Below are 230686 nucleotides of genomic sequence, written 5' to 3'. Positions count from 1 at the left end.
AGATGTTTTTTGTTGTATCCAAAGCCGTTATCAAGGAAACACCAGCATTCAAAAGTGTTGCCAGCGTCCTTGTAAAACGGCTGGTTACCTGACCCAATACAAGCTTGCCTATCACTGGTATTCTGATTTTTATTTTTCCGACAATGATACCACCTGTTGGTGTTGATTTGAATACTTTATACCCAAATACCAAAGCTACAATAGCAAAAAGAAGATAAATCCCATTTTGCTGCATAAATTTGCTTGAATTTATAACAAACCTTGTTGTTGCAGGAAGTTCAACATTGAGCTCTTCAAAAAGTCCAACAAAGGTTGGAATAACATATGTCAAAAGAATTATTAGCACAATTACAGCCACACTTATAACAATTGCAGGATACATGAGAGCATTTACAATCTTCTGCCTGAGTTTTAGTTCCTTTTCAAAATGTGTTGCCATTTTGTCCATTGACTTGTCAATAGAACCTGCAACCTCTCCTGCTTCAACCATGTTCACTAAAATTGGCGGGAAAAATCTTGGATGTTCTCTCATAGCACTCGATAAAAGAGTGCCCCTTTCCACCTTTTCGTAAAGGTCATCTATTACCCTGCCAAAAGGTCTTCCCCTGTACTGCTGCCTCAAAACATCCAAACAGCTTAAAATTGAAATACCTGCAGAGAGCATTGTTGCAAACTGCCTGCAAAAGACTGAAAGGTCTTTTACTGTTGCTCTTTGTCCAAAGGGCAGTTTTATCTCTTTCTGGAGTGCTCCTTTTTCTTTTATTTCTATCACAAACACATTTCTGGCTTTCAACATCTCAATTGCCGCTTTTTCATCCTCGGCTATAACAGTCCCATTTATTCTTCTGCCAGATACATCCATTGCACTGTACACATACTCTGCCATTTTAACCTTCCTACCCCTTTAGAATATCAAAAGCTTGTTTATAAGCTCATGATCAGATGCATACATTATTGCATCTTCTCTTGTTATAAGCCCTCTTTTGTACAAGTCAACAAGAGATTGTTCCATTGTTATCATTCCATTTTTCGTATGTGTTTGAATAATTGATTGTATCTGATACGTCTTTGCTTCTCTTATGAGATTCCTTATTGCCGCGTTTGCTATCATAACCTCAACCGCAACAACCCTGCCCCTGCCGTCTCTCCTTGTCAAAAGCTGTTGCGATACAACTGCTTGAAGAACTGTAGAAAGCTGAACACGTATTTGCTGCTGCTGATATGGTGGGAAAACATCGATGATTCTGTCAATGGTCTTTGCTGCACCAACAGTGTGAAGTGTTGAAAAAACCAAGTGTCCGGTCTCTGCAGCGGTAAGTGCTATGGAAATTGTCTCTAAATCTCTCATCTCGCCAACCAGAATTACATCAGGGTCTTCACGAAGAGCAGCTCTCAGGGCTGCTGCAAAGCTTTGTGTGTCGTTTCCTATCTCTCTTTGATTGACAATACTCTTTTTGTGCCTGTGAAGATATTCAATAGGGTCTTCCAATGTGATAATATGTAAGTTCCTCTCAGCATTTATTATATCTATAAGCGATGCTAACGTGGTCGATTTCCCTGAACCGGTTGGACCAGTAACAAGAACAAGCCCTTTGTTGAGCTTTGTAAAATCTTTCAGAACCGGAGGAAGTCCCAATGTCTCAAACTTTGGTATATCCTGAGATATGACTCTGAATGCAATAGCATAAGAACCTCTTTGCCTAAATGCATTTACCCTAAACCTGCTCAAACCTCTAATGCTGTAAGAAAAGTCAACCTCACCAGCTTCTTGCAAACGTTTGTACTGGTATTCGTTTGTAATTTCTTTTACAAACCTTTCAGTTATCTCTGGTGTGAGGCTCAAATCGCTCATGCGTGTAAGTACACCGTGCACCCTCATGATAGGGGGTGAACCTGCCGTGATATGTATATCAGATGCGCCTTTCAAAAATGCCTCTTTCAAAATCTCATTGATATCCATTTTGGCTTTTCCTCCTTCCTCTATCCTCTACTCTCTGTCATCTTTAACCCCTCGAACACTTAAAAACTTATTCAAGTGAAAATGTAACTCTCAAAAACTCTTCCACTGTTGTTGTCCCGTTCAAGACTCTTTCTTTGCATGCATCTTTTAGTGTCTTCATTCCTTCTTTTATCGCAAGCTGTTTTATTTCATCACTGCTTACATCTTTTTTCACAATCAATCTTTTTAGCTGGTTTGTAACAATCATTATTTCGTATATTCCAGACCTGCCGTAATATCCTTTATTATTGCAAAGTGCACAACCTCTTCCTCTGTATAATTTTACATTGTAATTTTCTTCTATGTCAAGAGCTTTTAGTTCTGGTTCTGTAGGAAGATACTCTTCTTTGCAGTACGGACAAATCTTGCGAATAAGTCTTTGAGATATAACACCAACAAGCGATGAGCTTATCAAAAAGCTTTCAATACCCATATCAACAAGTCTTGTAACAGCAGATGGTGCGTCGTTTGTGTGGATTGTAGAGAGCACCAAGTGCCCTGTTATAGCAGCTCGAACTGCCATGTCAGCTGTCTCTTTATCTCGAATCTCTCCTATCATAATGATGTCAGGGTCCTGTCTCAAGATAGAACGCAGTGCTGCTGCAAATGTAAGCCCTGCTTTTGGATTTACTTCAACCTGATTTATGCCATAAATCGTGCTCTCAACAGGGTCTTCTACTGTTATGATGTTCTTAAGCCCTGTGTTAAGCTCATTTAATATGGTATACAAGGTAGTAGTTTTCCCGCTTCCAGTTGGTCCGCACACAAGAATTATACCGTGGGGTGCTGAAATAATCCTGTTATATTTTTCTAAGTCATCTTCTGTAAATCCAAGTTCTGTCTTGGATTTGATAAATGCTCCCTTGTCAGCAATTCTTATAACTATCTTCTCACCATAAACAGTTGGAAGAGAAGAAATTCTCATGTCATATACCTTGTCAGCAAACAAGAATGTGGTTCTGCCATCCTGCGGCACTCTTTTTTCAGCAATATCCATGTTACCTATAACCTTTATCCTTGCAACAAGAGATGGCAGGGTCTCAATTTCAAGCTGAAGAATGTCATATAGTATGCCATCTATCCTAAATCTTACTCTTATTTCATTTTCAAAGGGTTCAATGTGAATGTCGCTTGCTCTAGATGTTATTGCCTGCTCAAATATGGAGTTTACAAGCTTGACAACAGGACCTTCTGCGTCATCTTCAGAACTTATCTGCATTCTCGTTGTCTGAACCCTTCTTTGAGCAGCACCCTCTTTTTTGAGCTCTTCAATAGCCTTTAAGGCTTCTTGCTTTCCGTAAAACTTTTCTATCTGTCTTTTTATCTCAGAAGCTTTTGCAATGACTGGCTGAACATTTTTGCCAGAAAAAATTGCAACATCTTCTATTGCAAAAATGTTCAGCGGGTCAGCCATTGCAACAACAAGTTTGTCATCCTTTAGCTGGATTGGAATAAGAGTATGTCTTCGTGCTATGCTTTCAGAAACTAAATTCACAACCTCTGGGTCAATTACATACTGGTCAAGCTTAACATGAGGTATTCCCAGCTGGAACTCCAGAACCTCTAAAATTTCATCTTCTGTGACATATCCCTTTTCAACAAGGATTTCGCCTATTTTTTTTCCTGTCTTTTTCTGAATTTGAAGTGCTTCTTCTAACTGCTTCGTTGTGATAATTCCTGCCTCTAATAAAAGCTCACCTATTTTTCTCTTTTCGTTTACCGGCAACTGAATTCACCTTCTTTTAGTCTTTACCATTTTTTAACCTTTTTTAAAACTTAGCCTGCAACCTCGCTCAAGACACCTTTTTCTTCAAAAAATTCTACCTTCATCTCCTCTTGTTTTCTCTCAAGTTGGAATTTAATACCGGTCATTGTAATCAAATATATTCTCCATCCAGATTCTATCTTTTCTATGCTGATGAATTTCACAGCCTTTTCGCTCTTTATAGCAGGAATGGTATTAGCAAAATCCCCTGCATAAGAAGGAACATCTAATACTATTACACCATTTTCCTCAAAGATCCTATAGGAAACATCCTCTGCATCTATATACCTTATAACAACACCACTATCATCCACTTCAATTTTTGAAGTTGCCTTTTCAAATTTCAAAAGAAGTTGTGATAGGCCAGATTCAATTTCCCAATGTGCACGGTTAAAGCTTATTCTTATGCTCAGATTTTCCTCAGCAGGTATAAACTCTATGAGCTTTACTATTCCATTCTCGTAATACTGAGAAGTCAACTCAATCTGATCATATACAATTTTTGATAGCTTTACTTCTATTACACCTTTTCCAATTTGCTCGACCTCAGGCTCTTTAAACAGCTCGCCATCAATGCCAAGTTTTAAATATGCTTCAGTTTCGCTGTTTACAACAACTTCACACGTTGTCAGTTCAGGCAGTTTTTTCATTACAATTTCAACGGCTTTTTCTTTATCAGAGTTTACAACAGCAACTGCTTTTTTATTAGTCTTTATAATAATTCCATAACTTCCCTTAGATTTGTAAACCTGATAGCTTTTGATAAGGCTATCTTCAACTTTGAACAGCCCGGTGGAAATAAAAATACCTTTTTTCCTAATCTCTACTTCAAATTGATTGTTCTCTTTGTCTTCTTTGAAACTAATATCATTTTTGTCAAGTCCCTCAAGCTGGATAGAATTATTAGATACCAGAATTTCTATTGTATCCAGAGCAAATTCTAAATCAAAGCCGTTTGCATAGTCGCTTACAATAAAATCATCTTTGAAAGGATAGACCTCTATTACTACTTTATCATTTTCTGCTTCTTTAAAAATGATTTTTTCTATGCAACAACTCTCAAGCTCAACAGGTAAGGTGGATATGTTTTCTAACTGAGCATCAAAAATTTCTATTCTGACTACTCCATCTTCTTGCCTAATCTCTTTATCTAACTTTCCTTCTCCTCTTATATGTAAGATAGCTTTATTATCTTTCTCTTCGTACTCATAAAAGTTGATTTTATTCTGAGCTTTTAAAGGTGTCAGGTAAACATCTGTTGATACCTTATCTTTGGCCAAGAGGGAATAAAAACTGCATCTCTTTTTAAGGTAGATTAGACCTTCATAGCCATTTTTAACTTTTTCGATCTCTACCTTTTCAATAAACTGATTGTCTTCCACCATAGAATCTTTTATTAGATTTACAAATCTATTGAGTATACTGAATCTTAATTTTTTGTCTTCAATAAGTTCAAGTTCTATCTCAGACGGTTTGATATTCTGGAAAATCAGTCTTGTCTGTAAATTATCATAAAGCAAAAACGCTCTTATTGCCCTGCATAAAATAAGAACTCTGCCATCTTCTTTGGATACACTTACCTTATTTACTGGAGTAGATATCATCATAAAGCACTTTTTCTCTGCATAATCTTTTTTAAACTCTATCCATTCAATAAAGCCCTCTTCATATTCATATCGCTGGTTCAGAAGTTCATCTGGAACCTCTAAATCACTAAAATATACATATACCTTATCATTTTCTTTGTCGTGATCCATTTGAAGCTGTGCATCCCCAGATGACGAAATTATTTCGACTATTGTCATATCTTCCTTGGTATATACATTCCATCTTTTGATTACATTTGCTTCTTTTAATCTTATGCCAAACGAACTTCTTCCTTCAATTTTTTCATATTCCAAGAATTTAGAACTTTTAACCAGCACTACATATCCCTTAAAGGTCTTCAGTACCTCAATGGTTTCAACCAATCCATCGTTTATTTCTATTCTTTCCTCTTTTAGCATTGTATCCTTGTTCAGGATATTTATTTTTAAGTTATTTTCTGCTCTTTCTACTTCTATTGCTTTTGAAGATATCCCTTCTATCAGCAAAAGTTTTGTCAAAGGATTGTAGGATAGATGAGCAATTTCTTTTTGCAATAATATCTCAATTATTCTGTCATTTTCTTGTATGTTGAACTTTCTTATATCGGTTTTAATTGCAATATAAACATTGCCTGAAATCTCTTCTACTTTTATTTCTCTTAAGCCCTCATCAGAAACCTTTATGGTTTCTTTGACATTTGGCTCAATTTTACAATCCTCCACATTGATTATAAAACCATTGCCAATCTTCATCTTACCAAAATTGTATGTCACAGGTTCACTGAAATAAAGGGACAAAACATATCCTTCGTCCTTTTCGAATACCCTTACGTCCTCAAGCCTTGCTTTTCCATTTTCTTCTCGCAAATTTAACTTAAAATCAATATGTATCTCTTCATTTTCAACTTTCTTGTTTTCTTCCACATTTATGTTCTCATAAAATGGCTCATTTTTAGGCTGTTCTTCCACTAATTCTTTTGCTGCCAATTTTTCTGCTGCTAACTCCTCTTCCAAATTATTTATTTCAAGGTCAGGCGTTATAGTTTCTTCTAATTCTAGTCCTTCTGAAGGTTCTTTTGAGTTAACCATTTGAAGTTCTATAACTTCTTTTTCTTCCCTTTCATCCTTGGTTTCTTCATCTATCTTAGGTTCTATGTTTTCACACACACTTTTCAATACACTCTCTATTTTTTCTTTTGAGAACGGCTTTGTAATATAATTTACCGCACCTTCTCTAAGAGCCTGCATCACAGCTTCCTGCCCAGAAAGTGCAGAGACCATTACCACTTGAACAGATGGAAGCACTCTTTTTATCTCTTTTAAAACATCAATGCCACTCATGTCTGGAAGGGTTATATCAAGCGTGATTATATCCGGCTTTACCTTTGCAGCTTGTTCTACTGCATCCTTGCCTGTCGATGCCTCTGCTACAACATTGTATCCAAGCTCGGCTAAAATACCTTTTAACACCTTTCTTATAAACACAGCATCATCAACTATCATAATTTTCATTTTTGATACACCCCTCGATTTATGTCCTTATATAAATTATACCACAAAATTACATGATGTAAAAAAATTTTTGGGAAAATTACAAAAATACCTATTCAATTCGGGCTACTTTCCTCTCACATTCATTCAGTATTTCAACAATCAAATTTGAGACAATATCAATGCCGCCAAACCAAATTTTTTCTGCTTCAACTGCCTGGTACACAAGCATCTTAAGTCCGTTTTCAGTCTTTATTCCTCTCTTTTCAGCCTCTTTCAAAAAGGCGGTCTTAAGAGGATTGTATATCATATCATATACAAAAACTGGCAGGCTTTGATCATAAATTTCAAAGTCAAAAGGACTGTTTTCAATATTCGGAAACATTCCCACAGATGTTGTGTTAATAATTATATCGTACTTAAACTCATATCTTCTTAGCCATTCTACTGGAAGGATTTTTAAAATGTCTTGAAAAACCTCTTTTAATCTTTCAGCCTTCTCATATGTCCTGTTTGCAACAAAAACTTCCTTTGCTCCCATTTTATAAAGCCCGTAGATGCAAGCTTTTGCTGCACCACCGCTACCGAGCACCAATATTTTTTTGTCTTTTACATCAACCCCCACATGCTCCAAGCTTTTTTTAAACCCTATCCAATCGGTATTGTAAGCCAAAAGTTTCCCATCTTCTTTTTTCACAGTATTTGCCGCGTTTATTATTCTGACATCTTCTGAGACTTCATCGCAAAACTCCAAAATATCTTCCTTGTAAGGAATTGTTATGTTAAATCCAACAACATCCTCATCTTTTCTTACCATCTCAACAAATTCTTTTAGCTCTTCAGTATCAGAGAGTTCTACATTTGAATAAACTGCATCAATATTCAGCTCAGATAGAATCCTGTTATGAATAAAAGGTGAAATCGAGTGTTTTAAGCTCTTGCCAATCAAAAAAAGTTTTTTCATTCCCTCTCATCCTTTTCGTAGTATTTTAATATTTTCCTTTCAAAAATCCTGTTTATTCTAGTTACAAAAAACTCCTTTTCTTCCAAAGGTCGGACCAAAACTACGTAAAGTTTTAACCTTTTTGCGCCTATGACATCTGTAAAGAACTGGTCACCTATCACAGCTGTTTGATGATTTTTCTTGCCCTGATGAAGCAGGTATGAAGCTTTTAAAAATCCAGATTTCAAAGGTTTTTTGGCATTATAGATAGCAGGAATGCCAAGTATACTTTCTATTTTTTTGACTCTATCCTTCTGGTTGTTCGAAACAAGGCAAATTTTAAATCCCATCTTTCGAGCCTTTTCAAGCCAATCAATAATCTCGTCTCTTACCTCAAATTCACCCCACGCAACTATGGTGTTGTCTATGTCGATAATGAGATAGTTTATTCCTCTTTTTATAAGAGTTTCAAGGTCAATATCCAATATACTTTTGCATATCATATCAGGTTTGAACTTTTTTAGCATCTCTATACCCTTTCTCTCCCTTTTGCCATCTAAAAATTGTCAAAGAAAAAATGAATCTACACAACTTTTTTGTTTTTTGATTTGTGAAAATACAACCTGATAAGGTATAATTTAATTATATTCTAAGCCTTTATATTTTTCAAAATAAATTGAGAAGGGGGAAAGAGGTTAAAAATGGTTGAGGTAAAGAAAGTCGAGTATATGGGCTGGGAAAACTGCTACAAAATTTCTAATGGAAAAATTGAAGCAATTGTTACAACAGACGTGGGACCAAGAATAATTCATTTTGCATTTGAAGGTGGTAAGAACGTTTTTTGTGTGGTGGAAGACCAAGCAGGAAAAGTTGGCGGTGACGAGTGGAGAATATACGGCGGTACAAGACTGTGGCATAGCCCGGAAGCCATGCCGCGCACATATTTCCCCGACAATCACAAAATAGACTTTGAAATTGTGGAAAATGGAATTGTGCTAAAACAACCCATGGAAACCACAACTTTCTTGCAAAAAACAATTGAACTAAAGTTTCACCCAACCGAAGCAGAAGCTTATGTAACATATAAAATCAAGAACAATGGTCTTTTTGAGGTCAAGTTTGCAATCTGGGCGCTTTCTGTAATGGCACCAGGTGGAGTTGAGGTTATGCCAATTCCAAAGATTGATACAGGGCTTTTACCAAGCTATCCTTTGGTCATGTGGCCATATACAAAACTTAACGACCATAGAGTCTTGTGGGGTGAAGATTTCATTATTCTAAAACAGGATAAAAACTGCAAGCCAGCATTTAAGATTGGATACCCAAATTTGGACGGCTGGGTTTGCTATTTAAACGATGGAAGTCTTTTTATAAAACAATACAAACACATAGATGGTGCAGAGTACCCTGACTTTGGATGTTCTTACGAAACATATACAACCGATTTCATGCTTGAGATGGAAACTCTAAGCCCACTTTATACTGTGGCACCGGGCGAAGAGATTTCTCATCTTGAGGTTTGGCAGCTCAAGAAAGTTGATGCTACCATTGAAAGTGAAGAGGATGTCAAAAACCTGATTTTGCCTTTGATAAAAAAGTAAAAAGTACTTTTAAACTTGAAAGGGGCTTTTTCCTTTCTGATTTTCAGGAAAAAGCCCCTTTTTACTTTCATCTTATGACTCTTTTTGCCATCATAAAAAATCTTCCATAATATGAATTGAGGTCAGTTTCTATTACGCGTCCCCTTGCACTCGATGCATGAATGAACTTGCCACCGCCTAAATATATACCAACATGATTTATATAATTTTTCCCACCGTCTGTATCAAAGAAAAGCAAGTCCCCCGGTTTAATTTCACTATACGAAATTCTCACACCATTTGTCCTTGCCATGTCAGCTGCCGTTCTTTCAAGATGTATCCCAAAGTTTTTGAACACAAACTGAACAAATCCTGAACAGTCAAAACCCGTTGATGGTGATGTCCCACCATACGAGTATCTTATACCACGAAATCTTTGAGCAAACTCTAAAATTCTCTGTACCAGGCTAAGATTTCCAAAAGCTTCTTCTTGACTTCTTTCAAAGCCACCACGTGACACTGTCTTTGATGCAAGCTGCGATGGCATCCTCAAAAGGTAATAAGCCATATATCCTACTGTCCCATCAAGCGTCTTTACCTTCACCCAGCCATTTGCTTCTTTCGACAAAACATAGACCTTGCTGCCACTTTTTAATGTCTTTAGCACCTTTGATGAAGTCGACATATCACTTCTCAAACGCGCATTGTCTTTTAAAACTGTAGCTTGTACAGCTTTAGCAACCGTCTTTGCAACACTTGACCTTGAAGTATTTGAAGCTGAGCTTGTTTTATCATTTGTAAGTTTTATGTAATCAGACTTTACATACCCAACAATTCCATCATACGAAATCTTTACCCATCCACCAGCACTTGACAAAACCTGTGCTTTAAACCCTTTTGGGAAAACTCCTAAAATCTTGCTACTTGTTGAAGGTGCACTTCTTATATTTATTGTAGATTTTGCCTGGGCTGACTGGGCAAAGGCCTTTGCAGAAAAAAACATCAGAAAAATTCCAACCAAAAGAGCTATTAAAGCTTTAGTGTTCATGCAAAAACTCCCTTCTTGAGGCTTACGGGATTAGCTGACGGGTTCGGGACAAGAAGGCTATCCCTACGGCAAGTTTTTTCTTGCCGATTCACCCCAAAGGCTACTGTGGGTCTCCCGCTGCCTGAGCAATTTTTACAATTTGCTCAGACATTCAGCCTTTGTGATTTATTATTTTGATGTTATTATTCTATTACAAGTCACTTTATTCTGTCAACCCTTTTTTACAGAATTGTTACGCAAATATTTCTAAAATATTACAACCACATCCTCAAAAGCCCAGGTCTTCTTTGACCAGCACAACTTTGATTCTTCCCTTTGCTGGAGACCTTCTTGTCACAACAATATGGCTGCAGATGCTATCGCTACTCAAACAGTCATGGCATTTTCCATCCTGAGTACATGGCGTGTTTCGAGAAAGTCTTTTTGAGTTCATAGGAGATGCTATGTTCCTTACCCTCAACAAACCTTGCTCTTCGTTTAAAACAAGCTTGTTCTTGCCGGCAATCACTATTACGTTTTTGGGACCAAAAAGAAGTGCTGCAAGCCTGTTGCCGTTTCCATCTATGTTTATGAGCTTTCCGTCAAGTGTTATTGCGTTTGTTGACATAAGATAGTAGTCAGCCCAGAAAGATTTTCTGTAAATCTCACCAAGTTCCTCAGGTGTTATTCCTTCTTTGTATCTATCCAAAAAGTTGTAACTGCCATTTCTCAGAAAATCTATCACACCACACTCAAAAAGTGTCATTGACCCACCGCACGATACCACACTACCTTTTGAAATGAGCTTTTCTAAAAGAGGCACAACATCTTCTTTTTTCTCAACAACAAAACATTCAAAGTTTCTTGCTTCCAAGTTTTTCTTTACAGTTTCAAAGTTAGTATCTATCCACCATGCCTTGTTTGGATTCATTTTAAATCACCCCTTCACATTTTACCATTTGTCTCTTTTAGGATGTAATCTTTCAAGCTCTCAATGCTTGAAACAACCAATGCTTTTTCCCTCAAGCAATTGTAAAGATTTGTTGCCAAACCGCCTGTAAAATCGCGCTTTGAAATATCCTCCTCTTCAATTATGCAAAGCTTATTAGCATATCTCAGTGCCTCTAAGTTTTTCAGGTTTTGAACACCAAACGGAATACTGCACAGCACGCACAGGTCTGCCTTGCTGATTAGCTGAACATTTTCAATATACTCTTTTTCTCCAATTGGCATAAAAGGTTTTGTAAATACTGTGTAGATGGAAAAAAGCTGAGCTGTTTCAAAGTCTGTGTCGTTTGTGGAAAGTACACCTGTTGTGACTTTACATCCCATTTCAATGAGCATCCTGTAAAGAAGCTGTGCGCTCCCACCTCCTGCAATAACATGAACGTGAAAAGCTTTTGGAGCTTCTGTTTGGATAAGTTCTATATCAAATATCCCGAAAGGATTTTTGTAAACAACTGCCTCAACTCCGTACACCTTTTTGATGTTCTGCTGGTTTAGAACTTCATCTGGCCTTCCAATATCCACAATTTTACCATCTTTCATCATAATAATGCTGTCACACACTTTTGCTGCAATTTTTAGATTGTGAATTGCCATTATGACAATCTTGCCAGAAAGCGCTTCTTGTTTTGCAATCCTTAAAATCTTTTCCTGGTGAGAGATGTCCAAGTTTGAGTTTGGCTCATCTAAAAGCAAAACTTTGCTACTTTGAGCAAGCACACGCGCAAATGATGTTCTTTGCCTCTCACCACCTGAAATCTTTAGTATGCTTGAAAGCTTTTTGCTTGAAAGCTCAACCTGTTCTATCTTCTCCTCTGCAATTTTTTTGCTCTCGCAGGTAGCAAAAAACCTGCTCTTTTCATAGGGAAATCTTCCCATCATCACAACATCAAGAACTGTAAATGGAAAGCTTGAAAAGATGTGCTGTGGCATGTACGAAATAAGCTTTGCTCTTTCTATGTCAGAAAGCTTGGTTATCTGCACATTATCAAAATAAACCCTTCCTTCAAGAATTTTGACAAGTCCTGCTAAAGCCTTTATCAGCGTACTTTTACCACTTCCGTTTGGCCCAACAAATCCATAGACTTTTCCTTCTTCAAACTTAAGCCTTCCGTTTATCTCGACAATTGGATAAGAGTAGCCGCATTTGAGGTTCTCAACAAAAAGAGGCATTATTCTATACACTCACCTCATTTTCACGCTTTTTCAGAAGGTACAAAAAATATGGTACCCCCACCAAAGAGGTTATAATCCCAACTTTTACTTCAACTGGTGAAAACAATACTCTTGCAATTGTATCACACACAATCAAAAATATTCCACCACTCAGAACCGAAGCAGGTATCAGCCTTCTATAATCGCTTCCAACAATGAGTCTGAGCATGTGTGGTACAATTAGCCCAACAAAGCTGATCGGTCCTGAGACTGAAACTGCTATCCCCGTTATGAGCGAAACAAGAAAAAGCAAGGCTTTTTTTAGCTTTTCTGGATTTACACCAATTGTAAAGCTCTCTTCCTCACCAAGTATCAAAATATTTATCCTCTTTGCAAATAGCAAAGAACACAGTATCAAGACACAAAGAGGAACAAAGCTAATCTTCACATGTACCCAGCTTCTGCCGTCTAAGCTTCCAAGCATCCAAAATATGTATTCGCTTACCTGATACTGATTTATGTTTGAAAGAATCAAAGAGTTTATAGAAGACACAAAAGTTGAAACTGCAATACCAATTAAAATGAGGTTTGTAATGGGAGTTTTGTTGTTCTTAGTCGAAAGTCTGTACACTAAAAAAGAAATCAAAAGCGCACCTGCAAAAGCAAACAATGGTAAATAAAATATGTTTATGGTGTTGAGCGAAAAGGCTATGCAAATAATAGCACCTAAACTTGCACCGCTTGACGTTCCGATAATCCCTGGGTCTGCCATGGGGTTTCTATAAAGTCCTTGAACAAGCGCACCAGCTATGCTCAAGCTCATCCCAACAATCATTGCAATTATTATTCTTGGAAGTCTTATCTGCCCGACAATTGTCAAATCCATATCATTCGCTGGACCTAAATTGATGCCTATGAGCGATAAAAGTGCCTTTAAAACACGAAGGGGAGGGATAAAAACACTTCCCACCCCTATGGATATTATAAATACTGTCAAAAGCAGAAAGAATAAAATAATCAAAACCTTTTTCAACTGCACCACCACTTATAAAAGCCTTATTTGAAAAGATACGGATACGCAGCTTTTGCTAAGTCATAAATACCTTCAACAATATAGTGCGAAACTGTTTGAACGTGCCTATCATCAAGAATAATTACGCTGTTGTTCTTTACAGCTTTTAAGTTTTTGAAAGCAGGGTCTTTTTTGAACTCCTCTACATACTGCTGAGAAGTCTTTTTTGGATTGTACGACGCAGACGGAATAACAATGATGTCAGGGTCCCACTCTAAAATCTGTTCTTTTGATATAGTTGGCCAGCCTTTCAATCCAGCAACAGCTGCTATATTTATAACCCCTGCATACTTTGCAATCTCATGCTGGGTTGTATTCTTGCCATATGTTGAGTTGAAATAGTATGTGTAAAAGAGCACATACTTCTTCTTTCTCAAGTATTTTACCTTTTTCTGCACAAAGTTAATTTTATCGTCCATGTACTTTATAAGAGCCTGGCCTTTCTGGATTTCACCAGTTAGCTTTGAAAGATTTATAATCTCCTGTTTGATATTTGCAATCGAATTTGGATTTAAGCTGACATATATAGGACACTTAAGACCCTTCTTCAAAAGGTCGTACTTTGACTTGTCAATGTAATAAGGCACTATCACAAGGTCAGGATTTGCCGCAATTATCTTTTCAATGTCGTTGCTCGAATATCTGCCTTTTACATTCTTAGCAAGATTTACGACATTGGAATTGTTCTTGTCATCAGCAAATATTGAAAGCCCAACAATTCTGCTGCTTGATACCATATTGAGCAAAATCTCATCTGTTTGAAGTGCAAGAGACAAAATCCTCTGAGGCTTTTGCTTTACAGTTATGCTATAGCCTTTCCCGTCTTTAACTGTGACAGGAAAGTCTGCAGCATGAGAATAAAATGGAATTAAAGCTACCGCAAATGCAATCAAAACAAGTATTGCAACTAACTTTTTAGAAAACTTCATCGGCATATTCAACCCCTTTGTATGTAATAATTTGCTTGCATTATTATATCACACAAGTTGCTGGATGTCTATACTAATTATTTCTGTTTCTTCTGGCAATAAATTTAACAAGGTAGGGTCAAAAGGAAGTTCACGGTTTACCCACCTTATATAACCACTAACTGGGGATTTCAAGGTGTACGTCTTGTAAATTGACTCAATTCTTGCAAACTCTTCTCCTTCTTGAATATACCCTGATGTTTTGAAAAACTCAAAAATTACAATATCTCCAAGTTCCATCTCCAAATTTTTAGTTATACCTGCTGAAGCAATCGAGCCATTAACTTCAACCCACATATCCCCAAAAAGAAGTCTCTCACCGTACAGCATCCTTTTTTCATTCCTTTTTTAAAAGTATTTTTACTTTCCAGCAAATCTTTTAAGCTGCTCATAAGTCATCATACCAACGTTTCTTGCAACTATTTTGCCATTTTCGTCAATCAAAAATGTTGTAGGTATTCCTTCAATCCCAAACTGTGCAGAAACCTTCCCATCCCTGTCAAGAAGTACTGGGTACGTAACTCCCATTGAACTTAAGAATTCCTCAACTGTGGCTTTATCCTCTTGAATGTTAATGCCAAGTAAAACAACATCCTTGTTTTCTCGATGGAATCTTTCAAAATCGGGTATCTCAGCCCTGCAGGGTGGACACCATGTTGCAAAAAAGTTGAGCAAAACCTTTTTGCCTCTAAAATCTGATAATGAATATTCTTTGCCATCCACTGATACAAGCTTAAAATTAACTGCGCTCTCTAGAGCTCTATTTTCTTTTGAGCGCGACATAATCTGGTATACCAAAAGCCCAATCAAAATGGCGCTTATCAATATAAAGATAACACTTTTGATTCTATTATTCAACATGAAATATTCACCTCTTTTTGAATTTTTCTATTTTCTACCTGAAGAAATTTATCTTGTCAAAAAACGCAAGTATGCCAAATGCAATCAAAAGCGCTCCTGTAAAATACTCTATTGCCCTGCTGTACCTATTCAACATTCCAAAAAAAGTTTTGAGCCTGTCTATTAAAAAGCTTGAGATCAAAAACGGCACAGCAAAACCCATCGAATAGATAAGAAGCAGCATCGCTCCTTTTAAAAACGTCTCAGAAATAGCCGCCATACTCAAAATTGACGTCAAAACTGGTCCTACACAGGGTGTCCAGCTTATGCTCAAAACCATCCCCAAAATCAGCGGTGAAGCATTAATATCCAAATTACCTTTACCCTGTATAGGTATAAAAAGTCTTTTTAAAAAATCTGGTGACAATTCAAGCATCACCAGACCCATCAAAACAATAACTATTGCTGCTATCTTCTTCAATAGAAAACTGTACCCAGAAAAGACACTTCCTACCGCCGCTGCAGTCATCCCAAGTACAACAAAGACAATTGAAAATCCCAGAACAAACAAAAGGCTATTTTTTAACCTGCCACCCTTTTGAGAAAAAAGATATAGGACGTACACAGGTATAAGCGGCAAAATACAGGGTGAGAAAAAAGACAAAAAACCGGCTGTCGCCGCCGCTAAAATATCTATTTTCATAATTTTCTTCCCCTCTACTACTTAATTTTGTACCCACCATTTACAATTACCCACACGTCATCCAGTGCTTTGAATCCTCTGCCATCACTTCTTGCAACTAAATAAAAATGGTTAAACAAAAGTTGCTGGTTTGCTCCTACATCTTTTGCGCTTGTCAAATCAATAATTGTTGCTCCTTTTGGCACAATAGTTGCAGCCTTCCCAACCCGCACAACAAACTCTGTTGACGCATCAAACAAGATGGTCTTGCCTTTCGGTACCTTTATAACCTCATAACCTTTGGTGTATATAAAGTCACCTTTTTTTACTCCTGAAGAACTTGAGATATTTTTTAATTTGGCATCAAGCTGTGTGGTTTGCAATTTTAACTTTTCAATCTCAGAAGACAAATTTGCAAGCTGGCTTTGCAGCTTTGAAATATCCTGTGCTTGTTCTGAAGAAACATTTGTGTCCTTTATTTTCTTATCCAGCTCATTTATTTTATTGTCTATGTACGCCTTTAACTGGTCAACCTGCTTTTTTAAAAAACCGTATGTGACAAGGGCGCTACTGTCAATCGACTGTGAAGAGGCAAATATAACCCCCATGCTCAGCACTCCAGCGACCAAAACAAGGACCAAAAAATTTATGCCTTTTTTAAACCTGCGCCTTCTTTCTTTTTCCAATCATATCCCTCCGCTGTCCATTCTATTAGCCCAAGGCTTATCAGAATTGCCTGGTTTACTTTTTCCATAACCTCATCAGAAAGCTTGCCAACCTTATTTTTAAGCCGCACTTTGTCAATTGTTCTGATCTGCTCAAGTAAAATGACAGAGTCACGGCTCAGGCCAAACTCACCCGCACGAATCTCAACATGGGTTGGAAATTTAGCTTTGCCAATCTGTGAAGTTATCGCAGCCACAATCACAGTTGGGCTGTATTTGTTTCCTATATCATTTTGAATTACCAGAACTGGCCTTATGCCGCCCTGCTCAGAACCAACATGCGGAGCAAGGTCAGCATAAAATATGTCTCCCCTTTTGATTTCAAGTGGTGGTTGATTTTGATTTTGCTGTATCACTTTCTCCACTCTCCGCTACCCTACTTTCTTCTATTCTATAAAAATCATACCCAAAATCATCGTAAATTATATTCTCATATTTTAAAAGTCCTTCAAAGTCAAGTGCAAGCCATTCGTTTGCAATGTTTCTATTTAGCTCTGCATATTTTTTATAACAGCTTTCAAGCTCTCTTTCAATCTTTTTCAGCCTTCTTTTTTCAATAGCTGCCCGCATAAAACTGTCGTCAAATGAACTGCTTTTATACTGCAAAAGGAATTTCACAAATCGTATTTGCGGCATCTCATTTCCCCCTTGCAAAACAAAATATAAAAAAACAAATTTAAAGTGTAGGAATAAGCGGATGAGCTTATTATCATTATACGGTTTTTGAAAAGAATAAATCAATGTAAATTTTTCATAAGATATAGTTTAATATTTTGACAACTCGCCCATCCTTGATATAAACCCGTGGAATTCGCTTGCTAAAAGAACATACAACCTCATAGTTGATAGTTCCAATCTGCTCAGCCAAATGGTCAGCCAAAATCTCATTTTTCCCTTGTCTTCCTATAATGACAACTTCATCACCAATCTTCACATCCTCAATATCAGTCACATCTACCATGCACTGGTCCATGCATATACTCCCAACAACCTTGGCAAACTCACCTTTTATGAGAACATGCCTTTGACTACTTCCAACACGCGTAAAACCATCTGCATAACCGATAGGTATGGTGGCAATTTTGCTTTTGCGTGTGGTTATATACCTTCTGTTGTAGCTTATCGGAAAGCCTTCCGGCACCTCCTTTACATTGATAACCCTTGCCTTGACAGACATCACAGGCTTAATACTTAGGTGTTCTTTCAAACTGCTGCTTGGATAAAGCCCGTATAGAATAAGACCAAGCCTTACAACATCAAGTTGATACTGGGGGAAACGGATTGCCGCACTGCTATTTGCAATGTGCTTATATTTAAAGTATACCCCATTTTTATTGAGTTCTTTCACAAAGTTTTCAAATTTCATAAATTGCTCATGCGTAAAATGGTCTGAGTCCGGGTCGTCTGCAGATGAAAAATGAGAGAATATTCCTTCAAGTTCGATGTTCGGAAGCTTTGCAATATTTAGTACTGTCTGTATACTCTCATTGCAACATAAAAATCCAATTCTCCCCATTCCAGTATCAACTTTGATATGTATCTTGGCTTTTTTCCCTATCTTTTGTGCTGCCTGGCTAAGATAATATGCCTGTTCATACGTGTAAACAGTCTGGCTTATCTCGTTTTCAACAACCTGCTCAGAAAGCTCAAAAGGGGTAAAACCCAAAATTAAAATGGGAACATCAAAATTGAAATGTCTCAGCTGCAATGCCTCGTCAATTATTGCCACAGCAAGCATGCTAACGCCATTTTTGACAAGCACTCTTGAAATTTCAACCGCTCCGTGTCCATATGCATCAGCCTTCACAACGGCCATTATATGAGTTTGGGGTAAAATCTTTTTCTTGATATTTTCAAGATTGTATACCAAATTGTCAAGGTCAATCTCTGCCCACACCCTGTTGTAGAGCGACAATTTGTTCATCCCTTTCTATACTTTTTGTATTCTGTAAGGTAAATGGTTTTCATAAATCTTTTATCCTGGTATATTACCCCTATCTTTTTTAGCTCTCGGTTTACAAAGTAGAAGTGAAGGTACCTTATATCACCTTTCAGCTCCAATGTGACAATTGTTTGATTCTGCTCGGTTACAATTGAGTACTTTTCAGCATTTATCAGCTTATCTATATAGTAGTCCAAAAATATGTCCTGGGCAATACTTTTTATGTTTTTACCATCCAGCAAAACATTTCCATCCTCTTTTGTCAATTTTATTTTCCTTGTGCCTTTTATAAACTCTGCCTCAACCTTCCCATCAATTCTCTTTTCTGAAAATGAGTACCTTGAAACACCATCTTTTGAAGAGATTTCTACATAGCCTTTTGCAATATAGTCAGGAAAAATCTTCAAAGGAGGACTTTGAGCTGTCTTTTTACACGCAGTGAGTTCAAAAAGCAGCACAACTGCTACTAACAGCCAAAGTTTTTTGAGTAAAAACCTCATTCTTTATATTTAACCTTTAATTAATCTCCTAATAGCATTGTCCAGCCCGTCTATAATCTCTGAGGGCAAAATTGTCTGCATTGTCTTTTTTTCAAGCAAGATATCTGCCGAAAGAGAATGAAGATATACCGCCAGTTTTGCCGCCTCAAAAGCAGAGCAGCCTTGAGCAATCATAGACAAAATAATACCTGTCAGAACATCTCCACTTCCGCCTTTTGCCATGCCAGGATTGCCAAGGACGTTTATAAAAACTTCATCCCCATCTGTAATTATCGTCCTTGAACCTTTTAAGACGCATATAGCTTTAAATTCACTTGCAATCTTTGTAGCAGCATCAATAGGATTTTTAGCAATATCTTTTACATCAACGTTAAGTATCCTTGCAGCTTCCATATAATGCGGAGTTAAAACTTTTTGAGATTTATAGCTTGCCAAAAGCTTTTTTGCTTTTTGGCTTGATGACAAAGTATTTAGTCCATCTGCATCTATTACAATAGGTATTTGGAAATTTTCTAAAATATGAATCAATATCTTTTCAACTTCTTCATTCTTCGTAAGTCCACAGCCAAACCCCAAAACATCAAACTTGGCAAAGAATTCGTCAAATTTTACAAAACCATCAAAAGATATAACACCTTCTTTGCCCTCAAGAGGCAGCACTATTATCTCCGGTCTTCTGAAATTCTGAAAATAAAGCGCTTCTTTTGGTGTTATTAAATAGCAAAGTCCACAGCCACTTTGCAGCGCAGCGTTGCTGCACAAAACCGCCGCGCCAGGATAATACTTTGACCCTGCAACTATTCCCACCTTGCCATAATCGCCTTTGTGAGAGTCGGGATATCTGTAAAATTTGGATACATCTAAATCTTCAACTGTTAAAATCTTTACTTTGATATCTTTGATAATCTTTTCAGGAATACCTATGTCTTTTACAATTACTTTACCACAATAATAGCTACCAGGATACAAGATATGACCTATTTTGGGGTAAACAAAAGTTACTGTCTTATTAGCACGTACAGCACAGCCTTTAACTTGAGCCGAATCAGAGCAAATTCCACTTGGAATGTCAACCGAATATACATAAGCACCGCTACTATTTATATACTCAATTGCCTTTTTATAAAGCCCCTCAATGTCTTTTGAAAGACCAATCCCAAAGATTGCGTCAACTATTATGTCAAATCTCTGTGTTTTGAGGGATGATAATAGTTCTTCTGACAAAATGCTAATATCAACTTCCAACTTTTTTAAAACATCAAGGAAAACTTTGGATGTCAAAGTCACATTCTCATCGAACAAAAACACCTTTACATTTGGACAAACCTGGGCAAGATACCTTGCAACAACAAATCCATCTCCTCCATTGTTGCCTTTCCCGCAAAAAACTGCAATGTTTTTATCTTTGAGCTCTCCAAAATCCTTCTTTATCTCTTCAAAAACACAAAAACCTGCATTTTCCATCAACACAACCTCAGGTATCCCAATCACATGTAGAGCTTTCCTGTCAATTTCCCTCATCTGTGATGAGGTCAAAACAAACATTTATCATCCCTTCTTTGTTTTTTTATTTTTCAGCAATGGCAACTGCAACTGCAACCGATTTTTGGTGAGATATACTCACCACAATATTTTTAATTCCAAGCTCTAAACAAAGAGCCTGTGCCCTGTTATAAAGCTTTACCATTGGACAGCCAGTTTTCCCTTTTTGTATTTCTATGTCTTTGAAGCAAAAAACAACTCCTGTTGAAAGAGCTTTTGCAACTGCCTCTTTTGCGGCAAAATACCCTGCTATTGTCTCAGGGTTATATCGCCTTTCTTTTATATATTCAAGCTCACCGGAAGTAAATACCCTTTTTAAAAATTGGTCAAATCTTTTCATATTTTTGAGCCTATCAACTTCAACAATATCAATTCCAATATTAAATATCATTAGTTATTTCTCCTTTTAAAGCCAAACATTTTATAATTTTTGTGTGAAAAACAGCAAAAAATATTATATTGAGAGGAGGGACTAAACATGAGTTTTATTACATGTTCATATCCTTGCAAATACCAGAAAGATGGATATTGTTTAAAAACCCACGTTTGCCCACCCTCAAAATACTGTACTGAATTTTGCCTATTCTTTGAACCGGGAGAAAATGTTAAGAGAAAAAAAGAGAAAGAAAAAGAAAACCTTTAGAATTTATTTTACCACATTCTCCACAAAGAAAGAATGCCAATAATTTTGAGATGTTAGCTCTGGATGAAATGTCGTAGCTAAGATATTTTTTTGGAGAACAGCAATTGGAGTTTCAAGCTCTGCCAAAACCTCAACACCTTCTGCTACCTCAACAATCTTTGGCGCTCTTATAAAAACGCACTCTGTGGCTATGTTGAACCTTGGGACAAAAACCTCTTTTTTGAAACTGTCAAGCTGGCTTCCATAGGCATTTCTTTCTATCACTATGCTAAGTGCGGGAAGAACACCACTTCCCTGGTTTTTGATATTTTTAGAAAGCAAAATTGCACCTGCACATGTTCCCCAAACTGGCATACCTTCATGTATCAAGCTTAAAATCTCATCTTTTAAGCCAGTTTCAATCAAAAATTTTCCAATTGTAGTACTTTCTCCACCAGGTAAAATCAAGCCATCAAGGTTTTTCAAGTCCTCTTTTTTCTTAACAAGCTGAGGCTTTGCCCCAAGCTCTTCTATCTTTTTCACATGTTCTATAACGCCGCCTTGAAACGCCAAAACTCCTATTGTCTTCAATTTTTAATTCCCCCTAAATTGCAAAAGTTCATGCTCGGAAAGAGTTCTCAAATCTATACCTTCCATCTCTTCTCCAAGGTCGTATGATATTTCTGCCAAGATTTTTGGGTCATTGTAATATGTTGTTGCCATCACAATTGCCCTTGCTCTTTTCTCAGGATTTTTGCTCTTGAAAATGCCAGAGCCGACAAACACGCCATCTGCACCAAGCTGCATCATTAAAGCTGCGTCAGCCGGTGTTGCAATTCCACCCGCTGCAAAGTTGACAACAGGAAGACGTTTGAGCTGAGCTGTCTTTTTCAAAAGTTCATATGACACGCCGAGTTCTTTTGCATATGCATAAAGCTCATCTTCATTCAGCGATGCAGCATAGCTAATTTGCTTGTTTATTCTGCGAAGGTGTCTTACCGCCTCAACAACATTTCCTGTCCCAGCCTCACCTTTTGTTCTTATCATGGAAGCACCCTCTTGAATTCTTCTCAAAGCCTCACCCAAATCTCTTGCACCGCACACAAACGCAGCTTTGAACTTCCACTTGTCAATGTGATGCTCTTCATCAGCAGGGGTTAAGACCTCGCTCTCATCAATATAGTCTATGCCAAGTGCTTCCAAAATCTGGGCTTCAACAAAATGTCCAATTCTTACCTTTGCCATAACAGGTATTGAAACAGCGCTTTTAATTTCCAAAATGATTTTCGGGTCAGCCATTCTCGCAACCTTGCCTTCTTTTCGCAGGTCTGCAGGAACTTTTTGAAGAGCCATAACAGCAACAGCACCTGCTTTTTCAGCAATCTCAGCCTCTTTTGGAGATGTCACATCCATGATGACACCTCCTTTTAACATCTGCGCAAGGTTTTTGTTGAGCTCATATCTCTCATTTACAACCTCGCTCATAATTTAGCACCTCCGTATCGATATAATTTGTTGAAGTCTTCTGTCCACTTTATTATAATTAAAATAAACTGCGTGTAAAGACGGGATGGGTAATGAGTGTATCGATACAGATTGACAAGAATTCAAAAAAGCCTCTTTACCTTCAGCTTTATGAAGATATAAAGCAAAAGATTTTGTCAGGTGAGCTTCAATACATGCAGAGGCTTCCGTCTGTGAGAAGTCTTTGCAAAATGTTAAATGTTAATCTTTCTACTGTGACAAAGGCTCTGAGCAAGCTTGAAAATGAAGGCTATATCAAAGCAACCCCTGGAAGCGGCTATTACGTTGTGTACAGTGAGTATCAAGATAAAATCATTTTTGAGGAAGAAAACCTTGTAGATGCTCAAGGTTACATCAATTTGGCTTCATCAAAGCTTCCATATAGCCTATATCCTATCGAATGGTTCAAAAATTCTTTAAACTGTGCAATTGAAGAGTATTCACCGCAGATTTTTGATTATATCGAACATTTTAAAAATCCTCTAAAAGAGTACCTGGTAGCTCAATATCTTAAAAAGTTTGGAATTGTTACAACCCCTCAAGAGCTCACGGTTGTATCAGGTGCTCAGCAGGGAATTGAAATTACAACAAAAAGTTTTTTAAAGCCCGGCGATACAATATTTTTAGAAAATCCTTCGTACTTAGGTGCATATCATATCTTTAGCAATATGCACCTGAACATTGTCGGAATTGATATTGACCAGATGCAAAACATAGAAGATTACATTAAAAAGTTTTCGCCAAAGGCCATATACATTATTCCTTTTTCCCAAAATCCAACCGGGGTTTCATACAACAAAGAGTACAAGGAGTATCTGTGTGAGCTTTCACAAAAATATGATTTTTACATCATCGAAGATGATTTTTTAAGTGATATAGGGGTGGATGAAGGAATTTTACCAATCAAAGCATATGACAAATATGACAGGGTATTTTACATAAAGAGTTTTTCAACAGTTACAATGCCTGCACTGAGAATCGGATTTGTTGTCGCACCAAGGCATCTTGCAGAAGAGGTTGCATACTACAAGTCAATGGCAGATATCTCAACATCGCTTTTGATACAGGTATCTTTTTATTATTTTTTGAAAAACTTCTTTGATAAACACATAGAAAACTTGAAAGCATACATAAACCAAAGACAAAAACTATTTTTAAGATTAGCAAAAGACCTGCAAATAGATGACAGGCTGTTTACTCAAGATGTTCAGGGAATATTTGTTTCTTTCTACCTTCCTCCAAAGATGTCATCTGCCTCTATTTATAACAAGCTCAAAATGCAAAAGGTTTTAGTTCAGCCACACACTTGTTTTTACCACAAACCTGCTTCCACAAACTTTTTCAGAATAAGTTTTTTAGATTGCAGAGATGATGAGCTTCAAATAGCCATGCAGAAAATTCAAAATGTTTTGAATTCAGCTTACCAAAAAGAGGAGGTATGAAAAATTGATTTTAAATATCGAACATCTAAAAGATACTATCAGAAAAAATATGGAGCTTTTTATTAGCATTAGAAGAGATTTAAATAGACTCGCCGAACTTTCGTACGAAGAGTTTAAGACACAAAAATATATAACAGAAAGACTTTCAGAGTGGGGCATTGAAAACTTTCCAATAGCAAAAACAGGCGTGATTGGAATTATAAATAGGTCTGATGAATGTATTGGAATAAGAAGTGACATGGACGCTATTTTGGTGGAAGGTCAGCCAAGACACTGCTGTGGTCACGACTTTCATATGGCAGTGGTACTGGGGACAGCAAAGGTTCTTGTTGACATGGGCTTTGAAGGATGTGTGAAGTTTTTATTTCAGCCTGCTGAGGAAGGGCCAGGAGGGGCAAAAAGAGTAATCGAAGAAGGCGGACTTGAAAATCCAAAAGTGACAAAGCTTTTGGGATTTCACGTCTGGCCAGGTGTTGATGTTGGAACAATTGAGGTTTCAAGTGGTGCTATCATGGCAAGTGTGGATGATTTTGAGATTGAATTTATTGGAAAAGGTGGACATGCTGCAATGCCAGAAGTTACTAAAAATCCAATTTATCCTGCCACTGATTTTATCCAAAGTAGTAACAACTTTTTCAGTGCATTTTCCAATAAGTTATCTTCTTTTCACATCTCTTTTTCTTCGATAAATAGTGGAGAAACATTTAACGTCATCTCTGAAACGTGCAAAATAAAAGGAACTGCAAGAACGTTTGATAGCAGTATGCAACAATTTATCTATAAGAACATAAAAAAACTTGCAAAACTTTCTGCTCAAAAATACGATTGCCATGTAAATATAAATTATTATTTTCAATATCCACCTTTGATAAATAGCCATCAAGCTACCGAAGAATTTCTTGATGTAGCAAAAAAACTTCTTGGCCCTGAGAATGTAAAAAAGGCTATCCCAAGCTTTACAGCAGAAGACTTTGCATTTTACTGTCAAAAAGTTCCCTCAGTTTATTTCAGGCTTGGCATAAAAGAAAAAGGCAAAGGAGAAAATCCTTTGCACTCACCATATTTTAATGCATCAGAAGACAGCATCTTTTACGGTATATTTCTTCTGGCAGGGTATTTACTTGCTATTCAAAAGAGCTAACAGGACTTTCTGTGCACGTGAGAACTTGTTGCTTCTGACATAGATGGCTATATATTTGTTCTTTGTTTCAAACCCGTATTTTTTGAGCAAGAAGACTTGGTCTGCTTTTATACCATACAAATCTTTTGTTGATTTGTCTTTCTCTTTAACATAACATGTATCATCTACAAATTTATCCAGTTTATTTTTGCTCACAAAAGACTTTAGAGAATAAAACGCTCCATTTTGGGCATAGTTTGTAAATAGTTTTTTGTCAAGGATATAAATATCTCCCTCGCCCGCAGCAAGCATCACCATAAGTTTTTGCATGAACGCAAACTCCTGCTCGGATTTAGGAGTATCACCTGTGTAAAGTATCTGGTCAATGTAAACTTGATCACCAGATTTTTTCTCAAGCTCTGAAATCAGCTTTTGAGCGTTTTCATCACCAATGAAATTGCCAACAAGCACAATCCTAACCTTTTTGTTTATATCGTCTTGACTGCTTGAACATCCTGTCACAATAAGCATCAAAAAACTTGCAAGAGTAAGTATTAGCAAAACTTTTTTAATTTTTAAAACAAATTCCATTGCCCATCTCACCTGCCCAAAAGTAAGATTTTTTCGATTCTAAAGCAAAAAAGGGAAGAGCAAAAAATTCTTTCTTTGCCCTTCCCTTATTATTTTACTTCGCTTTAGTTTACTTTTCAATCTTAGCATACATGAAGTAGTTAAATCCAAGCGGCGAAATGTAATAGTTCTTTACATAGTCTCTGAGTACATGACCTTTTACATAGAAGTAAATCGGAATAATTGCATAATCTTGCATCAAAATCTTCTCTGCCTGCATCATATACTGCATTCTCTGCTTTCTATCTGATGTCTTCTTTGCCTTAATTACAAGCTCATCATATTTTGGATTGCTCCAGTTAGTGTTGTTGTTATCACTGTATGATGTGAACAAGTCCAAGAATGTCATCGGGTCAACATAGTCGCCAAGCCAGCCGTCTCTTGCAACCATGTAATCCTTTTTATGTCTTCTTTCAAGCAGAACCTTCCAGTCCATGTTAGAAAGTTTTACCTTTATTCCAAGTTGCTGCCACATGTTTTGAATAGCTTCTGCAATCTTCTTATGTCCTTCACTTGTGTTATATATAATCTCTATTTCTGGGAAGCCTTTTCCGTTCGGATATCCAGCTTCTGCCAAAAGCTTCTTTGCTTTTGCTAAATCAGCTTTTACTGGTAAAAAGTGTCCTGATTCGTCTCTGAAATCTTTAGAAATACCTTTTATACCGTATGGCACAAAGCCTGTTGCTGGCTTTTGACCAAGCTTACCAATATTTTCTACGATATATGTTCTGTCAATTGCAAGCGAAAGAGCTTGTCTTACTCTCTTGTCATTAAATGGTTTTACCTTGCAGTTTACATCATAGTAGTATGTGCCAAGAAGTGGCCATATCTTCAATTTCTTTTCTTTGATTAATCTTGGAATCTCGTCAGTTGGCACAGACTCTGCACCGTCAACCTGACCTGCTTCGTATGCAAGAAGGTTTGCTTTGTCATCCTCTGAAAGTTTGTAAACAATCTTTTCAAGTGTTATAGATTTTGCATCCCAATATTTTGGATTCTTCTTAAACTCAATATATGAGTTGTGTACCCATTTTGTCATGATAAATGGACCATTACCAATATATGTTTTTGGATCTGTTGCCCATTTGTCACCATACTTTTCTATTATATCCTTTCTAACTGGGAAGTATGTTGGGAAGTTTGTAAGTTCTAAGAAGTATGGTGTAGGTGCTTCCAATGTAACCTGTAAAGTTGTAGCATTTAACGCCTTCACACCAACGTCAGATGCTTTTGCTTTGCCTTCATTGAATTTCTGACCATTTTTGATGTAGTAAAGCTGGTATGCATACTCAGACGCTGTTTTTGGGTCCAAAGCTCTCTTCCATGCATACTCAAAATCGTATGCTGTAACAGGTTTTCCGTCCGACCACTTTGCATTCTTTCTTATATAGAATGTGTAAGTAAGCCCGTCCTTAGAAACTGTCCATTTTTCAGCCATCCCAGGAACAGTTTCGCCTTTTACATTTACTCTTGTCAAACCTTCGAAAACATTGATTATAATGTTTGCAGCATCAGCAGCAGTGTTGAGTGCTGGGTCAAGGTATCTTGGTTCAGCACCATTGATGTACGTGAAAACCTGTTTTGATGAAGCAGCTTCTGCTCCCCTGTAATTTGAGCTTAGAAATAACCCTGTCACAAGGAACACGACCAAAATAAAGGTAGCAATAATACGTTTCTTCATACACACTCTCCTCCTCACATAAAATTTTTTATATATCTTTACGCAGCCTGCCTTATTTTCTGTCCATCAAATGGCAGGCTACGTAATGACCAGAACCTACATCCTTAAGTACTGGCTCTTCCTCTTTGCACCTGTCAAACGCATACCTGCATCTTGTTCTAAACCTGCAACCACTTGGAGGATTTAGAGGGCTTGGAACATCTCCCTCCAATATAATCCTTGTTCTCTCCTTAGAAATTTTCGGGTCAGGTATTGGTATTGCAGAAAGCAGTGCCTGTGTATATGGATGCAAAGGATTGCTGTAAAGCTCGTTACTTTCTGCAAGTTCCACAAGCTTTCCTAAATACATTACACCTACCCTGCTGCTTATATGTTTTACCATCGAAAGGTCATGAGCAATGAAAAGGTAGGTAAGTCCCAGCTGCTGCTGCAAATCTTCAAGCATATTAACAATCTGAGCCTGGATTGAAACATCAAGTGCTGAAATTGGCTCGTCGCAGATGATAAATTCAGGTTCAACCGCTAAAGCCCTTGCAATTCCAATTCGCTGTCTCTGTCCTCCAGAAAACTCGTGTGGATACCTGTTTGCATGTTCGCTGCTGAGTCCTACAAGTCTTAAAAGTTCTTGAACTCTTTCTTTTTTTTCGTTGCCCTTTGCAATGTTGTGTATCTCGAGCGGCTCGCCTATTATATCACCAACTGTCATTCTTGGATTGAGTGAAGCATACGGGTCCTGGAAAATCATCTGCATTGATTTTCTATAAGGAAGCATGTCCTTTTTTGTTATATCTTCTCCTTTGAAAATAATCTGCCCGCTTGTTGGTTCATAAAGCCTTATGATGGTTCTTCCCGTTGTAGACTTGCCACAGCCGCTTTCACCAACAAGTCCCAGCGTCTCACCCTTTTTTATGAAAAAGCTCACGCTATCTACCGCTTTTATATATGCTTTTTTCCCCAGTCCCATCTTTACTGGAAAATACTTTTTTAGATTTTTTACTTCAATCAAAACCTCATTCAACTTTTCCACCTGCCTCTTGAATTGCAACTTACTTATTCGTTTGCTGCTTTTGCCTTTTCCAGCAAGCTCTGTGGAGCATACTGGTGATTCAGCCAGCACCTTGACCTATGGCCATCCCCAACTTCGAAAAGTGGTGGTCTTACTTCCAAGCACACTCTCATTGCATATTCACACCTTGGCGCAAACGGACATCCTTTCGGCGGTTTTAGAAGGTCTGGTGGCTGGCCTTCAATCGGCACAAGCCTTTTCTTAAGACCTAAATGCATCTTTGGCACAGACCTCAAAAGCCCCCATGTGTACGGATGCTTGGGGTTGTAAAATATATCATCAACAGTTCCTTCCTCAACAATAATTCCACCGTACATTACAATTACCTTTTGGCATATGTCTGCCACAACACCAAGGTCATGAGTAATAAGTATAATTGACATCTTAAGCTGCTGTTGAAGTTTTTTCAAAAGGTCCAATATCTGAGCCTGGATGGTAACGTCAAGTGCAGTTGTTGGCTCATCTGCAATTAAAAGCTTGGGGTTGCACGAAAGAGCCATCGCTATCATAACTCTCTGGCGCATACCACCCGAAAACTCGTGCGGGTACTGTGAAAGTCTTCGCTCAGGACTTGGAATACCAACAAGCTTTAACATTTCAACCGCTCTTTTTTTAGCCTGAGCTGTTGAAACTTTGTTGTGTATCTTTATCGCCTCTATTAACTGATTTCCGATTGTAAAAACAGGGTTTAAAGAGGTCATCGGGTCCTGAAATATCATACTGATTTTGTTTCCTCTTATGTCTCTCATCTCTTTCTCAGAAAGTTTAAGTAAGTCCTTACCTTCAAATATTATCTGACCGTCAACTATTTTTCCAGGCGGTGCAATAAGTCTCATGATGGACATTGAAGTCACACTTTTACCACTTCCAGATTCGCCTACAATACCCACAGTCTGTCCTTCATATACATCAAACGAAACATCGTTTACTGCCTTTACCTCTCCAATATGAGTAAAAAATGACGTTTTCAAATTCTTTACTTCTAACAATTTTTCAGCCAACTCTTTTCACCTCAAATTCTGGAAAATTATGTTTTAAAAAAGTTACTTTCTCATTCGTGGATCAAGTGCATCTCTGAGCCCATCCCCAAACAAGTTGAATGCAAGTATTATCAAACACAACAAAAGTGATGGGAAAAATAGTCTATAAGGGTACGATATAAACCCGTTAACACCGTCTGATGCTAAAGAACCAAGCGATGGAACAGGTGCGTCAACACCAAGACCAATAAAGCTCAAGAAAGACTCAGTAAAAATAGCGCTTGGAATTTGCAATGTAGCAGTGACTATAATTGACCCCATGCTGTTTGGAATCAGGTGCCTGAGCAAAATCCTCCAACCACTTGCACCAATTGTCTTTGCCGCTGTAACATACTCTTGCTGTTTCAAGCTCAATATCTCGCCACGCACAATCCTCGCCATCGAAATCCAGTAAGTAAGTCCCAATGCAATGTATATACAAACAAGTGGTGCACCCACTGTCTGAAGTCCGCTTAAAAATGAATATCTATCGAAAAGCTCTTCCAAAGCAGGCTTTAGCGATACTGAAAGAAGAATAACGTAAATCATCAAAGGTATACTGTACAGGATATCAACTATTCTCATCATTATGTTGTCAACTCTGCCACCTATATACCCCGAGATGCCCCCATATAAAACACCAATCACAATATTTATAATTGTTGCAACAATTCCTATGGAAAGAGAGATTCTCATACCATACAAGCATCTTACAAACAAATCTCTACCAAGCTCATCAGTTCCAAATAAATGAGTAAGTGACGGTGGCAGTGCTTCATGCCCTCTAATCTGCTGATCATATTTGTATGGCATAACTATTGGACCAATTATGGCAAGCAATATAAAAAACACTATTGTCCACATTGATGCCATTGCTACTTTATTAGCTTTAAGTCTTCTCCATGCATCCTGCCAGTAGCTCATGCTTGGCCTGACAATTGTCTCTTGCTGCCTCTCCTCTTTCGGAACTGGTACAAATAGTTCTTTTGATATATTCTCCATTATCTTCTTTTCCCCCTTAAAATCAGTCCTCAAGTTTTATACGCGGGTCTATAAATACATAGATAATGTCAACAATTAGGTTCATAAATATCAAAAATGCTGCATAAAATATTGTGGTTCCCATCACAAGTGAATAGTCCCTGTTTGATATACTATCAACATAGAACCTTCCCATTCCTGGGATTGAGAAAATCTTTTCAACCACAAAACTACCAGTGAGTATTCCAGCAATTAAAGGTCCTAAGTACGTTACAACAGGAATCAAAGAGTTTTTCAGCGCATGTTTGTATATGACTATGAAATCTGAAAGTCCTTTCGCTCGTGCAGTTCTTATATAGTCCTGTGATAAACTTTCAAGCATACTGCTTCGAATAAGCCTTGCAATAAAGGATATTGGATAAGCTGCCAGCGTCACAACCGGGAGAATATAACTTCTTGGTTCATCTAACCCCATAATAGGTACAAGTTGCAGCTTTACACCAAAGATATACATCAAAATTACCGCAAGCACAAATCCAGGTATTGTAATGAAAATTGTGGCTATCACCATAGACAAGTTATCTTGCCACTTTCCCTGATGCACAGCTGACCAAATACCAAGAGGTATCCCTATCAAAAGGCTTAAGATTATAGCTAAAATCCCCACCTTTGCAGAGACTGGAAATGTCTCTGCGATAATTTCATTGACAGTTCTGCCCTGATTTCTCATTGAAATTCCCAAATCACCGTGCAAAAGGCTATTTAAATACTTAACGTACTGGACTGCAAGCGGTTTGTTAAGTCCATATTTTTCGTTTAGGTTTTGCAAAATCTGCTCAGGCAAAGTCTTTTCTCCGGTGAACGGACCACCAGGTATCATTCTCATTAGAAAAAATGTAACAGTAATTATAACGAATAATGATACAATGGACCACACTATCCTTTTGAGTATGTATCTTGCCACGCGTAATCTCTCCTTTGGTAATTAATTTGTTAAACAACCAATGCACATTTATGCAATTGTTTGAATATTTATAAAATTATTTATTTCAAAATTCTCGTTGATAATTATAGCACTATGTGCTTGCATAATCAATACATTTGTGTGCGTTTAATTTTCTGAAAATATCAATTTTTTGTCAATCGTTTGAATTGTATGCATGTATCTGTTTATACTTATTAAAGTTTTTCTTAAATTTCCGGCTGCTGTATTGCTCAAAATGAAGGATAATATCTTAAAGTTTTCATTTTAGTACATTTTGGTTCATTAATATTTATACTCTTAAGCGGCATAAAAATTTTTGTGTGTTTTGAACTATCCTTTTGAGGGTAAAATTATGATAGAAAACAAATGGGCTTGGGAGGAAAAATTTTATGAGAAAACCGGGTAAAATTGTGATAATTGGAACAGGCTTTGTGGGTGCATCAACTGCTTTTGCTCTTGTAGATGCTGGGCTTGCAACAGAACTTGTTCTGATTGACGTAAACCGTGCAAAAGCTGAAGGTGAAGCGATGGATTTAAATCACGGAATATCCTTTGTAAAACCCGTCAAGATATGGGCAGGTGACTATGAGGATTGTAAAGATGCTGATATAATAATAATCACTGCTGGTGCTAACCAAAAGCCTGGCGAAACAAGGCTTGACCTTACTCATAAAAATGCACAGATTACAAAGTCGATAGTTGAAAATATTATCAAATATACGCAAGATGCAATACTTTTAATGGTCACTAACCCTGTTGATGTTCTCACGTATGTAATGTATAAAGTTTCAGGCCTGCCAAAAAATCAGGTTATAGGTTCTGGAACAGTCTTAGACTCATCGCAATTCAGATACCTCTTGGCACAGCATTGCCAGGTTGACGTGAGAAATGTTCATGCATATATCTTGGGCGAACATGGAGACAGTGAAATTGCTGCATGGTCGCTTACAAACATAGGTGGCGTGAATTTTATGCAAGAATGTCTTTTGTGCGGGAAAAACTGCTCACCTGAAGTAAAAGAGGAAATTTTCAACAAAGTAAAGAATGCTGCATATGAAATAATTGAAAGAAAAGGAGCAACATATTACGCCATTGCATTGGCTGTTAGAAGAATTGTTGAAGCTATAATCAGAGATGAAAATTCTATACTGCCTGTCTCATCAATAGTTGATGATGTATATGGTGTAAAAGATGTTGCAATTTCACTTCCTGCGATTGTCAATAAAAGCGGAGTTGTAAAAGTATTTGATATTCCTCTGACAGATGAGGAAAAAGAAAAGCTCAAAAACTCTGCTCAGATAATAAAAAGTGTAATAGAGTCTTTAAAATTATAATGAGGCAAGGCAAAAACCTTGCCTTTTGCTTTATTTTATTTGCCACTTTGAGTTGTTGCAATTTTGCTTTTGTCGTGATAAAATAGCAATTAGTCTTAAATTTTGAGTGGAGGTGAAAAGTTTTGGCAAACACAAAGTCTGCTAAAAAGAAGATAAAGGTTATAAGACGTAGAACTATTGAAAATAAGATTCAAAAGTTTAAAATGAAAAAAGCTATAAAAGAGGTCAAAAAAGCACTGCTTAGCGGTGACATCGAAAAGGCAAAGGAACTTTACTCAAAAGCTGCAAAGCTCATTGACCAAACAGCTGCAAAAGGCGTAATTCATAAGAACAATGCTTCAAGAAAGAAATCAAGACTTATGAAGCTCATCAACAAGTATGCTGCTCTGTCTTCGCCACAGCCAGAATCAAAAGCTCAATAATAAAAAAGGGCTGTCCAGTCACTTTCAAATGGATAGCCTTTTTGTATTTTATTTTACAATTTGATACAAAAGCATTTCAAGCGCTGTCTCATCATCAATTTGCCCTCTTTTTATCATGTACTCGTATTCTATGGTCTTTTGAATTATAGTTTTTATTTTATCAAGGGTAAAGGTTTCTGCCTGTTTTTTGTACTTGTCAACAAAGAACTCAAGAATGCCAAGCTGTTTTGCAATCTGTTTTTTGTTTGTCTCCTGCATCTCTTTTAGCATCCCAAGTATTTTAAAATGTCGCAAAATCAAAGCCAAAATCTTGCTGACACTTGTTTTGAGCTGATACAGCTCTCTCAGATATTTATACCCACTTTCCAAATCCTTTGTCGCAAAAGCATCAAGCATCTGGAATATATGGTCTTGTGGGTTGTCGGTCAAGGTCTTTAATATATCATCATGCGTAACCTTGCTTCTTTTGCCAAGATATGAAATGAGAACTTGTAAATAGTTGTAAATAAGCATCATGTCCTTGTTGTAATGAAGAATAATCTCCTGTGCCATATTTTCAGAGATTGCTTTCCCTTCTTTTGACATTACATTTTGAACCCACTTTACTAAATCGGGCATGGACGGCTGCACAAGTTCTGCAGAAAATGCTATTTGTTTGAGGGCGGAAAACAACTTGTTTTCTTTTGCTTCGTATTCTTTGAAGATTATATAAGTACTGTCACTTTTAAAATTCTTGAGATTATCTATGATGGCAGAAAGATTAAGGCTGGAGTTTGTAGATGCATATTTGAAAAAGTTTTTGAAGATTAGCACTCTTGGCTCTAAATCAAAAGATATTGAAAACATTTCGTTTATTATATCGTTATAATTTGCAGTCTCACCGTCAAACCTTACTATGTTGTTCAAATTCCCACCCACGATGGCATGGCTAAAGCGCCTCGTATATTCGTCAATCAAAAATATTTCCTGACCATAAAAAAGGTATATCCTCTTGAAATCTTTTTTCAAAAGCTGAGAATTTAACTCTTTTATAATCTCTTTTGATTTTTCAGCCATGTTAACTACTTCACCTCACAATATACGGGTTTATCATCACCTTATTTTTGTCAACCACTATGTCTATGGTTCCATTTAAATCTGTTCTATACACCTTAATATTCCTGTCTTTGAGTCTTTGCAAGACCTCATTCGAAGGATGCCCAAAGATGTTGTCTTTCCCTACTGAAATTACTGCAACTTTCGGCTTTACATTTTCCAAAAACTCTTCAGATGTTGCTGTGCTGCTTCCATGGTGCCCTACTTTTAAGATTATTGCATGCAAGTTATATTTCTTTACATATTCCTTTTCAGACTCATACGAAGCATCACCTGTAAAAAGCATAGAAAAATTGCCAAATGTAAGCTTTACAACCACAGAATTATTTTCATCTTCTTCTACAGGTGGGATAAAATAGGCTTTTAAATCCTTGTAGCGATAAACTTTCAAGTTGTCTACTAACACAACCTTTTGTTCTTTGAGCTTTTGAGCATTTTCAAGATAGACTTCTTTTGATGTTACAATCCTGTCAACTTTCATCTCATCGAGCAGATAATCAAAGTCTCCAATATGGTCACTGTGCTTGTGTGTCAAGACCAGAATATCAAGTTTTGCTACTCCTCTTTTGAGTATATACGGAAGAACAACTCTTTTCAAGCTGCTAAAATCTTCATATTCAGGTCCTGTATCAATCAGCATTGAAAACCCTTTGTATGTAATAAGGGTACTGTCTCCCTGTCCTACATCTATTACGTTTATGATGAGCCTATTGTAATTTAGGAGCATCTGGAAAATGAATGCTACAAGTAACCCACCAATGCTCAAATAAATCACATATTTTAGTTGCCTGCTCATAAAGCTTTTAAAAATTAAATAAGCTACAACAAGATAGTAACAAAATATTAGCTTCTCATCCCATAAAATGAATTTCACATGCGAAAACCCTACATGAGATAATTTTGAAAGGTACATTAGCATTTTCACACAGATTTCTAAAAACCATTTAAGTGGTAGTACATTCGCATTGAAAACCAAAAATAGACAATACATCAGTCCAGCCGGCACAACAGCACCTGCAACTGGCACAGCAACTATATTTGTCAAGAAAGAAATAACTGAGACCTCAGAAAAATAATAAGCCATCAATGGCAATATTAAAATTTGAGCAGAGATTGAAACTGCAATAAGTGAAGATACACCTCTTGGTATCTTTAACTTCGCAAAATACTCATATATCCGTTTATAAAACAGAATTATTGAAAGAACACTCAAAAAAGACAGCTGAAACCCAATGTCAAAAAGAAAAAGCGGATTTACAAGCAGCATCAAAGCGCTTGATACTGCCAAGCTGTTGAGGGTATCAGGATTTCTGTAAATAATCCTTCCAGTATAGAAGATTGCCGCCATAATCGAAGCTCTAACAACAGATGCCGACATACCTGTGACGATAGCAAAAACAATTATGACACCTATTATTAAAAAGTTCACTCCCTTACCATAAACCTTTAATATTCTTCTGAACAAAATTTCAACAAAAGCGCAAAGCACTCCTACATTTCCACCAGAGACCGCAAGAAGGTGAGCAAGTCCGCTTCGCTGAAAATCTTTGTACACATCATCTGGAATTGTGGATTTGTTGCCAAGAATTAGACCTTTCAAAAGTGAAGATATATCATTTTTAAAAGACCTATCTATGAGATTATTTAGCATTGCAGAAAATCTATTGAGAAGACTGAGAACATTTTTGCCTTGAGAAATAACCTCTACATCTTTTGAGTAAAGTGTATAAATAGCACCTTTGCCTTTCAAATATTCTCTGTAGTCAAATCCAAATCTGTTTGTCTTTCCTTTTGGAATTTTAAGTTTTCCAGAAACTTTTACAGTATCTCCATAAAAAATACTTTTTTTAGACTCTGTTGTGACTCTAATAGCAACAGCCTTTGAATTTAGCTTTGTTTTAAGGTAAAAGGAAGTCTTTTTATCGCTTATCTCGGGAAATGAGCAGATATTGCCAACAATATAAACATGTTTCCCATCCAGATTTTTTTGAGGCTCAAGGATATTGAAAATGTAATAAGTCCTGAAAAGCTGCAGCGTGAGAAAAAGAAAACCTAAAATAAACAAAAGTTTTTCTTTTTTAAAGTACTGAGGAAGAAAATAGTAGGCTGCGCAAAACACTCCTAAAATTAGCAAAAGGCAAAATACAAGTGCCTCAATTTCTTTTATATTTCTGCCCAGAACAATTCCTATCATCATAAAACCGGCAACAAATAACGCCTTTCTTGTCATGGTTTGAGTACCCTGCTTTCTAACATGTAGAAAATTTCATCATCTATCTTTAAATTTCCCTTTCCAACTCCTATACAAATCTCTGGTTTGTTTTCCCCGTGAAAGTCGCTTCCACCACTGATAGCAAGGTCAAGTTTTTTAGCAATCTCCAAAAGCATATTTGTTTCTTTTTGGCTGTGGTCCGAGTGGAAAACCTCAAGCCCGTCAAGCCCATACTCTTTTAGTTCCAAAAATACGTTTTCACTTCCCTCATCCAGATACAAATACTTGTGAGGATGTGCCAAAATAGCAAGCCCGCCTGCCTTTTTTATTGCCCCAATAGCCTCCTGAGGCTTTAACTTATCCTTTTTCACATAAGCAGGTTTGCCAAAACCTAAAAGCTTTTCAAACACCTCTTTTGTGGTGGAAAAGTATCCTTTCTTGACAAGCACCTGGGCAATATGAGGTCTTCCTATCATCTCACCCGAAGATAACTTTTCTACTTCATCTATCGAAATGTCATATCCCATTTTCCTGAGCTTTTCAATTATCTTAGGGTTTCTTTCTTTCCTGAACCTTTCAAGCATCTTTAGCTTTTGCTGCAAGAATTCATTGTTAATATCTACAAAAAGCCCTAAAATGTGCATTTCTATCTCAAAATCAGCGCTTATCTCAACACCGCTGACTACCTTAATCCCAAGCCTGTTTCCCTCATCGATGGCATGTATTACACCATCTGTTGTATCATGGTCGGTTATTGCAATAGCAAAAAGCCCTTTTTCTTTGGCAAGCTTTATAACCTCTTGAGGAGTAAGCGTTCCATCCGAAAATGTTGTGTGAACATGAAGGTCAACCATTCTGAGCAGCACTTCCTTTCTCTATTTATTATATCTTAAACTTAATAAATTAACAAAACAAAAAGGTGGCCTTTTTGCTCTTTTAAGACCACCTAAAAAACTTAAATGAACTTATAATTTGCTTGCAATCTCGCGGGCAATCAAAACTCCGTTCACGCTCGCCTGCATAAGTCCTCTTGTAATTCCTGCACCATCGCCACCAAAATAAAGGTTTTGAATTGTCAAACACTCAAAATTATTTTTGACTTTTACCTCGTTTGAATAAAACTTAACCTCAACACCGTAAAGCAGCGTGTCAAACGATGCAACTCCCTGCACGACATAGTCCAAAGCTTCAATCATCTCTTTTATATCAAGCATTATCCTGTAAGGCAAAACCAAGCTCAAGTCACCGGCAACAGCATCTGTAAGCGTTGGTACAACAGAGTTTCTTTTTATCCTCTCCTCGTTTGATCTTCTACCTCTTATAAAATCACCATACCTTTGAACAAGTACTTTGCCTCCAGAGAGCATGTTTGCAAGTTCTGCAATGTACTTGCCATACTTTATACTGTCCTTGAATGGGTCTGTAAAGTGTTTTGATACAAGCAGAGCAAAGTTTGTGTTGTCACTCTTTATATTTTTGTAGCTGTGACCGTTAACTACTGCCAGGTTGTCATAGTGCTCAACAGCAACATACCCGCCCGGGTTCATGCAAAATGTTCTTACCTTGTCATCAAACGTTTTTGTATAGTATATGAACTTGCTCTCATAAAGATGTTCTGTTATCCCCTTCCATATATGATTTGGCGTCTCTACTCTCACTCCTATGTCAACCCTGTTATTTTCGCACGGGATATTGTACTTTTCTATTATCTTCGAAAGCCAGCTCGCACCCTCACGTCCCACACATATAACAACATTTTTTGCACGGTATATACTGCCATCCTCAGCAACAACCCCTGCCGCTTTTCCGTCTTCCACAATCAAGTCTTTTACAGGTGTTTTGAATTTTATCTCAATGTTATTGCTAAGGAGAAAATCCTGGAGTCTTTTGTATATCTTTTTTGCCTCTTCGGTGCCAAGATGTCTTATTGGACTTTCAACAAGCATGAGGTTTGCAACAGTTGCCTTCCTTTTTATTTCCTCAATCACCTGACTATTTGTACCATATACCTTAGTGTCTGCTCCATTTTCAAGGTATATGCTATCTACGTACTTTATAAGCTCTACTGCCTTGCTTTGCCCAACAAATTCTTGAATTCTGCCACCAACGTTTGGTGATAGCGACAACTTCCCATCAGAAAACGCACCTGCACCCGAAAATCCAGTTGTTATATTGCAGGGTTTGCAGCCGCTACAAACATTTGTAACTCTCTTTGGGCACTCTCTCGACTCAATGTCCCTTCCTTTCTCAAATATCACAACTTTTGCCGCAGAAGAAGTTTTCACAAGCTCATATGCCGTAAATATCCCACATGGTCCTGCCCCTACAATAATGACATCATAAACTGTGCTCATATCCTTCACCCTTTTGCTTTTTGCAAAATTAAAAATCCCCTTTGAAATATTACACCAAATAAGAGAATTTGTCTATTAAAAATTTACACACTTTTTTAATAATTGAGAAACGAAAAATCTAAATAAACGAGGTATTATAAAAGTAGAAGAAAAAATTTACAAGGAGGCAAGTAAAAAAATGAAAAGAAAACTGATAAGCTTAATTTTAGTTTTTATCTTCACTTTAGCTTTATTGTTGCCAGCATATGCTGACCAAAATGCATCAACTACTTCATCTTCTCAAACTGTCACAAGCTCAGCTTATGACACAACCCAAGCACAAACTTATCAAACTACACAAGATACTACCTACTCCCAGACTTACAATACTCAAAATTCGACAACCACAACCACAACATATTCTTCGACATATAGTACAAATTCAACCACCGAAGTGATTCCACCCATTTCAAATGATAATGTAAATATCCGAGAGCCACAGAAACTTACAAAAGAGCAGAAAAAGACTATTAACAATCTCATTTTGCAAATAAATCAGCTAAAGGCAAAGTTTAACAAGATTAATGCCGATGTAAATCATCTGAGGGCAAAGATAAATGCTTACATCCAAGCTGCAAAAAGATATGATAAGAATTTCTTCACTCAGGAAATGAACAAGATAATTAACGAGGTAAACAAAACTATATCCCAACTTCAAAAGGAACTTAATAAAAAGAACTACTCATCTTCAAAGGTAGCAGAGCTCAACAATCAACTTAACCAAAAACTCAACGAACTAAAAGTGTATGAAGAAGTCTATAAAAACCAGCAGCAACAAGCAGTTGACCAGGCTGTATATCAAATAAAACAGTTTGTCGACCAGATACAACCAACAGTAAGTCAAAAGGTATACCAGATAAATACCATCGATAAGCAGATAAAAGTCAAACTCTATGAATATCATCAGATAGCTAAAACCAGCGATTATAACAAAATGGTAAGTATATTGAATGAAGTTGTAAGTTTGTATCAAACTAAAGTCAATACTATCTCCGAAATAAAAAATCTTTACACAGATATTCTTTCTAAGATAGAAAACATCGTCAAAAACTCCCTCAACATGCCTAAAAAGTATATTCAGCCAATGCAAGAAAAGAAAATCACAATTCCCGGCAAAGGTAATTCTAAAATAGAAATAGAAATAAAAAAGAATCCTCAGCAGCCTCAAAAAGGAAAGAAAAAATAAGATTTTAAATTTAAGCTCAAAACAAAAGGGTGTGCATCCGAAAAAGAAGGATGTACACCTAATTTTTTTCTACAAGATACTTCCAGTATCTTTTGGGCATGTTCTGCTGCTGAAGTTTTAGATTCTTCCTCTCTTCAATTGCCATTGCTTTGAAATAGGTCTTCCACAACATTTGAAACATCTCATCTTGTTGAGTTGCTTCTAATTTGAGATTGCTACAAGTTAAAAATTGGACTCTTTTTTTATCGTAAATAGCAATCTTGTTTCTCTTTACATCGTGCACAACCCAGCAAAATTCATTCAGCCTATTTTTAAAAAAATACGCAATTGGTTTTATGATGTCGTTTTTGGGTTCAAACTTTGCATAAAGAAATCCTTCATCTGTATCACAAAACCTCATAAGCCCCATGTACTTTCCTATTTCCCTGCTAACGTTTTTTGCCATCTTTTCAACTGCGTTTACTATATCATTGCTGTAAAGATACTTTATCTTTTTGCCATGGGTAAGTAACAAAAATAGATATCTCAAAATATAACCCTCTTTGTCCTTAGTATCTGATAAAAATGCATAGTAAATCTTTTTGAAAACATTGCTGTCAGCTTTTTCAATTATGCCTTTCCTCATTTCCAAAAACGTTTTGAAATCATTTTGAATCTCTCTTACACTATCTATGAACATCGGTTGGTACTCATCTTTTGAAACAATTATAGCCCTATCTTTATCTATACCTTCAGAAATAATGTGAAACGCCGCACACATAAAACCTTCGAATGTCCCGTCATACAAAAATATTTTGTACACCTTTTAAATCTCCCCTGTTATCACAGATGTAAATACTTCCCTATCAAAAAACGAAAGCTGTTGAGGCCTTTGCAAAGAATTTTTATCTATGAGTTTTTGCTTTATTTTCTCAGGTGGCAAATCAATTAAATACCTTTCAAATGTCTTGCCGTTGCAAGTTATAAAATATTTTGCTCTTTTTAGAACAACACCCATCTTTTTTAAATCCTCAAAATCCAGAGAATGAAATATCCTGTTTTTTATTATCCTCCTTGCACTTTTTATGCCAATTCCCGGCACTCTTATGAGTTCTTCATAACTTGCTCTGTTCACCTCAATAGGAAACCTATCAAGATTTCTGAGTGCCCACATCACTTTTGGGTCAACCTCAAGGTCAAGGTTCTCATCTTTACTTTTAAAAAGCTCATCAGCAGAAAAGTTGTATACACGAATCAGCCAGTCTGCCTGATAAAGTCTGTGTTCACGCAAAAGCGGTGGACTGTCCACTTTTAATATTCTTGGGTCGTGATTTACAGGCGTGTATGCAGAATAGTATACCCTTTTGAGCTTAAACTTCTTGTAAAGGTGCCGGCTTAAGTTGATTATTTTATAATCACTATCGTCTGTTGCACCAATTATCATCTGAGTGCTCTGGCCAGCCGATACAAAATTTTTCTCTTCTTCAGCTACTTTTGTTATAAACTCCATAGGCTTTAATATACTCTCTTTTGTTTTATTGGGACAGAGAAGCCTTAAGCTCTTTTCAGATGGAAGTTCAATATTGACGCTCATTCTGTCAGCCAAAAATCCAGTTTTTCTTATTAAATCAAGTGATGCATAGGGAATAGCCTTAACATGAATATATCCATTGAACTGGTATTTATATCTCAAAAGCCAAACTGTTCGAAAAAGCATCTCCATTGTCCAGTCAGGAGAATTTTTGATGGCAGAGCTCAAAAAAAGACCCTCTATATAGTTTCTCTTATAAAAGTTTATGGTCAGCTCAGCAACTTCCTGGGGTGTAAATGTTGCTCTTTTTATATCATTGCTCCTTCTGTTAATACAGTAAGCACAGTCAAAAATACATTCATTTGTAAATAGAACTTTCAAAAGGGAGATACAACGCCCATCATCTGTCCAGCTGTGGCAAATACCTGCAGAAAATGTTGAGCCAATTCCAAAATGTTTTTCCCTTTTGCTTCCGCTTGATGCACACGAAACATCATACTTTGCAGCAGCACCAAGCACCTCAAGTTTTTCAAATATATCCATCTAAATCACTTCTTTTTTTAAAGACTATGTATAGTTGATTTATACCTATATAATAACCGAATATATATTCTATTTCAAGAAAAAAATTAAGAGACCCTCCTCCCTCAGCTATAAAGAGAAAAGGGCCTCTTACTATCTCTTATGGCTTCAACACCGGAATAATTTGGCGACACCTATACTGCCACCTCTATTGTAGTTATCAATGGCAGCATCCGCGTTTTTTTAACCTTTTAATCCTCTTAGTACCATAACCTCTTTGGATGCAAGAGTAGCTTTTCCGCTTAAAACCTTCTGTGTTATAAGCTCATAATACTCATCTTCAAGCTCAATATTTACATCATAACCATTGAAATTCAAAAGAAACACATATTCATTACCATTCTTTTCTCTTTTTGTTACTTCAACACCTTCTGGCACAGGTAATATTGGTTGTACACCAGCCTTTTCAGCGTAGTACTTAACAAGGCCTTCTATAAACCTTTGCTCTGGTCTTGTTCCAATATAAATTGCCTTTCCATTTCCATAATCATTTTCAACAACTGCTGGCATCCCGCTGTAATAATCCTGTTCATAGTAAGCAAGCGCCCTTGCACCTTCAAGGTGAATAACGTCACAGATAAATTCACATTCGTATTTGCCATCAAGCATGCCAATAGGTTTTTCAAGTATAATTGCATTTTTCATATCAGGAAAAAGCGCATCAATCTCCTCAACCCAAATACCACAAAGTTTTCTAAACCATCCAGGATAGCCACCAAGAATTACTCTGTCATTTTCATCTACAAGACCTGATAAATATGTTGTAATAAATATTCCACCGTTTTTTACATAATTTTCTATGTTATTTGCACCTTCTTCGTCAAGAAGATACAAAAGTGGTGCAACAACAATCTTGTACCTTGTTAAATCCTCTTTCGGGTCAACAACATCCACATTTGTTTTTAGCTTATACAGTGCTCTATAGTACGCATCGATATGCTCAAGGTAAGATATATCATTTCTAAATCCCATACTCTCTTCAAGCGCCCACCAGTTTTCCCAGTCAAATAAAAGTGCAACCTCGCTCTTAGTTGTTGACTCCAAAATCTCATCTAAGCGCAAAAGTTCGTCGCCAATCTTTTTAAGCTCCTTGCTCACTCTCGTCTCAAGGTGTCCAACATGCGGAACCATCGCAGAGTGAAACTTTTCGCACGAAGCAATCGACTGTCTCCATTGGAAATACAGCACAGAATCAGCTCCGTGTGCAATTGCATGATAGCTCAAAAGCCTTATCATACCAGGTCTTTTTGCAGAGTTGTACCACTGCCAGTTTGTCTGGCTTGGTGTCTGTTCCATTAATATGAAAGACTGGTCTCTTTTGAGCCCTCTCATAAGGTCATGTTTGAAGGCAATTGTTGATGGAGCATCTTTTATCGAAGGATAATTGTCCCATGATACAATGTCCATATGTTTTGCCCATTTGTGATAGTCAAGAGGCTTAAACGGTCCCATCAGGTTTGTTGTAACAGGGATATCTGGCATGTATTTTTTGATAATCTCAACTTCCATTTTATAAAGATTTAGAAGGCTATCTGACATAAACCTCTTGTAATCAAGCGAAAGTCCCTGGAATGAACTTTTCTGCCTTCCAGGCATATATTCAAACTCTTCGTTCAGATACGATGGAACTTCTATCTCATCCCAATCATAAAATGTATGTCCCCAGAAAGCTGTGTTCCATCTTCTGTTGAGCTCATCCAATGTTTTATATCTTTCTTTTAGCCACTCTCTAAAGGCTTTTGCACAGTTTTCACAGTAGCAGTAAGGACCATATTCGTTACTGATATGCCACATTATAACTGCAGGATGGTCTTTATACCTTTTTGCCATCTCCTCAACAATTCTTCTTGCTGCATTTTTGAAGTTTGGACTGTTAGGACAGTAGTTCTGCCTTGCTCCATGTTTTCTCTTTCTTCCATGAATATCAACAGGAAGCACATCAGGATACTTTTTAGAAAGCCATGCTGGCTGAGAAGCTGTAGGTGTTGCCAAGATGACATGAATTCCATTTGAATAGAGCTTATTGATTATTTTATCAAGCCATTCAAATGTAAATTCATCTTCATTTGGCTGAAGCTGTGCCCATGAAAATATTGGCATAGAAACTGCATTCACATTATAGTATTTCATAAATTCAATGTCTTTTTCCCACACATCCTCTGTCCACTGGTCAGGATTGTAGTCTCCACCGTGCAAAAATTTTTTTAGCTTGATTTTGCCCATTATCAAAGCCTCCCTTTTAAAATACAAGATTGGTTGTTTGAGCTTTACTCAATTGGAAATCCAATAACACTCAAAAGCGCCATGTTGCCAAGTCTTGTGTCAAGACGTGACATTTGAACAACAATCTCTTTGTCACTCTCAACAACAAGAGAATATGGAACTTCTTTTGGAATAACAAGTCCACCAATAAGCTCTGGCTTATTTAACCATGCATGAATTGTTCTTCGGGCTTTCACAACAAAATAGTCACTTTCAATTGGCTCTCTGTCTTCAAAAAACACAGTAAGCTTTACTTTTGCGTCGCTATCCCCTGTGTTTACTATACACAAACACTCATGACCAGGAATTGACATTGAACCTTCTGATGGAATGTAACCATCTGGTATCACCCAAACTTTTTTCCCTAAATGTTTCAAATTAATTACCTCCTCTCATTTTGAGATTCTACAAATTTTTTACTATGTACTCCAAAGCATCCCTTTGCATATTTAAATTAAATTCATGCCCATTTGGATAAAATTTGTATTCAAACTGCTCACCACAGTCAAAATTTACAAAGTAACTTTTTATCCTCTCTACAGAAGAATGCATTGCATCTTTTGGAAAGAGACTATCATACTCACACTGCATAACAAAGAGTTTTCTTGGAGCAATCAAAGCTGCAACATCAGGCAGGTCAAGAACCCTTGTAAAACCTGGAATATGAACCATAAAAGTATGTCTTGCAGTTTTGCCAAGCATTTTTTTAAATTCTGACATAAAGGCAATGATGATGCTACATTTTATTTCATTTCTGAGGCTGCTCAAAAACAGTGTCCTAAAACCCCCTAAGGAAAATCCCATGCAACCAATTCTGTTTTTGTCTACATCCTCTCTTTGCAAGAGGTAGTTAATCCATGCCAAGTCTTCGTTTAACAAAATACTTGGCCAGTTTGTACCATATAGATTGATATTCTTAAACATCATAGGTTCAAGCTGTGAGGATATTTTATTGAAAATCCTTATATATTCATATGAACCTTCCTCATAATTCAAAAGCTCGTCTAATGAATTGTCATCTGTTAAAAGCTCAATTAACTCAGCAGAAAGCCTTCTTTGCCCAAAATAAAATGCATCGGGTGAAAACACAGCAAATCCTTTTTTTACAAACTCTAACGCCCAAGGTGATGACGAGTAAAACTTTTTCTGGTATTCATTGACAAAAGTCTGGGTATTGTCTTGCCTGTATATTCTTTCTTTACCATAGTAGTAAAATCCACCATGGTCATGCAAAACAACCACCACAGGATAAGGTGGATTCAAATCCCTTGGTTTTAAAAACACAGCTTCTGAGTGAATACCATTTAAATTTCCAGCTATAATCTCTTCTTTAAATTCACCATGGTCAATCTCAAATTTTTTATCTTCCCTGAATATTAGGCTTAAATTCAGGTAAAGAAGCGACGCCAATTTATCTACAATTTTCCTTTGCTCTTTAAAAGTTTTCTGATTTGAAACCTCTTCTCCCCACTTGGTGTTTTCAGAGGAGCTGTTGTGTTTGCCAAAGTATTTTTCAAAAATTTCTGACATCATTATCCCCTCAGATATCATTTTTTTATGCCTTATTAATGTATCACTGTTTGTATTAATATTGAGCTTGTTCTTATTATACTATAACTTTTCTTTGGATTGAATGATTTTGGTGTTTTGCAAATTAAGATTAATATCAATATTTTAAGATATTTAAAAAGGTTGCAAATTCATTGATTTGATTTTATAATTTAAATTGGTGTTATAAAGGACGTGCGCCCGTAGCTCAGAGGATAGAGCGTAGGACTTCGAATCCTGTGGTCGGGGGTTCGACTCCCCCCGGGCGTGCCAGATGAGATATATCAAGGACTAAGTGCAGTAGAAAAACTTGGAAATGGGTTTAAAAACACCCCAAGTCCTGTGGTAAATGTGTCCCATAGGACTTGTATATCCCCACTGGATTACAAAACGCCAAGTCATGACCACCAATCGCAAGAAAAATGCGAGAGGTGGTTTTATTATGCCCAGAAGAAGCGTTATCAAAATGGATTGGCGAAAAGCTTTACAGCAATTCCTGTTTTACAAACGGGCTGAAGGGAGAAGTGAATTAACACTTAGAGACTATGAATACCATGTAACACACTTTTTTGACCTTTACCGTTGCGCTGTCTTTTTACCCTGCCGAAAAGCTCTTTTCAGGTTCGCCTACTATGGCAAAATGTAAATAACACAAGGGTTTTAAAGTTTGTCCTGTGTCTGCTTTGGATTCAACTTTTTCGTAGATGCACAGGCGAGAAGCCTTTACATCAGGGTGGGACAATTTTGGTAGCCAACACTAGTATGAGATGCTTGTACTTTTCTTTTGTCCTTTCTTTATCGTTACCTGTTCCGAGCATTGGAAAACCAGATTCCTGCGCTCAGAAACTATCAGCTGAAAATCAAAAAGCCCTGAGAAATTCGACTCCCAGGGCTGTTTTGGAACATGTTCGAATTTTATTTTTACATTTTGTAGATGCATTTTAATGCTATTGGTGCTAACAATTGTAAGTTTATTATACAACATTTAAAGGTCAATGGCACGAGGAGTTTAACAAATTTGAATAAAGTAAAGCTTAACTGTCTGCTTGTCATTAGGTCAAAGGAGACTATCATTTATCTTTCTCCCGATAGTTTTTCCCATATTCTTTTATAGTCGGCACCAGAGATACTTTTATTTGAAGGTACGCTTTCATCCCAAATACTAATTGATATATTTTTTAACCACTCATAAGCAGATCTTGGAGATATATCTTCGTTTTTCATTTTGTATATTTCTCCAAGTTTATTTGCAATAGATCTTGGAACATTATTTATTCTCATTACAATACCTTCTTCAGTATTCACACCATAATATACCATAGCAGGAATATTTTTCAGATTCCTTATTTCGTCTTCTGTAAGTTGCGAAAAATTAATTCCAGATGTAGGCATACTCAAAAAAGCTGCCAATCCCCATGTAGCACCATTTACAACCTTTTGGTAAATGGCTTTTACGCAATCAGAAATTTTTCTTGGATCGTCGCTACCCCATATATTTTTGGCTATTTCAGTAAACTCTTTTCCAGACACCCAATCTATAATCAAGTGAGATAATTTAGAGTAAGTTTTTGTTTCTCCTGGTATATCAATTTCTAAACTTTTTTTAACTTCAGGAACAGAGAGCATAACTCCAATTAGTTTTTTTAATATTCCTGTTTCATTATTAAACATTTTACTGCTATACCAATCAGATTGTTTTAACTTTAGCTCTCTTATTTTGTATATTGCTCTTTCTATGGAATCAGGAGAGAAACCTGTTTGATCAGCTAAATTTACCAAGTATTCTTTACCGCTTAATTTATCAACATACTGTTTTACAGCATTCTTCAAGACTTCTTTTTTCCTCTGATTTAAAATTATATAGCCATAAGTTCTATTGAGCTCCATTTCAAGTCTAGTAATTAATTCAGAAACATTATTATATTGTTTATACAAGTGAGATATATATTGAAGAAAAGCTGACCATTCTGGATAACGAATAATTAACTCCATTCCAAGTTCTTGTCCTAGATTTTCTAATTCATCAACCATTTTTACAAGTATAGAAATAAGATCTCCCGTTTGCTTACGTACATAATCCATAATCTTACGTTTATCATTCTCATTTTTAACAGCAATTCCTACAATACCAAGAGATTTTTGATCTATTCTTCCTGCTCTACCTACAATGTTCCAGAAGTCCCTAACAGGCATTTCTCCAAATGGATAGCTATATGAAGCCATTAAGACTGCAGAAACTGGGAAATTTATACCCTGGGCTATAGTAGTAGTTGCAACTAAAACACGCAGTTTATTTTCTTCCATTAACCATTCCATTAGATATCTTACTTCATCAGGTAAACCTGCGTGGTGAATACCTATTCCTTTTGATAAATATTTGACTAATGGAAAATTCTCCCCCAGTTCTGCGGCAACAAATCTCTGGACCAATAGAATATCTTCATCCTCTACATTATCAAAATAACTATAAAGATGATCTGCAATCTCCCATGTCTCATTTATTGTTCTAGCAACTATTAATAAAGATCCAACATCTTCTAACTGTTTAGCAACAATAGATGTCAAAAGAGATTTATTATTAAGTTTCGAACGCGAAACATTGAAAAGATCATTGTAACTGCCAATTTGTACTTTATCAGAGAAAAAGATTGTAGAATGTGTTGTAATTAATGGCTCAAAATAAGTTTTCCATTTCCGCTTTTCTCCCTCTGCGTAATAAACTCCTACGATCTGATCATTAGGTTTCCACCATTGTAATTGAACTTCAATGGACTTCGGATTATCTGGACTTATCCATTTAGAAACCTCCCGAGAATTAGGAATAAAAGGAGTTAAGAGCAAGAAATTTGCATACTTGCAGTCACTCTTCACTATAGATATGAGCATTTCTATGTTTAATCCTCTGTCTGGGCTTTCTATATTATGTGCTTCGTCAACAATTAATAATACCAACTTACGACCTAATCTTTCTTCAATTCCTTGTCTTATCAGTAAATTTAATTTTTCATAAGTGGTAATTAGAATATCAAAAGCTTTCTCTTCAATTAGTTTTTCCTCAAAAAAATCAACTTCTAATGCCCCTGACATCTTTTCTACTTTTAGGTTTAATGGTTCATGCCCCAAATCCTTTATTAATCTATTGGTTATTTGATTTACCAGTGCTCTAGTAGGAACAGCATAAGCAACCCAACCATTTTCAAACTGATTTAGAGCTTGTAAAATCTTAAACTCTGCGATTAAAGTTTTTCCACTTGATGTCGGTAGATTAACTACAATTCCACGAGAGGCCGGATCCAACAATCCCATTTCCAATATAGCAGCCCTTTGAGGATATAACAGTTCATATACTGGCTTTGATGCTTTAGTTATAGTTTTCACAAAACTAGTTATTTTAGAATTAATTTTTTCTGAAACACGCCATATAGAATTGAATACCATCTTTTTAAACATTGCTAACATAAGTCGAAGAATAAGAGAAAATTCAAAATTTCCCGAAAAGTCGCAAAAATAAACTCCTTTGTTTAAATGATACTCTAATTCGCTTATAACTTTATCACTTGAAGGTTCACCCTCCAACATAAATTCTCCCAATATTTCTATAGATTTAGCAAAGTGATAGAATGAAGCTAGTTCTAGAGCAGCACCTTTTTTAAATTCTATATCTATAGACTCCAAATATCTTTCTTCATAGTCTTTTTGCTCATCTCGCAAACTGTTAATTAGATCTATTGCATTTCTGAGGTCTTCCCAAGAGTTTTTCTTAACAAGATATAATATCGCTAAATACGTTTTCTTAAATAGCCTTTCATCCCACGTGGTTTTATCATCAATACTAACTGACCATGCATTCTTTTCTTCTATTAAAAATCTTTTGCCATCTTCCCATTTCTCACCTAAATATGAATAACCTATCAACTTCAAAACATGTTTAATTTTGGGAATATCATCTTGAGGTAAAGGAAATACTTGAATTATGTCAAAGCATTTTTTATTTAAAAATGAAAACTCATTTTTCTTTTCTTCTTTGTCCCATAAATCTATTATCGCCAATTCGTATATTTCCAACACTTTTTCAAGTAACTCTTTTTCTTCATGGACCAAAGTAGATTTAGTAAATAACTTATTTTCAATTTTTCTCTTGTTAATTATTTCATCTGCTTTTCTTCGAATGTCCTCTGGAAGTTCACTTATTATCCAGTGAGCAATCTCATTCATTTTATCCACCTTCATCAACAATATAATTTTTCATATTTTTGATTGATATTGGAATATATAAGGCAATCAATTTTAATCGTGCTCCCTTAGATAGGTTGTTTTTCAAGGATTCGTACCTCGATTTCAAGTCTGTACTTTTTGGTTCAGTATCTCGAATTAATACACCAAAAAGAAAATACTTGTACTCTGCTTCTTCCTTTAAGTATGTTTTTAAAGCTTTGAGATAATCTTTTTTAAATGGATCCTCTTCCAACAAAGGTTGTACCTTAAATCCAAGCCATGAAATTAGTGATTTCTGTAAGTTTAGATCGCCTTGTATACTCCGAAGTTGATCTATCATACCTGATCTCCCATACATCACTTGAGGCGGAGAATTTTTATCTTCAGATGTTTTTACTTCTCCAAATAAGAATATAGTATTTTCTTCGTCAATATCTACAAAACCAACTAAATCTGCTCCTTGAAGATTTGCTTTAGGATTCCTTGCATCTCTAAAAGGCGGGTAATAAAATCTTGTACCCTCAAAATCTTCCAAATAACATTCAGCTAAAGCTTCTCCAATTCTCCAGTCTTCTGCAGGTGGTGAAATTGAAAATATATTAACGAGTAAAGATTTTTCAAAACCTGTTGAGGCTATATTCTCAAACTCATTAATGAGTAACATAGTACCATCTATATCATAAAATCTTTTCTTTACTCGTTTAGATAAGTACTCGTTGAAACCATTTTGCAAAACAATTCCTTCATATGCCGTTTTTCTATTAGTATTCCCATATACTATTTTTAAAGATAATGATGACATAATCACCATCTCCAATTTGTACTTACGCCTAACTCATTTGTAACCCCAATGCAGATAATATCCCAATTTTATGTGTTTTCGTTCTTCCACTCAAGTTTTTCGACTTTATTATACCATATCTTCTGGTAAGCCTAAATATTTTGATATCTCCAAAGTTTATAAGGAATTTTTTATTATAACACAATTGCATTTAAGAAATTTCTACTCCTCATCTTTTGCAGTTGTGTTTAACATCCTACAAACTCCTTTCCTTACCTGCAACCTAAAATTTCAAATTGTTTTTTTGACTTAAATGGCAGCATTCTTGGGTATAGAAAATTGCAGATTGCCTCCCAAGCCTTTTTGCCATTTGTTTTAAAAGTTTCAAATCTTCCTCCTGCAGATTTTGAGCCAGAAGCAATAACTCTTTTATATCGTCAGTGGCAGTTTCTTTGTTTGCATCTGTTGGAGTTTGCAGTTGACTGTTTTTTGTATCTTGCTTTTCTGAGACACGCACAATCAGTCCTGTACAGCAGATAATCTATGCTTACTCCAAAGAAATCATCGAGTTCATTTAAGGGTGCTGGAGTCGGTTCCATGGGAACCATTTTCACTATTCTTAATCTGTACTCAAAATTTCTACATCAAGTCGTGAAAAATGTTTCTTATCAAAAGTGAAGATCTTGTTGTTCCCCAACTTTGCCATGTGATGAGAAAGATATGCATCAATGAAATCAACATTGCTTTCCTTGTAGCTTTTGAGTGCAAAAAGAACAACATCAGCTTCCTCTGCTTCAATACCATCAGAGCATATGAAAGCACTTAGAACATCAGCTATCTCCTTCCTTGGTATCTTATAAAACAACTCAAGAGTCCATACAACCTCTGCAATCGTGATTGGGACAACAAGCAGTTTTAACTTCCCCTGCTCCGCTTCGAGCATAATCTTCTGAGCTTTCTGGAAAAACTCCTGGTGGTCTTGCAAAAGATATCTCAAAATAACATTTGCATCAATCCAAACCTTTTCCATTACTGTGTCCCCTTCACTCTCTTGTTTACCCAGATTTCTTTTGTGCTATTTGCTTCATGTTCCAAATCCGTGAACGCAACTGATGACTTCAGAGAACCGCCAAGCTCTGATAGTTTTCGCTTCTTTATCACTTCAATTACAACTTTGCCGTCGTCCTGCATCGTGAAAAGTACAGTGTCCCCTATCTCCCCACCAATAACTTTCCTTATCTCAGCTGGCAGTTGTACTTGACCCCTTCCAGTAATCTTTGACGTTGCCTGTATCATCTAAACCACCTCTCTACCAATTGTTCTGAGTTTATTATAATCCATGAAGTTTAAAATTTCAATGAGCAGGTACATTATTCATTGAACGCTGAAGGATTAATAACTATGCTGGGTTGAAGCCAATAAACTCTAAAACCTGATGAGTCTACTGTAGAGCAGATACTCAGTAGTGGGTGTGTAAACCACCCTGTGAGAATAAGGGCAGTTTAACTTTGTAGGTAGATGGTAGTCCACAATTAACTATCATTATAACAAGAAAACAAAGCACTGCAAGAACAATCTCAGCCATGAAAATAGCCAATTTCTTGTAAAACTTTGGCACAACCATGCTTCTTACCACTACAAAATCTTGCTGAATGGGTTATTTTTGTTCTTCTCAAACACATCCTTAAGTGCATCTTCGAACAGCTTTAAAAGTCTGCTGCTTAAATCTTTGTTCTCAATCTCTTTAATGTATTCCCTCACCTTGTCCAAGCTGAAATCTTCGTCAGTTAGATACATATCTTCCATCATAGAGCAAATCCTCTCAAAAGGCCACTTCTGACGCAGCCCACGAACGTACAACCAATCCACAAAAGCTTTCTCGGGTTCTGCATAATTCACTCCATCTGTACCCTTTCCATACCCCCAGAACATAAATCGAGGAATCTTGTTGTATTCTACGAACTGGTTTAATATTTCCATTCTAACGTCCTCAAAAAAAGTCATCTGATGTGTTTTGTCAAATTTGCATCATAGTTAGAATTAAGGAATTGGAAAAAAGCCTGAAACTCCAATGTAAGTTTGTAAACATGCAGTAGTACAGAGATGTAGTAGTAAGAATATCACCCAATATTTTCATTAAAGCTGCAACTCCTGATGAAATACTTGCTGATAAATATTCTCAGGTATTTTTTTCAGTATTACAAAAATCAGACCAAATCTTGTTAACCTCTCTGTTAGAGTAACCAATACACTGGCTGAAGAACGCTTAAGCTTCGAAAGTACCTATCTTCCAATGTCCAAATTCTTCGCTGTTATTTACTTTCTACGGTCTTTCTTCTATACTCTTGCCTTTTGGCTTATTCTTTGCTACTTTTCTGCTTACTTTCCTTGGCTTTAATCTAACTCTAATTGGCAAATCTATGTTCTTTACTTTCAAAAACCCTTTTCCTATCCAGTTGTATAATGTCTTTGTACATACCATCCTTTCTTTGCTAAATCCAAGTTCCTGTCTGCAGTATCCAACCACCGCATCGACTGACCACTTATCTTTCAGCTTTTCTGCAAGCTTCAAAAATTCTTTCACTTCTAAAAGTTTACTTTTTCTACCGTACCTTGCTCTGTTTTTGTTATACACAGCTTGTCCTGTTGGTGCTAAATACTTTTCAAATGTACTCAAATCACTCTTCGTTTGAGTTGTTGTTCCTTGCTTTATCCTGCTGTGAAATAGTACTTGCATTTCTGCCTAATCTTCTTGCTATTTCTCTTATGGTCAGACCAAGCTCTATCAGTTTTTCTATCGCTCCTCTTTCGGCTCTACTTGTGTGTTTAAATTTCCTTCTCTTTTTGGTATTATTATCATAGGCCATAGCTTCAAACCTTCTTTGTATGTGTTTGTATTCTCAACTAATACCATACACAGTTTGAAGCTATGGCTTCAATATTTCTTACCCTATTGCACTTAATTTTACAACAAAAATAAAAATTTTAAACCAAATCGGAATATTAAAAGTAGCATCTTTTTGCAAATTTTGTTGTTACTAAACTTCACTTAATATCCTATCATCTTCGCTCCATTTTGAATGAATTTCCCTCTAAACTTTGGTTCTTTTAACATTAGATTACTGTCAAGATCATGGAAGTCAAATGCTCCAGTTCCAAGGGCAAAGTGAACACTCTGATTAATCCCGACGCTTGATTCAGACATACATCCTATCATTAACCTCAGGTTAGCACTCTTTGCAAGCTCTACAATAGAAAGAGCATCGCTTATTCCGGATTTCATCAGCTTTATATTCACATAATCTACAGCTTCTTCACGTATCAATCTCATGACATCAAATTTTGTCTTAGCAGACTCATCGGCAGCAACAGGAAAAGGAACATGAAATCTGACAAATCTGAGCCCATCGATATCACTTGAAATAACTGGTTGTTCATACACAGCTATGTCTATTCCTGCTTTGTAAATCTGCTGGGCAAACTCCACTGCTTGCTTTGGTGTGTATCCCATATTCGCATCCACAATGTATTTTGCACCTTTGGTCACCTTGTAAATCTCAAGCATTGCTTCTATATCTTCTTTCAAATTTTCTCCAACCTTTATCTTTATGACCCTAAAGCCCGAGTCAAAAATTTTTTTTGCTTCGCTAACTCTATTTTCAATTGTGTCTATCCCTACTGTTTTATCCGTTTCAATCTCTTTCAAAGCTCCGCCAAGAAGTTGGTAGACATGAATATTCGTCTCTTCACTCAATGCATCCAAAACAGCATATTGAATAGCAGCCTTTAAACTGGGAACAGCAAATAGCTTATCAGTTATTTCAAAGATCTTTCGATACTGTCGCACATCAAGTCCAACAAGCGAATCTCTCACAAAAGGCTCGAGTGCAGAGATCATTTCAACCTTTTCCCCATTGACTCTAAATGAAGGTGCAGCTTCACCGTAACCTTTGGCACCACTTTCAAGTGTGACTTCTACTTCCACATTTTTTGTCTCAGAAGATATACTTCCAGTGATGTGAAAAGGCTTATCATACTCGTAGTATTTGACATTGAATTTGACATTTACTATCTTACTCATTGAAATATATCACCCTCTCCTCAGATTTCTTCAAAAGAGATTATCTCAATCCTGCTTTTAGTTTTAACTTTCCCAAATGAGGATTCGGCTTCACCAAGTTGATTATCTGTGGGATCAAATCGCAGGAAATTTGGTTTGGGTACGAATTCTTTCATAAAGTCTGAGTTTGCGACCATCCTAAAACCATCTAAGTTACCAAAATAGAAACTGCGAAGTTTTTCATTCTCCCGTCTTGCCCCACCAAATGAAAGATCTGCCGGCAGCCAACCATAAGGTTTGACGTAGAACAAAGCCCAGTCGTGTGGAGAAGCCATCAAAGGATTCGCATACCACCCAGACTGCCATCGAGCAGGTATTCCAGCAATCCGGCACATAGTTATAAAAAGGAGAGCCTGAAAGCCACAATCTCCTTTCAAGTTCTCTGCAACATATTGTGGTATGTTCTCGTAAGTGGCATATGGTCGAACATAAGAGTACCTAACATGTGTTGTAACCCAATCGTAAATTTTCTTCGCTTTTAAATAAGGATTCTCCTCGCCAGCAACTACTTCGTTAGTTAAAAGCTTCAGGTATGGTGTGAACAACACATGAGGTGGTTCCTCACAAAGAAATTCAGTTAAATCATTTTCTTCAACCTTTTCCGGGTCAACTTTGTTTATCCACTCATTTATAGTGTATTCGAACTCAACGAAGTACTCTTTCTCTTTGCCTTCAAAGTAAATAGTTCTCTGAGCAGCTCGGTTGTCTGCAAGAAAATAGTCTCTGTGGCTTGCTGAAACAAGTTTTACATCGCAAACCTGAAACTCTTCTTTCGGAAAAGGAAGCCAAACACGAAAATTATCTGCATCGTCTTTAATGGTAACAGTTATCTTTGCTCGTACTCGGTATCTTTTGGCAGGATTACCCTCTGTCAGTTGTTCTAATCTCTTGTTGAGCAATTCTCTTGCCTTCTCTGAAACAGGATCTTTCTTGATCCTTTCTCTGTATGCTGGAACAGTAAAACCTATATTTTGAACAAAATGCTCTTCAAATTTCTTCTTTCCTTCAACTACTATGTAATCAATATAGCCTTCCCCCAAAAGTTGGTAGAATTCACTATAAGTAAAAGAATCAATTAACTCCATTGCCTGCTTTAAAGCACTTTCTTCATCAAAAGGATAGCTTTCGAGCAGTTTGTTTATTCTATCTTTTTCATACATTAAACGCTTTCTTTGTATCTCAGTTATTCTTTCATCAGCTAACCATTTTTCTATCAATTTTAGAGCCAGACCGAAATTACCACGCTTTTCTTCTCTTTCAATCTCTTCTGGTATCTTGCATATAAGAAAATCCATAATTTCACCATCCTGTTGTTTTTAGAATAAAATTGGTATAGCTTATTTTTCTAAAGTTTGTCACTTTCACAAATCATCTTTTACTTTTTCTGAACTTTTACCCATTAATCTAATAAATATAGTTATTCTTTAGGTTATCTAAATTATAGCACTCAATTGATATTGTTAACAATATAATCGCATAAACTGAACATTTGAAAATTATTAAAAAAAGATAAGCCAATGAAACATTTTTTATATGAACGATTTCTCCAAAATCAGGATTAACACCTACTCAAGTAGCTTCAAATATTGCCGCTTTCTTTGTATCATCAAGCATTTCTTCGCATGAGATTGTACTCCAATGAATAAATGTGCGGTCCTTTTTTAATATGAGCTATTGCAGCACCGGATGTTAAAATAAAATTGTGTCTGTTGCATAATGATATCATAAAATGGGTTCTTCCCGAAGCCAGTTGAATAAATTTTATTTTTCGAGTATAAGAAAAAGACTATTAAATCATATGTAGTACAGCCGCTGTAGTTTTGGAATGTTAAGAAATGAGGGTTTATTATTTAATTTCAACTAGGGTAGGAAAGAACCGAAAAAGTATTGATAATAACAAAAAAGCGGCTCTTTGTCAAGAGTTGGGGTGGGTATTCTGAATGCCCACCCCTTTAGCTTTAGCTTTGAGTGTGTAAATAATTTTGTGTATTTAAAATTTTACCATCCTTCTTGGTAAGAAATCATTCGAATTAGATTGGACAACTTATATTACGTCTTAAAAATCTTTGTTATTTTACATTGCTCTATAACCCATTGCAAAATGCGAACTGATGTGTTTAATTCGTATACTTGCTCAAACGCGCTGGATATATTATTAAAAACCGACTCAAATAACTTTCCGTTTAAAACTACTTACATCATTGCTGGTACTACCGACCACGGTATATGCATGAAAATGTAATGCCAAAATACAAAACATCAATACACTCAAAAGTATTTTTGGAAACAATAGTTTTGCTATTTACTTGAGTAGAGGCTGCACGACGCATCCCTCGTACATCGTTTCTATATTTCTCTGATAAATATTTATACCTCACACCGTGCAAAAAGTGACCTATTCCCCACAAAAAAATAAAGCCACAGGCCTTTGATAACCTGTGGCTTTGCTTTTTACTATTTTAAACGAAAATACCGAATAAAAATGAACTTTTTGTATTAACAACCTTTTAGGCATAATACGACTTATTAATATATCTACCACACCTTAATCCCCCTGTCAAGCCCTCTTTCTGAAATTTTTAAAACGCACCCATCGTAGTATGCAACTGCCCGGACAACCTCACGCTAACCTGCTTTGGCAAACACCTTCTCCTGCCAGTAGTTTTTGATTTTTCCGTCCCACCCTGGTCCGCATTTGCTGGCTCTTTAGAACAAAAAATCAGCAAAGAGGCGTGATGGGCTCTTGACATTAACTTGTGCTTCAGTTAATTTCGTTAACAGTTTTTTCTCTGAACCTTTTCGTCTCTTCTCTTACTTTGTTGGCTTTTCGTCTAATGTATTCTATGAATTCATCCCGAGATATGTTTTCCGTCTCTTCATATATTCGCTCTCTTATCCTGTGCAGCTCCTTCTTTGCACTTGTCTCCATCATCCTCTATCTCTTCTCCTCTTGCGCTGTGTCAGAACTTCCTACAACAGTTTCAAAAACTCTTCCAGACTTATTCCTGCCTGCTCCAAAATACTTTTTAGCGTCCCCTTGCAACTTCTTCATGCATAGGAATAATAACAATCCTTGTTGGATTTTATCTCTTTAGCTTGAGATGACTGCCTCTTTGTGATACTTCCTTGAACCCAGCTTTTTTGAGCGCTCTTATTATCTCCTGGGGCTTCAGTACAGGATATTTTGGTGACATTTATACTGCCACCTCTATTGTAGTTATTAGCGGTGGCATCTGTGGTTTTTGTATCTCTTCTCCTTCATAGTAAAGTTCAAGAGCTTCTTTTAAATTGGCTATTGCTTCTTCGATAGTTTTTCCTTGTGAAGCTACATTGTTTTCTATGCATTTAGCTATATACCAATTGTCCTCTTTGCTTACTACTACTGTAAACAACATAACAAAATCACCTTTCACACTTGAAAATTTCTCACTTACACTTTTATTATACCACACAAAAAACAAAAACCACAGCTTTTGCTGTGGTAGTTTCTATTTTTACATTTCTATAGACACGTTTTGAATACAGTTTCTCTAACTGTTTTTATTATAACTTTTGTTCAGCAGTATCTTATAGTCCCATCCTGTTTTTCTTCCTTTGACACTCCTTTTATCTCCCTCACTACCTTCTCAGCTCTTTTGTGAATATATTCTAAAAACTCTTTTAGAGTCATATCTTTTGTTTCTTCATAAAATTTTTCCTGAATATTGTAAATCTCTCTCATTATACTATTTTCCATAATTATCACTCCGATTTAAGTATACATCCAATTTCAGACTTTTGCAATAGTTTAAAAGCCAGTGCTCTCGAGGTTTTCAACTACCGGCGCAAGTCTTGAGTTGGCTCTTTTTGGTTGGCTTTTTGCTCGCCCAGCAACTTTCAAGCTTTACAATTCTAATGTAATCGTTTACAGCACCTATCCCTACTCTTTTGGTATTTCCCACACCCTACCCCGGCTCAAAAGCCATTTGCAGGTTTGTCTGTTACCCCACAAATCCAGGTATATCAACGGCTTTGCGATATACTCCATGCTTGATTTGAGCTTTTGATTTAGCTTTCTCACACACATTTGCAAGTTTCTTCACCATTGAATTTAACCATTTCTAATAATGAACGCTAGTTGGCTATGGCTAATTTCGAGTATACATGTATGTTTCTTACGGCAGATTAACATTCTTCTGACAGTACGCCCTTGCCCCGGTCTACTCATATAGCCCAAAGTGGATTCATTTTTCAATCCCATCCTGCAATGTGGTTTCCCACAGCTGCCTTTCTTCAATTTTTTCTGCCACAACTTACTATTTTTTTAAAAAGGCCAAAAGCTTTTCACAGTCACTGAAAGTATAACCCTTCCTCACGTACTCCGCAATAGCTTCCTGAATTATTTTCTTCATTGGTTGTTTGAACTGTTTCGAAAGGACATCAGATAAATCAAAAACCAAAATTCAAACAAGAACATCTTAAAACAAAAGACAGGGTTTTAAACCCTGCCCCTTAACCATTAATGTCGAATTAGCAAAAACTTTCCATCCCCCTGTTTTCCCCTTAAAACCAAAAGCGTCACGTATCTCAAAAATCTCTCTATCGTACCTTCTGCACTGACAGAGTCCTTTTCAATGAGTCGGATACAAATCTTTTAAGCCATCCAACAAAAACTAAAATTCAACCACCAAATCAACTGAAATACTGCTCCAATTGAAAATTAAAAAACCAGCCTCAGCAGGCAGTAACGAAAAACCTCTCCCTTCCCGAGAGCAATAACGAAAAGCCTCCTGCTGAAGCTTTCACTCTTATTTTAGCACAATCCTGAACACATGAAAAGCCTGCTGTTCTTATCAGCTAATCCTGTTTTTTGTAAATCACAATTTTGATTAACAACCAGCTAAAACACCTAATTATCCCCTAAAACAAATCAACTTGTATCATAATACCACTTCCTATGTGGCACAAGAATACCATACACAATAACTACGTCGTAGAATACTCCAGGATTATCAATATTACCAGTATCCCTAATATTATTAAATTTCAATTCAAGTTTCTCACCTTTTTGAGTTTCAACAACAGATGCAATCTCCTTTTCAGATGAATTATAATTATTCTCAATAATGCTTAATATTTCCATTTTGTATGCGCAGTCGTTCCCCTGAATAAAAGCCCATTCTTCTTGGGCAATAGTGTATCGCATAGCTTCAAATAAACAATAGGATACATTTTTAAAATGTACAAATCCATATTTCCAATACCTTGTTATAAAATTTTTATCTTGTTTATTTTATTTGTTGTCAAAATTAGATGAAAATGGAGTCTCGAATTTCTTCTAATCCCATTTTCAATCTTTGATTTTGAAAAAGAAAAACATACTGCATAATTTACTTTCTCTTTTTTACAAAAATTTCTAAGTGAATTTAAAAAATTTTTTGCTAACTTTTTGTATGATTTTACTTCATCTAAAGATTTGTTCTTCAAAGTTAATGTAATCAAATAATTCTTTACCATTCCCTTAACCCTCCTCAAAAAAAAATTTGGTTCAAAATAAAAAAAGGCAGAGGAAATCAGTCCTCTGCCTTAATAAGCTATAGACAAACTCTTTTATTTTTGGTTGATGAAAGAGAGGTTGACAGGAACATTCTTTCTGATATCATTTTTTGTAAGAAATTTTAAATTGTAAAACATTTTTCACTGGGAGAGATGTAAGAGTGGGAAGGCGCGGTAAAGGTGAAGGCAGCATTTTCAAAAGAAAAGATGGCAGATGGTGTGGCTTTATTACTGTTGGCTATGATGAAAAAGGAAATCAAAAAAGAAATTCTTTTATGGCAGAACAAGGCAAGAAGTGGCTGATAAAATAAGAAAAGCCTTAAACGAGATTGAACAGGGTTTTGATGTTGACAGCAGTAAAATTACTTTGAGCGAATGGCTAAAAATTTGGCTATGGACATATAAAAGAAACCAAATAAAAATCTCCACTTTTGAAAGCTATGAAACAATTAATTAGAGTCCACATCGTGCCACACATAGGTAATTTAAAACTTAAAGATATCAGACCTGAACATCTTAAACAATTATACAATCAAAAGAAGGAAGAAGGTTTATCAACCAGCAAGATTAAACATATTCATACAATCCTGCACTCAGCTTTAAAACAAGCCGTCAAGAGCGGTTTGCTACCAAGAAATGTTAGCGAAGCAGTGACACTGCCGAAGTCAAAAAAGAAAGAAACAATAAAAGTTTTACTTTAGAAGAAGAAAGAAGATTTTTAGAAGCCCTGGAAGTGGAACGGTTAAAACCAGCGTTCGTTCTGGCACTTACTACAGGATTAAGGCTGGGTGAAATATTAGCGCTCAAGTGGAGTGACATTGACTTCGAGAAAAAAATCCTGACAGTCAAACGAACCATATTACGAGCCAGAACATATGGTAGCACAGAAACAACAACATCTCTTATAGTGAACGAAGTGAAAACACCTAATAGTATCAGAATTGTACCCTTGGCAGAAATAACTTTGGAAGAACTAAAAAAGCACAAGGAAGCACAAGAGAAAGAGAAAGAACAAGCAGGTGCTGGATACATAGATAACGATTATGTATTTTGTACTGCAGTAGGAACTCCAATTGACCCGAGAAATTTTCAAAGGACTTTTTATCGAATCATTAAAAAAGCAGAACTGGACATCAACTTTCATGCTTTAAGGCACACATTTGCCACAAGACTTCTTGAGAGCAATGAACAACCAAAAGTCATCCAGGAAATACTTGGACACAAAGATATATCAACCACTCTCAATATTTATTCCCACGTGTTAACCGAGATGAAAGAATCGGTTGCCAAAAAGATTGATAGCTTGTTTAAATCTTTCTTGTATTCAAAAGAAGATACAGGCAGTCCAGGTTAATGTTCGCCATCAAATTCATATGCATGAATATTCATTACCAGTTCGAAAAGAACACCATGCACTTGACACCTATTTGACACCTACACGGATAAAATTTTATACTTTTCAAGGCAATTAGATACAATTTTGAAGTCTGTGAGTGCAGTAAAATCAAACAATATACGGCTGGCTGTTATTTGGTAATTTATCATTCACAGAACTTCTGTGGTCGGGGGTTCGATTCCCCCCGGGCGTGCCAAGTTTTTTCAAAGAGTTTGAGTGTTGGTAGTTTATTATAGTTGTAAACCTTGGGCTTTTTTGCTTCCATTTGAATCGCCCTCTTTGTTGTATTCTTTTAAAATTATCAAGTAAATCTGCTTGCAATTGGAATTATGAGAAAAATTATGCTTTCAGATAAAACCCTGTATGTTCAAAAAACTCATCTGATATTTTTTTCAAAATTTCTTCCTGTACCTCTTCACTTAGTTTTATCTTTACCTCTCTTGCTGAAGGATAAATGCTGGGATTTTTTTGAATTTCTATATTATATTTTGACAATATCTCTTTTAATATATTTATCATCTCAACCTGATTTATTGACTGAGACACTTTTATATCCCATCCGGTTTTTGCTGAGAGCTCTTCAATCTTGTCTTTATACTTTTCGCCCACAAAAGGTGTCACAAACGAAAGTTCTATATATTTTCCTCCTTCTTTAATGCTTTTCTTATAAATCTTATCCTTTTCATTTTCAAAATAGAGGTCAATCAAAAGAAGGGCTTTGTTCTGCTCCATCTTAGGTTTTTGCAAATCTACCTTTTCCTCTTGTTTTTTGTCCTCTACATCAAATATTAGACTAACTCCAGTTTCCTTTAAAAATTTTTCAGATACACTTTTCATTTCCTCAAAATCTTCTTTTATTCTTATCACAATAGCATTTATTACAGGATTGTATGAAAATTTCATAACCTTAACGTTATAATCTTTGAGAAGATTTTTAACATATTCTGAAGCATACGTCAGATTAATATTGGGATTTATGTCAACCTTCCAGAGTGTCAACTTTTCAAATTCCCTTATTTTTTCTTCAAGCTTTTTTGTTGCCTCTGGAAAATGAAAATAAAATGTAACCACCTTGTTTTCAATGTCCATACCAACTTTGTACAGTCCATATTCTGCAAACATTTCAAATGCAAGCTCTCTCATTTTGTTCTGCTCCATAGGCTTTGGCTTTAACCTTTCTTCTACCTCTTGGGCAGATAAAATCCTAAACAAGTAGGGTTTTCTGGGGTTTTGTTCAAAATAAACCGACTTCTTTAAAAGTTCAAATACCCTGTTTACTTCATCTCTTTCCAAGAACTCTTTCCCATTCCAAATCAAAATGGCATGTTCAGCAGTTATATGATTTGACTCTTGTTTATTCTCTACAAGGTACTGCCACAAAAGTTTCAAGTTCTCTTCATTTAAAAGTTCTTGATTGTTTAGCTTCCTAACATTGAAAAATGACAGCTGCTTTCTTGGTTTATCAATTGAAATTGAATTTATCTCACCATTTTGCGGAACAATTATATTTGCTCCAAGCTCCTTTACTGCCATATCCGAAATTTGTGAAATTGCATCTTCACTGCCATGTGCAAAAATGACCGTCCTTGGTTTTAACGTTGCCAAAAATCCAAGTATTCTATCTCTGTCGCTATGTGCCGAAAGCCCATACTTTTCAACCCTGCACTTTACTTCATATTCTTTGCCATTTAGCTCAATCTTTCTTTCGTTTTCCGGAAGTTCGGCAAGTTCGAGAAGTTTTCTTCCGGGCGCTTCTTCGTCCTGATACCCTGTTATTGCAATTAGGGCATTTTGACTTTGTACAATCTTTTCAGCATAAAAAACAGAAGGTCCGCCTGTGAGCATACCAGAGCTTGAGATTATGACACATGGGTCTGAAGAAGAAACTATTTCCTCTCTTTGTTTTTTATCAGATACAACATTTATATTATCTGCTAAAAATATTTCTTCTCCTTTTAACACTCTCTTGTAATACCTTGAAGACAAATAAGTAGGGTTATTTCTATAAACTCTTATAACCTCTCTTACCATTCCATCAATGAACACATTGAAGCTAACCTTTCTTTTTTTCATATAGTTTCTGAGGATAAGAATAATCTCCTGTGCTCTTCCAATTGCAAAGGCAGGAATTAAAACTTTACCACCTTGTGATACAACCTCTGCTACTGTGTTAAAAAGCCTCTCTTCTTCAAAGCTTCTGTTTGTGTGAAGCCTGTCACCGTAGGTTGACTCACATATGACAACATCAGGTCTAATTTTTGGAACTGAAGCTTTGTCGACAGTCAGCTGTCTGTCTGCTGAAAAGTCGCCTGTGTAAAGTATGCTGCCTTCTTGAGTCTGAATAAATATCATGGAAGCGCCAAGGATATGGCCTGCCGGGAAAAATGTCACCTTAATCCCTTCAATGGGTTCAAATGTGTAGTTAAATCCATAGGTAAGAGTTCTATCAAGCAAATCTTCTACATTCTTCTCAGCATAGATAGGTATTTCATCCTCTGCAATCTCCATTATCCTCAAGCTATCATACAAAAGCACTTTTATCAAATCTTTTGTTGGCTGATTTGCATAAAAGAAAATATGAGGATATTCTCTTGCAATAAGAGGAAGGCTTCCTATATGGTCAAGGTGAGCATGCGAAATAAGACAAACATCAACACCACCAAGCTCACGAAGAAGCTGTAAGTTTGGGAGCTTGTCTTCTTTCATTCTTATACCAGAGTCAATGAGTATATTTTTGTTGCAAGCCTTTATTAAAACGCACGATGCGCCAACTTCTTTGGCTCCACCAAGAAATACAATCTCCATCTTTAAAGCTTCACTCCATACTATAATTTTTATCGAGGTTCAGCTCAGCTACAATCATCCCAATTAAAATTAAACCACATCCCACATAAGAAATCAAAGGTAAAATCTCAGTTGTGTTGTTTGGCCCAGACGGTATTATGGCAGAAAAAATTGCACCAAAAACAGGCTCAGCAGAAAAAATGAGTGCTGTATGAGTGGGTGTTGTGTATTTCTGGACAAAAACTTGAGCAGTAAATGCCAATGCTGTCCCTAAAATACCTGTTATCAAAATAGTAATAATGGCTGTAAGATTTATTTTAACATTTATGAGGTTAATACCAAATATCATTGAAACCATCACATATAAAAACGCTGCACTCATCAGCTGAAAAATTGCAATGTTTATTGTGTTTATATTATCCTTTGCCGTGAATATGTCAATAAAGATAATTTGAAACACAAACCCAAGGTCAGCAAGAAGGGTAAGAAAATCACCAAAATTAAAATTTGAAAACTTTGCACCACTTAAAAGCCAAAGCCCAGCAAAAGCCAATATTACACCAACTGTTACGTTAATTTTGGGTACCTTTCTTTCAATCAGAGCTACAAACACAGGAACCAAGATGACAGTCAGCCCAGTTATAAAAGCTGATTTTGATGCATATGTAAACTTTAAGCCTATAATCTGCAACAGCATCCCAACAAATAGAAAAAATCCAATGATACTACCATAAAGAACTTCTCTTAATTTCAACCCTCTTAGATTTTTCCAGAATATTACTAAAACTATCAGCCAGGCAAGTGTAAATCTGACAGCCAAAAATGCCACTGGGTTCATATTTAAAACCGTGTTTTTCATGAGTACAAACGAACTTCCCCATACCATTGTAACAAAAAGCAAAACGGCATCTGCTAAAATCTTTCGTTTCTCACTCAAGTTTTTTCTTCCTTTCTGTATAAAAATCTTTTCTGGCAGCTAAAAAGGGCTGCCATTAAAAACCTAAAAGACAGCCCTCTTATGCTTGCTCTCAAATATACATTTTTTAATCTTTCCACAATCACAGTATCTTTTGCAAAAACTGTCTTGTCCTCTCTTGCTTTGGATTTGTGAAAATCTCTTCAGGCAGCCCTTCCTCCACAATCTTCCCCTTGTCCATAAACACAACCCTGTTTGCAACCTCTCTCGCAAAGCCCATTTCATGGGTCACAACAAGCATTGTCATGCCTTCCCTTGCCAGCTCTTTCATGACGTTCAAAACCTCACCCACAAGTTCAGGGTCAAGTGCAGATGTCGGTTCATCAAACAGCATCACTTTAGGTTTCATAGCCAAAGCTCTGGCAATTGCAACTCTTTGCTGCTGTCCACCAGAAAGCTGTGCAGGGTATGAATTTGCCTTGTCCTTGAGCCCTACCTTCTCAAGAAGTTTCATCCCAAGCTCCACTGCCTCTTCTTTTTTCATTTTATTCACAACAACAGGTCCAACTATCACATTCTCAAGCGCTGTCATGTGAGGAAACAGGTTAAACCTTTGAAATACCATACCTATTTGTGAACAAAATCTTGCTATCTCTTTTGAGCTGTGTTTTTTATGCTTTTCGTGCAGCCCCTTGTCTTCAATAACAAATCCGTCAATTTCAATATACCCTGAATTGATTCTCTCTAAATGGTTAAGGCAGCGCAAGAAAGTGCTCTTGCCAGACCCCGATGGTCCTATTATAACCACAACTTCTCCTCTGTTTACCTCTAAGGACACCTTGTCCAGCACAAGATTGTGCCCGAAATATTTAACAATGTTCTTTGCAATTATTATTTTTCTATTGTTTATTGCATTATTGTTGCTCATACTTTCCCAGCCTCTTTTCAAGCCAATTGAATATTGTAGAAAAAACTGTGGTAAGAGCCAAATATATCACAAGCGCAGCTATATAAATCTCTGCATCCCTTCCTGTTGCAGACGCTTTTAGTTGTGCAGCGCGCATAAGCTCAACCATCCCTATTGTTGATACCAGCGATGAGTCTTTCAAAAGCGCAATAAACTCATTGCCAATTGGTGGTATCAATCTCTTGTACGTTTGAGGAACAATTACATATCTCATGGTCTGAAGGTATGTCATTCCAAGAGCCTTTGCTGCTTCGTACTGCCCTTTGTCAATTGACAAAATTGCTGCCCTTATTATCTCTGCAGTGTAAGCACCTGAGTTGATAATAAGAGCAATTGCACCAGCCAAAAACGCTGGCAGTGTCAGAGCAGGAACAATTTTGGGAAGACCATAGTAAATAAAGAATATCTGCAAAAGCAGTGGCGTTCCTCTAAAAAGCCAAACATAAAAGCTGCCAATATAATTCAAAACTTTTATTTTCGAAATTCTAAAAAGAGCTGCAATAAGTCCAAACACAAGCCCGATTGTAACTGCAATTGCAGTAAGTTCAATTGTAACAACGCTTGCTTTTAAAAGAACAGGAAAGTACTTTATTATGACACTGTCTGTCAACTCATGCCACCTCTATTTTATTTTGTAATGTCTTCACCAAACCATTTTTCAGATATTTTAGCAATTGTCCCGTCCTTCTTTAATTGGTCTAAAATCTTTTGAATTTCATTGTACAGGTCCTTGTCCTCTTTTCTGAGGGCTATTCCCACAGGCTCTCTTTCAAGCTGAGCAGGTGCTATATCAAACTTTTCAGGATTTTGTTTTTTATAGTAGTAAGCAACAACACTGTCTATCACAACTGCTTTTATTCTTCCAATGTTAAGGTCGTTGAAAGCATCGGTTATCCTTTCATATCGTGTGACATCCTTTTCATAGTTTATAAACTTCATCTTTTGAACAGCACTGTCACCTGTTGTGTTTGCTTGAACGCCTATCTTAATCCCTTTTAAATCTTCAAAGCTTTTGATTGAGCTATCACCCTTTTTCACAGCAATAACCTGACGAATGTAAAGATATGGGCCTGCTAAATTGAAAGCTTTCTTTCTCTCATCTGTGATACTAAAGCATGAAATAATAGCATCAAACTTTTTGGACTTTAAAGCGCTCTGGATTCCGCTCCAGTCAACAGCAACAATCTTTAGCTTCGCACCAAGCTTTTTAGCTATCTCATTTGCTAAGTCCACATCAAACCCCACTGTGTTGTTGTTATCATCAGTAAACTCCATTGGTGGGAATGTGTTGTCCATGCCAACCACAAACTCTTTGGTCTTCTTTATCTTCTCTAAGGTTGTCATGTTTTGGTTATTTGACGAACAACCGCTTAAAAACGGAATAAAAAGAGCTATTAGTAAAACCAATGCTATGGCTTTCTTATACATTTATAAATATCCCCTTTCGTTGATTTAATTTATAAACATACCTTAATAATTATACACCCATTTTGAATTTTATCAATATCAAAATTAAGCAAAATTATTGTTTCTATTTAAATACAGCCTTGCTCAAAATATATGCAATCCACTCTCTTGTTGCAAAACTATTTAACTTTAAATTTTTTACCTCATCTGGACTTATCAGTCGGTTGTCCACAAAAGCATTTATATACTGGTTTGCCCACGACTTATAATCATTTTTTGAGGTGGACTTAAGCTTAATATACCTTGCCAAAATTGCAAATGCCTGCTCATAAGTGACCCCATCATTCGGCCTGAAAACAAGCCTATTTTGTTTATCTTTTATCCCTGTGATAATTCCCATCTTATAAAGGGTTTCTATCTCAGATTTTGCCCAGCAGTTTTGAATGTCTGAAAAAGAATACTTTTTGATGTTCTTTTCTATTTTTATATCAAACACATTTACAAAAAGCTTTACAAACTCCTGACGGGTTATATTGTTTTTCGGTTTGAAAGTGCCATCTTTATACCCATCAATCTTTCCAATGCTTGCAAGAAAAAGAATGTGGTCTTTGTACGGTGAATTTTTAATGTCATTAAACAGCAAAGAACCATCAGAAGGCATAAGAATTACTCTAACTGGCAGGATAAACATGCTCTGTGGAATCAAAACCGAATTTGACTCAGCCAAAAAAGTTTTCTTGTCAGAAAAATAAACTGTGAGCTGTCTGTCTGAATCTCTTGTAAATCCCTTTACATAGTAGCTCTTGTTGGTCTTTGAATATAGCACAACTTGCATATTGTTCGTTCCATTAAAGTAGTATTCAACCTTACAAAACACATCTGCTGCAAACACCTTTGGTTGCCATAAAATTACTGCTGCTAAAATCAAGCAAATAAAAGTTTTCACAAAACCTTTCATCTTGTTTTATCACCTTCTTGACCATAACATTTTTATTACATACTTGAAACAACGTGATAGAAAAAGGCCAAAACATATTCTCTTGTTGCTGTCTCTTTTGGATTGAACGTAACATGGTCAAAAAGCCAGCCCATCTTGTACGCTTTTTTCAATGATAAAATGTATTTGCTATCTGCAGAAAGTTTTGTCCATGTAACATCGTCTGCTAAGATTTCATTGCCAGTGTAAATCTCATAAAACCTTACCACCATATCTACAGCAGCTTCTTTTGTGAGAATAGAATTGTCCTGGGTATTTTCAATTATACCTGCCTTGTACGCTTTTTTAACATAATCGTCAATTATCTCAAACCTGTAGAGTCTTTTCTTCTCTGCAAAATATACTAAAAAAGAGGCAAGTTCCTGTTTTGATACAGCGCTTTTTATCCCTATTGTATCGCTTGTATCATCGCTGGCAATAGTTTTAAAAAGATTGTAAAGCTTTGTTGCGTAGCTACTCGAAATTATGTCTCTATAAAAGCTTTTTCTTACAATCACAGTTGCCTGAGGCGTTTGCAAATTAAAAGTCACACTTTTATTGTCACTTGCAAACTCGGCGTTTTCTGGCTCTTTCCATGAAAGAGAGGTCAAATCAAAAACATATGGTATTGCAACTGACCATGGTTCTCTGTTTACAAGCGAAATTTTAATTGGCATTGGAAAATATGATATTCCTACCTGCTTTGTCAAGCTTGAAGCTGTGTATCTGATATCATACACTTCAGAGATAGCATCTTTAACGTTATATTTGTCAGACGCTCTTATAAATGTCAGTTCAGTATAGATACTTGAGGGTGAAACGCCAGACACTGTCAGTTTATCTATGTCGCTACTGTCGATGGCAGCAAAGTTGAACTGTGAAGATGCTCCATCTAATGTGACAATGCAATCTTTATTGAGCTTAACCAGCGCTTTTAAAACATCGTATCTTATTTTTATCACAAACTGAAAAATAGATGAACTTGTTCTCTTTGTAAAATCAATTAAAACAGGCTTTGAGTCCAAAGACTCATTGACATATCTATAGGTAATCTCTATTATCATCCTGCCACTTACAGGGTCCTCTACTGTTATAAATGGCGGAGTTGTGTCCTGGACAGTATCAAACACGCCTGTGTACTCGCTCACATCCTTTTTGGTAACAAAAGAGATAATTTCAGTGGACTGAGATAGCTGACCATCAGAAGCTATAGCAAAAAGTCTTGCCCAGTACCTTGTGTTGGGTTTCAAGCCCGTTACTTTATACTCTGTTGCATCTGTGTCGGTTGTGTACTTTTTGGAATTAGAAAATGAAATATTGTCAGCTATCTCTATGACATATCTTCTTCCTGTCTCGGCAATCTCCCAAACAAAAATGGCGTAGTCTTTCCCATAGTCTTTTATACCAAAAGCGACTGGAGTTTTCGGTGGGGGAACCTTTTGCGTCCTGGCAAAAACAGGACTGCTAAACTCTGAATACACTTTCTGATTGTCTTTGATTATATATGCTCTAACCCTAAAATAGTAAAGCGTATCAGGTTTTAAGTTTTGAACTGTGAAATAACAAAGCCCGGTGGTATAATCAACCTCTTTTATAGATGGTTTAAAACTGTCAGATGCAACCTGCCAAGCATTTGCGTTTTTAATGTCTTCTGATACTTGAATTTCAAAATACACATTCTCTACGTAGCTCCATGAAAGCAGTGCAGAGTTATACGTTGTTGTCACAACGCTCAAGTTTTCAACAACTGGAACAGTAGAAGGCAGCGGCACTTCATACTTTATTAGCGTTGTTGCCATTACAACATTGGATGGTAGTGAATAATAAACGCTACTGTCAATCTTTCTCACCGCTCTTACAAAAAATACATACCTTGTGTTTGGCAAGAGACTGCTTACCCTGAAAACTATCTTGCCCGATTGATCTACCTGATAGTCAGAAAGTATTATCTTTTGAAAACTTGCTGTGTCAAGATTTTCGGGATTAGTTATATCCATTCCATCCTGGTACACTGCAAAGTTGACCTCATAGAAGATGCTTCTGTCCACTGTCGGTGGCTGGACACCTGCAATAGTTACAGGCTGCCACGATAAACTTACAGAGTCGTAAGTTGTATAAACAACAGACAAAAGGGTTGGAGTGGTTGGCGGAGTTATGTCGCCTGACAGTGTATATGAAATTGTCAAAGCAGGGGTCGATTCTTTGTAAATGTATGTCCCCTGTTCATAATCGTAAAATCTCTTCTTCACCACAACCTTCAGAACATAAACAGTGTTTTTTTCAAGACCTGTGATGTCAAATCTATAATATCCTGTGGGAAGATTGTTCTCGTCCTTTTCCTCATCAGAACTTTTCATCTGATAATTGGATACATAGAGAGAAAAATCAGCATTGCTATCCGAATATTTTTTGTAATAAAAATCATACACAACCTCTTTGTCGGTTGGGATTTTGAACCGCAAAGAGATTGTATCTTGAGACTTTGGGAAAGCTGTTAAATCTTCTGCCGCAGGTGGTGCAAAAGGCAATGTATATGGATGAACATACAGGTCTTTTGACCTGATAGACACCTTTCTACCGAAACTATCAAAAACATCAACCTGTATCCTGAAAAATACATCCTCTGTTATGCTCACAACAGCAAAAAACTCGTTTGCCGAAACCGTACCAATCAAAGTAGGTATTTGGTCTTTGCTACCTTTGTAAATCTCATACTCATTCTCAGCTATTGAGACTTTTGCCCATCTGAGCCACACAACATTTTCAGCAATCCTCTGAGCCTCTGCCTGAATGTATGTTGCCGCCTCACCAATTACCCTAATATTTGGTGGTGTGTATGTCTGCGGATCACGCCAGATTACCTCTTGAGGCAAATTTCTCGGCAAAATTTTTACATAGTAAAGACTGCTTGGCGAAAGTCCTGCTGCTGTGTATTTGAGTTTCCTGCCCGGCAAAATTTCAACTCTTCCACCCGGTTTTTGGCTCTGAAGTAGGGTTATCCTGTCACCATCAATCTGATACTTTGTTGGCGTTGTAAAACTTACGTCCTTTGATACATATATGTCATAATCTATTCTCTTGCCAGAATAGTAAACATCGTCCCACACTATGTCAATGGCATCTTCAGCATTTGTATAACATTCAACAAAGATAGGTGTCAAAAACACAATTGTGTTTGAATAAGAAGAGTAATAAACAACACTTCCCGTCTGATCCTGCAAAACCCTCACACTTCTTATCTTGGCATAAAAAATTGTCCCGCTTGGAATCTTTTGCCCGTTTGGAAGACTTTGAACCTTATAGGTATAGCTCCCGTTTGAGCCTGTGAGGTTTGGGTCGTTTTTGTATATGGTATATCCATAAGGAAATCTTGTAGGGTCATCACCAAGATACAGCTCAAAGTAGTCAAAGTCAGGATAGTTGTACTGCCATGAAAAATAAAGGGTTATAGTCCCATCCTGAGCTACTTCCATCCGCGGAAGATTATTTTCAAGCGCTATATTCAAACTCTGTGGTGCGGGAAGAACAACCGTAGGCTGTGCTATTAGATTTTGAGGAACCAAAGCAATTAAAAAAGATATCAAAATAACAACTGAAAATATTTTTTTTGCGAAAGCTTTCATCTTTCTTCTCACCCATTTTTTAATATTTTAAAATCTTCTCAAGATTGACAATATAGTGAACAAACTCATCAAGCTTCATTTCCTCATAAGGGTCTAAATCTGTATCTACAATCCCAATTGACATCATGCTAAGGATAAACTTTTTGTATCTTCCATCAGGAACAAAGCTTGTTGATTTTGTAATAAGAACATTGTCTATAGAAGATGTTGTCTTCTGTTCATACACCCTTGCCAAGATATATATTGCTTCTTGCCTTGTCAGATTTCCGCTTCTGACCTTTTCAGTATCAATACCAAACACTCTTGTTATAAGTTTAGATGCATAATCCTGAGAAAGAGTTTTATTAAAGTCACTGTAAAGCTCATTTAAGTTGTATTTTTGAGCAATGTACACTATATCGTCTTTGTACTTGCTAAGAGTGTAACTTGACACAGTCTGAGTTTTCAGCACTCCAAATGTGCCAGGTTTTTCAACATTAAAGGTTGCACTGTTTGAAAGACTGTCAATTGAAAAATTGGTTACAAAGCCGCTATTCGAAAAATCATATACAGCTCTTGTTTTACCTGCCTGACCAGCTAAGCTTGCCAACTTCAAAGTTATGTTTACAGGTTTTGCAAAGGTTGAAATAGCCAATTCATCATTTAGATAATACTTAGCCGTTACTTTAAGTGCTATCACATCAGAGTCAATATCATAATTATATGAAGGTGGCAAAACAGAAGCTGAGGAAAGTTCTATTAATATCATTACTAAGCCTTTGTCAATTCCATATCTTTTTGAAATATTCTCAACCTCAAAAACATTCAAAGCACCCGGTGGAAGCTTTAATATACTACTTTTGTATTTCAAAACAAAACTCTTTTGGGCCCTATCAAGTGCATCTGCTACCCTGTAAGAGAACAAAACCTGCCCTTTAGCAGAAGAGTAAATAGCTTTTGTAAAGTCTATTACAAACTCGTTCGAATTTGTACGTTGTATTTCATCTAAAGCGTTCTGGTCATTGATGTAAAGATAATATTTATCAGAGCTATTTTCAAGCACAATAGCAACCTGTTTCTGATTTTGGACATCCCTTATTCTGTTTTGTTCTTCTTCTTTGAGCTTTTGCTGCTCATTTTCAAAATCGCTCTGGTTAAAAACTGTCCGCGCTAAAACCTCTGTAAAAATTGAAACCTTCCCAGTTGGTATATGAATGCTTCTTACTCTGATGTAATACAGGGTATTTGAACTTAAATTCCCAATGTAATATTTATATACAGCAACTTTTGACGACACTACAGAAACAGGCGAAATTGAACCAGAATATACCAAGGTATACACAGTGCTATTTTCTTGCTTTACAAAAATCTGATAACCGTAATTTGGATTGCCGTTCCACTGGATTGTAAGTCCGTGTCCGCTCGAATCTCTTGATATTACTGTCAAATTCTCAGGCTTTTCAATTGAAGAAGTTGTCACTGCAATGCTTCCCCAAAGCGACTCTCTGCCATTCTCTATGGCTTTTATAGAAAAATAATATAGTGTGTTCGGAGCAAGGTTTTTAAATGTCACAGGAGATGTGACATCAATATATATCCTTGCACCAACAGGAGAGTTTTGTGTATTCACATCATATATAGTTTGTTCAAGTATAAAAGTGGATGCAGATACTTGTCTGTAAATTTCTACTTTTTGTCTGAGGGTTTTGACAAAATAATCTTTAACTTCACTTATACTTAGTTTATTGTCCTCAAGCGCTCTTGATGTTTGTAGAATAACATATGACTGACCCGGTTTTGCATCCCATCTGAGCTTCACAGAGGTCTGGGTCACTGCATCATCCTCAGGTGCAACCATGAAATTTTTGGGTATCTCGGGTTGTGAAATTGTAGGCGGCACCGGCTGAGGTTTTGTCAAAGCAACATATGCCCTGCTAAATTCTGAAAGATAGTCTTTGTCAAGATAAACTCTTACTTTAAATCTGATATAATAAGGAGTGTTGCTTTTAAGGTTTGATATATCAATGTAATTTGAAATACTCTCTGATGGCAGTTCAAAGTAAACCTTTACATTCTTTTCATCCCAAGAAGATTCACAAACGTACACCCGATAGTATACCTTTTCAGAAACTGTCAAGTTGTCAGAAAAATAAGCTGACTGATACACATAATCTGTTATTGCCTGATGAATCTTTGAAAGCAAATCGTCCTGATACACATAAATCCTTATACCTGTCTCAGAAGTCACAATCTGTCTTACAAAATTGTCATCCACAGGCGGCACGTTTAAAACGGCAACAGGTTTTGTTGTCCCAACAAATACAAGTGAAAAGTCAGATTTTTTCTGATTGGCAGCATTTATTATTCTAATCTTGAAATAATAAACAGTGTTCGGGAGAAGATTTGATATTCTATATTTGTACCTTGTACCATCTAAAATTAAATCACTTGGCAAAAGACCATCTGTGTTTGGATTATACGAAGAAGTACTGTAAACAAGCTTGTACACAGTAGGATTTCCTTCTGAATCAAGGCTATCTTGGTATGTGGTTGAAAACCAAATTTGATATACATAACTTGAGTCATCTGATACAGGCTTGTCAAACGAAACCTCTATTTCTGTCTGCGAAATGGTTTCAGCTTTGCAGTTTTTAGGTGTTGGTGGGATATCACCAAGTTCTGTCACAGAAACCTTTATAAGCGCAGAAGGAATCTTAGTACCATCTGCAAAAACGGCTTCTACTCTTATGTAATAGTACTTTGTCGTCATTGAAAGACCGGGAATGTATGCTTCGTTCTGGTTATATGAGGTTGTTGCAAAGATGTTTTGTGGTGGCAGATTATCTCTTGGAAGTTCATTCGCGCTTGTTGCGTAATAAGCCCTATACTTTATCTCATCCTGTTTGTAGTTTCCAGGGTCAACACCACGCCACTGCACTCTCACTAAAGCTAAAGTCTTTCCGTCTTTTTCAATCTCACCTATCTTTGCAGCACTGACCTGCATAAGCGTTGGACATGCAATGTTTGTAAGAGGCTTGTAAATTACCTTAGTGCTGTCCATTTTAGGGTTCATTAAAATATAATACATCGTGCCAGGCACAAGCTCAAATGAGTCGATTCCATCGTACTTGTCATAAACGGTCATGCTTACTGTTTGGTTGATTTCCTGCGCAAGCTGTTCTTGACCGTCTTTATAAAGCTTTATAGGAATTGTGACATTATTTTCTTTTTGGAACTTATAAATCTCATTTGTGACGCTATCAACATAATACTGGTTAGCATCTGATGCTGTTTGGCTTTTTCCTACAAAAACGTTGTAGCCCCTAAAACCAATATCAGGTTGAAAATCATCCGATACATTGATTTTGTTAAAGGTTATTAATAACTTGGGATGCTCTCCACCAGAGCCAAGTGGAACATCTTCTTCTTTTGCAGGGTCAGGCTCTGGCTGGGCATAAAGCTTAAACTCTGTTATAACATAAATTGACTGAGAGGTTATAACCTGATTATCTTCACTTTTAGCAACGACAGTTATTTTATACACTGTCGCGCTTTTGAGCCCTGTCATATCGCAGTATGTATTTTGGGTTACCGTTTGAAAATCTATCTGGGAATTTGAAGACGCTGCGTAGACTTCATATGATACTGCATCTTCAATAGCATTCCATCTAATGGAAATTGAATTTTCTGTTATTTTATAAACTCCACTATTATCTCTTTGCACAGTCACATTCAAAGAAGTTGAAAGGGTTTGTGAAAATATTTGAAGGTTAGAATTAGAAAATAAAAATAAAATTAAAAGTATAATGGAAGCTATTCTTTTCATGTTTTTATACATTTTTTAATCCCCACCTCAAAATGCACTTAAAATTTGGATTTTTCAAAGTAATAATCGGCAACAGAATGGCATTTTTAAAGCACCTTTTCATACGTACTTATCGCTCCCGCGAAACTCATCCGGTTTTTTACTGCTTTCTCCAAAATGATATAAAAGCGCATCTTTTATTCTTCTTGAAGCCTCTCCATCACCGTAAGGGTTCACAGCCCTTGCCATCTGAAGATACTCTTGTTCATCTTCCAAAAGTTTTGTAACAATCTGAATTATTTTTTCTTTGCTTGTACCTGCAACCACAACCGTCTTTGCCAAGACTGCCTCAGGTCTTTCTGTTGTGTCGCGCAGAACAACAACAGGTTTTCCCAACGACGGTGCTTCTTCCTGAAGCCCACCAGAGTCTGTCAAAACCAAATAGCTTCTTGCAATGAGGTTGTGCATATCATCAACGTCAATCGGGTTTATAAGCTTTATCCTTGGATGGTCTTTTAAAATCCTGTGCGCAACATCCTTGACATTTGGATTTAGATGTACAGGGTATACAAAAACTACATCGTCAAACTCATTTGCAATCTTCAGGACAGCCTCAAAAATATTTTCAAGCGGTTTTCCAAAATTTTCTCTCCTGTGAGCAGTAAGAAGAATTATCCTCTTTGAAAAATCTATATTGTTTAGACTATCTTCCTTGAACAGGTAATCTTCTTTCACAGTAAATTTAAGTGTATCAATCACAGTGTTGCCTGTCACAAATATGGTTTCTTCTTTTACTCCTTCTGCCATCAAATTTAACTTCGCCCTTTTTGTGGGCGCAAAATGAAGGTCACACAGCGCTGCCGTGAGCTTTCTGTTCATCTCCTCTGGAAAAGGTGAATATTTGTTGTATGTTCTTAAACCTGCCTCAACATGTCCAATCTTTGTTTTAAAATAAAAACTTGCGAGTGCTGCAGCAAATGTGGTTGTTGTGTCGCCATGGACAAGCACAATGTCTGGTCTTTCTTTCTCCAAAACCTTTTCAAATCTCAAAAGGACATCAGAAGTTATAGAAAATAAGCTTTGGTTGTATTTCATTATGTCAAGGTCATAATCAGGCTTTATATCAAAAATCTCAAGTACCTGGTCAAGCATCTGTCTATGCTGTGCTGTGACACATACCTTGACATCAAAGTGAAAATCCTTCTTTAGCTCCTTCACAAGCGGTGCCATCTTTATTGCCTCAGGCCTTGTCCCAAAAACTATGAGTGTCTTTATCATTGAGTATGCCCATCCTCTCTTGTAATTTTCATATGTCTTCTAAGTCAAAATCAGGTGTATATTTGTATGTTGCTGCTTCTTAATCCTGAATGTATCCATAGTATGACACCTTTTTTCATTATACCATTTTCTATTACAACATCTCCAACAAGCTCAAACATTTTTAATATTTACTTTGATGTAAATTCAAAATACTGCGATTTACCCTCTACTTTTGCGGACATATTCTGCAGCTTGTTAAAAGCTCCTGGGAAAGCAAAAAGTCCCTCTCCCCCTTTTCAAACATCAACACTGAGCATTCTTGAAATGTAGAGCTTTATGTCAGCAGGATTAAAAACCCTTTCAATCCTGTCGCCTTCATACACAAACTTTGACACAGCTTTTGCACCACATGCATAGATATTGTGCTTCTCTTGCATTATCATCACATTGTAAAGCCCTTCAAACCCTCTTTTGCAGTATCCAACATTTTCAAAGTTCCCTATCATATTTTTTTGCCTGTACATGTAGTATGGAATGTAGCCGTGCTCCTCTAAGATATATTGTGTCCAATCAAGAAGGTTATTTACAGTCTCCTCATCCATAAATTCATATTCATTCCATCTGAACCTCAAAAGGCTTGCCCTTTTTATGGAAAGTGTGTGAACGGTAATTGAAGCTGGAGAAAGTTTTAAAACATCATCAATTGTCCTTTTATAATCATTCTCATCTTCACCAGGAAGCCCTAATATCACGTCACTGTTTATATTCTTAAAACTATATTTGTAAGCTTGCGCAAATGCTCTTTTTATATCTTCAAAAGAGTGATTTCTGCCTATTATTTTCAAAGTGTTGTCATTTGAGGTTTGAGGGTTTATACAAAGCCTGACATTCAAATCTTGGTTAATCTCTGATAGATACTGCAAAAGTTTTTCGTCAATTGTGTCCGGCCTTCCTGCCTCAAATGTGATTTCTTGAATATGTTTCCTTTCAAGATTCTCAAATAGATTTGTGAAAATCTTTTTTATGTTCTCTATGCCCAACACTGCAGGACTTCCACCACCAAAATAAATTGCAACAATTCTGTTTTTGTTTTCTTCTATCTTTTGATATGTCTTTTCAAGTTCACAAATGAGGCTATCTGTATACATTCCTATTAAACTTTTTACCTGCCTTGTAATTTCGTGGCAGGAAAAGGAACAGTAAAGACACTTAGTCGGGCAAATTGGAATGCCTATGTACAAACAAGCCGAAGAAGACTCAAGCTTGTTTAAAATGTCCATTTCATTCTTTGCAACCTTTAGAAGAAGTTTTGATTTCTTATCAGAGATATAATATTCCTTTTGCAGGAAGTTGTAAATTTGCTCATCGTTTAACCCTTGCTCCAACAAAGGGTACACAATCTTTGTGGGTCTTATTCCTGTTAAAATCCCCCAGGGAAGCTCTCTTTTTGTCTCATCCTTTAAAAGGTCATAAAGGTTCCTACCGAATATCCTCTTTGATTCATGTTCGTCACTAACTAGCACAAATTCTTTCTGAACGGTTTTGTGCTGTGTTTGAATTTTTAAAACTACTTTCATTTCTTCAAAATACGCCTCAAAATGAATGTCTCCACCATGACCAAACTTTACCTGCGCACCAGGATAAAATGCTCTTATTATGTGTTGAAAATCATACAAAAACTTTTGGCTGTTCGAAAAATATGTTATTCTCAAACTGTGCTCTACCCCTTTTGTAAAGATAATTTCTTAGCCAAATAAAATAAAAAACTTATAGCATTATTTTGTGCTATAAGTCAGCATATGTATTAAAAATTTTTAAGCTCATCACCAATGGTAGTTGGCACACCATGCCCTGGATAAACTTTTGTATCCCTTGGAAGGACCAATAGCTTTTCTTTTATCGACTCGAATACCTTATCTTGATTCCCAAGCGGAAGGTCTCCTCTGCCATAAGAGTCTTTAAACAGCGTGTCGCCCGAAAATAAGATATTATCGTACAAAAAACAGCTCGAGCCAGGTGTGTGCCCTGGTGTGTGCAATACTTTCAATGAAAAATCAGCAAATTCGAATACATCTCCATCTTCAAAATATCCATCACAGGTTATTTTTATCTCTGAACCAATCAGATACGACAGGTTATATGCTGGATTTGATAAGACTTCTTTTTCGTCTCTGTGCGCGTAAACTGGTAGTTTGAACCTCTGTTTTAGATAGCAGCAGCCTAAAAAGTGGTCAAAATGTCCGTGTGTCAAAAGTATGGCTTTTGGAATAAGGTCATTTTCCACAATAATGCTCTCTATTCTTGTTGCATCATCTCCCGGGTCAATAATGACAACCTCTTTTTTCCCAAAAACATAGCAGTTTGTCACAACATCTCCAACTTCAATGCATTTAAAAAACATCAAATTTTACCCCCTCTACTTTTTCAAAAAAGCCTGCTCAGAAAACCTTTTTGCTGTCAAGCAAAACTGTCACAGGCCCGTCATTTAAAATACCTACCTCCATGTGCGCCTGAAAAACTCCACATTCAACCTTTTTAACCTTCTCTTTAAGCCTTTCAACAAAGTAGTTGTACAGCCTTTCTGCCTTTTCTTTTTCTGCTGCAAACATGAAGTTCGGTCTTCTCCCTTTCCTTGCATCGCCCATAACTGTAAAATTTGAGACAACCAAAACTTCGCCACCTACATCCAAAAGAGAAAGATTGAACTTTGAATTTTCATCTTCAAATATTCTAAGGTTTACAACCTTTTCACAAAGATAATCAGCATCCTCTTCTGTATCATCCTGTGCAACACCAACAAGTAAACAAAGACCTTTTTGGATTCTTCCAACCTCTTTGCCGTCAACCACAACAAAAGCTTCTTTCACTCTTTGAACAACAGCTCTCAAAGTCTTTTAGCCTCCTTTTACACGCTGGACCTCAAAAACACTGTCAATTTTTCTAAGCTTTCTTATAATCTTCTCAAGCTGTTCTGTCGAACTTATTTCAACAGTAAGATTTATATTGGCAATCCTGTCTCGTGTGGTCCTTCCCTGTATAGCCTTTACTGAAATTTTGTTCTCACCAAGCAAGTTTGTTATGTCCATCAGTATTCCTGTCCTGTCGTTTGCAAGAACATTGATTGTAGCGTCAAACTTTGCATCTTTTGTCACGTTCCATTCAGCCTCAACAATCCTCTCTGGCTCTTTTAAATACTGCTCAACATTTGGACAGTCACGCCTGTGGATTGAAACGCCTCTTCCCCGCGTGATGTATCCTATCACTTCATCGCCAGGTACCGGGTTGCAACATTTTGCAAACCTCACAAGAACATTTTCAACACCTTTTACAAGTATTCCGTTATTTGAAGAAGCCTTCGCAGGCTTTGGTTTTTCAATCTGAAGTTCTTTTTCACCATCTTCTTTGATGTATTTCTTTATCTCCTCTTTTATCCTCAGAGCCACTTTAGTAGCTGTAATACCACCATACCCAAGTGCAGCAAACATGTCTTCAGGTGTTCTGTAGCCATATCTTTGCGAAACTGCCTGCAGCACATCCTCTTTTAGAGCAAATTGCAAAGGAAGATTCAACTTTTTGAGCTCCTTTTCCAATATGTCTTTGCCTTTTTGAATATTCTCTTCTTTTCTCTCTTTTTTAAACCATGCGTTTATCTTGCTCTTTGCTTGAGGACTCTTGACAATCTTGAGCCAGTCCTGGCTTGGACCATGGACGTTGGGTGATGTAATAATCTCAACAATATCACCGTTTTTGAGCTCATAATCAATGGGGACAAGCTTTCCGTTTACCTTAGCACCTGCCATCTTGTTGCCTATTTCGCTGTGGATTGCATATGCAAAGTCAATGGGGGTTGATCCCTGTGGCAGGCTTATAACATCTCCTTTTGGAGTAAATACAAAAACCTCGTCAGAAAACAGGTTTATCTTTAAAGACTCCATAAACTCTTTTGCGTCTTTGAGCTCTTTCTGCCACTCCAAAAGCTCTCTCAGCCATGCAAACTTTTCATCCTCATCAGTTGATTTAATCCTTCCCTCTTTGTATTTCCAGTGCGCAGCAATACCATACTCGGCTGTCCTGTGCATGTCAAATGTCCTTATCTGCACCTCAAATGGCTCGCCTTCGGGTCCTATCACAGTTGTGTGGAGTGACTGGTACATGTTCGGTTTTGGCATTGCAATGTAGTCTTTAAACCTGCCCGGCATAGGCTTGAACAGTGTATGAATTATTCCCAGAACGCCATAGCAGTCTTTCACCGAATTTACAATGATTCTGATAGCAAAAAGGTCATAAATCTCCTCTAAAGTTTTACCCTGCTCTTTCATCTTGCGATAGATACTATAAAAATGTTTTGGCCTTCCGTCTATCTGACCCACCTCAATGTTTGCCTCTTTGAGTTTTTCTGAGATAAGCGAAATAATTTTCTTTATATACTCTTCTCTTTCTACCCTCTTTTTTGCAATCTTTTCAACAAGGTCATAATATCCTTCAGGGTCAAGATAGCGCAGGGACAAATCTTCAAGCTCCCACTTTATCTTTGAAATTCCAAGTCTATGGGCAAGCGGAGCATATATGTCAATTGTTTCCTGGGCTTTTTGTCTCTGTTTTTCAGGTGGAAGGTATTTTAAAGTTCGCATATTGTGGAGCCTGTCTGCAAGTTTTATCAAAATCACCCTTATATCCTTTGCCATTGCAATGAGCATTTTGCGGTAGTTTTCTGCCTGTCTTTCAAGCTTACTGGTAAATTCAAGCTTGCCAAGTTTTGTGACACCATCTACAAGCTCGGCTATCTCTTTCCCAAACTCCCTCTCTACATCTTCTAAAGACGCAGAAGTATCCTCCACAACATCATGTAAAAGCCCAGCAACAATTGACGCAATGTCAAGCTCCAAATCTGCTAAAATCAGTGCAACCTCGAGAGGATGCACTATATATGGCTCGCCAGAGCTTCTCACCTGCCCATCGTGATACTTTTGCGCAAATTCAAATGCTTTTTTGATAAGATTTATATCTTCTTCTGAGGCATACTTTTTTACCTTTTCTATCAGCTCATTTAATTTGTCACTCAAGCTTCTTTTCACCTCGATGGACCTCTCTTTAGGTCCACTTGTTTTATATCAAAGAAGATTCAAACTGTACAACAGACCTGACATCGTAACCTTTTAAATTCTCTCTTCCGTTGAGGTATGTGAGTTCAACAAGGTATGCAATACCCACAACCTCACCACCAAGTTTCTCAACAAGCTTTATGTTTGAAAGTGTTGTACCCCCTGTTGCCAAAAGGTCGTCGATTATCACAACCTTCTGACCAGGTTTTATAGCATCAATGTGCATCTCAAGCACATCTTTCCCATATTCAAGCTCGTATTCAACAGAGACTGTCTTGTAAGGAAGCTTGCCTTTCTTTCTGACAAGAACAAGACCTTTGTTCAGCACATACGCAACAGGTGCGCCAAATATAAACCCTCTCGATTCTGGCCCGACAATAAGTTCAAAGTCAAGGTCTTTGACCAAATCTACAAGAGAGTCTATAGCGTATTTGAATGCGTCCTTGTCCTGCAAAACTGTTGTTATATCAATAAAATCTATACCCTCTTTGGGAAAATTCAAAACGTGTCTGAATTTCTCTTTCAGGTTCATTAAATCTTCCTCCTATTACTTTAAGATTTTTGATTATTACGTTATTAAGTATATCAAAAAAGACTATAACTTTTAAATACTCTAAATGTCAAAAAAATAAAAAGCTCTTTCAGCAAGCTTACAAAAAGCTTTGCTAAAAGAGCATTTTAAAGTTTTCTCAAAATGTAATTGCGGCCCTATATACTCCTGAAAATACGTTTAAACCACGCCTCTTTATAAAATTTTGTTTTCAAAATCTCATATATCTTGAGTCTCAACTTTACAGGCATCTTGTCTATGCTGCCATAACTTGTTGCAATCAAATACTCTTTTTTGGAAAGTGAACTTTTGAGCTCTTTTTTTGCCTCAGCTGGAAGTTCAAGCTTTGCCTCATCTACTATGCAAAGTGGCGGAAATATAACACACCACCAGTTTCTCCCTTTACCATCGCCTATGAAAACCTTAACACAGTCATATATACCTGATGGGAAAAGGAAATTGCTATAAACCCTGTTTGGAAACAAATCCCTTTGAATAGCCACCTTCACCTCATAGGATTTTCTTTTTTCTTTTAAAGCTTGATTGAGATAACATTCTATTTGGGATTTTTTATCAGCAATCTCTTTTAAAACGTGCAACTTTCCTCTTGAATAATCTATGTTTTGCGATAGAAACTCCATAAGCTTGTTTCTAACATAAAGTTTTAGCTCTTGGTCCTCTTTTGAATTACTATTTGCTATGACATGAAGTCTCACAACCGAGGCAGACAAGTCTTTTTGCAGAGCATCTATCTGCTTGAAATTTAAAAACTCGTAAATCATAATAAAACTCAAAAGTGATAAAACTGCTGCTAAAATGTATGCTCTGGAAAGTCGAATTTTTTGCACCATTCTCCCTTTTCCTCTCAAAAGTATTTCTATTTTTAGCATTCACTCAAAAAACAAGATTTATACATAAAAAATACTGAAAAACCTTTTCAGTAAATTGTCCCGCTTCGTCTTAGCCTTACATCTGTTACAACCTCTATATCTATTTTCTTGAACTCATCATCCCAGTTTTTCTTGAGCTTTTCCCAATCTTTTGGTCTGTGCTTTGAAATAAAATCCCCAATTCCCAAAACATCGGCGTTGTATCGGTACTTCAAAAGATAAATAAGATCATCTGCTCTTTTCTTTATAATTTTATTTAGCTCACTTTGAATATACTTTCTCATAGGGTCATTCAAGACTTTGTACCCACTTTTGAACACAAACTCAATAACCTCCCCTTCTATCCTCAGATTGTAAACAATCTTTAATCTTCCTTTTTCGCTTTTTATTTTCTTTTTGGTCTGAATCTCTGTGGTAATAAATGGAACATACGTGGACTTGTATTTCAAATCGTTAATAAAGGTGTGTTTTGCCTTGCCCATGAGAAGCTTATAGATTTGAAGTTGCTTTTCATCCAGCCAGCCAACAAACCTGAAATTCTTAAACACAGCAGCACCAGCTACTTTCAAGGTTTCAACCCCAGGTTCCACCCTCGATATAACTGCGCAGTTTGAATTTATAAAACTATTTACAACCTGGCTTAAAGGTGTATCAATTATTCTTCCATAAATTGATGCATTTTTTGATATCTCAAAAAGATGAATGCCAGTCACAGGCTGAACAAGAGGCATGGTGTTTAGAATATCTCTTGCTGTTGTCTCTGACACAAGCAAAAATGTGTTTTGAGGAATATCACTTTCTCTGTTGAGAGCATCCAAAACCTCTCTCACATAACCTGGCTCTTCTACTAAATCTCTTCCCAACACAACAACCTTTAAATACCCATAATACAGCCTTTTGTTTATCTCTCTTTCAAGGTAGTTTCGGATGCCTATTACATTATTTGTGGGTCTTACAAACAAAAATCTCATCTGCTCGTCCGGCTTTGAATCCTTCCCTATGGTTCTGAGGTTTGGGAAAAGCACTGTCACTGCAAACTTGTATTCATTTTTGCTGCTTGGAAGAGGTGGTTTTACCTTTCTTTTTGTCTGTGGGTCAATCCCTTTCTGGTCTGTCTTGATATCAGGTTTTTGTTGTTCAGGAGAAAATTTCTGAGTTTTTCTGTCAAGGTCAATATACTCTCTGGTTTCATACTTGTTCAAATCACTCGGGTCATACTTGTCAACACCAAGGGCAAGAATATAGCCTCTGTCTTCTATCTCAACCCTGTCCCAGCAACCTGATAACAGAAATGCAAGGAAAACTATTAAAATTGCTAAAAATGCTCTTTTTTTTGGCTTCATGTCTTTTTCACCTTCTTTTTAATAGAAAGGACAGTGTAGGTGACAAGCGGCAAAAATAAAACAACAAAGGTTGCAAAAAAGTAGCTAAAATAGTCCATAAGCTTCTGTGTCTCAGATATATTTTGAGGGATCAAAGAAAGAATGTAAATGAAAGGAAGCTGTGAAAATACAAAGAAGTTGTGCTCCTTGGTGTTGAAAATCCTCGCCAAAATCAAGCCTGTTGTCATCAAGAAAATAATCTCCGTTGTATAGGTTGTTATCATCCACAGGGCAACAATTATGCTCTCTGGTCTTTCAATTACAACCTCCAAAACTGTCACATCCCTAAAAAGGTTCAAGGTTGGCCAGATCATTGTCTGCATCTCTTTTGCCCCAAAATCAGCTGTTGCAAATATTATTATCACTTCATAGAGCAAAACTGTGACCAAAAACCCGAACAACGCACTTTTTATAAGCTTGTCTTTTCTTCTTATATAAGGCATGAAAAACAGGAATGCCTCAAATCCCAGAAAACTAAATATTGTTGTCCCAATCCCCTGAATCAGTTTTAAAAAAGGAATGTTCAAAATGGGAAGAAGGTTTGAAAAATCAAGCCGCTGATACACAAAAAAACTTAAAACTACAATAATTACAACAATTCCTGGCATCAATATCTCACATATCCTTGCTATAACCTCAATCCCATATCTGGAGATATACGCACATGTGAGAAGAAATGTAATTATCAAAACTTCATTTGGTGTGAGGTTGAACAAAAACTCTTTTGCAGTCTCTGCTATCAGTCTTGTTTCAAATGCCGAAAAGATGATAAAGTATAGGACATATATAAGCGAAAAGAAAATACCTAAAATCTTGCCAAACGCATCATTCAAAAGTTCAATGAAAGTGACATCTGGATTTGACATTGTAATTTTAGATATTAAAAGAAATACTGCAAAAGATAGCATCCCACCAAGCAGCACCGCAAGCCACCCGTTTTGCTCAGTAGTTTTTGCAACAGATGCAGGCATGAACATTATTCCTATTCCTATCATTACAGAAACAAACAACACAAAACACTGAAAACTTGAAATCTTATCATTGTCGTTTATAGTCATTTGCTATCACCTGCCGAACTTGGAAGAGTATTTCTTTCATACATCATTCTTATTTTCTGGTAAGTTGATGCAAATATTGGTCTTGCCCACAAATACCTTGTCGGAAGCCTTACCACAGTGTCTTTGTAGTCCATTATCTCAAATGAAACAAAAGGTGATAAAATTGGCACGCCAAAACTTTTGAGTTTTACAAGATTGCTAAGAATAATAAGACTTAGCAAAATAAACCCATAAAGCCCCAAAGCTGCACATACAACAATATAGATAAATTTTAAGAGTCTGAGCGATATAGAAAAGTTGTAAGCAGGGATGGCAAATGAAGCAATTGCAGTTGTTGCAACAAGTATGACCATTATAGGTGAGATTATTCCCGCCTGAACAGCAGCTTGTCCTATTATAAGACCACCAACAATCCCAATTGTCTGACCGATTGGACCTGGAAGTCTCAAACCAGCCTCTCTTAAAAGCTCAAGCATAAACTCCAAAAACAGCGCTTCAACAAACACTGGAATTGGCACACCCTCTCTTGTTGCTGCGATAAAAAGCCCTAAGTCAGGTGGTATCATACTGGGTGTAAATGATGATATAGAGATATAAAATCCCTGAAGCGTCATAGCAATTAATGCTGCAATTACCCTCAGGATTCTTATCACCGTTGCAATGTGCCATCTTTCATAATAGTCCTCTGCGTGCTGGATGAGTGTCATAAGAGTTGCCGGAACAATCAAAGCTGTGTTTGTATTGTCACAGAGAATCACAACTCTTCCTTCATAGATTGCGGCAACTGCTGTGTCAACCCTCTCTGTGTGCTGAATGGTTGGAAATAGACAAAAGATATCATCTTCAATTAGCTGTTCTATCATCCCGGCTTCTATGACAGCATCAATGTCTATTTTTGAAAGCCTCTGTTTTACCTCATTTAAAACATCTCTGTCGACGATGTCGTCGATATACACAAGATATATATCTGTCTGGGAACGCCTGCCTACTTTCATGTTCTTTATCCTAAGCCTTGTGTCCCTTACCCTTCTTCGAATAAGTGCTGTTGAAAACCTCACAACTTCATTGAAACTGTCGCGCGGACCTCTTACAGCATTCTCTGAGATTGGCTGTTGAATACCTCTGTTGGGAAAGCTTCTTGTAGAAACTCTTATTATCCTGTCAGTCCCATCAACAAAAAGAAGTGTCTCTCCGCATAGAAGATCTAAAATAGCATCTTTAAAGCTTGTAACCTCTTTTATATCAGATGTTGCAAGAAGAGTATTTAGAATTTTGCTATACGCATCTTTTTGAGAAATCTCCTCTTTAAAAAGCTGTATCTCTACCATAAGATGTTTTATTACATCCCTGTCAATTATTTCTCTGTTTACAAGCCCGTCAACAAAGATGGTTGCACATTTTACATTGCCTGCAAAAAACCTTCTTATTACAATGTCATCGTTGTCAACAAGCAGTTCTTTCACGTACTTGATGTTTTCATCAATAGATGGAAAGATTTTATCCTGGGCTTCAACAAATGTTTTTGTCTCTTTCTGCTGATAACTTCTTTTCCTTTCTCTTCTGTGTTTTATTATTTCAATAAAACCCATGGTTCTTCACCACTTTCATATAAAAAGTTTTATAATATACATGAAAACCCCAATACACACAAGTAAAATTCCAGTTATTCTTGCAAGTCTCATTTCTCTTTGCAAGTTTTTAGATTTTAGTTCCTTTACGTCAAGCAAAAATATCAAAATGCCACTCAGAAGAAACATCAGTATACTGTATTTTGTTATGATATCCGAAAGCCTTATCATCTTGCCCAAATTCTCCTTTCTACCACTTAATATGCAATACAAATTTTCTTTTTATACTTGAATTTTTTAAAAACATATGCTAAAATCCATTCCATAAAGACATTTGTCTTTTATAGGTGAACAGTAGCTATGCTAAAGAAAGATGCCACGTACTATATAGTTGAAGAAAGTGTTCTGCCAGAAGTCTTTTTGAAAGTTGTCAAGGCAAAAGAACTATTAGAAAAGGGTGAAGTGAAAGCTGTAAATGAAGCTGTAAAGATGGTGGGTATTTCAAGAAGTGCTTTTTACAAATACAAAGACTGTATATTTCCCTTTTTTGAGAGTTCCCATGGCAAGATTATAACTCTTGCTCTTGTTTTAAAAGACATCCCTGGGATTTTGTCAAAGATATTAAACATTATTTCTGAAACAAATGCAAACATTCTTACAATCAATCAAAACATCCCTCTTGGTGGAATTGCAACTGTCTCAATTTCTATCAGAACATCGGGGATGACAAAGTCTGTTAAAGATTTGATCCTTGAGATTGAAAAGGTTGATGGTGTTAAAAAGATTGAGATTCTGGGAAGAGAAGAGTACTAAAAAGGTTTTGAAAAGGGAGGGAAACAGAAGTGGCAAAGGTTGCAATAATGGGATTTGGCGTTGTTGGTTCAGGTGTATGGGAAGTTTTAACAAAAAATGCATCATCAATTGCAAAAAGAGCAGGAGAAGAAATATCGGTAAAATACATTCTTGACATTCGCGATTTCCCTGATCATCCTGCAAAAGATTTGATGATAAAAGACTTTGATATTATATTGAATGACCCCGAAGTTTCAATTGTTATTGAGACAATAGGCGGGCTTGAACCTGCATACACTTATACAAAAAAGCTTCTTTTAAACGGGAAACACGTTGTAACATCCAACAAGGAACTTGTTGCAAAGCACGGCCCAGAACTTTTGAAGATTGCAAAGGAAAACAATATAAACTACTTTTTTGAAGCAAGTGTTGGTGGAGGAATTCCCATTATAAGACCTCTTCAAAACTGCTTGGCAGGAAATCAAATTACAGAGATCGCAGGAATTTTAAATGGTACAACAAACTATATTCTCACTCAGATGAAAAAGTATTCACTTTCGTTTGAAGATGCTCTAAAAGAAGCTCAGGAAAAAGGATACGCAGAAAGAAACCCAAGCAATGATATAGAGGGTCATGACGCGTGCAGAAAGATTGCAATCCTCTCATCTATTGCATACTCTCATTATGTAAACTATGAAAGCATTTACACAGAAGGGATATCAAAGATAACAAAAGAAGATATGGAGTATGCTGAAGAGCTTGGCTGCACAATAAAGCTCATTGCAATGAGCAAAAAGATTGATGACAAAAGAGTGTTTGCAAGAGTTTCGCCCCTTATGATATCTTACAAAAGCCCGTTTGCAAACGTGGATGACGTGTTCAATGCAATTCTGGTAAAAGGCGATGCAATTGGTGATGTGATGTTCTATGGCCAAGGTGCTGGAAAGCTTCCAACAGCAAGCGCTGTTGTTGGCGACATCATAGACATTGTTAAACACATTGACAAGTCTTATGTCTACACATGGGCAATCTCAGGGGACATTGAAGTTGTGGACATTGAAAATACATCCTGCAGATTCTTTGTAAGAGTCAAATACAAAGACTACACCAAGGCAAAAGATGCTGTTTCTCTCATATTCAATGACTGCATGATAGTAAACACACATAGACCAATAGGCACAAACGAATTTGCGTTTGTGACACATGAGTTGAAAGAAAGTGAGTTCAGAGAAAAGATTTCTCAGCTTGAAAAGATTTCTGTTGTAGAAAAGGTCTTATCTATTGTTAGATACGATGAAAATATATAAGCTAAAATGTCTGGAGGTAAGTTGAAAAAATGATTTCTGTAAAGGTTCCGGCATCGTCGGCAAACCTTGGTGCCGGATTTGACTGTATGGGTGTTGCTCTAAAGCTTTACAACATCATTGAAGTTGAAGAAATTGAAAAAGGACTTATAATTACTTCATCCCCGGATGACCCATCAATTGCAAAGGATGAAAATAACCTTGTGTTCAAAGCTATGAAGACGGTGTTTGATGAGGTTGGCTGGTATCCAAGAGGGCTTAGGATAAACCTTATAAACGAAATTCCTCTGACGCGCGGGCTTGGTTCTTCTGCCGCATGTATCTCAGGCGGAATCTATGCTGCAAATTTACTCAGTGGCGGAAAACTTTCTGAAGAAGAGATGATTTATTTGGCTGCAAAGATGGAGGGGCATCCGGACAACTCAACACCAGCAATGATTGGTGGACTTGTGTTTGCAGTGCTGGAAGATAAAAAGGTAAATTATATCAAGTTTGTTGTACCAGCAAGACTCAAGTTTGCAGTGTTCATCCCTGATTTTCAGCTGTCAACAGAATATGCAAGAAATATTCTGCCAAAATACATTGAGTTCAAAGATGCCGTGTTTAACATTGGCAGAGCAACGCTTTTTGCAAGTGCAATCACAACTGGAAACTATGAGCTTTTGCCGGCTGCAACACAGGATAGGCTTCACCAGCCGTACAGAAAAAAGCTCATTCCTGACTTTGATAAAATTGTTAACCTATCTTTAGAGTTTGGCGCAAAAGGAGCGTTTTTGTCTGGTGCAGGACCTTCTATAATAGCTCTTGTTGATGAGAATTATGAGATCTTTGAACAGAACGTCAAAAACGCACTTGCCAACATGGAGCTTGCGGCTAACTGGGACTTTATGATTTTGGAAGCTGACAATAGCGGTGCAACAGTTTTTTCTGTTCAGAGCACAAGTTTAAAAAGATAAAGCAAACTACTCAAAAGTGTAATATAATAGTATCAAAATGGTCTTGTGAAATTTTATTTTAGACCATTGACATTACTTACATGGGAGGGAAATATCTTGGGAATAGTTGTCCAAAAGTATGGTGGAACATCTGTTGCAGACAAAGAAAGAATATTTCGGGCAGCAAGGCGGGCAATTAGCGAGTATGAGAAAGGAAACAAGGTTGTGGTTGTTGTCTCAGCTCAAGGCGACACAACAGACGAGCTTATTGAAAAGGCAAAAGAGATAAACGAAAACCCTTCAAAAAGAGAGATGGATATGCTTCTTTCCACAGGTGAGCAGATTTCAATTGCACTCATGGCAATGGCAATTGAAAAGCTTGGGTATCCTGTCATTTCGCTGACCGGGTGGCAGGCAGGAATAAAGACAGACAGCCACTATTCAAATGCAAGAATCATTGAAATTGACACAGAAAGGCTCCAAAGAGAGCTTGATAAGAGGAACATAGTTGTTGTTGCAGGTTTTCAGGGAATAAATAAGTATGACGATATAACCACGCTGGGGCGTGGAGGTTCTGATACAACAGCCGTAGCTCTGGCTGCAGCTTTGAAAGCTGACAAATGTGAAATATATACAGATGTTGACGGTGTTTATACAGCAGACCCAAGAATTGTTCCAAACGCATCAAAGCTCAAAGAAATTTCTTATGATGAGATGTTAGAGCTTGCCACACTTGGTGCAAAGGTACTTCATAATAGGTCTGTTGAACTTGCAAAAAAATACAATATCCCTCTTGTTGTTAGGTCATCTTTCAACGACAATGAAGGAACAATTGTGAAGGAGGTAAATTCGGTGGAAAAGCTTTTAGTATCCGGTGTTGCGTGTGATAAGGACATTGCAAGGGTTGCGGTGATTGGAGTTGAAAATGTTCCAGGCAAGGCATTTCAGATATTTTCACTTTTGGCAAAAGAGAATATAAATGTTGATATAATTTTGCAATCAATTGGAAGAGAAAAGACAAAGGATATATCCTTTACAGTGTCAAAGAGCAACTTAAAGCAGACACTTGATGTTTTGACAAAGAATCTGCACGTAATTGGTGCAAAGGATATAACATATGCTGACAATGTTGCAAAGGTATCCATTGTAGGTGCTGGAATGGTCAACAATCCAGGCGTTGCTGCAATGATGTTTGAAGCACTCTATGATGCAGGTATCAACATCGAAATGATTTCGACATCTGAGATAAAGATATCAGTCTTGATTGACGAAAAGGATGCTGAAAAGGCAGTAAGAGCTATACATGATAAGTTCAAACTTCACCTTTTGAACAGCAATGGGAAATAAAATAAGCAAGAGGGGCTGGTCAAAGTTGTAATTTACCAGTCCCCTCTTCTTTTTTATTTAATCATCTTTTTGATTCTATTGATAAACTCCAAAAACACAATTCCCGGCTCTTCAAGGTCAGAAAACCATCTTTTTACCCATTCAAAAGAAATATAACCGCTGTAACCTTGCCGCAAAAGAAGATTTATCGCCTTTTCAATAGGCACATCACCCTCGCCTATCATTTTAAACACAAGCTTGCCATTTTCAATTTTTGAGTCTTTTACATGAACATGTTTTATATACTCTTTCAAATTGCTAAAGGTTTTCTCAACATCCTCCTCAAAAAACCTGAAAGGATGGTGAATGTCCCACACAACACCAACATTTTTATACGGCACCTTTTCAAGCAAATCAGCAAGCCTTTTTGATTCTGCCCACACGCCATTTGTCTCAATTAAAACGTCAACACCATACTCCTTTGCCATGTCGCACAAATTGCAAAGCATGTCTTTTACAAATTCTCTATCGACATCCTCCCCAGGTGTTATCCATCTGTCTCCCAAAACTCTTATGTATTTGCAAGAAAGATCTTTTGCAAGTTCAATGTGCGCTTTTGCAGACTCTAATGTATTTTCCTGGTAAGATTTATCAAATATATAACATGAGGTTGCCAAACACGAAATCTCTAAATTCAGTTCTTTTAATCTCTTTTTTGTCGATGGCAAGTTCTCAGGAGAAAAAGGTTCTGCTTTATATACTTCAAGTTCATCTCCAAGTCCTCTCAGTTCAATACCGTCATATCCAAAATCTTTGGCAGCAGCTAAGATCTCATCCCAGGTAAAGTTGGGACATCCTACTGTTGAAAAGCTAATCTTCATTAAATGGTATTTCCTCCTTCGCAAAAATGCTGTTTTTAATATTTTACTACTTTGTTTTTGTTATGAAAAGCCATCTTTAAAATTCTATTGACATTTGATTTTGAAGAAATTTATAATTAAACTAAAGTTGTTTTTTAGGAGTGAAAGATGTTGAAGGATATCTTTATAGACGATTTCCAATATGTCGTTGATGAACTTTTGATACGAAACAAAAGTATACTTGACAGCCTCACAAAGTTTTCCGAATCAGCAGCACGTGTCAATAGAAGCATAATAAAATCGGTCACAAACTGTGGATGCATAAGAATAAATGCTAAAAAACAGGAAATTCCTATAGATGTGAGCTTGAAAGAAGCAAAAAAGTACCTCAAAACACATGTTGAAGGACATCTTTGTGAAAATTGCAGAGATTTGATTGAAAAAGAGATTGGAAGCACATTATTTTATTTAGCCTCAATCTGCAACACTTTGGATTTGAACCTGTATGATATCATAATCAAAGAAATTGAGAGAATGAAAACACTGGGAGAATTTAACTTAAGGTAAAATGCCAGTTTTTAAAAAGGACAAAATATACAAGCCGCCATATTTTCAAACACGATATGGCGGCTTTAAAAGTAAAAAAGGAGTGGAAAAATATGTCTGATGAATTCAACGAAATACATACCCTTGCCCAAAACAAGCTTATACTTTTACTTTTTTTGAGCAAGATAAACATCCCCATTCCTATCCAGCAGCTTGACGAGTTTGTCCTCTCAACAAAGTACATGAACTTTTTTGAATACCAGCAGTATCTCAAAGAACTCGAGGCTCAAAAGCTAATCCACAAATATGATGATGAGATTAGAACATACATTGAGATATCACAAACCGGCAGAGATGTTTTAAACATTCTTTTGGATTTGCTTCCAAAAGCTACAGTCGAGGAAGTAGAAGAATACATAAAGAAGAATTATAGAAAGATTAAACTTAATACAGAAATCTATTCTGATTACAAAATACTCAGTCCTACCGAATACATAGTTATATGCTCTCTTCGTGAAGGAAATAGTATCTTGTTTGAAATAAAAGTAAACGTACCTCACGTTGAGATTGCAAAAAGAATTTGTAAAAATTGGAACAAAAATGCTGAGACGGTATACAGACTGCTTTTTGAAAACTTAGCGCGAAATCATGAAGAGCCTGAAAAAGACCAAGAATAAAACAAAAAAGCAAGTCTTTTTGAAGACTTGCTTTTATTTTTGAAATTGGTGGGCCCTTAGGGATTCGAACCCCAGACCAACCGGTTATGAGCCGGCCGCTCTACCAGCTGAGCTAAAGGCCCTTAATAAAATTGGCTCCCCGGGTAGGATTCGAACCTACGACCCTCCGGTTAACAGCCGGATGCTCCACCGCTGAGCTACCGAGGAACCTCTCATTCTTTTTTGTCTTCGGCGTCTTCTGTTTCCCGCCGTCGACATTATTTATTATACTTATAAAAGATTTTTTGTCAATATCCTTTTTAAAAAATTTTTGCTGTAATATTTTGGTAAGTATCCCCTACAAAACTCTTATTTTTCTTTCTTTCTTCTTCAAAAACGGGTATAATTTAAATAACAACGTAGCAAAGCATATAAAAAAGATTTGTTATTTCAGCAAGGTGAGTCGTATGATAAGATGTGCAAAGTTTTCTGACCTTCCCCAGATAGCACAAATTTTCAGAGAAGCTTTTTCTGACAGCATTGAGTTCTACTTTGAGAACAGAATCAAAAACTCTGCTATAGAAGACATATTCAAAGTTGTGCTCATTTCAGAACCTCATGGTTTCTTGGTCTATGAAGATGAAGAAAATAAAAAGATTGCAGGGTATATATGTGTTGTCAGAGACATCAAAAAGGTATGGATTGCTGCAATCTTGACCCTTTCGTTTTTAAAGTGGACTATCAAATGGCTTTTGGGCCTGTACGGTTTTGGCATAAGACCAATATGGAAAATTCTTTCCAACAAGATTGACTTTTTTAGGTTTCAGACAAAATATGCAAGTCAAATTTCCGCACAAATTCTCTCTATTGGTACATTAAAAAGCTACAGAGGAAAAAACATTGGAACAAAACTTGTTGAGGCAGGACTTGAATTTTTAAAATCAAAAGGAGTAAAAGAAGTAAAATTAGAAGTAAGACCAGATAATCTGCCTGCTATAAAACTATACAAAAAATTTGGATTCTATCAAATTGGAATGTCACGAGATCCTCAAGGCAAATGGATTGTCATGAAAAAAAGTTTTTAAAAATCAAAAAGGGCAGACTTTAAAAAACTTGCAGGTCTGCCCTTTAAATGAAGGTTTTTACATCGAAACCATTTGGATATTGTTCTGAATTGTTTGAACATCCCTCTGAGCCTTTGTAATATCCTCTTGCTTTGCCATTTCAACAGGGTACCAGCCCTTTTGCGAGAGGAAATCAAAAATCTGTTTCTGATGGTCAAATACCCTGGTCAAAACTGACATAGCTTCTCTTCTGAGAGCATTGTTTGTGCTCTCTAAAACTAAGTTTGTCAAAGCTGTTGCCTGAAGCTTTAAAGAGTTCAAAAGCGAAAAAGCAATATCTCTGTCTGAAAGTGTCTTCATGGCTATCACCCCTTTTTCTGTTATTGAATGTTTGGATTTTCAATAAATCTTGACAGGATGTTTATGTCACTTTTGTGGTGGTTTACACACTGCTGGCACAGATTTTTAAGTGATACGTCTGTAATCTGGTCAGATACGCCTGCAATAAAGTTGATAGAATTTTGCATCATCTTGATATTGTCTTCTAAAAACATGAGCTCTTTTGAGGTAATGTTAGCCACTTTCTTAAAACCTCCCTTTTTTGAAGTTTTACATCTTGGTGCTTTAAAAGCTACACAGATTATTTTTTTATTTTTAAGCCTCTTTTATTCAAATAAATAAAAACCCATTTTTCTTAACAAATAAGGTGTAATTTTGTTGGTCACAGAAAGCTTGTTTTTCTTCTGAAATAAATTAATTGCATATTCAAGTGCTGCTCCATACTTGCCATCGATGCTCCCTGAATAAAATCCGAGTTCTTTGAGCCTTCTTTGAACTACCATAACATCCTCGCCAGTATCACCCGGGTAAATTGTTCTAAAACCGTTTCTAAACTCTCCATATATGCCTTCTGAAATTATTACTGTAGTTCCAATAGGAATATATGAAAAGAGCTCCTTCACATCCTTGTTCAGCATTCTGACACAGCCTTTGCTCACATGAGCTCCTATATAACTTTCATATATTGTCCCATGAATACCATATTTACCATATCGGACATTTAGACCCATCCACCTTCCTCCAAATCCTTCACCCCAGTAGTCTTTCGATATTATTTTGAATGTGCCAACTGGAGTAGGAGTTGAAGGTTTCCCAGGTGATATGGGATATGACTTGTACAAAATTCCTTCTTTAAAGACATATAACCTACTGTCATCAATTGAGACATATATAAGATATGGATTTTTATTGTAGTTTGATATGCCTAAAATGGCTATTAAAGGTATTAGAATAACTAAAATCGAAAGTATAGCTTTGAGCTGATTTTTTCTCTTCATTTTTAAAATTTCAATTTCAGCACTTCAATAGATATAGTTTATGCAAAAGCCAGAAATTTTATTAAAAAATTAAAGGCGGGGATTGAAAATTTGTTTCTCCCCACCTTTGCAACTCAAAATTAATTAACAAATACATTCAGATTGCTCTTCTTTATCCGAAAGCCTTACAATTTTGTTTTTATCATCCACAAACACAATCTTTGGCTTGTGATTATAATACTCTTCCATGGTAAGAAGACAGTATGCCATTATGATTATCTTATCGCCCACCTGCACAAGGCGAGCTGCTGCACCGTTTAGGCAAATTGTTCCACTGCCTTTTTCACCTTTTATCACATAAGTTTCGAACCTTTCGCCGTTGTTTATATTCACAACCTGCACCTTTTCATTTTCAAATATTCCGGCTGCTTTCATCAAGTCCTCATCAATTGTAATACTACCAACATAGTTTAGATTTGCCTCTGTAACGGTTGCTCTGTGAATCTTAGACTTTAAAACCTCAATGAACATCTTTGCTATTTCGCCTCCACCACAATGTTGTCTATAAGTCTTGCCTTTCCAACAAAAACGGCAAGAGCTATCAAAACCTTTCCCTCAACCTTTGAGATTATCTCAAACGTCTCATTGTTCACAAACTCAATGTAATCAATCTTTGTGTACTTCTCTTTTAAAATCATCTCTTCCATAGCCCTTTTTATGCTTGATACATCCTTTTCGCCTTTTTCAATCATCTCTTTTGCCAAATTCAAAGCCCTGTACAAAACAGCTGCAGATTTTCTTTCCTCTTCAGAAAGATATACATTTCTTGAGCTCATTGCAAGACCATCTTGTTCACGCACAATCGGACATGGAATTATCTCAACGTCAAGATTTAGGTCTTTTACCATCTGCTTTATGACAGCAAGCTGCTGGGCATCCTTTTGCCCAAAGTATGCTCTGTCTGGGTTTACAATGTTAAACAGCTTTAATACGACTGTTGCAACACCGTCAAAATGACCTGGTCTTGACTTGCCGCACATTATCTCTGTTATTTTCTTCACTGACACAACTGTTTTAAAATCTTCGGGATACATCTCTTTTACCGATGGATAAAATATATAGTCAACACCTTCTTTTTCGGCAAGGCTCTTATCTCTTTCAAAGTCGCGCGGGTATCTGTCATAATCCTCATTTGGTCCAAATTGAATAGGATTTACAAATATGCTCATAATGGTAATATCGTTTTGCTGTTTAGAAAGCCTTACCAAGCTCAAATGTCCTTCGTGCAGATATCCCATTGTTGGAACAAAACCTATTGATTTACCTTCTTTTTTAAGTCTTTTTACAATCTCTTTCATCTCCTGAATTTTTTGCACAACAACCATCAGTAACTGTGCTCCTTTCCTGGAAATTCTCCTTTTTTGACCTCTTCAATGTACCTTGTCACAGCATCTTTGATTATATTCCCCACTTCAGCATATCTTTTTACAAACTTCGGCTTGAAATCTTCATACATACCAAGCATATCATAGCACACAAGCACCTGACCATCACAGTATGGTCCTGCCCCTATCCCAATTACAGGCACTTTTACACTCTCTTGAACCTGTTTTGCAACATGAGCTGGCACCTTTTCAAGAACAATTGCAAATACCCCAGCTTTCTCAAGCTTTTTAGCATCTTCCACAAGTTTTTTGGCTTCAGCTTCTTCCTTTGCTCGAAGGTCATAGCCTCCAAAGATGTTGACAGACTGGGGTGTCAGCCCCAAATGTCCCATAACAGGTATCTGGGCTTTTATGACAGCTTCTATTTTATCATATACATCGTCGCAGCCTTCCATCTTGACTGCATACGCCCCCGCACGAATTAACCTTCCTGCGTTTTTCACAGCTTCCTCAACTGTTGTGTGGTATGACAAGAACGGCATGTCAGCAACAACCATAGAATATTTTGCCCCTCTGCTAACCGCCCTAACATGGTGCTCCATATCATCCATTGTGACAGGAATTGTAGAGTCATAGCCAAGGATCACCATGCCGAGAGAGTCACCAACAAGCAGGATATCCACAGAGCAGCTATCAAATATCTTTGCGAATGTATAGTCGTAAGCAGTAAGCATGGTGATCTTTTCGCCCTTTTGCTTTTTTTCAAAAAGCGTCTTGGTTGTCACCTTGTTCATTTTTTTCACCACCTTTTACATTTATAAATTGTTGAAGTTTTTCGCAGACACTTTTATCTCCCTTTTCAAATATCAGGTCTGCCGCAAGCTTTAAAAGTTCTAAAAAAGTAGTTTTCTTCTCATCCGGCAAAGCATTGTAGTGTTTTTGAAGTGTCAAAACATCGCCTCTTGCGGCAGGTCCTGTTAAACAGTTGAGCCTATCCTTTAAAAAATTTTCAAGTGATGCAGAAGAAAGAGGCTTTATTATAGAAAAAATAGCCTCATCATTGAGTCCAATTTTCTTATAAAGCGAATACGAAAAGTTTAAAAGAGCCACAAGGTAATTTGAAGCAACTGTTGCTGCAAGATGATAAACTACTTTGTCTTCTTTTTTGAGCTCTATATATTTATTCCCTATTTTCTGCAAGATTATCTTGGCAACCTTTTTTCCTTCATCATCACCTTCTAAAGAAAATATCGCCTCCTTCAAAAACTGGACATCTTCAGGCTGCCCTCTGAGCGTCTGAATAGGGTGAAGAGAAAATTTTCCTCTGCATTCGGTTTTTATAGCATCAGAGGTCAGCGCACCTGATAAGTGCCCAATTACTTTTTGTGACAAATGCGACGAATAAAGGTTTTTAGAAACTTCTTCTATGAATGTATCAGAAATAGCTATAAAAATCACATCAGAAGCATCCACCAGTTCCTCAGGGTTTGTAAATACTTGTGTGGCTGTCATGTAGGAAGCTTTTATGGCTTTTTCGTATGTTCTGTTATAAAACCCTGTAATCTCAAGCCCATGCTCTTTGAAATAAAGCGCAAGAGAAATTCCAGCTTTTGAAGCCCCATAAAAGCCTATTTTCACTTTAAACTACCTCCATATAAAACTAAAAAAGGCAGAACAGAGTCTGCCTTTCCTTCGCTTGAAGAAATTTTGTTTTCAGGTTCATATGCAGTCCCTGTTCTTTAAAAATCAGGGCAGCTTTTTAATTTTTCAGTTTTATTAGTTTAAATCATTATTAAGAAGTCTATTAAAGTATGGCTCGACAATCTTGTCGATGCCATCTTTTCATAATTAATTATACCACAACTTAGCAAAAAATATAGTGTTATTTTTTATATTTGAAAGGGTATTAATATGATTGAAAATCAAAATTTAAAATAAATGAGAGGTGCAGTCCAAATGAGAAGTGAAAAAATCCTTGAGATGTTAAATGAACAGTTAAACAGAGAACTATTCTCAGCATACTTTTATACAGCAATGGAAGCGTATTTTGCTTCACAAAATTTAGATGGTTTTGCTCACTTTTTTATGGTCCAGACAAAAGAAGAGCTCGACCATGCAAGATTGATATTTGACTATATAAACAAAATAGGTGGAAGAGTAATTTTAAAAGAGTTAAAACAGCCAAAAATAGATTATTCTTCGCCTACAGAAGTTTTTGAACTTGCACTTTCACATGAACGGTTTATAACCTCTTCTATCCATGAGATTGCAAAGGCAGCTTTGGAAGAGAAAGACCTTACCACCCACAACTTTTTGCAATGGTTTATAAACGAACAAGCTGAGGAAGAAGAAACAATGGACAAGATTTTAAGAAAGCTGAAATTCATAAAAGAAGACCCAAGTGGACTTCTGTTCTTGGATAAAGAACTTTCAACAAGAGTGTACACACCACCTTCTATCTTGCAGGAAAATTAAAATACATCCAGTTTTTAGCCCTATTGATTTTAGAGCCCTTTTGCACTATACTATATTAGATGATAAAAATTTTTGGATGAAGGTGACCAAAGAGATGTTTTACACATTCGTTTGCAACAGCTGCCAAGAAGTTTTTGAAATAAAAGCGTCCATTTCAGAAATCTCGAACGGTCTTAAAGTCAGCTGTCCAAAATGTGCGTCAAATGACGTCACAAGAGATTATTCAAAAATAAATATTGGGCTATCTGCAGGAAGCGGTGCAAAAAGCAGCAGCTGCAGCACCTGTTCAGGTTCTAAAGGCTGCTGTGGAAGCTAAAATAAATCCCAGCCCCTGCAAAGGAGCTGGGATTTTTATTTTCTTAGCCTATTACATAGACATTCTGATTTTTTTCATCTTCCCATCTTTTTAAAAGCATATTGTAAGGAAGGTATTGCAGAAGTGTTAGATATGGCAAAATGGCAAAATAAACCACCATTAGGACTATATAAAATAATCCTACTGAGAGCATTTGGGCTTCTGTCAAATCTTTTGCTACATAATCTGCCACAATTAATGGAATTTGTAATGTAACATTGATGCCTGTTCCATATAAAATTGTAAGTAAAAAAAGATTCAAATCTGAAAAATGTTATTGACAAACTCAAAAGAGCTCTTTATAATATATATTGCAAAGTCAATGAGGTGCCGAGATGGTGGAATTGGCAGACACGCTACTTTGAGGGGGTAGTGGGCGTTATGCCCGTGCGAGTTCGAGTCTCGCTCTCGGCACCAGTTAAAAAGCAAATAAGGCCCTGTAAAAAAGGGCTTTATTTTTTATTTAACAATTGAAAAATGGATGCGCGCCCATAGCTCAATTGGATAGAGCATCAGACTACGGATCTGAGGGTTGGGGGTTCGAGTCCTCCTGGGCGCGCCAGATAAAATCAAGGTTCGCGGAGTTGTATAAAATTCCCAAGTAGTAGTTTGACACCTATTTGACACCTATACGAAATAAGTTTTGGATTAACTAAAATCAGCATGAACGTAGCTGAATGTGTATGTAATTAATTATGCATAAACAAAAATGGGAAGGTTAGAAAAAGCCTTCCCTTAAATTTTTATCTCAGGATTGGTTTTAAGCCAGTCCCAGAACAAATCTTTCGGGACAAGTATTCTGCGTCCTATTTGTATCTTTGGAAATCCCTTTGAATGAACCAATTTAGAAGCTAATTTATAACTCACGCCCAGCAGTTTTGCAATTTCTTCGATGTTATAAGTTGCTTTTTTAATTTCTTCTCTTTGCTTCTGAAGATTTATTATTTCCATTAAATACCCCTCCTTTGAAGATTTTATTTGAAAGGTCAGACAAACCTGCCAAACGTACAACATACTTCATTCATTTGGACACCAAAAAGTAAATAATCTACGAACCCACTTGTTAAGCGTGAACCAAATAAAAATGCCTGTTTGGCAAATATGACAACTGTGAAAATCTTTCTAAATTTGTTGCTTCTTAAAACCTCTTTCCCGTAACACCACTTACAAATCTATTTGAAAATTTATTTAGAATTTTTTTGGAATTTCTTAAGAAGTGTGACGAGAAAAAGTTTATTGGGTGGATGTATCTGTTAGAATATAGGCATTTGCTTTTGAGATGATTTATTACAAAAACTTTAAGACACTAAAAAGGAATAAATTTATTTGCCAATATGTACCAGCAGATTATTTTCAACTGATTTGTGCCTTTTCCTAAAAAATAATGGGAGAGTTTTCCTCTCCCATTCCCTTGATTCAAAAAGCTTCCGGAATAATTACACTTTATATCTTTATTTCTGGATTGTTTTTTAGCCAGTCCAAAAATAATTGTTTCGGAATAACTATGCGACGACCAATTTGGATTTTTGGAAAACCTTTCATATGGACTAATCTTGCAGCCAATTTGTAGCTTATACCTAATATTTTAGCAATTTCGTTTATGGTATAAGTAACTCTTTCAATTTCTTCTTCCTGATGTTGAATATCTCTCATTTCCATTATTTCTCTACCTCCAGTAGGAAATACAGTTTCTAAAAATAAAAAAGAAGAGAAGCCTCTTTAAAGAGAGCTTCTCTTCTTGATTTGTACAGTTTTCTTTTCCCAACTGGAGTTCTTGTTACTTATACGTTTTTTATTCATTTACTAAATCTTTTCAATCGTAGTTTTAGGGAAATCAATCAAGCAAAAATCAGGTAAAGCATTATTAAACTACCCTGTTATCCTTAGTTATCCTTAAAAAAATTTTACTTCGTTTAAATTGTTCTGCAACCCTTTCATCCGTTTATACCTGGAACTTAATATCTTCCGGTATATTTGAATAGAGTACATAACTTGCTTGCACCTAAGATAAATCTGTCAAAAAATAAAGAGGGGCTGTCCAAAAAGATGAATGGGCAGTCCCTTTAATTTTGCTCTTTTGACATAGTGATATATTTTTGATATAATATATCAAAAATGATAACATAAGGTGATAAACCATGGCTCGTAAACATGATAAAGTTGTCTTCAAAAATTACAGCCCATACCAATATTTAATGCCTATCGACCCAGAAGCTTTTATACCTCAAAATCATTTGGTCAGAGTAATTGATAAAATCATTGATAAGATAGATATATCAACCGTAATGGAAAAGTACAAAGGTGGTGGTACAAGTAGTTACCATCCACTGATGTTATTAAAAGTTTTAATCTATGCTTACATACAAGGTATTTATTCATCAAGAAAAATAGCTCGGGCTTTACGTGAAAACATTACTTTTATGTGGCTCTCAAAATATCAAGCTCCTGATTTTAGGACTATCAACAGATTTAGAAAAGAAATTTTGGGGGATGCAATTGAAAATATCTTTGCCGAGGTGGTTAAACTCCTTATAGAGTTAGGATATGTAAACTTCGACTATTACTATCTCGATGGGACAAAAGTTGAAGCCAATGCGAACAAGTATTCTTTTGTTTGGGCTAAAAGTACAAGAACTTTCGAAAAGAAGTTAAGAGAAAAAGTGAAAAACATAATCGAAGAGATTGAAAAAATAAATGAAGAGGAAGATAAAGCATTGGGAGATTTAGATGTAAAGTTAGAAGCTGACTATGATAGCAAGCAGTTAGAAGAAAAGATTGAGCAAATAAATCAAAAACTTGAGGAGGCTGAGTTTAAAAGCAAAAGAAAAGAAAAAAGAGTAAAGAAGCTGGTAAAGGTACTGAAAAATGATTGTGTCCTCAGACTCAAGAAGTATGAGAATTATGAAGCAATTTTAAATGGCAGGAACAGTTTCTCTAAGACAGACAATGACGCCACATTCATGAGGATGAAGGAAGACCATATGAAAAATGGGATGCTAAAACCTGGGTATAATGTGCAAATCGGCACACAGAACCGATTTGTGATAGGTTTTAGCATCCACCAAAGTCCCACAGACACTGTCTGTCTAAAGGAACACCTTGAGCTTGTGGAGAAGATAACAGGCCACAAGCCCAAGAACCTTGTAGCAGACAGTGGCTATGGGTCTGAAGAAAACTACCTTCATCTGAAAGAATGTGGCATAAATAGCTACATTAAGTATAACACATTTGACATAGAGCAGACAAGAAGATTTAAGAAGGATATTTTTAATGTAAAGAACTGGGAGTACATAGCTGAAGAAGATGCCTATGTTTGTCCTGCTGGTAAGAAGGCTAAATATTTATATCCGAAGATAAGTGCAAATGAGAGAGGATTTGTAAGTTATGAGAAGGTATATCAATGTGAAGAGATTTGTAATGGCTGTGAATACAGAGAAAAATGTTATAAAGGTAAAAGATGGAAGAAGAGATTTAGTATAAGACCTAGGTTAGAGAAATTGAAGGAAGAGGTAAGGCAAAGGCTATTGAGTGAAGAAGGCAAAGAGATTTACGAAAAAAGGAAGATAGAAGTTGAGACAGTATTTGGGATAATAAAGAACAATAAAGGGTTTAGGAGATTCCTGCTCAGGGGTATGAAGGGTGTAAAGCTTGAGTGGGGTTTGGTTTGTATTGCCTATAACATAGAAAAATTAGCGAAGATAATAATAGAGGGCTGGAGTAAAACTGCCACCCAACCCTCTTTTTGTTTGCTATATAGTTCAATATTGGTATTTAGTAGCATCAAATGCCCGATTCTGGTTATTAAAAATTATTGTTTTGGGACAGCCCCTTTTATGCTGCTTTGTCCAAATTTATTTCACAAAATACCGAACAAAAATGAACTTTTTGTATTAACAACCAGATGGGCATAATAAGGCTTACTAATAATATAGCACATTTTAATTTCTCCTGTCAAGTATCGTTAGTCGTTGATAGTGTCTCCCTCTTGCATTTAATTTTGCAAGAAACAAACTTTATCAGGTTACCTTAAATAAAAAAGCAACTTGTCATTCCAAAGTGAAAAGTAGAAGTACTTTGCCTCTTTCAGCATAATACGGGTTGTGCTAAAAATAATACTCTCCTTCACGTCGAGCAGATAAACGAACGACAAGAAAAGGATAACACAATAAATTGAAAAACATAAAGATGTGTTCATTTAGAATACTTTAATGAAGCATTAATTTGCTCAACTCTTTAATGGATGAAAAAACAAGGTCATTATTAGGTGCGGGCTTTCTTAAGATAATTATCCAAAACCTTCACTATAACTATGCCAATTATACCTCCAATGAGAGCTGTTGCCAATTGAGGTAATGTAAACATCTGAATAATTTTTGTAGGTACTTTGACACCAAACCAGCGAAGAATATACTTCACAGATACTGCAAGCCACAAAAACTTAATAATACTTCCTATAATAATTCCTATTACCTTCTGCTTCAAAAAAGAATAAAATATAACGTACAAAATATTACCAATCATTATGAAAGGAATAAGAGCCGGAAAACCCATAATCCCCACTATTACTGCTATTATAGGTGTCAATAATCCTATAGAAATACCTGACAATATACCTACAATCCCAGTAGATATTATTAGCATAGCATTCACTATAGACCCTGTTATCAGTTGGGGCATCCTTAAAAACTGCACAATTATTGTCAGAGCAAGCAATAAAGCAGTCCTCGTCAATAATTTTACATTTACTTTGAAGTTTTGAGTCATAACTCTTACACTCCTTTCTTTTTTTATCATTTAGTGACAAACAGTAAATTCCTTTATTTACTTATTTGCAGAACAAAATCTCAGCTTTTAGAGTCACTTCATTCAATAAAATGAAAGGCTGTATTCACTGCAGCTGAAAACAGAAGCATTAGTGGATGTCTGGATACCTTGAATAATCTTTTTAGGATAGGAGAAGATGAGTAAAATTTTCTGCGAAGCCAATCATGACCTGCTTGGAGCTCTTCAGGTGTCATACGTGCTGGTTGATATGTCACATGTTCTCCATCATACAGTTCCCAATTATATGTAAGTATTCGTCCAGCCTGTTCCATCTCTTTGAAAAATTCCGTCCCAGGATATGGTGTGAGAATCTTAAAGCTCACAAGATCCACTCCTATATCCATCAACATCTCAAATGTTTGAGGGAAAATAGAGGTATCTTCGTTATCAAATCCTGTCACCATTCCTGCTTCTACCAGAATCCCGTATTTATGAAAAGTAGAGATAACCTCTCGGTAACGAGTAACCTGGTTTTGATATTTATTAGCTTCTTGAAGACTTGCCTGAGATACAGACTCTATTCCAACAAACACTCCTTTGCACCCACTTCGTCGGGCCAGGTCAAGAAGCTCAGAATCATAAGCCATATTAATACTTGCCTGTGCAATCCACCACTTTTTCAAGGGAATCATTGTTCGGAAAAGCTCCTTGGCATATTCAGGATCGCCCACTACATTGTCATCAGTGAAAAATATAAGTTTAGTTGGAGCTCGCTGAATATCGGCAATTACCTCTTCTATAGGTCTGTGTCTCACACCTCGCCCGTACATGTAACGTACCATACAGAAACTGCAAGCAAATGGACAGCCTCGTGATGTTTCCACAGCAGTTATTGGAAGGTACCTTTTGCCTTTAAGTAAATCTAAGCGAGGTGGGGGAAGATGCTCAAGAGAAGGTTTTGCTGGTGCTTGGTACATTCTCTTGAGTTGACCACGTCTGGCATCTTCAATTATCTGTCCAAAGATTTCTTCACATTCGCCTATGGCTACAGCATCCACATGCTGAAGAGCTTCTTCGGGCATTAAGGTAGCATGAGGTCCCCCCATGATAACAGGTATGCCTCGTCGTCGGAATTCAGCAGCAATTTCATAAGCTCTTGATGCATGAGGTGTTTCTCCAGTAAGTCCTACAAGATCTACTGGCTCATCATAGGGGATATCCTCTATTTGGTCATCTACAATCTTGACTTCTACATCAGGTGGACACAACACAGCCAGTCGTGGTAAGGTAAGAGCAAAGTTGAGAGTGGAAAAGTTAAGGATCCCTTTTTTCATCTGGCGCAGTGCACGTCCTGCAGGAGCAATAAGAAATAATCGTATCTTCCTTCACTTCTTTAAAATTTGGATATAACTTTAAGAATCTTCTTTTTAGTTTTAAAAAGTTTAATCCTATTTTATCACAAATTTAAAAACGGGGTATTTAAAACTTGTCGAATTTAAATGTTAATTGAAAAGTCAAAATCATAAAGAATATTAAGAAATTGCACAACATTACTTAAAAATACTAATACACGCCTAAACAAGCAGAAAGCTTACAATTTTTGTTTCATTGCCTAATAGACTACTTCTGTAAAACACTGAAAAAACTAAATAGCTTTTTCGTGAGTAATTCACAACAACTAACAATAAAAAGAAGAAATGCTGCTTTGAGATAAGTTTTCATAATAGCAAAAAAACGATAAACCTCGCCACCAAACTAAAGTTATGAAAATAAATAAATGGTGGGGATAATAGGACTCGAACCTATGACCTCTTGCATGTGAGGCAAGCGCTCTAACCAACTGAGCTATATCCCCACCACTTCAGGTAACTATACTCTCTGTCTATTTATTATAGCATATGTCTTATAAGATGCAACACCAAGTGAAGATGAGACAGTGTCAAGAATTTGGAGGGAGATTTTTTTATTAAAATACGACTGCATTTAAGAAATCTCCAGTACTTAAGGTTTTTAATACTCTAAACGAGCTTGTTGAATAAATATTTTTGCCATAAAAGTATGTATAAGGTTAGCAAAATTGATTCCATACATAAGCAAGAGTAAATTTACGTTTTTCTAATTTCCTAATAAATTCTTCAAATAAGTAAGTTATCAATATCCATTCCACGTGCCTTTTATAAGTTCTAAAGCCTCTTAATCTCATATTTTCTAATTTATATTCCCCTTTAAGTTTACTGAAAAGCCTCTCTATCATCGTTCTTTTTCTGTATACCTTTTTGCCTTCCTCTGTTTCTAAATACTTCATATTCTCTGCCCTTAATTCACTTCTTACATTATCCTTGTTTTTCATATTCCTTTTGTTTACTCCTGCAACAAATTTTATCTCAAGCTCTTGAGCTGCCTTGAACCATTTTTCGCTGTCATATCCTGCATCCGCTATTAAAATCTTCGCTCCATAAATCCATGCCCTGTACAAAAGCTCTATCTTTTGACTATCATGCTCATTCGCACAGGAAAATTCCCACGCCAAAGGTATTATCTCGTCTTTCCCTGTAACAAGTAAATGTAGTTTGTATCCATTGTAAAAACCCAAAACTGCACATACACCTGTCGCTGCATGTCTGTCATTTTTGCTACTTCTCAATGGTGTTGAATCCACCACACAAATACTTGTGTCTGGATTTATTGCACTTACCAGTATTTCTTTTATATCAGCTAAATATTTTCCTTCTATCATTGCTGCATACTTCGCAAAATAAGAATGATCCGGGCTTTTTTCTATCCCTATCGCTCTTCTAAATTCCCTATCTTCATTTATCTTATACTCAAGTTCTCTAAAACTTGTAATACTATTTTTTACTTTGTAAACCAAACACGCTATTATTTGAAATAGTCCAAATTTTCTCGGCCTTCCTCTTTTATTTGATTTTCTTGAGACTCTTAAGATTTGAGCTATTTTTTCAATAGCAAAAAGGATCTATAAAAATTTTCTCTTTTGTGGTTTAATATCATTAGTCATGTTTTGTATCCCCCTTGTGGTTGTTGTGTTATTGCACTTTAAAATTTTATCACAAGGGGGATATTTTTTTATTTCTCCTGTGGATATCTTTACTTACAATGGTTATATCTTTTATTCAACAACCTCTCTAAACAGCAAATCAACTTTTCCTCTCTCTAGAATTGGTATATTATTCCTTGTCTCCTCAACCTGTTTCTTTATCCTCTTAATGTTTTTGGGAGTTAAAATAAAATTGTGTCTACTGTATAATTAGTATTGAGTAATAACCAAAGGGGGTTTACAAACATGGAGAAAAATGAAATTTTTGAAACTGCAAAAAACATGGCTATTGAACAAGTTCTAAACATGTATTGTTCCAAAGATGACCCTACTCGCCCAGCTTTAAAGCAACTTTTAGAAAACTTGCTCGAGTGGTTTATGTTGTCTGAAAGAAATATTTATCTTGCTAAAAACCAAAATGACAAAGGTAATGGTTTTTACGATAGAACACTCGCAACCTCTGTTGGAACACTCGAGATTTCTGTGCCAAGAGCTCGCTCCGGAAATTTTAGACCTTCTATTCTACCTGAACCATATAAAAGAGTTGATGATTCTTACACCGCCCTACTTATGTCTTTAGTCGCAAGCGGTTATTCTGAAAGCTCTCTCCTTCAAACATTGAAAAACTTAAATCTTCCTTATTCCGAAAACGAAATCCTAAAAATCAAAGAAGACCTCAAAAATGAACTTCAATTATTTAAACAAAGAGAATTACCTTCAAGTGCCTTCGCACTTATTATTGATGGTTACCACTGTGAAATCAAAGATAATTCTAAGGTTAAACAGGCTACTTGTTATGTTGTGCTTGGTATCGACTTAGAAGGTAAAAAAGACATTTTTGGTGTTTACACTTTCTTCGGCAAAGAAAATAAGGCTGATTGGACAAAAGTATTTGAAGACTTAATTACAAGAGGTCTTAAGGAAGTTCTAATTGTCATAAGCGATGACTTTCCTGGCATCATAGACGCTGTCAAACTTGCTTATCCTCTTGCAGACCATCAACTATGTTTTGTCCACCTTCAACGCAACGTTAGAAAACATATGTCAAAAGAAGACGCTTCAGCTTTTAACAAAAGTTTAGACAAACTTAGAATTTCTTCATCTGATTTTGATGAAGCTGTATTGAAATTTAAAGAACTTTGTAAAGAATACCTTGTAAAATATCCTCGCTTTGTCAAGGGAATATCCGAAAAAGCAGAGTTCTATCTTGCCCATATGAAATATCCTGAAGAATTAAGAAAGCATATTTATACCACAAACGCTGTTGAAAGTATCAACAGTATAATTGAGAAAATTAGAGTAAATTCAGGTGGGTATTTTCAGTCTATTGATGTTTTAGAAATTAATGTTTACTTACAACGTGAGAATTTACGCCGCACAAAATGGAAAAATGGAGTTCCCAGTATTAGAAAATGTCTTAATAATATAACCCAACTTTACAACTTACGTTATAAATTGGAAACACAAAATTCTTGACAAGTCTCATGTTTTTTCTCATGATCTCTTTCATCACTTTTTCACTTTCGTTTCTCTCTTCTGCTTTCCAGCAAATCTCATTTAGGTATGCCTCTCTTAAGTTTACACCATTATACTTCAAGCTCAATAGCTTTACCATTACCTCTGCTCCTTCTTCGCTCCATCCTCCTGGTCTTGAACTCATCTTATCAGCTAATACATGGCTTACATGCCCTTCTTCACCAGATCCTCTTGTAATTCAATTATATCTCTCGGGAGTAAAAAAAATTAGTGTCCACTATATAATCAGTATTAAAATCACCAAAGTGAGCTCACGATTTTAAAGAAAAACGAAATTTTTGAAACCATTAAAAATAAGGCTATCAAACAAGTACTAAAGGAGTTGGTTCCATGGAAAACATTTCTCACTATTCTTAATCTGTATTCAAAATTTCTACATCAAGTCGTGAAAAATGTTTCTTATCAAAAGTGAATATCTTGTTGTTCCCCAACTTTGCCATGTGATGAGAAAGATATGCATCAATGAAATCAACATTGCTTTCCTTGTAGCTTTTGAGTGCAAAAAGAACAACATCAGCTTCCTCTGCTTCAATACCATCAGAGCATATGAAAGCACTTAGAACATCAGCTATCTCCTTCCTTGGTATCTTATAAAACGATTCTAAAGTCCATACAACCTCTGCAATCGTGATTGGAGCAACAAGCAGTTTTAACTTCCCCTGCTCCGCTTCGAGCATAATCTTCTGAGCTTTCTGGAAAAACTCCTGGTGGTCTTGCAGAAGGTATCTCAAAATAACATTTGCATCAATCCAAACCTTTTCCATTACTGTGTCCCCTTCACTCTCTTGTTTACCCAGATTTCTTTTGTGCTATTTGCTTCATGTTCCAAATCCGTGAACGCAACTGATGACTTCAGAGAACCGCCCAACTCTGATAGTTTTCGCTTCTTTATCACTTCAATTACAACTTTGCCGTCGTCCTGCATCGTGAAAAGTACAGTGTCCCCTATCTCCCCACCAATAACTTTCCTTATCTCAGCTGGCAGTTGTACTTGACCCCTTCCAGTAATCTTTGACGTTGCCTGTATCATCTAAACCACCTCTCTACCAATTGTTCTGAGTTTATTATAATACATGAAGTTTAAAATTTCAATGAATAAGTACATTATTCATTGAACGCTAAAGGATTAATAACTATGTTGTGTTGAAGCCAATAAACTCTAAAACCTGATGAGTCTGCTGCAGAGCAGATACTCAGTAGTGGGTGTGTAAACCACCCTGTGAGAATAAGGGCAGTTTAACTTTGTAGGTAGATGGTAGTCCACAATTAACTATCATTATAACAAGAAAACAAAGCACTGCAAGAACAATCTCAACCATGAAAATAGTCAATTTTTTGTAAAACTTTAGCACAGCCCTGCCTCTTCCCACTACAAAATCTTGCTGAATGGGTTATTTTTGTTCTTCTCAAACACATCCTTAAGTGCATCTTCGAACAGCTTTAAAAGTCTGCTGCTCAAATCTTTGTTCTCAATCTCTTTAATGTATTCCCTCACCTTGTCCAAGCTGAAATCTTCGTCAGTTAGATACATATCTTCCATCATAGAGCAAATCCTCTCAAAAGGCTACTTTTGACGCAGTCCACGAACATACAACCAATCCACAAAAGCTTTCTCGGGTTCTGCATAATTCACTCCATCTATACCCTTTTCATACCCCCAGAACATAAATCTGGGAATCTTGTTGTATTCTACGAACTGGTTTAATATTTCCATTCTAACGTCCTCAAAAAAAGTCATCTGATGTGTTTTGTCAAATTTGCATCATAGTTAGAATCAAGGAATTGGGAAAAAGCTTGAAACTCCAATGTAAGTTTGCAAACATGCAGTCGTACAGAAACGTAGTAGTAAGAATATCACCTTTCATTTTCATTAAAGCTGCAACTCCTGATGAAATACTTGCTGATAAAATAGTTGCAATCTCCTTAAGAAAAAATCTCCAAGGCAGAGATATGTGGGACATATATTATCTTCTTGATCAACTCAGTAATAAACACAATGTACATACTGACTATGAACTTATTATGAAGAAATTTTTAGATTACAACTGCCAACCTTCCGGGATAGCTGAAAAAATAACTTCAGCTGTTGATCAAATTGAAAAGAGAGGACTTTCAGAGTTTCGGCAGGAGATGCTTAAAGTTTTTCCCCGGCCAGCTTATAATCTTTTTGAATCTAAATTCACCACAGTAGTAGAAATTGTCCGCAAAGTTTTGACAGATGCATTATGTAAATTTTCGGAAGGTAGATAAAACAACCTTTGTCTCTGTAAAACTTCTAAAGTGTTAAAATATACGTACCTGTCAATATTATTACTTCCACATGCGTCTTATGCTCAGGTATTTTTTCCTTTCAGGTGATTTTTGAATTCGATAAGTTTATTACTTATTTCCCCCGAAGCTCTGAATTTTTCCATCAACAAAATGTATCAGAACAAACTTTATGTCTTTTATACTAACTGTGTTTTTATAATCCACTAATGTCCATGTAAAGGCACTGCTACTAAAAGGTACAATGTTTTGCCTCTGGACCAATCCTCTAACCATGTTGTCACCAAATCCAAGATATTTTACAGGTCTATTAAATGCATCATAACACTTGAAATTGAGTTCAAAAGCATCTACCGGTTTCAGGCTCAAATTTACTACTTCTATTGTAACCTGTGGAATGTTATTGTAAGTTACCCCAACATTTGTAGAAAAAACTTTCAGAGGCACATTTCTATTGTTTTGAAGGCAAATAGAAGAAATAAATTTTAACTTGGCTACAAAATCTTTGAAATTGACAACCTTTTCAACTGTGAGCTGGTTGGCAAAAGTCATTCCACTTTGCTGGGTACTAATCGTCCCACTATATTCAGTAACCTTAAACAATACAGGAATAGATGCTATAATACCGTTCTGAATATCTGTACCGCTTAGAAAAGTAAAATCTTTTGGAAAACTGCTGAAAGCATGGGCAAAGACATAACCACTGTAATCAAGCGTTTTAGATACATTTTCTACTTTTAACTGCAGGGTTTTCCAGTCAATCTTGACCACCGCTTGGTTGAGTGTATATTCGTTCACCGAAGACTTCAAAATATGAAGATTCCTTATCAAGTAGTAGTTGCTTAGCAAATCCCTGTTTATCTTCAGGTAATAGTCATTTCCTTTCTTGTTTACACTACAGAACCAGAAAATTGAATTCAAGAATATGAGATATTCTCCTTGAACATAAAAAGCAGGTGTTGCTACACTCTCTAAATCAATGAATATTGGAGTATCCAAAGCAGCAAATTTCCGTGAAAATTCCTGGGCTGGTATGGTCGATAGTGAAACCACCTGAGGATTGAACCTAAATTTTTTATTGTCTTTTATTTCAAAACCAAAATATTTAAGATGATTGGCGTTTATAAATAAGTTTCCTGCAATACTATAACAAGGAATCTGTTTGCCATCTACGAAGACTTTTACAGATTTATTTGGCACTGCAGTTGTGACATTTCCACTCTGTACACTTTCACCTCTAAAACTAAAGCTCAGTAAAAGGAAAATTACAAAAATCCAGCTTACTATCTTTGCATGATGTCTTCGCAGCAAGGTGTATGCCTCCTTTTCACAAAGGTTTTAATCTCTATTAAGGGAAGAATCTTCCCAACTTCGAATATTTTAAGTTGAGTGACTTCCTCAAAATACTTCGATTTTAGTTTTCCCCAACGTTGTTCAAGAAGGTCAATTTTAGAACAAATCAGTGGATAATACTGCTTTAACTCATTGCCATTCTTTCTGCAGACAACTGCAACATCAATCACATCACGGATTTTTAAACTTTCAGCCCTGTAAAAAATTTTTGGTAATTATTTCTTCTGGTGTTTCAATACATATTTGCCTGCCATTAATTTCCTTGATACAGTAATAATTTTTAGTTAAATGCGGTGCAATAATGAAATTCACTTCGCCTTTAGGAAATCTTAATTTTACAAAATTAGAAGCTTCGGTATAATCGTTGACTATCTTTTTTGCCGCTTTATTAAGCCTTGGCGAGAGAAAGGGAAGATACTGTGCATCTGTCAGAAAAATATCAATATCTTTGCTTTCTCTATGCTGAAAATACAAAGCAAGAGCTGTATCCCCACCAAACGTCCACTCACTATCAGTTATCTTTGCACTATCCAATATAGCAGTGGCCTTAGTGAACAGTTCAGACCACATCTTCCAGCATCGCCTCTAACTCTTTGTTGGGATAATATTCTTTGACATAGGTTATATAGTACTTCAGCAGAACACTCTCATCAATGTTGTAATTTATGATAAACCTCACAATATCCTGCAGCGGAACATCTGTGAAAAAGTTATAGACTTGCACAGCGTATTCTTTCTTGAACTCTTGCTTTTTTATCATTTCGGCAAGTTCCTTCTCTGTGAGATAATTTACAGTCTGCGCATTAATTGTGGTTTCTATCATGCCGAACATACACTCCTGCCAGTATACTACACCTTTGCATATTATCCAAACCTTCTAGTACTGTTAGGGTATCTCTGGAAACACTTTTCTCCGTAGGCACCTAATCTCTTCTAGTGGAATATCCAGAACATTTGCCATCATATAAGCTGTTGGTGGCGATATGTTCAAACTGTTCTTTACCACCTCAGCTATTTCTTCTTCAGAATATGTCCTAAACAACCAGCGGTATGCTTCTATATTGCCATATTCCAGTATGCGCGATATAATATGTTCCTTATGCTCTCTTGCGTCCAATTTTGTAAAATCTGTATCCCAAAAAAGATAACGCAGAAATTCAGGAATGTTTACACCGTTGGTAGTCATGTCAAGATTACAAACCTCTCCTGTCAAGATTCTAACCTTAGTATAACTGCTTTGAATGGGTTAGACAAGTGAACTAACCCTGACTGAAGTCAGGGGTTTCAGTAAGGTTTTCCCCAGGTAGAGTGGTTAACTCTTCTTGGCATTACCAACCAGCTAAAAGTTAACTATTGAATTTTTTGTATTAACAACCTTTTAGACATAATATGGCTTATTAACATAAACGCCACAGCTTCACTTTCATATCAAGTCCTCTTTCTGATACTTTTAAAACACACCCCTGCTGGTGTGCACCTATCATGATAGCCATACCAACACACTTTGGTAAGTACTTTTTCCTGCCAGTAGTTTTTAGATTTTTCCCGTTCCATACTGTTCTGTATTTGTTGACTCTTTAGAGTCAAAAACAAGCAAAAACGAATCGCGTACTCTTTATATTTATTGTACCATTAAAACTAATGCGACAAAATGCTTTGTTTAGATATTATATGCAAATATAGTAACCCATTATTAAAATTTCTCAAGTCTAAAAGTCTTTTGCTTTCAAACCTAAAATTATCTCTCAAATCATATTAGCTGTAAATTTAAAAAATATGTGAAGTTTAGAAGCTATAATTTTTCAGTTTAGGATATTAAAGATTTTTAATAATATGAATATCAAAGCCATATACAAAGGCAATATCAACTTCCACATTAAACCTGACATATTATTCATTTTTTCCCTTGTTTCATCTTTAAAGCTATCAAGTTGTGATAAAGTTTCAGATCTAAAAGCGTAAAATTCATCTTTAAATTTATCCATTTCTGTTTTAAAATTATCTCTCAGAAATGATATATCTTGGTTTGTTTTTTGAGCGAAATTATAAAATTCTTCAGTTTTTCCCTCTATTTTCTTTTTTAAAGTTGTGATTTCATTATAATTAGTCTGTATTTTTGTCATTATATTGCTAATATCTGAAGAGATTTGTTTTTTCAGTATTTCTTGTTCTTTATTTAAACTATTTATTTCTTCTTTAAGACTTTTAACATATTCTCTTAAACCAGAAAGGTTTCCTTCAATATTGTTTTTAAAATCCTCTATGCGCTTATAAGCTGTTTCAACATTTTCTTTGGTCTGATTCAATTCTGCTAATTTTTTGTCAATCTCAGCCTTTAACTCGTTCATATCAGCCTCAAATTCTCCGCTTATTTTAATTAAAGTTGCAGCAAGCTTTGCAATATCCAGCTTTGTTGCTTTTTTCTTAACAAGCTCTTTCTCAACCTCTGCTAAATTTCTATCCATTTTTTCTTTCACCTTCTCCCAGTATTCTTTTAGCTTATTACGATCATTGTTTTTTTTATATGAATAACATTTTTTCTTATATATGTATTCTGCAAAAAGCAATTTGTTATTTGTTAAGAATTTATCAAATGAGTCATTTTCATCAGCTCTACCTTCATAATCTTCATACCTCAGTGGTTTCTCACTTTTTCCAAAATAAAAGTCCAAATCCTCTGTAAAGTCATCTTCAGATTGCCATAAAAGCTTTACAAGCGGTTTTATCAAATCATGCATTTAAAAACCCCCAAAATCACAATTGCTCATGATAATAATTACTGTCAATAATAATTTTAATAAATCTGCTTAGAAAAACAGGTGAACTATTATTTACTAAATCATCAAACCTTATGCTATCTGCTGTATTTTTTTCATACGCACTTAATACGTAATCTCTGTTTCTTTTATCAAAGTGCAATAGCTCATTCAACCCTTTTTCTGCCAAAGTTTCGAGTGTAATCAGCGTAAATCCTCTCTCAAAATCATTCAATATTGACTCACCAAAGTCTGAAAATTCAGAATTGATTTTATTTATAAATACCATATCTGTTTTTCTACTTTTTTCAGAAAAAAGATTATAAATTGCACTTACGCATCTTTCAAATATATCAAAACAATCTGAATCTGTACTGTTTTGTCTCATACTTTTTTTCAACCTCATAGCAATCCCAAAACCATTTAAAGCAATCTGCAAAGCATCATTAGCAGTAAACCCAAATACAATGCCCAATATCAGACAAATCTTGTAAAGCTCAGGTTCTTCCTCAAAAAGATCAAATATTGTATAGTTACCATCAATATCTTTGGCATTTTCAAAAATCCAATCTATAGCCGATTCAATACTCATCTCCGATACACTTTTTATTAAGTCTGAAAACATAATAGTGGTATTATCTACTGTTTTCAAATTTTGGACCAAATAACTAATAAAATCTCTTATTTTATCTACATTTTTGAATTGAGCAAATTCCAAAACATTATCTTTGTTAATTTTATTGCTACTGTCAATCAGTTGAAAATATTCTGAAAATTCAAAGCTGCTTAAAATCTCATCTTTAATATCTTTCAGCAAATTTTATCACTCCACTGATATTTAAAAAATTATAAAATTTTTAAATATTAAAAATCATGACTATTCTTCTAAAATCCTGTTCTGCCTCCATTTGTTTAAGTAGTACATTTTATACCCTATCTTTGCAATGTCAGCATTCAGAGCAATAACTTTCCTCAAAAGCTCATTTCTCGTTTTTATCTGCTCATTTCTTTTTTGCTCAATTTCTGTTGCATATCTATTTAAAAGTTCATCAAGACTGTTCACTATATTTTGCACATATGATCCTGCTTTATTATAGTCAATCTCTTTAACAAGCTCATCTGAGATAGCCTTCTCAAGTTTTATCAATGCATCTTCAAATTGTTTACTAGCCTCTCTCTTTAAATCTTCAATCGATGGCTTAAACAACCAATTCCCTAGAAGCCCACCTAAAACAGTACCAATTGGTCCCAATATAAAAGTCCCTAATATAGCTCCACCTACAGCACCCCAAAAACCTTTTTCAAATCCATCATTGAAATATGTAAGCTTATTATTAATGTTCTCATCAATAGCAAACTCGATATAAGAAACTTTCTGCAAAGTGCTTTTAAGCCTTTCTCTCAAATCAATATCTGCATTCTCAAAGAATTTCATAACAATAATTTCAGAACCCTTAACTAAAGTCTTATTTAATTTATTAAGTTCAGCCACCCTTGCTTTAGCTATGTTATCAACTATAAAGTTTGCAATAGCCTTTGCTTTTTGTTCGTAACCATTTTTGAGATAGCTTTCCGAATAAATTTCTTCCATCCATTCACTAAACTGCAGTCTCCCTAAATTGAAAAATTTTTGCATTGCTAAGTTCATATTGTTTATATAGATCCTTATATTCCCTTCTATACTTGCTCCCAAACTCTTATATAGATGGTCAAGTATCCATTGAGGACTAATGGGTATTTTCTTCTTTAGCTCCTCTATCATTCTTTCGTATTCGCCAAGCTTGTTTTTATAAATTGTTATGATATTGCCTGATATGCTCGCAAATTCTCTTATTAAATAATCAAATATGTATTCATATTTTTGAGCCATGGCCTCTTCAAATAGCTCTTTTTTTAGTTTTTCTACATTTTCCGAATATACAAAAGCAGGACTGTTTCTACTTACATTAACAGAAACAACTGGATAAAGAAAAACCCTGTCAAGCTCCAAAACTTCCTGCAAATTTTCTCTTACTCTTTGTATCAGTTGTTCAGCACTATCAGGCCCATCACAATCCAAGTCGTCATCACCAATAACCAAATCCATTTTATTCAAAACAAAAAACACCTTGCTCGCATACTCTTTTACCATAGAAATCTTTTTCATTTCTTCAGCTTTTAAGGCATTTCGTGCATCAATTAAAAATAAACAAATATGGCTGTTCTTTACAACATCTGACGCTATGTCGCTTCTTTTCTCATTTGCATTAAATCCAGGGGTATCAATAATAACAACATCATCTGGTAGTTCGTCAATTGGTAAGTATACTTTGACTTTTTTAATAAATTTTGGTGAATCAAAATTTTGTACTGCTGTGTACTCCCTTAAAAATTCTTTTACATCCACATTCTGCACAACATCTTTTTCTACAAAACTTGAAAACGGCAACCCACTGTAAAGTGCACTTTTTAGTTTTTCTTTGTCAAAATATAAAATTCCCTTTATAGATTTCTCTTCTTTTAAACCATCAAAATAATCATAGGCAAAAAGTATTTTTTCAATCGAATCATCGCTGTTCAAAACCTCTATTCTAATGCTCTTTTCAAAAGATTTCCTTATTTCAATGGGAACAGCAGTTGCTTCTTCCTGAGTCACAAAAAACAAATCAGTATTAAAAAGTCTGTTTAAAAATGTTGTTTTACCAACACTTGTCTCACCAACAATGGAAATCCTAAGTTCATTTTGTTTTATCTTTTTTCTTGCTACTCTCACAAGCTTTTTTATTCTTTCAAGCTCACGTTCATCAATCATTTTATTGTCAGCCAACAATCTAATATCATCCAATATCTCAGCTACAATTTTGCGAGCAGTTTCAAAATCATACTTGCCATAACCAAAAACAGCATCTTGATCTAAAATTGAACTCAACCACCCGAGCTCTTCATATTCCTTTTTCAGCATATTCAGCACATCATCAGCTTCGTTGTAATTGCCCAAAAGAATATGGCTATAAAAATCAATTATTTTATCTGCATGGTAAATAACAGGGTTTATGCCTTTATTAAATCTGGAACGGAATCTATCTTTTGCTACTTCTATATTTTCAAATGTTTTCGAAAAATCTTTTTTATATAAAGAAAGCTGAATACTGCATAGATAATATAAAAACCATGTCTCAAGCAGATGTTCATAGCTATATAAGTATTTCAGCTTCTTCAATTCTTTATAAACTGTGCTTAATCCTTCATCTATATTTAACTGCTTATTTTTTATGTTAGATAGTATCCTGATTAACGTCTTATTTATATCATTTATAACATTTCTTGTGTAGGAACTAAACCTTGTTGTTCTTCCAATTTGAAACCTTTTCTTGATATTCTCAAAATAATTGTTCAATCCAGTAAATACAAATATGCTTTGAGCCTCATCCTTCATGGGACTACTTACAAATACCAAACTGTTGTAGTATTGCTCTGTAATCCTTTTTATACTACTTATTTTCTTTTCTCTCACTAAATCCCCAAGCTCTTTCAGCAAGTTTTCATTTAATTCTCTTTTAATCTCACTGCTTACACCTATTGCATTAGCTATACTCTTCATCATTAAATTCAAAATCTCATTTAAGAAGTCATAAAATATCTGAGCACTTTCCTCATCTAAAAGGCTCAAGGCATTGAGTACAGCATCTTTGAAAATATCAATATTATTCAATATATCATTTTTTCTAACTTTTTCTGTAAGAATCTCATTATACAGCTGCATCAAATTTCTAGCAAAACTTTTCTTGTTATTTTTCAAACTTCCCTCCGCAACATCAATAACAAGCCTTACAAAATGGTGGTTTTGATTATGGCTTTTTAAAATATTTAGTGAGATACCATCCCACTCAACAAAGGGAAGGTATCTCACCAATATATGCATATCATGATTGCATATTTCCTCAATATTACTTGCCAAAAAGGCAGCTGCTTCCTTCTTCTCACCAGTATTTATCAACAAATTCATCAAAAGTTCATTTGCAGTATTAAAGTCCAAAAGTTGATCCTTTGTTATGCTTTTCACAAACAATGCTGCTGCTTTGTCATTATCATCTAAAGCATAGTTTTGTAAAACATTCAGAACATCATTATCAGTCATTATCCTATTCATAACAAATCACATTCCTTCAGAAGCCTATATAAGATTAGGGAACTTTATCATATCAAGCTTGTAACCAGCATCAGATCCACTCACATTATCCAAAAAGTTGTTCAGCCATGTATCAGTATCAACATGTCCATAATCTGTTGATTCATGATGAACATCTTCTCCACCAAAAGCATTAGGTTCTATATGTCCAATAGTACTGCCATCTGCATCATGAATATCAAAACCACCAAAGGCATTTTCAGTTGTATAACCGATCCTTTCACCATTCTGGCCATAGATATTTTCTCCACCCATTGAATTTGGCTCTGTGTGAGCTAATTTTTCACCATCCGCATCATAGAGATTTTTCCCACCAAAGACATTTTGCTCGGTGTGTCCTACTACATTTCCAGTTGCATCGTGTATGTCCTCACCACCAAATATGTTTGGTTCTGTATGGCCTATATAGTTGCCATGAGTATCATACATATTCTCTCCACCAAACACATTAGGCTCAGTATGACCTAAGTCCGCACTATAATCATTATCCATCACACCATCACCATTAAAATCAAAAATATGTGGAAAATGTGTCATTTTAATCAATCCCCCTTTATTTTTATTTTAAGCATAAACCTTTTGCAGGTCAGCTTCTAAACTCAGTAGTTTATCTTTGATATTCTTTATGTTAGCTTTTCTTTTCTCAAGCTCCTCTTTAGAACTGTCACTGTAATTCAACATCTTTTTGAGATTATTCACAATCTGTGTAGTATTATTTTCATGGTAGGTTCTTACTGTATTTTTCAAGTCCATAAACAAAGACTCAATAGTATTTATAGCATTTCTGCGATACTCGCTCAGCGCATCCTGTAATAAATAATCAAGATTATTTATTATAAAATCTCTGATAGCATCTTCTCGTTGTCTGCTGAATATATCTGTAGCAAGCTTAGCACCCACACCACCAATGATCGTGCCAATTCCTGGCATAAAAAAGCTGCCAACAACTGCTCCTAATAAATATGGTAAATAGGTTTTAAAAACCTCATCCAAATTATTTGAGCTTTTAGGCATATCAGCCTCGTAGCTTTGCAGTTCAAACGCAAACATTTTTCTGTCTATAAGCATATCTATACCAAAATGTTTCTTGTATTCGTTAGCCACATGCTCAGAAAATTTCAAAAGATACTTGTGCAGTACTTCACCTTCCTGCTCACTGAATACTTTCAGCTCTCTTTCTATCCTGACAGGTAATATCTGCTTTACATACCTTTCAACATTAGACTGTTGTTTTATTTCAATTTTTACCTGATCTTTAAATTTTTTATAAAATCTTTCAAAATGCTGATCAAACATAGCTATTGCTGCTCTTTTGCCAATTGAATCAATATTTTGCATAAGTGTTTCAAACTTTAGCTTACTCTCCTCAATCTTGTTACTAAGCTCAAACTCGTAAGCCTTCAGCTTGTTTGCATCATAGCTCATAAGCCTTTCGAAATATTCAACCTTCTCTTTCAGTAAATTTATGCATACTTTCAACCTTGCTACAATTCTTTCCATTTTCTCAGTCTGAGCTTTTTGTTTCAACTGTTCCAGTTGCACCATCAAATTCTCTTTATCTTGATAAGTATCTCCTCTTTTTCCAAATTCAATCGCTTTTCTTGCAGAATATGGTATAACATTGACTTCTTTATTCAACAGCCCTTGCAACCTTTTTTTAGCACCAAATATTGCATCTTCCCTCTCGTCCTCATCAAGCCTGTCAATTTTTGATATAACAAAAAGGATATTATCAATCTTGTGCGATAAAACCTGAGTCAAAAGAAAATCAGCCTCTGATTTTGTCACAGGCGCAGCTGCATCTAACAAGAATATTGCAGCATCACAGTATGGCAAAATCTCCTTTGTTATCTCAAGCCTCATTTGTGATATATCGTTGACACCCGGTGTATCTATGATGACAACACCGTCTTTTAATATGTCACAGTTGCAGTAAAGGTTTATGCTCTTTATATTCTCTAAATCTTGACCAGCGTCTGCTTTAAACCTCTCTAAAAATTCCTTATTAAGCTCAAATTCCTCTTTTCTGCCATCAATGAATTCAACAACACCATATTCCCTTTCTGAATACCTTATAATATGTAAAATTGCAGTGGTAGGAAGCACATCAGTCGGCAGTAAATCACGCATTAGGAGAGAATTTATCAAAGATGATTTTCCTCTTTTGAATTCGCCTAACACAACCAAATTGAAACTGTCTTGAGATTTGTAGCTCTCGATTGTTCTTATAATGCTCTGAACATTGCCATCTTCTAAAGTCTGTGCTATTTCCATCAATTGTCGTGAGATGCTATCAAAATCCATCAGATTGCCACCTCTTTTCCAATCTCTCTCAACCTGAAAAGAATTTTCTTTATCTGCTGCTGCTTTGCCTGCGTTTGATTTACAAGCTTATCTATATCCTCTTGCTTTAAAATGAGCTGGTTATTTTTCTCTTCTATCATTGATTTTATTATACCTATCTTTTCGTCGATATAGTTTTGCGCATATAGCCTGAGCTTCATTAGCTCTTTATCAACAATCTCTTTAGCGATTTTTTCAGCATTTTTGATTATCTCATCTATTTTCGTTGATAAATTTCTTTCAAATTCACGTTGTCGTTTTTCTTCTAACTTTTTGATTACAATAAATTCAGTTAACTTTTCACCAACTTTACCACCGCCAATAAGTCCAGCAAAAAATCCAATTGGGCCAAACAAAGCTCCACCAATAAAGCCAAGTGCACCTCTGCTTAAAATTTCAATGCCAATTCTTTCATCATCACTTACAACTGAGCCATCAAGGCTAAAATTGTAGGATGGATTATCCAAATCATCAATCTTAACATCCACAACCAAATCATCTGTTTGTTTGCTCAAAACTGCAGGCACATTTGTATTAAGCTCATAATCTTTTTTATACCCATTTTTCTTAATTTTTAATAGTTCATCCTCAAAAAGCCTGTCCATTTCTCTTGTTATCTCTCTGTTTATATAATTTAAAATATCAACCCTAAATTGATATAAAATAGCATCTATACGTTGTAGAATTTCTCTCATTGCTTTGTTAACTTCCTGTTTTAGTAGATTCTCAAGAGTATCTTTTTCATTCATCTTCGACTTTGCCTTTTCAAAAATATCCATTTTGAATTGAGTTAAATCCTCTTTTATCCTTGAACTCACCCGTCTTTCCAGCTCTGTCCTTTGATTCTCCATGTATGTCATCAAATTCTTTCTCTTCAGCTCTATAAGGTTTTGTTTATTAAAAAGAATTTTGATTTCACTTTCCAATTGCTCCTTTGAAGATCTTAAACCAATCCTCTTGTTCTCATAATAGCTCATTGCCTCATGGCATAACCTTCCCAACCTGTTTAAATGTTCGGGAAGTCTCTTTTCAAAAGCTCTGTCATTTGCAAACTCTATGAGCTTTTTTTCAAATTCGCAAAAGCTATCATTCCAATTTTTTGCACTATCATCTTTTTTATATCTTGCTCTAAGCGCTTGTTTTGACGAAATGGCAAAAACACGCGGTTCCTTTATATCAGGAACATTCTTCTTTATAGACTCCTTGACATACTCAACTATACGCTTAATATTCGGTCCATTTGGATCATCATCTATTTCATCAACTCTATTTATCACAAACAGGATTCGAATTATATCCTCTTTTAATATCTTTTGATTTATAAAATTGATCTCACTTTGTGACAGAGGCTGCTGACTGTCGAGTATGACAATACAAGCATCAGCCTCAGAAAGATAACCATAAGTGATTTGTTCGCGGGTTTCATCAAGGTCATTAACACCGGGAGTATCTACAATTATTCCATCAATTTTTTCAAGCATCGATGGCCACTCAATCTCAACCTTTTCTATATTATAAACCCCTTCGCTTTCTGCTGTTATGATGTTGTTTAAAAACTTGTTTGGTGGTTCATCTTCTATTTTCAGTTCTTTTATTGTCCCATCACTGTAATATACTGTTATTTTTTTGTTTGGACCGCCTTTGACAATTGTAATTGCTGCGGTGGTTGGATTTACCTTTGAAGGCAGAACAGGCTCTTCCAACAAAGCATTGATAAATGTAGATTTTCCTCTGCTGAATTCGCCAACTACTAATATATTGAGCTTTTCCCTCTCCAACCTATCCTTTGCTGATTTCAACCTATTAAGCAAGGTTTCCTCATCAATTATCTTTTCAGCCTGTTCAATTAGTTCAAGAAGTTCTTGTTTGACTGTGCTAAAGTCAAGCTGTTGTAACATACGCTATTTCTGCCCCTTTATAAGATATTATAATTTTTTACAATATAAATTTTACAGGTTTATCTACTCAATTGCAATATTCAACAGAATTTTATGTATATTTTGATGACATGTTTCAAATTTTTGATTTTATTCAAACTTTTAAGTAAAATATTGATTAGATACAAAACCCACAAATTTAGCAGGAGATGATTGTAAAAATGCTTATAAAAATGGATAAGTTCTTTGAGTACGCAGAGAAATATGTAGATGGAATAAAAGAAGCAATAGAAAACTATATAGAAGATCCCTCAATAAGTCCAGATAAAAAAGCAGTAATAATTATAAACATCTTTTCAATGATATGCGCAATTACAGCTGCTCAGCCTTTGCCATTTGCTGATATATTTATATTGACTCCTCTCCAAACAGTAATGGTGTATTTTATTGCTAAAGCTTTAAACTATCCGATAAACCAAACAAAAGCTCAAGAACTGGTTTCTTACATACTTGGAATAATTGGTTATGGATTTCTTGCCCAGCATGGTGTTCTTGCATTATATAAAATACTTGTCCCTATCTTAGGTTCCGTACCAACCATTCCTGTTGTCTATGGCTTCTCAGCTGGGATAGGCTTTGCTTCAAAAGCCATCATAGATGCACGCATGAGAGATAAAACACTTTCAAAAGAGGAAATAAAAAGAATACAACGGATTGAAAAGCAAAGAGCTGAAAAAGAGTTAAAATCAAAAGGTATTTTATCTCCAAACCTTCTCATAAAAGAACTTGAAAACACATTGCAACAAGGCCAAGAATTTGGCAAATACAGAAAAACTTTGAAGCAGCTTTCTTCTGTTTTAATGCAAGAACGGGTTGAGCTGGAACAAAAAACAAAAATACTGTCTGAATATAAGGAATATTTTAAGAACATCAGTCAGTCTGAAAAGAAAGAACTGGAACAATATCACGAAAGATATGAATACTCTTTAAGTCAGTTGTATGTTAAAAAGAATCAATTAGATAAAGAATTGCAAAAATTATCTTCCGACTTGCGCAAAGCAGCACAAGAAAATGGTGATTTAAATGAATTGCTTGACAAGTTTTATGAAACCGAAAACAAATGGAAGAAAATCATCTCTCAAATTGAAGAAATACAAAAGGTTTACTTTGATGTGCTTACACAAAAATCTATCTATTACAAAAATAATATTGAGAAACTTGAACGTGCAAAAATTGAAAGTCAGCAAACTTTCTTTACTGATGAAGATATCCACATATTAAAAGGACTTCTTCAATTTATAGAACACGAAAAGACTTCATTGCAGGAATTTAAGTCAAAGATTGCAGAAAATGCTGAACTTAAAAGGCAAATAGAAATGTTGGAAAGTGATGCAGAAAAAATTATACAAGAAAATTATGAACTCATAAATCAACTGAAACAAAAGGAAATTGAATTCACCCAAAAAGAAATGGAAATTGAAGCTTTAAAAAAACAAATTGATGAACTAAATCGTCAATACCAACATCTGCTAAATTCATTTAACAAAAATAGGCAACATAAAAGAAATGCTATTGTAAACAGATTCTTAAAGTGCTGGCCAGAGGTTATCTTAACTGATAAAGTCATTGATGATATGGTTGATAGAATAAACAACGAAAATATTCAAAACACTTTAGAAAAAGAAATAAGAAATATTATAGATAACAAAACAAATCTTTCTAACATCAAAAAAATTCACATTGAGGGGGTATTTGAAGTTAAATTTCATGATAGATACAGAATGTACTTTGCTCGCAACGGCAACAAAATACATCTTTTGAGAGTTGGCACCAAGGCTACTCAAGAGCAAGATATTGACTGGATAAGGAATAACTATAAAAAAGTTTTGGAATTGTCAAATGGTAATGAAAACAGGGGCTACCCACCTCACTTAAGTGAGAGGTTGTAGCCCCTTTAATATGGATAAAACTCTCATCTTTCCTCTACTCAATCCCGAACTCTATTTCTATATTCCCCTCTTCATCTATATCAAGTTTGCTAAATTTCATACCTTTTACGCTCTCAGATATATATTCCTCTAAGTCAACCACAATCCTATCCTTCAAAAGATATACACCTTTTGTTTTTTCCAGACCTGAACCCATCTTCAAAAAACCATACACAATTGTGGATTGGCTTTCATTAAAAATAACCTGAATCTTCTTATCCTCAGCCTTTACAGTGAAGTTCAGTTTTACCTCAGGCAAAATAGCGGCTGGTTTTACAACAACTGTTATATTCCTCTTGTTCACATATATCCCCTTTACAACTTCGGGAACTTGGCTGGTTCTGACAATAATCTTAAGCGTCTCTTTTAGGTTGAAGTTTATATACCCCATTTTATTTACCACTCCTGCTGGGATTTTTCTTGACTTTGTCAGCTTGTAGCTCAAAAAGCTTGGGAAGACTAGATTTAACAAAAAATAGTGTGCAATTTGTCACTACATCATTTTATTACACCTGCTCGCTCTTACACTTGTTATTGTCAGCGTATTTGCCGCACCATTTGGTGGCAAAAGCGTATCCGTAATTACAACAGGTCCTTTAACATCTACTACACTTGTGTTCTTGACAGTTATCTTGAACGTCGCTGTCTGTCCTATAAAAATCTCTGGTTTGTCTACTGCCTTCGTGATTGACAGCATACCACGTTCAGGAGATACAACCTGCAGTGTAGCAGAAGCTTGCTGATTTGTACCCATTATCTTTGCTGTGTTTGTTGCATAACCAGTTATTCGACCTTTAACTTCCATTGTCAAGGTAACAGTCCCATTGCCTTCAATAGTGCCTATATCCCACACTCCGCTTACTGAATCAGTAGGTGTATACCCCGGACTTCGATTAGTCACAGTCACAACCATCATTGATGTTGGTTGTCCTTTGGATGTCTTGAACGTCAAAGCATCATATACCCTGACATTCGGTATTGGTTTGTCTATCAGGTTCTTTACGGTAATAGTAAATGTTGCCGTATCGCCGATGAAAATTGCCTTTGGGTCTACTGTTTTGGTTATCTGCAATGGCTCTACAACCGATATCTTTGCGGATGTATATGTGCTTGCCCAATCAGACCATCTACCATCGTCTGTCTGGTACCTTGCATCCACATAGTACGCCGGTGTATATGTGCTGCCTACCGATATCTTGGATACGTCTTCATTGAATACTGCTTTGTCAGAAGCAGGGTCAAAAGTACATGTGCCCCCGTCAGCAGACAACGTTACATTCGGTGTTACATTCGGATTTGTAGCATCTATTGTGAAATTCTTAACCTCTACTGGCACATATTGCTTTTGTGTAGGGTCGTATCGCTTCTTGTATACTTTGAACTCCCATAGCTTTATCTTAACCCCTGGGAAGAGCTGGCTGGTATCAACGCTTGCAGTTGCTCCTACCTTTTCCTGTAAAATGGTAGAACTCATAACCTCTCCGCTCAGGTAGTACTGCCCGTTATACTTTGCAATTGTGGTCTCCTGAGGTTTTACTGTTGCCTGAACTGTTGGTTTTGGCAAACCAGTTACCAAAAACTGTACACTCACACTTTTAGAGTTAACAGCGTCTGTGTGATAACCAGCATTGAAAAACACCCTTACCTTGCCTGAAAACGATAATGTGTTGGTACCAAGCTTTAATTCAGTTGTGGGAAGGTATATGTCTCCATTGTCATGGTCTAACCAATCATCTTCCCAGTAAGCTGTGTTCAAATCTGTAAGATTAACTTTCTGTGTTGACTTATACTTGTCTTCACCTGTGTAGATTCCACCAAAATAGAGATATTCGTTCGTCAAATCTTTTGTTACAGTTTGACCATTTTGAGAATATGACAACTTCAAATAGTTCGCAACAGTCATCCATTTTGTTACATCATCACGTGTATACCACCAACCCAATGAATTGCTACTTTTTAGAATTTGATGTGCGTCATAAAACTTACCATTTACAGTAAATGTTACTTTGATATATTCCACTTTACCAGCATCTACCCAGTACTTACCATTGACTACTGGAAGGTCTATGACGTCTCCATCTTTGGTTATTCCTTTTACTTCTTTCACTACTGCTGCTGTTGTCTGAACGTCGCTTGCTTCTGGATTATCAGGAAATTGTATAGGTAAAAATTTACCTATAGGACCAGTAAATCTTACTGCCTTAACTTGTTTTGTCCTTGGATTGAGAAAGAAAAAGTATGCTTGGGTATATAATTCCTGTGGTGTTCCTACAAGAACTACATAGTTAGTATAATTGCCTGAATTCAAAAAACCAAGTTTCTTTACAAGTTCAAAAGAATATCTCCCGTTGATCGTTGGACTTGTACTGTAATTCCTGAGTGTATACAAACCGTTGATAATTTGGTTGAATATCGTTTGCAATGTCCTTGAATCCTTAATCTGTTTGAGAACATTTTGTTGTAGCAAATCACCATATTTTGACTTTACCTGTGAGTCACTTATTGCTCGGATATTCTCTTTTGTCAGGTCACTCCACTGCAAATCTTCATCATCCGGCCAATAAGGATCTTTAACAGGAATACCATTAGCATCAAAGCCCATGTACTTGAAAATAACACGCTTAACATTCGCAGGTGGATTGCTAGGATTGCTTACCGTTACTATTTTGCCGTCAGAATCAATAAACCAGTAACCCTGATTCGATTCTACCCAACTCTGCTTATCGTTATTTGGTCCAGCAACAACATCTGTCGGCAGCCCATACACCGCCATCCTGTAGTCTATCGCTAACTCAACATTGAGATCATAGGTGGTAAGTGTTTCTCTGTTAAAGAAAGAATATGGGAATCCCATATCTCTCTTAATATCATAACGTGTTACACCTTTATATTCATCAAATCCGCCTTCATAGTAGTTGTTACTGATTGCGCTATAGTCTATTGCAAAAGCTTTTTGAACTGGTACTACCTGCAACACAAATTCCAGTAGAAAAACAAGAGATAAAAAGAGAGCAAGAGATCTCTTCAATCCCTTGCTCCCTGATATTCTATTTTTAATCACCTTGTATCACCTCTTGGTATTGTTTTGACTATAATATCCGGAAATATCTTTTTTCTTTACTAACAAGTCTTCAGCCTGCTTTGATAGAGCTACACCATTAATCAAGGGTATTGGAACACTTCCAGGTTGGTATTGTGCAGTAGTTCCTAAGTAAGGTAAATCGTCTAAATATCCAAATCCAACATGCAATTTGTACCATCTCTTTTCAGGTGATTTTAAATAATTCGGGTTAGTGTAATATGCATTTGTAAAGAGCATCGGTGCATCAGGATACTTCTCCATTAAATACTGTGCATAGAACAGTTGCCACAATTCATCAACCCTGAGTGTTATTGATGTACCACTATGCTGGAACATCAAAAGTTCTGTTGTCATATCAGGATTTCCAAAGCTATCGTATAATGTGTTACCATACTTGTCTACTGTTTCAGGATTCTTTTCCTTGCTGTAATCAAATGTCATCTCATCAACTACTTTTCTTCTTGATTCATCAAATACTCTTGCTATCATCTCGGAAGCTTCTTTCTGTGTTAGTACCCTACCTGCATTGAATCTGATGTCTGGTGTTGTAACCTTTGGTTTGGCGTTTTTTAAATTGTAAGACGCTATATCCACAAACTTTGTCTTGAACACATTCTTATCAATATTCACATCTGGAGTGACTATACCAAGGTCTGCAAGTCTCAGCAGTGCTTCCTGGTAAAGTTTCGGTACAGAGTTGAAATCCACACAAATGTATTTGAACCGTGTATAGTCAAGTGGATATTGCCTTGGCAAGCTCATCAACCAGCGGTTGAGCGATTCATTGAATATCGGGTTAAGTTCTGCCGTTAAGTTCCAATCTTCCGGATTTTTGCTCTTATACTTGCCAAATTGTAGGAAGTCCAGAATGACCGCTCCATACTTAACGTCACCGCTTGATGTCTTGTACATTGTCCAAAAGTAATACTGCCCATCTTGTTCTTTGGTGTAGTATCGATCACCCGGCTTCAACCTATACAATGTATAAAGTTGTTTTTTTTCAGGTAGTTCATTCCAACCAGTATACGACGATGGTGTATTTTTCCATACTAAAGCTTTCATCCTATCCTGTGGAAAATCAAACTTAACCTTGCTTGGCTGCTCTTTCATAAACTTCTGCAACAGTTTTGCCCAGTCCTTTGCCGGGTCATAATCTCTGAGTCTGTCCCACACGTGTACCGTTTTGACTGTACCATCCTTATAGTATTTGTCAATTACTACAATGTTGTATGTCCTTATTACCCTGTAAGCGCTTGTGTAAATTGGTTTATCACTTGTCCAACCAGTTGCTCTGTACCATGGCACATACGCACCTCTGAAGTTTGCACCAAGTTCACCTCTTGACCAAAGCGTGTAATCTACTGGTGAGAGAACCTCAACTTTGACCGGTATATTCTTGTCCTTGAGCTCTGGCACTGCATTTATGAACTTCCACACAATGTACGCTGCCTGTGCCCTTGTCAATGTCCTATCCTTCTTAACCTCAGCCGGAATTATACCCATCTTCACAGCTTTCCCCCAGTAGTCGCCATTGTCTACCGAAATTTTGGCACCTTGCAAAAGTTGTGTTACAAAATCCCCTGCCTTGACATAACCACCTGTTTGAGCAGTTGCTGTTGTGCCTGCTGTTGTCGCAGTCGCCTGCTGTGTTAAAACCCCACTCCCAGTCAGCACAATACTCATCATAAACGCAATCACTAAAGCAAATACTATCGATTTGCGTATGTTCATTATCTATCACACCCCTTCAAGCTTATTTTTTCTCTCAATTTAATTAATACCCTCTACCCCCAAAATTTTCAACACTTTTTTTAAAAAATTTTTTCCCCCAAAAAAATAAAACCGCAGGTGATTAAAACCTGCGGCTTGTCCTTTCTACTGTTCTATGGAAATATTTTGAAAATGAACTTTTTGTATTAACAACCTTTTGGACATAGTACGGCTTACTTATATATATAGCACACCTTTACATTCCCTGTCAAGGTCTTTTTTTCTGGAATTTTTGAACCCCATCCATTGTAGCATGCAACCGCCTAGCAAAATATCTTCTCCTGCCAGCAGTTTTAGACTCTCATCATCTTAATAGTCCGGTGGTAGTTGCCCCCAAAATCTCTTTCCATTCCTCAATAATTTTCTCTTTCTTCCACTCCAACCATTCAGTATTCCTTGTACTTCTGGGTATTAAATAGCGTTCGTACCAATACTGAGCTAACTGCTCGAAAGGATAGTCAAAATATTTTGGTTTATCATCAACTCCATGCAAGTACTCTCTTATATTTTCAGCCAGAGGAAAAACATACACCTGCCTTGGTATTCCATGCCTTATCACATCTTTTAGCGTGTCAACCTCTAGTATCTCTTTCAGGTTTAAAACTTTACTAGCTTCTTTTAAAAATGCATTGATTAGCCGAAACTTGTAGTTCGGTCCATTGCCATACCCACTTTTTACTTCTATTCCCTTGTCTAATAAGTACTCTTTGATTTCATGAAACACAGCATCTGGAATATGGCTTACTCCAAGTCCTGTAGTGTACCCCACAGAAAAACAAACATATCTATCTTTGTACTTCACTCTATTGTATAATGAACTCCTTCCAAATGCTGAGGTGGTGGTCAGCAGTACCAGCTCGCCGTTTATATATTCCCCATTAATTATCGTGGTTTTTCCTTTGTATTTTCTCTTGTAAGCTTCACGAACCTCATTGGTTACCGCTGTCATTGCCATTAGTTTTCCACCAAGCAAAAAACTGTATGGTGGAACAGCCCCAAGGGTGTAAATATCCATGGTTTGATTCAAGGCAGTTGTTTTGTCTTTTCCCCTGAGTCCCAGCCATTCATTCCTAGGTTTTAAACCAAGAACAGGCGAATGCAGACCAAGTATTCCTATTATCTTCTTATGGTAGTCGTCCATTACCACAAATCTCAAACGTCTGCCGTAGCCACTGGTGTATGGCAAGCTCCACACAAAACGTGTAGTCTTAAATATTTCATACATCTCCCCATCCTCTGCAGTATACAGTACAGGTTTTATTTTTCTGACATCCAGTTCATGTCCATCAGCAAAGTAGTTTTCAACAATCTTTCTACCCTTTTTCATGATAAAATCAGAATGTTTTATTATTTCTTGGTTCCTGGCTTTTATATGTATCCTTCTATATATTTCTTTGCTATACATCTCTCGTATAATATGATTATCAAATCACTTAAAACTTCATATCTCAATTGGTACATTAAATTATTAGTACCAATTGATTACTGGAAACTGACCTTGATAACAAAGCTTTTCTTAAAACACTCACTTCTCAAAAAATTGAATATTAAAATTGACTGCTACAGTTTAAATTTGCCCTTTATCTCTGGTAAACTAATATCAGAAAAAGTTTAAGCCTGATTTAGTTTATTTGGATATTTTTTGACCACCTCCTGCTGGACGTGCTTTGATATCTGCACGCCACAGCTTGAGAAAGACTGAACCCCAAAGGATTACATGAGTAATGTTTACTCGTTTGCTGTGCACTGGCAGTTTACCACATCTGATTTGAGCATGTCAGATGTGTGCACCCTGTAAACTGCTCAAGTAGCTCTAATATCGGCGAGGCTGCATTACGTGTAATCCCCAGGGATAAAGGGCTTAATACTTTTTCTTACCACTACTTGCAAAAAGGAGGTCTTCAAATTGCCAAATACTTTAATCGTGGGCATTGATATCAGTAGTCAGTCAAATTCTATCTTCTTCATCGATGATGCCGGAAATCACTTGATTAAAAAACCTTTTTCCTTGCCTAACGATCAAGAAGGCGCTAACGAATTAATCAAAAGAGTTATTGATTGCCTCAGCCAGTATAATCTATCCTGTATTAAGTTTGGCATGGAAGCAACTTCACATTACGCTTGGCATCTGCACTTGTATCTTGCTTCTTCATCTGAACTGCTGCCATATAAACCAACTTTTTATGTTCTCAACCCAAGCATAGTCAAAGGCTTTAAAAAAATCTACACTTTCTTGCCTAAAACAGATAGCATCGATGCAATTATCATCGCTGAATGCGTTAGGTTCAGTAAGCTGAATCCAACACCTTTGCCTGATTTTAAATATGCTGCGCTACAACGCCTTACCAGAATGCGCTACCACCTTGTTCATAATCTAACTCGCGAAAAAAACAGAGCTCTCAATCTCATATACCTTAAATTCTCCACTTACTCTCAAGACTGTCCATTTTCTGATATCTTCGGTAAGGCATCTTGCGCTATCATCGAAAACTTCACCCCAGATGACATTGCTTCCATGTCTTTAGAAGATTTAATTAAATTTGTATCTGACAACGGCAACAACAGATTATCAGATGTCAATAAAATCGCTGAAATACTTAAAACCGCTGCTAATCGTTCATACAGATTACATCCTCTGTTGGCTGAGGCAAATGCCTTAGCTTTGTCTATGACTCTTGAAAATATTAGATTTATGCAAGAACAACTTAAAAAACTCGACAAAGAAATCTCAAAACTTCTTAAAGCTTTCTCCCAAACCTTGACCACCATCCCCTGGCATAGGAGATGTTCTTGCAGCTGCTATCTGCGCTGAAATCGGTGATATCAAGCGCTTCAAAAATGAAGCTGCTTTAGCTAAATACTCCGGCCTTGTTTGGACTCAATACCAATCAGGCAATTTCAATGCCCAGGAAACCTCATTAGCTAAGTGTGGTAACCAATATTCTCAGAATACTATCTTGTTGAGGCTGCTAACTGTGTGCTGTAGCACACAGTCCGTTATAAAGCCTTCTACAACAAGAAGCTCTCAGAGGTTGACCTGTCATCAGCATAAACGTGCCCTTGTCCTTACCGCAAGACGATTAATTCCTCTGATCTTTGCAATGCTCTAGCCTTGGTCAAATATATCAAGAAAGAGGTGATGTTTACAATACTTAGTTAATCCCATTTTCTTAATTTAATAATCTTCTCAAAACAAGCTGCCAGTTAAATTTTTCCAGGCTGAGCGGCTCGGTATTCTATTGCCTTTTTTAGCCTAATTATTTAAAAAAATTATTTAAAAAACCCCCTTGACATTTTACCGTTTGTCTTTGTCGGTAATGCTCTGAACATTGCATATAAATTCTTTCAATGTTAGAATTATTTGCTTTAATTTATTATCTATTTCTGTCTTTATCACTTTAATCCCCCTTTTTTCTTGCCTTTGGAAACTCTACTAACCACTTTAGTTTGATTATAAAATACTTTCCAATCTTTTTCAAATATTTCTTTACGAGAGTTAAAATAAAAATATAGCTTGCCTGTGCGCGGAGCAACGGGTTGTCCTTTTTAACTTCCGATGGTATCAAACCCATCTTGTCAGTTTTTTCCCAATAGTCGTCGTTATCTGCTCGAATCTTAGCACCCTGCAAAAGCTTTATGACAAAATCGTTGGCAGTAATGTAACCTCCTGTATTACTAGAAGCAGTAGTGGCAGTCACTAACTGCCCTAAACTTCCACTCACAGTTAAAGTCACACTCAATATACCAAAGATAACACCAATACAATCGCCCACGTCTTCCTCATCTCTCACCACTCTTTTGTTTGATTTTTGCTTCCAATGTATATTTGTACCATCAGATTCGCAAAAAGTAACCTATCTTCCCCTAAAAATTAAAGCCGCCGGCTTCAAAACCACCTGCGGCTTGATTTTCTACTATCGAACAAAAATAATCTTTTTTATTAACAACCTTTTAGGTATAATATGGCTTATTAATACATATACCACACCTTTACTTTCCCTGTCAAGCCCTTTTTCTGGAATTTTTAAAACACAAACATACACCTATACCCAACAATATAAGCATGCCAGCCTGCTCTGGCAAGCATTTTTTCTCCCAGCAGCTTTTGATTTTTCCGTTCCACCCTGGTCTACATTTGCTGGATTTTTAGAACAAAAAAACTATCATTGCTTGTTTAATTCTTAATTGTCAAGTTTCTTCCTCAGCTCCTTTATCTTTTCAATGCTAAGTCCTGTTATTTCCTCTATCGCCTGGTCATTGTAACCTTTCAGTATCATATTTTTTGCTATTCTCATCGTAGCTTCAAGATTTCCTTCAAGTTTACCTGCCATGAAATCTTTTGTTCTTGCCTCATCTAAAAGTCTTGCAACATTGGATATAAACTCGCCCATGGCATCCACTCCTCCTTGTTTAACTCTTAGACTAAGTTCAAAAATCTATCTACATTCTTTCTGCTCAGCTTCTTTAAATTCTTTTCAACCTCTAAAAGCCTTGCTATCAGTTCACTCCTGTCTTCTCTTGCCTGCTCAAGGTAGAAAACTATTGGTGTCAGTACGTCCTCTTCTCTCTCAAGAAGTTCCTTCACATCAAGCTCTATTATGTCAACTACTCTGTATCTAAACACATCATCCTTGAATATGTCAAACGCTTCCATAAGGTCGGTTGATACATTCCATCTCTCACCTATTCCGTTGTACACAACTATCGGTATAATTGCCGGCAGGATTTGTACCCCTTTTCTTATCTCCTCTGCCCATAAACTTATCATGTATTTTAAAATCTTTTGTTGCATTTCTCTTTTTACATTCGATTGGTTCTCAATCATGATATAAAAATACACTTCTCTGTCCTTTAGTTTTGCTTTTGCTACAACATCAGCCTCAACCTGCGAAAACTGCTGGGTAACATAGTTTGTCTTGACAAGCTCGACGGAGTTTTCTTCAATACTGTCTGCCCATGTGTAGTGCAGTACATCCTTTACTAGCAAAAGTATTTCTTCTTTATCTTCAAACAAAAACTTAAATGTTATATCGTGCTCTTTTGGTGGCAATTTATCGCACACAGTTTTTTCTCCTTTTTCTCAAGTTGTATATTCTTCTTTACACTTTTATTATACCATACATAAAAATAAGCTTAATTAACTTTTCCCCTGGATTTTTCAGCCAGCTTTTTCATCTCTTCTTCGGCTTTCTTTGCCTTTTTGCGAATGTATTCAATAAATTCTTTTCGTGTCATATTTTTTGTTTCCTCGTAAATTTTCTCCCTTATCTCATGTAATTCTTTCATATCACTCGTTTCAAACCTATCAATCACTTCTTCTTCTAACATCATAAGCGGTGATACCAGTTGGATTTCTCTATAACCCATTAACTTATTTATTCCGTTTACACCCTGAATTGTCTTCAGTTTAACAATGCGTTTAAAGTTCCATGATACCAATATCTCACAATCTTTGACACTTGCCACAGCTATATGAATCGCATCATCAGAAAACCTTGCTGGAATTATTCCTGCGTCAATATACCTTTCTGCAAGTTCCATTACATGTTCGTCCACGGCAATTTTTTCGTACTGTATTCCATTTAGATATTCAAAGAGTTTACTTCTTTTTGGTTCAGAACACTTATTTATCTCAGTTATTACGATATCCGAAATATATACGCTGTATTTTTCTTTTTCTATTTGTTTCCAAAATTCCTTTGTTATTTGCATATATTCTGGATTGTCCTGTTGTTGTTCTAAATGGTTTATGATTGATGTGTCTAAGTATACTCTCAGTTTTCTCAACTTTGGGAGTTGCTCCTCTCTTTTTTTGCTTGTATTCTTACCATACTCTTGATTTGATTATACCACAAACCAATATCCTTTATGCTACAAAAAAGCAAAAGCCACAGAGTTTTTTGTATGTGGCGTGTTTGCTTTTTATTTTTACATTTCTTTAAACAGTTATGAATACAGTTTCTTTAATTGTTTTTCTTATACCTTATACCTCAATTTTCAGGCTTTCGCAACAGTTTTGAAACAAGCATTCTCAATGTTTTCAAGTACTGCTAAGAGGCTTGTTTGAGCTTTCAGGCTGGCTTTTGCACACCCAAGTAGAATTTTAGCTTTGCAATTTGGTGTAATCGTTTACAACACTTCCTCCCATCTTCTTGTCTATGTCGCTGTTTCTACACTGCCTCAAAAGCTCTTTTCAGGTTTGCCTGTTACCTGCAAAACCATGACTATCAATGGCTTTGCAACATGACACGTGCCTGATTTGAGCTTTTGTTTCACTATTTCTAATATCAAATATCAGTTAGCTATTACTGTATCAGGACATTTGTCGTATTCCTTTTTCAATTCCAACCCGCAATGTATTTTCCCACAACTACCTTTCTTCAATTTCTTCCTCCCACAGCTCGCTGTTTTCTTTAAGAGCATCAAAAGTTTTTGCAGTTGCTGAAAGTATAATCTTCTTCTTGTACTCAGTAAGAGCTTCCCGAATCATCTTCGCGTTGGTTGTTTGAGCTGCTCTGAAAGTTTCTTTAACCCTTCATATGTTTCAACATCCTCTTTTACTGTTGTAGTTTTGTTTATCATAACTACCACCCTGTAGCTTGTTTTATCTACGTGGTAGGCGCACTGAGGCGTGCTGGAGCACCCTGCATAAGGTCACGGGATTGCACCGCTGTCTGCTAGGTGCAGGGAGTGTTGCCCCGGAACATCAGGTTCGGCTGCAGCATCACCCAACATACAACCACCTACCATCAGGGAAATTCAACAGCAGTTCGTTCCCGCCAGCAAGCCTCCACCTCTATAGGTGGAGGTGGTTGACGTCAGTCCAATTCATCTAAGTTCTTGTTAAGTTCGTACACAATATATCGTCTTGTAAAATATCGAGCTTTAACAATAAGAGTTTCATTACCTTTTTTATACAATATTACTGAACCAAGGCGATCAGAAAATTCCCAACCAAATTTTTTAAGGTAGGAAGTCAAGAGTGTTTCTTTACCTTCCTTTTGCACTAATTTGTTTTTTGCAAAAGTAACTACCTCCAAGTGCCCGTATTCAAGCCGGAAAATAGCTAATCCTAAAGGGATGGGATTTCCCTCTTGAAAAATATAAAGTAACTTCACATTAAAAAATAATACTACTAACACAGCAATGCAAAAAATTGCAAGAAGTATCCTTGACTTGTATTGATTTAATTTTGACTTCATAAATTTGTACCCCTTCCTCATATGGAGTATATGCCTGCATTTCTTAGAATTGACATAGGGTTTTCCTGCTGTTTCCTTTAACTATAGTGAGTACAAGCACTTTTGTGATATTGTTCCTGTAACTACAAAGGGTTTACTTGTTGGTGTACGAATCCAGACTTCACCCAAACTGCAGAGCCACATTCAACTACCTGCTTGTTGACAAATCTGCCAGCAGTCCATTCCTGCTGACAAGCCCTCGCTTCTATAGGCGGGGGTAGTTGACTTTATAGTCTATCAACTCTATTATTCTATCGTCTACAGTTCCATTGTGATGATAAGCAACAGATACTATACCTATTCCCGGAACAAACCTAATTGTTGTTGTATCTGCTAACTCACGATATTCTAATTTAAATTTGTCAAAACTTTTATTTCCTTTCCCTAAAAACTTACCATCCCGACTTACAACCCACACATACATCATATCGTTTCGTTTCAAATCTCCACCAAATTTTTGCCCCTGATATAATGGAAACTCAAATATTAACCTGACTCCTTCACCCAATATCTTTGATAAAGATTTGTATTGCTGCAGTTTGTTAATATTTTTTAATACATTTTTTAAGTCTGCTTCATCAAGCCAATATACTTTATTTGAAGTTATCAAAAAACCAAAACGGCTGTTGGGCTGAAGATTCAGAATATCCCCTTTCATCTCTACAACCGTATAATCTTTTGCTTCATGTATGTCCTGTACTTCCATCTTGATTTTCCCTTTCTTTTCAACTATTTGTCCTTTCCCTGATGGTTCTCTGACTTTATAATTATACACCCAATAATTACCTTTGATTAGTGGCAGATAATTTCTGATGTAATTTTTGTCATAAATTTCAGTATTAGTTATATCAATAAGTTTTACTTCTTTAATTGTATCTTCAGATATTAGAAGTTTAACTTTGTCACTTGGATAAGTAATAATTTGAGTTACTATGTCAGTAAACTTTGGAGATTTAGTATAATAATACACATACAAGATGCCTTTGTCAAATTTAACTTCCTTAATTTTAATTACATATCCACCTGTAGGTTTTTCACCCCAGTAAATATAAAAATACCCGCCTTGAATCTTGTAAGTAATGCCTTTATCGGAATTGAGCAGTTTAGATGTTGTAATACCTTTATTATCCTGACCAAATGCAAATGATAAGGAGATGCTTAAAACCATCACAATTAAAACAAATATACTTATTACTTTTCTCATATAAAAGAACCCCCTTATAGAAGATGGAGACTTCTTGCGGAAAGACTGTTAAAAATTTTACCGCCAAATTTATCACCCTTAAAAAAACAAAAAGCCTTACCTTTACCCTTTTCGTTCCTGACTGTATTATGTTGTTTGACCACTCTTGGAATTATATCGATGAACGAAAAATTTTAAGCCAGTTATTTGGAAAACCTATAAGAGAAATATCCACTTTCTTTTCTTCGTATTCTTCAAAAAGTGCCTCCAGATTTGTTATAAAATTCTCCCACGTTGAAGACTCAAGCATATATTTCATAACAAAGCAAATTGCAAATAATGAGTTGTTGTTTCCTATAGTCGTTCTTTGTTTCTTGCTCAGTTTTGGTGGAAAAGCAAAAGTTTGTCTGTATAATCTCCTGTAATGAGCACATAAATTTCTCACCAGTACCAAGCTTTTGAGCCAACTTTTTAAGTATTCCGAAGGAAAACCAGTCCACTCTTTTGAAATTTTGTCTCTATCGTCTTTTTTAAGATTGGAATAAAACTTGGACATACTGCCGAAGGATAGAATCTCTGCAACTACCCAGATGGGAAACTCACCGCTATATTTATTCAAATAATGCCGCACAAACTGTTCCTTGTTTTCTTGCTCTTTGATAGCTTTTTCAATTTCATTTAGAAACTCCTTATGATATTCTGCATTTTCAAAGTATTCTGGTTCTTTATACTTTAATGGACCATATGTACAAGCAAAGTAGTTTACCACTTTTGTCCGGAATGTTATTTCAATTTCCTCTATTACTTCGAAAATTATATGTCTTAACTTTTGGTCGAACCTATATATGTGATATATATCTTCAAAAGAAATGTTTCCTGCGAAGTGTTCAAACTTGTTATCTTTTCGCAAAAAGGAATGCCAGTATCCACTAAGCCTGTAATAACTAATTTTCGACAGAACTTGCATGGCGAATTCTATATCTTTAATTATTAAACCTTTTGAGTTTAAAAGTTTTATTTGTTCCTCCACACTAAGAGCAGGTTTTAACTCCTCTATTGACATTTTTATCCCTCTAAATAAAAAAGTCTCACCCTGGTCCGCATTGGCTGGCTTTCTGCCAACCAAGAGGCGTGGTGAGCTCTGTTACTTTTATTCTAAATCTTTTCGATTGCCAAGTCAATATTTATTATTACTTTTATTGGTAAAAAATACACTTTCGTGTTTTGTTTTCGGGATGAATTTCTCATCCCTAGGCAGCAGGGCGCCAACACGAAGGAAAAGCCCCACTGCGCTTCTATATTTTACGTCCCGAAGCTAGGGAGAGGCTTGCTGCCACAGCCCGGTATGCTTTTAAAGTGCATACCACACCTTACTTGCTCTCTTCCATGAGTATTCTAAAAATCCTCTACTTTTATTATACCCTTCTTAGCTTAATTTGAAAACATATTTCTTATTTTTACATTTTCGTAGACATATTTTTCATACACTGTTCCTGACAGTTTTATTATACACTCAACTTTTGAAATTTGCAACACAATTTGAAACCAGAATTTTCAAGGGTTTTGACTGCTAGTACAGGTTCTGGTTAGGCTTTCGAACCAGCTGTTTTGTAGCTGACATGACTTTTTTCTGTCGCATCCTTATGTAATCGTTTACAATCTCCCTTTCCTCCTTGTTGCCTATTCTGGCACCCTACCATAGCTCAAAAGCCCTTCCCGGATTTGCCCACTACCTGCAACCCCAGTAGTTATCTGTGTTTTTGCGCTACTTCTGTGTCTGGTTTGAGCTTTTGATCCAGTTTTTTCGTAGGCGTATTTGCGTGATCCTTCACAACTAAGATTTGATCATTCTTTGTTCCTTATCCTCAAACACAGTTAGGGGATATCGATCCTTCACAACTAAGATTTGATCATTCCTAATAGCGAACACCTGTTGGCATTAGAATTAGTTTCAGTAAAGCTAAAAACTGGTTTAACAATGAAAAAAGGGGCTGTCCCAAAACAATAATTTTTAATAACCAAAAAAGAACGTTTTGTGGTATTAAATACCAATATTAAGTTATAAAGCAAACAAAAAGAGGGTTGGGCGACAGTTTTACCCCAACCCTCTATCATTATCTTTGCTAATTTTTCTATGTTATAGGCAATACAAACCAAACCCCACTCAAGCTTTACACCCTTTAACCCTCTGAGCAGGAATCTCCTAAATCCTTTATTGTTCTTTATTATCCCAAATACTGTCTCAACTTCTACCTTCCTTTTATTGTAAATCTCTTTGCCTTCTTCACTCAATAGTCTTTGTCTTACCTCTTCCTTCAATTTTTCTAACCTTGGTCTTACACTAAATCTCTTCTTCCATCTTCTACCTTTATAACATTTTTCTCTGTGTTCACAGCCATTGCAAATCTCTTCGCATTGATATACCTTCTCATAGCTTACAAATCCTCTCTCATTTACACTTATCTTCGGATACAAATATTTAACCTTCTTACCCGCAGGACAAATATAGGCATCTTCTTCAGCTATGTACTCCCAGTTCTTTACATTAAAAATATCCTTCTTAAATCTTCTTGTCTGCTCCAAGTCAAATGTGTTATACTTAATATAGCTATTTATGCCACATTCTTTCAGATGAAGATAGTTTTCTTCAGACCCATAGCCACTGTCTGCTATAACATTCTTGGGTGTGAATCCTGTCATCTTCTTCACAGCCTCAAGATGTTCTTTTAAGCAGACAGTATCTGTGGGACTTTGGTGGATGCTAAAACCTATTACAAATCGGTTCTGTGTGCCGATTTGAACATTATATCCAGGTTTTAGCATCCCATTTTTCATATGGTCATCCTTCATCCTCATGAATGTGGCATCATTGTCTGTCTTAGAGAAACTGTTCCTGCCGTTTAAAATTGTCTCATAATTCTCATACTTTTTGAGTCTGAAAACGCAATCATTTTTCAATACCTTTACCAATTTCTTTACTCTTTTTTCTTTTCTCTTACTTTTAAACTCAGCTTCCTCAAGTCTTTGATTTATTTGCTCAATTTTTTCTTCTAACTGCTTGCTATCATAGTCAGCTTCCAATTTTACATCTAAATCTCCTAATGCTTTATCTTCCTCTTCATTTATTCTTTCAATTTCTCCAAGAGTGTTTTTTACTTTTTCTCTCAGTTTCTTTTCGAAAGTTTTTGTGCTTTTAGCCCAAACAAAAGAATACTTGTTTGCATTAGCTTCAACTTTTGTCCCATCAAGATAGTAATAGTCGAAGTTTACATATCCTAACTCTATAAGGAGTTTAACCACCTCGGCAAAGATATTTTCAATTGCATCCCCCAAAATTTCTTTTCTAAATCTGTTGATAGTCCTAAAATCAGGAGCTTGATATTTTGAGAGCCACATAAAAGTAATGTTTTCACGTAAAGCCCGAGCTATTTTTCTTGATGAATAAATACCTTGTATGTAAGCATAGATTAAAACTTTTAATAACATCAGTGGATGGTAACTACTTGTACCACCACCTTTGTACTTTTCCATTACGGTTGATATATCTATCTTATCAATGATTTTATCAATTACTCTGACCAAATGATTTTGAGGTATAAAAGCTTCTGGGTCGATAGGCATTAAATATTGGTATGGGTTGTAATTTTTGAAGACAACTTTATCATGTTTACGAGCCACTGGTATATCACCTCATGTTATCATTTTTTATATATTATATCAAAAATATATCACTATGTCAAAAATACAAAATTAAAGAGGCTGTCCTTTCGTCTTTTTGGACAGCCCCTTCAGGTTCTTTCTTATTTCTCACCTTTTAATTCCTTTACCTTTTTCAAACTCAATCCCGTAACCTCAGCCACAAGATTCTCTTCTACACCTTTTCTCAGCATCTTTCTTGCTATTTTTATCTTGACTTCCTTTGCTACTTCTTTTGCCACTTCTTTTGCCACTTTTCTCTTTTCTCTCTCAATTCCCAGTTTTACCTTTTCAGCAGTGCTGGAGAACATCTCTTCCACCCCCAATCCCGATTTTACAAACAACTCTTCAGCTTCCTCTTCAGTTACTCCATATGGCTTTAGCAAAACTTCATACAGCCAATCAGCCAGTTCTTCTTTCTGTTCATCGTTAAGTTTTACCCTGTCTTTAAGTGTTAGTAGTCTTTCTATTATTTGATTTGGGTCGTCAGAAACCTGGTCAATGTACAGAGCTATTGCAAGTACATTCGATGCCCCCAGAAGTTTGTCTTCCGGGATGCTTCTGATGTCTACAAAGATTACCTTGAACTTTTGAGCATACTCAGGAAAATCTTCTGCATGTTCGATGATTTTACTGAACTCATCGCAAAAATCCCAATGTTTTGTGCCATTGTACAGCACAATTGGAATAACAACAGGTATTTTCCCCTCTTTGACGTTCTTTAGCTGGTTCAGATGCATATATTCATACAACCGATGAAGCATTTTCTCGTCTCTTCGGCTTTGAAACTCAACAGTCAGACAAAAGAAAGACGACTTGTAGTTTATCCTGTACACCATGTCTGAGTTTCTTTTTTGCCATCTTTTGTTGATTGACTCAGTAGCTATGATTTCTATATCGTCTGGCAGCACATTTCTTAGTTTTTCTTCCGGTACAATGGCAGTCAAAAACCATGCAACATTTTGTTTGTTTGAAAAAAGTTTCTTATATCCTTCATCATACTTTCTTGCCAACTTCAAGTTGCAAAACTCCCCCCTTCCTGCATACTCCCAAGAGGGGAGCAATATACCTTACAATTTAATTATACCACGAAAACAACCAATTATGCTACAAAAAAGTAAAAGTCACAGCTTTCGTTTTGCAGCTTGATTCCCATTTCTACATTTCTGTAATCAGGTTTTGAACTCAGGTTTTCTAATTGTTTTTACCACACATCGATTTTCAGATCTTCGCAACAGTTCTGAAGCCATGGATTTGTAATACACCACATGCCTGATTTGAGCTCTTGATCAGGTTTCCCACACACACATTTGCAAGTTTCTTCGCCATTGAATTTAACCATTTCTAATGACGAACACCAGTTGGCTATGGCTAATTTCTAGTATACATGTATGTTTCTCACGGCAGATTAACATTCTTCTGACAGTACGCCCTTGCCCTGGTCTACTCATATAGCCCAAGGTGGACTTATTTTTCAATCCTATCCTGCAATGTACTTTTCCACAGTTGTCTTTCTTCAATTTCTTTCTACCACAGTTCGCTGTTTTCTTTAAGAGCAGTAAAAGCTCCCGCAGTTGCTGAAAGTATAACTTTTCTTTTGTACTCTGCAAGAACTTCCTGAATTATCTTTTGCATTGGTTGATTGAGTTGCTGAGAAAGTTTTTTTAAAGCCTTCATATGTTTCAATATCCACTCTTACTGGTGTAGTTTTGTTTATCAGAGATTATCACCCTGTAGATTGATTTGTCTGCTTAATAGTATACCACATTGAAATAACTTTTAGCAAACTAAAAAACCCCTGGTTTAAAAATCAGAAATTTCAAAAGTTTTAGCTACTGGTGCAGATTGTGTTTGAGCTTTCAAGCCAGTCTGCCTGCTATCAGCACAGCTTTTTCTTGTTCCACTCCTATGTAATCGTTTACAAGTATTTTCCCTGCCTTTTTGCCTGTTTTCACACCCAGTAGCCACAGCAAAAGCCCTTCCCGGACTCAGGGAAGTTTCACAAAGTCAGTGTTTTCAAGGGTTTTGAGACACTACCCAAGCCTGCAAAGAGCTTTCAAGCCAGCTTGAACGTGGTGAAGATTGTTGCTTTCTTACTTTCTTTTCTGAAAGCGTTTCCAAAGTGTTTCTATGTGTCATTTGCAATTGTGCTGTCTTTTTCCCCGGCTCAAAAGCTCTTTTCAGGTTTGCCTGCTGTGGCAAAATGCAGACACCACAATGGTTTCAGGGTTTGTCCTGTGTCTGTTTTGGGCTTTGAGTTCAACTTTTTTGTAGACGCACAGACGAAGATCCCTTCAATTAGGTTGAGACATTTCTAATAGCGAACACCAGTACGATATGCCAGTACTTCTCTTTTATTCTTGCTTTATCCCTTATTTATTGATGCATCAATATTTTTTATTTATGACTTGTTTTGTACTTTTAAAAATGAATTTTAAATCTCATCAATAACATCTTTGAACCATGTTATTTTCCAAATATCGTCTACACTTTTGGGTTTTGTTTCAGTTTTTCCACATTCGTTCAAATTACTGTTTATAACGTCGTTATAATTTTTTATAACGGTGTTGTTTTGAAGTTTTATAACTGACTCACGAATTACCGTTATAACATCTTCTGGTAGGTTAGCTATTTGAAGGTAAAAACTTACTACAGGTTGGCTCCATCCTAATTTCTCAGCGACTTTCATTTGAGTCCCCAATTGCTCGTATAGTTTTTTAACCAAAAATGCTCTGTCGATGAAATCCCATGGTTGGACGCTTTCACTGTTTTCCTGAGTTGTCAGGGCTAATTTGATTGGATCTTCATCTTTTGGGTACTCGACAACTGGTACTCTGTCCATTCCCAGCTCTTTCACTGCTTGCAGTCTGTGGCAGCCATTTACGACCAGGTAGCCATCATTATCAGGCTGGACTACCAAAGGACAAGCCGGATCGTAATCTTTGGTTTTAATACTCTCCTTTAAAAAAGCGACTCTGAAAGGGATTACAGGACGAAGGTTAAAAGGTTTCAGTTTTTCTACAGGAATCTCTTTGGTAACTGCCAATGTTCTTACCCCCCTGGCTTTAGTTGTGTTGCACAAAAAAAACAAAAAAGCCACAGAGAACAATTCTCTGTGGCGTGCTTACCCTTCTCCCTGTTTATTTAGTGGTGAGTTTCTGCTGCTATTAAATCCGTAGAAAACTAAAGTCATTTTCTGCAAGCCAGTATTTCTGATATTTTGCGCTAACGCTATTTATATCTTCTGCAACAAGTTTTAAATCAAAAGTTATATCAAAGTCTCTATAGGTGAAGACTTTTGGTTTACCATTTTCATAAAATAATCTTTCAAATTCATCTACTTTATTTTGATAATCAGCATTACTTGTGCCCTTGGGGTCCACAAAAACTATCTTGTAGTTTTTACCTTTCTTTATCCAAAAAATAAAATCAGGGAAAAATTCACGATAAGAATTTTCTTTCCTGCAGAAATAAGGTATACCCATTTTCTTATCTAACCTTTCATCAATTTTGCTAAACATCCACTCAACATCTAAACTATTCTTTTTAACATACTCTTCCAAATTCTCTATAAACTTGACTTCACTAGGAACCTTTATAATGTGTTTAATGTAGTCTATCTTTTCTTGAGTAGAATAAATAACAGGTAAATAATAGTGCTGAGCTACCTTTTTAATTTTAAGGTCTTTAAATGTCTCTTCAGGTTTGGTGTTTACAAGACTTTTAATCATTTTCTTATACTCTTCCTTTGTAATTTTCCCTTCATCTAATAGTGCATCGATTTCAGATTCATTAATTACTTCAAACCTTCTCACTTTTTCTATCTTTTCCTTCAATGCTTCAATTTCTTCATCACTCATATTAACAACTTTTACATGTTTAAAATGAATAATTTCATCTTCTAACTCCTTTACTTCAGATACGACTTTATTTTTTACAGAAACATGTGATGATAGCTTTTTCAAAAGAAAATCCATGTCGTTGTAAACTTTTTCGTTTTTAATCTGAAAGAAATCATCACGAGTGACTTTCTCCAGCAAAAAATTCAACTGCTCCAACGACAAATTTGTCTTTAAAAGCAAAACATTCTTGCCAAAAGAACTTATAAATTGTCTGAATTTCACTAAACTCTCCTCAGCTATATTAAATCTAGCAATATCTTCTCTTCTATTTTCTTCTTCCTTATAAACTGGTATTAAAAGGTCAAAAGTTCTATTTTGGTTTTCGTAAAGTGAAATCTCAACTTCTTCTCTGTCCTTCTGTTCCTCAACTGTTTCTATTATTGCTTTTACTGCATCTTTGTCAGTTGCGAAAATAAACAACGTCTCAAGCAGAGCATTCTTGTCTTTATAATTCTGAGGCAACCTCTTTCTTTCACCTTTGTGAGGCTCTATCCTTATTCCTCTGCCTATTGCCTGCAGAACAAACTTCTTTGCATCTTGTTTCCCAATATTGATGAGATTTATGACATTTGGACGGTTACTATCCCAGCCTTCATAAAAACTTCTGCTGCCCAGAAGCAGGTTTATATCCTTTAAATTATTGATGTTTTCAAATACTTTTTTCTCATCATAACTTGAAATATATACGTAATTGTTTCCCAATTTTTCTCTTTGAAACTTCTTGGCATCTCCAATTCTAATGAGTGCAAAAGGCTTATCACTTGTTTCAAGTTTCAAAATAATTTCTTTCCCTTTTTCACCTTCCAAAATTTCTATTTTACCATGATTCTGAGCATTGAAAACACATTCTAATAAATCTTTTTTACTTAATTTTTCTAAGATCTCAATATCAAACTGTAGCTGTTCTTCTCCAAAGACATAAGTTCTGTGATTTTTTAGCTCTCTTAATATCTCTTCTTTAGCCTCACCAAATAAATCCTCATTTATTTTTCCAATTGCAATTTCTTCTAACTTCTTGAAAAACAAAAGCAGGTCAGAGTCATCTGTATTGACAGAATTAACAAGAGTAATAAGCAGGGGATGGTGATACGTTCCTTCCTTTTTTGCCTTTTTCACAAGAGAAAAAACAATCAACGATTTTAAAACCTGTTTTTGCTTTTCTTCTTCATTAAAATCGTCTTTATCATCTTTAAATGAAAAATAAGATTGGCTCAAATAAATATTCTTGCCATATCCTGCTTTGATAAACTTTTCAAGGTTGAAATTGTAGCATGTTGTAACATGGTCAATTTCGTCTGTGAATGTTGCAGAAAAGTTAAATAGAAATCCGTTCTTGGACAGCACGGTTACGTAATCCTGAAAAATTGAATCTTCTTTGCTTCCTTTGTGAGCTTCATCCAAAAATATATACCAATTCCCATTGTTTAAATAATTTCTGTAGTCCAAAATATTTTCTTTAGTTTCATCTCTCAAAAGGTCACTTCTATAATAATACACCTTTATTTCATTGAACATCGTTAGCTGAATCTTGTCCCCTTCATAATCCTTCAAACTCACTAATCTTATTGGTCTTTCTTTAAACATATTGTATTCATCAATTTCATTCTTAAACTGCTTAATTAAATCCTCACGGGGAAGCAAAAGCATTATTTCCCTTTGGGGTATTAATCCCTGCTTTTGAAGATAATCTACCAGTTCAATTGTTTTTATCAAAACAAGACTTTTTCCACTTCCTGTTGCCATCCAAAAACAGGCTCTGTTTAAAAAATTACTAACAGAAATATATTCGTCATTTACTGTCGGAAAATGATTTTTAAAAAATTCAAACCTCTTGTTTTTTCTCATTCTACTTTTGGTTTCGTATTTTTCTATGGCAAATTTACTGTCATCCAAACCATATTCTCTGTATTTTCTCAGCAGTTTGTTTTTGTCAGCATTAAATTCTGAATAATACAAATATAAGACTTTGGTAATATTTTCAAGGGCTTTCACTTGATAATCAAACAATGTTTTATTTTTTGAAAACCTTGTTAAATTAGGCAAATGCCACAAGGTTATATTACTATAATTAATATCATCCACTATTTGTTCTAAGATATTTCTCATTAACTATTCCCCCACCACAAAGACACTTTTAATAACCTTAATAAATTATAATATATTGTCATATTATGATTTGCTGCAAGCTATTTTATAAAGTTCAACAGGCAACTCATCTATAGAAATCCATATCAATTCGTTCTCTGCTTCGATATGTCCCAAAATTAATGTAACAGGATCATCACGCAATTGTCCTTCGAAATTTGTAACCTCTCTATTTTCCCATAAATTCCCCCAAAAACTCCATTTTTTCTGTTGTTTTTGTTCCATTTCTTTAATTTGTTCATTAACTTTATCTTGATCAACCAATTCTTTATTTAAGGATTTTATCACGGTATTGGACTTAACTATGCATAAATTTTCCAAATTATAACTTCCTTTAACGTATATTCTAATCTTTTCATCTCTTTTTCCTTCAAACCTCGTATTAATTTCAAACACTTCTTCATAAAACTCTTTAATAGACCCTATTGTAAACTTCTCTCTCAGATACTCATTAAGAGTCAAATCTTGTTTGGTTTTATTTTCAATAAAATATTTTATCTTCCGAATAGGCATAGTAAACAATTTTGATGGATAACAGGGTTTTTTAAAACAACATGGCCAATATTTCTCTTTCGTTTCTTCTACTTCTATTAAAATAGATTTTCCACATAAATTTACTATCAAATCAATATCATATGGATCACAATTTTTCTCGGCATGTATACCATGCTTTTTAAGGATTTTAATTACCTTTTTCTCCATTTCCATACCACGTTCGTAATCATCACGAATCATACAGTTTTTTCCCCCTTAAATTCTACAATAACTTATTTTTATCTCACGTAATAGAGAAAATATTGCTTACTGAAAGGATTTAAAATTCTTCTAGCTAAACACTCCTTATGCATTTTGTACTCCTACCAACTTAATTCTAAAAACCCTTATTATATTTATTCACCCCACCATAAAAGCGGTTTCAACAATTTTACAAATTCGAGCTTTTCTTCATTTGACATATTTTTGTAATCTATTTTTATTTCTTTTTCTCTGTCCCCATCCTGCAATATCACACTTGTTTTTGTAATTTTCTTAATAGGTAGTCCAAGTAAATTTGAGATTGTTTCGGCAAAATCTATATTGGGATAAAGTTTATCAAAATCTATTTCAAGTTTATCCCCATTAACTTCTAATACATAAGCAAATTTTTCGTCTGCAAAGAAAATATATTGCTCAAAGGCCTTTTTAGTATCAAGTATATCGGCAGGTGTGTTATCTTTATACTTCATGTTCCTCAAAACATCTTCATACTGTTCAAGCTCATAATATTTGAAAAATCCACCTGCAGTGACGCTGTTGTATTTTTCTTCAACATCTTTTTCTTTAGAAATGCCTGATTTATCATAAGCTAAAACCTTTTTCATTCGTGGCAAAATCACAGTGTAAAAATGCTCACCCATTTCAATTCCAATCCACTTTCTTTTGAGTTTATGTGCAACTGCGGTTGTTGTTCCAGAACCAAGAAAAAAATCCATTACCAAATCATTTTCACAAGATGTAGATTCTATAACACGTTTGAGAAGAATCTCTGAATTTTCTGTGCTAAATCCCCAATTTGATGAATATCCAGGTATATCTGTCCAATTTGAATCAATTTGCTTTTCCTCCGTAGGAGATAAAAGGTATTCAACAACAACATTAGTTTCATTACCACAGTTAGGACATCCACTCCACCTACCAGCTGTATGAATATAACCACATAATCTGCATTTTATTCTTATTTTTCCTTCTTTCTCCATGTTTATTATGCTTTCTTGCCCATATGTCCAGTGTCTTCCTTCTGGTGGATTTAGTAGACACCCAAAAATATACAAGGGTTTGCCTTGCCCTTGAGAGTCCATCGAATGCCATCTTTCACTTTTTGCTTTCTTCAATTTTTTGAATATAGGTTTAAAATAAAAATTGTCAGTTTTTGAAAACAAATAAACAGTATCTGTAGCTGTATTGAATTTTTTTGCTTTAGGATCTTGTTTATTTATCCTATTAACTATTAATTCATTTCTAAAATTTTCTTGGCCAAAAATGTCATCTAGCAAACATCTCACAATCCAATTTCCATTGTAGTCACACCTTACAAAAATACTACCACTATCTTTCAACCATTCTCTTGCCAGTCTTATTCTATTTTCAAGTAGTGTTGCCCAGCTTGCATCTTTGTAATTAGTTCTATACATAAACTGATCTGATGAATCTAAATTAAACGGTGGGTCTATATAAATTGTCTGCACTTTTTCCTTGTATTTAGGTAACAATGTATTCAAAGCCTGATAATTTTCACTGTGTATTAATCTTCCGTCAAGCGCTTCATCAAGATTATCAAATAAATTTAAGATGTCCAGCTCCAAATCCTTGAAATATTTTGTGTCTATTGGCAAATACTTGTGCTTTTCTTTGTCCCTCTTGTTAAAATCAAAGCCTTCTTCTACAATTCCAAGCTCAATCCATTCTTTAATCTGTTCATTTAAATTAGGATGGTTTGCTATTCTATTAATTATTTCATCTGATAGCTTGTCTAACGTTATTACATAATTGCTGTTTAAAACAAACTTTGGTTTATTCCATACTCTCACCAGTTCATCTTCAAACTGGGATATAAAGGCAATAATTTTTTTTGCATACTTATGTATTGTTTTTAACTGGTCCAACCTTTTTTGATCAAACTTATTTTCTTCTGCAAGCAGAATTTGATGTAAATACATGTCAAGTTGCTCTTCTAAAAACTTCTTTGCATTTTTGTTTATGAAAAAATCAACCTCAGACTGTCTTTTGAAGGTTCTAAATGCTTTTTCCAATATCTCTTCAGGTATTTTTGTTTTTTTCACAATATCATCTATTTTCGTTTTTGTCCCTCTTTCGCTGTACGTAACATCAAAAACATATACTTTCTTTTCACCCTCTTCTTTTACTTCCCTGAAATTAAAAACAAGCTCTTTTCTCTCATTATTCTTTTTGTTCTCCAGATTCCCAACATCAAAGTAAAAATTGTAACTTATTCCTGTCTCATCGTCAGTTACTTCAACATTCATGCTTCTGAACAGTATATCGCTTTTCACGTAATAAAGCATATGCGTTTTCCAAAATAACACTACATCTTTATTATCAGTATATATCTGTTCATATACCCTCTGCCAGTTTGCTGTTTTTACGAAATAAACACTTCCACTTTCACTGAAATATTTCTCAAAAAATGAATACAGTTTATCAAAGAATTCTTCTTTAAAACTGTCTGTTATAATTGGGTCTTCTTCCACCTCTCTTTTAAACTGCTCCAAAACTTTTTTGCAGTATTGAGACTTTATTTTTAAAAGATTAATATAGCCACCTTCCCCTTCAACTTTAGCACCCACAAATAGATTTTCAAGTGCATCATAAAATTTTTTCTCGTTTACTTGCATTTGTTTACCCTCCTTCTCCCTTGCAAGCTGTTGCAATCTTTTCCCTTACGTATCCATCTGACAATTTGAGTGTTCCATGTGTCATGTTTTTTGTCTCTTTATAAATCTGCTCTCTTATCCTGTGCAATTCTTTCATAGCACTTATCTCCAGCTTGCCTTATATTGTAATACTTTTTTAACACACTTAATCTTTTTCCAAATACTTTTAATATTTCATTCATAGTTTTACTCCTATTTACTCAGCCTTTTTGCTATTTGCTTCAACAGTTTCAAATCTTCTTCCTGCAGATTTTGAGCCAGTGTTAGCAACTCTTTTACATCATCGGGAGCAGTTTCTTTGTTTGCATCTGCCGGGGTCTGCAGGTTGTTTCTTGTGTCTTGCTTTTCTGGAGAGCGCACATCAGTCCTGCACAGCAGATAATCTATGGTTACTCCAAAGAAATCTGCGAGTTTATTTAAGGGTGCCGGAGTCGGTTCCATGGGAACCATTTTCACTATCCTTAATCTGTATTCAAAATTTCTACATCAAGTCGTGAAAAATGTTTTTTATCAAAAGTGAAGATCTTGGTGTTCCCCAACTTTGCCATGTGATGAGAAAGATATGCATCAATGAAATCAACATTGCTTTCTTTGTAGCTTTTGAGTGCAAAAAGAACAACATCAGCTTCCTCTGCTTCAATACCCTCAGAGCATATGAAAGCACTTAGAACATCAGCTATCTCCTTCCTTGGTATCTTATAAAACAACTCAAGATTCCATACAACCTCTGCAATCGTGATTGGAGCAACAAGCAGCTTTAACTTCCCCTGCTCCGCTTCGAGCATAATCTTCTGAACTTTCTGGAAAAACTCCTGGTGGTCTTGCAGAAGGTATCTCAAAATAACATTTGCATCAATCCAAACCTTTTCCATTACTGTGTCCCCTTCACTCTCTTGTTTACCCAGATTTCTTTTGTGCTATTTGCTTCATGTTCCAAATCCGTGAACGCAACTGATGACTTCAGAGAACCGCCCAACTCTGATAGTTTTCGCTTCTTTATCACTTCAATTACAACTTTGCCGTCGTCCTGCATCGTGAAAAGTACAGTGTCCCCTATCTCCCCACCAATAACTTTCCTTATCTCAGCTGGCAGTTGTACTTGACCCCTTCCAGTAATCTTTGACGTTGCCTGTATCATCTAAACCACCTCTTTACCAGTTGTTCTGACTTTATTATAATCCATGAAACTTAAAATTTCAATGAGCAAATACATTATTCAGTGAACACTGAAAAATTAATAACTATGCCTGGAGAAAAACAGAGAAATTCTTATGATAGAAGAGTTCAATCACTATTTTTAGTTCTCCTGGTGGACGAACGTTTCAGCAATATTGAGCAATATTTTGATCTTATCGCTGTCAAGTTTTTTGACAATGGATAACAGCTCAGCAGCTTCTGGTGGCAAGTCATCAAGAAAGATAACCCTGCCGGGTTGAAAAGTTTTTAAAAAGTTATCAGCAACTTTATCTGTGTTGAGCTCAAGCCAGTCACAGTATTAATCAGACTCCTGACTTCAGGTGGAATCTCGGGTTCTTTTTCAGCAAAAAGTCAGCAAGGGTTATATTGAAAGCTCTACATATGTTTTCTAAACAAAAATCTTGTTGACCAGATCTTTTTCTGTAGTATATTGAATCACTCTATCACCCAGTTCTTCTAAGAGTGTATCAAAATGTTTATATCTCCCCCAAAGGTCTTTATCACCTATTTTGTTTTGCAGCTTGATTCCCATTTCTACATTTCTGCAATCAGGTTTTGAACCCAGGTTTTCTAATTGTTTTTACCACGCATCAATTTTCAGATCTTCGCAACAGTTCTAAAACCAACGCCTAGTCTACTCATATAGACCAAGGTGGACTTATTTTTCGATCCCATCCTACAAAGTGCTTTTCCACAACTGCCTTTCTTCAATTTCTTTCTGCCACAGTTCACTGTTTTCTTTAAGAGCTGCAAAAAGCCTCCGCAGTCGCTGAAAGTATAACCTTCTTTTTGTATTCCGCAAGAACTTCTTGAACTACTTTCTGCATTGGTTGATTAAGTTGCTTTGAAAGCTTCTTTAATTCCTCATATGTTTCAATATCCACTCTTACTGTTAGGTTTTGTTTATCATTAATTATCATCCCCCAGATTGTGTCTACTTAAGAGCATACCACATTGAAATGAGTTTTAGTAAACTAAAAAAACCTTGCTTTTAATTAGTTCAAGGCAGTTTTGCAGCTATTTTTATATTTCTGTAGAAGCCACATTGTAAAATGCAAGTTCTCCTATCACACTATCCTCTTCAAATGTTCCAATATTATACCTATACAATCTAACTTACTCAATATTTCTTCCATCTGCTTTCCAAAGAGTTCTGTCTCCTCTAATGACTTCAGTTCATCAATATTTTGTGTTTCTATTATAAGTTCCCCACACCCTCGTGTTTTGAAAAACCTAAATAAAGGTTTTTTCGAACCTAAAAAGTTACTTGAATAACCAAACTCCCATATTTCTTTTCTCTCATTTTTAGGTTCACCTCTGATTCTAACTGATATATCGTTTTTCTCTGGCAATTTGATAACTTTAAATTTTGTTCTTTCATCTGTCTTTTTCCATACCATCTTTCCATAAATTTCGCGAGTAATATACTTTGCACCTGGATATTGATCCTTTAAAACAATTGCTACACTTTCCCCATTCATATCTGCAAGGTAGACACTCTCTATTTCCTCTGAAATTCCCAAAAATTTGTTTGCAAACTGATAAGCCCACTCTTCAAGCTTGTCCAAAGAAAGTTTACCCATTTCAAACGCCTCACAAATTAGGTTTTCTGCTCAAGCAAATGTTCTATTTATGGTTATTATAGCACACATTTCACCATTAGTTGCAAACAAAAACTCCACAAGCCACCATCTCTATTAAGCAGGTAGTAGTTGATATGTAGTTATTTTCATTATTTTCCAGCAAGCTTTATCAGAGCTTTTTTGTGTCTTCTCATAAACCTTTCCACTGCTTCATCTATTTCCTTGCTTTCAGTTTCTTTGCTTAGCTCTTTTACAAGATTCTGTATCTTAGCTTGTACTTCTGGTGAGAAGTTAACATCATTTTGATGAACTTTCCCTGCTGAATTCACGTCCAAAATACTCCCTTGCTAGGGTATATTTTTGTTCGTCCTCATGGTCAGCACAATAGTTGCCAAATTAGTAGGACATGGATTGAACTCATCAACTGAGATTATTTACTGGTGACCGAACACTGCTCCGTTCATGCCCTCGTGTGGGAACCCATATTTCTCCTCTTGCTACGTTCACTTTTTCAATCCCTTCCTGCAATGTGGTTTCTTACAGCTGCCTTTCTTCAATTTCTTTCTGCCACAACTTACTATTTTCTTTTAGAAACGCCAAAAGCTTTTCACAGGCACTGAAAGTATAACCTCCCTCGTTTACTCCGCAATAGTTTCCTGAATTATTTTCTTCATTGGTTGTTTGAATTGTATCGAAAGGATTTCAGGTAAATCAAAAACCAAAATTCCAACAAGAACATCTTAAAACAAAAGACAGGGTTTTAAACCCTGCCCTTAATCATTAATTCAGTTGTTTCTCCCTAATTTTCTTTACCCTTTCAATTTCAACTCCTGTAGCATCAGCAATGAATTCATCATCATACCCACAATCACAACTTTCTCAAACCTTTCCATCAGCTCATTATTGTTGTTTCTCCCCTGGCCAAGATGGAAAACCACCGGACTCAAAACACTCTTTTCTTTATCAACTCTCTTACTCTTAAACTCGGATACACCCCAACGATATAATGTCTGAACATATCAACTGCCCTGAGTATTTCTTGCGAAATTTCAAATTTTACTATCCAAAACACTGCATTTCAATTGTCGAATTAAGCAAAAAACTCCTCAACCTCCTATTCTTCTCTTAAAACCAAAAGTGTCACTTATCTCAAAAATCTCTCTATCGTACCTTCTGTACTGGCAGAGTCCTTTTCAATGAGTCGGATACAAATCTTTTAAAACCATCTAACAAAAACTAAAATTCAATCACTAAATCAACTGAAATACTGCCCCAATTGAAAATTAAAAAAATAGCCTCAGCAGGCAGTAACGAAAAACCTCTCCCTTCTCAGGAGCAATAACGAAAAGCCTCCTGCTGAAGCTTTCATTCTTATTTTAGCACAATCTTGACCACATGAAAAGCCTGCTGTTTTTGCTATCTAATCCTGTTTTTGTAAATCATAATTTTGATTACCAACCAGCTAAAACACCTAATTATCCCCAAAACAAATCAACTTGTATCATAATACCACTTCCTATGTGGCACAAGAATACCATACACAATAACTACGTCGTAGAATACTCTTGGATCATATATATTACTAGTATCCCTAATATTATTAATTTTAAATTCAAGTTTCTCACCTTTTTGAGTTTCAACAACAGATGCAATCTCCTTTTCAGATGAATTATAATTATTCTCAATAATGCTTAATATTTCCATTTTGTATGCGCAGTCGTTCCCCTGAATAAAAGCCCATTCTTCTTGGGCAATAGTGTATCCCATAGTTTCAAATAAACAGTGGGATACATTTTTGAAATGTACAAAACCATATTTCCAATATTTTGTTATAAACTTTTTTATTTTATTTATTTTGTTCGTTTTCAAAATTAGATGAAAATGAAGTCTTGAATTTCTTCTGATCCCATTTTTAATTTTTGATGTTGAAAAAGAAAAATAAATTGCATAATTTACTTTCTTCTTCTTACAAAAATTTCTAAGCGAATTTAAAAAATTCTTTCCTAACATTTTATATGATTCTATTTCATCTAAAGATTTGTTCTTCAAAGTCAATGTAATCAAATAATTCTTTACCATTTCCCTTAACCCTCCTCAAAAAAAATTTGGTTCAAAATAAAAAAGGCAGAGGAAATCCGTTCTCTGCCTTAATAAGCTATAGACAAACTCTTTTATTTTTGGTTGATGAAAGAGAGGTTGACAGGAACATTATTTCTGATACCATTTTTTGTAAGAAGTTTTAAATTGTAAAACCTTTTTCTCTGGGAGAGGTGTAATAATGGGAAGGCGCGGTAAAGGTGAAGGCAGTATTTTCAAAAGAAAAGATGGAAGATGGTGTGGCTTTATTACTGTTGGCTATGATGAAAAAGGAAATAAAAAAAAGAAATTCTTTTATGGCAGAACAAGACAAGAAGTGGCTGATAAAATAAATCAAGCACCAAATGAAATTAAACAGGGAATTTTAATAACTGACAATAATATTACACTTGAAAATTGGCTTAACATTTGGCTGCATCAGTACAAAAAAAATCAAATTAACGAATCAACTTTTGATGATTATGAAAGCATAATAAAAAATCACATAAATCCTCTACTTGGAAAATATAAACTCAAAGATTTGCGTCCAGAAAATCTGCAAATGCTTTACAATGAAAAACACAAAGTAGGTCTTTCAACAAAAAGAATCAAGCATATTCATGTCATCTTACATTAAGCTTTAAATCAAGCAATTAAAAACGGACTCATTGTGTGAAATGTCAGTTAAGCAACTACTTTACCAAAAAAACACCAGTGAAAAGGAAATGAAAGTCTTAATAGTAGAAGAATAGAATACGGCTCTGAGGGTTGGGGGTTCAAGTCCTCCTGGGCGCGCCAGTTGTTTTCAAGAGGTCTGAGGTTTGGAATAATATTGACAGGCATTTTATAACACCTCTTTGATTTGTACAAAGTCTATTATAAGGTCTTCAAAGATACCAACTTTGACTTTGTCATTGAATGTGTAAACTTCTGGCAGCAAGTAATCTTCATTGTCTTTGAGTCTGTATACAAAGATTGTTTGGTTGTTTGGATTTACAATCCAATACTCCTTGACTTTAAACTGATTATACAGGTTTAGCTTTCTGACATAGTCGTGAGATGGATTTTATTATGACACAACTTTGTTTCCACCCGAACCACCTTCTTTGCTGTATTATGTTGTGTTCTGTAATAAACTTGACAAACCATGAATGAATTCCGGTTAATATTAATAATGTTTCCTTCTTGCATATTATAGCATTAAATAGATATAAGCGAAACTCTTTTTTGATTTCTCAGATTTGAAAAGCTATTAATTTAGAATTTCAAATTCAAATATAGTACAAAAATAAAGGGGCTCGTTATGAGACACCTAACAAGCCCCAAATAGCCATTTTTGAAATTGTTGTAATCCTTACAAGTTTAAATATGCCAGATACTTTTTAGTGTTATTTATCATCTCTTCAAAAAGCTGCTCAGCTTTGTTCTGCGGTAGTCTCTCAACTGCAGGGTCATTTAAGAATGCTCTTTTTGCAAGGCTTAAGTCCTTTTCTAAAGCAGCTTTAACTATAAGCTCTTGATTGCTGATATGTCTTGTCATTATGCTTGCTAAATCTGAAGGCAGCTTTCCTGCATAAACTGGTCTGACGTCATCATGTGTGAATACTGCATTTGTCTCAACTATAACACCTATCGGAAGGTTTGGTATTTGACCCATATTTGGCAAATTCACGTTTGTCACCAACGTATCCAAACCTAAAATAGCTTTCATCTGCATGACTCCTTCTTCTCCAGAAGGATTCAATGGAACTTCTTTTTGGTCAGATGCATATTCTTTGCTAAGTTTAATCAATTCTTCTCTGTGTTTAATTCGCCATTCGACAGGTGTTAAGTTGAATTTCCATTTATAAACTGTCTCTTTGTCTGTAAGATAAATGTAAGGAACAAATTCAGCCAAGTGTCTATCACCTGCTGCAGCAATAAGTCCAAAGCGTTTAAATAAGTCAAACTTTACTCTATTTGCAGAAGCAAAATAATCTTTTTCCCACAAGCCTTTTGTTTTTTCAAAACCTTCTTCATAGTATTTGTTCACGAATTCTTTGTAAAGAGGGAATAAATCGTGAGTTTTGTATGATGCTTTGTCAAACCACGTAAAATGATTTATACCAAGAACATTCACCTTGATTTCTCTTCTTGAGATTTCTCTTTCTTCTCCTAAAAATTCTTTTACAACCTCTGTCAAAAGCTTTTGTGTACCAAAAACTTCATGACAGCAGCCAAAAGCTTTTATTTTAGGAAATACCTCATATAGGGCTTTTAAGCATATAGCCATTGGATTTGTGTAATTGATAACCCAAGCATCTGGACAATTTCTCTTTATAGCTTCTGCAAATTCAACATACATAGGAACAGTCCTAAGTCCTCTAATAAGACCACCTGGTCCTGTTGTGTCTCCTACAGATTGGTATATACCATATTTCTCAGGAGCATGGACATCTGAATACATCTCTTCAAAAGTCCCAGGCAAAATTGAAATGATAACAAAATCTGCTCCATATAAAGCTTCATCTAAACTCCCTACAGCAACATATTGCCACTTCCCTACTACTTCAGGTTTGCTTGATAGTTTATTGCCTATTACTTCGTTGGTCTTGGCAGCTTCAAAGTCAATGTCGTAAAGTCTCACAGTACCACCCAGGTCCTTCTCTAAAGCTAAATCAGTCATCAACCTCCATGCCCAGCCGCGTGAACCCCCACCAATGTATGCTATATTGATTTGTTTTTGTTGTTCTGATGTGGTATTCAACATTACTCACTCCTATAATAATTGTGAATTTCAAATAAATTATATCACAAATCTTACTCAAAACCAAACCATTATTATCTTTAAATTTAATTTATACCCAGTATATCTTGTTTTTTCTTTAACTTTTCAAAAGTGTATCCTAAAAAGATATTGACAATTCTACATCTCTTCCCTTATAATAAAATAAGTGTAGGGGCGTAGCTCAATTGGTAGAGTAGCGGTCTCCAAAACCGTTGGCTGGGGGTTCGAGTCCCTCCGCCCCTGCCATAAAAAGCATAAGGAAAAGGTCTTCCGGGTAAGGTGGCAGAAGGAAGGCTTTTTTATATCTAAAAAAAGCATAAAAAGGGGGCTGTCCAATCTAGACAGCCCCTTTCTCATAGTATCTTTTTCATTATAGTATTTAGTACTTTATTTGTCTAGTTTTGGCTATATATTGGAAAATAATGGATTCAGAATTTTGTTTTTAGACGCTTCCTTTTAGTTTTTATTTATTCTTCTAAAATTCTTTCTGCCTCTTCTCTGTAGGCATCCATCACATACGGAATACCTGATATTTTAGCCGCATCTTCAGTGAGGGCAATAAGGTCTTTTCTTGAAATTGTAGAGATTCTGAAGTTTCTTGACCCTGCCATGAGCTGCTGCAAACCTGTTTTGAACTTTTGTACAAACGTATAGATACCAATTGCGCCAAGAGGTATGTTCTTTATCTCATCACCATACTTTTCACGCAGCTCTTCATATGTTATGAATATTTCTTCGGGTGTTGAACCATACTTGGATACTGTCTTTGGAAGATTGCCTTCTTTTAGCCACTTTTCAATATTCTTGCCTACCATGCCTGGTATCATCAAAGCTCTTCCCATACAAACAGCTTTTACATATGGTGCACCCATTGCAATTGCCTTGAACACACCATCCTCAGTTGAAAAACCACCTGCAATTGCAAGGTCAGGAACTCTAAAGCCTTTCTTTGTAAGCTTTTCAGCAAACTGATATGCCAGAGCTTCTAAGTAGAATGTTGGAATTCCCCACTCGTTCATCATTGGCCACGGACTCATGCCTGTTCCACCTGGTGCACCATCAATTGTTATCAAATCAAGTTTTGCCTCAGCGCCAAACCTCAGTGCCATTGCAAGCTCAACAGCTGAATATGCTCCAGTTTTGAGTGTTATTCTCTTAAATCCAAGACTTCTGAGCCGTTCAACTTCTTTCAAAAAGCTTTCCTTTTCAACAAATCCAAGCCTTGAATGTCTTTCAAACTCTCTAATAGCTCCTTTTTTGAACGCTTCCTGAACATCTTTTTGTGTTGGGTCTGGCAAAACAACATATCCTCTCTTTTTGAGCTCTAAAGCCCTCTCTAAGCTCTTTACTTTTATCTCACCACCTATACACTTTGCACCCTGACCCCACTTGAGCTCAATTGTGTCAAGCCCGTGCTTTTCAATTACATACTCTGCAACTCCAAGGCGAGTATCCTCAACATTCATCTGGACCAAAATCTCGCCCCAGCCTTCATAGAATCTCTTATATGTATTTATTCTCCTGTCCATCTCAGGAGACTTTTTGACCTTGCCATCTGATGTGAGCTCAAGTTCTGGATCGACCCCACACACATTCTCACCACAAACAAGTGTAATGCCTGAAATAGCAGCACCAACAGCAAAATGTTCCCAGTTTTTGCGTGCAATCTCTGTTGAACCAAGAGCACCAGTGAATATGGGTACCTTCATTTTAACCTTCTTTTCCCAGCCATACTCGGTTGTTGTGTCAACATTGGGGAATATAGCTGTGTCTGGATTTGGCTCAATACCTTCAGGAAGTCCTTTTGCTCCAACAGCATAACCCTGAATATTGAGATGCGAATAATCAACAGGGTAATTCTTGTCAGCACCTGCAGTAACTTCTCCAAATGGTCCTGGATACAAAACCTCTCTTCCTCTAAAAGAGGCCAAAAAGATTTCACAGTTTCCCTGACACCCATCCACACACCTTGTACAAATTCCTGACATTGGCACAACATCTTTTGAGCGGTTAAAAGTGCCTGTTGCTTCATTTGCATTTGGTCTTCTTAAATTCATCTTACAACCATCCTCCCTTGCTACATAATTTTTATTAAAATTGAAAATATAGCAACCAAAATTAATTACAAATCAAAAGTGAATACTGTAAGTACAGAAACTGCTATCTTTAAAAACGAGAGTAAAGCCCTCATCGCTGGAATTTTGTATTCTCTCACTATATATCTAACCTTTCCAGAAGGACCACATTCAATTTCATTGACATAATCAATCTTTATAGAAATATCACCAAATTTGCTCTTAATACTTTCTACAAATCTGGTAACCTCACTTTCATCAAATCCCTTACCTTTTACAATCCTGAGCGTCATATTCTCCAAATCATGCTGAACAAGCTGATACTGCAGCACTCCTTCCATCTCTCTTGCTAATATATTGAAAAAGTGGCTGTCATAAACCTCTCCATTCTTTGTGACAAATATCTCATCAATCCTACCATCTATTTCCTTAATAGTTGGAAATCCTATACCGCAGTCACAGCTTTCATCATCAAGAGTCACCACATCGCCAAGTCTATATCTTAGTCTTGGCATTACATAATTATGAAGATCTGTTACCAAGATTGACTTTCTCTTTTCATTCTCTAATCCTTCGATATCTACAAACTCATAAAATCCTGTCAAGGTCATCAAATGCATCTTACCTTTTGGACATTGATATGCAATTATTCCACCATCCCTCGCACCGTATTCGTTTATCACAGGGCATTTAAATATTTCTTGAATTAAATCCTTTTGGTATTCATATAAATTTTCAGCTGTGGTGACAACTCCCTTGAGCTTTAGCTTCAAGTCTATACCATTTTCTTTTAAAAGATATGCAAGTTTATATGCTGCAGAAGGATATGCGTATATATATAAAGGCTTAAATCTCTTGATTCTTTTTGCAATCTCCTTTATGGTTTTCTCGTTTATATCCCATGAAGAAATTATAAGCCTATTTTTCAGCACTCGCTCTTTAATTTTTCCTTTCAAATCCTTAACATAACCCATGTCATTTCTTGATGCCCAAAGCATCAGACACCTATCACCAATGTTTATCCCCCACCACGAAAGTCCCAAATACCTTGCTGCTTCGTACCACTCAACAGTTTCTCTGTCCATGTAAAACTTCACTGGCTCGCCTGTAGACCCGCCTGTTCTATTTAAGATGCACTTTGAAAGATCTGCTTTTTCTGATAAGTAAAAATCTCTGTTTTCCGAAAACTCTTTTTTCTCCAAGATGGGAAATTCTTTTAAAGCCATTTCTGGACAAGCTTCTATATCTTTTTTGAGATAGTCGTACTTTTTATATGCTGGGACGTGTTCAATACAATACAACAACAGCTTTTTGAGCTCTTCTCTTTGAACATCTTCAATTTTTTCTTGAGAAGCTCTGCTATTTTGTGACAAAATCCTTAGTTTCTTTCTTATTGTGTTTCCTTTAAAAATTTCCATTAAAGAAAAGAATACGTTTCTTATAAGCAATCCAATAAAATCCATATCCTAAACTCCCAATCGAACTTTTTTAATTTACTATTCAAATTATACCACATGCTTCAAAAAACAAACAATAGATTAAATAATTTTAATCAGATTTTCGTGAAAAATAAATAAAAAAGTCTCTCACCCCTTTGTAAAAAATGGGCAAGAGACATCGAAAGCAATTACATTTTCTCTGGAGCGTCAACTCCAAGCAGTCTTAGCATGTTCTTTATGACAATTCTCACACACTCAACAAGAGAAAGCCTTGTAAACATAAGATCTTCATTTTCATTTTTAACTCTGCACGCGTTATAAAAGGCATGGAACATAGATGCCAAATCTAAAAGATATTTTGTCACTCTGCTAACGTCTAAGTTCTTTGCAGCTATCTCTATTTCTTCAGGAAGCTCTAAAAGCTTTTTCAAAAGTTCAAGCTCTTCTTCTTGCTGCAAAAGTTCTACTTTTATTCTACTTTTATCTAACACTATTCCCTCTTCTGAAAGAGCTCTAAGGATTCCGCATGTTCTTGCATGAGCGTATTGGACATAAAACACAGGGTTGTCAAGTGTCTGCTGGGTCACAAGGTCTAAATCTATCTCAATGTGGGTGTCTGCTGATTTTGTATTGAACATAAACCTTGCAGCGTCTTTGCCTATTTCGTCAATAAGGTCAATAAGGGTTATTGCCTTGCCAGTTCTCTTTGACATTCTGACAATTTCTTTGCCTCTTACCAGCCTTACAAGCTGCATAAGAATAACTATGAGCCTTTCTGGGTCAATCCCAAGCGCCTTCATTGCAGCTTTCATTCTTGCAACATGCCCGTGATGGTCAGCACCCCAGATGTCTATCACAATGTCAAAGCCTCTTTTTTCAAACTTGTTTCTGTGATAAGCAATATCAGCTGCAAAATAGGTTGGAATCCCATTTGCTCTTATCAAAACCTCATCTTTTAAGCTTTCATCTATCTTTGATGCTGCAAACCACAGCGCCCCGTCTTTTTCGTACGTGTATCCTCTTGATTTTAAATCCTCAATTGTCTCAAAAACTTCTCCACTTTCATAAAGGCTACTTTCATGAAACCATACATCATATTCTATGCCATATTTTCTCAAGTGCTCTTTCATAAGCGAAATATTTCTCTTTAGGGCAAAGTCAACAAGTTTTTCCCTTCTCTCATCTGAGGACAAGTTCTCTAAATCATCCCCGTGCTCATCTAAATATTCTTTTACCCTTTCGATTATATCCTCACCATGATAGCAATCTTCAGGAAGCTCTATATTTTCGCCCTTGAGCTGTCTGTATCTAATCTCAAGGCTCTGTCCAAACTTTTCTATCTGGTTTCCAGCATCATTGACATAAAACTCTTTTGTGACATTGTATCCTGCCCATTTTAAAAGGTTTGCAAGGCAGTCCCCAAGCGCACCTCCGCGGGCATTCCCCATGTGCATAGGACCAGTCGGATTTGCCGAGACAAACTCAACCATCACTTTTTTGCTATTTCCAATATTTACCTTTCCATAGTCGTCGCCTTCAGACAAAATCACATCCACAACTTTGTAAAGCCAGTCTTTTTTGAAAAAGAAATTTATAAATCCTGGCCCTGCAACTTCAACCTTTTCAATGAAAGTATTTGATAAATCAACTGAGCTTAAAATGCTCTGGGCTATCTCCCGGGGATTTTTCTTTAGTTTTCTTGTAAGCTCCATTGCTATGTTTGTTGCAAAATCGCCGTGAGATTTCTCTTTCGGCTTTTCAATCATTATATCTGGAATGCTGTCAAGCTCAAATATTCCTTTATCAATACAGTTTTTTATGGCATTTTGAACTACATCTTGAATCTGCTGTTTTGCAAGTTTTACCAAATTCAATTTTTTACACCTGCCTCTTTGATTTTAAGTAAAAAGTCATTTTCAGACATCATATGCGAATCCAAATCTATGGCATACTCAACCAAAACCTCTCCACCGCTATCGTCCAAGTCAACTTTCATTCTTTTTGTATAAACCCCAATCATTATAACTCCTTGGTCGGTTATATATGTTGAGATGTGTCTTTTTCCAGGCTCAAATACAAAGGTTGATGTAACATCACCCCAGCGGATTAAAGTGATAAGGTCGGGCTGAATCTTAAAAGTTGTTGTCGTACCTGCAAGCCCGGTCAGTTCGCTTTCCTTATACGTCACAAAATAACTTTCTCCTTTTTTATAGAACTTGCCCTCTGTGAAAAATTCTATGCTACTATTTTCAAAGCTGCTGACGGGGTATTCCTGCGTGCCTTTTACGTAAATCAGGACGTCTTTTTTCATATTTCCACACCCCAAAAAATGGCTATTTTCAGTATCTCTCTATGTCTATCTTCTCTTCACATTTTATCTTTTCATTCAAAAATATTGAAGCTACAGACTCAAACTTTTTGAGATTATCACTTGCATAAAAGTAATATGTTGGTTCTTCGCTGGAACTGTTTAGCATATCATTCTCTTTTAATAGTTCAAACACCTGCTTGGCTGTCTCAAGTGCAGGATTTATTAGCATAACGTCCGGCAATACCTTTTTTATGACATCCTGTAAAAAAGGATAGTGTGTACATCCCAGAACAAGAGTATCTATCTCTTTTTCATTGAACTCTTCTAAGTACTCTTTCGCGACAAGATAAGTTACCTCTTTATCTGTCCATCCTTCTTCTACAAGCGGAACAAAAAGAGGACACGGCTTTGAAAAAACCTGTAGGCTACTATCAAGCTCTAATATCTTCTTTTCAAAAGCCCCACTTGCAATTGTTCCTTCTGTTCCTATAACCCCTATTCTTTTATTTTTAGTAGCTCTTACTGCTGCCTCAGCTCCCGGCTCAATTACTGCAACAATGGGAATGTCAAATTTTGCTTTCAAAGCTTCATATGCATATGCAGAGGCAGTGTTACATGCCACAACCACAATTTTAACATTTTTTGATAGCAAAAACCTTGTGTTTTGCATTGCAAACTTTGTAACTGTCTCTTTAGACTTAGAACCATAGGGAATTCTTGCCGTGTCGCCAAAATACACAATGCTCTCATTTGGCATAAGACTTACAATCTCTTTGAAGACGGTAAGCCCACCCAAACCAGAATCAAATATACCGATCGGTCGCAAATCCATAGCTATTTCAGCCCTCTTTGCTATATTTTATGCTTTTTTTCTGCTCATTCTTCTCAATGGCAAGAGAAATTAGTTTATCAATGAGCTGAGAATATGGAATGCTACTGAACTCCATAAGTTTTGGATACATCGAAATACTTGTAAAACCGGGTATTGTGTTTACCTCGTTGAAATACACTTTGTTCGTATCTTTATCAACAAAAAAGTCCACTCTTGCCATTCCACAGCACTCAAAAATTTTGTAAATCCTTGCTGCCAAATCTTTTATCTCTTCAACAACTTCTTTTGGAAGTCTTGCCGGGATGATGAGCTCTGATGAATTATCAATATACTTTGCCTCATACGAATAAAACTCTCTTGACGGAATTATTTCTCCAGGTTCAGAGACAAATACCTCATCATTCCCAAGAACTGCGCATTCTATCTCACGAGCGTTGATAGCCTGTTCAATCAAAATCTTTGTATCATACAAAAAAGCCTCATGTATTGCTAAAACAAGGTCTTCTCTGTCTTTTGCTTTTGAAATACCAACAGATGAGCCTGAGTTTGCAGGCTTTACAAAAACAGGATACGAAAACTCACTCTCTATTCGCCTTATAAAATAATCTTTTTTAGCTGAATATTCGTTTTTGTATACAACCAAAAAATGCCCCTGTGGTATTCCTTCTAAAAGTGCAAGCTTTTTAGCAAATGCTTTGTCCATGCATATAGCCGACGAAAGAACACCGCAGCCCACATACGGTATGTTAGACAACTCTAAAAGTCCCTGAACTGTCCCGTCCTCACCATTCAGTCCATGCAAAACTGGGAACACAACGTCAATGTCGATAAAGGTAGCCTCGTTATCTTTTATTTTTACAAGTGCCTTTTTGGTTCTATCAGGAGAGATAAAACATTCTATAGAAAACTGAGTCCACTTGTTATCCAAATCTTCAATTTTACCTGTGTACAAGAGCCATTTTCCTTCTTTTGTTATACCTATTGGAATTATTTCGTATTTTTCCTTATCCATATTTTGCATGATTGATTTTGCCGAAACTATAGATATTTCGTGTTCTGTTGAAACTCCTCCAAACAAAACAGCAACCTTTAACTTGGTCATTATCAATATTACCTCCAAAAATATGCTTTTTGTAAATTTATATTATTCATTAGGCAGACAACTTTATTACGGTTTTTATAATCCAAGATAGCTTTTAACATCAAGCAAAATTTCCTCTAATTTCTGTCCATCTGGGCTTTCGCCATAAATTCTTATAAGGTCTTCTGTTCCAGATGGTCTTACCAAAAACCACGACATATCTTCAAGTATAACCTTCAATCCATCCCTTGTTCTGTATTCTACACATCTAAGCCCTGCAACTTCACTTTTGCCGAAATTTTTTATCCTTTCCAAAGCCTCTTCTTTTTTCTGAGAAGTTGTCCTCACATCAATTCTTTTATTATAAAGCTTCCCGTACTCAGATTCAATGCTCTTTAAAATCTCTTTTGGAGATTTTTGAAGCTTTGCAACCGCCTCTGCAACCAAAAGGTCAGCCAAAATCCCATCTTTCTCAGGCACATGCCCCTTTATGGAAAGTCCTCCAGACTCCTCTCCACCGATTAAGCTATCTTCCTTCATCAAACACTCTGCAATATATTTAAATCCAACAGGCGTTTCGATACAGCGCATATTGTGTTTCTGTGCAATTTTGTCGAGCATAGAAGTTGTTGCAACTGTCCTTGCAATTGACGATGCTTTCCCGCGCGTTTTTATCAAATAGTCTGCAAGCATAAAGATTACCTCATTCGCTGAAATATATGTGCCGTCTGGATTTACAACACCAAACCTGTCTGCATCTCCATCTGTTGCAAGGCCTAAGTCAAATTTTTCGCTCTTTATAACCTCTAAAAGGTCTTTCATATTCTCCAAATTAGGCTCTGGCAAATGTCCACCAAAAAGCGGGTCGCGCCAATTATTAATTACCTTTACTTCACATCCAAGCCTCTTGAGCGCTTCATCAACATACCCTATTCCACAGCCATACATAGGATTTACAAGAACTTTTAAAGTTTTCCCTTCAAATGCCTTTTTGTCTATCAAGTTCAAAACATCATTTATATACTCTTCCCTGTGGTCAAAGTACTCAATGAGCTTCTCATCAGGATTTAAACTGCCAAGTCCTTCTTTTTGAATCCTTTCCACGTTTTTTACTATCTTATCTGTAATCTGTGTGTTGGCAGGTCCGCCATAGTGTGGAATAAACTTTATTCCATTGTAGTAATATGGGTTGTGACTTGCTGTTATCATTATTGCTCCGCTTACACCTTTTTTAACAACAGCGTGTGCTAAAGCTGGTGTTGGAATCGGCTTTTTTGAAAGAAGAACGTGTATTGCATTGCTACTTAGAACCTCGGCACATACCTTTGCAAAATTTTCTGAGTGAAATCTATAGTCATAGCCAACTATTATTGTCGGGTTTTCGTAGTTTTCTAAAACATATTCAGATATCGCCTGAGCAACAATTTTTACATTCTCAAAAGTAAAATCGTCTGCTATAACTCCTCTCCAGCCATCTGTTCCAAATGAGATTTTTCTCATCTTTTATTCCCTCCACCAAAAAAGATTGGACAAATATATTATAATATAGTTTGAAATTTTTACAATAAACAAAAAAGATGACCGGACAGAAAATATAGAAATCCGGTCATCCTTCCTTCTTCATTTGTCAGCTGGAGCCAAGTACTTTTCAATCTTCTTTTTAACCCGCTGAAGTGCATTGTCAATTGACTTTACATCCTTGTGAATCATATCAGCAATCTCCTGATAACTCCTTCCTTCAAGGTAAAGGCTCAAAACCTTGAACTCAAAAGGAGAAAGACATTCAGTAATAACATTTATAGCGTTTTCAAGCTCCTCCTTTGTAATCATAACCTCTTCGGGGTCAGAAATGAATGTGTCTGCTAACGTATCAATTAGCGTTCTTTCATCATTTTCTTCGTACACAGGCTTGTTAAGTGATATGTAGGTGTTAAGAGGAATATGTTTTTGCCTACTGGCAGTCTTGATTGCAGTTATCATCTGGCGTGTAATACACATCTCTGCAAACAATCTAAACGAAGGATATTTTGTCTCATCAAAATCACGCACAGCTTTAAACAGACCTATCATGCCTTCTTGATAAATATCCTCCTTATCAGCCCCAATCAAAAAGTACATCCTGCACTTTGCCTTCACAAAGTTTTGATACCTGGAAAGAAGCTCTTCAGTTGCTTCCTTTACTCCTTCTCTTGAATATTTCACTAATTCCTCATCTGAACATTCTTTAAAATTCAAAAGCCATTTTTGTAATGTCAAGGCAATAAGCCTCCTTAAGTTTTTAAGCCTTGTATTGAAATAAAGAAAAAACTCTCACATTAATTATATATTATCACTAAAGCTTCTTTCAAGCTCATTCCAGGTTTTTTTTGAACTTCTCCAATTTGCGAATAACCTCATCTTCTAAAGCATCTTCTAATCTTCCACTTGTATGCATCTTTTCTTTTTCTTTCTTCTCGATTTCTTTTCTATAGTGCTCAATTTCGTATATAAGTTCTCTTGGAGGTATTCTCAATGCACCATCTCCAAGTATCATAAGCTGTTCTAAATAGTCTGAGGTTACAACACCAATCTTTTCGTTTTTGCTATTCTTGTAAACATACTGTTCTATGTAGTTGTCAGCTGTCTCTCCCTCTTTTGTAAATATTACCTCTACATTGCTGATAGTCTCCTTTTTCCGCATAGCTCCTTTAACCAAGTGTGAATCAAACACAATGGTAATTTTATACCCTTTGTAGCCAGAAAAATCAGCCAAAATGTCAATTAACTTTTTTCGTGCACTGTCCAAATCATCTTCAGCAATTTTCCTTAATATTTCCCACGCATTTATAAAGTTGTATCCATCAACCATTAAGTGCACCTTTGATTTCTCCTTCTTTAAGTCTTTGTTTCAAAACCTCAAAAAATATGATACCGGCCGCAACAGAAGCATTAAACGAATTGACATATCCTTTTTGTGGGATTTTTATCAAAAAGTCAGCACCTTCTTTCACAAGCCTGGATATACCTTTTCCTTCAGAACCTATCACAATACATGTTGGAATAGTAAAATCACACTCATAAACAGGTTTTGGACCACTTGCATCTGTAGCAAACACCCATATGCCCTTCTCTTTCAGCTCCTCAATAGTCCTTCTTAAGTTTACAACCCTTGCAATCTTCATATACTCAACAGCACCTGCAGAAGCCTTTTCAACAGCTGGTGTCACAGGGCATGAATTCCTTGCTTCAATCACAATTCCATGCGCTCCACACAAATGTGCAGACCTTATGATAGACCCAAAGTTTTGTGGGTCGGTTATGCCATCAAGCAAAACTAAAAAAGGCGTCTCTCCTCTCTGCCTTGCTTCAGCCAAGATGTCATCTATATCACAATATTCAAATTCCCGCGCAATGGCAATGACACCTTGCGGGTTTTTGGTCTGCGCCATTTTATCTATTTTGCTTTTATCAACAAATTTTACCACAACACCATTTTGTCTGCAAAGCTCTATTATTTTAGCAGTCTCTTTATCTTTTGCCGAATTTGAGATATATACCTCTGTTACCTTAGCCCCGCTTCTGAGCGCTTCTTTTACTGGATTTTTCCCTTCAATTGTCCTCATGCTTCTCCCTCTTTTTCCCAAGATATTTTTCTCTTACCCTTTCAAGCTCTCCACAGGAAAATTTTCCTTCCGGGCAATAGCCAAGTCTTATGCATTTAGGTCCTGCAAATTTGAACATGTTTGGCGCAACCTCTTTTACAAGCTCTAAAATCTTATCTGCAACAGCTCTTATCTCCCACTGAGCTCTGTTGCAGCACCTTTCGCTGAAAAAATGTAAAAGCTCTCTTGCGTTCATTGTCATGATAATCTTTGTTTCACAGGCATTTGGAAGAACATATCTTGCATCTTCTATCGCCATTTTTTCTGCTTTTTTTAAAGCCTCTTTCTCTGAAATTCCTTGCATTTTAAATCTTTCAAAGTGCTTCTTTTGAAGTTTTTCAGACAAAATAGCATAAGCCTGTGAAATCTGAGCCATAGTCTCTATAAAAATATTTTTAAGCTCCTCATCTTCTTCTATGTTTGGCGGAATTATATAATCAAATCCGTCCATCTTGACATACCTCTGAGATTGTTGCGAATACGAAGCAATCCTGTGACGGACAAGCTGGTGTGTAAAGCTTCTTGAAACTCCTTCTATCCCAAATGTAAAGCTTACATGTTCTAAGGGTGACTGATGCCCCACCTCTACCAAAAAATTCAGAAAGTTTTTAACTGCCTCATCATCTAAACTTTCGAAGATATTCTCAATGGTTGTATTAGAATAACAAAGTTTTGCAGCAGTTGCAACAACCTTTTCAGGCTCTGGTGTGTGGGATAAAAGAACAACCTTGAACTTCATAATCAATTCCTCCATGTACAATAATTGCATTTTGCTGGTATAAAAATAAATGAAGTTTTGTGATAAAATTATTGTATCACAAAAAGGGGGCAATTTTATACATGGGAAAACTATTTATTACGCCTAAACAGCAAAACTTTGTTTTAATAGGCTACGATTTTATTAAAAATCATATGCCTTTTTCTGACGGGGAATTTGTGAAGGTATATATCTACCTTAAATATCTTTTCCAGAACAAAATTGAAGCAGTTGAAATAGATAGGATTTCAAAGGAACTAAATCTTCTTGAGAGTGATGTTGTAAAAGCACTTGAATTTTGGGCGCAAAGAAATCTTATAAGGCTTTCCAAAGACGTTGATGGCAATTTTTCAATTGAGTTTTTGGATGAGATGTTTGCATCTGAAAAGGTTGAAAGCACGCCAACACCTCCAGTTTATACAACAGAGGACTTATCCAGATTTTTTGAGACAGATGAAAAGTTTAGAAACCTTCTTGAATTTGCCCAAAAACAGTACTGTAGGACATTTAACAAAAGTGATATTGATGTTTTGCTTGAGATTTATGACTGGCTAAAACTGCCTATTGAGGTTATATTTATGTTAATAAACTATGCTACGATAACCAAAAATAATAAAAACCTTAAATTCCTTGAGCAATTAGCAATCAAATGGAAGGAGCTTAATATTGATAGTATTGAAAAAGCTGAAGAATATATAAAGTCACAGGAAGATACAAGCAGAATAAAAAGGCTTGTTCTTCAGTATCTTGGAATATACAACAGGGCTCCGACCAAGGTGGAAGATGAAATTATGAATGTATGGATAAACGACTGGAAAGTGCCAGAAGATGTTATTATGTATGCTTTGAGCCTTGTGAAAAATGTGAACAATCCCACTGTCAGCTATGTAAATGGTATAATAAAAAGGTGGTATGAAGCAGGTCTAAAAGATTTAGAATCAATTAAAAAGTTTGAGCTTGAAAATGCTCAAAAGAAAGAAAAGAGCAAAAAACAGTCCTCAAATAAAAAGAGCCTCCGTGAAGAAAGAGACCCATCTACATACACTGCGTTAGAAGAACTTTACAAAAAAGCCTTGAGAGGTAATGCAAATGATGACGAATAAGAAAGAAATATTAGAGACGATAGATAGAATATACAAGCAAAGACGCTACAATGCAGAGCTTTCAAAAGAAAGAAAAATAAGTGAACTTTATACAAAATCAAAAGAGTTTGCCGACATATGTGACAAGATAAAATTAGCTGGCTTGAAGCTGTCAAAAGCGTCGCTTATGCAAAATAAAGAGCAAATAGCTAAATATTCCAAAATTTTAGATACGCTTATTTCAAAAAGGACAAAACTTTTAATTGAGATGGGATATCCAAGCGACTATTTAGAACCAGACTATGTGTGCAAGGCATGCCAGGACACGGGTTTTGTTGTTTTAGAAGACAGAGTTGATGTTTGCAAATGCAGGACCCAGCTTTTCATTGAACTTCTGTATGAACAGAGCAAGCTAAAGGACATTCTAAAAGATCATAATTTTGACAATTTCAACTTGAATTACTATTCCAAAGAAGTGGACTTAAAAGAAGGTCTATCACCATATAAGAACATGCTCAAGATAGTCGAAGAAGCGAAAAAGTTTGTAGAAAATTTTGATAAGCCAAATCAAAAAAATCTGTTGTTTTATGGACCAACCGGTCTTGGCAAGACGTTTCTTGCTCACTGTATTGCTAAGGAAATCATTGATAAGGGCAAAACAGTAATATTTTTGGATAGTATCTCTTTCTTTGAGATATTAAAAGACAAGTATTCCAAAATGGTTCGTCTCTATGAAGAGGTAAGCGATGAAGAGTACAAAAGCCTTGAAGAAGTGGACCTTCTGATTATTGATGACCTTGGGAATGAAGGAAAGAATGCTGAGTTTTGCCATGGCGTTTTTCAAAGTTTGCTGGATAAAAGATTTTTGGCAGGCAAAAAAATGGTTATAACAACAAACTACAGCCTTGACGGGCTTGTTACCGTTTATTCGCAGTTCATAATGGGAAGGCTTCAGGAATATTTTATGTTTTTGCATCTGTTCGGAGAAGACGTGAGGGTAATAAAAGCAAAACTTCAGCTTGAAAAGAGAACTTTAGAATTATCATAAAAAGATAAAGGTAACCAGCTTGTAATTTTGCCGGTTACCTTTATTTTATAGCAAAAAGTAGTTCACCTTCACATACAACTTCGCCATCAACTGTTGCTACTGCTTTTGCCTTGCCAATTGAACCTTTGAGAGAAATTAGCTCTGTCTCAATCACAAGAACATCGCCAGGTTTTACAACTTTTTTGAACCTTACCTTGTCAATGCCTGCAAAAAACGGAGTTTTTCCTCTAAACTCTTCTTTTAAAAGCATTGCAACAGCTCCAACCTGTGCCATTGCCTCAACAATTAACACACCCGGCATCACAGGATTTGAAGGAAAATGTCCCTGGAAAAACGGTTCGTTGATTGTAACGTTTTTAACTCCCTTTGCTCGCTTTCCTTCTTCAACTTCTATAATTCTGTCCACAAGCAAAAAAGGGTATCTGTGAGGAATAATTTGTAGTATTTTGTCAATGTTATACATAACTTAATCTTCCTTTCTAATCTAAAATCCTAAAAACTCAAACTCTTACACCCTAACTATAAACACCAAAACAAAATAGGTGACCATTAAAATCAAACCTATTGGAACTCCAATTTTTGCCCATTCTTTGCTTTTTATTTTAAATTTTCCTGCTGATATTATGTTCGGTATATTCCCAGGTATTAACATTCCTCCGCTTATAATCATTCCAAGAATAATCGCCCTAACCTGTTCATTTGTCATTTCTTTAGAAATTTCAGCTGCTGCCAGGGTTGCGTTGTCCACTATAGCAGAAATCATATTTACCCAGTAAAGAATCTTTGCATCCAACTTTATAATGTACAAATCTATCAATGGTTTGAAAGCTGTTCCTAAAAGCTCAAGTGCAAACACAAATACAAAAACCTTGAAAGCCCTTAAAAAAACATCTTTAACTCCCTCTGTATTTTCTATATATTCATCTTTATCAACTTTATTTGCCTTTTTAACAACTAAGGCTGCCAAAAATGCCATAAGCAATATTGTGATAATAATTTCAAATCCAATAGCCCTTGCTAAATAGAAAAAATCAGCTTTGAGCTTTGAAATAGTAATAGTCGCCAATGGTTCACCCACTGGCGTTAATGCTGCTCCAAATCCTATCGCAAAACATGCCAATACAATAACTTTTAATTTGGTATTTCTCTCAAGCGGTGTATGATGTAAAATTTCGGTCAATAACAATGATGCAATTATCGCGGTAATAAAACTGGAACTTAATCCTAAGATAAGAATTAAAATGAACACAAAAAATTGTATTGAAATCTTATGGGTCAATAATTCAATCATTTTGTTTATTCTACTTCTAAAGAAGAAAAACAGCAAACCTGCTATCAAAACTGCAAAAGTTATATAGTAGATTAATCTATTTTGAAGTATGTGCTCAAATAACTTTAAATTCATCTGTTTAGAAATAATAACACCAATAATACCCATTACAAACAAGAAATACTCCAAATTGTGCTCAACTGCCTTTAATAAAAAGGGTAAAAATAAAATAACCAATAGCAGAATTATTAATCCTGCAATCATTTGGAAAACTCCTTCCTAATATTATTGACAGCTATTCTTGGCATTGCTGTATTCTTCAGTTATTATATCATACGTTTGTGAAAGAATATAATTTAATCTCTCAATGTTATTTGCTAAATAAAGATAACCAATTAGTGCCTCAAGGGCCGTGGCATATTTATAATCACTCAACTTGGCATTTCTGGGAATGGTTTTTGGTTTTGCATTTCTGCCTCTCTTTACAATTCTTTTTTCATCTTCATCAAGCTCTTCATATAATTTTTTTATAGCCATTGCTTGACTCGAAGCTTTTACATACATAGTAGTTCTAAGATAGTATAGGTAGGGGGTCAAATCTGGATTTTCAGCTATTATTTTGTTTCTTACAAACAACTCATATACTGCATCTCCAATATAAGCATATACTAAAGGACTGAGCAACCTGTCCTCACTCTCTTTCAAATACGTTTTTAAAATATCCAAAAAGCGCACTCTTTATTAATCAGCTGTTCCAAGTACCCTTATTGTATTTACATAAGGGTCGGCTGTGCCCTGCAGCTGGCAGTCTTCTTCTTTTAAAAGTTTTATATAATCAACAAGGTCCTTTGTAATTCTTTCACCCGGCAAAATAAGTGGTATTCCAGGCGGATACGCCATGACCATCTCACCCGAAATCTCTCCGACTGCATTGTCAAGCTCAACAACCTTTTTAGAGCTATAAAACGCATCTCTTGGCGACACAATCACCTGCGGTGAGTGCAGTACTATGGTTGGTGTCTTTACATCCTTGACACCAAGCTTTTTCGCCATATCGCGAAGAGCTTCAATTAGCTTTTCCACACTCTCCTGTGTATCTCCCAAAGAGATTATTGCAAGGATATTGTAAAGGTCAGACATCTCAACCTGGATGTTATACTCATCCCTCAAAATTCTCTCAGCTTCATATCCAGTTATGCCGAGTCTTCTTACATTTATACCAAGTTTTGTCTCATCAAAGTCATAAACACCTGGCGTCCCAATTAGCTCTTTTCCAAATGCATAAAGTCCTTCAATCTTGTTAATCTCTTCTCTTGCCATTCTGGCAAGTCGCAAAGTTTCTTCTAACATCTCTTCACCATACATTGCAAGCTGTTTTCTTGCAACGTCTATGGAACACATCAGAATGTATGACGAGCTTGTTGTCATAGTAAGGTTCAAAACCTGCTTGACAGTTTCTGGTTGAATCCTGTGGCCTCTAAGAAGAAGCACTGAACTTTGAGTGAGCGACCCGCCTGTTTTGTGAGTAGAAACTGCGCTCATGTCTGCTCCAACTTCCATTGCAGTGAGCGGAAAATCGTTATGAAATCCCATATGTGCACCATGCGCTTCATCTACCAAAACGGCCATTCCAAACTTGTGCGCTGTCCTTGTTATGGACTTCAAATCACTTGCAATTCCATAATATGTTGGGTTTATAACAAAAACTGCTTTGGCATGAGGATGTTTCAATATTGCCTTTTTTACATTCTCAATTGTAACACCCATAGTAATCCCAAGCTCTTCATTGACCTCTGGCTGAACATAAACAGGAATTGCCCCGCTTAGGATTATCCCGCCAAACGCGCTTTTATGTGCATTTCGAGGCAGTATTATCTCATCTCCAGGTTCGCATGCCGACATTATCATTGTCTGAACACCGGATGTCGTGCCATTTACCAGAAAATATGCATACTGAGCACCAAACGCGCTTGCAAATAGTTTTTCAGCTTCATAGATGACACCAATTGGGTTGTTTGCATTGTCTAAATCTTCCATGCCATTTAAATCCATGAGCATGACGTTTTGCCCGACAAAATCGGTAAACTCTTTAAGACCTCTTCCATATTTGTGCCCTGGAACGTGGAACGGTATTATGTTCTTTTCAATATGTCTTTTTACAGCATCAAATAAGGGTGTTTTGCTCTGATCCTCCTTTGTCACCTTATTCTGCCCTGCCTCCATTTCTTTCTCTATATTTTTTAATTTTCTGATTGATAATTATACCACACTGCAATTTTTTTAAAAGTATTTTTTTTTACTCAAAAGTTACGCGGCTCACGCCTTCAATCAGATATAACTCTGTTATAAGTTGATTTATGCTGGTATCTGGCAAAACCAAAGCTTTATAACAAACCTTTTCATTCTCTTCATGCATAAATTTGATATCCTTTATTGTCACGGAGTGTGCAGTCAAAATTGAATCTATCTTTTGAATAAAACTTTTCAAGTTGTGCCCCTCGACAGTAATTGACCTCAAAATTCCTTTTGATACAAATCTTACTTCAAACTTTTTTAATAGAATCAAAGTAAGATACACAGCTGCTGTTGCTAAAAAAGCTCCTTTGTAATACCCAATTCCAATTGCAAGACCAATACACGCAACAGCCCACAGAGTTGCAGCAGTGGTCAATCCCTTTACTGTCGCACCATCTTTTATAATTGTCCCTGCACCCAAAAAACCAATTCCTGAGATGACCTGAGCCCCAAGCCTTGCAACATCTATGTTTGCATGCCCTTTGTAATAAATATCATAGATATACTCAGATGTCATCATAACAAGCGTTGAACCTACACACACCAAAATGTGCGTTCTGAAACCTGCCGGTCTGTGGACATTTTCACGTTCAATGCCAATGAGTCCACCTGCTAAGATTGCAAATATGATTTTCAATATATCCTGCAGCATTCAAGATTCCCTCTTTAGGATGTGAGATTATACTTATATTTTATACTACATAATTTAAGAAAATTAAAGAGGCTGCTCACCATTTTTTAACTTTCGGAAAGCAGCCTCCTCCGGCAAACTTTATTATTTTGTCCACAATTCAATATTCTGCTTAATTCTCTTTGTATAATATTCTTCAACTTTGCTGTTGCCAAGTTTCTCAAAACCAGCTAAAAATTCGTTCCATACCTTATCAAAATCCTTTTCTTTTGCCATTACAACTTTTGGAATGGTCGAAAGTGTATAATTCCAAATTTTATCGTTTATTGTTTTGATATTAGGATCATCAATTGAAATCATCCACAGATATCCCCACGTTTTTTCTGGATATTCATTTGATTTTGGGAACAAGTCCTTCCAAATCTCAGCTTTGTATGCTGAGAGAACTTTCTTTTCAACATCACTATAGTTCTTTCTTATATCTTCTTTCCTTGTATCAGGTGCAATTGGATTTCCTGTTGAATCAATATACGTATTGGGCAGTCTTGGGAATGGATAAAGGTATGCACCAATCCCAGTCTTTTTAGAGAACGTTGGGTCTGTTTTTCGCATCTGGTCAATTTTTGAAAGAAATACTCTTTTACCATTTACATATGTGTGATGAACTCCTTCTATTCCCCACTGTCTTAAGATATTTGCATCTTCTGTGCACATCCAATCTAAAAATTTAATGGCTCTTACCTTGTCCTTGCACTTGACAGTTATTGCAACACCCCAGCCACCTGTGTATCCAACCTTAACATCGGGCGGAGCCTGTTTAATCTTTTCGTTTACTGTAACAGGATAATAACCATATGTGTATTCATATTTTCCTGCTTTCTTAAGTGCTGTAATAGGCTCGCTCACAGCCCAGCCAGCATCAATCAAAGCAAGCACTCTTCCCGATGCAATCTTTGCTTTGTACTGGTCATCCTTTTGAACAAATGTTTCTCTATCAAGAATTCCAGCATTCCACAAGTGATTTAACCATTTGAAATATTCTTTTTCAATAGGTCTTTTATAATGTCTAATTACCTTTAAAGTCTTTGGATCAACATAAAACTCTCCATCATCAGGTGCACCAGTTGCTATAAATGCTGGATTTGTTACAGAAATAACCGTTCTCCAGTCATCAGCAGAAAGTGTCAGAGGAATGGTTGGAAGACCGTCTGTTGTAGGATGTTTTTTCCAGTAATTTACTATGACATTTTCAAAATCTTTTATTGTCCTAATCTTAGGATATTTCTGCTCAATTACTACTCTGTGCTGAACCATAAAACCGCCATTTACATCCAGTGTTGCATCATTATCTGTTGTTATTCCCAAGCAATAGATATGCGGGTCTTGAGGACTCCATCTGAGCCTTTTAAGATTTTTGCCATATGCCTTTTTGATATTAGGACCGTATTTTTCTATTAAACTATCCAGCTGTACAATACCACCGGCATTCTTAAGAAGCTGCAAATCTCCCTTTGCATAAACCAAATCCGGGTAGTCACCACTTGCTGCCATAAGCTGAAGTTTTTGTTGACCAGCACCTGCAGCTATTGCATACTCAATTTTTAATGTAACACCTGTAAGTTCTTTTATCTTCTGCGCGACTGGAGACTTAAATCCATCATCATTTGGGTTTGTTTCAGCACTATACATTGTAAATGTAATAGGAGTTTTAGCTTCTGGTGTTGGTTTTAGAGGATGGACAAGCTTTGAACTACCAGCATTCCCAACAAAGCCAATTCCTAAAACAAAGCTTACAACCACTACAATTGATAAAACCGAGAGTAACTTTTTTGAAATTCTCATACCTCATTTAACCCTCCCCATTTTTTGTTTTATGCTAAAAGCTGGTTTTTACCAGCTAAAAGCCCATCCACTCTACTAACTCTTTACAGCACCAATTGTCATACCATGAATAAAATATCTCTGAACAAATGGATACACGAACAATATTGGCAAGGTTACAATTATGGTCATAGCCATTCTGAGAGAATGAGGGGTTACCTTCATTGTTCTGTTAGGGTCAAGATTGCTGTAGTAATCTACCTGAGATGAAGCTGTTGCATTAGACAAAATCTTTTGAAGTTCATATTGCAAGGTTGTGAGCTTTGGTTCACTTGAGCAATAAAGATATGTATCAAACCATGAGTTCCAGTGCCCCACGGCAATGAATAAGCTTATTGTTGCGATTACAGGTGCACAAAGTGGCAATATTATCTTCCAGAATATCAAAAAGTCATTAGCACCATCTATCATTGCAGACTCTTCTACATCAGCTGGAATGCCTTCCATGTAAGATTTTATGACAATCACGTTAAACGGACTTATAAGCCCGGGCAGAATGTACACAAGGAAATTGTTCATAAGTCCAAGACCACGCATGAGCATATACTCTGGAATAAGTCCCCCGCTCACGTACATGGTTATAATAAACATTATCGAAACAGCTTTTCTTGCAATAAAATCCTTTCGGTTTATAACATAGGCAACCATTGCAGATGAAAGTACTCCTAAAACTGTTCCAGTTACTGTTCTTAATACAGTTATAAACACAGCCCATGGAATTTGAGGATAATTTAAGGTTTCTATGTAATTTACCAATGTAAATTTTCTGGGAAAAATAGTTATTCCACCTTTTATTGCATCGTAAGGGTCATTTAGTGATACAGCAAGGACATGTAAAAATGGATATAAGGTTACAATTGCTAAGACTATCATTAACGTGTAATTAAAAATCTCAAATGCTATGTCGCCCACTGTCTTCTTTTTCATCTTAAAAAGCCTCCCACATCGTTTTCCAATTTTTAACTACATCATTCTATAGCCAGTTGTCTTTTTAGAAAGCCAGTTTGCAAAGATCAAAAGCGTAAGACTTAAAACTGACTTGAATACCCCCGCAGCTGTGCCAAAAGAATATCTGCCTGTACCAATTCCGTACGAAAGAATATAAAGGTCAATGACATCTGCCACATCCCTTGTTGCAGCTGTTCTTAAAAGAAACTGTCTTTCAAAGCCTATATTGATTATATTTCCTATGCTTAAAATAAGAAGGACAATAACGGTCGGCATTATTCCGGGAAGGGTAATACTTATCATTTTTCTAAACCTTCCTGCACCATCAACAGTTGCTGCCTCGTAAAGTTCGGGATTTATTGAAGTGATTGCTGCTAAATAAATTATCGTGTTCCAGCCAAGTTCTTTCCAAATATCAGAAAATGTAACTATCCACCAAAAATAACGCGGTTCTGCCATAAACATAATTGGGTAATTTGTCAAATGGAGTTTTTGCAAGATTTGATTTATAATACCGCTTGGAGACAAAATCTCACTTACCAAACTTGCAACAACAACCCATGAAACAAAGTGGGGAAGGTATGAAATTGTTTGGACAGTCCTCTTAAACGCCATATTCTTTATTTCATTTAAAAGCAAAGCTAATATTATCGGTAGCGGAAAACCAAATACTAATCCCATAATGCTCATTACCAGTGTATTTCGCATAGCCTTATAAAAATCTGGGTCTTGGAACATCTCTGCAAACCATCTTATCCCTACCCATTCTTGTTGCCAAATTGGTTTTCCAGGTCTGTAATCTTGAAAAGCCATTATCCATCCCCACAGGGGTATGTATCTAAATATTATTAACCAAACAATAAATGGGAATACCATTAAGATTAAATATCTTTGTTTCCACAATGTTTTGGTTAATTTAGATTTATTCATTTATAAACCTCCAAGGTTTTCTGTTTATTTTTTTGAATCTTGCTTGCAATTATAATTCTAAAATCAAAAATTAAAAACTCATACCCCAATATTTTGACATGTTATACCCGACAGTTTTGTTTTGTCTTACCCACAAAAAAATAAAAGCCTTTCAGAATAGGCCTTTCAAGAAGCTCAAGGTGAATTTTTTTCTTCATTTTTATTCCCTACTTTGTATTCTTTTGGTGAACATCCCACATATTTTTTAAATCTTGAACAAAAATAATCTATATCCTCATACCCAACTTTCCTGGCAACTTCCGAAACCTTTTCGCCACCTTTTAGAAATTCTTTTGCTTTTTCAATTCTTACTTTTTCGACGTAGGATGAAAAGTTTTCACCAAAAGTCTTTTTGAAAAGTTTACTAAAATAAGAGGTATTATAACCAAAACTCTCTGCCAAAGCCTCAAGCTTTATATCTCTGAAATAGTTCTTTTTTAAAAACTCCTCAATTTTATCCTTAAAGTCTTCTGAATAAAGTTTTCTTATTCGTTCTGAAATCATAACAAAATAGTATTTTACAAGACCTTTCAGTTCTGTTAAAGTTTTTTGTAAAAATAGATTTCTGAAAACTTCTTGAGAGAGGTATCCTTCTACAACTTTTTTATACTCTTCATTTTGAGACAACTTATATAAAACCTCAACAAAGAAATTATAAAAGTCACTCTTTGCTTCCCCCTCAGAAACATCTTTTTCTATCAAGTTATTTGCTTTTATCTCTAATATTTCATTTATTTTGGCAAAGTTGCCAAGTTCAATAGCAACTGCCAAATCAGAAGCAAATCTTTTGTTATCAAAACTTCTTTCACCTGTATCTCTTTGGAAAAATACTTCTTTTGTAAATATTAATCCACGATACCCCAATAAAAACCTTTTCTTTAAAAGTACATTCGCTTCTTTAAAAGACTTTGGTATTTCACTATAATTTTCTACTTCACTTCCAATTGAAATAATAATTTGACCACCAGTATGTTTCATAAGAGTATCCTTTAAAATATTAATACTTCTCCCATTGAATGGATAATAAAAATCCTTGAAAAGTATACAAATATTGTTGTTAATTATAACAGAAAAACCGCACATATTTTTTTCTAAAAAACCATCCACTTTTTCTTTTACATATAAAACTTTTTGACTTATCTCACAACAGCTCAAATTTTCCTCGAGCAGCTGAACTATAGCAACTTGATATTTTTTCCACGGAAGCTGAAGTTCAAAAAATTTATTTATATAGTCTATTTCGCTATTGCTCAAAGCCCCAAATATTAGTTTTTCAATTGCTTTCTCCTTAGTCAATTTTTTTGTACTTGAAATTATCTGTGTTACTTCAAACTCTTCTTCCAGTTTTTGTTTTATGATTTTTAACTTTTCTTCAAGAAGGTTTTTATCAACAGGTTTTAAAAGATAACCCTCAACTCCAAGTTCTACAGCCTTTTGAGCATATTCAAACTCCGAATAACCAGAAAGGATAACAATCTTGGTTGACAGATTTTTTTCTTTTACTTTCTGTATAAGTGAAAGTCCATCAATCCCAGGTATTCTTATATCAATTAAAGCAACCTCAGGATTTATTTCGAGCAGTTTCGAAACACCATCTACACCATCATATGCAACAGCAACTATTTCAAATCCAAGTGCACTCCAGTCTAAAATCTTTTTCAGCCCTTCAATAATTATCGGCTCATCATCAATTAAAACTACTTTAAACAAATTCTATTCATCTCCTTTCCTTGGAACAATTATTTCAACCACTGTTCCACTTTCAAATTTACTTTTGACTAAAAACTCAAATTCATTACCATAAAACAATTTCAACCTTGTGTATACATTTTTAAGTCCTACATGAGCATCCTTTTGATCTGACTTGAGCCTTGAAATAAGCTTTTCGTATTCATCTTCCTTCATTCCAATTCCATTATCCTCAACCTTAATTACTATTTTTTCTTCTCTTTTGAAAATTCTGATACTAATATAACCCTTTCCAACTTTAGGTTCAATTCCGTGCTTAATCGAATTCTCTACAAGAGGTTGTATTATAAAAGGTAGTATCTTATAATCAAAAAGTTCTTCATCAACCTGAATATCAAAATCTATTCTATCTCCAAATCTGAATTTTTGAATCTCCAAAAACTGTTGAACAAATTCTACCTCTTCTTTCAATGAAATCAGTTCTGAACTTACTGTTATGCTTCTTCTTAACAGGTTACTCAGAAGATATACAATATGTGAAATTTCTTCTTGTCCGTTACAAACTGCTTTCATTCTTATTGCTTCAAGGGTATTAAAGAGAAAGTGAGGATTTATCTGGCTTGATAGCATTTCAAACTGAATCTCCCGTTGTTTGGTGAGTATTTGTTGTTTTTGAATCTCTGCTAAATAAACCTGTTCAATAAGATTTTTAATATTTTTTGCCATTTCACTTACATTTTCTGCAAGCTGACCTATTTCATCTTTTCCCAGAATTTCTATGCTGGTGTCAAGGTGCCCATGTGAAATCTGATTTACTTTTTCATTTAATACAGTTAACCTGTCAGTAATAAACTTTGAAAAAAGAAGCATCAAGAATAAAGAAATTAATAAATCTGTTGTTATCACACCGAACGCAAAAAGTGATATTCTATTTGGTACCTTAAAAATTTCTTTTTTAGAGAAAAAAGAAATAATTTTTAAGTAATTGCCACTTGTTACATTCGGCATAATAGTTCCAACAAAAGCCATAAAATCTTGCTGGTTTATCTTGACACTCTCAACTAACCTATCATCCCCACCAAAAGGTGTTATATCTATACTTTTACCAACCAAATTTTGATCGTTTGCTGCAACTATGGTTCCTTTATCAGTAACAACAATGGTGTTTCCGTTTTGAGAGAGAATCTCATCAATTCTTTCCTTTTTTATGTAAATTACCATTACACCAAGTTTCTCTCCAAAAGAATTCTTAATTAGCCTTACCAAACTAAAATAATACTGTGGTCTGAAGGGGTCATTATCAAAGACAAGTTCCCATAATATTTTACCATCTTTTTCAACTGCATGAACAAACCACTTTTGTCTTCTAACAAAGTCATCTATTTTCACAAACTCCCCTGTCTCGAGAAGTGTTGGATTAAAAGCAAATACTCTAATAGCATGAATATTTTTGTAATATATGGAGATCAAATTAGAAAATTCTGTATACGATGTATAATCTTCATATAGCTTTGATATGTCATTATACTCAGTAGAAAGTATACCTAATAATTTTTTATCAAGGTATAGCTTGTTTGAAATATCCACAGCATTTTGTAAAACATCTAAGAGCTTATTTTTTACATCCTGGACGTTCCTTTTTGTATTACTCACTGCATTTTCCAAAGCAATAGAATGAAGATTTAAAAAAAGAATAATCCCCAAAATAATTTGGGGAATAAATGCTGATATGAGAAATGCCAGTATAAATTTTTTCCTCATTTGAAGATTTGTAAGAAGGCTTTTCATACCTTTCACCACACATAAAGCTGGTCATGTTTTCATTTTAGCTTAAAAATTTTTTCAAAAGCAATGGAAAAAATCAAATTACTTTCAATACAGCAGTATCGTCACTAATAATTACTCTGCTGCCTTTTTCTTTGACCTCTACACTTGCTCCTGACAAAGCTTCTATCTTTAGAGAATCAAAATACAAACTCCATGGTTTTTTCGTATCCTTTATCTTTGTCACATAAATAATATCTTTATCCCTTATCACTTCAATTTCAACTTCTGCCTTACCTTCTGTATTTCTTACCTGAGACTTCACAGTTTTCCCGCTATCAATATGGTAAACATTGAGCACCACATTATCAGCATAATCATAGTCGGGTTTTGTGTCTACACTTCCCATTGGGATTATAGTATTTGGCCTTGCTAAAAGTGGAAGGCTAAAATAGCCGTGCTTTTCTTTTCTCCATCTGCCACCTTCAATCTTTTTTCCTGTCAGAATATTTGTCCAAACCCCTTCTGGCACATAATACTCAACATATCCATCTTTTGAAAAGACTGGTGCAACTAAAAGGCTGTCTCCAAGCATATATTGCCTGTCAAGATAAAGGCATGCTGGGTCGTCAGGAAACTCTAAGACCATTGGTCTTAAAACAGGAATTCCTCTTTCTGTCGCTTCTACAGCCGCTGAAAAGATGTATGGCATAAGCTTGCATTTTAATTTTGTAAAGAACCTAAGTACATCAACCGCCTCTTCGTCATAAAGCCATGGAACTTTATAGGCAGAATTCCCATGAAGTCTGCTGTGTGAAGACAAAAGCCCAAATGCCACCCATCTTTTATAAAGGTCTGCTGTGGCTGTGCTCTCAAAGCCACCTATGTCATGACTCCAAAAACCAAACCCGCAAAGTGAAAGTGAAAGACCACCCCTGAGTGTTTCTGCCATGGACTCATATGAAGCCAAACAGTCTCCACCCCAGTGTACAGGAAATTTCTGGCTTCCTGCTGTTGCTGACCTTGCAAACACTGCTGCATTTCCTTTGCCAAACGCCTCTTGAAGCGTCTCAAACACAGTCTTGTTGTAAAGGTATGTGTAATAGTTGTGCATCTTTTGAGGGTCAGAACCATCAAAGTATACAACATCTGTTGGAATTCTTTCACCAAAATCTGTCTTAAAACAGTCAACCCCCATTCTAATTAGATCTTTGAGCTTTTCTGCATACCACTTGCACGCCTCTGGGTTTGTAAAATCAACAATAGCCATACCAGGTTGCCAGCTATCTGTCTGCCAAATATCTCCGTTTGGTTTTTTTAGAAAATATCCTTTCTCTTTTCCCTCATCAAAAAGTTTTGAAAGCTGAGACACATAAGGATTTATCCAAACACAAATTTTAACTCCCTTTTCTTTTAATCTTTCAAGCATATTTTTCGGGTCTGGGAAAACTCTTTTGTCCCATTCAAAGTCAACCCAGTGCATATCTTTCATCCAGAAACAGTCAAAATGGAATACATGAAGTGGAATATCTCTTTCAATCATTCCATCTATAAAACTTGTGACTGTTTTCTCATCATAGTTTGTAGTAAATGAGGTTGTAAGCCACAGCCCAAAAGACCATGCAGGTGGAAGACTTGGCCTTCCTGTCAGCTTTGTGTAATTTTCTAAAACATTTTTCATATCGCTGCCACCAACTATGAAATACTCCAAATATTCACCTTCCACAGAAAACTGAACTCTCTCGACATTCTCAGATGCAACCTCAAACGACACACGTCCCGGGTCATTGACAAAAACACCATACCCACGGTTTGTGATGTAAAAAGGAATGTTCTTGTAAGCAAGCTCAGAAATTGTACCACCATCTTCGTTCCACATATCAACCACTTGTCCGTTTTTAACAAAAGGAGTAAACCTTTCGCCCAGCCCGTAAACGCACTCGCCAACACTCAAAGAAAGCTGTTCTCTCATGTAAGCAGTATTATCAGGCATGATTGCATAGCCAAAATATTTACAACCATTTTTTGTTAGATATTTATCTTGGTAGTAATATGTTACCCCCCATCCGCCTTTTTTATTAATGGTAGCTTTGAGCTTTCCACTTGTTATTACTATATTATCTGAAAAATCTTCTATTGAAGGACAGTATCCTTCTTCTTGATGAAATTCAAAATATGGCTTTTTATCCTTTTGTCCTTTGTAGTGCCAAATTTGCACTCTTATAACATCCTCAAAAGGTGAAGAGAATCGTATGGTAAAAACAGGACCTTGAAGTGTTTGCCCTCTGTTTGTAATGAAGTGAGCCGGTGCGAAAATAGTAACTGAATCTTTTGCAACTTCATAATCATACACATGAGCTGGATGATATAATCTTATTCCTTCTTTGACACGCCAAAAACCGTCTGTAAATTTCATTTCAAGTAATTCCCCCTTATTTAGAGTGAAAATGGATCATTGTTAAAGAGAAGTTTGGAAATAATCTAGTCTTATTATAAAAGACCTCTTTTCTTACTTCTCATACTCTTTTGCAAAAAAGTATAAATACCTTGCTCTAAACAAGTACCATGGGATTATTATCCATTTTTTTTAGTACTATATTTTAAAGTATAATAATTTGAGGTATAATGATTCGGAGTACATTAATATTGAGGTGAAAATTACAAGATATTTTTCTTGTATTTGAACGGAGTAATGCCCACATACTCTTTAAACACTTTGATAAAGTAACTTACATTGTTAAAACCTACTTCAAATGCAATCTCAGAAATACTCATGTTTGTGTTTTTGATAAGCTCTATTGCCTTTTCAACCCTGAACTTGTTTATGTAATCAACTGGTGTAAGATGAGTAATCTCCTTAAAAAGACGACAAAAATAGAATTTGCTCAGGTTTGCGAGCTTTGCAAGCAGGTCAATATCAAGTTCAGATGAATAGTGAGAATTGATGTAATCAAGTGCGGATTTTATCTTTTCAAGTTTCAAATCAAGCTCTCTATCAGCACCACCGGCTGTTATATATCCTTTATTAAAAAGATGATAAAATATGACAAATAAATAGCCTTTTACTAAGAGTTCATAACCTTTTTTTCTTTCTTTCCACACTGTTATTATGTTTGAAATCAGCTCTCCAACACAAGAGTCATCAAACTTATTTTGAACAAGCGCTTTTCTTTCTAAAATAGATTGCAAGTATTTGTTTTTGCATATATCTGGGCCTTCAGAAAAGAGCATGCTTAAATTGAACACAATAGCATAAGGCTCTGGATTTTCTTCAGCTTTTCCACCGTGAATTGAGCCACAGTTGACAAATAAAAACTGTTTTGGTCCCAAAAAATATTCTTTGCCATCAACTCTAAAACTTGCTGTTCCTTTTTCAAGATAGACTATCTCAAATTCATCATGCCAGTGAGGAAGAAGGGTATTGTTTTCATGAACAAATATTTTTTCATACACATTTATAGGAAACACAGCACTGCCATGCTGAACCTTTTCTTTGAGCTTTAGTCTTTCATCCATTGTGATTTCCCCACTTTATTGTATGTTTTAAACAAAAGCAATATATGAGTCTCAATTAGATTTTAACACAACTACAACAAAATAAAAAGCTGCCGCTTTTTCAAAAATTGCGGCAGCTCATTTTCATCTCTCGATATTCTTATTTATTTTTTCATCTTCATAACCTCTTTTGCTTTATTTACAATCTCCTCTGCTGTAAGCTTATAGTATTTTAGAACATCTTCAGGCTTACCTGATCTTCCAAACTCATCATTTACACCAACCATTTTTACCGGTACAGGATAGTTTTGAATCAAAACCTCAGAAACAGCACTTCCAAAACCACCCAGCACATTGTGCTCTTCTGCTGTGACAATGCAGCCAGTCACTTTTGCAACATCTAAAATCAAATCAACATCAATTGGTTTTATGCACGGCATGTCAACAAGATATACTGAATTTCCCTCATCCTGTAACATTTTTGCAGCCTTTATAGCTTCATGGACCATCAGCCCTGTTGCCAAAATTCCAACATCTGTACCTTTTTGAAGAACAATGCCTTTGCCAAGAGTGAGCTTTAGCTCTCCTTTTTTGTAAATCTCCTCAACACCGAGTCTGCCCAGACGAATATAAACAGGGCCTTCATGCTCAATTGCAAGTCTTACACACTCATATGTGGATGCTGCATCAGAAGGAGAGAGTACCACCATCCCAGGGATTACTCTCATCAAAGCTATATCTTCAAGCATCTGATGCGATGCTCCATCTTCGCCGATTGATACACCTGCATGTGATGCTCCAATCTTGACATTTAGATGTGGATAACCTATTGAGTTTCTCACCTGGTCATAAGCTCTTCCAGCGGCAAATACTGCAAATGTGCTTGCAAACGGAATCTTGCCGCATGTTGCAAGTCCTGCTGCTGTTGCCATAAGGTCCTGTTCTGCAATTCCTATATTGAAAAACCTGTCAGGAAATTTCTTTTTGAAAATCTCTGTCCTTGTTGATTTTGAAAGGTCAGCATCAAGCACAACAATGTCTTTGTATACTTCACCAAACTCAGCCAATGCCTGACCATATGCTTCTCTTGTCGCTATCTTTGCCATCTTATCCTTGCACCTCCAAACTTTCTAGCTGCTTTTGTAGCTCCTCTAAAGCTTTTTGTGCCTGCTCTTTATTTGGTGCTGTTCCATGCCAGCCAGCTTCATTTTCCATAAAAGATACGCCTTTGCCCTTCACTGTTTCAGCAATTATGATTGTTGGTTTCCCTTTTATTGTTTTTGCCTCGTTTACAGCCTTTTCAATCTGATTAAAATCATGTCCGTCTATTTTTATCACATGCCAGCCAAATGCTTTGAACTTCTCATCAACAGGCTCGGGGGACATAACCTCTGTGATTTTTCCATCTATCTGAAGCCCATTGTGGTCTAAAAAGGCTGTAAGATTGTCAAGTTTGTAATGAGCAGCAGTCATGGCAGCTTCCCAAATTTGACCTTCCTGAATCTCACCATCACCAAGCAAAACATAAACTCTATAGTCTTTTCCATCCAGCTTTGCAGCCAATGCCATACCGTTTGCAACAGACAAACCTTGCCCAAGTGACCCTGTTGACATTTCAACTCCAGGCACTTTTTTCATGTCAGGATGGCCCTGCAAATTTGAATGAATTTGTCTGAAGCCTGTAAGCTCATCTTTGTTGATGAAACCCTTTTCAGCCAAAACAGCATACAAAAGAGGGGATGCGTGACCTTTGGAAAGAACAAATCTGTCTCTGTTGGGGTCTTTTGGATTTTTCGGGTCAATGTTCATCTCAACAAAGTAAAGATATGTCAAAATTTCAACGCCAGAGAGCGACCCGCCAGGATGACCAGACCCTGCCGATGCAGTTTGAATAATTATGCTCTTTCTTATTTCAGTCGCTATCTTTTTGAGTTCAAGTTCTTTTGCCTTGTCCATCTTAGCTTTTAAACCTCCTTTGCAAAATACAATTTTTGGGTTGGTTTTTGCCTGTTAATTGGTGTTCTTAGTATCTTTTTTCTTTATATTATACCATCAAATCATTTTTTTCTCAAACAGAAAAACCTTCACCTAAAACCTCACGAACATCTGTCAAAATCACAAATGCTCTCTGGTCAATGCTCTTGACAAGGTTTTTGACACGGCTCACCTCATGTCTTTTTACAACGCACAGCAGAACATTTTTCTCTGTCTTTGTCCACATCCCAATACCATGAAGCCCTGTTACACCTCTGTCAAGCTCCTTTAAAATCTTTTCAGCAATTATGTCAGATTTATCTGAGATTATTATTAGCGCCTTTGCAAAGTTGACACCCTCAAGTATCGCGTCAATAAGTTTTGAACATGCAAAGAGGGTCAAAACTGCCCAAAGTCCAAGCTCATAGTTTTTAAACACAACCGATGCAAGCACAATAACAGCAACGTCAAGTCCCAAAAGAATTTGGCCAACAGAGATAAATGAAATGAACTTGTGAATTATCTTTGCAAGCATCTCTGTTCCACCAGTTGTTGCACCAAACAACAGAACAATTGCAAGACCAATCCCCATCAGCGCTCCACCAAACACCGACGCCAAAAGTTTATCATATGTAATGCATGGCACAAATGTTGTAATGTCTGTAAGCACCGAAAGTATCACTGTCCCATAAACGCTTTTTACACCAAAATCCACGCCAATTGTTCTAACACCAAGAATAAAGGCAGGAATGTTTAATGCAAGCATTGTCATACCAACAGGAAGCTTGTAGTGTGAAACATAATATACAACTGTTGCAATACCCGAAAAACCACCAGCTGCAATCTTATTTGGAACAAGAAAAAGATTCAAAGACAGTGCAACCAAAAGTGAACCAAAAGTTATTGCAGCATATTCATATATTACCCTGAAAATTTTTTTAAGCATTTATCTTCCCCCAAATATCCTGTTTTTCAAAACAACAAATACAAATTTAGGAAGTGCAAGCATCCTTTTGAACCTCCAGGGCTGGGTCATAAGTCTATAAAACCATTCAAGCCCAAGTCTTTGGAACATCTTGGGTGCTCTTTTTACCTCACCTGACAAAACATCAAGGCTGCCACCAACACCCATAATGAGCTTACATTTGAGCTTCTTTTTATTTTTGTAAATCCATTCTTCCTGTCTTTTCATACCCATTGCAACAAATAAAACATCTGCTTTTGAGGAGTTTATAATCTCCAAAACCGTGTTATTCTCTTCTTCACTAAAATATCCATGATGAACCCCACAAATTTCTAAATTTTTAAACTGTTTTAACAGATTCTCTTTTGCTTTTTCGGCAACCCCCGGTTTTGCACCAAGCAAGAATACTCTTGCTCTTTTTTTCTCAAGCTCTGGCATAAGAGACATCATAAGGTCAAAACCTGTGACCCTTTCATACAGCTTTTCACCAAAATACTTTGAAGCCCACACAACACCAATACCGTCAGGCACGTTTAAATCGCCCGAATTTAAAACTTTTCTAAATTTTTCATCCTTTCGGGCCAGCATTATCATCTCTACATTGGGTGTAAATACCGCTTTGGGTGAAGATGCAGATAAAAAGTCAATGCATTTTTTCTTTGCCTTATCAAAATTGATACAATCGACTCTTACACCCAAAACATTGATGCTCTTTCTTTTTTTGATTGAGGCCAAGGCTTCTTTTAAAATCTCAAATGATTTTTCAGCCTTCTGAACCAAGTTCTGGGTGGTCTGCTCTATCTTCTTTTGAATTTTTGGTTCATGAAGCATGTACTGGATGTTCAAAAGCACATTGTTAACATCAAAACTGTCAACATACCCCGCCGGTTTTAAACCATATATTTTAAGAAAGCTGTCAATTTTAGGGTCATAGGATATTCCAACAAACCTCTTGTTCATTTTAGCTGCGAATATGAGGCTGTGAAGCCGCATACCAACTATTAAATCAAAATATCTAAAAATACCTAAAAGTTCATGAGGCTGAAGATTTTCAGAAAGAATATATGGTTTTGTTTTCATTTTTGAAACAATTTCATTTATCTTTATTATGTCCCACTTGCCCTGAAAAGGAATAAAAACTACATTATATCCTTCATTTTCTATAAGAATGTCCGCAATCTGAGCAATTTTGTCGGTCATATCTTTTTCTTTTTTCCACTTTCTTACCACTATCCCTATTGTCTTTTTACTAAAGTCTATGTTATATTTTTCTAATAATTTTTCAACTTTCTTCTCACAGCAAGGACTCATTAAAAATGCAGGGTCTGCCGACAAGTCTACTTTATTTTTAAGCTTTAGTCTGTGCAACAGGTCAAAAGAGTCATAGTCTCTTACTGTAATATAATCAGCAAGTTTGATTATATGCTTGAAAATCAAAATATTATACCACTTTTTTATTGGTCCTATCCCCTGAGAAAAAATAAAAACCTTCTTGCCAAACAGTTTGGCAATAAAAATTTGAAACAGGTAATAATAAAGACTTCTGTTGCTTGTCTCATTCTGAAAAAGACTTCCTCCACCAGAAATAAAAACATCACACCTTTTTAGTGCCTTTACAACCTGCCATATCTTTTTCCTATTTACAGACTCTACATTGTAAATACTACTTGTCAGCTGCGGTCTCGATGAAAGTACAATAATATTTAAATCTTCATTCTCTTGCCTTTCATACTCTCTCAGTCTATCTATTAAAACCCTTAGTATGGCCTCATCACCAGTATTTAATTGTCCATAATATCCTGATATAACAATATTTTTCATTCTCTTTTCTCACCCAAATTTTATATTTTGAATAAACTAAAGTCTTGTTGCAGAAAATAAACCTTGAAAGTTGCAAATTCAAATCAAAATGGAGGTATTGAAGATGCCAGACAGAATCACATGCAATGTTTCAGACTGTATGTACTGGGATAACAAAAGATGTACTGCCCCATCAATTGAAGTCTCTGTAGACGGTGGTGGCTCATCTGCTCATGGAACAAAAGAAAAGACAAACTGCCACACATATCAGCTCAAAAGATAACACCTATCTTTTGACTTCACTTCCATAAGGACAGACCCTCATGCATATGCCGCACACCTGACCCCGCCCAATGCACTTAAACTTTTCCTTCATATAACTGCTGCATGCATGGGGGTCTATCATCTCGTTTCTATCAATACCTAAATGCCATGTTCTCCCATAGATTGCCTGTGCAGGACAGCTCACAACGCAAAGATTGCAATCGCCACATTTTGGCTCAATAACATTATTTTTAATTTCATTTTCTGGCTCATACGTTGTGAGTATTGTACCAAGGCGCACGCGCGGCCCAAATCTTTCATGAATAAAAAGATTGCTCTTTCCAATAAAACCCATGCCAGACAGTACTGCTCCTATCTTGTGTGACAGCACACCCGAAAACCCATTGTCCTTACCGTGGACACTTTGTGATGCAGCAATACTTAAAGCATAATATCCTTTTGATTCTAAAAACAGCACACCTTTTAAGGTCAAAAGGTCAATGAGGTTGTTTACAGCTTTGTAGTGATGATAGTATGTAAACGTCGGTGAGTCTACAATCTCGTTTACGATGGCATCTGAAAGCTTTATAACCACTGTTATACATGTTTTGAACATCTTCAGTTCATCTGGCAGGTATGGATTTATAGAAGAAAACCCCACATCACTTGCACCCTCGGAAATTAACATCTTTTTGAGCTCTTCTAAAAGCATTTTTCAATCATCTCTCTTTAGCTAAAATATAAAATTCAAGACTTCCTCTATATTTGACATACCATAGACTTCAATAGTGCCGTCATTTTGGATTGATTCCATATTTCTCTTTGGAATGATAGCCCTTTTAAACCCCAGTTTTTTTGCTTCATTCAATCTTTTTTCTATATTAGACACAGCTCTAATCTCGCCTGTCAAACCCACTTCACCTATTAATACAGTATCTCCAATAGGAATTCCTTTATAACTTGAAGCTATTGCACACACAATTGCAAGGTCTGCCGCTGGCTCTGAAACCTTAAACCCGCCTGCTACGTTTACATATATATCCTGAGTGCTCAGTACAAGTCCAATTTTCTTTTCAAGCACAGCACAGAGCATCACGCATCTATTATAATCAATTCCAGTCACTGTCCTTCTTGGAGTGCCAAAAGATGTTGGAGTGCTAAGCGCCTGTATCTCTAAAAGAATAGACCTTGTTCCTTCTATTGCTGAGTAAATAGCAACACCCTCAACATTGTAGGAGCTTTCCAAAAAAATGCTTGAAGGATTTTTTACCTCAACAAGTCCACCGTCTGTCATCTCAAAAATTCCAAGCTGGTTTGTAGGACCAAATCTATTTTTATAAGCTCTGATTACCCTATAGGTGTTAAACCTCTCTCCTTCAAAATACAAAACACAGTCAACCATGTGTTCTAAAACCCTCGGTCCTGCAATAAGACCATCTTTTGTCACATGCCCCACAATTACAGCTGTTATTTTATAAGTCTTTGCGATTTTTAAAAGCTGCATTGTCACGTCTCTGACCTGGGTTACACTTCCCGGCGCTGACTGGTTTTCTGGTATATACATGGTCTGTATAGAATCAATTATAACAAACTCTGGTTTTGTTTCCAAGATAATATTTTTTACCAAATCAAAATTAGTTTCACACACAACATCAAAGTTTCCATCAATATTGAGCCTTTGTGCTCGAAGTTTTAGCTGGTTTGCTCCTTCCTCGCCTGAGACATATAAAACCTTCATTCTTTCACTTAATATATTTGCAACCTGCAAAAGCAAAGTTGACTTTCCAATCCCCGGCTCACCACCAAGCAAAACAAGCTCTCCCTTTACAAATCCGCCACCAAGGACACCATCCAGCTCTTCTATGCCAGACAAAAACCTTTCTTCTCTTGTGCTGACATTAGAAAGTTTTAATACTGCTGAATTCTCTTTTGAAATAGAGATAGTTTCTTTTTTGTTTTGGTCCATTCTTTCAAGTACAAAGGTGTCCCAGCTTGAACAGTTTGGACATCTTCCAAGCCATTTTGAGGTTCTAAAGCCGCACTCCTGGCAAACATAAACGCTTTTTGTTTTCATTTTAGTTTCTCCTCAAAATCATTTCAAATCCACACGATATATTTTTATCATATTTTCACCCTTTTATAAAGAGTTATGATATAATCTAATCGATAGGCCATTTAATTTGAGGAGGTTTGTTTTTCTAAAATGAAGGTTCTGCACCTTATAAGCGGTGGTGATACAGGAGGAGCAAAGACACATATAATAAACCTGTGTTCAAAGCTAAAAGATATTGTCAGTCTTAAAATTATATGTTTCATGTACGGGCAATTCTATGAAGAGGTAAAAAATGCTGGGATTGACATAGATGTTATTCAGCAATCTTCTCGATTTGACTTGAGCGTGGTTGACAAGATAGCACATATCGTTGAGGCTGAAGGTTATGATATAATCCATTGCCACGGCGCAAGAGCAAATTTCATTGGAATGTTTCTAAAACGAAAAATCAAAAACAAGCCATTTATCACAACAGTACATAGTGATTTTGATTTGGATTTTCAAGATATTTTTTACAAAAGAGTAGTGTTTTCATTTCTTAACAAACTTGCTTTAAAAAGATTTGACTATTTTATTTCTGTGGGCTCTGCACTGATTGACAAGATAAAAGGGCTTGGAGTAAGAGAAGATAGGATTTTTCTTTTGTACAACGGTTTTGATTTTTCAAAAGAGATACATTATGTGCAAAAGGATGAGTTCTTATCAAGATTTCTTGATAGAAAAGTATTTGATTCCAAAATAATAATAGGGAACTTGAGCAGGTTATACAAGGTAAAAGGTCTGGATGTGTTTATAAAAGCTGCAAATATAATAGCCAAAAAATATCCTGATGTCATTTTTTTAATCGGCGGAAGTGGTCCTCAAAAGGAGTTTTTAAAGCAAATGATAAGTGAATACAATTTAAATGACAGAGTATTTCTACTTGGCAGTATAAAAAATCCATATGACTTTTTTAATAGCATAGATATAAATGTCATCAGTTCATATTCTGAAACCTTCCCATATTCAATCTTAGAAGCAACAGCACTTGAAAAGTGCTGTATATCAAGCAAAGTAGGCTCCGTGCCAGATCTGATTGAAGATGGCAAAAACGGTTTTTTATTTGGGGTTGGAGATTATAAAGGGCTTGCTCAAAAGATAGAAATACTTTTGCAAAATAAAAATCTCATCAAAGAGTTTGGACAGCTTCTTTCTAAAAAAGCAAGAGAAAAGTTCTCTGCGGAAAATATGGCAAAAATGCAATTTGAGATTTATAAAAGCATACTTTCAAAAAAGTAAAAGGGCTACCTACTTGAAAAGTCTTATTTTCAAACCTCCTTACTAAGGTAGCCCTTTTGATTTTATAAACTTTAAGAAATTCATAGCTTTACGTTTCTTTCCTTGCTACTAATCCTTATAACTTCACTTACCTCTGATACAAAAATCTTACCATCACCTGGATTTCCTGTTGAACAGCACTCCAAAATAATGTCAATCACCTTTTCAAACTTCTCATCACTCACAACAATCATCACAAGCACTTTTGGAAGAAGGTCCACGGTATAGCTTCCAGCTCTCCACTGCAAGGTAATACCGCGCTGGATGCCTCTTCCTTTAACTCTCATAACTGTCATTCCGTATATGCCCTCTTTTTCAAGGCACTCTTTGAGGTCATTGAGCTTTTCCTCTCTTATGATGGCCTCTATTTTCTTCATCTCAAAACACCCCCAAAATTAAATTCCGCCATAAGCCTCTTCGCCATGCTGAGATATGTCAAGACCAACAGTCTCCTCTTCATATGTCACTGCCAAACCAACTGTTTTATCAAGCACTTTTGAAATTATTATGGTCACAATAAACGAAAACGCCCAGACAACTAACACTGAGATAAGCTGAACAAAAAACAGCTTGTAGTTTCCAAACAAGAGCCCATCATTTCCTGCTGGATTTACCGCCTTGCTTGCAAATATTCCTGTTGCAAGCGCCCCCCAAGTTCCACCCATTCCGTGGCAAGCCCAAACATCTAACGTCTCATCAAGTTCTAATCTTTCTCTCAGTCTAATACAGTAAAATGATATTATGGAAGCAACTGCACCAATCACAATTGCTGAAAGAGAGTTTACATAACCTGATGCAGGTGTTATTGCAACAAGCCCAACAACTGCACCTGTTGCAATCCCAATTGCGCTTGGTTTTTTGTAAAGCCAGCTTATAATCATCCAGGAAACTGCAGCAGAGGCTGCCGCAACATTTGTGACAACAAAGGCATTTACTCCGATCTCGTTTGCAGCTAAGCTGCTTCCGCCGTTGAACCCGAACCATCCAAACCAGAGTAAAAATGCACCAACAAGGGTTAAAGGAATATTATTTGGCTCCATCTGAACTTTGCCAAAGTCCTTTCTTTTTCTTAGCACAAGGGAAAGCGCCAGAGCTGACACACCAGCAGTAATATGAACAACAGTACCTCCTGCAAAGTCTAAAGCTCCTAAGTTTTTGAGCCATCCGCCTTTTGCCCACACCCAATGCGCAACTGGATTGTAAACAAATATTGACCATAGTAATGTAAAAAGTATATAACTGCTAAATTTTATTCTCTCAACATAAGCACCTACAATAAGCGCAGGAGTAATTGCTGCAAACATCATCTGAAATGCCATAAACAAAAGGTGTGGAATGCTACCTGCATAGTCAGGGTTAGGCTTATATCCAACATTTTTTAACCCTGCCCACTCAAAGCCCCCAATCAATCCAAACTTGTCAGGTCCAAAAGCCATGCTATAACCGATCAAAACCCATTCAATGCTTATTAATCCCAGAGTCAGTGCTGACATGGTAATTGTGGAAAGAAGGTTTTTTCTTCTGACCATACCTCCATAAAAAAGACCTACTGCTGGTGTCATCAGCATAACCAAAGCAGTTGAAATTAAAACCCATACAATGTCTGCATAGTTCATCCAAAACACCCCCAAATTTTATTTTGAAAGTCTATATCCGCCCAAAATGCAAAATGGGGACATACCTTTTTTGGTATGCCCCCATTGGCAATTACAATTTTATTATATTCTCTTGTGCGTAAATTGTCAATAGGTGAAAGAGAAAAACTTCTAAATTGCAAAAATAAAAGCTCCTTGGAAAAAGGAGCTGTAAAAATTCCTTTATCTTTTTGAGAACTGGGGTGCTCTCCTTGCTTTCTTGAGACCGTATTTCTTTCTCTCCACCATACGTGGGTCTCTTGTAAGAAATCCTGCTTTTTTCAAAGCTGGTCTTAAAGTTGGGTCAGCAAGCACAAGTGCTCTTGCAATACCATGTCTTACTGCACCTGCTTGACCAGAAAGACCGCCGCCTTTAACCTTCGCAATTACATCATATTTGTTGAGTGTCTCAGTAAGTGTCAATGGCTGCTTTACAATAATTCTCAATGTCTCAAGAGGAAAATACTCTTCCATGTTCTTATCGTTCACAATAATTTTGCCACTTCCAGGTGAAAGCCAAACCTTTGCAACAGAAGTTTTTCTTCTACCAGTTGCATAGTATTTTACCTGTGCCACTTTCATATCCTCCCCTTACAAAACTATATTTCCAGCACTTCCGGCTTCTGTGCTGCATGTGGGTGATTTGGTCCTCTGTAAACTTTGAGCTTTCTCATGAACCTATCTCTAAGCCTATTTTTAGGAAGCATTCCGCGCACCGCAATCTCAATTGCCTTCTCCGGATGCTTTTCAAGAAGTCTGCGATATGGGATAAACTTGAGTCCACCTGGATACTTTGTATGATATCTGTATCCATCCTTATCAAGCTTTTTGCCAGTCAACACAACCTTTTCAGCATTGATTACAATAACATAGTCGCCAGTGTCAACATTCGGAGTAAACTGAGGTTTGTGCTTGCCTCTCAATATCACAGCAATTTTAGCTGCAAGTCTTCCAAGCGGCTTTCCTGTTGCATCAATAACATACCACTTCTTCGGAACCTCGTTTGGTTTTGCAAGGTATGTCTTCATCGCTTCTCCCTACACTCCTTTTGAAATTTTGTTTTCTGAAAATCTATATTATCAACTCATACTCGGGGCCTCATTTTAAAACATAAAATATTCTAATACATTATATTGTCAATGTCAATTGCTTGGACAAGGATTTTTGAATAACCTCAAGAATACTTTCATTCTAAAAATACAAGGCATCTAACAAAAATTTTGGTAAAATATCAATGTAAGCTATGCATTGATAAGAAAGGGGGAAATCTTATTGAAATATTTGGTTGCACCAGATAAATATAAAGGGTCGTTTGACGCTTTTGTTGCATCCGAAATAATAAAAGAAGCTATTGTTGAGGTTGACAAAGGTGCAGAAGTTTTTCAGCTTCCGCTTGCCGACGGTGGAGAAGGAACCTTGACCGCTCTATCTAAAATTTTTGGTGCCAAAATAGAAGAGGTTGAGGTAAATGACCCTCTTTTTAGGAAAATTAAAAGCAGAATAGGATTTTTTGAAGACAAAGCAATCATTGAAATGGCAGAATGTTCAGGTCTTCTCCTTTTAAAAGATGAAGAAAGAAATCCTCTTTACACAACAACATATGGTGTTGGTGAGCTCATCAAATACGCAATTTCAAAAGGAGTTAAAGAAATCATCATTGGCATTGGCGGCTCTGCAACAAATGATGCAGGTACAGGAATGCTGAGTGCGCTTGGAATGAAATTTTTGAATGAAAATGGAGAGGAATTAAAACCAATCGGAGAAAACTTGATTAAAATAAAAAAGATAGATGATTCAGAATTCTTGAATGAAGTTCGCAAAGTAAAATTTACAGTTTTGTGTGATGTTACAAATCCATTATACGGAGAAAATGGTGCAGCGTATGTGTTTGCACCTCAAAAAGGGGCAGATGAAAATGCTGTAAAGCTTCTTGATGAAGGATTAAAAAATTTTGCAAATGTCGCTAAAGAGTATCTTGGAAAAGACTTATCGCTATCCAGCGGAGCTGGTGCTGCAGGAGGCTTGGGATTTGCACTTTTGGCTTTTTTAAACGCTCAGTATGTATCGGGAATAGACTATATACTGAGTGCTTCGAACGCTGAAGAACATGTCAAATGGACAGATATTGTCATCACTGGTGAAGGAAGATTTGACAGGCAAAGCCTATCTGGAAAATCCACAATTGGAATTGCCCGGCTTGGTGCAAAGTTTGGCAAAATGGTAATTGTTATTTCAGGGTCAATTGATTGTCCTTTTGAAGAGTACACAAAAGAAGGTATAACCTCAATTTTCTCTATTGTTGATATGGCATCATCTCTTGACAGATGTCTCAAAGAAGCATCACGGCTACTTAAAGAAACTACAAAGAGTATTGTGAATTTGATTTTAAGAGTAAAAAATCTTTAAAAAAGCAGATAAAATCATCAGGGCTATTCCTCCTTGCTCATGGAATAGCCCAGTTAGTTTTACTCTATGCAAAAACAATGTGGATATCTTGTGCTATAGCACTTTTCTGGCAATTTGATAACCAGAGCGTTTTCTAACTGTTCAAATTCAACCTCATTTTCAAATCCCAAAAGTTTTACCTTTTTCACAAAAATACCACTTGATAGTCCCAAACTTTTGATGATTGCCTTGTGGTCCCCTGGATATTTCATTTGAAAAGCAAAAATTTTTCCATCTTTTTGGGTAAATCTAAAATCCTCTTGCGTCCACTCAAGCTTTTTTTCCTGAAAAGCTCCACCTTGCCCTTTTGTCGGACCTTCTCCATATCTTATCCATGGACGTGTTGCATATATACCTTCTCCGTTTACTTTTATCCATTTTGCAATCTCATCAAGAATATAAAGACATTCTTCATCCAGCGTGCCATCTGGTTTTTGCGGAATATTCAAAAGCAGGTTTCCACCTTTGCTGACAATATCAATAAGCATTTCAATTACCTGTTGCGGAGTTTTATATACAGCTCTTACATCATAAAACCAGCCACCTAAACATGTATCCGTCTGCCATGGATGAGACAGGATATCTTCGGCAGCTCCACGTTCAATGTCCAAAACACCAATTTTATAGACTTCTGGATTTGTGTCTTTTTGAGTGTATACTGCTTGATTTATACCACCGTGATTTTTGGCACTTGTATTGTAAAGATGCGCAACAATATTGAGTCCAACCTCCCCAAAAGGAACACCGCCGTCTGAATATAAAAAGTCTGGCTCATACTGGTCAATCAAATCTTTGATTCTTAAAAACCATTTCATATGCCACTGTGGATTGGGCGAGTACCAATTGACAATCTTTCCATGCTGTTTTTCCAACTCGTACTCGTCCCTATTTGGATGATAAAAATCCTCAAAAGCCGGGTCATTCCCATCATATGGGATACCTTTATATGGTCCTTTTGTGTCATGTCCTTTACTTGTCGCAAACCACGAAAAGCTTGCAGCCAAATGTTCTGATACACCAAACGGAAGACCTCTTTCTCTTGCAGCTTTGCACCACATTCCAACAATATCTTTCTTAGGGCCCATATTCACTGCATTCCACCTATGGTATCGAGAATTCCAGTTATCAAAGTTATCGTGGTGAACAGCCTGAGCAACAAAATATTTTGCACCTGCTTTGATATACAGATCAATCAGCTGCTCCGGGTCAAAATTTTCAGCTTTCCACATCTGAACAATATCTTTGTAACCAACCTTTGAAGGATGACCATACTTGCGCCAGTGATAGTAGTATTGTGGAGAACCTTCAATGTATATATTTCTTGCATACCAATCTCCATACATTGGTACAGATTGTGGTCCCCAGTGTGCCCAAATTCCAAACTTTGCATCCAAAAACCATTGAGGGCATTTGAATTGTCTTAAAGATTCCCAAGTAGGTTCAAATGGGCCTTTTTGAATGGTTTTAAAAAGTTCATTCATATAAAGATACCTCCTTGCACACAAATTATTTTAAATTTTTATATATCTTGGAACAGTCTTCAATAATCTTTTACCTATAATGACATTTAATTTTATATTTGATATTTTCAATATCACTCCTTTCTTTTTGTTTTTGAAATGCAAAACTCATTGGCAAAAAGGAAATTAAGTTCGTGAAACGTTTAACTTTTGTTTTACAGAAACACTTTCTCAATTTTCTCTACAAAAAATTGAATATCCAGCAATATACTGTAAAATAAAAACTTCTTAGTTTTGCCCTATCACGTTTTTATTATATTCCTATATACATTTTTCTTGTCAACTACAAATATATTGAATAACTAAAATAGGCGCAGAGTTATTTATCACAATGGATAAAATGTTTTAAAACATTAAGGAATAACTTATAAAAAAATTGGAGCTGTCTCTATCCTGGCATGAATATCATGAATATAATTAAAAAGTGTAATCTCCCATCCAAAAGAAAAATCAATAAACTACCAGGATGGAAGGACAGCCTGCTATGAATATTATATCATATCACGAGATAAGGAAAATATTTTCTGAAAAAGCAAGATAATTAATCCAAAAAGCGTTAAAAAAAATAACAAAAACATACTAAAGACTGTTAAATATTAGGTGTGTCAAGGCGCACTGTAAGAAGAGGAATATATAGTCCCCTTGAGGATAAATTCAAGAAAACCTAAAACTTTCCCTGAAAAACTTTCTTCTGAACTTGAAAATCTCATTATCGAGAAATTTTCAAAGAACTATCTTCAGATACAAACGTTTGTCTCTTTGCTAGCTCAGCAAATATGAGGTTAAAATAAGCAAAAATACAAAAATAAAATTTTTCCTAAAGTATGTTTTGCCTTAAATTTACAATATTTATTAATTCATCCAAATGATATAATTATCTACCACTCAATATTTTTTGTGTTTATGTGAATAATTAATAACTATACTGTAATTACCGCTTTAATGCACTTGTCTTTGTTTTCTCTCACAAATTCAAATGCTTCAGTTGCTTCATCGAACTTAAATCTATGAGTTATTAACTTTTTAACCTTTTCTAAATTATTTGATAAAACATCAATTGCTTTTCTGTAAGTATTTGCATATCTAAAAACACCATAAATGTTATACTCATTATCAACTATAGAATTTATATTAACTGATACTTCGTTGTCTGGCAATAACCCTATTAAAACTATTCTTCCACCTCGTTTAGTTATTTCAAATGCTAATCTGCTCGTTTCTTTAGAACCAGCTGTCTCAAAAGTTACATCTGGGCCTACATTTTGTGTCGCTTCAAGTATTAATTGTTTATAATTGCTGTCTTTAGCATTTATTATATGAGTAGCACCTAATTCATTTGCAGCATTCAATCTTAGAGGTTGGACATCTACAGCAATTATTTGACTCGCTCCAAAAGCTTTCACTGCTAAAATAGTTAACAACCCAACTGGCCCCAAACCTAAAATTAAAACATTATCTCCAAGTTTTACATTACCTCTTATAGCACCATGAATACCAACTGACAAAGGTTCAACTAAAGTTGCAACATCATATTCGATGTTATCAGGAATTTTAAATAAATAATCTTCTTTTACCGCTAAATATTCACATAATGCTCCATCAACAGGTGGTGTAGCCAAAAACTTAACATCAGGACATAGATTATATCGTCCACTCTTACAATATTCACATTTCCCACAAGTCACTCCAGGTTCAATAACTACTTTATCTCCAACATTAAATTTTTTCACATTCCTCCCTATACTAATAACTTCTCCACTTGCTTCATGACCCAAAATTAATGGTTTTTCCACTACATAATTACCTATTTTCCCATGTTCGTAATAATGAATATCAGAACCACAAATCCCTACACATTTGACAGCGACTAATACTTCATCCTCCATAATCACAGGTCTATTCCTTATTTCCATTTTTAAAACTTTTGGTTTTTCCAAAACAACAGCCTTCATCGTTTCCACAAAGGAGACCCCCCTTCTATTATTTTTGCTCTCAAGACCTTTTAAAAATTATTTACAAACAACCATAAGCAACTGACCTTACTCTTAGATGATAGTATTCCTCCATATTCGGTATCATCTGATGCATATATACTAAAGAAAAACCTTCACTCGGATCAATTGAAACATAAGTTCCAAGTGCACCTGTCCATCCAAACTCACCAATAGAACTGTTAAAGTTACTCTCATTAATACTCATAAGAGTCCTCACGCCTAAACCATATCCATATCCTGATAAGTAAATATTATTTTTGTTAAAATCTAACAACTGTCTTCTATTTAATTGATTGGTCCTCATTAAATCGATAGTTTTTCTACCAATTATCTTTTGTCCTTTATAAACTCCCCCGTTAGCAAGCATTTGCGAAAATTTTAAATAATCCCTTACTGTAGAAAAAAGACCTGCTCCTCCTGCTTCATATACTGCATCAGGTTGATGAAATTCATCTAACATCCCTTTAACTTTTTCAAACGTTCCATCTTCATTTCTTTTATAGCAGGAAACCATTCTATTTTCTATGTCACCAAAATAACGATATCCAGTATCATTCATTCCTAAAGGCTCAAAAATTTCTTCACGCAAAAATTCACTTACTTTTTTGCCAGATATTATTTGTATCAATGCTGCCACTATATCATGCCCATATCCATACAACCATCGTGTTCCCGGTTCAAATTCAAGAGGTACTGTAGCCATAGCCTTTGCTTCAGTAACTATATCATATTTCCCATATTTTTTTGTCAACTCTTCTTTTACTTTTCTCATTTCAATTGCTGTGGGAGAGTCTCTGAAAGGATATGGTAAACCTAACGTCATAGTAAAAGCATGTTTTATAAGTATAGGATTTTTTGTTTTTTCTATTCGTACATTACCCTTTTTATCCCTTACATATACATATGTTTCTTTATATTCCGGTATATACTCATAAACCGGATCACTTAAAAGATACTTCCCTCTTTCATAAAGTATCAAAGCAGCAGTACAAATTATAATTTTGGTCATTGAGGCTAATCTAAAAACGCTAGTTTCATTTATGGGTATTTTTCTTTCTAAATCTGCATAACCAAAATATCCTTCCCACAGAATTTCTCCATTCTTTGCTATAGCACATGCACAACCCGGCAAACCGTTTTCTACAAAGCTATTTAATAACCTTGATAAATCATCAAATCTTGCCATACACAACACTCCTTCCTTATTTAATGGTTCAACAAAATTAATCTATTTTTAACTTTTTAAAAAGATGTCTCACCATAAACTTCATAAGTTCAGTTGGCCTGTTTGGATCTTTACATGGTTTGTCCCCAAACAACATTACAAATGCTTCCTCTTCAGTATAAGGTCTCCACTCTGGCATTGGAGTTCCATCTGCATCATTTCCATTAGGATCACCCTTTTTAGCAAAATTTGTCCAATAGTTACACATTTGTCGAGCTAAATCATAATGTTTGCCTACAAAAGGTCTCCAACACTTTGCTAAGGTTTCAAATACAAACCACAATTCAGAAGAGTGAAAAGAGCCTGCATCATCGCCTGGTATCTCCGGATCAAAGCAATAACAGTAAATTGTTGTATCCTTTGTCTTGGCATTGTGCTCACACCACATCAGATTCCCTATCTCAAACATGTTAATTGCGCCTTTTTTCCTGATCTGTACAATATCATTATTATCAACGTTACAAAGCCTTATATACTCTTCTGCATCCTCTCCAAACCTTTTGTAAGCATACTCTTTGAATTCCTCTATTGTTTCAACATTGGGTTCCTCCACAAATTCATTTGCTGTATGCCCTATGATCAGAGGTATTTTGTGCCAATTGTCCTTGATAATAAGTTTTACAGGATCATCAACTATATAAAATCCATCTTTCACAAATCCCCATCTATGCCCAAATTCTTCGGATTTCTCAAATATAATCCTTGCATCTATTCTTCTTGCCTCGTCCAAACTTTTTACACCTAAAAACTTAAAAAACTCTTCTCCTATTTTTTCGGCTTCACTCAAATCAGGATATCCCTGGTTAAAACGTGGAGCAAACCCTCCTCCACTTTGAATGATGGCTCTTTGAAATAAACCTTTACTAACAGGTGATGTGATATGAGCAGTAACACAACCGCCACCAGCAGATTGGCCAAATATAGTAATATTATTTGGATCCCCTCCAAATGCTGAAATGTTGCGTCTTACCCATTCAATTCCTGCCAGTTGGTCTAATAATCCAAAATTAGCCTTTGGTCCATTTTTATTCTCCTCTGAAATCTGAGGATGTGCAAAAAAGCCAAATACATTCAATCGATAGTTTACACTTACAAATACTATTCCTCTTCTTGCTATGCGCTCTCCATCAAACTCCATTTCTGAAGTATAACCAACCTGTAATCCTCCACCAAAAAACCAAATCATTACAGGTAATTTTTCATCAGGGTGTTTTGCAGGTGTCCAAATATTTAAATACAAGCAGTCTTCACTCATAGGAATGTCAGGATCAACATGCCACTCTTTCGTGTAAATATTATTTGGATCTAATCCTGGCGTTGCCTGAATTGAAATTGGTGCGAATGTGTAAGCCTTGAGAACACCCTTCCAATCTTTGCACGGTTGCGGAGGTTTCCATCTCAATTCACCTACTGGAGGTGCTGCAAAAGGAATCCCTTTGAAAACAGTTATCCTCGGGTCAGATGCAGGAAGCCCTTCTACTATTCCATTTTCTGTAACTGCTCTTCTTAACATATAAATCCCTCTCTCTCAATATACCTCTTATAATATGATTATCAAGTCACTTAAAACTTCATATCTCAATTGGTACATTAAATTATTAGTACCAATTGATTACTGGAAACTGACCTTGATAACAAAGCTTTTCTTAAAACATTCACTTCTTAAAAAATTGAATATTAAAATTGACTGCTACAGTTTAAATTTGCCCTTTATCTCTGGTAAACTAATATCAGAAAAAGTTTAAGCCTGATTTAGTTTATTTGGATATTTTTTGATCACCTCCTGCTGGACGTGCTTTGATATCTGCACGCCACAGCTTGAGAAAGACTGAACCCCAAAGGATTACATGAGTAATGTTTACTCGTTTGCTGTGCACTGGCAGTTTACCACATCTGATTTGAGCATGTCAGATGTGTGCACCCTGTAAACTGCTCAAGTAGCTCTAATATCGGCGAGGCTGCATTACGTGTAATCCCCAGGGATAAAGGGCTTAATACTTTTTCTTACCACTACTTGCAAAAAGGAGGTCTTCAAATTGCCAAATACTTTAATCGTGGGCATTGATATCAGTAGTCAGTCAAATTCTATCTTCTTCATCGATGATGCCGGAAATCACTTGATTAAAAAACCTTTTTCCTTGCCTAACGATCAAGAAGGCGCTAACGAATTAATCAAAAGAGTTATTGATTGCCTCAGCCAGTATAATCTATCCTGTATTAAGTTTGGCATGGAAGCAACTTCACATTACGCTTGGCATCTGCACTTGTATCTTGCTTCTTCATCTGAACTGCTGCCATATAAACCAACTTTTTATGTTCTCAACCCAAGCATAGTCAAAGGCTTTAAAAAAATCTACACTTTCTTGCCTAAAACAGATAGCATCGATGCAATTATCATCGCTGAATGCGTTAGGTTCAGTAAGCTGAATCCAACACCTTTGCCTGATTTTAAATATGCTGCGCTACAACGCCTTACCAGAATGCGCTACCACCTTGTTCATAATCTAACTCGCGAAAAAAACAGAGCTCTCAATCTCATATACCTTAAATTCTCTACTTACTCTCAAGACTGTCCATTTTCTGATATCTTCGGTAAGGCATCTTGCGCTATCATCGAAAACTTCACCCCAGATGACATTGCTTCCATGTCTTTAGAAGATTTAATTAAATTTGTATCTGACAACGGCAACAACAGATTATCAGATGTCAATAAAATCGCTGAAATACTTAAAACCGCTGCTAATCGTTCATACAGATTACATCCTCTGTTGGCTGAGGCAAATGCCTTAGCTTTGTCTATGACTCTTGAAAATATTAGATTTATGCAAGAACAACTTAAAAAACTCGACAAAGAAATCTCAAAACTTCTTAAAGCTTTCTCCCAAACCTTGACCACCATCCCCTGGCATAGGAGATGTTCTTGCAGCTGCTATCTGCGCTGAAATCGGTGATATCAAGCGCTTCAAAAATGAAGCTGCTTTAGCTAAATACTCCGGCCTTGTTTGGACTCAATACCAATCAGGCAATTTCAATGCCCAGGAAACCTCATTAGCTAAGTGTGGTAACCAATATTCTCAGAATACTATCTTGTTGAGGCTGCTAACTGTGTGCTGTAGCACACAGTCCGTTATAAAGCCTTCTACAACAAGAAGCTCTCAGAGGTTGACCTGTCATCAGCATAAACGTGCCCTTGTCCTTACCGCAAGACGATTAATTCCTCTGATCTTTGCAATGCTCTAGCCTTGGTCAAATATATCAAGAAAGAGGTGATGTTTACAATACTTAGTTAATCCCATTTTCTTAATTTAATAATCTTCTCAAAACAAGCTGCCAGTTAAATTTTTCCATGCTGAGTGGCTCGGTATTTTATTGTCTTTTTTTGTCCTAATTATCTAAAAAATTTTTTCTAAAATCAAGTTAAGAATTCGGAATTAACATAAATCTTTAAATTTGCCAATTTGTGCTGTAAGCTTTTAACTATAAAGCCATTACAATTATTGCTGTTGTTATTTATAAAATAAACTTACCGTTCAGATAACATGAATTAATTGAACAACTCCTGTAAAAAGTCTTTCTTAAAGTTGGACAAAATTGACCTTTGTCTTTTAGTGGTATTAATCTAACAATTTATCAACAGAGTGTTTTTAACAATTACCTTTTTATCAAACTTGTAAATTTATTTTTTGTTATTTCTTCTATCATAAATTATTATCGAAGTTTCTTTTTACAAATTTATAATTCAACTGCTCCAAATACCTTGCATTAAGTTCTACTGCCTTTTCTGCCGGAATAGCCATAGGGAGTTAAAATAAAATTGTGTTCACTGTATAATTAGTATTGAAATAATCATCAAAGGGGGTTACTGAGAATGAATAAAAACGAAATTTACGAAACTGCTAAAAACATGGCTGTAGAGCAAGTATTAAATATGTATTGCTCCAAAGATGATCCTAACCGCCCAGCTCTAAAGCAACTGAAAGTAAAACTTGCTCGATTGCTTGATGTTATCGGAAAGATAAGTAGCCTTGCTAAAAATGACAATGACAAGGGCAACGGTTTTTATTGAAGTAAAACTAGCAACACCTGTTGGCAAGCTTGAATTCTCTGTCCCTCGCACTCGCTACTTTAAATTTTCGTCCCTCTATCCTTCCCGACTGTTATAAAAGAGTGGATAGTTCATACATTTACCTTCTTATGTCTTTAGTTGTCAACGGTTATTCTGAAAGTTCTCTTGTTCAAACTTTGAAAGTTTTGAATCTTCCCTATTCCGAAAATGAAATACTAAAAATTAAAGAAGACCTTAAAAATGAACTTCAATCATTTAAACAAAGAGAATTGCCCACAAGTGCTTTTGCTCTTATCATCGACGGTTATTCAGAAGTGAAGTTAAGGACAATTCTAAAGTTAAACAAGCTACTTGCAATGCCAGCCTTGGTATCGATTTAGAAGGTAAAAAGAGACTTTAAATATTTTTGTGTAAAGAGTTTGGCGAAGAAAACTAAAGGACTTTGCAGATTATCAAATTTTTTGTTTATGCAAAGCCCTTTTTTATTTGCAAATCCAACTATTTACAATTTACAACAACTCAACTCCATCCCGTATAAAAATCGGTATTGTAGTTAAAGGAGCTTGGCAAATAATTTCTTTTCCACCTTCATATACTTTTCCTGTTTCCCACTCTCTCCAGTGGGCACCTTCAGGTAGATAAACAATTCTTTCTCTCATACCTTCATATAAGACAGGAGCAACTAATATATCAGGTCCAAACATAAATTCATCTTCAATCTCCCATGACTTTGTATCAGATGGAAAATCGTAAAACAGTGGTCTCATTATAGGTGTTCCTTTTTTATGTGTGAGTAACATTTGTCTTTTAATATACGGTTTAAGTTTTTCACGTATAGTGAGATACTTCTTGAAAATTTCGTAAGCTTCTTCTCCATAGCTCCATACCTCATTAGGACCACCAGAACCTACTTTTCCTCCACCTTTATTACTCGTCGGTGGAATATAAGGCTTTCTATCGCCATGTATACGAAAAACAGGACAAAATGCTCCAAATTGAAACCATCTGATTATCAATTCTCTAAAAGAAGGATCCTCTGGATCGCCACCATAGAAACCTCCTATGTCGCTTGTCCACCAGGGTATCCCCGCCATTGCCATATTTAGGCCACATGCAACTTGATTTCTCAATGATTCAAAGGTGGATGCAATATCCCCCGACCACACAACCACTCCATAGCGTTGGGAACCAGCCCAAGCACAGCGAATTAAGTTAATTATATTTTCAATACCTTCCTTTTTCAATCCATCATAAAAAGTTTTTGCATACAATAGAGGATATATATTTCCTATTTCTAAACATGGTCCCAAATAATATCGATAATTATCAAATTCATATTTATGAAATTCTGGCTCAGCTTCATCAAGCCAGTACATTTTAATACCTTTTGAAAAATAATTTTCTTTGACTTTTCCCCACATAAATTCACGTGCTTCGGGATTAGTCATATCAACAAAAAGAGTGTCATTGACAAACTGCATAGTCACTCGCGGTCCCCGGTCGGTACTCATAAGTAAGCCCTTTGAAAGCATCTCTTCATAATTTTCGCTTTCTTTTTCAACAGTCGGCCATATAGATACCATTACTTCAATACCCATTTTTCTGAGCTCTTCTACCATTTTTTCTGGATGAGGCCAGTAATCTTCATCAAATTTCCAGTCTCCCTGATGTGGCCAATGGAAAAAATCAATCACAATTACATCAAGAGGAAGATTACGCCTTTTATATTCATACGCTACATCCATTAATTCTTGAGTATTTCTATACCTCAGTTTACTTTGCCAAAATCCCATTGCATAGTCAGGCATCATTGGAGGCGTTCCTGTTACTTCCATATATTGTTCTAAAATTTCAGCAGGATTATTACCTGCTGTTATCCAATAATCCATAGTTTTAGTTACAAATGCTTCCCACTCAGTTATATTTTTACCAAATACAACCCTTCCAATTGCCGGATTGTTCCATAAAAAACCATATCCAATGTTTGAAACTAAAAACGGGACACTTGATTGAGAATTCCTATGTGCAAGTTCTAATGCGCAACCTTTTAAATTTAAAAATGGTTGCTGATATTGCCCCATTCCATAAAGCTTCTCGTCAGGTTCTGATTCAAAACGAACAGTTAATCGATAGCTACCTCCTAAAATAGGTTGAAATTCACGTCCTTTTTTGCGTAATCCTCCAGCAAATCTTGAAGTATATTCTTGCAATATAATTTTGTTTTCGCTGTTGTAAAATTTAATATCGCCAGTTGGCTCAATTACAGCACATATATTGCCATTTCTTATTATTCCTCTATTGTCTAAAATTTTAATTTCTATATTATTACTACTAATTTCAGTTTTTGGCAACAAAGCCCAATCATTTTCTGGCATACTTCCTTCTTGAGTTGCGCGAACTCGCAAACTGTTTCTGCCCCATGCCTCAATCCACAGTATCTCCTTATCGTATTTACTTACCAATTTATCCCCATGGACTGAGAAAAGCCTTGCCATCTCTTTTCACCTCATTCACTTTTATTTGTAAATTTTTTCTGGCAGCCATTCTTTTTCTGCTTCAAACATCTCATCTACCATCTTGCGTATTTCATCCAAATCTAAAACTGCACTTGTGAGAGGGTCCATCATAATTGCATGATAAACTACTTCCCTATCACCTGTCAAAGCAGCAATTACCGCAAGCTCTTGAACGTTTATATTTGTCCTGTTCAAAGCTGCAAGCTGTGGAGGAAGATTTCCAACATAAGTTGGCTGAATACCATTTCTGTCAACCAAACATGGCACTTCTACACAGCACCCTTCAGGCAAATTTGTTATCAAACCCTTGTTCTCAACATTACCATTTATCACACTTGGAGTGTTTGTCTCTATGGAATGGATGATAGTTGCACAGTATTCGTTACTTCTTTTCGGGTCGATGTAGTCTGCCTCTGCCATTTTCTTCAGGTCATCAAGTAAAGTTTTCGCAGCATCTAAGCAGCAGTGCAGATACATGCCATTGTAATGTTCTTTGTGCCATGAATGTGTTTTATGTATTTTGTTTATCCAATCGTCGCTCTTTCTAAAATAAGGAACATATTCAGACATGTGAAAACTTGACTCTGAAACATAATATCCAAAATGTTTTAGTATCTCGAATTTTGTAACATCCTGTGTATAGATTTCGGGGTCATTTGCTTTCTCTTTTATAAGGGGATATGCATCTTTCCCATTCCACTCAAATTTCAAAAACCATGCCATGTGGTTTATACCTGCACATAAGTATGAAATTTCTTCCATTTTTGCCCCAATAATTTTTGCTAAAAATTCAGCAGTTCCTTGAACACTGTGACAAAGCCCTACATTTTTTATATTCGTAGCCTTATTTAACGCCCAGCAGTTCATTGCCATTGGATTTACATAATTGAGCAAAAGTGCGTCAGGACAAAGCTCTTCCATGTCCTTTGCAATGTCAAGCAAAACCGGTATTGTTCTAAGAGCCCTAAAAACTCCACCTGGACCTATTGTATCACCAACTGCCTGTTTTACACCGTATTTTAGAGGAATGTAAATGTCATATTCGTAAGGTTTTAAACCTCCAACTTGTATTGTGACAACCACATATTTTGCACCTTTTAAAGCCTCTTTTCTATCAGTTGTGGCTTCAAGTTTGGTTGGATACTTTTCCTGGTCAATGAGTTTTTGCAGAGCTTTTCTCATAAATTCAAGTCTTATACTGTCAATGTCCATAAGCGCTATTGTAGAGTCTCTTAGTTCTGGATATGACAAAATGTCTCTTACCAAGTTCCTTGTGAAAACTCCACTTCCTGCACCTATGATAGCTATTTTGAGCATACCCTCATCTCCTTTGCTCTGAAATACATTTTTTATTTTAACTTCTCAGTGGCGGTAGTTTAAATCTAATAACTTTGAAATTCCTCTTAAAATTTTATAAAACAAACAAGACAGCTTCTTAAATTTTGTACTCTTTAAGAAGCTGTGTTGCTTGCATAGCAATGCAATTAATTTTCTTTCTTCTTTAACCTGATTACATTCCAGGAGAATTTAGGTAATATGGATGTTAAAACATTGCCTTCTATCTTTGAATTTCCACCTTTGTGGGGCACAACATTGTCAGGTTTTTCTGCAGTGTTTCCTTTGTAAATATCATCACTTTCATATACAATGTGCTCCACAACCTCAAAGCCTTCAAAACCATCAAGCTTAAATTCAACTTGCATCTCCTCTTCTAAATCTCTGTTGACTGCAAAGACTGTTATTTCATCCTTTTCCTCATTGTATGTTGCAACTGTTTCAATGTACGGAACATCAGTAAAGTCTTTTGAATCATATTTAGGAGAATTTACCTTGGGAAGCAGTGCAACTCCATGCCCATAGTTTGCAGCATGCATGAAAGGATAGTAGATTACCTGTCTGTAAGCAATTCCACCCTTTACAGTGGTAATTGGGGCAATTACATTTACAAGCTGTGCCATGCATGCTATCTTGACTCTATCACAGTGTTTCAAAAGCGCAATCAACATGCATCCCACTAAAATTGCATCTTCGAACACATAATCTTCTTCTGCAATAGCACGAATTTGAGCCCAGGGTTCTGCTTTCTGGTCTTTCCCCTCAAGATGAGCATGGTACCATACATTCCATTCGTCAAATGAGATATTGACAACCTTTTTGCTTCTCTTTTTAGCCTTTACATAGTCAATTGTTGATATAACTGTTTTGATAAACTCTTCCATTTCAAGCGATTTTGCAACAAAGTTCTTTGTGTCCTTTTCAGGATTTCCATAGTACACATGTAGCGACACATAATCTACAAGGTCATATGTGTGGTCCAAAACAATTGCTTCCCACTCAGGAAATGTTGGCATTTTGGGACCTGAGCTTCCCGCTGCAACAAGCTTTATAGTGGGATCTATCCACTTCATAACCTTTGCTGTCTCTCTTGCAATTCTGCCATACTCATGGGCTGTTTTGTGACCTATCTGCCAGTCACCATCCATCTCGTTCCCAAGACACCATACTTTTATGTTGTGCGGCTGTTCATAACCATGCTGACGTCTCAAATCACTGTAGTATGTGCCACCTGGAAAGTTGCAATACTCAACTAAGTTTCTTGCTGCATCAATTCCACGTGTGCCAAGGTTTACTGTCATCATAACAGAGGTGTTTGCTCTTTTTGCCCATTCAATAAATTCGTTTACCCCAACCTCATTTGTCTCGATGGCTCTCCACGCAAGCTCAAGTCTTCTTGGTCTTTTTTCTTTTGGACCAACACCATCTTCCCAGTTATACCCCGACACAAAATTGCCGCCAGGATATCTTACAATAGGAACATTCAACTGCCGAACAAGTTCTAAAACATCTTTTCTAAACCCCATTTCATCAGCCTGTGGATGGTCTGGTTCATAGATTCCTGTGTATATTGCTCTTCCCATGTGTTCCAAAAATGAACCGTAGATTCTCTTGTCTACCTGTCCAATTACAAACTCCCTATCATAGAGTACCTTTGTTTTTTTCATATGACTATTCCTCCTTTGGTTAGAATTGTTTTATTAGCCTTTTGCAGAAACGCTCAATATGAGCGTTATCAAGCTTTATAAAGATTCAAAAAAGTCTAGCCACCCTCCTCATAGTTGTAGTAAAATATGATTACATAAATGATTACATAAAACAAATTTGATACTATGAGGAGGGGTTCAAAATGTTTAACACCAAACCTAAACAATTTTTTGGCCCTATATAATCTAATTCCCCCCATATTAAAACCTTCAGTTCTCTCCAACTCTTGATGTCTTCTTTGGCTTGTTCGATAAATCATTGACTTATCTAACTACATACCTTCTTCTTTCTACAATGCTTACTATAAACACTTTGGCAAGCATAGATGCTTCTCCTTAGAATTTATGCTTCTCTGTTTTTTTGTCCCAAAAATTATTCAAACTCCAATACCCTTACTCAGCTTTGCGCAGTTCTTCTTAGCTCCCATGAACTTCGTTCTTTCTGTAACCTAAATGGTAATGTTCCTTCTATTTCTACTTTCTCTCGCTTCAGAAAAATCTTCAACAGCGAAATCTTTAAACTTTTCCAAAATATCTCTATCCATGTACACAATATTTTTCTCTAACAATCTCCTGAACTTGCTTCAACCTTAATCTTCGATACAACTGGCATCGCCCCACAGGTCCGTGAAAACAACCCTAAATTCATTCAATCTCTCTTGAAAAATACATCAAAAAGCTAATCCTGAACTTTCTTTTGACAAAATCTACTCTCTTGTCTATTCTTCTTTGACCAACACTGCTAATCCTAATTCTAACATCAGCCTTATGCCCATAAATGACCCTTTCTGCTGGGCTTTTAAAATCTTCTTCTATTATCAACGCTCTTGGTATACCGTTAGCTTTTATTCTCTCTTTTTGATTCTGATTCTTTTGCTACGGACCTTCTGCAATGCACAAGATTATCTCTGACTCTAAAGGCTTTAAATTTCTTCATTTCAAACTCTTTCTTTTATATACCAAAAGATCCTTCTGCCTTCATTTATGACAGAGCCTTAGATTCCCACATCATTTACTCCACTTTAAAGAAATTTTTATCTAAGCACAGTATTCATGTTGTGTTTGGCCTATTAATCAATTAAAAAGTATACGGTATATTTTTCTTGATCAATGTAACAAAGTGGTAAAAAGAATATATCCTCAATCTGACCTTGAGTTGTATATAATAACGGTCCATAACCTCTTTTATCAATTGGTACAATTATCTCTTCTATCTTTCTTTCACCAATATAGATCTTTCTTCTCCTTTCACAAAGTCCTGCTAATACAACAGGACCTATCATGAAAGCTACTTGCTGCGGATCATCTGGCATCGAACAAGTTTCAACTGCTTTGTAGAAAGTAATCTTTATCTTCTCGTTGTTCCATCTTTGCGTTAATTGGATGTATGAAGAATCGTCAGCAGCATAATATGAGTTTCCGTTTATTTCTATTTCTACTTTCTTAGCCCACCAAGGTTTTCTTATTGCAAGCTCAAATTCTACAGGACTCTTACATTGAATCTCTATATATATTTCATCCTTTTCTGCTGTATAGGCAAAACTTCCATGTTTTCTTTCAAAGTATTGAGTTATTGTAATGTCGTTTCCTTTGTCATCTTTCCAAGTTACAGAAGAAGGTATAAACTGGCTTATTACTATCCCATTTTGGCTCTTGTAATAGATTAGATCATTGTAAATAGTATGTGCTTGCACCAACGTCCCATGACAACACCAAAAATCATTTGTTGGTGTTCCCCATCTCTTTTGACTACCTGGCATTAGCGGAAGATAATATGTGACCATTCCATCTTTTAGCCTCTGTTGAGCAAACAATCCATTATAAATATTTCTTTCTATATAATCGCTATATCTCTTATCCCCTGTCCATCTAAACAAGAATTCTGCCAAGCGTATCATATTATAAACTACACAATGCTCTTGATTTGTTGTTCCAAGATAATTTTTTATTTTTTGCTTAGGTGTCCAAACTTCTCCTAACGTCTGTCCCCCTGTGCAAAAATATCCTCGTTCTTCTACTGCTTCTTTCCAATAAGATTCAACTATTTTTCTAAACTTTTCTTCTCCTGTAATTTCCCATACTCTCGCCGCTCCATGTATCTCTGGTATAGTAGTATTTGCATGTTTACCTGTTAATACATCTTCACCCATTAATAATCTGTCAAATAAGCGACCTCTGTAATAACGTTCCATTAAATCTTTATATTTACTGTCTTTTGTTATATCATATAGTTCTGCCCAAATCTCAAGCATACCACCAGTTTCATAATCGAGAATATCGTCCATCTTTTCCCGTGAAAATTGTCCACTCCATCTATAAAACCAATTAGCCCATTTATCTGCTATTTCTAATGCTTTTTGATTTGACGCATACTTATACATATCTACAAGTCCCATAAAGGTTTTATGGACAGTATAGTGTGGTGCCCATACATACTTTCCGCGTGCCATCCACTCAAAATATTTTTCTGGAATGGAACCTACCCATTCTCCACCATTTTCTCTTTGGCATTTCTCTAATTCATTAATAATATAATCTGCCTTTCCTTTTATCTCTTCATCTCCAAAATTTGCATATATTTTTGCTGCTGCTGATAACCAATGTCCCAAAAAATGCCCTCTTAATTGGCATGTTGGTGACTCCCAACCACCATGAATATCTTGTGGCAAAAAACTCCAGCTTACTAATCCAGATTCTAAATAGAAATTCTGAAGTAAGTTTTCAGTTTTTAGAGAAAGCATGTAGTTCCTATTTATCTCAAATCTTCTGTAAAATTCACTCTCATTGTGAAGAGATGCTTTTAAAGGAATTAAAATTTGACCATGTCCCTTCATAACTTTCTCCCCTCTTAATAACATTATTTTTTTGTCTTCTCAAACACTGCATTAAATCAAGAATTTTTTGTTTTTGCTATTAAAAGAATTTTTGGTTGCCACTTTGGCTACTTTACTTAGAGAAATTATCATAAGAGATAACTTTTTCTTCTCCTAGATTTCCTTTTATTTCAATATAACTGTCCTTATACTTTAAAACAACACTTTCTTTAAATCCCAGAATAACTTTTGCTTTCTTAAAAATACCATTCTCCCAATAAATATCAACTGTATGTCCTCCACGTGCTTTTAAACCTTTTATATATCCGCTTTTCCAATCACTCGGAAGTGCAGGTAAAAGTTCAATCGTGTCGTCATATGACTGCATAATCATCTCTGCAATACCAGCAGTCACACCAAAGTTCCCATCAATTTGAAACGGTGGGTGGTTGTCAAGCAAATTGGGCAAAGTTGATTTTTTAAGAAGTTCTAAAATATTTTCATAAGCTTTATCCCCTTCTTTAAGCCTTGCCCAGAAACATATAATCCAAGCCCTGCTCCAACCAGTATGTCCAGAACCATGTTCAAGTCTTCTTTGCAACGTTTTCTTTGCAGCTTTGAAAAGCTGTGGTGTTTTTTCAGGAGTTATCTGGTTTTCAGGATAAAGCCCAAACAAATGAGAAATATGCCTGTGCCCCGGCTCTGCTTCTTCATAATCTTCTATCCACTCTTGAATTTGTCCATGTTTACCTATTTTTATCGACGGATGTTTATTTAATGCATATTCTATTTTTTCAACTATTTCATCATTCAATTCTAATACATCATTAGCTTTTTTTATCTTATCAAAAAGTGCAGTAATTATTTGAATATCCATAGTTGGCATATATGTCAGACTATATACTTCACCATTCAGTTTATACCTATTCTCTGGCGAACAGGAAGGACATGTTACAAGATAGCCGTTTCTATCTTCAATGAGATAATCTAATAAAAACAGCGCTGCTTCCCTCATTAAATAGTAGTATTCTTTCAGAAACTCTAAATCTCCTGTGTATTCATAATGATCCCATATATGAAGACAAAGCCATGCAGCACCCATTGGCCAATATGTTGCAGGGATGTAAATATCCTGCGGTGCAGTATCTCCCCAAATATCTGTGTTATGATGCGCACAAAATCCTCTACATCCATACATTCTCTGGGCAGTAATCTTACCGTTTTCATACATTTTCTCTAGTAAATCAAATAAAGGCATATGACATTCTGAAAGATTACAAACCTCAGCAGGCCAATAGTTCATCTGTAGATTAATATTTATTGTATACTTACTGCCCCAAGGTGGCTTCATCTCTTTGTTCCAAATTCCCTGCAAATTTGGTGGCAGACACCCTGGGCGGCTACTTGATATTAGCAAATATCTTCCAAATTGAAAAAGTAGTACTATTAATTCTTCATCTTTATATCCTTCTTTTAATAATTTAATCCTCTCAGGAGTTGTCAATTCAGTACGTTTGTTAGTATTTGCTGTATCGATATAAAACTCAACTCTGTCAAACAATGATTTATAATCTTCTGTATGCCTCTTATAAAGTTCCTCAAAATCATGTTTAGATACTTGTTCTAATGTTTTCAAACACCAGTTAAAATAATCTCTCTCTTTGTAGCTGGTTGTTGAGGTAATTAAAAGCATAACCTCAGTTGCATTTTTTACAAACAAATTGTCACCAATTGTATAGACATCCCCATCTTTTAATACAGCCTTTAATACAGCAGAAAAAGAAACTCCTCTTCCCTCACCAGCTGAGCATTCAAAAAATATTTTATCATTATCTACTTTACCGCACTTGTCTATGTCTTCTTGATACTCACGTCTAAATTTTGCTCTCAGAGATACTGCCCCTTTTTTGCTACAGCATATCTTTACTACAATCACCTTATCTGGATAAGAAGAAAAGTAAATCTTTTCATATCTGATATCATCTACATCAAATTCAACTTTACAAGTAGCATTTGAAATATCAAGATATCTGGTATATTTTTCAACTTTATCTGTCTCAATCCCTTCAAAATATATATCAAGGTAACCTAGCGGTTCATAATTTCCTTCGCTATGGGGTGTTCCAGAAAGAGCAAAAACAGAAAGCTCTTCAGCTCTTTTTATATTGCCTTCTAAAATGCTTTTTCGTATCTCATGTAAATATTTTAATGCATCAGGATTTTCTCTTCTTCGAGGACCACATGACCAAATACTTTCTTCATTTAATTGGATGGTCTCATATTCAACTCCACCATAAATCATAGCACCCAAGCTTCCATTACCTATTGGAAGTGCCTCTTCCCAACAGCTTGCTGGTTTATCGAAAATTATTTTTAAACTTTGCGAATTCATAATGACACCTCTTTAAAAATTTTTTGAACCTATTCGGTATATTTTTTACTTATAGTTAATTGTTATAGCCACCACTGAATGTGGAAGTATATCAAATTCAAATTTAACTGCTTCTTCACTTATTCTTTCACAAGAAATTTGTTCTTTTTTAATTTCTGAAACTTTTATTAATTCTTCTATTTGTTCTTTTGTAAGATATTCGGGGCTGCCCATCTCAACCCACTTTCTCTTTGGATTTGCATTATATTCATCAATCCTTTCTATAACTACTGTATGACAATTTTTCAAACCTTCAACTATTACTTTTATATTTTCAGTTTTTATAGGTGATAAGGGAACATTATGGTTTGAAACTATTAACACTATTTTTTCACCATCATTTGCTGCAACACAATCAATAGTTTCACTCTCCTCATCCGTTTTTATTTCCACTCTTTCTCCATTCAATTTATTCAAGATTTGAAACGCTCTGTATGACGGTTTTGGTATACCGTGAATATTCAAAAGTCCAAACCCTCCATGGAAAGGTAATGAACTCTGACCACATTCCTCAAATATGTCTGTGAACGTCCAGTATGAATAACAGCCCAGTGGCAAATCAACAATATCTATTATGGTCTTTACAATAAATGCTGCATCATATGGAATGTCATGATACGGATCACGCGGACTTGGCGAGTTGTTCCATTCAGTATAATAAACAGGCAAAGGATATGCTTCACTCAAAGCCTTCTTTACCCTGTCAGCAAGTTCTCCTCTCTTTGCCTTTGCCATAGCCTCTTCCATGTTCGAACTTGTGCTGAACGCTAAATCTGTTGGATACTGGTGTGTTGAAATAAAATCTATCGGTACACCGTTCTTTGTACAAAACTCTTTTAGCTCTGGAATCCATGCATCTATTGCTGATGCAGGTCCTCCTACTTTCAGCTCAGAATCCACTTTCTTGATTGCAAACGCCGCATGTTTGTAAAGCTCAAAATACTCTTCCATTGTCCCTGCCCAGAAAAAGTCCTTCAAATTTGGTTCATTCCATACCTCAAAAAACCATTCTCTTACTTCATTCTTCCCATACCTTTTTACAAGATGTCTTGCAAGCTCTTCAATAAGCTGTCCCCACTCTTCATATGATTTTGGTGGAGTTATATTGCCTTTGTAATGAAAAACTGTCTTTGTACCAGATGCTAAAGCCTCAGGCATAAAACTCAGTTCTATGAAAGGCTTCATTCCAATATCCAGTAAAAAGTCAATTATAGAATCCATGTTGAAAAATGAAAACCAGAGTTTGCCTTCATCATTTCTAAAACAAACACTCATATCATCGTTAAGCCAGCCATGAAATCTGACATACTCAAAACCAAGCTCTTGCCTGCATTTTCTTAGCTGATTTCTCCAATCTTCCCTCAGCGCAGTTGCAGCGTGACAGCTACCTACACATTTTGTCCAGAATTTACTTATTTTTCCTAATTTATGTTGTGGAAAAATAGTTATTATCATTTGCTTTTCCCTCCCATTTTATTTAGTTTTTATAATTTTATTATTCTCCCAAGTATTGATTTAGAAAAGCCTTTGTACGTATGATCAAAAATTATTGTTACTGCTTTATCAAATTCTATTTCACCCGTATGCTGTACCATGTACGGATATACTTTAAGTTCAGAACCGGCAACACAATATATAGGCATTTTTTCTAGTGGAAAATAAACATCTTTTAGCATAACAGGACCTTCAATAAATTCTCCTGACCAAAAATCTATCCAATTTCCTTTGGGTAAATAAATGTTTCTTTTACCAGCAGAATTTATGATCGGAGCTACTAAGAAAATATCACCGCAATAAAATTCATCATCAATGTACCAACAATATTCATCATCAGGATGATGAATAAACAATGCTCTTATAAATGGATAACCTGTCTTTGTAACCTTTTCACCCTGCTCAACAAAATATGGTATTAATGCATAACGTAATTTCCACCATTCTCTAACAATGTCTGATACATTAGGATAATTATAGGGTTCTCGTGGTGAAGCCCCATGATATCGAATATGAGAAGTAAATACTGCAACCTGAGTCCAGCGAACATAAATATCATCATCTGGCCAATTATTCATAAAATCTGGAAGGCCGTGAAATCCAGGAACATCATGACTCCAAAAACCAAAGCCTGATACACCAAGATGTAAACCACCTCGAATTGTGGCTGCCAAACCGTCCCATGTACTGCTACTATCACCACCCCAATGAACTGGATATCGTTGACATCCTATCCAGCCTGCTCTTGCCCATATAATAGCTTGGTCTTTCCCTTTAACTTTTTCTGTGATTTCAAAGGCTGCCTTTTGATAAAGTAAAGAGTAAAGATTATGTAACTTCTTTGGTTCCATTGAAAAATATTCCGCATTCATATCTATGTTTTCGCCAAAATCAGTTTTAATAACATCTACACCTAAATCAAATAAGTTTTTCAACAAATTTTGATACCACTCCACTGCTTTTGGATTTGTAAAATCAATTACTCCTCTGTATTCTACATCTCCAAAATTAGATGTACCTTCTTCAGGCTTATTAGTTAATTTAGAAATAAACTTATTTTCTACTGCTACATTATAATGTTTTGTTTCTGCCGCAACATGAGGAAGTTGCCAAACTGAAATTTTGAACCCCATTTCATGCATGTTTCTGATATACTCCTGGGGATTAGGAAATCTTTCTTCATCAAACTCCCAATCACACTGCCAATCTTTTTTAAACCATCCAGTATCTAAATGAATTACATCACAAGGAAATTTATTTTCTCTTAATTTTTTGGCAACATCAAAAGTCTCTTCAGCAGAAAAATAAGACATCCTACTCATCCATATTCCATATGACCAAACAGGCACCTTACGAGGAAAACCTGTAATTCTTCTATAGTTATAAATAATTCTTTCAGGTTCTCCTCCACCTATGAAAAATAAATCCAACACATCATCCTCTATTAAAGCTTGCACTGCTCTTGTTGATATATCAGCTAATGAAAGTCTTACGTGAGCAGATGTCATTATAAGTAACCCATAACCTTTACTCGATATATAAAACGGAACATTTTTATATGCTCTCCGATTATTAACTCCTAAAGCATCGTTATTCTCTAAAATTATTGTTTTCCCGGAAAGATTCATAGGAGCAAACCTTTCTCCTGTTCCAGCAAATTTTTCATTATATTCTGAGTGAAGCGCAAAAACACACCTATCCGCTTTTCCATCACGTTCTACATATCCTAAACTCACAGATTCCACAATACCGGGTGTAAATGTATCATTAGCCATAAAAGGTATTGCTACTATTCCATCAGGGAAAATAGTAGCATCAAAAAAATATTGTGGTTCGGGATGCAAATTACTCCATTTCCTTGTTGGTTTTTTAACGTTATTTACTCTCATCCTTACAACTTTATTATCATCTATTATATCCCATCCATTCTTATTTTTTGTTACATAAAGTTTTACCTGCTTTAACGATGGATCCCATTCTATCATGGGATTATTACTATCTTCTATGAACCTTCCACTAAAAGAAATAGAACATCTAACAATAGCATCACCATACGCTTTAATTTCCATATAATAATATTTCTTTTCTTTTGTTGCATCTGGAACAAACACTTCTTTCTTTTGAGCTTGAAAAGGTATTTTTATAATCACAGAACCATCACATTGCTCATATACTTCTTCAGCCATTTCAGCAATCCATAAAATATCATTTTGGGCTTCAGGTAAATCAAAATCTAACATGTCATACTTAAAAGAATTTTTTTGTTTCATCTCTTCTATGCCTCCTCGATATTCTTTAAAATTAAGCAGGGGCTTTAAACCCCTGCTTAATTTTAAAATTACATACCTTTTTTCTTTGCCAAATCTTTCAAATGGTTCTGATACATAACTTTTCTTACCTGCTCTAAACCTGCATTCTTCATTTCTTTCAATGCACTTTCATAAGCCTTCTTAAAGGTATTATCATCTTTAGCTAATACCATCTGTACAAGATATTTGTTCCATATATTTTTGATTTTCGCATAAGAAACTCCTTCTTTAGTAGTTGGATCTGGGTCAAGATTATCAAGACCTAGATTCCAAATATCTACACCATAACGTGCAACTGATCTTAAGTAATCTTCATATTCTTTAGGTGCCATTGCTATTCTCTGCCATCCTGCCCATTTTGATCTCCACATTAATAATCTTCTTTCAAATCCATACTTAGTATCTAAGCTTGCTGGATTATCCTGTAATTCTTTCAAAACTTCTGGTTTATATCTTGGCATTCCATTTTTATCAATATAATACGTAACGTCTTTTTTGCCAAATAGATTTGTTAGTTGTCCTTCATCAGACCAACTATATTCAAAATATCTAATTATTCTTCCTGGATTCTTGGCGTTTTTCGTTACCATAGAACCAACCCAACCTGCTCCTCTACCGCCCGCAAATTGAGGATTCTTGCCTTTATATTTAAAATAAGGTAATGGCATATATGTCTTACCTTCATCTTTAGTAAGTTTTAGAATTTTTGGATTATGTTGCTTCCAAATATCTATTGGGAATCGGGCTATAACGGCATATTTGGCTGATTCTACTAAATCTTGATAATTCTCATGTTTCATCATCAATTCATATGATGTGATTAAACCTTCCCTATAAATTTTATTCAAAAATCTTACAGCCTCAATAAAATTCTGATTTTCAAAAATAAATTTTATATTTCCTTTTGCATCAAGATAAACGTCTCTTCCATATGTCTCTGGTGCAAAAATCCCTGCAAAAAATGCTAAAGTTAAGCTACCCGTAAGTCCCCACTGATTTACATCAATTGGAGGTTCTATTGCAAATGGTTTTAAATTAGGATATTTTTTCTTTATTGTCCTTAACAAATTAATCAAATCATCTGGTGAATTAATTTTTGGATTTCCTAAAGCTTTATATATTCCTCTTTGAATAAACAATGGCCTTGCATTATGCTTTTCCAAACCTTGTTCGTATTCTTCTTTGGTAGTGAAAAATGATGGAATATAATAAAGCTTACCGTCATCAAATTTATGATATTCTTTTACTTCTTTTGGTATCATGTCCCAAAATTCTGGTGCATATTTTTGACACAATTCGTTCACCGAATATATTTTTCCTGCCTTAATAAGTCTTTTTGTTTCTGGAGCATACCATTCAAGTACCATAGCATCAGGTAAATTATTAGAAGCAATCATAACGTTAAGATACTGTTTTTCATCCCCTGTAGGCACAATAATATTTGGAGTAACTCCCGTTGCCTCAGTAATCCACTTTTCTACGAGAGCACCATTCCAACGATAAAATGAACCCCATGCGCCGAAAAAATACAAATCAAATTTAAAAGGCGATGTATCTTTTTGCCAAGAATACTTTACTTTTGCACCCTGTGTCGCAGTTTTACTAGATGAAGCTGCTTTAACTTCATTTTTATAAACATATCCAATGGAGACTAAAGAAACTATTAAAGCGAAAACTATAAGTATTGAAATTACTTTGAAATACCTTTTATTCATTTTTCCTCCTCCTTCTTTTTCTTTAAATTGTTAATTTTTAGATTATGTTATTTAATCTTTTCCTACTCCGCTAAAACAAACATTAAGCGTTTTATTATAAACCACCAAATTAAGACGAATCGTTTAGCCACATATTTATAATCACCTCCTCAAACAAAACTATCAATCAAAAAATGAACCTGTAAATCTAATCCTTCAAAGCACCTATCATTATGCCTTTAACAAAATACTTCTGAAGAAATGGATACACTATCGTTATAGGAAATGTAGTAACTACCATAGTAGTCAGTCTTATAGACGTGGATGTTATACCTGTTGTTGAAACAAATCTCGCTGCTTCTGCACTTGCAGTAGCTGACTGAATAGCCCTAACTAAATATAATGGTAATGTTTCTAATTTTCCTTCTCCATATAACAACGCATCAAACCAAGAATTCCAATGCCATACACCATTAAACAAAGCAATTGTAGCAAGTATAGGTAAACTCAAAGGAAGAATCAATTTAAAAAAGATTATAATATCATTTGCCCCATCTATTTTGGCAGACTCTTCTATTTCGACAGGTATTCCTTTAAAAAATGAATACATAATAAACGCATTATAAGCATTGAACAAATTAGGAATAATAAAAACAAGAAAGTTGCCTGCTAAATTTAAAAAACGCGTTATAAGTAAATATGTAGGGATTAATCCTCCACTGAAGTACATTGTTATTATCGCCATTTTTATAAATAAATTCCTTCCTATTAACCATTTCCTTGAAATACCATATGCAAATGCAGCAGTAAATAAAACAGCAGCTGCGCTTCCTATTATTGTTCTTGCAACTGTTATAAACGCCGCATTTAAAATAGCTTTTTCTTGAAAAATATATATGTAATTAACCACTGAAAATTTTCTTGGCCATAGATATACAGGGCCTTTTAATAAATCTATAGGATCATTAAAGGAAGAAATTATAATGTAATAAAACGGATATAATGTAATTATTACTACTATAAACATAAACAAATTATTTAAAACATCGAAAATAATATCGCCAGTACTTTTCCTTCTAATTCTCACTTTTACTCCTCCTTACTGCATCTATTAATATAAACTTTCGCCCGTAAGCTTTTTAGATATTGAATTAGCCCAAACTAATAAAACAACTGCAGCCACTGATCTAAACAACCCTACTGCTGTAGCATATGAAAATCTAGATAAAACAATACCTATCTTAAATGTATAAGTGTCAATAATCTCAGTAGCATCTTGAATTGCTCCATTCGATAAAAGATACATTTGTTCAAACATCCCATAATTAGTCATTATTCCTGCAATATTAAATATTAGTAATATAATAATGGTAGGTTTTATTGATGGTAAAGTAACATACCTTATTCTGGCAAATCGACCTGCCCCATCAACTATTGCAGCTTCAAACAATGTTGGATCTATATTTGTAATAGCTGCAATAAATATTATTGCATTCCAACCAAATGACTTCCATAAATTACTCAACACTACTATAGGTGGAACAAAGTCAGGTGTTACAAGAAATGGTATCGGTTTATCAATTATATGAAGTTTAAGCAACACATCATTTACAATACCATTATCCGCCAAGATAATATAAATGTAACCAATAACAAAAACCCAAGAAATAAAGTATGGCAAATAACTAACCGTCTGCACAAATCTTTTATACCACATATTTGGTATTTCATTTAATAAAATAGCAAATAAAATTGCAAAAGGAAAACCAACTATTAAATTTAATACACTATAATAAATTGTATTCCACAATGCTTGCCAAAAATATTTGTCTGTAAACATTTCTTTAAAATTATCTATTCCTACCCACTTACTTTCTAAAAATCCTTTTAAAGGGCCTAAAAAAGGATCATATTCTTTAAAAGCTATAATCAAACCTAGCATTGGTAAATAATTAAAAATTATCATCCATAAAACT

The 230686-nt window shown here is 35.9% G+C and carries 202 protein-coding genes, 7 tRNA genes, 10 pseudogenes and 1 riboswitch (2 of these 220 running past the window's edge); of the genes and pseudogenes, 38 read left to right on the top strand and 181 right to left on the bottom strand.

The window, feature by feature from the left end; all coding sequences use genetic code 11:
- From OTK01_RS04335 to OTK01_RS04310, 6 genes are all read right to left on the bottom strand, one after another.
- Positions 1-886, bottom strand: partial view of a type II secretion system F family protein gene (locus OTK01_RS04335; protein ID WP_029227961.1) — the 5' portion only. 326 nt of this gene lie to the left of the window's left edge; the window shows 886 of its 1212 coding nt (coding positions 1-886); it begins with the start codon at positions 884-886; its stop codon lies off the left edge, out of view.
- 18 nt (positions 887-904) lie between these two features.
- Entirely contained in the window at positions 905-1960 is a 1056-nt protein-coding gene (locus OTK01_RS04330; protein ID WP_269011786.1) for a type IV pilus twitching motility protein PilT, read from the bottom strand.
- Positions 1961-2027: 67 nt separating this feature from the next.
- A complete protein-coding gene (locus OTK01_RS04325) occupies positions 2028-3725 on the bottom strand; it encodes a GspE/PulE family protein (RefSeq protein ID WP_029227963.1) in 1698 nt (565 codons plus the stop codon).
- A 50-nt stretch (positions 3726-3775) separates the two neighbouring features.
- On the bottom strand, positions 3776-6862 hold the full coding sequence (locus OTK01_RS04320) for a response regulator (protein WP_029227964.1): 3087 nt from the start codon (positions 6860-6862) through the stop codon (positions 3776-3778).
- Between the two features lie 91 nt (positions 6863-6953).
- Entirely contained in the window at positions 6954-7805 is an 852-nt protein-coding gene (gene aroE / locus OTK01_RS04315) for a shikimate dehydrogenase (protein WP_029227965.1), read from the bottom strand.
- A complete protein-coding gene (locus OTK01_RS04310) occupies positions 7802-8311 on the bottom strand; it encodes a YqeG family HAD IIIA-type phosphatase (RefSeq protein ID WP_029227966.1) in 510 nt (169 codons plus the stop codon). The genes aroE and OTK01_RS04310 overlap by 4 nt, the downstream gene beginning before the upstream one ends.
- A 174-nt stretch (positions 8312-8485) precedes the next feature.
- Here OTK01_RS04310 and OTK01_RS04305 point away from each other — a divergent pair, with 174 nt between their 5' ends.
- Entirely contained in the window at positions 8486-9385 is a 900-nt protein-coding gene (locus tag OTK01_RS04305) for a hypothetical protein (RefSeq protein ID WP_029227967.1), read from the top strand.
- Between the two features lie 67 nt (positions 9386-9452).
- On the opposite strand, the gene OTK01_RS04300 is transcribed toward OTK01_RS04305, so the two are convergent.
- The 17 genes from OTK01_RS04300 to pdxS form a co-directional block, all read right to left on the bottom strand.
- Positions 9453-10412 (bottom strand): C40 family peptidase, encoded by a 960-nt coding sequence (locus OTK01_RS04300; protein WP_029227968.1) that lies wholly within the window; start codon positions 10410-10412, stop codon positions 9453-9455.
- 4 nt (positions 10413-10416) lie between these two features.
- Positions 10417-10579, bottom strand: a riboswitch (cyclic di-AMP (ydaO/yuaA leader).
- 101 nt (positions 10580-10680) lie between these two features.
- On the bottom strand, positions 10681-11322 hold the full coding sequence (locus OTK01_RS04295; RefSeq protein ID WP_029227969.1) for a lactate utilization protein: 642 nt from the start codon (positions 11320-11322) through the stop codon (positions 10681-10683).
- 14 nt (positions 11323-11336) lie between these two features.
- Entirely contained in the window at positions 11337-12569 is a 1233-nt protein-coding gene (locus tag OTK01_RS04290; RefSeq protein WP_029227970.1) for an ABC transporter ATP-binding protein, read from the bottom strand.
- Positions 12570-12573: 4 nt separating this feature from the next.
- On the bottom strand, positions 12574-13590 hold the full coding sequence (locus OTK01_RS04285) for a FecCD family ABC transporter permease (RefSeq protein WP_269011785.1): 1017 nt from the start codon (positions 13588-13590) through the stop codon (positions 12574-12576).
- A gap of 17 nt (positions 13591-13607) precedes the next feature.
- Positions 13608-14558 carry an ABC transporter substrate-binding protein gene (locus tag OTK01_RS04280; protein ID WP_013432148.1) on the bottom strand — a complete coding sequence of 317 codons (951 nt, stop codon included), beginning with the start codon at positions 14556-14558 and terminating at the stop codon, positions 13608-13610.
- Positions 14559-14600: 42 nt separating this feature from the next.
- Entirely contained in the window at positions 14601-14921 is a 321-nt protein-coding gene (locus OTK01_RS04275) for a biotin/lipoyl attachment domain-containing protein (protein ID WP_029227972.1), read from the bottom strand.
- 30 nt (positions 14922-14951) lie between these two features.
- Positions 14952-15452: a TlpA family protein disulfide reductase gene (locus OTK01_RS04270; RefSeq protein ID WP_029227973.1), complete on the bottom strand. Its 501-nt coding sequence runs from the start codon at positions 15450-15452 to the stop codon at positions 14952-14954.
- A gap of 34 nt (positions 15453-15486) precedes the next feature.
- A complete protein-coding gene (locus OTK01_RS04265) occupies positions 15487-16134 on the bottom strand; it encodes a cytochrome c biogenesis CcdA family protein (RefSeq protein ID WP_029227974.1) in 648 nt (215 codons plus the stop codon).
- Positions 16135-16151: 17 nt separating this feature from the next.
- Complete coding sequence (locus tag OTK01_RS04260; RefSeq protein WP_029227975.1) at positions 16152-16799, bottom strand: hypothetical protein; 648 nt, start codon at positions 16797-16799, stop codon at positions 16152-16154.
- Positions 16760-17203: a type II toxin-antitoxin system PemK/MazF family toxin gene (locus tag OTK01_RS04255; protein WP_013290985.1), complete on the bottom strand. Its 444-nt coding sequence runs from the start codon at positions 17201-17203 to the stop codon at positions 16760-16762. Before OTK01_RS04255 ends, OTK01_RS04260 begins: the two co-directional genes overlap by 40 nt.
- Positions 17160-17474 carry a hypothetical protein gene (locus OTK01_RS04250; RefSeq protein ID WP_013432143.1) on the bottom strand — a complete coding sequence of 105 codons (315 nt, stop codon included), beginning with the start codon at positions 17472-17474 and terminating at the stop codon, positions 17160-17162. Before OTK01_RS04250 ends, OTK01_RS04255 begins: the two co-directional genes overlap by 44 nt.
- A 115-nt stretch (positions 17475-17589) precedes the next feature.
- Positions 17590-18762 (bottom strand): alanine racemase, encoded by a 1173-nt coding sequence (gene alr, locus OTK01_RS04245; RefSeq protein ID WP_029227976.1) that lies wholly within the window; start codon positions 18760-18762, stop codon positions 17590-17592.
- Complete coding sequence (locus OTK01_RS04240; RefSeq protein WP_029227977.1) at positions 18759-19280, bottom strand: hypothetical protein; 522 nt, start codon at positions 19278-19280, stop codon at positions 18759-18761. The genes alr and OTK01_RS04240 overlap by 4 nt, the downstream gene beginning before the upstream one ends.
- Positions 19281-19289: 9 nt before the next feature.
- Entirely contained in the window at positions 19290-20825 is a 1536-nt protein-coding gene (locus tag OTK01_RS04235; protein ID WP_029227978.1) for a bifunctional ADP-dependent NAD(P)H-hydrate dehydratase/NAD(P)H-hydrate epimerase, read from the bottom strand.
- Positions 20826-20847: 22 nt separating this feature from the next.
- Complete coding sequence (gene acpS, locus OTK01_RS04230) at positions 20848-21213, bottom strand: holo-ACP synthase (protein WP_013432139.1); 366 nt, start codon at positions 21211-21213, stop codon at positions 20848-20850.
- 255 nt (positions 21214-21468) lie between these two features.
- Entirely contained in the window at positions 21469-22035 is a 567-nt protein-coding gene (gene pdxT, locus OTK01_RS04225; protein ID WP_013432137.1) for a pyridoxal 5'-phosphate synthase glutaminase subunit PdxT, read from the bottom strand.
- 3 nt (positions 22036-22038) lie between these two features.
- Positions 22039-22929, bottom strand: a complete 891-nt coding sequence (pdxS, locus tag OTK01_RS04220) for a pyridoxal 5'-phosphate synthase lyase subunit PdxS (RefSeq protein WP_029227979.1) — start codon at positions 22927-22929, stop codon at positions 22039-22041.
- A gap of 92 nt (positions 22930-23021) precedes the next feature.
- On the opposite strand from pdxS, the gene OTK01_RS04215 reads away from it, so the two are divergent.
- A complete protein-coding gene (locus OTK01_RS04215; protein ID WP_029227980.1) occupies positions 23022-24410 on the top strand; it encodes an aminotransferase-like domain-containing protein in 1389 nt (462 codons plus the stop codon).
- Between the two features lie 49 nt (positions 24411-24459).
- Positions 24460-25551: a M20 family metallopeptidase gene (locus OTK01_RS04210; RefSeq protein ID WP_051129949.1), complete on the top strand. Its 1092-nt coding sequence runs from the start codon at positions 24460-24462 to the stop codon at positions 25549-25551.
- On the opposite strand, the gene OTK01_RS04205 is transcribed toward OTK01_RS04210, so the two are convergent.
- The 6 genes from OTK01_RS04205 to OTK01_RS04180 all read right to left on the bottom strand — a co-directional run bounded on the left by OTK01_RS04205 (position 25528) and on the right by OTK01_RS04180 (position 31871).
- On the bottom strand, positions 25528-26121 hold the full coding sequence (locus tag OTK01_RS04205; protein WP_029227982.1) for a hypothetical protein: 594 nt from the start codon (positions 26119-26121) through the stop codon (positions 25528-25530). The two genes, OTK01_RS04210 and OTK01_RS04205, sit on opposite strands and share 24 nt — an antisense overlap.
- A gap of 109 nt (positions 26122-26230) precedes the next feature.
- Positions 26231-27841 (bottom strand): peptide ABC transporter substrate-binding protein, encoded by a 1611-nt coding sequence (locus tag OTK01_RS04200; RefSeq protein ID WP_029227983.1) that lies wholly within the window; start codon positions 27839-27841, stop codon positions 26231-26233.
- Positions 27842-27893: 52 nt separating this feature from the next.
- Positions 27894-28859: an ABC transporter ATP-binding protein gene (locus OTK01_RS04195; protein WP_029227984.1), complete on the bottom strand. Its 966-nt coding sequence runs from the start codon at positions 28857-28859 to the stop codon at positions 27894-27896.
- A gap of 32 nt (positions 28860-28891) precedes the next feature.
- The gene (locus OTK01_RS04190; RefSeq protein ID WP_029227985.1) at positions 28892-29908 is read right to left on the bottom strand and encodes an ABC transporter ATP-binding protein; all 1017 of its coding nucleotides are present in this window, start codon (positions 29906-29908) and stop codon (positions 28892-28894) included.
- Positions 29909-29950: 42 nt separating this feature from the next.
- Entirely contained in the window at positions 29951-30928 is a 978-nt protein-coding gene (locus OTK01_RS04185; protein ID WP_029227986.1) for an ABC transporter permease, read from the bottom strand.
- A 22-nt stretch (positions 30929-30950) separates the two neighbouring features.
- Positions 30951-31871 (bottom strand): ABC transporter permease, encoded by a 921-nt coding sequence (locus OTK01_RS04180; RefSeq protein ID WP_029227987.1) that lies wholly within the window; start codon positions 31869-31871, stop codon positions 30951-30953.
- Positions 31872-32281: 410 nt separating this feature from the next.
- Between OTK01_RS04180 and OTK01_RS04175 the strand changes: the two genes are divergently transcribed.
- A complete protein-coding gene (locus tag OTK01_RS04175) occupies positions 32282-33226 on the top strand; it encodes an L-lactate dehydrogenase (RefSeq protein WP_029227988.1) in 945 nt (314 codons plus the stop codon).
- 122 nt (positions 33227-33348) lie between these two features.
- Positions 33349-33648: a 30S ribosomal protein S20 gene (gene rpsT, locus OTK01_RS04170; protein ID WP_013291003.1), complete on the top strand. Its 300-nt coding sequence runs from the start codon at positions 33349-33351 to the stop codon at positions 33646-33648.
- 48 nt (positions 33649-33696) lie between these two features.
- Here the strand turns inward: rpsT and holA are convergent, their stop codons facing one another.
- From holA to OTK01_RS04150, 4 genes are all read right to left on the bottom strand, one after another.
- Entirely contained in the window at positions 33697-34704 is a 1008-nt protein-coding gene (holA, locus tag OTK01_RS04165) for a DNA polymerase III subunit delta (RefSeq protein ID WP_029227989.1), read from the bottom strand.
- A gap of 10 nt (positions 34705-34714) precedes the next feature.
- Complete coding sequence (locus OTK01_RS04160; RefSeq protein ID WP_029227990.1) at positions 34715-36973, bottom strand: DNA internalization-related competence protein ComEC/Rec2; 2259 nt, start codon at positions 36971-36973, stop codon at positions 34715-34717.
- Positions 36970-37809: a PHP domain-containing protein gene (locus OTK01_RS04155; RefSeq protein WP_029227991.1), complete on the bottom strand. Its 840-nt coding sequence runs from the start codon at positions 37807-37809 to the stop codon at positions 36970-36972. Before OTK01_RS04155 ends, OTK01_RS04160 begins: the two co-directional genes overlap by 4 nt.
- Before the next feature lie 111 nt (positions 37810-37920).
- Entirely contained in the window at positions 37921-39309 is a 1389-nt protein-coding gene (locus OTK01_RS04150) for an NAD(P)/FAD-dependent oxidoreductase (protein ID WP_013432123.1), read from the bottom strand.
- A 178-nt stretch (positions 39310-39487) separates the two neighbouring features.
- Between OTK01_RS04150 and OTK01_RS04145 the strand changes: the two genes are divergently transcribed.
- A complete protein-coding gene (locus tag OTK01_RS04145; protein WP_029227992.1) occupies positions 39488-40534 on the top strand; it encodes a hypothetical protein in 1047 nt (348 codons plus the stop codon).
- Between the two features lie 58 nt (positions 40535-40592).
- Here the strand turns inward: OTK01_RS04145 and OTK01_RS04140 are convergent, their stop codons facing one another.
- The 5 genes from OTK01_RS04140 to OTK01_RS04120 all read right to left on the bottom strand — a co-directional run bounded on the left by OTK01_RS04140 (position 40593) and on the right by OTK01_RS04120 (position 46418).
- Complete coding sequence (locus OTK01_RS04140) at positions 40593-41336, bottom strand: TIGR03915 family putative DNA repair protein (protein ID WP_029227993.1); 744 nt, start codon at positions 41334-41336, stop codon at positions 40593-40595.
- 3 nt (positions 41337-41339) lie between these two features.
- On the bottom strand, positions 41340-42587 hold the full coding sequence (locus OTK01_RS04135; protein WP_029227994.1) for a putative DNA modification/repair radical SAM protein: 1248 nt from the start codon (positions 42585-42587) through the stop codon (positions 41340-41342).
- A gap of 222 nt (positions 42588-42809) precedes the next feature.
- Positions 42810-44849, bottom strand: a complete 2040-nt coding sequence (locus OTK01_RS04130; protein WP_029227995.1) for a beta-galactosidase — start codon at positions 44847-44849, stop codon at positions 42810-42812.
- Positions 44850-44893: 44 nt separating this feature from the next.
- Positions 44894-45265: a sensory rhodopsin transducer gene (locus OTK01_RS04125; RefSeq protein WP_029227996.1), complete on the bottom strand. Its 372-nt coding sequence runs from the start codon at positions 45263-45265 to the stop codon at positions 44894-44896.
- 28 nt (positions 45266-45293) lie between these two features.
- On the bottom strand, positions 45294-46418 hold the full coding sequence (locus tag OTK01_RS04120) for an alpha/beta hydrolase family protein (RefSeq protein WP_029227997.1): 1125 nt from the start codon (positions 46416-46418) through the stop codon (positions 45294-45296).
- 215 nt (positions 46419-46633) lie between these two features.
- On the opposite strand from OTK01_RS04120, the gene OTK01_RS04115 reads away from it, so the two are divergent.
- A tRNA-Arg gene (locus OTK01_RS04115) sits at positions 46634-46709 on the top strand.
- Positions 46710-47510: 801 nt separating this feature from the next.
- On the opposite strand, the gene OTK01_RS04110 is transcribed toward OTK01_RS04115, so the two are convergent.
- The 16 genes and pseudogenes from OTK01_RS04110 to OTK01_RS04035 all read right to left on the bottom strand — a co-directional run bounded on the left by OTK01_RS04110 (position 47511) and on the right by OTK01_RS04035 (position 61048).
- A complete protein-coding gene (locus OTK01_RS04110) occupies positions 47511-50651 on the bottom strand; it encodes a DEAD/DEAH box helicase (protein ID WP_029227999.1) in 3141 nt (1046 codons plus the stop codon).
- Position 50652: 1 nt separating this feature from the next.
- The gene (locus tag OTK01_RS04105; protein WP_029228000.1) at positions 50653-51453 is read right to left on the bottom strand and encodes a hypothetical protein; all 801 of its coding nucleotides are present in this window, start codon (positions 51451-51453) and stop codon (positions 50653-50655) included.
- A gap of 598 nt (positions 51454-52051) precedes the next feature.
- Positions 52052-52462: a PIN domain-containing protein gene (locus OTK01_RS04100; RefSeq protein WP_269011784.1), complete on the bottom strand. Its 411-nt coding sequence runs from the start codon at positions 52460-52462 to the stop codon at positions 52052-52054.
- Entirely contained in the window at positions 52462-52728 is a 267-nt protein-coding gene (locus tag OTK01_RS04095; protein WP_029229069.1) for an AbrB/MazE/SpoVT family DNA-binding domain-containing protein, read from the bottom strand. The genes OTK01_RS04100 and OTK01_RS04095 overlap by 1 nt, the downstream gene beginning before the upstream one ends.
- A gap of 163 nt (positions 52729-52891) precedes the next feature.
- Positions 52892-53068 (bottom strand): hypothetical protein, encoded by a 177-nt coding sequence (locus tag OTK01_RS04090; RefSeq protein WP_269011783.1) that lies wholly within the window; start codon positions 53066-53068, stop codon positions 52892-52894.
- Positions 53068-53412 (bottom strand): hypothetical protein, encoded by a 345-nt coding sequence (locus OTK01_RS04085; RefSeq protein ID WP_269011782.1) that lies wholly within the window; start codon positions 53410-53412, stop codon positions 53068-53070. Before OTK01_RS04085 ends, OTK01_RS04090 begins: the two co-directional genes overlap by 1 nt.
- A 343-nt stretch (positions 53413-53755) precedes the next feature.
- The gene (locus OTK01_RS04080) at positions 53756-54169 is read right to left on the bottom strand and encodes a hypothetical protein (RefSeq protein ID WP_156844455.1); all 414 of its coding nucleotides are present in this window, start codon (positions 54167-54169) and stop codon (positions 53756-53758) included.
- Complete coding sequence (locus OTK01_RS04075; RefSeq protein WP_029229172.1) at positions 54111-54299, bottom strand: helix-turn-helix domain-containing protein; 189 nt, start codon at positions 54297-54299, stop codon at positions 54111-54113. Before OTK01_RS04075 ends, OTK01_RS04080 begins: the two co-directional genes overlap by 59 nt.
- A gap of 182 nt (positions 54300-54481) precedes the next feature.
- Positions 54482-55513: an L-Ala-D/L-Glu epimerase gene (locus OTK01_RS04070; protein ID WP_029229171.1), complete on the bottom strand. Its 1032-nt coding sequence runs from the start codon at positions 55511-55513 to the stop codon at positions 54482-54484.
- 20 nt (positions 55514-55533) lie between these two features.
- A complete protein-coding gene (locus tag OTK01_RS04065; RefSeq protein WP_029229170.1) occupies positions 55534-56847 on the bottom strand; it encodes a transglutaminase-like domain-containing protein in 1314 nt (437 codons plus the stop codon).
- A 1466-nt stretch (positions 56848-58313) separates the two neighbouring features.
- Positions 58314-58484 (bottom strand): hypothetical protein, encoded by a 171-nt coding sequence (locus OTK01_RS04060; RefSeq protein ID WP_156844454.1) that lies wholly within the window; start codon positions 58482-58484, stop codon positions 58314-58316.
- 38 nt (positions 58485-58522) lie between these two features.
- Positions 58523-58746: pseudogene (locus tag OTK01_RS13330) on the bottom strand (type II toxin-antitoxin system HicA family toxin).
- Entirely contained in the window at positions 58747-58947 is a 201-nt protein-coding gene (locus OTK01_RS04050) for a type II toxin-antitoxin system HicB family antitoxin (RefSeq protein ID WP_029229169.1), read from the bottom strand.
- Between the two features lie 161 nt (positions 58948-59108).
- Positions 59109-59288, bottom strand: coding sequence for a hypothetical protein (locus OTK01_RS04045; protein ID WP_029229168.1), 180 nt, complete (start codon positions 59286-59288; stop codon positions 59109-59111).
- Positions 59289-60461: 1173 nt separating this feature from the next.
- Positions 60462-60737: a hypothetical protein gene (locus tag OTK01_RS04040; RefSeq protein ID WP_232841724.1), complete on the bottom strand. Its 276-nt coding sequence runs from the start codon at positions 60735-60737 to the stop codon at positions 60462-60464.
- A 62-nt stretch (positions 60738-60799) separates the two neighbouring features.
- The gene (locus tag OTK01_RS04035) at positions 60800-61048 is read right to left on the bottom strand and encodes a hypothetical protein (protein ID WP_232841723.1); all 249 of its coding nucleotides are present in this window, start codon (positions 61046-61048) and stop codon (positions 60800-60802) included.
- Positions 61049-61248: 200 nt separating this feature from the next.
- On the opposite strand from OTK01_RS04035, the gene OTK01_RS04030 reads away from it, so the two are divergent.
- Genes OTK01_RS04030 through OTK01_RS04015 form a run of 4 tightly spaced genes read left to right on the top strand, consistent with a single transcriptional unit; the run spans position 61249 to position 62441 of the window.
- Positions 61249-61398 (top strand): hypothetical protein, encoded by a 150-nt coding sequence (locus OTK01_RS04030; protein WP_232841722.1) that lies wholly within the window; start codon positions 61249-61251, stop codon positions 61396-61398.
- Complete coding sequence (locus OTK01_RS04025) at positions 61383-61544, top strand: hypothetical protein (protein ID WP_232841721.1); 162 nt, start codon at positions 61383-61385, stop codon at positions 61542-61544. The genes OTK01_RS04030 and OTK01_RS04025 overlap by 16 nt, the downstream gene beginning before the upstream one ends.
- Positions 61528-61788, top strand: coding sequence for a tyrosine-type recombinase/integrase (locus OTK01_RS04020; RefSeq protein WP_269011781.1), 261 nt, complete (start codon positions 61528-61530; stop codon positions 61786-61788). The genes OTK01_RS04025 and OTK01_RS04020 overlap by 17 nt, the downstream gene beginning before the upstream one ends.
- A 32-nt stretch (positions 61789-61820) precedes the next feature.
- The gene (locus OTK01_RS04015; RefSeq protein ID WP_232841719.1) at positions 61821-62441 is read left to right on the top strand and encodes a tyrosine-type recombinase/integrase; all 621 of its coding nucleotides are present in this window, start codon (positions 61821-61823) and stop codon (positions 62439-62441) included.
- 381 nt (positions 62442-62822) lie between these two features.
- On the opposite strand, the gene OTK01_RS04010 is transcribed toward OTK01_RS04015, so the two are convergent.
- The 19 genes from OTK01_RS04010 to OTK01_RS03920 form a co-directional block, all read right to left on the bottom strand.
- On the bottom strand, positions 62823-65288 hold the full coding sequence (locus OTK01_RS04010; RefSeq protein ID WP_029229167.1) for an MBL fold metallo-hydrolase: 2466 nt from the start codon (positions 65286-65288) through the stop codon (positions 62823-62825).
- A 10-nt stretch (positions 65289-65298) separates the two neighbouring features.
- A complete protein-coding gene (locus tag OTK01_RS04005) occupies positions 65299-66204 on the bottom strand; it encodes a DMT family transporter (protein ID WP_029229166.1) in 906 nt (301 codons plus the stop codon).
- Positions 66205-66325: 121 nt separating this feature from the next.
- Entirely contained in the window at positions 66326-67111 is a 786-nt protein-coding gene (locus OTK01_RS04000; protein WP_029229165.1) for an amino acid ABC transporter ATP-binding protein, read from the bottom strand.
- The gene (locus OTK01_RS03995) at positions 67098-67760 is read right to left on the bottom strand and encodes an amino acid ABC transporter permease (RefSeq protein WP_029229164.1); all 663 of its coding nucleotides are present in this window, start codon (positions 67758-67760) and stop codon (positions 67098-67100) included. The genes OTK01_RS04000 and OTK01_RS03995 overlap by 14 nt, the downstream gene beginning before the upstream one ends.
- 17 nt (positions 67761-67777) lie before the next feature.
- Positions 67778-68578, bottom strand: coding sequence for an ABC transporter substrate-binding protein (locus OTK01_RS03990; protein ID WP_029229163.1), 801 nt, complete (start codon positions 68576-68578; stop codon positions 67778-67780).
- A gap of 103 nt (positions 68579-68681) precedes the next feature.
- Positions 68682-69515 carry an S-layer homology domain-containing protein gene (locus OTK01_RS03985; RefSeq protein WP_029229162.1) on the bottom strand — a complete coding sequence of 278 codons (834 nt, stop codon included), beginning with the start codon at positions 69513-69515 and terminating at the stop codon, positions 68682-68684.
- 35 nt (positions 69516-69550) lie between these two features.
- Positions 69551-73156 (bottom strand): fibronectin type III domain-containing protein, encoded by a 3606-nt coding sequence (locus OTK01_RS03980; RefSeq protein WP_029229161.1) that lies wholly within the window; start codon positions 73154-73156, stop codon positions 69551-69553.
- 19 nt (positions 73157-73175) lie between these two features.
- Complete coding sequence (locus OTK01_RS03975; protein ID WP_029229160.1) at positions 73176-76973, bottom strand: fibronectin type III domain-containing protein; 3798 nt, start codon at positions 76971-76973, stop codon at positions 73176-73178.
- A gap of 87 nt (positions 76974-77060) precedes the next feature.
- Complete coding sequence (gene wecB / locus OTK01_RS03970; RefSeq protein WP_029229159.1) at positions 77061-78218, bottom strand: non-hydrolyzing UDP-N-acetylglucosamine 2-epimerase; 1158 nt, start codon at positions 78216-78218, stop codon at positions 77061-77063.
- 278 nt (positions 78219-78496) lie between these two features.
- Positions 78497-79939, bottom strand: a complete 1443-nt coding sequence (locus tag OTK01_RS03965; RefSeq protein ID WP_084694655.1) for a coproporphyrinogen III oxidase — start codon at positions 79937-79939, stop codon at positions 78497-78499.
- Positions 79940-80004: 65 nt separating this feature from the next.
- Positions 80005-80601, bottom strand: a complete 597-nt coding sequence (locus tag OTK01_RS03960) for an MBL fold metallo-hydrolase (RefSeq protein WP_029229156.1) — start codon at positions 80599-80601, stop codon at positions 80005-80007.
- Between the two features lie 37 nt (positions 80602-80638).
- Entirely contained in the window at positions 80639-81088 is a 450-nt protein-coding gene (dtd, locus tag OTK01_RS03955; protein ID WP_029229155.1) for a D-aminoacyl-tRNA deacylase, read from the bottom strand.
- Between the two features lie 6 nt (positions 81089-81094).
- Positions 81095-83275 (bottom strand): RelA/SpoT family protein, encoded by a 2181-nt coding sequence (locus tag OTK01_RS03950; protein ID WP_013432102.1) that lies wholly within the window; start codon positions 83273-83275, stop codon positions 81095-81097.
- A 31-nt stretch (positions 83276-83306) separates the two neighbouring features.
- The gene (locus OTK01_RS03945) at positions 83307-83834 is read right to left on the bottom strand and encodes an adenine phosphoribosyltransferase (protein WP_013402756.1); all 528 of its coding nucleotides are present in this window, start codon (positions 83832-83834) and stop codon (positions 83307-83309) included.
- A 176-nt stretch (positions 83835-84010) separates the two neighbouring features.
- Positions 84011-84703 carry a stage II sporulation protein R gene (locus OTK01_RS03940; protein ID WP_029229153.1) on the bottom strand — a complete coding sequence of 231 codons (693 nt, stop codon included), beginning with the start codon at positions 84701-84703 and terminating at the stop codon, positions 84011-84013.
- A gap of 86 nt (positions 84704-84789) precedes the next feature.
- Positions 84790-86085: a Ger(x)C family spore germination protein gene (locus OTK01_RS03935; RefSeq protein ID WP_029229152.1), complete on the bottom strand. Its 1296-nt coding sequence runs from the start codon at positions 86083-86085 to the stop codon at positions 84790-84792.
- Positions 86082-87182: a GerAB/ArcD/ProY family transporter gene (locus OTK01_RS03930; protein ID WP_013432099.1), complete on the bottom strand. Its 1101-nt coding sequence runs from the start codon at positions 87180-87182 to the stop codon at positions 86082-86084. The genes OTK01_RS03935 and OTK01_RS03930 overlap by 4 nt, the downstream gene beginning before the upstream one ends.
- Positions 87179-88771: a spore germination protein gene (locus OTK01_RS03925; protein ID WP_029229151.1), complete on the bottom strand. Its 1593-nt coding sequence runs from the start codon at positions 88769-88771 to the stop codon at positions 87179-87181. The genes OTK01_RS03930 and OTK01_RS03925 overlap by 4 nt, the downstream gene beginning before the upstream one ends.
- Before the next feature lie 15 nt (positions 88772-88786).
- Complete coding sequence (locus OTK01_RS03920; protein WP_029229150.1) at positions 88787-88981, bottom strand: CLC_0170 family protein; 195 nt, start codon at positions 88979-88981, stop codon at positions 88787-88789.
- 129 nt (positions 88982-89110) lie between these two features.
- On the opposite strand from OTK01_RS03920, the gene OTK01_RS03915 reads away from it, so the two are divergent.
- From OTK01_RS03915 to OTK01_RS03900, 4 genes are all read left to right on the top strand, one after another.
- Positions 89111-89563 (top strand): ACT domain-containing protein, encoded by a 453-nt coding sequence (locus tag OTK01_RS03915; RefSeq protein ID WP_029229149.1) that lies wholly within the window; start codon positions 89111-89113, stop codon positions 89561-89563.
- A gap of 29 nt (positions 89564-89592) precedes the next feature.
- Entirely contained in the window at positions 89593-90849 is a 1257-nt protein-coding gene (locus tag OTK01_RS03910) for a homoserine dehydrogenase (protein WP_029229148.1), read from the top strand.
- Between the two features lie 29 nt (positions 90850-90878).
- Positions 90879-91802 (top strand): homoserine kinase, encoded by a 924-nt coding sequence (thrB, locus tag OTK01_RS03905; protein WP_013429769.1) that lies wholly within the window; start codon positions 90879-90881, stop codon positions 91800-91802.
- Between the two features lie 96 nt (positions 91803-91898).
- Positions 91899-93128 carry an aspartate kinase gene (locus tag OTK01_RS03900; protein WP_013432094.1) on the top strand — a complete coding sequence of 410 codons (1230 nt, stop codon included), beginning with the start codon at positions 91899-91901 and terminating at the stop codon, positions 93126-93128.
- A 53-nt stretch (positions 93129-93181) separates the two neighbouring features.
- Here the strand turns inward: OTK01_RS03900 and OTK01_RS03895 are convergent, their stop codons facing one another.
- A complete protein-coding gene (locus tag OTK01_RS03895; protein WP_029229147.1) occupies positions 93182-93988 on the bottom strand; it encodes a sugar phosphate isomerase/epimerase family protein in 807 nt (268 codons plus the stop codon).
- Between the two features lie 147 nt (positions 93989-94135).
- On the opposite strand from OTK01_RS03895, the gene OTK01_RS03890 reads away from it, so the two are divergent.
- A complete protein-coding gene (locus OTK01_RS03890) occupies positions 94136-94534 on the top strand; it encodes a nucleoside triphosphate pyrophosphohydrolase family protein (protein ID WP_013432089.1) in 399 nt (132 codons plus the stop codon).
- A 92-nt stretch (positions 94535-94626) separates the two neighbouring features.
- The gene (locus tag OTK01_RS03885) at positions 94627-95190 is read left to right on the top strand and encodes a DUF4364 family protein (protein ID WP_013432088.1); all 564 of its coding nucleotides are present in this window, start codon (positions 94627-94629) and stop codon (positions 95188-95190) included.
- A gap of 46 nt (positions 95191-95236) precedes the next feature.
- Here OTK01_RS03885 and OTK01_RS03880 read toward each other — a convergent pair.
- Positions 95237-95312, bottom strand: a tRNA-Ile gene (locus tag OTK01_RS03880).
- Between the two features lie 10 nt (positions 95313-95322).
- Positions 95323-95397: transfer RNA gene (locus OTK01_RS03875), tRNA-Asn, on the bottom strand.
- A gap of 239 nt (positions 95398-95636) precedes the next feature.
- Here OTK01_RS03875 and OTK01_RS03870 point away from each other — a divergent pair.
- Positions 95637-96254 carry a GNAT family N-acetyltransferase gene (locus tag OTK01_RS03870; protein ID WP_013432085.1) on the top strand — a complete coding sequence of 206 codons (618 nt, stop codon included), beginning with the start codon at positions 95637-95639 and terminating at the stop codon, positions 96252-96254.
- Positions 96255-96311: 57 nt separating this feature from the next.
- Here the strand turns inward: OTK01_RS03870 and OTK01_RS03865 are convergent, their stop codons facing one another.
- The 7 genes from OTK01_RS03865 to OTK01_RS03835 form a co-directional block, all read right to left on the bottom strand.
- Entirely contained in the window at positions 96312-96593 is a 282-nt protein-coding gene (locus tag OTK01_RS03865; RefSeq protein WP_013432084.1) for a spore coat protein, read from the bottom strand.
- 20 nt (positions 96594-96613) lie between these two features.
- Positions 96614-96814: a hypothetical protein gene (locus OTK01_RS03860; protein WP_013432083.1), complete on the bottom strand. Its 201-nt coding sequence runs from the start codon at positions 96812-96814 to the stop codon at positions 96614-96616.
- Between the two features lie 84 nt (positions 96815-96898).
- Positions 96899-97570 (bottom strand): L,D-transpeptidase family protein, encoded by a 672-nt coding sequence (locus OTK01_RS03855; RefSeq protein WP_029229146.1) that lies wholly within the window; start codon positions 97568-97570, stop codon positions 96899-96901.
- Between the two features lie 123 nt (positions 97571-97693).
- On the bottom strand, positions 97694-98080 hold the full coding sequence (panD, locus tag OTK01_RS03850) for an aspartate 1-decarboxylase (RefSeq protein WP_029229145.1): 387 nt from the start codon (positions 98078-98080) through the stop codon (positions 97694-97696).
- A gap of 5 nt (positions 98081-98085) precedes the next feature.
- Complete coding sequence (gene panC / locus OTK01_RS03845) at positions 98086-98934, bottom strand: pantoate--beta-alanine ligase (protein ID WP_029229144.1); 849 nt, start codon at positions 98932-98934, stop codon at positions 98086-98088.
- On the bottom strand, positions 98934-99728 hold the full coding sequence (panB, locus tag OTK01_RS03840; protein WP_029229143.1) for a 3-methyl-2-oxobutanoate hydroxymethyltransferase: 795 nt from the start codon (positions 99726-99728) through the stop codon (positions 98934-98936). Before panB ends, panC begins: the two co-directional genes overlap by 1 nt.
- Complete coding sequence (locus tag OTK01_RS03835; protein WP_029229142.1) at positions 99697-100572, bottom strand: Rossmann-like and DUF2520 domain-containing protein; 876 nt, start codon at positions 100570-100572, stop codon at positions 99697-99699. Before OTK01_RS03835 ends, panB begins: the two co-directional genes overlap by 32 nt.
- Positions 100573-100890: 318 nt before the next feature.
- Here OTK01_RS03835 and OTK01_RS03830 point away from each other — a divergent pair, with 318 nt between their 5' ends.
- On the top strand, positions 100891-101409 hold the full coding sequence (locus tag OTK01_RS03830; RefSeq protein WP_014042840.1) for a ferritin: 519 nt from the start codon (positions 100891-100893) through the stop codon (positions 101407-101409).
- A gap of 94 nt (positions 101410-101503) precedes the next feature.
- The gene (locus OTK01_RS03825) at positions 101504-101725 is read left to right on the top strand and encodes an FmdB family zinc ribbon protein (RefSeq protein ID WP_014042841.1); all 222 of its coding nucleotides are present in this window, start codon (positions 101504-101506) and stop codon (positions 101723-101725) included.
- Between the two features lie 43 nt (positions 101726-101768).
- On the opposite strand, the gene OTK01_RS03820 is transcribed toward OTK01_RS03825, so the two are convergent.
- Positions 101769-102026 (bottom strand): hypothetical protein, encoded by a 258-nt coding sequence (locus tag OTK01_RS03820; RefSeq protein ID WP_029229141.1) that lies wholly within the window; start codon positions 102024-102026, stop codon positions 101769-101771.
- A 67-nt stretch (positions 102027-102093) separates the two neighbouring features.
- On the opposite strand from OTK01_RS03820, the gene OTK01_RS03815 reads away from it, so the two are divergent.
- Both OTK01_RS03815 and OTK01_RS03810 read left to right on the top strand, forming a co-directional pair.
- Positions 102094-102181, top strand: a tRNA-Leu gene (locus OTK01_RS03815).
- A 68-nt stretch (positions 102182-102249) separates the two neighbouring features.
- Positions 102250-102326 (top strand) — tRNA-Arg (locus tag OTK01_RS03810).
- A 173-nt stretch (positions 102327-102499) separates the two neighbouring features.
- On the opposite strand, the gene OTK01_RS03805 is transcribed toward OTK01_RS03810, so the two are convergent.
- Positions 102500-102715, bottom strand: coding sequence for a helix-turn-helix domain-containing protein (locus OTK01_RS03805; RefSeq protein ID WP_029229140.1), 216 nt, complete (start codon positions 102713-102715; stop codon positions 102500-102502).
- A gap of 492 nt (positions 102716-103207) precedes the next feature.
- On the bottom strand, positions 103208-103423 hold the full coding sequence (locus tag OTK01_RS03800) for a helix-turn-helix domain-containing protein (protein ID WP_029229139.1): 216 nt from the start codon (positions 103421-103423) through the stop codon (positions 103208-103210).
- 479 nt (positions 103424-103902) lie between these two features.
- Between OTK01_RS03800 and OTK01_RS03795 the strand changes: the two genes are divergently transcribed.
- Entirely contained in the window at positions 103903-105675 is a 1773-nt protein-coding gene (locus OTK01_RS03795) for an IS1182 family transposase (protein ID WP_269011780.1), read from the top strand.
- 349 nt (positions 105676-106024) lie between these two features.
- Here OTK01_RS03795 and OTK01_RS03790 read toward each other — a convergent pair whose 3' ends face one another.
- From OTK01_RS03790 to OTK01_RS03775, 4 genes are all read right to left on the bottom strand, one after another.
- The gene (locus tag OTK01_RS03790) at positions 106025-106528 is read right to left on the bottom strand and encodes an ECF transporter S component (protein ID WP_029229263.1); all 504 of its coding nucleotides are present in this window, start codon (positions 106526-106528) and stop codon (positions 106025-106027) included.
- Positions 106529-106626: 98 nt separating this feature from the next.
- Positions 106627-107862, bottom strand: a complete 1236-nt coding sequence (locus OTK01_RS03785; protein WP_084694659.1) for a B12-binding domain-containing radical SAM protein — start codon at positions 107860-107862, stop codon at positions 106627-106629.
- A gap of 444 nt (positions 107863-108306) precedes the next feature.
- Positions 108307-108383 (bottom strand) — tRNA-Val (locus tag OTK01_RS03780).
- A 213-nt stretch (positions 108384-108596) separates the two neighbouring features.
- Complete coding sequence (locus OTK01_RS03775; RefSeq protein WP_232841731.1) at positions 108597-109505, bottom strand: transposase; 909 nt, start codon at positions 109503-109505, stop codon at positions 108597-108599.
- A 327-nt stretch (positions 109506-109832) separates the two neighbouring features.
- Here OTK01_RS03775 and OTK01_RS03770 point away from each other — a divergent pair, with 327 nt between their 5' ends.
- Positions 109833-111062: an IS256 family transposase gene (locus OTK01_RS03770; protein WP_269011779.1), complete on the top strand. Its 1230-nt coding sequence runs from the start codon at positions 109833-109835 to the stop codon at positions 111060-111062.
- On the opposite strand, the pseudogene OTK01_RS03765 reads toward OTK01_RS03770, so the two are convergent.
- The 5 genes and pseudogenes from OTK01_RS03765 to OTK01_RS03745 form a co-directional block, all read right to left on the bottom strand.
- A pseudogene (locus OTK01_RS03765) lies at positions 111058-111285 on the bottom strand (UPF0236 family transposase-like protein); the annotation flags it as partial. The gene OTK01_RS03770 and the pseudogene OTK01_RS03765 sit on opposite strands and share 5 nt — an antisense overlap.
- 190 nt (positions 111286-111475) lie before the next feature.
- Positions 111476-111886 carry a PIN domain-containing protein gene (locus OTK01_RS03760; RefSeq protein WP_269011778.1) on the bottom strand — a complete coding sequence of 137 codons (411 nt, stop codon included), beginning with the start codon at positions 111884-111886 and terminating at the stop codon, positions 111476-111478.
- Complete coding sequence (locus OTK01_RS03755; protein WP_029229069.1) at positions 111886-112152, bottom strand: AbrB/MazE/SpoVT family DNA-binding domain-containing protein; 267 nt, start codon at positions 112150-112152, stop codon at positions 111886-111888. The genes OTK01_RS03760 and OTK01_RS03755 overlap by 1 nt, the downstream gene beginning before the upstream one ends.
- 339 nt (positions 112153-112491) lie before the next feature.
- Positions 112492-112665, bottom strand: coding sequence for a hypothetical protein (locus tag OTK01_RS03750; RefSeq protein WP_269011777.1), 174 nt, complete (start codon positions 112663-112665; stop codon positions 112492-112494).
- Positions 112666-112686: 21 nt separating this feature from the next.
- A complete protein-coding gene (locus OTK01_RS03745) occupies positions 112687-112836 on the bottom strand; it encodes a hypothetical protein (RefSeq protein ID WP_269011776.1) in 150 nt (49 codons plus the stop codon).
- A gap of 80 nt (positions 112837-112916) precedes the next feature.
- Here OTK01_RS03745 and OTK01_RS03740 point away from each other — a divergent pair, with 80 nt between their 5' ends.
- Positions 112917-113372, top strand: a complete 456-nt coding sequence (locus tag OTK01_RS03740; RefSeq protein WP_029229194.1) for a nucleotidyl transferase AbiEii/AbiGii toxin family protein — start codon at positions 112917-112919, stop codon at positions 113370-113372.
- Between the two features lie 129 nt (positions 113373-113501).
- Here OTK01_RS03740 and OTK01_RS03735 read toward each other — a convergent pair whose 3' ends face one another.
- From OTK01_RS03735 to OTK01_RS03690, 10 genes are all read right to left on the bottom strand, one after another.
- Complete coding sequence (locus OTK01_RS03735) at positions 113502-114701, bottom strand: hypothetical protein (RefSeq protein WP_029229195.1); 1200 nt, start codon at positions 114699-114701, stop codon at positions 113502-113504.
- A gap of 231 nt (positions 114702-114932) precedes the next feature.
- Positions 114933-115277 (bottom strand): nucleotidyl transferase AbiEii/AbiGii toxin family protein, encoded by a 345-nt coding sequence (locus OTK01_RS03730; protein WP_167321290.1) that lies wholly within the window; start codon positions 115275-115277, stop codon positions 114933-114935.
- 25 nt (positions 115278-115302) lie between these two features.
- Positions 115303-115566, bottom strand: a complete 264-nt coding sequence (locus tag OTK01_RS03725) for a hypothetical protein (RefSeq protein ID WP_029229196.1) — start codon at positions 115564-115566, stop codon at positions 115303-115305.
- A 63-nt stretch (positions 115567-115629) separates the two neighbouring features.
- On the bottom strand, positions 115630-115929 hold the full coding sequence (locus tag OTK01_RS03720; protein ID WP_029229197.1) for a DUF6922 domain-containing protein: 300 nt from the start codon (positions 115927-115929) through the stop codon (positions 115630-115632).
- A gap of 616 nt (positions 115930-116545) precedes the next feature.
- Complete coding sequence (locus OTK01_RS03715) at positions 116546-117481, bottom strand: coiled-coil domain-containing protein (protein ID WP_029229198.1); 936 nt, start codon at positions 117479-117481, stop codon at positions 116546-116548.
- Positions 117482-117497: 16 nt separating this feature from the next.
- A complete protein-coding gene (locus OTK01_RS03710) occupies positions 117498-118316 on the bottom strand; it encodes a hypothetical protein (protein WP_029229199.1) in 819 nt (272 codons plus the stop codon).
- A gap of 60 nt (positions 118317-118376) precedes the next feature.
- Entirely contained in the window at positions 118377-121628 is a 3252-nt protein-coding gene (locus tag OTK01_RS03705) for a dynamin family protein (protein ID WP_029229200.1), read from the bottom strand.
- A gap of 24 nt (positions 121629-121652) precedes the next feature.
- Entirely contained in the window at positions 121653-122204 is a 552-nt protein-coding gene (locus OTK01_RS03700; RefSeq protein WP_029229201.1) for a hypothetical protein, read from the bottom strand.
- Positions 122205-122231: 27 nt separating this feature from the next.
- Positions 122232-123971 carry a dynamin family protein gene (locus OTK01_RS03695; protein WP_029229202.1) on the bottom strand — a complete coding sequence of 580 codons (1740 nt, stop codon included), beginning with the start codon at positions 123969-123971 and terminating at the stop codon, positions 122232-122234.
- Positions 123971-125908 (bottom strand): dynamin family protein, encoded by a 1938-nt coding sequence (locus OTK01_RS03690; RefSeq protein ID WP_029229203.1) that lies wholly within the window; start codon positions 125906-125908, stop codon positions 123971-123973. Before OTK01_RS03690 ends, OTK01_RS03695 begins: the two co-directional genes overlap by 1 nt.
- Positions 125909-126096: 188 nt before the next feature.
- On the opposite strand from OTK01_RS03690, the gene OTK01_RS03685 reads away from it, so the two are divergent.
- Positions 126097-127836, top strand: coding sequence for a hypothetical protein (locus OTK01_RS03685; protein ID WP_156844458.1), 1740 nt, complete (start codon positions 126097-126099; stop codon positions 127834-127836).
- A gap of 34 nt (positions 127837-127870) precedes the next feature.
- Here OTK01_RS03685 and OTK01_RS03680 read toward each other — a convergent pair whose 3' ends face one another.
- From OTK01_RS03680 to OTK01_RS03665, 4 genes are all read right to left on the bottom strand, one after another.
- Positions 127871-128266 (bottom strand): hypothetical protein, encoded by a 396-nt coding sequence (locus OTK01_RS03680; protein WP_029229205.1) that lies wholly within the window; start codon positions 128264-128266, stop codon positions 127871-127873.
- Between the two features lie 102 nt (positions 128267-128368).
- Complete coding sequence (locus tag OTK01_RS03675; RefSeq protein WP_156844459.1) at positions 128369-130903, bottom strand: Athe_2463 domain-containing protein; 2535 nt, start codon at positions 130901-130903, stop codon at positions 128369-128371.
- Between the two features lie 39 nt (positions 130904-130942).
- Entirely contained in the window at positions 130943-132688 is a 1746-nt protein-coding gene (locus OTK01_RS03670; RefSeq protein WP_029229207.1) for a hypothetical protein, read from the bottom strand.
- Positions 132689-133031: 343 nt separating this feature from the next.
- A complete protein-coding gene (locus OTK01_RS03665) occupies positions 133032-134132 on the bottom strand; it encodes a Druantia anti-phage system protein DruA (RefSeq protein WP_029229208.1) in 1101 nt (366 codons plus the stop codon).
- Positions 134133-134633: 501 nt separating this feature from the next.
- Here OTK01_RS03665 and OTK01_RS03660 point away from each other — a divergent pair.
- Positions 134634-135883 (top strand): annotated as a pseudogene (locus OTK01_RS03660) (IS110 family RNA-guided transposase).
- Between the two features lie 242 nt (positions 135884-136125).
- Here the strand turns inward: OTK01_RS03660 and OTK01_RS03650 are convergent.
- The 22 genes and pseudogenes from OTK01_RS03650 to OTK01_RS03545 all read right to left on the bottom strand — a co-directional run bounded on the left by OTK01_RS03650 (position 136126) and on the right by OTK01_RS03545 (position 159184).
- Positions 136126-136500 carry a hypothetical protein gene (locus OTK01_RS03650; RefSeq protein WP_029229257.1) on the bottom strand — a complete coding sequence of 125 codons (375 nt, stop codon included), beginning with the start codon at positions 136498-136500 and terminating at the stop codon, positions 136126-136128.
- 408 nt (positions 136501-136908) lie between these two features.
- A pseudogene (locus tag OTK01_RS03645) lies at positions 136909-137789 on the bottom strand (Rpn family recombination-promoting nuclease/putative transposase).
- A 71-nt stretch (positions 137790-137860) separates the two neighbouring features.
- Complete coding sequence (locus OTK01_RS03640) at positions 137861-138514, bottom strand: type II toxin-antitoxin system VapC family toxin (protein ID WP_029229258.1); 654 nt, start codon at positions 138512-138514, stop codon at positions 137861-137863.
- 583 nt (positions 138515-139097) lie between these two features.
- Positions 139098-139309: pseudogene (locus tag OTK01_RS03635) on the bottom strand (ribbon-helix-helix protein, CopG family).
- A 236-nt stretch (positions 139310-139545) separates the two neighbouring features.
- Positions 139546-139929: a hypothetical protein gene (locus OTK01_RS03630; protein ID WP_029229259.1), complete on the bottom strand. Its 384-nt coding sequence runs from the start codon at positions 139927-139929 to the stop codon at positions 139546-139548.
- Positions 139930-140173: 244 nt separating this feature from the next.
- The gene (locus OTK01_RS03625; protein WP_029229260.1) at positions 140174-141172 is read right to left on the bottom strand and encodes a protease complex subunit PrcB family protein; all 999 of its coding nucleotides are present in this window, start codon (positions 141170-141172) and stop codon (positions 140174-140176) included.
- A 151-nt stretch (positions 141173-141323) separates the two neighbouring features.
- Entirely contained in the window at positions 141324-142214 is an 891-nt protein-coding gene (locus OTK01_RS03620; protein ID WP_167321293.1) for an Abi family protein, read from the bottom strand.
- 836 nt (positions 142215-143050) lie between these two features.
- Positions 143051-144829, bottom strand: a complete 1779-nt coding sequence (locus tag OTK01_RS03615) for an IS1182 family transposase (protein ID WP_269011775.1) — start codon at positions 144827-144829, stop codon at positions 143051-143053.
- 122 nt (positions 144830-144951) lie between these two features.
- A complete protein-coding gene (locus tag OTK01_RS03610; protein ID WP_029229250.1) occupies positions 144952-145866 on the bottom strand; it encodes an Rpn family recombination-promoting nuclease/putative transposase in 915 nt (304 codons plus the stop codon).
- 508 nt (positions 145867-146374) lie between these two features.
- Positions 146375-146524: a hypothetical protein gene (locus OTK01_RS03605; protein ID WP_232841730.1), complete on the bottom strand. Its 150-nt coding sequence runs from the start codon at positions 146522-146524 to the stop codon at positions 146375-146377.
- Positions 146525-147281: 757 nt separating this feature from the next.
- Positions 147282-147893, bottom strand: a complete 612-nt coding sequence (locus tag OTK01_RS03600; RefSeq protein ID WP_029229252.1) for a ParB/RepB/Spo0J family partition protein — start codon at positions 147891-147893, stop codon at positions 147282-147284.
- A 121-nt stretch (positions 147894-148014) separates the two neighbouring features.
- Entirely contained in the window at positions 148015-150855 is a 2841-nt protein-coding gene (locus tag OTK01_RS03595) for a DEAD/DEAH box helicase family protein (RefSeq protein WP_029229253.1), read from the bottom strand.
- A gap of 63 nt (positions 150856-150918) precedes the next feature.
- Positions 150919-151629, bottom strand: coding sequence for a hypothetical protein (locus OTK01_RS03590; RefSeq protein WP_029229254.1), 711 nt, complete (start codon positions 151627-151629; stop codon positions 150919-150921).
- Between the two features lie 155 nt (positions 151630-151784).
- The gene (locus OTK01_RS03585) at positions 151785-154286 is read right to left on the bottom strand and encodes a site-specific DNA-methyltransferase (protein WP_029229255.1); all 2502 of its coding nucleotides are present in this window, start codon (positions 154284-154286) and stop codon (positions 151785-151787) included.
- A 4-nt stretch (positions 154287-154290) separates the two neighbouring features.
- On the bottom strand, positions 154291-154422 hold the full coding sequence (locus OTK01_RS03580; protein WP_269011774.1) for a hypothetical protein: 132 nt from the start codon (positions 154420-154422) through the stop codon (positions 154291-154293).
- Positions 154423-154517: 95 nt separating this feature from the next.
- Positions 154518-154775 carry a hypothetical protein gene (locus OTK01_RS03575; RefSeq protein ID WP_051129971.1) on the bottom strand — a complete coding sequence of 86 codons (258 nt, stop codon included), beginning with the start codon at positions 154773-154775 and terminating at the stop codon, positions 154518-154520.
- Between the two features lie 11 nt (positions 154776-154786).
- Positions 154787-155197: a PIN domain-containing protein gene (locus OTK01_RS03570; RefSeq protein ID WP_269011773.1), complete on the bottom strand. Its 411-nt coding sequence runs from the start codon at positions 155195-155197 to the stop codon at positions 154787-154789.
- Complete coding sequence (locus OTK01_RS03565; RefSeq protein WP_029229069.1) at positions 155197-155463, bottom strand: AbrB/MazE/SpoVT family DNA-binding domain-containing protein; 267 nt, start codon at positions 155461-155463, stop codon at positions 155197-155199. Before OTK01_RS03565 ends, OTK01_RS03570 begins: the two co-directional genes overlap by 1 nt.
- 799 nt (positions 155464-156262) lie before the next feature.
- On the bottom strand, positions 156263-156442 hold the full coding sequence (locus OTK01_RS03560; protein ID WP_416352875.1) for a hypothetical protein: 180 nt from the start codon (positions 156440-156442) through the stop codon (positions 156263-156265).
- 147 nt (positions 156443-156589) lie between these two features.
- Positions 156590-157105: a hypothetical protein gene (locus OTK01_RS03555; RefSeq protein WP_029229070.1), complete on the bottom strand. Its 516-nt coding sequence runs from the start codon at positions 157103-157105 to the stop codon at positions 156590-156592.
- A gap of 149 nt (positions 157106-157254) precedes the next feature.
- A complete protein-coding gene (locus OTK01_RS03550; protein WP_029229071.1) occupies positions 157255-157434 on the bottom strand; it encodes a hypothetical protein in 180 nt (59 codons plus the stop codon).
- A gap of 1162 nt (positions 157435-158596) precedes the next feature.
- Positions 158597-159184, bottom strand: a complete 588-nt coding sequence (locus OTK01_RS03545; protein ID WP_029229072.1) for a rolling circle replication-associated protein — start codon at positions 159182-159184, stop codon at positions 158597-158599.
- A gap of 199 nt (positions 159185-159383) precedes the next feature.
- Between OTK01_RS03545 and OTK01_RS03540 the strand changes: the two genes are divergently transcribed.
- Positions 159384-159818, top strand: coding sequence for an N-terminal phage integrase SAM-like domain-containing protein (locus tag OTK01_RS03540; RefSeq protein ID WP_232841714.1), 435 nt, complete (start codon positions 159384-159386; stop codon positions 159816-159818).
- A 207-nt stretch (positions 159819-160025) separates the two neighbouring features.
- On the opposite strand, the pseudogene OTK01_RS03535 reads toward OTK01_RS03540, so the two are convergent.
- Together OTK01_RS03535 and OTK01_RS03530 are read right to left on the bottom strand one after the other, a co-directional pair.
- Positions 160026-160247: pseudogene (locus OTK01_RS03535) on the bottom strand (Uma2 family endonuclease); the annotation flags it as partial.
- Between the two features lie 288 nt (positions 160248-160535).
- The gene (locus OTK01_RS03530; RefSeq protein WP_029672227.1) at positions 160536-161930 is read right to left on the bottom strand and encodes an alpha-glucosidase/alpha-galactosidase; all 1395 of its coding nucleotides are present in this window, start codon (positions 161928-161930) and stop codon (positions 160536-160538) included.
- Positions 161931-162118: 188 nt separating this feature from the next.
- Between OTK01_RS03530 and OTK01_RS03525 the strand changes: the two genes are divergently transcribed.
- A tRNA-Trp gene (locus OTK01_RS03525) sits at positions 162119-162194 on the top strand.
- 221 nt (positions 162195-162415) lie between these two features.
- Here OTK01_RS03525 and OTK01_RS03520 read toward each other — a convergent pair.
- The 11 genes from OTK01_RS03520 to thyX all read right to left on the bottom strand — a co-directional run bounded on the left by OTK01_RS03520 (position 162416) and on the right by thyX (position 174066).
- On the bottom strand, positions 162416-164005 hold the full coding sequence (locus OTK01_RS03520) for an FMN-binding glutamate synthase family protein (protein ID WP_013431916.1): 1590 nt from the start codon (positions 164003-164005) through the stop codon (positions 162416-162418).
- A 65-nt stretch (positions 164006-164070) separates the two neighbouring features.
- The gene (locus OTK01_RS03515) at positions 164071-165486 is read right to left on the bottom strand and encodes a phenylacetate--CoA ligase family protein (protein WP_013431915.1); all 1416 of its coding nucleotides are present in this window, start codon (positions 165484-165486) and stop codon (positions 164071-164073) included.
- Positions 165487-165650: 164 nt separating this feature from the next.
- On the bottom strand, positions 165651-167336 hold the full coding sequence (gene argS / locus OTK01_RS03510; protein ID WP_029229074.1) for an arginine--tRNA ligase: 1686 nt from the start codon (positions 167334-167336) through the stop codon (positions 165651-165653).
- Positions 167333-167773 (bottom strand): YwiB family protein, encoded by a 441-nt coding sequence (locus tag OTK01_RS03505; protein WP_013431913.1) that lies wholly within the window; start codon positions 167771-167773, stop codon positions 167333-167335. Before OTK01_RS03505 ends, argS begins: the two co-directional genes overlap by 4 nt.
- Positions 167774-167801: 28 nt before the next feature.
- Positions 167802-168605: a glutamate racemase gene (murI, locus tag OTK01_RS03500; protein WP_013431912.1), complete on the bottom strand. Its 804-nt coding sequence runs from the start codon at positions 168603-168605 to the stop codon at positions 167802-167804.
- Positions 168606-168612: 7 nt separating this feature from the next.
- Positions 168613-169707: a D-alanine--D-alanine ligase family protein gene (locus tag OTK01_RS03495; RefSeq protein WP_013431911.1), complete on the bottom strand. Its 1095-nt coding sequence runs from the start codon at positions 169705-169707 to the stop codon at positions 168613-168615.
- A gap of 75 nt (positions 169708-169782) precedes the next feature.
- Positions 169783-171186, bottom strand: coding sequence for a phosphoglucomutase/phosphomannomutase family protein (locus OTK01_RS03490; protein ID WP_029229075.1), 1404 nt, complete (start codon positions 171184-171186; stop codon positions 169783-169785).
- A gap of 120 nt (positions 171187-171306) precedes the next feature.
- On the bottom strand, positions 171307-171942 hold the full coding sequence (locus OTK01_RS03485; RefSeq protein ID WP_029229076.1) for an RNA polymerase factor sigma-70: 636 nt from the start codon (positions 171940-171942) through the stop codon (positions 171307-171309).
- 94 nt (positions 171943-172036) lie between these two features.
- Entirely contained in the window at positions 172037-172543 is a 507-nt protein-coding gene (locus tag OTK01_RS03480) for an NYN domain-containing protein (RefSeq protein ID WP_029229077.1), read from the bottom strand.
- Positions 172527-173288 carry a 23S rRNA (guanosine(2251)-2'-O)-methyltransferase RlmB gene (gene rlmB / locus OTK01_RS03475; protein ID WP_029229078.1) on the bottom strand — a complete coding sequence of 254 codons (762 nt, stop codon included), beginning with the start codon at positions 173286-173288 and terminating at the stop codon, positions 172527-172529. The genes OTK01_RS03480 and rlmB overlap by 17 nt, the downstream gene beginning before the upstream one ends.
- The gene (thyX, locus tag OTK01_RS03470; RefSeq protein WP_029229079.1) at positions 173275-174066 is read right to left on the bottom strand and encodes an FAD-dependent thymidylate synthase; all 792 of its coding nucleotides are present in this window, start codon (positions 174064-174066) and stop codon (positions 173275-173277) included. The genes rlmB and thyX overlap by 14 nt, the downstream gene beginning before the upstream one ends.
- A gap of 101 nt (positions 174067-174167) precedes the next feature.
- Between thyX and OTK01_RS03465 the strand changes: the two genes are divergently transcribed.
- Together OTK01_RS03465 and OTK01_RS03460 are read left to right on the top strand one after the other, a co-directional pair.
- Positions 174168-175187, top strand: a complete 1020-nt coding sequence (locus tag OTK01_RS03465; RefSeq protein WP_013431905.1) for a DnaD domain-containing protein — start codon at positions 174168-174170, stop codon at positions 175185-175187.
- Positions 175174-176214: an ATP-binding protein gene (locus tag OTK01_RS03460; protein WP_029229080.1), complete on the top strand. Its 1041-nt coding sequence runs from the start codon at positions 175174-175176 to the stop codon at positions 176212-176214. Before OTK01_RS03465 ends, OTK01_RS03460 begins: the two co-directional genes overlap by 14 nt.
- A 40-nt stretch (positions 176215-176254) precedes the next feature.
- Here the strand turns inward: OTK01_RS03460 and fabZ are convergent, their stop codons facing one another.
- The 16 genes from fabZ to csaB form a co-directional block, all read right to left on the bottom strand.
- Complete coding sequence (fabZ, locus tag OTK01_RS03455; RefSeq protein ID WP_013431903.1) at positions 176255-176677, bottom strand: 3-hydroxyacyl-ACP dehydratase FabZ; 423 nt, start codon at positions 176675-176677, stop codon at positions 176255-176257.
- 45 nt (positions 176678-176722) lie between these two features.
- Positions 176723-177748, bottom strand: coding sequence for a DUF1646 family protein (locus OTK01_RS03450; protein WP_013431902.1), 1026 nt, complete (start codon positions 177746-177748; stop codon positions 176723-176725).
- A 21-nt stretch (positions 177749-177769) separates the two neighbouring features.
- A complete protein-coding gene (locus tag OTK01_RS03445) occupies positions 177770-178210 on the bottom strand; it encodes a Mini-ribonuclease 3 (RefSeq protein WP_013431901.1) in 441 nt (146 codons plus the stop codon).
- 15 nt (positions 178211-178225) lie between these two features.
- Positions 178226-179707, bottom strand: a complete 1482-nt coding sequence (locus OTK01_RS03440) for an aminotransferase class I/II-fold pyridoxal phosphate-dependent enzyme (protein WP_013431900.1) — start codon at positions 179705-179707, stop codon at positions 178226-178228.
- Between the two features lie 73 nt (positions 179708-179780).
- Positions 179781-180431, bottom strand: coding sequence for an MgtC/SapB family protein (locus OTK01_RS03435; RefSeq protein WP_029229081.1), 651 nt, complete (start codon positions 180429-180431; stop codon positions 179781-179783).
- 123 nt (positions 180432-180554) lie between these two features.
- Positions 180555-182252, bottom strand: a complete 1698-nt coding sequence (locus OTK01_RS03430) for an ABC transporter substrate-binding protein (protein WP_029229082.1) — start codon at positions 182250-182252, stop codon at positions 180555-180557.
- 75 nt (positions 182253-182327) lie between these two features.
- Complete coding sequence (locus tag OTK01_RS03425; RefSeq protein WP_029229083.1) at positions 182328-183218, bottom strand: carbohydrate ABC transporter permease; 891 nt, start codon at positions 183216-183218, stop codon at positions 182328-182330.
- Positions 183219-183254: 36 nt separating this feature from the next.
- The gene (locus tag OTK01_RS03420) at positions 183255-184169 is read right to left on the bottom strand and encodes an ABC transporter permease (RefSeq protein ID WP_029229084.1); all 915 of its coding nucleotides are present in this window, start codon (positions 184167-184169) and stop codon (positions 183255-183257) included.
- A gap of 174 nt (positions 184170-184343) precedes the next feature.
- A complete protein-coding gene (locus OTK01_RS03415; protein ID WP_029229085.1) occupies positions 184344-185918 on the bottom strand; it encodes a response regulator transcription factor in 1575 nt (524 codons plus the stop codon).
- Between the two features lie 3 nt (positions 185919-185921).
- Entirely contained in the window at positions 185922-187685 is a 1764-nt protein-coding gene (locus OTK01_RS03410) for a cache domain-containing sensor histidine kinase (RefSeq protein WP_029229086.1), read from the bottom strand.
- A gap of 73 nt (positions 187686-187758) precedes the next feature.
- Positions 187759-190077, bottom strand: coding sequence for an alpha-xylosidase (yicI, locus tag OTK01_RS03405; RefSeq protein ID WP_029229087.1), 2319 nt, complete (start codon positions 190075-190077; stop codon positions 187759-187761).
- Between the two features lie 242 nt (positions 190078-190319).
- Positions 190320-191177 carry an AraC family transcriptional regulator gene (locus OTK01_RS03400; protein ID WP_029229088.1) on the bottom strand — a complete coding sequence of 286 codons (858 nt, stop codon included), beginning with the start codon at positions 191175-191177 and terminating at the stop codon, positions 190320-190322.
- Positions 191178-191320: 143 nt separating this feature from the next.
- Complete coding sequence (locus OTK01_RS03395; protein WP_029229089.1) at positions 191321-192262, bottom strand: transketolase family protein; 942 nt, start codon at positions 192260-192262, stop codon at positions 191321-191323.
- A 1-nt stretch (position 192263) separates the two neighbouring features.
- A complete protein-coding gene (locus OTK01_RS03390) occupies positions 192264-193112 on the bottom strand; it encodes a transketolase (protein ID WP_029229090.1) in 849 nt (282 codons plus the stop codon).
- 112 nt (positions 193113-193224) lie between these two features.
- Complete coding sequence (locus OTK01_RS03385; RefSeq protein WP_029229091.1) at positions 193225-194076, bottom strand: YitT family protein; 852 nt, start codon at positions 194074-194076, stop codon at positions 193225-193227.
- Positions 194077-195915 (bottom strand): polysaccharide pyruvyl transferase CsaB, encoded by a 1839-nt coding sequence (csaB, locus tag OTK01_RS03380; RefSeq protein ID WP_029229092.1) that lies wholly within the window; start codon positions 195913-195915, stop codon positions 194077-194079. It lies immediately after the preceding gene.
- Between the two features lie 103 nt (positions 195916-196018).
- Between csaB and OTK01_RS03375 the strand changes: the two genes are divergently transcribed.
- Positions 196019-196177 carry a DUF1540 domain-containing protein gene (locus OTK01_RS03375; RefSeq protein WP_084694653.1) on the top strand — a complete coding sequence of 53 codons (159 nt, stop codon included), beginning with the start codon at positions 196019-196021 and terminating at the stop codon, positions 196175-196177.
- Positions 196178-196180: 3 nt separating this feature from the next.
- On the opposite strand, the gene OTK01_RS03370 is transcribed toward OTK01_RS03375, so the two are convergent.
- Positions 196181-196870 carry a 4Fe-4S double cluster binding domain-containing protein gene (locus OTK01_RS03370; RefSeq protein ID WP_029229093.1) on the bottom strand — a complete coding sequence of 230 codons (690 nt, stop codon included), beginning with the start codon at positions 196868-196870 and terminating at the stop codon, positions 196181-196183.
- A gap of 21 nt (positions 196871-196891) precedes the next feature.
- Positions 196892-198232 (bottom strand): DNA repair protein RadA, encoded by a 1341-nt coding sequence (gene radA / locus OTK01_RS03365; protein WP_029229094.1) that lies wholly within the window; start codon positions 198230-198232, stop codon positions 196892-196894.
- A 129-nt stretch (positions 198233-198361) separates the two neighbouring features.
- On the opposite strand from radA, the gene OTK01_RS03360 reads away from it, so the two are divergent.
- Entirely contained in the window at positions 198362-199489 is a 1128-nt protein-coding gene (locus tag OTK01_RS03360) for a glycosyltransferase (RefSeq protein WP_029229095.1), read from the top strand.
- Positions 199490-199569: 80 nt separating this feature from the next.
- On the opposite strand, the gene OTK01_RS03355 is transcribed toward OTK01_RS03360, so the two are convergent.
- From OTK01_RS03355 to rplM, 4 genes are all read right to left on the bottom strand, one after another.
- On the bottom strand, positions 199570-199905 hold the full coding sequence (locus OTK01_RS03355) for a P-II family nitrogen regulator (protein WP_013291111.1): 336 nt from the start codon (positions 199903-199905) through the stop codon (positions 199570-199572).
- A gap of 18 nt (positions 199906-199923) precedes the next feature.
- Complete coding sequence (locus OTK01_RS03350) at positions 199924-201144, bottom strand: ammonium transporter (protein WP_029229096.1); 1221 nt, start codon at positions 201142-201144, stop codon at positions 199924-199926.
- A 201-nt stretch (positions 201145-201345) separates the two neighbouring features.
- Positions 201346-201738 (bottom strand): 30S ribosomal protein S9, encoded by a 393-nt coding sequence (rpsI, locus tag OTK01_RS03345; RefSeq protein ID WP_029229097.1) that lies wholly within the window; start codon positions 201736-201738, stop codon positions 201346-201348.
- 23 nt (positions 201739-201761) lie between these two features.
- The gene (gene rplM / locus OTK01_RS03340; RefSeq protein ID WP_013291114.1) at positions 201762-202190 is read right to left on the bottom strand and encodes a 50S ribosomal protein L13; all 429 of its coding nucleotides are present in this window, start codon (positions 202188-202190) and stop codon (positions 201762-201764) included.
- Between the two features lie 244 nt (positions 202191-202434).
- Here rplM and OTK01_RS03335 point away from each other — a divergent pair, with 244 nt between their 5' ends.
- On the top strand, positions 202435-203568 hold the full coding sequence (locus tag OTK01_RS03335; RefSeq protein WP_029229098.1) for a glycerate kinase: 1134 nt from the start codon (positions 202435-202437) through the stop codon (positions 203566-203568).
- Between the two features lie 59 nt (positions 203569-203627).
- Here OTK01_RS03335 and OTK01_RS03330 read toward each other — a convergent pair whose 3' ends face one another.
- Positions 203628-205088 (bottom strand): alpha-L-fucosidase, encoded by a 1461-nt coding sequence (locus tag OTK01_RS03330; protein ID WP_029229099.1) that lies wholly within the window; start codon positions 205086-205088, stop codon positions 203628-203630.
- 523 nt (positions 205089-205611) lie between these two features.
- On the opposite strand from OTK01_RS03330, the pseudogene OTK01_RS03325 reads away from it, so the two are divergent.
- Positions 205612-205890: pseudogene (locus OTK01_RS03325) on the top strand (IS481 family transposase); the annotation flags it as partial.
- A 157-nt stretch (positions 205891-206047) separates the two neighbouring features.
- Here the strand turns inward: OTK01_RS03325 and OTK01_RS03320 are convergent.
- From OTK01_RS03320 to OTK01_RS03310, 3 genes are read right to left on the bottom strand one after another with little or no spacing between them, the layout of a single operon-like run.
- Positions 206048-207088 carry an NAD(P)-dependent alcohol dehydrogenase gene (locus OTK01_RS03320; protein WP_029229100.1) on the bottom strand — a complete coding sequence of 347 codons (1041 nt, stop codon included), beginning with the start codon at positions 207086-207088 and terminating at the stop codon, positions 206048-206050.
- 52 nt (positions 207089-207140) lie between these two features.
- Positions 207141-208307, bottom strand: coding sequence for a serine hydrolase domain-containing protein (locus tag OTK01_RS03315; RefSeq protein WP_029229101.1), 1167 nt, complete (start codon positions 208305-208307; stop codon positions 207141-207143).
- Positions 208308-208344: 37 nt separating this feature from the next.
- On the bottom strand, positions 208345-209859 hold the full coding sequence (locus OTK01_RS03310; protein WP_029229102.1) for a carboxylesterase/lipase family protein: 1515 nt from the start codon (positions 209857-209859) through the stop codon (positions 208345-208347).
- A gap of 523 nt (positions 209860-210382) precedes the next feature.
- Between OTK01_RS03310 and OTK01_RS03305 the strand changes: the two are divergent.
- Together OTK01_RS03305 and OTK01_RS03295 are read left to right on the top strand one after the other, a co-directional pair.
- Positions 210383-211632: pseudogene (locus tag OTK01_RS03305) on the top strand (IS110 family RNA-guided transposase).
- A gap of 582 nt (positions 211633-212214) precedes the next feature.
- Positions 212215-212803 (top strand): annotated as a pseudogene (locus OTK01_RS03295) (transposase); the annotation flags it as partial.
- 118 nt (positions 212804-212921) lie between these two features.
- On the opposite strand, the gene OTK01_RS03290 reads toward OTK01_RS03295, so the two are convergent.
- The 4 genes from OTK01_RS03290 to OTK01_RS13315 form a co-directional block, all read right to left on the bottom strand.
- On the bottom strand, positions 212922-214907 hold the full coding sequence (locus OTK01_RS03290) for a glycoside hydrolase family 31 protein (RefSeq protein WP_029229176.1): 1986 nt from the start codon (positions 214905-214907) through the stop codon (positions 212922-212924).
- Between the two features lie 21 nt (positions 214908-214928).
- On the bottom strand, positions 214929-216245 hold the full coding sequence (gene melA / locus OTK01_RS03285; RefSeq protein ID WP_029229177.1) for an alpha-glucosidase/alpha-galactosidase: 1317 nt from the start codon (positions 216243-216245) through the stop codon (positions 214929-214931).
- A gap of 167 nt (positions 216246-216412) precedes the next feature.
- A complete protein-coding gene (gene arfA / locus OTK01_RS03280) occupies positions 216413-217930 on the bottom strand; it encodes an arabinosylfuranosidase ArfA (protein ID WP_269011771.1) in 1518 nt (505 codons plus the stop codon).
- A 95-nt stretch (positions 217931-218025) separates the two neighbouring features.
- Entirely contained in the window at positions 218026-218193 is a 168-nt protein-coding gene (locus OTK01_RS13315; RefSeq protein WP_416358738.1) for a hypothetical protein, read from the bottom strand.
- Positions 218194-218227: 34 nt separating this feature from the next.
- Here OTK01_RS13315 and OTK01_RS03275 point away from each other — a divergent pair.
- Positions 218228-218842, top strand: a pseudogene (locus tag OTK01_RS03275) (transposase); the annotation flags it as partial.
- Positions 218843-219039: 197 nt separating this feature from the next.
- On the opposite strand, the gene OTK01_RS03270 reads toward OTK01_RS03275, so the two are convergent.
- The 7 genes from OTK01_RS03270 to OTK01_RS03240 all read right to left on the bottom strand — a co-directional run.
- Positions 219040-220803, bottom strand: a complete 1764-nt coding sequence (locus OTK01_RS03270; RefSeq protein WP_029229179.1) for a beta-L-arabinofuranosidase domain-containing protein — start codon at positions 220801-220803, stop codon at positions 219040-219042.
- Positions 220804-220915: 112 nt separating this feature from the next.
- Complete coding sequence (locus OTK01_RS03265; RefSeq protein ID WP_029229180.1) at positions 220916-223174, bottom strand: glycoside hydrolase family 95 protein; 2259 nt, start codon at positions 223172-223174, stop codon at positions 220916-220918.
- Between the two features lie 45 nt (positions 223175-223219).
- Positions 223220-224668, bottom strand: coding sequence for a GH39 family glycosyl hydrolase (locus OTK01_RS03260; RefSeq protein WP_029229181.1), 1449 nt, complete (start codon positions 224666-224668; stop codon positions 223220-223222).
- Positions 224669-224697: 29 nt separating this feature from the next.
- Positions 224698-226977 (bottom strand): glycoside hydrolase family 31 protein, encoded by a 2280-nt coding sequence (locus OTK01_RS03255; protein WP_029229182.1) that lies wholly within the window; start codon positions 226975-226977, stop codon positions 224698-224700.
- Between the two features lie 68 nt (positions 226978-227045).
- A complete protein-coding gene (locus OTK01_RS03250) occupies positions 227046-228731 on the bottom strand; it encodes a type 2 periplasmic-binding domain-containing protein (protein WP_029229183.1) in 1686 nt (561 codons plus the stop codon).
- A gap of 187 nt (positions 228732-228918) precedes the next feature.
- Entirely contained in the window at positions 228919-229797 is an 879-nt protein-coding gene (locus OTK01_RS03245) for a carbohydrate ABC transporter permease (protein ID WP_029229184.1), read from the bottom strand.
- A gap of 24 nt (positions 229798-229821) precedes the next feature.
- Positions 229822-230686 carry the 3' portion of an ABC transporter permease gene (locus OTK01_RS03240; RefSeq protein ID WP_029229185.1) on the bottom strand. 86 nt of this gene lie beyond the right edge of the window, so 865 of the gene's 951 nt are visible here — the last part of the coding sequence; its start codon lies off the right edge, out of view; the stop codon is at positions 229822-229824.

It is taken from the genome of Caldicellulosiruptor acetigenus (assembly GCF_026914305.1).
Classification (GTDB): domain Bacteria; phylum Bacillota; class Thermoanaerobacteria; order Caldicellulosiruptorales; family Caldicellulosiruptoraceae; genus Caldicellulosiruptor; species Caldicellulosiruptor acetigenus.
Note: the sequence above shows the minus strand (reverse complement) of the source record. Positions and strands in the feature narration are given on the sequence as shown.

Coding starts and splice junctions, on each gene's coding strand:
- OTK01_RS03705 (WP_029229200.1), bottom strand. CDS start 121,628: ATGAATAGGATAATGACTGATAATGATGTTCTGAATGTTTTACAAAAC.
- OTK01_RS04150 (WP_013432123.1), bottom strand. CDS start 39,309: ATGAGCACAGTTTATGATGTCATTATTGTAGGGGCAGGACCATGTGGG.
- OTK01_RS04070 (WP_029229171.1), bottom strand. CDS start 55,513: ATGAGTAAGATAGTAAATGTCAAATTCAATGTCAAATACTACGAGTAT.
- alr (WP_029227976.1), bottom strand. CDS start 18,762: ATGAACAAATTGTCGCTCTACAACAGGGTGTGGGCAGAGATTGACCTT.
- OTK01_RS03520 (WP_013431916.1), bottom strand. CDS start 164,005: ATGAATTTAAGAAGACCAAATGCAAATGAAGCAACAGGCACTTTTAAC.
- thrB (WP_013429769.1), top strand. CDS start 90,879: ATGATTTCTGTAAAGGTTCCGGCATCGTCGGCAAACCTTGGTGCCGGA.
- OTK01_RS03360 (WP_029229095.1), top strand. CDS start 198,362: ATGAAGGTTCTGCACCTTATAAGCGGTGGTGATACAGGAGGAGCAAAG.
- OTK01_RS04010 (WP_029229167.1), bottom strand. CDS start 65,288: ATGGAGATTGTATTTCTTGGTGGAGCCAAAGAAGTTGGCGCATCGTGC.
- OTK01_RS03515 (WP_013431915.1), bottom strand. CDS start 165,486: ATGGATTTTATTGGATTGCTTATAAGAAACGTATTCTTTTCTTTAATG.
- OTK01_RS03755 (WP_029229069.1), bottom strand. CDS start 112,152: ATGATACAGGCAACGTCAAAGATTACTGGAAGGGGTCAAGTACAACTG.
- OTK01_RS04085 (WP_269011782.1), bottom strand. CDS start 53,412: ATGGAAATATTAAACCAGTTCGTAGAATACAACAAGATTCCTCGATTT.
- OTK01_RS03720 (WP_029229197.1), bottom strand. CDS start 115,929: ATGACTACCAACGGTGTAAACATTCCTGAATTTCTGCGTTATCTTTTT.
- OTK01_RS04160 (WP_029227990.1), bottom strand. CDS start 36,973: ATGACAAGAAAGGCGTTATTTGTTGCCGGTTTTATGATGATAGGAATT.
- OTK01_RS04045 (WP_029229168.1), bottom strand. CDS start 59,288: ATGGAAAATAGTATAATGAGAGAGATTTACAATATTCAGGAAAAATTT.
- OTK01_RS04040 (WP_232841724.1), bottom strand. CDS start 60,737: ATGCGATACACTATTGCCCAAGAAGAATGGGCTTTTATTCAGGGGAAC.
- OTK01_RS04200 (WP_029227983.1), bottom strand. CDS start 27,841: ATGAAGAAACGTATTATTGCTACCTTTATTTTGGTCGTGTTCCTTGTG.
- OTK01_RS03530 (WP_029672227.1), bottom strand. CDS start 161,930: ATGTTGAATACCACATCAGAACAACAAAAACAAATCAATATAGCATAC.
- OTK01_RS03410 (WP_029229086.1), bottom strand. CDS start 187,685: ATGAAAAGCCTTCTTACAAATCTTCAAATGAGGAAAAAATTTATACTG.
- panC (WP_029229144.1), bottom strand. CDS start 98,934: ATGGTTGTTGTGCAAAAAATTCAGGAGATGAAAGAGATTGTAAAAAGA.
- OTK01_RS03585 (WP_029229255.1), bottom strand. CDS start 154,286: ATGCAAGTAAACGAGAAAAAATTTTATGATGCACTTGAAAATCTATTT.
- OTK01_RS04310 (WP_029227966.1), bottom strand. CDS start 8,311: ATGCTAAAAAAGTTCAAACCTGATATGATATGCAAAAGTATATTGGAT.
- OTK01_RS03930 (WP_013432099.1), bottom strand. CDS start 87,182: ATGACTATAAACGACAATGATAAGATTTCAAGTTTTCAGTGTTTTGTG.
- OTK01_RS03270 (WP_029229179.1), bottom strand. CDS start 220,803: ATGAAGGGACATGGTCAAATTTTAATTCCTTTAAAAGCATCTCTTCAC.
- OTK01_RS03980 (WP_029229161.1), bottom strand. CDS start 73,156: ATGAAAGCTTTCGCAAAAAAAATATTTTCAGTTGTTATTTTGATATCT.
- panD (WP_029229145.1), bottom strand. CDS start 98,080: ATGTTCATTGAGGTTTTAAAGTCTAAGATTCACAGAGCAACCGTTACA.
- OTK01_RS04235 (WP_029227978.1), bottom strand. CDS start 20,825: ATGTTTGTTTTGACCTCATCACAGATGAGGGAAATTGACAGGAAAGCT.
- OTK01_RS03355 (WP_013291111.1), bottom strand. CDS start 199,905: ATGAAGAAAATAGAGGCCATCATAAGAGAGGAAAAGCTCAATGACCTC.
- OTK01_RS04050 (WP_029229169.1), bottom strand. CDS start 58,947: ATGTTGTTTACAGTAGTAGTAAGCAAAGAGGACAATTGGTATATAGCT.
- OTK01_RS04000 (WP_029229165.1), bottom strand. CDS start 67,111: ATGAGCAACAATAATGCAATAAACAATAGAAAAATAATAATTGCAAAG.
- OTK01_RS04035 (WP_232841723.1), bottom strand. CDS start 61,048: ATGGTAAAGAATTATTTGATTACATTAACTTTGAAGAACAAATCTTTA.
- OTK01_RS04100 (WP_269011784.1), bottom strand. CDS start 52,462: ATGGAAAAGGTTTGGATTGATGCAAATGTTATTTTGAGATATCTTTTG.
- OTK01_RS03605 (WP_232841730.1), bottom strand. CDS start 146,524: ATGAAGGCTTTAAAAAAACTTTCTCAGCAACTCAATCAACCAATGCAA.
- OTK01_RS03430 (WP_029229082.1), bottom strand. CDS start 182,252: ATGAGAATTTCAAAAAAGTTACTCTCGGTTTTATCAATTGTAGTGGTT.
- OTK01_RS03940 (WP_029229153.1), bottom strand. CDS start 84,703: ATGGTGCAAAAAATTCGACTTTCCAGAGCATACATTTTAGCAGCAGTT.
- OTK01_RS04330 (WP_269011786.1), bottom strand. CDS start 1,960: ATGGATATCAATGAGATTTTGAAAGAGGCATTTTTGAAAGGCGCATCT.
- OTK01_RS03375 (WP_084694653.1), top strand. CDS start 196,019: ATGCCAGACAGAATCACATGCAATGTTTCAGACTGTATGTACTGGGAT.
- OTK01_RS04175 (WP_029227988.1), top strand. CDS start 32,282: ATGAGAAAACCGGGTAAAATTGTGATAATTGGAACAGGCTTTGTGGGT.
- OTK01_RS03465 (WP_013431905.1), top strand. CDS start 174,168: ATGGGAAAACTATTTATTACGCCTAAACAGCAAAACTTTGTTTTAATA.
- holA (WP_029227989.1), bottom strand. CDS start 34,704: ATGGCTGAAAAATCAAAAGAGATTATAAAAGAGTTAAATTCTCAGCTT.
- OTK01_RS03595 (WP_029229253.1), bottom strand. CDS start 150,855: ATGAGAAATATCTTAGAACAAATAGTGGATGATATTAATTATAGTAAT.
- OTK01_RS03370 (WP_029229093.1), bottom strand. CDS start 196,870: ATGCTTTTAGAAGAGCTCAAAAAGATGTTAATTTCCGAGGGTGCAAGT.
- OTK01_RS03805 (WP_029229140.1), bottom strand. CDS start 102,715: ATGGAAATAATAAATCTTCAGAAGCAAAGAGAAGAAATTAAAAAAGCA.
- OTK01_RS03540 (WP_232841714.1), top strand. CDS start 159,384: ATGGGAAGGCGCGGTAAAGGTGAAGGCAGTATTTTCAAAAGAAAAGAT.
- OTK01_RS03790 (WP_029229263.1), bottom strand. CDS start 106,528: ATGACTCAAAACTTCAAAGTAAATGTAAAATTATTGACGAGGACTGCT.
- OTK01_RS04320 (WP_029227964.1), bottom strand. CDS start 6,862: ATGAAAATTATGATAGTTGATGATGCTGTGTTTATAAGAAAGGTGTTA.
- OTK01_RS03385 (WP_029229091.1), bottom strand. CDS start 194,076: ATGCTTAAAAAAATTTTCAGGGTAATATATGAATATGCTGCAATAACT.
- OTK01_RS03420 (WP_029229084.1), bottom strand. CDS start 184,169: ATGAATAAATCTAAATTAACCAAAACATTGTGGAAACAAAGATATTTA.
- OTK01_RS03395 (WP_029229089.1), bottom strand. CDS start 192,262: ATGGCAAAGATAGCGACAAGAGAAGCATATGGTCAGGCATTGGCTGAG.
- yicI (WP_029229087.1), bottom strand. CDS start 190,077: ATGAAATTTACAGACGGTTTTTGGCGTGTCAAAGAAGGAATAAGATTA.
- OTK01_RS03590 (WP_029229254.1), bottom strand. CDS start 151,629: ATGATTCGTGATGATTACGAACGTGGTATGGAAATGGAGAAAAAGGTA.
- melA (WP_029229177.1), bottom strand. CDS start 216,245: ATGCTCAAAATAGCTATCATAGGTGCAGGAAGTGGAGTTTTCACAAGG.
- OTK01_RS03290 (WP_029229176.1), bottom strand. CDS start 214,907: ATGGCAAGGCTTTTCTCAGTCCATGGGGATAAATTGGTAAGTAAATAC.
- radA (WP_029229094.1), bottom strand. CDS start 198,232: ATGAAAACAAAAAGCGTTTATGTTTGCCAGGAGTGCGGCTTTAGAACC.
- OTK01_RS03825 (WP_014042841.1), top strand. CDS start 101,504: ATGTTTTACACATTCGTTTGCAACAGCTGCCAAGAAGTTTTTGAAATA.
- OTK01_RS03400 (WP_029229088.1), bottom strand. CDS start 191,177: ATGGATGAAAGACTAAAGCTCAAAGAAAAGGTTCAGCATGGCAGTGCT.
- OTK01_RS03830 (WP_014042840.1), top strand. CDS start 100,891: ATGAGAAGTGAAAAAATCCTTGAGATGTTAAATGAACAGTTAAACAGA.
- OTK01_RS04300 (WP_029227968.1), bottom strand. CDS start 10,412: ATGAACACTAAAGCTTTAATAGCTCTTTTGGTTGGAATTTTTCTGATG.
- OTK01_RS04065 (WP_029229170.1), bottom strand. CDS start 56,847: ATGGATTTTCTTATATGCAAGATACCAGAAGAGATTGAAAGAGAAGAA.
- OTK01_RS03265 (WP_029229180.1), bottom strand. CDS start 223,174: ATGAATTCGCAAAGTTTAAAAATAATTTTCGATAAACCAGCAAGCTGT.
- OTK01_RS04205 (WP_029227982.1), bottom strand. CDS start 26,121: ATGGAATTTGTTTTAAAAATTAAAAAAGTTTTGCTAATACTTACTCTT.
- OTK01_RS03795 (WP_269011780.1), top strand. CDS start 103,903: ATGGCTCGTAAACATGATAAAGTTGTCTTCAAAAATTACAGCCCATAC.
- OTK01_RS03890 (WP_013432089.1), top strand. CDS start 94,136: ATGTTGAAGGATATCTTTATAGACGATTTCCAATATGTCGTTGATGAA.
- OTK01_RS04240 (WP_029227977.1), bottom strand. CDS start 19,280: ATGAGGTTTTTACTCAAAAAACTTTGGCTGTTAGTAGCAGTTGTGCTG.
- OTK01_RS03495 (WP_013431911.1), bottom strand. CDS start 169,707: ATGACCAAGTTAAAGGTTGCTGTTTTGTTTGGAGGAGTTTCAACAGAA.
- OTK01_RS03440 (WP_013431900.1), bottom strand. CDS start 179,707: ATGGAGGCAGGGCAGAATAAGGTGACAAAGGAGGATCAGAGCAAAACA.
- OTK01_RS04250 (WP_013432143.1), bottom strand. CDS start 17,474: ATGCCGCAAATACGATTTGTGAAATTCCTTTTGCAGTATAAAAGCAGT.
- panB (WP_029229143.1), bottom strand. CDS start 99,728: ATGAACAAGGTGACAACCAAGACGCTTTTTGAAAAAAAGCAAAAGGGC.
- OTK01_RS04265 (WP_029227974.1), bottom strand. CDS start 16,134: ATGAAAATAGATATTTTAGCGGCGGCGACAGCCGGTTTTTTGTCTTTT.
- OTK01_RS03460 (WP_029229080.1), top strand. CDS start 175,174: ATGATGACGAATAAGAAAGAAATATTAGAGACGATAGATAGAATATAC.
- OTK01_RS03390 (WP_029229090.1), bottom strand. CDS start 193,112: ATGGACAAGGCAAAAGAACTTGAACTCAAAAAGATAGCGACTGAAATA.
- pdxS (WP_029227979.1), bottom strand. CDS start 22,929: ATGAGCGAGGTTGTAAATGAGAGATATGAGCTCAACAAAAACCTTGCG.
- OTK01_RS04215 (WP_029227980.1), top strand. CDS start 23,022: ATGAGTGTATCGATACAGATTGACAAGAATTCAAAAAAGCCTCTTTAC.
- OTK01_RS03665 (WP_029229208.1), bottom strand. CDS start 134,132: ATGTATAGCAAAGAAATATATAGAAGGATACATATAAAAGCCAGGAAC.
- OTK01_RS03315 (WP_029229101.1), bottom strand. CDS start 208,307: ATGGCAAGATTTGATGATTTATCAAGGTTATTAAATAGCTTTGTAGAA.
- OTK01_RS04295 (WP_029227969.1), bottom strand. CDS start 11,322: ATGAATCCAAACAAGGCATGGTGGATAGATACTAACTTTGAAACTGTA.
- OTK01_RS04290 (WP_029227970.1), bottom strand. CDS start 12,569: ATGCCTCTTTTTGTTGAGAACCTCAAATGCGGCTACTCTTATCCAATT.
- OTK01_RS03255 (WP_029229182.1), bottom strand. CDS start 226,977: ATGAAACAAAAAAATTCTTTTAAGTATGACATGTTAGATTTTGATTTA.
- OTK01_RS04075 (WP_029229172.1), bottom strand. CDS start 54,299: ATGGCCTATGATAATAATACCAAAAAGAGAAGGAAATTTAAACACACA.
- OTK01_RS03580 (WP_269011774.1), bottom strand. CDS start 154,422: ATGAAAGAATTGCACAGGATAAGAGAGCAGATTTATAAAGAGACAAAA.
- thyX (WP_029229079.1), bottom strand. CDS start 174,066: ATGAAGTTCAAGGTTGTTCTTTTATCCCACACACCAGAGCCTGAAAAG.
- fabZ (WP_013431903.1), bottom strand. CDS start 176,677: ATGTATAACATTGACAAAATACTACAAATTATTCCTCACAGATACCCT.
- OTK01_RS04130 (WP_029227995.1), bottom strand. CDS start 44,849: ATGGGCAAAATCAAGCTAAAAAAATTTTTGCACGGTGGAGACTACAAT.
- OTK01_RS04135 (WP_029227994.1), bottom strand. CDS start 42,587: ATGGATATATTTGAAAAACTTGAGGTGCTTGGTGCTGCTGCAAAGTAT.
- OTK01_RS04020 (WP_269011781.1), top strand. CDS start 61,528: ATGAAACAATTAATTAGAGTCCACATCGTGCCACACATAGGTAATTTA.
- acpS (WP_013432139.1), bottom strand. CDS start 21,213: ATGATATTTAATATTGGAATTGATATTGTTGAAGTTGATAGGCTCAAA.
- OTK01_RS03920 (WP_029229150.1), bottom strand. CDS start 88,981: ATGATAAGGCTTTCGGATATCATAACAAAATACAGTATACTGATGTTT.
- OTK01_RS03760 (WP_269011778.1), bottom strand. CDS start 111,886: ATGGAAAAGGTTTGGATTGATGCAAATGTTATTTTGAGATACCTTCTG.
- OTK01_RS03680 (WP_029229205.1), bottom strand. CDS start 128,266: ATGGGGTATATAAACTTCAACCTAAAAGAGACGCTTAAGATTATTGTC.
- OTK01_RS04080 (WP_156844455.1), bottom strand. CDS start 54,169: ATGCAAGTACTATTTCACAGCAGGATAAAGCAAGGAACAACAACTCAA.
- OTK01_RS04155 (WP_029227991.1), bottom strand. CDS start 37,809: ATGGTTGACCTTCATGTTCACACAACATTTTCGGATGGAACGCTTACT.
- OTK01_RS03800 (WP_029229139.1), bottom strand. CDS start 103,423: ATGGAAATGAGAGATATTCAACATCAGGAAGAAGAAATTGAAAGAGTT.
- OTK01_RS03870 (WP_013432085.1), top strand. CDS start 95,637: ATGATAAGATGTGCAAAGTTTTCTGACCTTCCCCAGATAGCACAAATT.
- OTK01_RS03985 (WP_029229162.1), bottom strand. CDS start 69,515: ATGAAAGGTTTTGTGAAAACTTTTATTTGCTTGATTTTAGCAGCAGTA.
- OTK01_RS03570 (WP_269011773.1), bottom strand. CDS start 155,197: ATGGAAAAGGTTTGGATTGATGCAAATGTTATTTTGAGATACCTTCTG.
- OTK01_RS04270 (WP_029227973.1), bottom strand. CDS start 15,452: ATGTTGAATAATAGAATCAAAAGTGTTATCTTTATATTGATAAGCGCC.
- OTK01_RS03700 (WP_029229201.1), bottom strand. CDS start 122,204: ATGACACATTTTCCACATATTTTTGATTTTAATGGTGATGGTGTGATG.
- OTK01_RS03865 (WP_013432084.1), bottom strand. CDS start 96,593: ATGAAGACACTTTCAGACAGAGATATTGCTTTTTCGCTTTTGAACTCT.
- OTK01_RS03555 (WP_029229070.1), bottom strand. CDS start 157,105: ATGGGTAAACTTTCTTTGGACAAGCTTGAAGAGTGGGCTTATCAGTTT.
- aroE (WP_029227965.1), bottom strand. CDS start 7,805: ATGAAAAAACTTTTTTTGATTGGCAAGAGCTTAAAACACTCGATTTCA.
- OTK01_RS04110 (WP_029227999.1), bottom strand. CDS start 50,651: ATGAATGAGATTGCTCACTGGATAATAAGTGAACTTCCAGAGGACATT.
- OTK01_RS04145 (WP_029227992.1), top strand. CDS start 39,488: ATGAAAAGAAAACTGATAAGCTTAATTTTAGTTTTTATCTTCACTTTA.
- OTK01_RS03625 (WP_029229260.1), bottom strand. CDS start 141,172: ATGAGAAAAGTAATAAGTATATTTGTTTTAATTGTGATGGTTTTAAGC.
- OTK01_RS03545 (WP_029229072.1), bottom strand. CDS start 159,184: ATGGTAAAGAATTATTTGATTACATTGACTTTGAAGAACAAATCTTTA.
- OTK01_RS03885 (WP_013432088.1), top strand. CDS start 94,627: ATGTCTGATGAATTCAACGAAATACATACCCTTGCCCAAAACAAGCTT.
- OTK01_RS03435 (WP_029229081.1), bottom strand. CDS start 180,431: ATGCTGCAGGATATATTGAAAATCATATTTGCAATCTTAGCAGGTGGA.
- OTK01_RS03250 (WP_029229183.1), bottom strand. CDS start 228,731: ATGAATAAAAGGTATTTCAAAGTAATTTCAATACTTATAGTTTTCGCT.
- OTK01_RS03895 (WP_029229147.1), bottom strand. CDS start 93,988: ATGAAGATTAGCTTTTCAACAGTAGGATGTCCCAACTTTACCTGGGAT.
- csaB (WP_029229092.1), bottom strand. CDS start 195,915: ATGAAAAATATTGTTATATCAGGATATTATGGACAATTAAATACTGGT.
- OTK01_RS03935 (WP_029229152.1), bottom strand. CDS start 86,085: ATGAAGCCAAAAAAAAGAGCATTTTTAGCAATTTTAATAGTTTTCCTT.
- OTK01_RS03560 (WP_416352875.1), bottom strand. CDS start 156,442: ATGATAATTAATGATAAACAAAACCTAACAGTAAGAGTGGATATTGAA.
- OTK01_RS04095 (WP_029229069.1), bottom strand. CDS start 52,728: ATGATACAGGCAACGTCAAAGATTACTGGAAGGGGTCAAGTACAACTG.
- OTK01_RS04275 (WP_029227972.1), bottom strand. CDS start 14,921: ATGCTGTACGGTGAGAGACTTCTTTTTGGGGATATGTGGGTTGAAGTT.
- OTK01_RS03575 (WP_051129971.1), bottom strand. CDS start 154,775: ATGGTTCCCATGGAACCGACTCCGGCACCCTTAAATAAACTCGCAGAT.
- OTK01_RS03990 (WP_029229163.1), bottom strand. CDS start 68,578: ATGTATAAGAAAGCCATAGCATTGGTTTTACTAATAGCTCTTTTTATT.
- OTK01_RS03750 (WP_269011777.1), bottom strand. CDS start 112,665: ATGATGGAAGATATGTATCTAACTGACGAAGATTTCAGCTTGGACAAG.
- OTK01_RS03310 (WP_029229102.1), bottom strand. CDS start 209,859: ATGTTAAGAAGAGCAGTTACAGAAAATGGAATAGTAGAAGGGCTTCCT.
- OTK01_RS03770 (WP_269011779.1), top strand. CDS start 109,833: ATGGAGAAAAATGAAATTTTTGAAACTGCAAAAAACATGGCTATTGAA.
- OTK01_RS03450 (WP_013431902.1), bottom strand. CDS start 177,748: ATGATTGCAGGATTAATAATTCTGCTATTGGTTATTTTATTTTTACCC.
- OTK01_RS03350 (WP_029229096.1), bottom strand. CDS start 201,144: ATGAACTATGCAGACATTGTATGGGTTTTAATTTCAACTGCTTTGGTT.
- OTK01_RS03425 (WP_029229083.1), bottom strand. CDS start 183,218: ATGAAAAAGAAGACAGTGGGCGACATAGCATTTGAGATTTTTAATTAC.
- OTK01_RS03565 (WP_029229069.1), bottom strand. CDS start 155,463: ATGATACAGGCAACGTCAAAGATTACTGGAAGGGGTCAAGTACAACTG.
- OTK01_RS03945 (WP_013402756.1), bottom strand. CDS start 83,834: ATGAACCTGAAAGAGAAATTCAGACACGTTTTGAATTTTCCCAAAGAG.
- OTK01_RS03725 (WP_029229196.1), bottom strand. CDS start 115,566: ATGATAGAAACCACAATTAATGCGCAGACTGTAAATTATCTCACAGAG.
- OTK01_RS04280 (WP_013432148.1), bottom strand. CDS start 14,558: ATGCCGATGAAGTTTTCTAAAAAGTTAGTTGCAATACTTGTTTTGATT.
- OTK01_RS04105 (WP_029228000.1), bottom strand. CDS start 51,453: ATGTCATCATTATCTTTAAAAATAGTATATGGGAATACTAATAGAAAA.
- OTK01_RS03690 (WP_029229203.1), bottom strand. CDS start 125,908: ATGTTACAACAGCTTGACTTTAGCACAGTCAAACAAGAACTTCTTGAA.
- OTK01_RS03960 (WP_029229156.1), bottom strand. CDS start 80,601: ATGTTTTTTAAATGCATTGAAGTTGGAGATGTTGTGACAAACTGCTAT.
- rplM (WP_013291114.1), bottom strand. CDS start 202,190: ATGAAGACATACCTTGCAAAACCAAACGAGGTTCCGAAGAAGTGGTAT.
- OTK01_RS03685 (WP_156844458.1), top strand. CDS start 126,097: ATGATTGTAAAAATGCTTATAAAAATGGATAAGTTCTTTGAGTACGCA.
- wecB (WP_029229159.1), bottom strand. CDS start 78,218: ATGATAAAGACACTCATAGTTTTTGGGACAAGGCCTGAGGCAATAAAG.
- OTK01_RS03620 (WP_167321293.1), bottom strand. CDS start 142,214: ATGTCAATAGAGGAGTTAAAACCTGCTCTTAGTGTGGAGGAACAAATA.
- murI (WP_013431912.1), bottom strand. CDS start 168,605: ATGGATTTGCGACCGATCGGTATATTTGATTCTGGTTTGGGTGGGCTT.
- OTK01_RS03925 (WP_029229151.1), bottom strand. CDS start 88,771: ATGGGTTTTATTGAAATAATAAAACACAGAAGAGAAAGGAAAAGAAGT.
- OTK01_RS03745 (WP_269011776.1), bottom strand. CDS start 112,836: ATGGAAATATTAAACCAGTTCGTAGAATACAACAAGATTCCCAGATTT.
- OTK01_RS03630 (WP_029229259.1), bottom strand. CDS start 139,929: ATGAAGTCAAAATTAAATCAATACAAGTCAAGGATACTTCTTGCAATT.
- rlmB (WP_029229078.1), bottom strand. CDS start 173,288: ATGAGGACAATTGAAGGGAAAAATCCAGTAAAAGAAGCGCTCAGAAGC.
- OTK01_RS03975 (WP_029229160.1), bottom strand. CDS start 76,973: ATGTATAAAAACATGAAAAGAATAGCTTCCATTATACTTTTAATTTTA.
- OTK01_RS03695 (WP_029229202.1), bottom strand. CDS start 123,971: ATGGATTTTGATAGCATCTCACGACAATTGATGGAAATAGCACAGACT.
- OTK01_RS03490 (WP_029229075.1), bottom strand. CDS start 171,186: ATGAGAAAAATCTCATTTGGAACAGATGGCTGGAGAGGAGTTATAGCA.
- OTK01_RS03330 (WP_029229099.1), bottom strand. CDS start 205,088: ATGAATGAACTTTTTAAAACCATTCAAAAAGGCCCATTTGAACCTACT.
- OTK01_RS03715 (WP_029229198.1), bottom strand. CDS start 117,481: ATGCATGATTTGATAAAACCGCTTGTAAAGCTTTTATGGCAATCTGAA.
- arfA (WP_269011771.1), bottom strand. CDS start 217,930: ATGAAAAAAACAAAGGTACTCTATGATAGGGAGTTTGTAATTGGACAG.
- OTK01_RS04210 (WP_051129949.1), top strand. CDS start 24,460: ATGGAGCTTTTTATTAGCATTAGAAGAGATTTAAATAGACTCGCCGAA.
- OTK01_RS03785 (WP_084694659.1), bottom strand. CDS start 107,862: ATGAAAAAAGGGATCCTTAACTTTTCCACTCTCAACTTTGCTCTTACC.
- OTK01_RS03915 (WP_029229149.1), top strand. CDS start 89,111: ATGCTAAAGAAAGATGCCACGTACTATATAGTTGAAGAAAGTGTTCTG.
- OTK01_RS04060 (WP_156844454.1), bottom strand. CDS start 58,484: ATGATGGAGACAAGTGCAAAGAAGGAGCTGCACAGGATAAGAGAGCGA.
- OTK01_RS03670 (WP_029229207.1), bottom strand. CDS start 132,688: ATGAACATACGCAAATCGATAGTATTTGCTTTAGTGATTGCGTTTATG.
- OTK01_RS04185 (WP_029227986.1), bottom strand. CDS start 30,928: ATGGAGAATATATCAAAAGAACTATTTGTACCAGTTCCGAAAGAGGAG.
- OTK01_RS04305 (WP_029227967.1), top strand. CDS start 8,486: ATGGTTGAGGTAAAGAAAGTCGAGTATATGGGCTGGGAAAACTGCTAC.
- OTK01_RS03505 (WP_013431913.1), bottom strand. CDS start 167,773: ATGAAAAAAGACGTCCTGATTTACGTAAAAGGCACGCAGGAATACCCC.
- OTK01_RS03855 (WP_029229146.1), bottom strand. CDS start 97,570: ATGAAGAGAAAAAATCAGCTCAAAGCTATACTTTCGATTTTAGTTATT.
- OTK01_RS03260 (WP_029229181.1), bottom strand. CDS start 224,668: ATGATAATAACTATTTTTCCACAACATAAATTAGGAAAAATAAGTAAA.
- OTK01_RS04120 (WP_029227997.1), bottom strand. CDS start 46,418: ATGTCAGAAATTTTTGAAAAATACTTTGGCAAACACAACAGCTCCTCT.